Genomic DNA, 230,686 nt, shown 5'->3' with positions numbered 1-230,686 from the left:
TCGGCGGACAACCGGCTGTTGTTCGGCGGGGCTTGTAATTATTCGGGGCGTGACCCGGCCAATATCGGCGATTACATGCGGCCGAAGATGGAGCGGGTTTTTCCGCAGTTGAAGGGGGTGAAGATCGATTATCAGTGGGGCGGGATGATCGGCATCAGTGCCAACCGGTTTCCGCAGATCGGCTATTTGCCCAAGGCGTCGAACGTGTATTACGCGCAGGGGTATTCGGGGCATGGTTTGAACGTGACGCACTTTGCGGCGCGGATTCTGGCGCAGGCGATTGCCGAGCGGGACAGTCGGGCGGTGGAGTTGTTTGCCCGTGTGCCGCATCGGACCTTTCCTGGCGGTGAGCGGCTGCGTTCGCCGCTGTTGGCGTTGGGGATGATGTGGTATCGGTTCAGGGAGTTGATGGGGTAGGGGGATGGTTTTTTGTTCTGGCTAACGCCAGACCTGTTTCGCCTTCGGCGAGTTACTTGAAAGCCGGAATGCCGCACCACCACCAAGTAACCAAGTGTCCTTGCTCCTGGTTGGGCCCGACTTCGTCGGGTTCCTTCACTCCGGCGACGCTCCGTGGGCCCGCCGCCATCCGCCATCCATGGCGGGGGGCGGCTCTCGCGGCATCCATGCCGCTCGGCCCACGGAGCGCCACCTGCGTTCAGCCTGCACCCAAGTCGCGATTTGTGGTGTCTGGAATATTGCGCGCTTAGAAGCAGGATCAAAATCAAGGGCAAGGGCTGAGGTGGATGGTTTCTTTGCAGTCCGGCTTGCCGGCGGTGGCGATCTTTCGTGCGCCGCCGCCGGCAGCGATGGCAGTGTGTCTGGTGGCCCATCTGCTAACTGACCCACCGCTATCGCTGCCGTCGTGGCCTCCGGCGTCTCCCACAAGGGATGGCGTAAAGCTTGCAGATCGGCGTTCGCTTTTGATCTTGCTTCTAAGCGCGCAATAGTTCGGACGACACACATCGCGACTTGGGTGCAGGCCAAGCCAGGAGCGCCGGCAAGCCGGACTGCTGCAGGGTTGTGTGTCGAGCCGAGATTCTTGAGCTCAACACCAATCCCTGTGGGAGACGCCGGAGGCCACGACGGCAGCGATACCGATCTCAGCGCCACTAAAGAAACCAGATCGTCACACCCATCGCCCAACCGAAAAACTCCCAAAAAAAACCCGCCAATCAAGGCGGGTCTTTTAGGGTTCAACCAGGCATCACAGTTCTTTTACGGTCCGAACCTGATCCTTGTTGATGCGGGTTTCTTTGCCGTCCAGCTGTTTGAACTCATAGAAACCGGATTCTTCGTCGTATTTCGGCGCGTCCGTAGCCTGAATTTCACGGCCGTCGTTCAGGGTGATCACAGTGGGCGAAGAGCAACCGGCGAGGGAGGCAAGGCCAAGTGCGAGCAGGAAGGCTGCGGGAATAGTCCGTTGTTTCATTACTGTGTCTCCGAGGGTAATTCTTTATGTAGTGAAGTTTCTGACGCAACGGTTGTCAGCAAAGTTCCATGAAACATCACCGAGAAACCTGTGGATTGATGTCGATCAATAAATCCGGTGTATTGAGATTGGCCAGCCGAGTGTCATTCGCCTCGCATTGCAAGGGCACCGCGCCCAGCTCAGCCATGGTCCGGCGCGGGCTGCGTTGCCCCTGTTGCCAGTGTTGCTCGAACACCTGCGCATGCCGCGTGGGAATACAGCACAACAGCGGCTCCCACTGCTCGCCCTGACGAATCATCACCGGTTTGTCGTGATGTTCAGCAGCGCTGCGACGCAAGCCTTGCAGCAGTGCCAGATCCAGCAACGGCGTGTCGCAGGGCATCACCAGCAAGAAATCATGGCGGGCCACCGCAAGCCCGGCACGGATGCCGGCATAGGGCCCGGGAAAGTCACTTTCGTCGTCCTGCACCAGGTGGTCGGCGAACGCTTGGTAGCGCTCGCGATTGCGGTTGCAAGAAATGATGAGGTCATCAGTCAACGGCCGGGTCAGCCGATGCAGGTGCTGGATCAGCGGCTCGCCGCGCCATTCGATCAGGCCCTTGTCGCGCCCGCCCATGCGCTGGCCCTGACCGCCGGCCAGCAGCAGGATCGAGCAGGGTGGCAGGGCGTCGAATGCAGTCATGGCGAACTCGGTCAGCGGAGAAAAAAAGAGTGCTGTGATATAACACCGCACTGTTTCCCCGACAACCGGACCTAGCCAATGAAAGCCAAGGCTGACACACCTTTTGTGCCGTTGAATATTGCCGTTCTTACCGTCAGCGACACCCGTACTTTCGAAAATGACACCTCTGGGCAAATGTTCGTCGACCGCCTGACCACCGCCGGTCACGGCCTGATCGAGCGCGTTCTGCTCAAGGACGACCTCTACAAGATTCGCGCTCAGGTCGCCACCTGGATCGCCGACGATGAGGTGCAGGTGGTGCTGATCACCGGCGGCACCGGCTTCACCGGTCGCGACAGCACGCCGGAGGCCGTGACCTGTCTGCTGGACAAACAGGTCGATGGTTTTGGTGAGCTGTTCCGCCAGATCTCGGTACCCGACATCGGCAGCTCCACTATTCAGTCCCGCGCTTTGGCCGGGCTGGCCAATGGCACGCTGGTGGTCTGCCTGCCTGGTTCGACCAACGCGGTGCGCACTGGCTGGGACGGCATCCTCGCCGATCAACTGAACAACAGTTTCCGCCCGTGCAACTTCGTGCCGCACCTGAAAAAGGCCGAGCCGTGCGCAACCCGTGGGTGAACACCGATGAGCAAGCCTGAAGTGCGTAGCCTGATGCCGGTGGAAGAGGCCATGGAACGCCTGATGAGCCTGGCCGAAGCTGCGCCGATCCACGACCGTGAGAGCGTTGCGCTGGCGGATGCGCAGGGCCGGATCCTCGCCACTGACCTTATTTCCACGCTTGACCTGCCGCCATGGCCGAACAGCGCCATGGACGGCTATGCCCTGCGTGTAGCGGACTGGACCGGGGAGCCATTGCCGGTCAGTCAGCGGATCTTTGCAGGTCAGGCGCCGGACCCCTTGCAGCCGGGGACCTGTGCGCGAATCTTCACCGGCGCGCCTGTGCCGCAAGGTGCGGACTGCGTCGAGATGCAGGAAAACGCCGAGGTTCAGGCTGATGAACGCGTGCGTTTCAGCGAGCCGTTGAGCCCGCAGCAGAACATCCGCCCCAAAGGTCAGGAAACGACTGTCGGTGACAAGGTGCTGGACGCCGGCACAGTGATGACGCCGATCGAAATGGGCTTGGCCGCAACCATGGGCCTGGCGCGGCTGGACGTCGTGCGCCGGGCGCGGGTTGCCGTGCTGTCCACCGGCGATGAGCTGATCGAGCCAGGCCTGCCGCTGGGGCCGGGGCAGATCTACAACAGCAATCGCGTGTTGTTATGCAGCTGGCTCAAGCGTCTGGGCTGTGAGGTAGTGGACGCCGGGATTCTCCCGGATAACCTGGAAAAAACCCGCGCTGCATTGGGCGCTCTGGGCGATGTCGACCTGATTCTGTCCACGGGCGGTGTGTCGGTGGGCGAGGCGGACTTCCTGGGCCACGCATTGCGCGAAGAGGGTGAAATCTCCCTGTGGAAACTGGCGATCAAGCCCGGCAAACCGCTGACCTTCGGCCACTTTCGCGGAGTGCCGGTGATCGGCCTGCCGGGTAATCCCGCGTCAACGCTGGTGACTTTCGCTTTGCTCGCAAGGCCTTATCTGTTGCGCCGTCTGGGTGTGCAGGAGGTCAAGCCGCTGCAATTCAAGGTCCCGGCGGGTTTCGTCTGGGACAAACCCGGCACTCGCCGCGAATACCTGCGCGGCCGGCTGGAGCAGGGCCGTCTGGTCGCCTATCGCAACCAGAGCTCGGGCGTGTTGCGCAGCGCCGCCTGGGCCGATGGGCTGATCGAGGTGATCGAAGGCACCACCGTGGCCGAAGGCGATTTGCTCAACTTCATCCCGTTGAGTGAAGTGATGGGCTGACAGGCGGTTGGATCCAGCCACGGGATCCTGCGCTACCCTCAAAGCGTGTCATGACAAATAGGCATCCAGTATTTGCCTCGGAGTTTTGTTATGCAGCCTTTGCGTGTGGCGTGTGTGATCCCGACGTACAACGGCCGTCGGGAGCTTGAGCGACTGCTTGATTCCCTGTGGGCCCAGACCGCTGAGTTCGACACCCTGATCGTCGATTCCAGCTCCACCGATGGCACGTTGGAGCTGGCGCGCTCGCGCTGTAACGACGTGATCAGTATCGACGGCAAAGACTTCAACCACGGTGGCACGCGGCAGATGATGGCCGAGACCCACCCGCGTTATGACGTCTTCGTCTACCTTACCCAAGACGCTTATCTGGAAGACCCTCGCGCGGTCGAGAACATCCTCGCGCCCTTCGAAGACCCACTGGTGGGCGCCGTTTGCGGGCGCCAGTTGCCGCATCTCGACGCTACCGTGCTGTCGCAACACGCGCGGTGGTTCAACTACCCGCCAGTCTCACGCATCAAGACCCTGGCCGACGTACCCGAACTGGGGATCAAGGTCCCGTTCATGTCCAACTCTTTTGCCGCATATCGACGGGATGCATTGCGCGCAGTGGGTGGTTTTCCGCCCCACGTGATCCTTTCCGAAGACATGTATGTCGCTGCGAAAATGCTGCTGTCCCACTGGAAAGTCGCCTATCAGGGTTCGGCGGTGTGTCGCCATTCCCACAACTACACCCTGCGCGAGGAGTTTCGTCGCTACTTCGATATCGGCGTGTTTCAAGCGCGGGAATCGTGGATTCATGCTCGGTTCGGCGGTGTGCGTGGCGAGGGCTTGCGCTACGTGAAGTCGGAACTGGATTTCCTTGGCATCCGCCGCTGGTACCTGTGGCCGGCGTCTTTCCTGCGCAACGGCCTCAAGTTGCTGGCGTTCAAGTTGGGCAAGGAAGAGGCGCGGCTGTCGCGGCCTCTGAAGCGCAAGCTGGGGATGTACAAACGGTTCTGGGACAGCGAACACGCGTGATCGCGGTGAGGATGTGTGATGCATGAGGCGGCAGTAATCGCTTGGCGATTCGTGCGTCTGATGCACTCATACACTGCCCAAATGTCAATATTTCTCATCGGCGAAGCTTTTTAAACTACCGGCAATGATCCTGATTCCCGGAGTTGATTGCTTATGCCGCGCCCCATGTCGGTCCCACAGAGCCTCGCGCTGTGACGGCGGCTGTATCCCTGCAACCGGCCAAGGCAGCCGCGCCAGGCGCGTTCGGCCTGCAAACCGTGATCGGGCTGGTGGGTGTATTGCTGGCCGTGCTGGTGGCGGGAATCAACGAAGGCGTGACACGCATCGCGCTGGCCGACATTCGCGGCGCCATGTTCATCGGCTATGACGAAGCCACCTGGGTCACTTCTCTTTACTCGGCCACCTCGCTGACCGCCACGGCCTTTGCGCCCTGGTTCGCGGTCACCCTGTCGTTGCGTCGCTTTACCCTGGGCGCCATTGCCGCGTTCGTGGTACTGGCGTTGCTTTGCCCGCTGGCGCCGGATTACCACAGCTTCGTGCTGCTGCGGGCGTTGCAGGGGCTGGCGGCGGGGTGCCTGCCGCCGATGCTGATGACCGTCGCCCTGCGTTTTCTGCCCCCGGACATCAAGCTGTACGGCCTGGCAGGCTACGCGTTGACGGCCACTTTCGCACCGAGTCTCGGCACGCCGCTGGCAGCGCTGTGGACCGAATACTTCAACTGGCAGTGGACGTTCTGGCAGGTCATCACACCTTGCGTTGTGGCGATGATCGCCATTGCCCACGGCATTCCTCAGGACCCGCTGCGCCTCGAACGCTTCAAGCAATTCAACTGGCGTGGCGTACTGCTCGGCACTCCAGCCATCTGCATGCTGGTGACCGGCCTGTTGCAGGGCAATCGTCTGGACTGGTTCGAGTCCAGCCTGATCACAGGCCTGCTCAGCGGCGGTCTTGTGCTGTTGGTGCTGTTCATGATCAATGAATGGTTCGCCCCGGTGCCGTTTTTCAAGCTACAGATGCTCTCCAACCTCAACCTGTCCCATGCCTTGCTGACCCTGGGCGGGGTGCTGGTGGTGCTGACGGCGGTCGGCTCGATTCCATCGGCGTACCTGGCGCAGGTGCATGGTTACCGGCCCTTGCAGACGGCGCCGATGATGTTGCTGGTGGCTTTGCCGCAATTGCTCGCGCTGCCGCTGGCGGCGGCGCTGTGCAACATCCGCAAGGTCGATTGCCGCTGGGTGCTGACGGCGGGGCTGGGGCTGCTGGCGCTGTACTGCTTTGCCGCGACGCAGATGAGCCCGGAGTGGATTCGCGACAACTTCTACAGCCTGCAACTGCTGCAGGTGATCGGCCAGCCCATGGCGGTCATGCCGTTGCTGATGCAGGCCACGGGCGGGATCGCGCCGCCCGACGGGCCCTTTGCTTCGGCGTGGTTCAACACGGTGCGCGGCCTGGCGTCGGTCATTGCCACCGGCGTGCTGGATTACCTGACCACCTCACGTCAGCACTTTCATTCCAATGTGCTGGTTGACCGCCTCGGCAATACCCCGGAGCTGGCGGGCCAGGATTCGCTGGCCTCGCTGGCGCATCGCATCCATGAGCAGGTGGTGACCCTTACCAGCATCGATCTCTATTACTGCATGGGCTGGGTCGCCGCTGCGCTGATTCTGCTGATCCCGCTGATGCCGAGCCGGGTCTATCCGCCGCGCGCCGCCGGCTGATTTTCGCGAAGCCCTTATTTGAGACACTTTGAGAACATTCCCATGAGCATGACTTCAAAACAAACCCTGGCCTTGTGTGGAGCCGTGATCGCGGTGGCGGCTGTCGGTATCTACGGTTTCACCGGCACCGGCGGGCAGCAGAGCACCAACGACGCCTACATCGCGGCGGACTACTCCAACGTTGCGCCGAAAGTGGCGGGTTTCATCAGCCAGGTGTTGGTGGAGGACAACCAGCAGGTCAAGGCCGGGCAACTGCTGGCGGTGATCGACGACCGGGATTTCCTCACTGCGCTGGCATCCTCCGAGGCTGACGTGCTGACGGCCAAGGCACAGCTCGAACAGGCCAATGCCGTTCTGCAACGGCAGACCTCGGTGATTTCCCAGACCGAGGCGACATTGTCTGCGAGCAAGGCCGAGGTCACCTTCGCCGAGCAGGAACAGGCGCGTTATTCGCATCTGGCCGGGATGGGCGCGGGTACCGTGCAGAACGCTCAGCAGGCGCGGAACCGCATCGACACTGCCCGCGCGCGGCAGAACAGCGCGGTCGCGTCATTGGCGGCGGATCGCAAGCAGGTGGACATCCTGACCGCGCAACAGCATGCCGCCCAAGCCGGGCTCAAGCGCGCCGAGGCGGCCCACGATCAGGGGCAATTGCAGTTGTCCTACACGCGTATCGTCGCGCCGGTCGATGGCATGGTGGGCGAGCGCGCCGTTCGTATCGGCAACTACGTGACGCCTGGCGCGCGGCTGCTGTCGATCGTGCCGCTGCATCAGGTGTACGTGGTCGGCAACTTTCAGGAAACCCAGCTCACCCGCGTCGCTGAGGGGCAGGCGGTGCAGATTCGGGTCGATACCTTCCCCGGTGAAACCCTCAAGGGCCATGTGCAGAGCATCGCCCCGGCCAGCGGCGTGACCTTCGCCGCGATCAAGCCTGACAACGCCACCGGCAACTTCACCAAAGTCGTCCAGCGGCTGCCGGTGAAGATCGTCCTTGATGCTCAACAGCCACTGCTCAGCCGCCTGCGGGTTGGCATGTCGGTGGATGCGAGTATCGATACCGAGTCGAGCGCGGTGCAAGAGGTCAGTGCTCGATGAACACTCGCTGCTTCGTCTCTTCCAGATCGCAATGTCTGTTCGCGCTTGTCAGCCTGACGTTGGCCCTGACTGCCTGTCAGGTCGGCCATGACTTCCAGTCGCCGAAGTCCAGCGCGCAAGTGGACTGGTTGCCGACTCAGGGCGAGCAGGCCGCAAGTCGCCCGCAGGCTGCGCCAATCAAGGAGCGCTGGTGGGAAATCTTCAACGACCCGCTGCTGTCATCGCTGATCGATCGGGCGACGGCCACCAACCTTGACCTGAAAATCGCCAGCACCCGGCTCGAACAAAGCCGTGCGGCGCGGCAAGTGGTGGCCGGGGATCAGTTGCCAAGCGTGGCGGCGGGCATGAGCTACCAACGCGCCCGCAACAGCGGCGAGGGTCTGAGCGATCCGTCCGGCATGAACGGCAAGTCGGCGTTCAATTTGTGGGACGGCGGTCTGGATGCGTTCTGGGAGATCGACCTCTGGGGCCGGGTCAAGCGCGAGGTCGAGGCCGCCGATGCATCGGTGGCGGTGGCCGACAATGACCGCAGGGGAGTGTTGCTGTCGGTTCAGGCGCAAATCGCGCACGACTACCTGCAATTGCGCGGTGTGCAAGACACCCTGGCCGTGACCCGGGACAATCTCAAGGTTTCCCGCAACAGCCTGGAATTGTCCAACGTGCGCTTGGCCAGCGGGGTCGCGACCCATCTGGACGTGGCTGAGGCGTCGGCGCAAGTGGCCACGGTCGAAGCGCGGATTCCGCTGTTGGAGCAGCGTCAGGCGCAGTTGATCAACGCCTTGAGCCTGCTGTTGGCGCAGACGCCCAGGACCTTGCAGTCCGAATTGCTGCACGACACCCCCAGGGCGCCATTGCCCGCTGCGATTCCGGTAGGTCTGCCGTCGGAACTGGCCCAGCGTCGACCGGATATTCGTCAGGCCGAAGCGCGCATGCAGGTCGCTGCGGCCAGCGTCGGCGTGGCGCAAGGGGATTTCTACCCGCGAATCGTGCTGTCCGGCAACATCGGCTTTCAGTCCCTGCAACTGGCGGATTTCGGCAGTTGGGGCTCTCGCCAGTTCGGTATCGGCCCTCAGTTGAGTGTGCCGATTTTCGAAGGTGGCCGACTCCGCGGCATGCTGCATCTGCGTGAAGCGCAGGAGCAGGAAGCGGCATTGAACTACCAGAAAACCGTGCTCAGGGCCTGGCAGGAAATCGACGACAGCATGAGCTTGTACAACGCCAGCCAGTTGCAGCAACACCGACTTCAGGACGCCGTGGCGCAGAACCGGATCGCCCTGAGCACCGCCAAAGAGCAGTACAAGGCCGGTGCGGTGGACTTCGTCAACGTGCTGACCGTTCAACGGGCATTGCTCAGCAGCCAGGAACAGTTGGTCGACAGCTCGACCGCGCAGACCCTGGCGCTGGTCGGCTTGTACAAATCCCTGGGCGGCGGCTGGTAAACCGAGCGTTTCCAAAACAGAAAGACCCGTGGAGAAATCAGGCATTTTCATTGCCGGCTTCTAAGCAGACAATTGCCCCAACTTTTCCAGAACAACAAAGGGCATGTCATGCAAAAGCCTTTGCAAGGGGTCCGGGTCATTGAACTCGGCCAACTGATCGCCGGACCATTCGCCGCGAAAATCCTTGGCGAGTTCGGCGCCGACGTGATCAAGATCGAGCCGCCGGGCACCGGCGATCCACTGCGCAAATGGCGTCTGCTGCACGAAGGTACGTCGGTGTGGTGGGCGGTGTCGTCGCGCAACAAGCGCTCGGTAACCCTCGATCTGCGCGAGCCGGAAGGCCAGGACGTGGTGCGCAAGCTGATCGCCGACGCCGACGTGCTGGTGGAAAACTTTCGCCCCGGCACCCTCGAAGGCTGGGGGTTGGGCTGGAAAGAACTGCATGCGCTGAATCCCAGGCTGGTGATGTTGCGGGTGTCCGGTTATGGCCAGACCGGCCCGTACCGTGATCGCCCAGGTTTTGGCGTGGTGGGCGAGGCCATGGGCGGGCTGCGGCATTTGTCCGGCGAACCTGAGCGCACTCCGGTGCGGGTCGGTGTCTCCATCGGCGATTCGCTGTCGGCGCTGCATGGCGTCATCGGCGTGTTGCTGGCGCTGCGTCATCGCGACCAGAACGGTGGTGAAGGGCAGGAAATCGACGTCGCGCTCTATGAGTCGGTGTTCAACATGATGGAAAGCCTGATTCCCGAGTTCTCGGTGTTCGGCGCCGTGCGTCAGCCCGCGGGCAGCAGCCTGCCCGGTATTGCCCCGTCCAACGCCTACCGTTGCCGCGATGGCCGCTATGCGCTGATCGCAGGCAATGGCGACAGCATCTATCAACGCCTGATGGCCTTGATCGAACGGCCGGATCTGGCGGCCGATCCGGCGCTGGCGCACAACGACGGGCGGGTGAAGCAAGTCGAACTCATCGACGCGGCGATTTCCGCCTGGGCGGCGAGTCACGACCTCGATGACGTGCTGAGTCAGCTCACGGCTGCGAGGATTCCTGCCGGCAAAATCTATGACGCCGCCGACATCGCCGCCGACCCCCATTACAAGGCGCGGGACATGCTCCTGCAGAGCCAGCTGGATGACGGCACGCCGGTCACCCTGCCGGGCATCGTACCGAAACTGGGCAGCACGCCCGGTGGCGTCAGTCGCCCTGCGCCGACCCTCGGCCAGCACACCGATGAGGTGCTGGAATCGCTGGGGATCGACGCTGGGCAACGCGCCGAGTGGCGTTCTCGCGGGCTGATTTGAAGTCCACCTTTATGGAGCCAACCCCATGATCGATCACCTCGACCATCTGGTCCTGACCGCCGTCGATGCCGACGCCACGGTGGACTTCTACACCCGCATATTAGGCATGCAACTCGAAACCTTCGGCGCCGGACGCATGGCCTTTCGCTTCGGCAATCAGAAGATCAACCTGCACGTGCGTGGCAAGGAATTCGAGCCCAAGGCCCACGTACCGGTGCCTGGCGCGCTGGACCTGTGCTTCATCGCCTCGATCCCGCTGGAGCAGGTCATCGCAAGGCTCAACGATGCACAGTGGCCAATCATCGAAGGTCCGGTCATGCGCACCGGGGCGACGGGGCCGATTCGCTCGGTGTATGTGCGTGACCCGGATCTCAACCTGATCGAGATCTCCGAGTTGGGCTGAAGTTGTTCTCAAGCACTGGCATTTCCCGCATCATCGGCATCCTCACCCACCGGATGCCATCCGATGCCAATGCCCGACATGAACCTGCTGATCGCCCTTGATGCCTTGCTGGAAGAAGGGAGTGTGGTGGGTGCGGCCAGGCGCATGCATTTGAGCCCGGCAGCGATGAGCCGGACGTTGACGCGGATTCGTGAGGCGTTGGGGGATCCGGTGCTGGTGCGTGCCGGGCGCGGGCTGGTGCCGACGCCCAGAGCGCTGGCGTTGCAGGCGCAGGTGCGCAGTTTGGTAGAGCAGGCGAACGAGGTGTTCCAGGCCCGGGATGAGGTGGACATGAGCTTACTGGAGCGCCGCTTTAATGTGCGTTCCAACGATGTGTTTTTCGGGGCGTTTGGTGGGCAACTGGTCGATACGTTGCGCGTGCACGCGCCCCTTAGCACCTTGCGTTTCGCCCCTGAGGGCGAGGGGGATGACGATGCGCTGCGCGAAGGGCGAATCGATTTGCACGTGACCTCGCGGCGCAATTTCGGGCCGGAAATCAAGGTCCAGCTGCTGTTCTACACTCGCTTCGTAGCGCTGGCTCGTGAAGATCACCCGATCTTCGACGCACCGATCACTCCCGAGAGTTTCGTTCGTTACGATCACGTCAGCGTGTCGCGGCGCGGACGTGCCCATGGCCCCATCGATCTCGCGCTCGAAGCGCTGGGCTTGTCTCGCCGAGTCGCGCTGACCACGCCGAACTTCCACTCGGCGATTTTCTCCACGGCGAGTTCGAATCTGATCGTGTCGTTGCCGGAAACAGTGCTGTGGGGCATGCGCGAGCTGGGCTTGCGCATGCGGCCGTTCGTGATTCCGCTGGACTTCGAGCCGGTTCAGGTGGTGCAGGCCTGGCATCCGCGTTGCGACAAGGACCCGGCCCATCGCTGGCTGAGGCAGACGGTGAAGCAAATCTGCGCCACGGTTGAAGAGCGCAATGCCGGGGTATGGCCGCAGCCATAGTCGATGAAAGCCTCGGTCGCGATCCTCAGCCCGACACCGGGCGCCAGGGCTTCAACCACAGCCCCAACCCGACCAGCAAAGCGGCGCCATAGGCGCAACTCAACCCCAGTTGCAGCCAGAGATTACTGAGCGGGTGCAGCAGCGTTGCGGCCAGCAACATGACTGCGGCACCGAGCAGCCACTGTTGCCGCCAGGGCAAGTGGTTCAGGAGCTGCTGACGGCGCATCAGCAGCAGTCCGGTGAGAATCGCCCCGCACACCGCCGCCATGGCGATGCCGATCAGCCCGAAGAAAAACGGCAGCACTGCGAGCAGCACGGCGTTGAGCAGACTCCCCGCCAGTTCACAATTCAGGGGTAGACGGGTGTCGCCCGCCGCATAGGCATAACGCGCCAGCAGGGCGTTCCAGGCGCCGAACATCAGCGGCACGGCGAACCAGGCCAATAGCCCGGGAAGCGGACTGTCAGCCGCCTGGTTGGGCAGCAGCAGTGCAACCAGCGCACCGGCAGCGCCGATCAGCCCGGCCACGGCAGGGACGGTGAGCAAGGTCGCGCTGCTCAGGCCTTTGCGCAGCAAACTCATGCGCTGCTGACCCTGAGTTGCGCTCATCAAGCCCAACAGCACCTGATTCAGGCTCATCAGCGCGATGAGCGGCAGGTTGATCAGCTTGCGCGCCAGGTTGACCCAGGTCACCGCGCCTTCCCCCAGCAGCGAGGCAATCATCCGCTCCAGCAACGCCAGTCCCTGGCTCGCCAGATTGCTGCTGAGCAATGGGCCGATGCGCTTGAGCAATTCCCGACCGGCGCCGGGGGCGCGAGTCAGGCGCCAGGGTTTCCAGCCATCGCGCAGCAACGCAGGCAGCAAGGCGCCGGGCATCAGCAGGCTGCCCAACAAACAGCACGCGGCGAGACCGGTGGGGGTGGCCTGATGGCGCAGCGTTGCGAGGTAGATCACCGGCGGCAGGTTGAAAAGCAGCGAGCCCAGCCCTGCCAGCACGAATTTTGAGCGAGCTTGCAACGGGACGCAGAGCAAGGCGTGCAGCAGGAATCCCGGCGCCGACCAGGCCAGCCACAGCAACGAACCCGAGGCCAGCACGTAGCCCGATTCATCCAGGCCCGGGCCAATCAGGCGGACCCACAGCGGGGCGCCGCCACTGAGCACGACGCTCAACGCCAGACCGCACAACACCACACGAGGCACCATCGCGCCCAGCCAATCGTGCTGATGCTGCACGCTGCGTTGCTGATAAAGGGGCAGGGCAGCAGCGCTGAGCAAACCGGCAGCCAGTGCCATGCGCAGCGCCTCGGGCAAGAACAGCGAAACAAGAAACGCGTCGCTGCGACCGCCTGCGCCCCACGCTGCCACCAGCAGCCATTCGCGCGCGAACCCCGCCGCCAGCCCGGTCAGGGTCGCGAGGGTCAGCCACAGCGTCGAGCCGAACACGTCCGTGCCTCAATGGAACAAAGTGAACAGGCCTTTGCCGCCCACTTTGTAATTGAGGCCACGGGCTCGCTCACCTTTGATCTCGGCGTTGGGGCCGCTGACGATGGCGTAAGGAGGAACAGGTTTTGACACCACTGAACCGCCGCCCACCACCGCGCCCTCGCCGATGTCGGCACCGAAGGAGAGCAGGGCGCGACTGGCGATCCAGGCGTAGTCGCGGATGAAAACCGGCCCGCCGACCGCCCAGAATTCCGGGGTCTTGAGGTCGTGACCGCCGGCGATGATCAGCACATGGGAGGCGATGGTCACATGATCGCCGATGATCAGGCCGCCGCGCGCATCCAGCTGACAATGCCAGCCCACCGTGCTGTCGTCGCCGATGCGCAAGCCGTCGACACCGAGGATCTCGGTGTTTCGCCACACAGAGGAGCCCTTGCCGATTTTCGCCCCGCCTACGCGCAGCCAGAACAGCCGCACCGTGTGGCTGGGAATCTTGCAGATGAGAATGTTGTAGGCCTGCTCCCAAGTGCGCAGCATGCGATCGCGCAGGGTCGGCCAGTTGATGCCGTACAGCGGGATCAGCGCCCCGGGCGTTTCTTTGGCGAGCAACCGGTAAAACCGTCGAGCCAGGGGTGGCTCGATGCGCGGCTCGATGTTCAGGTAGCTGATGAAGCACAGCGTCTTGTCTTTCATCGGCGTTTCGAAACACACGTCGTTGGCCAGCATCCACTCGTAGGTGCTTTCCAGTTCCTCGGTGCTGACCCCCATCTTGCGTGCGTAATCCGGCAACGCCTGGCGCAGGTCGTGCGAGTGCATCATGCGGTGTTTCATGGTCGTTCCCCCGAATCGGTTACCGTGCGTTGCGCCGTGCTCTGCAGGCGCCGGGCTTCGTGCAGGTTCAGCCCCAGCAGCAGCCAGAACAGCGCGATCAGCACCGTGGTGAAGCTGAAATAGTGGTCGAAGAAGCCGCTCAGCAGCGCGGACATGACCCCGGCGCGGGTGCCGAGCCACAGCGCGGTGTCACGGTTCAGAATCACGGCGTTGCCGTTCAGTCGAGCTTCTTTCCACCAACTGACGGTGACGGCGATGAACAGCAGCATGCCGGGGATGCCGAGCTTGTAGATGTAGTTCAGCCACAGGTTGGAAATCCCCCACAGCCCGGTGCCAGGCACGGGCGGATCGACCTTGAAACCGATACCCAGCGGGAACATCTTCACGGCGTCGGGGAAGTGCGAGTACTCGTCGAACCGCACGGCGGTACTGGCGTCGTTGCTGGAAAACAGGCCCAGCAGTCGCTCCTGCAGCGGCGGGTAAAACATCAGCAAAAGAGCGCCAAGAAACACGGCGGCCATGAGCATGCGGCCGACATAGGGCACGCGTTTGCGCGCCATCCAGCACATCACCACCAGCAGGCTCAGCAGTGCGCCACGGGAACCGGTGAACAGCAGGCCGGCCGCCGCCAGCACGGCGACGGCCAGGCCCAACATGCGCACTGCGCCCCGACGCGTCACGCCGATGCAGAATGCCAACGGCAGCAACATTGCCATCGCACCGCCCGAGATGTTGGGGTGAGTCCAGGGCGTGCCCATCCGGGTCGAGAAGCCGCTGAGGCCTTCGTTCAGGGTGTCCAGATTGCTGTAGCCCAAGCCACCGATGATCGAAATGATCGCGGTCGAGTTGCCATTCTTCAGGTACACCGGGATCGACAGCAGCAACAGCAACAGGGTCCCCAGCAGCATGGCGATGGTCATCTGCTCGCGGGACTTCTCATCACCCAGCAGCCGGGGCACCAGAAACAGCGGCGAGAGGTTGAACAGCCAGCGCACCCAGTTAATTGGCCCGTTACCCTCGGCGTTGACCGTCAGTTGCCCGACCACGAAGGGCAGCGCGCTGAACAGCATCAGCGCGATCAGCCAGCGCTCGGTGCGCATCAGGTTCAACGGCGGGTTGTACAAAGCGAACAGGCGATGGACCAACAGGCTGGCCCAGACCAGCATCAGCAGCGCTTCGGAAACCGTGGTGCGAATGCCGATCTGCACCGTGGCGTAGGGCAGAAACGTTGCCAGCACGCCGAACAGCAGCAGACCTCGCAGCGGGCGACGAATGATCGTCACCATGGCCGCAATACCGATCAGTGCCGCCGTGACTTTCAGCGCGGGCAGCACCCAGACCAATACGCCGAACAGCAGCGCGATCAGCACGCCAACCGGCATTGCCAATGGCATCAGCGCAGCTCCTCTAGCAACTCGTCGAAGCGGCGGCGATAGGCGCCGACACCATAGTTGTCGGCCCATGCCCGAAGTGGGGCTGGATCTTCCGCGTCCGCCGTGGACAGCACGCCCATCAGGCGAATCAGTGCGCTCTGATCGCTTGGTGAAAAGTGCGGGCTGCCGGGTGGGGTCACTTCGTCGAGCGACGAGCCGGTAGCGACCGCCACCGGGGTACCGACTCCCAGCGCCTCCACCACCGGCAGGCCGAAGCCTTCGCCGTATGAGGGATGCCACAGGCGCTCTGCCTGACGATAGACCTGATGCAGCTGACCGTCGCTGATGCCGCTGACGATGCGCAGCCCCGGCAATTCACGTTGCGCGCTGCTCAGTCCCTCCGCACCGCCCACCAGCAAGAGATCCGGGGTTTTCGGAAACTGCCGACGGGCGACCTGCCAGGCCTCGACGAACCACGGAATGTTCTTGCGCGGCTCGCGGGTGCCGACGCACAACCAGTAGCGCTCGGGCAACGGTGTGTCGAGATCGGCGGGCTCGGCGCTGAAGCCTTCGACCAGATTCGGCAACACCCGCACCTTGTCTCGCGCATGAGGAAACAGGCGCACGGTTTCATCGGCGGTGAACTGCGACGGCGTCCAGATGCGGTCGGCCACACGCACCGAATGGCCGATGGACAGGCGATCGGTCCGGCCGTAGATCAGCGCCTTGATCTTCGAGCCGTGGGCGTTGCTCAAGGTCAGCTGGAACAGGTCGTGCAGTTGCAGGATGTAGCGCATGCCCGCAGGTTTGCGGCCAATCGGCAGGCCCATGTTGAGGTTGGTCAGGTACACCTCGATCTCGGCGTCACGCAGGGCTTCGGGCAAAAAGCGCGCTTCGAAGCGCAGGCGCTCGGGCAGGCGATGAATGCCGTCCAAGGGCGTCGCCCAGCGCGGGCAGTGGGCGATTTTGCGCATCGGATGATCGAACGGCGCAACGCTGAACAGTTGCAGCTGCACGTGCGGGTTCGCTCGAAAGGCGTCTTCCAGGGCGATGTTCTGCCGGCCGATGCCGCTGTTGGGAAACCCCGTGGCAGGGCGGTAATCGAGTCCTACACGCATGCGTGGGCGTCCTCCTGCTGATGAACCCGGGAATAGATGCCTTCCAGCTGCGCAGCCGACACCGACCAGTCATGGTATTGGCGCACATAGGCGCGTCCGGCCTCGCCGATCTTCGCCAGACGTGCCGGTTGCTCGATGGCTTCGACCAGCAGCAGCGCCAGGCCATGGGCGTCGTCGCAGCCCAGATAATGAGTGCCATTGACCACTTTCAGACCCGAGCAGCCCTGAGCCGTCGTCACCACGGTCAGGCCGGCGGCCATGGCTTCCAGCACCTTGAGTTTCGAGCCGCCGCCTTCACGCAGCGGGGCGAAGAAGATCGCGGCTTCTTTCTGCACCGTTCGCAGGTCGGGCACGTAGCCGAGCCAGTCGATGCGTGGATCGCCCCAGCGCTCGGGCCAGTCCGCGGGCATCGCAAAACCGCCAATGGTCACACGCATCATCGGGTCGAGTTTCCAGACCTTGGTCATGATGTGGTCCAGCGCCCATTCCACGGCGTCCAGATTGGGCCCGTATTCGTAGTTGCCGATGAACAGCAGTCGGCGACTGTAGCGATCCGGGCAGACCTTGGCGTAGTAGTCGCAATCCACGCCATTGACCACCAGGTTCGTCGCGCGCGAGGTCAGCCGCGTGAGGCCCTTGGCGTCGTCTTCGGTGACGGCGATCAGCTCACGGGTCTGCGGGAAAACGCGCTTCTCCCACTGCCGGTAGCGCCATTGATCGAAGCGGGTGAAGGGGCGCGCCCAGTCTGGAAAGTGGTGGTAACTGGCCGCACCCAGCCCGGACTCGACATTGTGTTCGGTCATGATGAAGGGCTTGCCGGCGCGCCGCAGCGGCTCTTCGAACGGTTGAAAACTGTAGCTGTGCTCGATCTGGATCACGTCCCATTGCTCCTGCAGCAACGCTTCGAATTCCTGCTGCAATTGCGCCGAAAAACCGTTGGCGCTGGCCAGCATGGGCGGGCGGGCGAACACCATCGCCAACAGCGTGCGGACACTGCGCAGCGGCCTTCGTGGAATCACGATCAGCCGCTCCAGCCAAGGCTCCAGCGCGGCGCGGGTGGCGTCGTCCAGCTCGGTCTTGGACTGCACCAACAAGGTAATGCGATGGCCCCGCGCGGCCAGATTGCGCAGCAGATGATATTCCCGCGTCTTGCCACCGCTGGTGGTGGGCCAGGGTAAATAGGGCAGTGTCCAGAGAATGCGCATGGCTAACGGTCCCAGGCCAGGATTTGCAGGGAGGGCATCAACGGCACGTCGACTCCCTTGGCGTCAGCCAGCGAGGTGCGCTGGCCGGTCAACGGGTTGTACAGGGTGGCGGCCTTGATGCCAGGGAAATTCAGGTGCGCGCCACTGGCGCTCCAGGCCATCAGCAGGTGTGAGCCGTCCGGGCGATTCCAGGCAACGGCATAAAGGTCTTCGGGCACCGCCAGCGCGGGAGGCGGATCCGCCGGCACCAAGCTTGGGCCCGTCACCTCGAAGAAGTTTTTCAAGGCGGTGTACACCGGTTTCGGTTCGCCGTTGAGGTCCAACAGGCCGTAGCCGCGATCCCGGGCGCTGGCCCGTTGATCCAGATCACTGAGGTTGAACAGGAAGATGCGCTGGTAATCCATCGTGCTCATCATCGCCAGACGGCGCAGGGTGTAATCGGCCTGGCCTTGAACGCCGATGATCTGCTGCATCTCCACCGGCCCGCTGTAGCTCGACCAACCCCATTCGGTGGCCCAGACGTCCTTGACCCCGGCGTCGTGCAGGGTTTTGTTGAGGGCGTTGCCGCGCACCAGAAAATCGCGGTCGGCCACCGAGTCGCCTTCCGGGTATTCGGAATAGGGGTGATAGGCCGCCACGATGTTCTGACTGGCCAGGCCCTGATCCACCATCGACTGCAACATGAAGCCGGTCGAGCCGCGCATCTGCCCGTAATAGGCGACGCCCGCCGTGACGATCGGTTTGCCCGGCAGTGCGCTGCGGATGGCGCTGGCGGTGGTGGTCAGCAGGTGGTAGTACGCCACCGGATCGGCCTGCGGCAGCCAGATGATATTGGGCTCGTTCCACACCTGCCAGTGACTGACCTGCGGGTAATGCTGGGCGAGCGCCGTCATGCGTTCAGCGAAGATGGAGTCATCCTGCGGCGGGTATTGATCGGCGTTACTGGCTCCCTGCGGCGCGCTGCTGTCGAAGGTCGCCGAACCCACCAGATAGGCGACGGTGTTGTAGTTGTGGGGACTGGCTGCTTTCATCGCCGCATCGAGATCGCCGAGGTTGTACTGCCCCTGCGCGGGTTCCAGGATCGGCCAGTGCAAGGTCCAGCGAATCCAGTTCAGGCCCAGTTGATCGAGCCGGGTCATCTGCTTCTGATAGATCTGCGGGGTGAAGTAGTGGAACTGCACGTTGACCCCCAGGAAGTCCTTCCAGGTCACGGTCTTTTGCCCTCGCAGCACCGTTTCGGCCTGGACCGCCTGGCTGCCCAGCGTCATCAATGCACAGGCGCTCAGAACGGTGATGACCCGTAACGCATTGCCCTTCATTCAGCGCACCTCGCAAGCTTGTTGGAATAGTTGTTGAAAGCGTTCGGCGGTTTGACTCCAGACCCGTTCACGGCCCAGAAGTGCGGCCTGATCAGCCCAGTTTTGCGCCATCTGCGGTTGTTCGCACAGACGGGTGAGCACGGCTTTGAGTGCCGGGACGTCGCCTTGCGGATAAATTTCGCCGTTGCCGTGGGACACCTCTTCGGCGAACGAGCGGGCGTCGGAAGTGATCACTCCGCGTCCGCACGCCGTGGCCCACGACAACGCGCCGCTGGTGCCGCGCAGCTTGCCAAGGAGCTTCAGTTTGCTCGACTCGCGGTAGGGCAGAACCATCACATGGTGGGCCTGGATGACATGGGGAATGTCCCCGGCCGGCAGATCCAGATGCCAGCCGATCAGGTCGGTCAGGCCCAGTTCGCGAATGCGCTGGCGCAATTGCTCCAGATAACTGCCCGACGGCCCGAACGCCATTTCAGGTTCACTGCCGCCAGCCAGAGTCAGACGCACTCGGGCGCGCAGCGCAGGCTTGTCGACGAACAACTGAGCCAGCGCCTCCAGCAGATCTTCGATGCCCTTGCCGCGGTAAATGAAGCCGAAATACAGCAGCTTCAATGGACGAAGCGGCGGCAGTGGCCATGGCGCAATGGGCAGATTGCCGTGGGGAATCACCGCCATCTGCGCCTGTTGCAGCCCCATCCGCGCTTGCAGGCTTTGATTGCCGGCCTTGGTCAGGGTGATCAAGCGGGTCATTTGCCGCGCCAGTTGGCGCTCTTCATGAAGACACAACGGATCCGCCAGCACGGTGGCGATCTCCGGTAACGGCGAGCGCAACGACGAGGCCAGTGACAATGGCCACGGCAACTTCGCCCGGCGCCAGACCAGCCGTTCCGGGTCGTGAATGGTGGCGGTGAGCGGCAGGTGCGGGAAGCGTTGACGCAACGTGCGCAGGGCATGGAATTCAGCCAGCCGACCGCCGCCGATTTCCGCATGCACCAGATTGATGCCTTGCCAGTCAGCCTCAGCCACCCGCTGACACGCCGCCTGCGGGTCATTACCCACCCCCAGCAACGGGGTTCTGACCCGCACACCCAGATCCTCCAGCGCCTGCTTGAGGTGACCGGCGTAATCGGCGATGCCGTTCTGTTCCGGCGGTAGCGGGGCGAGCAGGGCGATCTGCATCTTAACGGTGACTCCGGAACCGGCCGAGCCAGGTCAGCACCTGCTCGGGAATTTCGAAACGGCGGCGGTTGAGGATGATCCCGTCGACGTGCTTGAACGCGGTGGTCAGCGTGGACAGCGCGTTTTGCAGCATTGGCACGGTGGAGGTTTGCGCGCGCACCACCAGCGCGATCAGGTCGGCGTCGCGCAGGTGAACGAAGGCCTGTTGATTGGAGTAGAAATTCGGCGCGTCGATCAGCTGGATTTCCCCGGGCTCGGCGGGCCTGCCGTCGCCCACGCGGACCCTGTGCCCATGCTCTTCGAGCAGCTTGCGCAGGTGTTCGACGACAAACGTCACGCCTTCCCCGGAGTGTGCCGATGTCAGACCGATGCTCAGTCCTTTCTCGGCCACCTGCCTGAGCGGCAGCACGCTGTACAGGCGATAGAGGCTGGCGGTGAACGCGCTGTTGCGATGGGGCTGCGCGGTACTCAGGTCCTGGAGACTGGTCCACAGTGGCACGCCAAACTGCGCTTCGAGCCGGTCGCCATCGTGAATTCGCTGATCCAGCAGGTAGAACAGGTACAGCGCCAACAGGCCGACCCCGAGGCTCAACGGAATCGCCAGCAGCAACATCAGCAGGCTCTTCGGAAACACCCGGCTTGGGTTGAGCGTGGCTTGTTCGATGATCGCGATGTTGCTGATCCGGCTCTTGTCCAGTTCACGGTCGATACGCGCCTTTTCCAGGCTGTCGGTGTAGAGAATGAAATTCTTCTCCTCGGCATCCAGCTCATTCTGCAGCCGCGCGAATTGTGGTTCGAGGGTGAGCGCCTGCTGGCGGTCTTTTTCCAGCTGCGCCAACTGCGCGTCGAGTTGCTGCAGCTGAATCAGCAGTCTGGAATAACTGGCCTGCTGATCGTTGAGGATGTTCTGCAAGCGCGTGAACAGCGGATTGGGCGCGATGTTTTCGGTGCGTTGTACCGTCGCGGCCTGGTTGCCCCACAGCTCTTTGAGGTTCTTGATTTCGTTATCCAGCGCCCGAACCGGCGGCGCACTTTCCTTGAACGAGCGCAGCAGTTCCTGACGCTCGACTTCCTTGCTGTTGATGCGGTTCTGCAAGTCCTGGCGGTTGGGGTTGAGGGCCAGTTCCTTGCCGGAGCTGATCAGCCGGGTCTGCTTGTTGATCTGCTCCTGAATCTTCTCCATTCCGGCCTTGGTCGAGGCGATGGAGCGTGCGGTGTTGTTGCGCTCTGTACGCAGGTCGTTGAGGCCCTGGGCCGTGTCCGCCAGACGCTGACCGATACTCACCGTGCCCAGTTGATTGAGCAGCGCCTGAATCTGTTCCTTGTGGGACAGAATGTTGCCCTGGGTGTCCTTGACCTCCTGTTCATAGAAGGCATACAGGCTGACCCGGCCAAGGGTCCGGGTGCGCTCGTTCTCGTATTGCTCCACCCAGCTCTTGAGCACAGTCTGCGCCACTTGCGGGTTGTTCCAGGTGAAGGTCAGTTCCATCACCGAGGAGCCCGGCTCATGGGTGACCTTGAAGCTCTTTTCCAGGTCCTCTGCCAGGCGCTCTTCGGGAGAGCGCTTTTCGATCAGGCCGACCAGTTCCAGCCCGCCGCGCACCACTGCCACAATGCCTTGAACGGTGGCGCGCACGGCGCTCTTGATCGCTGCGGTAACACCCGTAGGTTGTGGTGCATTGGACAAGGCGTCCATGTATTGCTGGGCAACCAGGCGGGTGATGGGCCGCCCGGTCAGCATGCGTTCTTCGTCCAGCAGCGGGTCGCGCAGGGCATTGGGCATGACGATCGATGGCCGGTCGGCGTACTCGATCGGCACGGTGCTGGTGTCGCGGCCGGGCTTGACCAGCAATAGCGCCGTGGATTCATAACGGTTGGGCAACAGGAATGCACCCAGCAGGATGATCGCGAAGGTCGCCACGACGGTGATCTGGACTTCGCGCCGAAAAATGAAGAACAGGCGCAACAGGTCGCGCAATGAGCGGATGCTTATCATGTCGGTGGTCCCTGCCGATTAATTGTTGTCGCGCAAGTTGTAATTCACGCCGAAACCCAACGATTTCGAGAAGGGAATCAGCTGATTGAAATACAGGTTCACGCCGTCGATCTTGTTGCCGACCGACGATTTGGGGACGAACACGACATCGCCGCGTTGCAGCAGTACTGGCGCGGTGGGGCCTCCACTGCCCGCGTAGAGAAGCTTGCTGTAGTCGAAGAAATAGGTCTTGTAGAGGCCGTCGTCGCCCTGACGCAGCAGCGCCACCAGGCGCGCATCGGCATCGGCGTTGATGCCACCCGCGCCGACCAGCGCCTGTTCCAGATTGGTCACCACCGCCACCGGCAGGTTGGCCGGATTGCGCACCGCACCGCCGACGAACACCATGTTGCTCGGGGCCTGACTGATATTGATGGTCAGCGCGGTTTCCCGGTAGACCGGCGCGAGTTTGTCTTCGAGGACCTGCGTGAGTTGCGGGACCGTCAGCCCGGCAGCTTTCACTGAGCCTATGTAGGGGTAGGAAAACGTACCGTCGTTGAGCACCGGAAACAGCGTCAGCTCGTAAATCGAGTTGGCGGTGAAGGCCGATATCGAAGGTGCCTCGCCGGTGTTGCGCACGATGCGCAACGTGTCGCCGGCATGGATGCGCTCGGGCGGCAGCGGCTTGCCTGCGAGCGCGCGACCTGCGGCTTGGGCGGCCTGGATTTCCGGTGATTCCGGCAGCCCGATCCGCGCGGGCGTATTGCACGCGCACAGCAGCAGGACGCTGGCGAGCAACAGCGTGTTTTTCATTGGTCCAGAACTCCTGTCATGCATGAATACGGCTCCCTTGCGGGTAAAACAATCATGTCGGCGGCACTGCCAAGTCCAATGTCTTCGATGCGTCGGTGTTACGTAGGGGAGAGCGGTGACCTCGCTGCGCTACAAAAAGGGGTATCAGCCGCGACGACGCGGCTGTGACGGGTTGCCAGTTGGATCAGACTTTCGGTGCGTCCGGCACGCGACCGTAGATATCGGTGAAGCGCACGATGTCGTCTTCGCCCAGATACTCGCCGCTCTGCACCTCGATCATCACCAGGTCGATCACTCCCGGATTGATCAGACGATGGGTGTGGCCGGGCTTGATGAAGGTCGATTCGTTGGTGTCGAGCATGAATTCACGCTCGCCATTGGTGACCTGGGCCATACCGCTGACCACGATCCAGTGCTCGCTGCGATGGTGGTGCATCTGCAGCGACAGCGACCCCTGAGGCTTGACCACGATGCGCTTGATCTTGAAGCGTTTGCCTTCCTCCAGCACCGTGTACGTGCCCCAGGGGCGGGTCACGGTGTTGTGCAGCAGATACGCCGGATGGCCCTGACGCTTGAGCTCCTGGGCGATCAGCTTGACCTCTTGAGTGCGCTCGGCATCGGCGATCAGCAGGGCATCCGGGGTGTCGATGATGATCAGGTTGTCCAGGCCCACGGCACCGACCAGACGCTTCTTGGAGTCGATGTAGCAGTTGGTCACATCGTGCAGCACCACCTGACCATTGAACTGGTTTCCGTTCTCGTCGGCAGGCGCCAGTTCACGAATCGCCGACCATGAGCCGATATCGCTCCAGCCCAGTTCGCAGGGCACCACGGCGACCTTCTGCGAACGCTCCATCAGCGCATAGTCGATGGAGATGTCCGGCGCCAGAGCAAAGGTGCTGGCGTCCAGTTCCATCTGCAGCTCGTTCTTGCCTTGCTTGCTGTTGCACTGGGACAGGCAATGACGCACCGCGGCCAGCACCTCTGGCGCATGGGTTTCCAGCTCCCGCAGGACCACGTCGGAGCGCATGCAGAACATCCCCGCGTTCCACAGATGCAGGCCGCCTTTGAGGTATTCGTTGGCAGTCGCTGCGTCGGGTTTTTCGACAAAACGCGCGATCTGATAGGCCTTGTCGGTCAACGCCTGACCTTTCTCGATATAGCCGAAGCCAGTTTCCGCGCGGGTCGGGATCAGGCCGAAGGTCACCAGCCAGCCTTCATCGGCCAGCTTGCGGGCGTCGTTGACGGCGCTTACGAAAGCCTGCGCATCGTTGATCAATTGATCGGCGGGCAGGATCAGCAACTGCGCGTCGTCGCCGTGCAGCGCCTGGACATGCAGCGCAGCGGCAGCGATGGCGGGGGCGGTGTTGCGACCGAAGGGCTCGAGCAGAAAATCAAGGTGGATTTTGTTCTTGTTCAGCAGCCGATAGTCATCGACGGTGCGGAAGTACACTTCGCGGTTAGTCACCGTCAGCACACTTTCCACGCCCTCCAGACTGCTGGCGCGATTGAAGGTCTTCTGCAGCAGGCTTTCGCCATCGGGCAAACGCATGAAGGGTTTGGGCATGGCCTCACGTGAGACTGGCCACAATCGGGTGCCGGCACCGCCGGCGATAATGCAGGGAATAAGGGTGCCCATCAGTAAGCCTCGCGAGAGAAGAGCACTGCCGGAACAGTGCGCAGAAGGATGTATAGATCGAACCAGACGGACCAGTTTTCGATGTATTCAAGATCGAATTCGACACGCTTTTCGATCTTTTCCACAGTATCTGTCTCACCACGAAAACCGTTGATCTGTGCCAGTCCGGTAATCCCCGGCTTGACCCGATGACGCGAGGTGTACTCCTTGACAGCTTGCTCGAACAGAATGCCCGCAGCCTTGGTGGCTGTGGCATGTGGGCGCGGCCCCACCATCGACATGTTGCCCGCGAACACGTTGAACAGTTGTGGCAGCTCATCCAGGCTGGTCTTGCGGATGAAGCGCCCGACCCGGGTGACCCTGGCGTCACCCTTGACGGTCTGTTGCTCTGCGGTGGCATCCGCCTGGTGGGTGTGCATCGAGCGGAACTTGCACACCGTGATCAGGCGGTTGTTATAACCGTAGCGTTTTTGCCAGAACAGAACGGGCCCCTTGGAGTCCAGCTTGATCGCCAGGGCGATCAGCAACATCACCGGAGACAGCAGCAAAATCGCCAGACTCGACAGCACCATGTCTTCGACGCGCTTGAACAGCGGCGACCAGCCGCGCAATGGCACGTCGGAGGCATTGAACATCGGCAGGCTGGCGACTTCGGTGATGCGGTTGTGCGCATGGCGGAACGCGACCATGTCAGGCACCAGCAGCACGTTCACCGGCAACCTGCGCAATTCTCGAATGATGTAGTCCATGCGGTTTTCAGCCGACCAGGGCAGGGCGACCAGCACCTGGGTGACCTTTTCCTCGCGGATCAGCGATTCCAGGTCTTTGGTGTTGCCCAGCAGGGGAAGGTTGGCCATGGTTTTGGGCATGCGACCGATGCGGTCGTCGATGAAGCCCAGGACTCCGGAGCGGATGTCCTGGTTCTGCAGCATGTATTCGGCCAGACGCTGGCCATTTTCGGTGGCGCCCAAAATCACCGCGTTCTGCAGAAAGAAACCACGCGCCATCAGGCGTTTGTAGATCATCAGCAGCAACACACGTTCGGCGCAGAACATCACCAGGCTGGCGATGAACCAGACCATCAGTTGCTCCTGGGTGATGAAGTCGAACAGGTCCATGGCTTTGTGCATGAACAGCAACACACAAAACGCCGAGGACCAGACGAACAGGATCATCTTGAAGCGCGAGCGGTTGGTGAAGATGCTCTCGGAGTACACCCCCAGTGCCTGGAACATCAGCACGCAGACGACCCCGAACAGGCCCTGCACCATCAGGTAAGTTTCCGGGGCAGAAGGGGCCGTGGTTTTCCAGTAGGCGAGAATCAGAATGCCAGGCAGGACTGAAGTCAATCCATGAACGAGCCTGACGGCGAACAGGAAATACTCGATCAGACTGGTGCGCGTGAGCAAAAGACTGTCGACCGGTTGCAGTCGCATAAAACGTCCTCACATCTTCGATCCATGAATCCATGACTGACTTATTCACCCAGCTCCTCGATACCAAAGTCAATATAATGACTTTTTTGCAGGGTATTTCGGAATAAGCCAATAATTTGTCGATTAAGCACCCTCTTGATCCACATTTCAATCCTGCCCATGAGAAAAAATCCCATTTATTCCCAAACGGCGTAGGACTACTCCCAAATGCGTATCAGTAATGCCCTCAAACGGGTGCCTTGATCAGTAAAGCCCATGAAACAGCTGGTGTCATGCCGACCGACGGCCGCAGCTCACCTGTAAAGCATCGGCAACGCCGACAGGCATGGAGGAGTGACACATCGGATCCAATGGTTGCAGGGAGTTCGATGATTTTCGCGCGTAGCAAAATAAATTCAGCGACAGGGCTTTTTCTGCGTGAGGTGAGGTCAACATCAGACGCAATGAATCGCACCAGTAGAGGGAAGGAACATGACGGAGCGCAGAGCATTATTGATTCTTCACGGCAAGCAGGCGCTCAACGAGGACGTTCGCAATGCGGTGGAACGCAAGCGCAAGCACGGTTGGGAGCTGGATGTGCGGTTGACCTGGGAGGGAGGGGACGCCCAACGTCTGGTATCCGAGGCGTTGGCTGCCGGGCACACACAGATCATTGCCGGCGGGGGCGACGGCACCCTGCGGGATATCGCCGAAGCGCTGGCGCAGGCCGACAGCGACGCCAGCCTGACCATTCTGCCGCTGGGCACGGCCAACGATTTTGCCCGTTCAGCCGGCGTGCCACTTGAAGTCGAGCGCGCGCTGGATCTGCTCGATGTCCCGGCGCGAACGGTGGACATGGGTGCGGTCGGTGGGCAGATGTTTCTCAATATGGCGACCGGCGGCTTCGGCAGCCAGGTGACGGCCAATACCTCCGAGGACCTGAAAAAGGTACTGGGCGGGGCGGCGTACCTGTTCACCGGTCTGACGCGCTTCAGCGAGTTGAAAGCGGCCTATGGCGAGTTGAACGGGCCGGATTTCCATTGGCGCGGTGATTTGCTGGCGCTGGGCATCGGCAATGGCCGTCAGGCCGGAGGCGGACACCCGTTGTGCCCCAACGCGCTGGCCGACGACGGTTTGCTCGATATCAGCATCCTGCCCGCCCCTCAGGAAGTGGTGGGCACGCTCAAAAGCCTGCTGGAAGGCGGCTTGGGCATCGACAACTTTTTTGTGCGGGCACGTCTGCCGTGGGTGGAGCTGAAATCGACGGAAGGGCTGGACATCAACCTGGACGGCGAACCGTTGCGCGGCGACAACCTGCGCTTCGAAGCCAGGCCTGGTGCGTTGCGCATTCACCTGCCGGCGCATTCACCGCTGCTGGGGCAGTCGAATCGGATTGGGTGACTCGTCCCACTGTTGGAGGGAGCCAGTGTCGTGAACAAACGTTTGCGCGCAGCCGCAAGCGTCAATCATCCAGGCTGATGATCTGCTCCCTCACGCAGAATAAAACCAGACCCGCCACGTCGTAGATCTGCAAACGCTTCATGATCTGCGAGCGGTGAGTCTCCACGGTCTTGACGCTCAGGTTCAGGCCGTTGGCGATCTCCCGGGTCGACTTGCCGCGCACGATCAGGCGCAGGATTTCCAGCTGCCGCGCCGTGAGATTGTGGTTTTCAACCGGCTCGACCTTGTTCGACTGCGCGCTGACCAGCGCCTGATTGATCACGGTGTGTGCGATCGCCGGGCTCAAATAGCGTTCATCGTTGCGCAAGGCTTCCAGTGCCTGTTCGATCTCGGTGGCCGTCGCGTCCTTGAGCAGATAGCCGTGAGCACCGCCTTCCAGGGCGCGCATGATCATGTGCGGGTCGGTGTGCATGGACAGAATCAGCACTTTGCTGTCGGGCAGCGCCTTGTGCAGTCGTTCAAGTGCATCCAGCCCGTTGCTGTCCTTCATGGAAATGTCGAGCAGGATGATGTCCGGCGCAAGCTCCAGGGTCATCTCCAGCAATTGTTCGCCATCGGCGGCTTCGCCAATGACCTGATAGCCGGGGATGTCGGAAACCAGCGCGCGAACGCCGGCGCGGATCAGAGCGTGGTCATCGACCAGAAGAAGATTGCAGATCATGAGTCCTTACTTATCTCGGCACGATCACGGGCACGGGGCGCCCAGGGGAACAGGGCGTGAATATGAGTACCATGGCCGGGTGAACTTTCCACGGTCAAGTGTCCGCCGAGCAAGGTCGCCCGCTCGATCATGCCAGCCATGCCGCGTTGGCCCTGCTGACCGGGATTGCTGGCCGGGGAGAATCCTGTCCCGTCATCGGAGACCATCAGCGATAACCCCTCGGGCCGACGTTGAATGCGCACCAGCAGATTCTTCGCCTGGGCATGACGCAGCATGTTGGTCACGGCCTCTTGGGTGATACGAAACGCGGCGACGGCCATTTCTTCGGGGATACCCGCCAACCGTTGCTGGCACTCCAGGCTCCAGAGGATGGGGGTGTCGGCCAGTGTGCGCAGCAGGTGCGCACGCAAGCTGGCCTCAAGGCCCAGACTCGCCAGTTGCCGGGGATTGAGGATGGCCGACACGTCGCGAACCTTGGCCAGGGTTTCGTCGAGAATGCTGTTGAGCATGATGCAGTGCGGGTGCAGATCTTCCGGGGCTCTGCGTTGCATCCAGTCGCTCTGCAGTTTGGCCGCCGTGAGCATCTGGCCGATATCGTCATGCAACTCACGACTCAACCGGTGACGCTCGGTTTCTTGCACCTGGAGCATGTGATCGGCGAGCTCCTGGGGTTGGAAATGGATGGTCCGATCCGGGCGTCTGATGCAATACCAAATGCACAGGAACGCCAGGACGTTGATCGATACAAAACCCAATGGCACGCCGTAGTCGAACAAATACGCGCCAATATTACAGACGGTTGTCGCAAGGCATAATATTGCTAGCCATCGAAGTGTTCTTTTCGAGTTCGTGGGGCCTGACTTGGTCGTCTTGTTGCTGCCATGCATAGCGGATGAAGCCATCGGATTATTGTTGCGGATACCTGAACCGTAATTGGCAGGCCACTTAAGGTGGTCAACAGGGCGGAGCGCGACTGCTCACCTTTTACGTGTGTACAAAAACCAGGGGTCGACTTTCAACAAGGTAGTGCGCTGCGGACTTCCCGCTTCGATTTGCGGGGCGCAGATCTTACCTGAATTACCGGGGTTATTAAGCCTTGCGTGCAAATAAGCGCCGCGAGATGTTTGTCTCAACAGTCAGGATTTGCTTCTGGAACAAACGTGCTAATTGGCCTCTGTATCGCGGTGTCACTGTTGCGATAGTTAAACGCCCACAGTTGAGCCTGCCGTTTGCCAAGTTGCGATGCAACAAGAAGCGGCGGGTATGTCGCGGTTGATGCTGGTCAAGTCAGGGAAGGACGGATTTGTCGTTTTCAGACATGTTGCCCTGCACGACGAGGCGGTCGTCAGGGCACAGAGGAGGCGTTGAACAGCGCCCGATGTTTGCCGGCTCGTCGGCAGCGTTCAGGGATGGACGACGGTAAGTGCCACCGGCCATTCGACCGGGGTGGGGTGGCTGCTTTCGACCTTGCCGATACCGCAACAGCAGCCGAACTGTTCGAGCAACTCCTGTTGTTCATGGTCATCCAGAGGCAACAGGCCGGTGACTGGATCGACCAGCTCGATCTGCCAGGACAGCAGCGACAGACACTCTCGCAACGACACCAGTGCCTTGGGCTGCAGTCGCCCGGCCGCGCTGGCGAAATACAGCAGATAGCGCAGCTGGCGGGCGAATCCGGCCACGGTCTTCACCGATGCAGCGTCGGCCTTGCCGGCAATTTGTTGCAACGTGCCCAACAGACACTCGATTGCATCCTTGTCATCGCTGATCAGCTCCAGATGACTCAGGCATTCGTCCGCTCGGGTCATCAGATGCTGGCTGTTGCCGAGAAATTCGCCGTGCAATTGATGCCACTCATTGCCGTTCAGCATGTGCAATCTCCACTCTTCATGGATCGAGATCCAGGGTCGCATGAGGCGAGTGGCCCGAAGTTAAGGTCGAGAGCAATTAAAAGTCTGTAGGGCGTTTCTGATTGTTGTGATTTATCTGCAATGGATGAGACACAGTCGTGCGCAATACCCATCGCGGCTTGGACTTTGCGGTCCACTTCCACGGTATTTACGAGGGGATCGAGGGATTCCACGAGCGCGACCACGTATCTGACTCCATTCATTCAGTGAGAATGGCGTCACAATAATGGCAATTAGAAAGCACGAATATCAGGTTTGCCCTGATTGTCGTTAAGGAATACCCCTAGGGGATTGGCAGCATCGCTTTTCAGATCGGGCGAAACGCCACTATCTGCTGGATATTTCAGCAGCCGGGATACACGCCAGTAAAGCATGATGTTAATGTGATATCAATTATGCCGCGAGGCATTTTTATCGCTGATTAAGGTCTGCAGCGGCGCTGCCGATAACGGGTATGCGGACTTACTTGAAACCCTGCTCCAGGAGCAACAGATGGCTGGCATTCTCGACACAGTAGACCAACGTACACAGCTGGTGGGTGAGAACCGCCTGGAAATCCTCATGTTTCGCCTGGCCGGTCGACAGTTGTTCGCGATCAACGTGTTCAAGGTTCAGGAAGTGCTGCAGTTGCCCAAGCTGACCTTGATGCCGCAGCGCCACCCCTTTGTCTGTGGCGTGGTCAATCTGCGTGGCCAGACCCTGCCCGTGATCGATCTGTCCCAGGCCATCGGCATGCGTCCGCTGGTGCCGGGGCCTTCGAGCACCATCATCGTCACTGAATACAACCGTTCGGTTCAAGCCTTCCTGGTGGGCGGCGTTGACCGCATCGTCAACATGAACTGGGAAGCCATTCTGCCGCCGCCGACCAGCGCCGGGCGGCAGCATTACCTCACGGCCATCAGCAAGGTCGACGACCAGTTGGTCGAAATCATCGACGTCGAGAAAGTGCTGGCCGAAATCGTGCCTTACAGCGCCAAGGTGTCCCGCGAGAAGCTCGAAGATCCGGTGCTGGAGCGCGCCCGTGGTCGCGAGGTGTTGCTGGTGGACGACTCCAATGTCGCGCTCTCGCAGCTGCGTGACACGCTGTCCCAGCTGGGCGTGAAAATGCATGTGGCCAGCGACGGCCTCAAGGCTTTGAACCTGCTAAAGGGATGGGCCGACAGCGGCGAAGTGATGACCGATAAATTGCTGATGATCTTCACCGACGCAGAAATGCCGGAGATGGATGGCTATCGGCTGACCACTGAAATTCGTAACGACCCACGTTTGCGCGGCCTGTATGTGGTGTTGCATACGTCGCTGTCGGGGAGCTTCAACGAATCGATGGTCAAGAAGGTCGGGTGCGACAATTTCCTTTCCAAATTCCAGCCTGACAAGCTGGTAGACGTGGTCCGCGAGCGGCTGATGCTCGACAACTGACCCGATACGATTTCCAGCCCCTCGCTGTATGGAGGGGCTTTTTTGTATCTGTATCGTTCCCAGGCGCGTTCCCTCGTATAAAGTGATGGCTTTGCGCTCTATCACTTCAAGGAAGCGGTCATGTTGCATCTCAGTGCGCTGTATCGGTACCCCCTCAAATCCTGCAAGGCCGAGCCGTTGCAACAGGCCAGCTTTGACGAGCTGGGGCTGAGCGGGGATCGACGCTGGATGCTGGTCGATGAGAGCAACGGCCGTTTCTTTACCCAGCGCGCCTTGCCGCACATGTCGCAGCTGTCGGTGCTGTGGAACGCCAGCGGTGGCGTCACGTTGTCGGCACCGGGTGTGGAACCGTTGGACGTACCCCTTCCTCAAGATTTGGAGTCGAGCCTGCGTGGTGTCACTGTCTGGCGCGATACCTTGCGTGTGCCGGACGCCGGCGATGAAGCAGCCCGCTGGGTCAGCGACTTCATCGGCAAGCCTACGCGCATGGTCCACGTGCCCAAGGAGCGCGCTCGTTGGTTGCCTGCCGGTTACGGCACGATTGATGACAAGGTCGGGTTCGCCGATGGATTCCCGCTGCTGCTGATCGGGCAGGCGTCGCTGGATGATCTGTCGGCAAAAATCGGCCGACCTCAGGAAATGCTGCGCTTCCGCCCGAATCTGGTGGTGGAGGGCGCCGAGGCGTTCGCAGAAGATGGCTGGAAACGTATCCGCATCGGCGACGTGGAATTCCGGCTGCTCAAGGGCTGCTCACGCTGCATCCTGACCACCATCGATCCGGCCACCGGCGAGCGCAGTGAAGATCGCGAACCGTTGAGCACGCTCAAGACCTATCGCGAGAAGGAGGGTGAAGTCTGGTTCGGCCAGAACATGGTCAACGACGGCCCGGGAACTCTGGAAGTGGGGATGAAAATCGAGGTGTTGGAGTAGTTTCTTCCTCACCATGAAAAAGGGGCGGATCCCACTGCTGTGGTCCGCCCCTTTTTCATGCCTGCTGTTTACATGTCATCGAAAAACCGTTCGTGCCAGTCAACCAGTGGCTGCGGCGCGTTGAGCTTTTGCCCGTAGATCACTGCATACGACAACACGTTTTGCACGTATTGGCGGGTTTCGTCGAATGGAATGCTCTCGACCCAGACATCGAACGACAGATGATTCGCGCCTCTCAGCCACTGACGAACGCGACCGGGACCTGCGTTGTATGCCGCAGACGCCAGTACCCGATTGCCGTTGAACTGCGCATGAACCTGACTCAAATAGGCTGCGCCCAGCTGAATGTTCTTGTCCGGGTCCAGCACCTGCGCGGGAGAGGCCAGCGGGATGCTGAACTTGCGCGCCGTTTCTTTCGCTGTCGCCGGCATCAACTGCATCAGACCGCTGGCGCCGACGCCCGAGCGAGCGTCGTCCATGAATGCGCTTTCCTGACGCGTGATGGCGAACACCCAGCTCGAATGCAAGCCACGGATCTGCGCTTCACGGACCAGCGTATCGCGGTGTGCCATCGGGAAGCGGATGTCCAGATCGTCCCAGTACTGCGCCTGGCTGATGGTGCGAATCGCCGGGAAATACCAGCGCATGTCATACGCAAGCCTGGCCTGCGCGACCATCTCGTCGCGGCTGAATCGACGGGTCACGTGATACCACTCGCGGCGACCGTTCACCACCTCGCCGCGCTCGTAGAACTCCAGCGCGCGACGCACGCCCGGCGTGTTGCGGACCTTGTTGATCGTCGCTTGGCTGAGCATCAGCGGCTTGTTGTTGAGCATGTACGGGGTTTGCGTGCGGTCCGCGGCGAGGAAGCCGTAGAAATCGCGCTCCCTGGACACGGCCTTGTACAGCGCCGGCAACTGCGGGTTGTTCGGCTGCGCAAGCTCCAGCGAGCGCGCCTGCCAGTATTTCCAGCGGTTGGTCGTGGCCAGATCCTGAGGCAGGCGGCGGGTCAGTTCATAAGCGTCGTTCCAGCGGCCCAGACGCAGCAGCAGGCGCAGACGCCACTCGGTAACGGTGTTGTCGCGCAGATCCGGGTCGTATTTGGTCATCACCTCCAGCGCGCGGCCATCGTAGCTGCGGGCGAGGGTCAGGCCGATTTCCTTGGCAATCTGCACTTGTTCTTCGTGGGAGAAATGCAGGATGGGCGAATAACTGTCGAGCAGTTCCATCGCGCGCTGGGGGTCCTGCTTGGCCAGACGACGAAGCCCCAGGCCGACCACGTCGGACATGGCTTCATCGGCAGGCATGAACTGGCCCTGGTTGTTGACCATCTCCGGTTTCTGCGCGACGGCGATCAGCAGTCGGCCTTGTGGCGCCAGGGTGGTCATGCTGTTGACCAGTTGATTGGCCAGCGCGTAGTTGCGTGCCTGCGCCGCCAGCTTGGCCCGTTGCCAGCGTTTCTGTTCGGTCAACTGACCTTCCACGGCCCACTGAGTAAAAAAGGTGTCGCAGGCGGTGGGCAGTGTCTTGCCGGTCATCCAGATCTTTTCGGCGTTGGCGTAGCCTTCCGCGCGCTGGTTGTGGCTGAGTTGGTAGGAGCCGTTGAGGCAGTCGAGCTCGACGAAATTGAGTTTGGGGTCGTAATACTTGACGAACGGTTGCCAGTCACCGCGCGATGCCAGCAAACGCAGCCAGCGCAGCTTCATGTAGTTGGCTTGCGGCAGGTCGCCATGATCGGCGAAGAATTTTTCGACTTCTTCGTTGCTCGCGGTATTAAGGCGGGCGGTCAGTTCGTCGTACGCCAGGTAGGGCTCCAGCGGATAGTCCGCCAGCGCGGAGCCGTACATGCGATACGGCCCGGCATCGCCCTTGGCCAGGGCGCGTTTGGCTTGATCGTAATACTGGCGTTGGGTGGTGATATCGACCGCTTGGACGGACTGGGCGGCGGTGGCCGACAGAAGCAGGCAGGACAAAAGGCTGAACAAACGACTGCGCATGAGACTTCCGTGCAGATGAGCGGTGAAAAGTGTCGCTAGCTTAGCCTGTTGCCAGCGCGGGTTGAAGCGCTGGGTTGAAGGCGGTCACAGATGGAAACAAACAGTGGCATTTGGTTAGCAGTCCGGCGTTCACAGTTGCCGTTGCCGTCGCCGTTGCCGTTGCCGTTGCCGTTGCCGTTGCCGTGGATCTTGATCTTGATCTTCGAGCGCAACAGCCCAGACACCACACATCGCGACTTGGGTGCAGGCTGAACGCAGGCGTCGCTCCGTGGGCCGAGCGGCATGGATGCCGCGAGAGCCGCCCCCCGCCATGGATGGCGGATGGCGGCGGGCCCACGGAGCGTCGCCGGAGTGAAGGAACCCGACGAAGTCGGGCCCAACCAGGAGCAAGGACACTTGGTTACTTGGTGTCTTTTCAAGTAACTCGCCGGAGGCGAAACAGGTCTGGCGTTAGCCAGATCTAAAAGCCACTACTGGTAAAGGATATACACACGATCCCCGCGCCAACCCAAACCCAAATCCAAACACCAGACCACCCCCTGTCATCGAACACCCACATCAATCAGGTATCTCAGGTAGACTGCGCGCCCGGTTTTTGGAGAAGATCATGACCCTGCTCAAATTCAGCGATGTGTCCCTTGCATTCGGCGCCATGCCGTTGTTGGACAAGGTGTCCTGGCAGATCGCCCGTGGTGAGCGGGTCTGCATCATCGGCCGTAACGGCACTGGCAAATCCAGCATGCTCAAGCTGGTCAAAGGCGTGCAACTGCCCGACGACGGCAGCGTCTGGCGCGCCCCCGGCCTCAAGATCGGCGAACTGCCTCAGGAACTGCCCGTGGCCGATGGCCGCACCGTATTCGACGTCGTAGCCGAAGGTCTCGATGGCGTCGGCGCCTTGCTCGCCGAATACCACCACCTGAGCCAGAACATCGTCACCGCCGAAGACCTCGACAAGCTGATGCACGTCCAGTCGGACCTCGAAGCCCGTGACGGCTGGCGCCTGCAGCAACTGGTAGACAGCACCCTGAGCCGTCTGCAACTGCCTGCCGACAAGACCCTCGCCGAACTGTCCGGCGGCTGGCGTCGTCGCGTATTGCTGGCTCAGGCATTGGTGTCCGAACCCGACCTGTTGCTGCTCGACGAACCGACCAACCACCTGGACATCGGTGCCATCGCCTGGCTGGAAGAAGCCCTGAAAGAATTCCAGGGCGCCGTGCTGTTCATCACGCACGACCGTTCCTTCCTGCAAAACCTCGCCACCCGCATTCTCGAACTGGACCGCGGTGGCCTGATCGACTGGAACGGCGACTACGCCAGCTTCCTGGTCCACAAAGAAGCCATGCTGGCGGCCGAAGAAACCGCCAACGCCTTGTTCGACAAACGCCTGGCCCAGGAAGAAGTGTGGATTCGTCAGGGCATCAAGGCCCGTCGTACCCGTAACGAAGGCCGCGTACGTGCCCTCAAGGCCCTGCGCGTAGAACGCAGCGAGCGTCGCGAGCGTACCGGCAAGGCCAACATCCAGCTGGACACCGCTGACAAATCCGGCAAGCAGGTCATGGTCCTGGACAACGTCAGCTTTGCGCACCCGGGCGGTCCGATGCTGATCAAGGACTTCTCCATGGTCCTGCAGCGCGAAGACCGCATCGGTCTGCTGGGCGCCAACGGTACCGGCAAGACCACGCTGCTCAAGCTGATGCTCGACAACCTGCAGCCCACCAGTGGTTCCGTGGAGGTCGGGACGCGCCTGGACGTTGCCTACTTCGACCAGTTGCGTCATCAGCTGGATCTGGAAAAGACCGTCATCGACAACGTCGCCGAAGGCCGGGACTTCATCGACATCGATGGCCAGAGCCGCCACGTCCTGAGCTACCTGGGTGACTTCCTGTTCAGCCCGCAACGTGCGCGGACGCCGGTCAAGGCGTTGTCCGGGGGCGAGCGTGCGCGTTTGCTGCTGGCCAAGCTGTTCAGCAAGCCAGCCAACCTGCTGGTACTCGACGAACCCACCAACGATCTGGACGTCGAAACCCTGGAGCTGCTCGAAGAAGTGCTGTTGACCTTCAAGGGCACCGTGCTGATGGTCAGCCACGACCGGGCATTCCTCGACAACGTGGTCACCAGCACGCTGGTGTTCGAAGGCGAGGGCAAGGTGCGTGAGTTTGTCGGTGGTTATCAGGACTGGCTGCGTCAGGGCGGTTCGCCGCGTCTGCTGGGCGTGACCGAAAGTAAGTCCGGCAAGGCTGACCTGAGCTCTGCGATCGTCGAACCGGCCGCAGCAGCTGCTCCTGCGCAGGACGCAGCCCCGGCGGCGAAAAAGAAACTCAGCTATAAACTTCAGCGCGAGCTGGAAGCGCTGCCGGGCGAGATCGAGGCGAAAGAGCAGCAGATCGCCAAGGTCGAGGCTGACATCGCCAACCCTGGCTTCTATCAGCGTCCAGCAGCAGAAACCGCCAAGGTGCTGGCCTCCCTGGAGCAGTTGAACAAGGAGCTGGATGTGCTGGTCGAGCGTTGGGCCGAGCTGGACGAGTAATCCGCCAGCGCTTACAGACAAAAAAGCCCGAGCCCCTTCAAGGGCCCGGGCTTTTGTTTATACCGGCTGCGTTAGTCGGTGCGCTTGACCAGACGTACCGCCAGCACGTCGCACGGTGCACCGTGCAGCACGTCGTTGGCTGTGGAGCCCAGCAGCAGCGACAGACCGTGGCGGCCGTGGCTGCCGACCACGATCAGGTCGACTTTGTGTTCCTTGGCAAGGTTGTGGATTTCCTGACGAGGCTGGCCGTAGGTCAGATGACTGTCTCCGGTGTGCACGTCAGGGTATTTCAGTTTCAGTGCTTCGAGTTTTTCCTTGGCCTGATCGAACTGCTGTTGCTGCAGTTGCGAAAGGTCCATTGGCACGTCGCCGCCGAAGGCCATGGCCATCGGCTCGACAATGTGTACCAGTGAGAGTTTGGCGTTGGTCCCCAAGGCCAGCTTGATGGCCTTTTTAATAACGGGATCGCACTCTTCAGTGAGGTCCACGGCTACCAAGATATGTTCATAGGACATGGGATGTTCCTTCTGAGGTCTGCGATGGTTTTGATTATGGCTCTTTTCACGCGCCTCATGGCACGCCTTTGTGTTTTGCCCGCTGCTCCCCGCAGCAGGGGCATACACATATGACGGTGTGGATAGTGCTGTCAATCGTTGCGGTGGTTTTGAGTCCTTTGGTGTGGCTGCGTCCGTCACGCTCCCAGAGCGGTCGCATGGCCATGCGCATGGAAGCGCGCCGCATGGGGCTGGCGATGCAATTGATTCCCCAAGAGTGGCCACACTGGCTGCCTGTGGAGCCACCGAGCCCGTGTGCGCAGTATCACCGGCCACGCAGCGTTCGCCAGCCCGACACTTGGGTTTATTGGCAAATGACGCCCGGGAATTGGGTCAATCAATGGCGTGAGCCCTGCGAAGATGCGCGACTGCTGCCGCACTTTGAAACACTGCCGGCCGACGTTTACAAGATCGAAGCGGGCAAGCAGTTGATTGCCCTGTATTGGGCAGAACGCGGGGATCCGCAAGTGTTGCAGCGCATTGCTGCGGTGCTTGAAGCTCTGGCCTGATCCACAAGCGCGCCAAATCGCAGGCATTAAAAAGCCCGATAACAACATCGGGCTGGGGTTTGGCCAGGCAGGCCGATAATTCGTGTTGCTTTGCGGTGCAAGACCGCAAAAGACGTGCAAATTCGTTTCACGATTCTTTCGAAAAAAACTGAAAAACGACCCGTCTTGATGCGCAGTGCGCTGAATGTAGACGTTCTTGGTGCATTTGTCTGCCGCGGATCCCATTATTTTTCGCAATTTGCGCACCGGTCGTCGCTTCCCGCGTTTAGTCCTCCGTCCCGTTTTTCAACGCGATCACTTCGCTGAATGGTCGCTTATCAAATGTGTCTTTTACCTGTGATTTGCCGGTTTTGTCCGCTGTCGGGCGAATTGACAATTGCTGGAATATGGCCGAAGGTAGGCGCACCCAAATCAAACGGGCGTATGAATTGAGTGTTTGCCGTAGGAATACTCTTACAGACGCCCGAGTCGCGTCGACGGGGTGCCTGGCGTTTGGTGTTCTGATCGACGGAAACGTCGTGTTTTTCGCCGGATTTCAGCGTCTGACGCGTATTGTTCAGCTTCCATATCGTGGAGATCAGTTGATGATTTACGAAGGTAAAGCCATCACGGTTAAGGCTCTTGAAAGTGGCATCGTCGAATTGAAATTCGACCTCAAGGGTGAGTCCGTCAACAAGTTCAACCGCCTCACCCTCAACGACCTGCGTCAGGCCGTCGAAGCCATCAAGGCCGACGGCTCGATCAAGGGCGTCATCGTCACCAGCGGCAAGGACGTATTCATCGTCGGCGCCGACATCACCGAATTCGTCGATAACTTCAAACTGCCGGATGCCGAACTGGTCGCCGGTAACCTTGAAGCGAACAAAATCTTCAGTGATTTCGAAGACCTGAACGTGCCGACCCTGGCCGCGATCAACGGCATTGCGCTGGGTGGCGGTCTGGAGATGTGCCTGGCAGCTGACTTCCGTGTGATGTCCGCGACCGCCAAGATCGGCCTGCCCGAAGTCAAGCTGGGTATCTACCCCGGCTTCGGCGGTACCGTGCGTCTGCCGCGCCTGATCGGCGTCGATAACGCAGTGGAGTGGATTGCTTCGGGCAAAGACAACCGCGCTGAAGACGCCCTGAAAGTGGGCGCCGTGGACGCAGTAGTCGCGCCAGAGAAGCTGCAGGAAGCCGCGCTGGACCTGATCAAGCGTGCCATCTCGGGCGAGTTCGACTTCAAGGCCAAGCGTCAGCCGAAGCTGGACAAGCTGAAGCTCAACGCCATCGAACAGATGATGGCCTTCGAAACCGCCAAGGGTTTCGTGGCAGGCCAGGCCGGCCCGAACTACCCGGCGCCGGTCGAAGCGATCAAGACCATCCAGAAAGCTGCCAATTTCGGCCGGGACAAGGCGCTGGAAGTCGAAGCCGCCGGTTTCGTGAAAATGGCCAAGACATCGGCAGCCGAAAGCTTGATCGGCCTGTTCCTGAACGATCAGGAACTGAAAAAGAAAGCCAAGATCTACGACGAAGTCGCCAAGGACGTGAAGCAGGCTGCCGTATTGGGCGCCGGCATCATGGGTGGTGGCATCGCCTATCAGTCGGCTGTCAAAGGCACGCCGATCCTGATGAAGGATATCCGCGAAGAAGCCATCGAGCTGGGCCTGAACGAAGCGTCCAAGCTGCTGGGCAAGCGCGTCGAAAAGGGCCGTCTGACGCCGGCGAAGATGGCCGAAGCGCTTAATGCTATTCGACCTACGCTGTCCTACGGCGATTTCGGCAACGTTGACCTGGTCGTCGAAGCCGTTGTCGAGAACCCCAAGGTCAAGCAGGCCGTGTTGTCCGAAGTAGAAGGGCAGGTCGGCGAAGACACCATTCTGGCGTCCAACACCTCGACCATTTCCATCAGCTTGCTGGCCAAGGCCCTCAAGCGTCCGGAAAACTTCGTCGGCATGCACTTCTTCAACCCCGTGCACATGATGCCGCTGGTTGAAGTCATCCGTGGCGAGAAGTCCAGCGAAGTGGCCGTTGCCACCACCGTGGCCTACGCCAAGAAAATGGGCAAAAACCCGATCGTCGTCAACGACTGCCCGGGCTTCCTGGTCAACCGCATCCTGTTCCCGTACTTCGGCGGTTTCGCCAAACTGGTCAGTGCCGGTGTGGACTTCGTACGCATCGACAAGGTCATGGAAAAATTCGGCTGGCCAATGGGCCCGGCGTACCTGATGGACGTGGTCGGTATCGATACCGGTCACCACGGTCGGGACGTCATGGCCGAAGGCTTCCCGGACCGCATGAAGGACGACCGTCGTTCTGCTGTCGACGCGCTGTATGACGCCAATCGTCTTGGCCAGAAAAACGGCAAGGGCTTCTACGTCTACGAGACCGACAAGAAGGGCAAACCGAAAAAGGTGGTCGACGCTTCGGTGCTCGAAGTGCTCAAGCCGGTGGTCTACGAACAGCGCGAAGTCACCGACGAGGACATCATCAACTGGATGATGATCCCGCTGTGCCTGGAAACCGTGCGCTGCCTGGAAGACGGCATCGTCGACACTGCGGCCGAGGCCGACATGGGCCTGATCTACGGCATTGGTTTCCCTCCGTTCCGCGGTGGTGCGTTGCGTTACATCGACTCGATCGGTGTGGCTGAATTCGTTGCCCTGGCTGACAAATACGCTGATCTGGGCGCTTTGTACCACCCCACTGCGAAGCTGCGTGAAATGGCCAAAAACGGCCAACGCTTCTTCGGCTAAGTGCCCAACGAACAGGTGAGAATATGAGCTTGAATCCGAGAGACGTCGTGATTGTCGACTTCGGTCGTACTCCGATGGGCCGCTCCAAGGGTGGCATGCACCGCAATACCCGCGCCGAAGACATGTCGGCGCATTTGATCAGCAAGCTGCTGGAACGCAACAGCAAGGTCGACCCTGCTGAAGTCGAGGACGTGATCTGGGGCTGCGTCAACCAGACCCTGGAGCAGGGCTGGAACATCGCGCGCATGGCGTCGCTGATGACCCAGATCCCGCACACTTCGGCTGCACAGACCGTCAGCCGCCTTTGCGGCTCGTCCATGAGCGCGCTGCACACTGCCGCTCAGGCGATCATGAGCAACAACGGTGACGTCTTCGTCATCGGTGGTGTGGAACACATGGGCCACGTCGGCATGATGCACGGTGTCGATCCGAACCCGCACATGTCGCTGTACGCGGCGAAAGCCTCGGGCATGATGGGTCTGACCGCAGAAATGCTCGGCAAGATGCATGGCATCACCCGTGAGGCCCAGGACGCATTCGGCGTGCGTTCACATCGTCTGGCGCATCAAGCGACCGTTGAAGGCAATTTCAAGGACGAAATCATCCCGATGCAAGGGTATGACGAGAACGGTTTTCTGAAGATGTACGACTTCGACGAGACCATCCGCCCCGAGACCACCCTGGAGAGCCTGGCTGCATTGAAGCCTGCGTTCAACCCGAAAGGTGGTACCGTGACCGCAGGTACGTCCTCGCAGATCACTGACGGCGCATCCTGCATGATCGTCATGTCCGGTCAGCGCGCGATGGATCTGGGCATTCAGCCATTGGCAGTGATCCGTTCCATGGCCGTGGCCGGTGTCGACCCTGCAATCATGGGCTACGGCCCTGTTCCAGCGACCCAGAAAGCGCTCAAGCGTGCGGGTCTGGGAATTAATGACATCGACTTCTTCGAACTCAACGAAGCTTTCGCCGCACAGGCCCTGCCAGTGCTGAAAGATTTGAAAGTGCTCGACAAGATGGACCAGAAGGTTAACCTGCACGGCGGCGCTATCGCCCTGGGTCACCCGTTTGGTTGCTCGGGAGCCCGTATTTCCGGCACCTTGCTCAATGTCATGAAGCAGAAGGGCGGCACGCTGGGTGTGGCTACCATGTGTATCGGCCTTGGCCAAGGCATCACTACCGTGTTCGAACGCGTTTAACCGGTGTGAGTGTGCGAGCCGGGGCCTGGTGCCCCGGCTTTTGTTTTTTTCGAGAAACGTTTTTTCAAATTTTTTTTCGCGTCAATCCGTGAGGTCCGCAGCATGCAGTTACAGCCAGGTCTCTATCGTCACTACAAAGGTCCCGAGTACCGTGTTTTCGGTGTCGCGAAGCATTCCGAGACCGAGGAAGAAGTGGTGTTCTATCAGGCGCTGTACGGCGAATACGGGCTGTGGGTTCGCCCTCTGAACATGTTTCTGGAGTCGGTTGAGGTTGACGGGGAGCAAGTGCCGCGCTTTGCTTTGGTCACGGCCGAACCTGACCTTTTTTCAAGGTCATGAGGCGAGACCTTGCAGTAGCCTCTGCTTGACCTCACCTTGTAGCCACTATATATAGCGGGGCCTCTAAGGCTCCAACGTCTTTTTTCTCGCATTAGGAATTTTCCGATCCATGGGCAAATCGCTGGTCATTGTGGAATCCCCGGCTAAGGCCAAGACCATCAACAAGTATCTGGGCAGCCAGTACGTGGTGAAGTCGAGTATCGGCCATATCCGAGACCTGCCCACCAGCGGTTCGGCGAGCGCCGCCAAAGAGCCTGCTGCCAAGCGCGGAAAAACCGCGTCTGAAGCGCCTGCGCTGTCGCCCAAGGAAAAGGCCAAGCGCCAGCTCGTGGCACGCATGGGCGTCGATCCGGACCACGGCTGGAAAGCCAAGTACGAAATCCTTCCCGGCAAAGAGAAGGTGATCGAAGAGCTGCGCCGCCTGGCCAAGGATGCCGACACCATCTATCTCGCGACGGACTTGGACCGCGAAGGGGAAGCCATTGCCTGGCACCTGCGCGAAGCCATCGGGGGTGACGACGATCGTTACAAGCGCGTGGTGTTCAACGAGATCACCAAGAAGGCCATCCAGGAAGCGTTCTCCAAACCGGGCGAACTGGACATCGACCGCGTCAACGCCCAACAGGCGCGCCGCTTCCTTGACCGCGTCGTGGGCTACATGGTCTCGCCGCTGCTGTGGCAGAAGATCGCCCGTGGCCTGTCAGCCGGCCGTGTGCAGTCGGTGGCCGTGAAGCTGGTGGTTGAGCGCGAGCGCGAGATTCGTGCGTTCATCCCGGAAGAGTACTGGGAAGTCCACGCCGATCTGGGCACCGCCAAGGGCGCCAACGTGCGTTTCGAAGTGGCGCGAGAGAAAGGCGAAGCGTTCAAGCCTCTGAACGAAGCGCAGGCCATGGCGGCCCTGGAGAAGCTCAAGGTTTCGGCCTACAGCATCGCCAAGCGTGAAGACAAGCCGACCAGCAGCAAGCCGTCGGCACCGTTCATCACCTCCACGCTGCAACAGGCCGCGAGCAACCGCCTGGGTTACGGCGTGAAGAAAACCATGATGATGGCTCAGCGTCTCTACGAGGCGGGCTACATCACCTACATGCGTACTGACTCGACCAACCTGTCGGCGGACGCTGTGGCCATGGCCCGCACCTACATCGAGACTGAATTCGGCAAGAAGTACCTGCCGGAATCGCCGATCGTCTACAGCAGCAAGGAAGGCGCGCAAGAGGCTCACGAAGCGATTCGTCCGTCCGACGTCAACACGCACCCAAGCAAACTGTCGGGTATGGAGCGTGACGCCGAGCGTCTGTACGAGCTGATCTGGCGCCAGTTCGTGGCCTGCCAGATGCCTCCTGCGCAATACCTGTCGACCACCGTCAGCGTCGCCGCCGGTGACTTCGAGCTGCGCGCCAAGGGCCGTATCCTCAAGTTCGACGGTTACACCCGTGTGCTGCCGCAGATGAGCAAGCCGGGCGACGATGATGTGCTGCCGGACATGGCTCAGGGCGACAACCTGAAGCTGATCAAGCTCGATCCGACCCAGCATTTCACCAAGCCGCCTGCGCGTTATTCTGAAGCGAGCCTGGTCAAGGAAATGGAAAAGCGCGGTATCGGTCGTCCTTCGACTTACGCCGCCATCATCTCGACCATCCAGGACCGTGGCTACGTCGCGCTGCACAATCGCCGTTTCTACTCGGAAAAGATGGGTGACATCGTCACTGAGCGCCTCTCTGAAAGCTTCTCCAACCTGATGGACTACGGCTTTACCGCCGGCATGGAAGAGAACCTCGATGACGTTGCCCAGGGCGAACGTGACTGGAAGAACGTGCTCGACGAGTTCTACGGGGATTTCAAGAAAAAACTGGAAGTAGCCGAGGCTGCCGACAGCGGCATGCGCGCCAACCAGCCGGTGATGACCGACATCCCGTGTAAGGTCTGCGGCCGTCCGATGCAGATCCGCACAGCGTCTACCGGCGTCTTCCTTGGTTGCTCGGGTTACAGCCTGCCGCCTAAAGAGCGCTGCAAGGCCACCGTCAACCTGACCCCGGGTGACGAGATTGCCGAAGACGACGAGGGTGAGTCCGAATCTCGTGTACTGCGCGGCAAGCATCGCTGCCCGATCTGCAGCACGGCCATGGATGCGTACCTGCTGGATGAGAAGCACAAGCTGCACATCTGCGGTAACAACCCGGATTGCGCCGGTTACGAGATCGAAGAAGGTACCTATCGCATCAAGGGTTACGAAGGCCCGAGCGTCGAGTGCGACAAGTGCGGCGGCGAGATGCAGCTCAAGACTGGCCGTTTCGGCAAGTTCTTCGGCTGCACCAACTGCAAGAACACCCGCAAACTGCTGAAGAGCGGTGAAGCGGCGCCGCCGAAAATGGACCCGGTGAAGATGCCGGAGCTCAAGTGCGAGAAGGTCGACGACACCTACATCCTGCGTGACGGCGCTTCGGGGCTGTTCCTGGCTGCCAGCCAGTTCCCGAAAAATCGCGAAACCCGTGCGCCGCTGGTGCTGGAAATCGTGCCGCACAAGGATGAGATTGATCCCAAGTACCACTTCCTGTGCGAAGCACCGAAGAAAGACCCGGATGGCCGTCCGGCAGTGATCCGTTACAGCCGCAAATCCAAGGAGCAGTATGTGCAGACCGAAGTGGACGGCAAGCCGACAGGCTGGCGCGCGTTCTACGACGGCGGCACGTGGAAGGTCGAAGACAAGCGTTGATCGCCTGATCTCGTTCCGACTGGCAAGCACCAGCGCTTTGCGTTAAAAGAATCCCTCGGCATTCACGTGCTCCGAGGGATTTTTTTGCCCTGACTTGCTCGTTCATATTTCATTGATGTGGAGGCCAACGCCATGGCTCACGAACTCTATACACGCACCAATCAGAAGATCTTCTTTGCAGGTCTTGCCTTGGAGTCGATGGCCAAGGCGAAGGAAAGCCGTGCGATGAACGCTCAAGGCCTTGAGCAGGCCGAGCGTGAGTCTGCCGTGTTCCATCTGTACGGCGCGTTGCTCGGGCTTTGCCACGAGATTGCAGGCTTCTATCGTTTGCCGCAGGCCAGCACGCCCCGTGCCGAGGATCTGCTGACGCCCAAAGTGCTGGAAGCCATCGCCATTCCGGAAATGGCCGAGCTGGTGGAGCTTGCGCAACAGCGTGAAACCTGGCTGGCTCAACTGCTGGCGTCGTATAACGCGCTGTTCCAGCCACCTCGCGCGCCGCATAAGCCTAAAGGTGATGTGACTCAGCCGTTGATCATCGCTGTAGGTGTAGAAGAAGACGCAGCGCCGGAGCTGACCCGTGAGGAAATGGAAAGCTGGCGTCAGCAGCTCAAAGGGCTGGCGATTCGCTTTCGTGAAGGGCTGAGCGAGTGCTGACACAGAGTGATCGATGGGCTAGGGCCTGAGGCATCAGGCTGTTACAATGCCCGCCTTTCGTGGAGAACTGTCCTGATGCCAACCTCTTTTCTGGAAATTGTCGAACTGCCTGACGGCCGCATTGAGCTGCGCCGTGCCGAGGATGAAGGGTCTCTGGTGACCTTGAATTTCTCGGAAGACGCCAAGTCCTTTTTGCAAGGCCAGCACGTCGAAGTCGCCAAAGCGATGCTCAGCGTAGGCGTGCAGATGGCGGGTCGCCTGGCTGAAGGCGAGCTGACCAAGGAAGAAGAGGGGCCTCGAGTCCTGCACTGATCCGGTTCCGGATCAGCATCGCGTTATCCTGTCTGATGGCTTCTTTGTAATTGAGAAGCCCGACATATTCCTTGTCCCAAGCCGTTTTCGTCTGGCTGCATCAGCCTAGACGAATATTCAGGCTCTGGGCGTCCCCGGTTCGTGCTGCGCTGATCAGTTGCTGGCGTGCGCTTGCGGGCATCGGGTTTATCCAGCTCACCACGGTATGGCTGCGGCCGAGGCGTAAGGCTTCGCGGGTCAATTCCAGCGCGCTTTGCTTGCCTCTTGGATGCATCAGGATAATGCGTTCCCGGTTCAGCCCCGCATCGCGCAACCAGGCCTGGGTCACGCTGGACGGCGGGGCGATCAGGGTCAGCCAGCGGTCGTTGGTGTCCTGGCTGAGGTCGCGCAGGATCGGCGCCAGCAGGTTCAGGCAGTTTCCGGCAGCGCCGCGCAATGACAATTCACTGAAGACTTCTGGTTCAGTGTTCCAGGGCGTCTCGACCACATCGTCGAGAATCGGCACCTGAAGCAGCGGAACGTCGAGCATGGGCACGCCAGGGGCCATGAATGCTTCGAACAGCGGGAGTTGTGCATGTTGTTGCGGTGTCTGTGGGAACTGCATAAACGTGCTCCTTAGCGGCGAATCACGCCGACGCTCAGCCCTTCGATGACCAGGTCCTGATCTTTCAGGTTGACTTCGATGGGGGCAAAATCAGGGTTCTCGGCAAGCAGCCAGACCTTGCTGCCTTCACGCTTGAAGCGCTTGACCGTTACTTCGTCGCCAATGCGGGCCACGACGATCTGGCCGTTGCGCGCCTCGCGTGTGGTATGAACTGCCAACAGATCGCCGTCGAGGATGCCGACGTCTTTCATGCTCATGCCATGAACGCGCAACAGGTAGTCGGCGCTCGGGTGAAAAAAGGCAGGATTGATGGCCAGCGACTCTTCGATGTGCTGTTGGGCCAGAATCGGCGCACCGGCTGCGACGCGACCGATAATCGGCAGGCCGCTGTCATCGGCCTTGGCTTCGAACCCGGGAATGCGGATGCCGCGAGAGGCCCCCGGCGTCATTTCGATAGCGCCTTTGCGGGCCAGCGCCTTGAGGTGTTCTTCGGCAGCGTTGGGCGATTTGAATCCCAGTTCCTGAGCGATTTCCGCACGGGTCGGCGGGTAGCCATTGTCTTCGAGACAGCGTTTGATGAAGTCCAGAATTTCGGCTTGGCGTGACGTCAGTTTGATCATGTGCATCGCTCTGTCTTTTTATACAGTGACTGGGATTATATACAGTGATCGCGTCTTGGCAATCCTCCTTTTTATGTACAGCCCCCGATAGTCGCGTTCAGGATGCTTCGGGTCTCGTAGAAGGGCTGCTAAAGGCCCCGGCTTGTATGGTTAAATGGCGTGACTGATCAGACATGAAACGAACAGTCAGGGTTGACAGGCTGTCGGCTGAAACGTATGTTTCAAACAAGTGTTTGTCAGGCGCATAACCATGGCTCAGTCGGAAACAGTTGAACGAATTCTCGATGCTGCGGAGCAGCTGTTCGCGGAAAAGGGTTTTGCCGAAACCTCGTTGCGGCTCATTACCAGCAAGGCCTCGGTCAATCTGGCTGCGGTGAACTACCACTTCGGCTCTAAGAAGGCTCTGATTCAGGCGGTATTCTCGCGGTTTCTGGGGCCGTTCTGCGTCAGCCTCGATAAAGAGCTTGAGCGTCGCCAGGGCAGGCCCGAGCACAAACCCACGCTTGAAGAGCTGCTGGAAATCCTCGTCGAACAGGCGCTGGTTGTGCAGCCTCGAAGCGGCAATGACTTATCCATTTTCATGCGCCTCCTCGGCTTGGCATTCAGTCAGAGCCAGGGCCATTTGCGGCGTTATCTGGAAGATATGTACGGCAAAGTGTTCCGTCGCTACATGCTGCTGGTGAACGAGGCCGCACCGCGTATTCCCCCCATCGAACTGTTCTGGCGCGTGCACTTCATGCTTGGCGCCGCTGCGTTCAGCATGTCGGGTATCAAGGCGCTGCGGGCAATCGCCGAGACTGACTTCGGCGTCAACACTTCCATCGAGCAAGTCATGCGCCTGATGGTGCCGTTCCTCGCCGCCGGCATGCGTGCTGAAACCGGCGTCACCGACTCCGCCATGATCAGCGCTCAGCTCAAACCGCGCATCAAAAGCAGCACGCCTGCTCCCGCCAAAGTCTGACCTGCCGCTATACGGGTGCGAGCGATTTGCATCGCACCCGTCGATCCCTCACCATGCCGCTCTGAGCATTGGTTGTTGAAGGATCTTCATATGAGTTCTGGCCTGCAAGGCTCCCTGATGGTGGATATCGCCGGTACCTGGCTGACATCCGAAGACCGTCAGTTTCTGCGTCAGCCCGAAGTGGGCGGCCTGATCATTTTTGCACGAAACATAGAAAGCCCGCGGCAGGTCCGTGAACTGAGCGCCTCCATTCGTGCGATTCGTCCGGATCTGCTGCTGGCGGTCGATCAGGAGGGTGGGCGTGTGCAGCGTCTGCGTCAGGGTTTTGTTCGATTACCCGCAATGCGTGCGATTGCTGACAATCCAAACGCCGAATTCCTCGCCGAGCAGTGCGGCTGGCTGATGGCGACCGAGGTACTGGCGGTGGGGCTGGACCTGAGTTTCGCGCCGGTGCTGGATCTGGATTACCAGCGCAGTGCGGTGGTCGGCAGTCGTTCTTTCGAAGGTGATCCTGAGCGGGCCGCCTTGCTGGCCGGCGCGTTCATTCGCGGCATGAATGACGCGGGCATGGCTGCCACCGGCAAACACTTCCCCGGGCATGGCTGGGCTGAGGCCGATTCCCACGTGGCGATCCCCAATGACGAGCGCAGCCTGGAAACCATCCGTGCCAACGATCTGGTGCCGTTCGCGCGCCTGAGCAAGCAATTGGCGGCAGTCATGCCGGCCCATGTCATTTACCCGAAAGTCGATGCTCAGCCCGCCGGATTCTCCCGCCGCTGGCTGCAGGAGATCCTGCGTGGCGAGCTTGATTTTGACGGCGTGATTTTCAGCGATGACCTGTCGATGGCGGGTGCGCATGTGGTCGGCGACGCCGCCAGTCGTATCGAGGCTGCGTTGACCGCAGGTTGCGACATGGGCCTGGTGTGCAACGACCGTGCTGCCGCAGAACTGGCCCTGAGCGCCGCGCAGCAGATGAAGATCTCGGCGCCTGCAAACATCGCGCGGATGCGTGGCCAGGGCCTGGCAACGACCGAGTACCGTCAGCACCCGCGATGGCTGGCTGCGCTGGGTGCCTTGCGTGCCGCTCAATTGATCGACTGAGGATTTGCCATGACTGTTTACGCGATTATCGGCGGCACCGGCCTGACTCAGCTCGACGGCTTGACGATCCGTCAGTCGCTGCCCATGAACACGCCCTATGGCACGCCGTCCGGAGACATTCAGATCGGCGATTACGCCGGGCGTGAGGTCATGTTTCTCGCGCGTCATGGTCATCCCCATCGTTTGCCGCCGCACAAGGTCAACTACCGCGCCAACCTCTGGGCGTTGAAGCAGGCGGGCGCCGAGGTGATTCTCGCGGTCAACGCGGTGGGTGGTATCCATCCTGACATGGGCACCGGACATTTCTGCGTGCCTCATGATCTGGTGGACTACACCAGCGGTCGTGAGCACACCTTTTTCGCAGACGATCTGGAGCAGGTCACCCATATCGATTTCAGCCATCCTTACAGCGAACCGCTGCGAGCTCGCCTGATCGCCGCCCTGGCCGCGGAAGGTTATGCGTTCAGCGACTTCGGCGTGTATGGCTGCACTCAGGGGCCGCGCCTGGAAACAGCCGCAGAGATCATCCGGCTTGAGCGCGACGGTTGCGACATCGTCGGCATGACCGGGATGCCGGAGGCTTCCCTGGCCCGCGAGCTGGAATTGGAGTACGCGTGCCTGGCGCTAGTCGTGAACCCGGCGGCCGGCAAGTCGAGTGCCGTGATCAGCATGGTCGAGATCGAGCAGGCGCTGCATGACGGCATCGGCAAGGTCAAGGCGGCCCTGGCCCGTGTGTTGAGCGCGGACTGATCGCCTCGCACAGGCAGGAGCCGGCAATCAGCTCCTGCCGCATTACATCCTTCAGTTTGAACGCAACTGCAGAAAGCCTTGGTCATCAATCACGACGCCATAGCTGTCGTAAGTGGTGAGGGTAGGGTGCGCGGTTTCGATCAGGTGCTGATGGGCTGCCGTGATCACCATGACTTTTGCCCCCGCAGCTTCGGCGGCGGCGATTCCTGCGGGCGCATCTTCGAACACGAGACACTCTGCGGGTTTCACCCCCAGTTTTTTGGCGGCGAGCAGGAAGCAATCCGGCGCCGGCTTGCCGCGTTCGACGTCTTCTGCCGACACCATGATCTGCGGCAACGGCAACCCGGCCGCGAGAATCCTGCGTTCTGCCAGCAGCCTTGGCGCAGAGGTGACGACTGCCCAGCGCTCGGCGGGCAAGGCAGCGAGAAACCGCGCGGCACCTTCTATGGACACCACGCCTTCGACGTCATCTATTTCAGCCTGGGCCAGCAGGTCTGCCTCACGTTCCGGATCGACGCCCGGCAAGTTCAGGCGGCGCAGGGTATCGATGCAACGGACGCCGTGAATGGTGGGGAGAAAATCAGCGACATTCAGCCCCTTGCCTTCGGCCCATTGGCTCCAGACGCGCTCGGCTGCGGCCACCGAGTTGGTCAGGGTGCCGTCCATATCAAACAGAAACGCGGAAAATCTGTGCTGCTCCAGCATGCCTGAGTCCTTCACTGGTCGATGTCTGTGTAGAGTTTGCGATCCTAGCATGTGACTTGCCGCCCGGTAGTGGGACGCAAGGCGCCTGGTCGTGTAGGCAGAGTCGGCTGGACGGTCATGGCGCTCCATCGCCCGGGGACTATCGTTTGATCTCTGGAGCAACGCTTATCGAATGAGGACAGGGTCATGAACACCAGTGATCTGCTTGAACAACTCTTGCGCGCGAGTCAGGGTTCCGCGCCGCAGCAAAATGCGGGTGGGACAAGGCAAGGCGGTTTGGGTGGTTTGCTCGGAGGTTTGTTGGGCGGGGGCGGCGCCAGCGCGGGCGGCGGCGGGCTGGGCGGCCTTGGAGGTCTTTTGGGTGGTTTGTTGGGCGGCGGTTCAGCGATGGGACGCTCTACCGGCGCAGCGCAGACACGCTCAGGCGGCACCCACTACGCGATGCTGGCGTCGCTTGGGATGATGGCGTTTCAGGCGTATCAGACCTGGCAGCGACAACAAGCGTCGGCACCGCAAGAGGTGCCGCGTACTGTGGATCTGCTTGCCGGGCCTGAAGTCGAGGCGCACAGTCACGCCATCCTTCGCGCACTGATCGCTGCCGCCAAGGCCGACGGCAAGATAGACGCGAAAGAGGAAGAGATGATCCGCCAGGAAATCGCCCGGCACACTGATGACCCGGATTTGCAGCAATGGCTGGACGATGAAGTCACCAAGCCGCTGAATGCCCGAGAGGTTGCGCAAGCCGCAGATGACGAACCTGGCATAGCGGCCGAAATGTACCTGGCCAGCGTCATGCTGGTGGACGATCAACAGGATGCCGAGCGCACTTACCTCGATGAGCTGGCCGCTGCGCTGAAGATCGACCCGCAATTGCAGGTCCATCTTGATCAACAGGCCCAAAGCGCAGTCTGACCGGACGCATCAGATCCTGCGCCAGTGCCCCGGCACCCAAAGCCATTGGTTGCCCGCCCAGCGATAATGCCCGGCCACCCATTGCGCGCCGGGCGCGGGCATGACCGGAACGACTTCGACGGGCGGAGGCGGGCGCCGCGGGTGGGGGCGTTCAACGACGCAGCCTGACAACGTGACGGTTACGGCCACGCCCAGCAAGGCGGCCTTGATAATTCGCAGCATGGTGAATCCCTGTTCGGTCTCGCCAGCGCCCGATTGACGCGGCGTACAAGGGTTTAACGCGGCTGCGGGGAAAATCCGTCGCTGTGAATCAATCTTTCATCACCTTCTGAGCGTTGCCCTGACGCCGCGCGGTCATCGCCTGGGCCAGTTTCTGGCGCTCATCGGCAGGCAGGCTGGCGGCGAAATCGGCCAGCGTGGCGTCAAAGCGAGTGCGCAGTGTGATGTCAGCGGTCCGGGCGCGGTCGAGATCGGCGTCGAGCGCATCACGATCCAGTGTCGGTGCTTGCAGGCGTTGCATCACATCCCGATGCGCCTGACGACTGGCAACGATCAGCGGCTGGTTTTCCTGACGGGTCTCGCGAAGCATGCGTCGCAGCTGATGGCGGCGGTCTTCGGGCAACTGCGCCAATGCCTGACGCAAGCCGTGCTGAACCACCGCGCCTGGCTGGGGTTGATGTTTCGACCATTGATACAGGCCGCCCAGCGCTGCGCCGACCAAGAACACATTGACCAGCAAGGACGCCACCAGCAGCATCTTCAAGCGTTTTGAGGGTAGCGTCATTGCTCGCTCTCCTCGGCGTCCAGGCTGAGGATCAGCTCGGCATCGCCTTGATCGAGGATGCTCGGCAGCAAATCGGGGGCGCTGGAGAGCGGCAGGCTCAGTGAGGCCACCAGCATGCCGGCAGCAACCCCGGCCAGGCCTGCGCCGATAAAGCCGAGTCGCGACAGCCAGTCTGCATAACGGCTCCAGAACGATGCCTTTTCGACGGTGAACGCCGAGGCCACGACCTCGCGAATCAGCAACTGATCTGGCGCCGTGACAGGGTGATTGTCCAATCGCAGGTCAAGCCACGACGCTTGTTGCAACGCGTTGATCGCTTGCGGATCGCCGCGCTTGATCAACGCTCGAGCGTCTTCGCGCTCGGCGGCGGGCCAGTGTTTCAAGTCAGCGCCATAGGCGTCCGCCAGATGGACAAAACGTTCGGGCGTCATCGCTTTCCTCTCCCTGGGGCAACCTTGCCGTGTGATTCGGCAAGGTCGGATTCGGCTAAGTAACTGCGCAAATTGCGCCTGGCCCGCGACAGCAGGCTTTCCAGCGCCTCGACGCTGATTTCCATGAGCGCTGCGGCTTCAATGTTCGACAATTCCTGGTAGTACTGCAGCACGATGGCTTCACGCTGACGTTCCGGTAATGCGGCCAACGCGGCGGCCATCTGCTCACTCTGCGTCTGCGCCTGCAGGTGTTCATCCGGTGAGGGCATGCTGTCGATGATCTCGACCTGCTCGGGGTCCAATGGTTGTTCTTTGCGACTGCGCAGGCGGTCGTAACACAGGTTCAACGCGACACGGTGCAGCCAGGTGTCGAAGCGTGCCTGCCCGCTGCGCCAGCTGGCGGCGTTGTTCCAGATTCTGAGAAAACTTTCCTGCGCCACGTCCCGGGCTTCTTCGGCGTCGCCCAGCAGCCGGCCAGCCAGCGCAAGCAGGCGTGGCAGCTTGCGTGACACCATCTCTTCGACGGCTTGCGGTTCGTTGTTGCCGATGCGGGCCAACAGGTCAACGTCCGGATCGGGTTCTTTCAATATGGCGTGTCTCGGTCCAGTAACGGGGGCGCCATGTCCTGAGACAGGACTGGCGGGGAAGGGACTGAAATATCCTGTAACCACAGACCACAACCCCGCCATTGGTTCAGCGTACCCAGCGACCTTCTATCCAGTACCAGTTCGGCCCGCGGGCGACCCAGTGGCCCGGCTGCCAGCGTGCGTTGCGTCGGACCTGCTGCCAATGCCCCGGAACCCAACCATAGCCTCCGCCTTCCCAGCGCCAGTGGCCCTGGTCCCATGCGTAACCGGAGCGTGGCGCGGGCAGGGGTTCCATGCGGGCGGGCGGTGGAGCCTGCTGGATGATGACCTCGGTCCGGGCAAACGTGGGTGTGCTTGCCAGTGCGGCGAGGGCGAACGGGATGATCAAGGCATAGCGTAATTTCGCCAGAGATCGTGCTGCTCTCATGAAAACTCCTTCAGGCCTGCACTCGAAAGGGTGCAGCTGAAGGGTTTAACGCGCGCTCGGGTAAAAATCCGTCGCAGGGACACGAATTTTTTTGCAGGGCCGAGGTGCGGCGCCAGTCAGCGCAATTTTTCCAGCATCTGGTAGTACCACATACCCGCCGCCAGCATCGGGTTACCGAGCACGTCGCCCATGGGCACACGAATGTGCTGACAGGCGGCGAAGGTGTCGAACTGCTCAAGCTGCCCGGTAATGGCCCGGCCCATGATCTCGCCCATGATGTGGGTGGTGGCAATGCCGTGCCCGGAGTAGCCCTGGCAATACCAGACGTTGTCCGAAAGCTTGCCCAGTTGCGGAATGCGATTGATGACGATGCCCATTGCGCAGCTCCACTGGTAGTCGATCTGCACACCTTTGAGGGCCGGGAAAGTCCGCTCGATACACGGCCGCAGTTCGGCGGCGATGTTTCGCGAATCCTTGCCGCTGTAATTGGCGCCACCGCCGAACAGCAGTCGGCCATCGGCGGTCATGCGGTAGTAGTCCAGCACGAAGCGGCAGTCATACACCGCGAGGTTTTCCGGGTTGAGCTCAGCGGCCAGATCGCCCAGCGGCGCAGTGGTGACGATGCCGCCCATGGCCGGAAAGATCTTGCCCTTGAGCTTGTCGGGCTCCAGCTTGTGATAGACGTCGCCGGCCAGCATGACCTGCCTGGCGTCAATGCGGCCGTGGGCGGTGATCAGCGCAGGGTGCTCGCCATGAACGATCTGCAGCACTTCGCTGTTTTCGAAGATCAACGCACCCAGCCCCTGTGCTGCGCGCGCTTCGCCGATGCACAGATTCAGCGGGTGAAGGTGCATGTTGCGAGTGTTCTTGATCGCGCCATGGTAGAGATCGGTCTGCAGAATGTCCCGCAGCTGGCTGCGATCAAGCAAACTGACCTCATCGCCCATGCCACGCCGCAGGGCTTCGTCGTAGTCTTTCTTCAGGCCCTGCATATGGCCTGGTTTGTAGGCGGCGTGCAGATGGCCATGGCGAAGGTCGCAGGCAATGGCGTATTTCTCGACGCGCTTGCTGATGATCTCGTGGCCGCGCCAGCGCAGTTGCCAGATGAAATCATCGACCTCGTCCCCCAGGGTCTTGCGCATCTGTTTACGCATGGCCTCGTCCCCCGACAGGCTGCCGGTGACTTGCCCGCCATTGCGGCCGGTCGCGCCCCAGCCGATCTTGTGGCTTTCGACGATGGCGACTTTCAAGCCCTTTTCAGCGAGTTCGACGGCGGTGGCGACGCCGGTAAAACCGCCGCCAATGATCGCCACGTCGACCTTGTGTTCGCCTTGCAGCGTGGGGTAGTCCGTTTCCTGATTGAGGGTCGCGGTGTAGTAGGAATTGCAGCGCTGTGTCATGTCCGATTTCCGTATTCTGGTGAGTGAAAGGTTCAGGCCTGGGTTAGGTACCAGCGCCAGTCTTGTTCACCCACTTCGGCCATGAACTGCCGGTATTCGGCGCGTTTGACCGCTAGGTACACACCCAGAAACTCAGCGCCCAGGGCGTCCCTGGCCCATGCCGATTTCTCCAGCGCGGTCAGCGAGGTCAGCCAGTCTGTAGGCAGCAGGGTCGTGGCCTGCGCGTAACCGTTGCCTTCGACCGGGGCGCCGGGATCGATGTTTTCTGTGATCCCGCGATGAATGCCAGCGAGAATCGCAGCCGCCGCCAGATATGGGTTGGCGTCGGCGCCACAGATGCGGTGTTCGATATGTCGGCTATTGGCCGGACCACCCGGCACACGCAGGCTGACGGTGCGGTTGTCGACACCCCAGGTCGGCGCCAGCGGGGCGTAGCTGTTGGCCTGGAAACGGCGATAGGAATTGGCGTTGGGGCAGAACAACAGCAGTGAATCAAGCAGCGACTCCAGCATCCCGCCGACCGCCTGACGCAGCAACGGCGTACCTGCCGGATCTTCCGACGCAAACAGATTGCAGCCCTGGTCGTCGGCGATGCTCACGTGCATGTGCATGCCAGTCCCGGCCAGATGATCGAACGGTTTGGCCATGAACGTCGCTTGCATGCCATGTTTGTGCGCTACCGCCTTGACCAGGCGTTTGTAACGCACAGCCTGGTCCATCGCTTCCAGGGCATCGCCGTGCTCGAGGGTGATTTCCACTTGCCCTGGCGCGTATTCGGAAATCGCCGTACGCGCGGGAATGCCATGCAGCTTGCATGCGGCGTAAAGGTCGGCAAGGAAGGGTTCGATCTGTTCCAGTTCACGCAAGCCATAAACCTGGGTGTGTCTCGGTCGGCCACCGTCGGCGTCCAGCGCAGGTTGCGGTCGACCATTGGCATCACGTTTCGCGTCGAGCAGATAAAACTCCAGTTCGCACGCCATCACCGGGTGGTAACCCTCAGCGTTCAACCGCTCGATGACCTTGATCAACAAATGCCGGGGATCGGCGATGCTGGCGGGCATGCCCTCGGCAGGGTGCATGCTCACTTGCACCGCGGCGGTGGGAATCTGCCGCCACGGCAGTCGGACCAGGCTGCCTTCAAGTGGGTAAGCGCGACAATCGATGTCGCCGACGTCCCAGACCAGCCCCGAGTTTTCGACGTCCTCGCCCTGTAAGGTCAGACCCAGGATGGTGCTTGGCAGTGGGCGTCCACTTTCGTACACGGCGATCAGCTCTTCGCGGTGCAAAAGCTTGCCCCGAGGCACGCCGTTGGCGTCGAGGATGAACAGTTCGAACATGTCGATATCGGGGTTTTGCGCCAGAAAATCACGGGCGACTTCAACGGAAGCAAATTTCATCGTTCTCTCGCTTGCGCCACGGGGGCGCACAGAATCACGCCACGCGAATATCACCGGGCGCGCAGGCTCGGGGTCGCAATGGCAGGCGTACTGAAAATATTGGGCGAATAGACTTGGCGCGATTGTTCAGGCGCTCAAGCGAGAGACGAGGTATCCGGCGGACGTGCGGAGTGACGCACTTTGGAGCGGCGCAAGGCCATGGGGAGGTTGGTGATTCGCATGACCCGTTCCGGTCCGTTGGAATGAAATGTCGACAGCATGTTGCTGCGACAGACAAGTTAATAGACCTGTTCAAGCAAACTTGCAAGAGCTGTGTGTTTTGTTTGACAGTCGGGTCGAGGTGCAAACCAGGTGAAACGCCTTGCGTTACAGCGTTTTGCCGAGGGCGGAAAACGGTCCTGAAATCGCTGTGGAGGAAGGGAAGATTCCCTCGAGCGCGAGGATGCCTGAAGGGGCGGGGCTACGCTCGGAAGTCCCTGAAAGTCAACGGCAAATCGTGCAAAAAGTTGTCCACGGAAACCGTGAATATGTCTGTGGATAACTGGCTGTAAGCCCTTAAATGCAAGGGCTTACTTACAATGATCGTTTAATGATCAGTTCCCGCAATGGCCCTGATGCAGGGCGCCAATTGTCAGAAAAGGGTTCAGTGACAGGCGTTGCTGAAGGAGGTGTCGATCACGCTCTGCGTGTCGAAGGTCTTGGGTAACGCACCAGTCTGAACGAGGAAGTCCGCCGTTCCTTGGTAGTCCCTGGCAGCGCCATCATCCACTGGCCCCACGCTCATGTCGGCCTGGCCGATCCAGTGCCGCGACACTGCCTGATCCAAGTTGGCTTTTTTTGCCCAGAGATCAGCTTGGGGGTTGCTTGTTGGACTGCGGGGCTGCGGGGCTACGGCTGCTTGAGGTTGCACGTTGCCAAGATCACACAAAACCGCCGATCCGTCGCTGGACGGATCGGCGGCAGTCATCACCGAGCAATATCGCCATTCAGCAAGTCAGGATTCAGCCCACTCGACATCCGTCAGCCCAAGCTGTTCGGCTTTGGGTTTACTGACTTTCGGCACTTTGTCCGAACGGTACTTCGGTATCTGCCCAAACCCTGCGTCTACGGAAGCCCAATGCCATGCGGATGCGTTATCCATGCTTTCGGCGCTGATGTAGAAGCTTTTGTACTTTCCATGCAGCAGATAATCGATTCTGAAATGCTTGTACTGTGCCACTCTCGCAAACCTCCCTATCAGTCGCTCACACTTCACTGAGTCGCTGCTGATGGGAAAATTCAGTCTAATTAATTCTTTGAGGGCCAGACGGTTACGTGTGGTACAGAAGGGTGGCGGGGAAGTTGCAGATGTGAACGAATGGATGGACGCGCTCGGTTTTTCAGATCGGCTTGGTTTTGCTTGACGCCGACCTCTATAGCGGCCCGGCGTTGCGGCGATGGCAATCTTGAATACGCCACCGCCGGCAAGCCGGGCTGCTACGAGGAATGACTCGTCAGATTTACTTACTCACGAATTTGAACACGGTGGTCTGGGTATAGGCCTTGCCCGGGTCCAGTCGCGTGGAAGGGAAGTTTTTCTGGTTCGGCGAGTCAGGATAATGCTGGGTTTCCAGGGTGAAGGCGCCCCAGTGCGGGTAGATCTTGCCGTCCTTGCCCTTGACCGTGCCGTCCAGGAAGTTGCCGGTGTACAGCTGCACGCCCGGTTCCGTGGTGAATAACTGCAGATGCCGTCCGGATTTCGGATCGACCACTTCCGCAGCAAGCGCCGCTACCTTGCCCTTGGTGTCGAGGACCCAGTTGTGGTCGTACCCGCCCTGGGTCGGTTCGGCAAACTTCAGCTGTTCGTTGTCATCACGGATCCGCTTGCCGAACGCGGTGGGCTTGAGGAAGTCCAGCGGGGTGCCTGCCACGGGAGGCAGATCGCCGGTCGGGATCAGTTTCACGTTGACCGGGGTGTAATGCGACGCCTTGACCATCGCCACCTGATCGAGGATGTCACCGTTGCCGGCGCCCGCCAGGTTGAAGTAGCTGTGGTTGGTCAAGTTCAGCACCGTAGGCTTGTCGGTGGTGGCGTGGTACTGAATGCGCAGCTCGTTCTTTTCGTTGAGGCTGTAGGTGACTTCGGTTTTCAGCGTACCGGGGAAGCCCATTTCACCGTCGACCGACACATAGGTCAGCTTGACCCCGACCCAGCCTTTGTCCTTCACCTGTTCGGCCTTCCAGATCTGTTTGTCGAAGCCCTTGGTGCCACCGTGCAACGCGTTGGTCTTGTCGTTTTGCGGGACCTGGTAGGACTTGCCGTCGAGGCTGAACTTGCCGTCCGCCAGACGGTTACCGAAACGGCCGATGGTCGCACCAAAGTACGACGTGCCTTTGATGTAGCCATCCAGATCATCGAAGCCCAGCACCACGTCTTCAGTCTTGCCGTTCTTGTCGGGAACGAGCAGAGATTGCAGGGTGCCGCCGTAGGTGATGACTGTGGCCTGCATGCCCACGCTGTTGCGCAGCGTGTATTTCTCGACCGTGGTGCCGTCCGGCATCTTGCCGAAGGCGGCGTGCTCGCTGGTGAGCCCGGTGGCGCCGTTGGCTGAAAGCGCGGCGGCCAGCAGTGACAGTCCGATAGCAGGGATTAGCGTCTTCCTCATTACGTCCTTCCTTTTGTTGTTTTTAGTGCTGCTACAAGCCTCAAGCCGCGAGCTACCGGTGGGTTGACCGTGTACTGACGGCGTTCGGCCGGGAATTGGTAATACTATTCGTAAAGCAGTAAGCGGATTTCTCGATTTATAGAGCAAAAAGACTCGATTTAAAAATAAATTGTAATACTATTTAGCGATACCAACGCTTGGCATCGTCGCGCAGAGGTTTAGCTCAGGATTTGTGGCTTGTACAGGCGTTTGACAGCCAATCGTATGATGATTAGCCTCGATTCGCGGAAAGCACCGCGAAAAGGGGCAGACGTATGAGCAACAGTTTTCACGCGTCGACGGTAGACCGCCTGGGGGCCTGGATTGCTCAAGGCAATGTAGGGCCGGGCCAGTCGCTGAAGGTCGAGGCGGCGTTGGGTGAGGAGTTCGGGGTCAGCCGCACGGTGATCCGCGAGGCCATCAAGACATTGGTGGCCAAAGGGATGCTGGAAGTCGGCCCGAAGGTGGGTACGCGGGTATTGCCGGTGCGCAGCTGGAACCTGTTCGATCCGCAGGTGGTCGGTTGGTTGGCGGCCAAGGGCCTGCCGCAAAGCTTTGTGATGGACCTGCTGGATTTGCGTCGTGCCATCGAGCCGATGGCCGTGCGCTGGGCCTGCGAGCGGGCGACTGCGCAGCAGATTGCCGAGATTCAGGCGGCGTATCTGGTGCTGGAGTCAAGCGTCGCGAACAAGGGTGACTACAACCACGCCGACCAGTGTTTTCACGAGGCGGTGCTGGCGGCCAGTCACAACCAGTTCATCGAGCAGATGCTGCCGGCGCTGGGCGCGTTGCTGGCGATCTCCTTCGAGGTGTCGTCGGCGGTGCCGGGTGAGTTGGGCAGGACCTTGCCGCTGCACAAGGATCTGGCCGACGCCATCGCGATGCGGGATGCGGCCCGTGGTGTGTGGGCCTGCATGAGTCTGATCGAAAACGCCTGCGAGGTGATTTCCCGCTCGTTGGCGCAGCAAGCGCTTCAAGGCAAATAGTTCAAGGGGCGATCAGCCCTCGACAAGAATAAAAACAGGATATCCGTATGAAGTGGCAGCCGGTCTGTGACCAGCGATTCAAATTGGCCGAAGGGCCGTTCTGGGATGACGTCCAGCACGCGTTGTACTGGGTCGACATTGCCGGATTCCGCGCTCTGCGCCTGCACCAGGGGCAACTGCGCCAGTGGCAGTTCAACGAGCCAGTTTCAGCGTTCATTCCGACTACTCAGGGCGATGCATTGGTCACGCTGGCCAGCGGCGTCTACCGTCTGGACCTGAGCTCCGCCGCCGATCATCCGGCGCTTGCGCTGCTGTGCGTGGCCGACCCGATTCCAGGCAATCGCGCCAACGAAGCCCGGTGCGACAAGCGCGGCCGGCTGTGGCTGGGCAGCATGCAGAACAACCTCGATGCCGAAGGCGGCGACCTGCCGCTGGAACGGCGTTCCGGGGGCATTTATCGGGTGGATGCGGATGCCCGCGTCACGCCTTTGCTCAGCGGCCAGGGCATCGTCAACACCATGCTCTGGGCCGACGACCACAGCGCACTGCTCAGCGCCGACAGCCTCGACGGCGTGATTTACCGTTACCCGATTCAAGCCGACGGTTCATTGGGCGACCGGCGTATCTGGGCTGCCGAGCATGTGCGCGGGGTGCCTGACGGGTCGGCCATGGACGCCGAGGGTTATGTCTGGAATGCCCGTTGGGGCGGTCATTGCATCATCCGCTTCGCCCCCGATGGCAGTGTCGACCGCATCGTCGAAGTGCCGTTGAGCCATCCCACCAGCTGTGTGTTCGGCGGGCCTGACATGACGACCTTGTTCGTGACCAGTGCGCGACCTGCCAGCGGTGCGTTGGATCTGGACGGTTCTGTGCTGAAGGTCGAGACCGGCATCAAGGGCCTGACTTCGGATCGTTTCGGCGGTTGAGTAACGGCAATGCGAAAGGGTGTGACACTCGGTTACATAGACTGCATTGATAATATGATATGACTGTTTTCAGTCGAACGACGGCCTCGCTTTAACGGTGTGGCCGTTCACGACACTCACTGCTGGACGCTGTAGCTAGTCAATAAAAATAAGGAGTTAGCTATGTTGAGTCGCCACGGGATTCGTTCCCTGTGCTGTGCCGCTGTTGCCACCGCTATCGTTGGAATGAGCGGCGGTGCCATCGCTGCCGATAAGGTCAAGATCGGGTTCCTCGTCAAACAGGCAGAAGAGCCCTGGTTCCAGACCGAATGGCAGTTCGCCGAAAAAGCCGGCAAGGATCACGGTTTTGAAGTGATCAAGATCGCTGTGCCGGATGGCGAAAAAACCCTCACCGCAATCGACAACCTGGCGGCCAACGGCGCCAAGGGTTTTGTCATCTGCCCGCCTGACGTTTCCCTGGGCCCTGCCATCGTCGCCAAGGCCAAGGCCAACGACCTGAAAGTCATGGCCGTGGACGACCGTTTCGTCGATGCCAAGGGCAAGTTCATGGAAGACGTGCCGTATCTGGGCATGGCGGCGTTCGAAGTCGGCCAGAAACAGGGCGCGGCCATGGCCACCGAGGCGCAGAATCGCAAATGGGACTGGAAAGAAACCTACGCGATCATCAACACCTATAACGAACTGGACACCGGCAAGAAGCGCACCGACGGTTCGGTGGATGCGCTGAAAAAAGCCGGCCTGCCGGAAGACCACATCCTCTTCACCCCACAGAAGACTCTCGACGTGCCGGGCAGCATGGATGCAACCAACGCAGCCTTGCCTAAACTGCCAAGTGGCGCGAAAAACCTGATCGTTGGCGGCATGAACGACAACACTGTTCTGGGTGGCGTGCGTGCAACCGCAGGCGCGGGTTTCAGCCCGGATAACGTGATTGGCATCGGCATCAACGGCACCGACGCCATCGATGAACTGAAAAAGGCAAAGAGTGGCTTCTTCGGTTCGATGCTGCCTAGCCCCGACAAAGAGGGCTACAACACTGCACTGCAGATGTACGAGTGGGTCACTACCGGCAAGGAACCGGCCAAATACACCGCCATGGACGACGTGACCCTGATCACCCGCGAGAACTTCAAGGAAGTGCTGACCAAGATCGGTCTGTACAAATAACCCGCGGCGCACATCGGCAGGCCTGACACTGTTTTGTCAGGCCGACATCTGCAAGGCCTCGCTCCGCACCGTTCGGGTGGAGCGAGGAGGAGGTGGTTCATGCAACAGGCATCCGTACAACAACAGCAGTCCGCTGGCAGTCTGCGCTTCAACGGGATCGGCAAGACTTTTCCCGGTGTGAAGGCACTCTCGGACATCAATTTCGAAGCTCGGCCAGGCAGCGTTCATGCACTGATGGGCGAGAACGGCGCGGGCAAGTCGACGCTGCTGAAAATCCTCGGCGGCTCCTACCAGCCCAACAGCGGTGACCTGCAGATCGGCGACCAGCACCTGGCGTTCAAGTCCACGGCCGACAGCATTGCCGCAGGTGTCGCGGTCATTCACCAGGAGCTGCACCTGGTCCCGGAAATGTCGGTGGCGGAAAACCTGCTGCTCGGCCACATGCCCAATCGCTGGGGAATGGTCAACCGGCGCGCGATGATGCGTCGGGCCCGCGAGTTGCTCAAAGGCCTGGCGGATGAAATCGACCCTGGCACGCGCCTGGGCGATCTGTCGCTGGGTCAGCGGCAACTGGTTGAAATCGCCAAGGCCATGTCGCGCAATGCTCACGTCATTGCCTTCGACGAGCCCACCAGCAGTCTTTCGGCCCGCGAAATCGACCGCTTGATGGCGATCATCGTCAAGCTGCGCGATGAAGGCCGGGTCATTCTCTACGTGTCGCACCGCATGGAAGAGATCTTCCGCGTCTGTGATGCCGTAACCGTGTTCAAGGACGGGCGCTTCGTGCGTACTTTCGAGGACATGGCCGATCTGGACCACGACCGCCTCGTGACCTGCATGGTCGGCCGCGACATTCAGGACATCTACAACTACCGCCAGCGCCAGCATCAGGGCCCGAGCCTGCGCGTCATCGGCCTCATGGGCCCTGGCATCCAGGAACCCGTGAGCTTTACGGTAGAGAAGGGCGAAGTGCTGGGTTTCTTCGGGCTGGTCGGCGCAGGGCGGACCGAGCTGTTCCGCATCCTTTCGGGGCTGACCCGCAGTCAGGCCGGGACCCTGCAACTCGACGGCAAACCGTTGAACCTGAGGTCACCTCGGGATGCGATCTCGGCCGGCATTCTGCTGTGCCCGGAAGACCGCAAAAAAGAAGGCATCGTGCCGCTGTCCAGCGTTGCCGAAAACATCAATATCGGCGCACGTCCGCGGCATGTGCACATGGGTTGTCTGATCCAGGGCCGCTGGGAACGGGACAACGCCAAGCATCAGATCCGCGCGATGAACGTCAAGACGCCTTCGCCAGAGCAGCAGATGCTGTTCCTGTCGGGCGGCAATCAGCAGAAGGCCATTCTCGGCCGCTGGTTGTCGATGCCGATGAAGGTCCTGCTGCTCGACGAGCCGACCCGTGGCATCGACATCGGCGCCAAATCCGAGATCTATCAGATCATTCATAACCTGGCCGCCGACGGTATCGCGGTGATCGTGGTGTCCAGCGACCTGATGGAAGTCATGGGTATTTCCGACCGCATTCTGGTCATGAGCGAAGGCGCCATCACTGGCGAGCTTTCTCGCGATGAGGCCAATGAACAACGGTTGTTGCAATTGGCACTGCCGCGCTCGCGCGGCTGAGATCTGGTCACGACAGTGAAAAATAAAAACGAGGTGCGTATGTCTACCGAAACCAGCCTGACGGCTCCCCGCCAGGGCATGAACATGCGTCGATTCGTCGACGATTGGGCCATGCTCCTGGCTGCACTGGGCATCTTCGTGCTCTGTGCCTTGCTCATCGACAACTTCATGTCCCCGCTCAACATGCGGGGCCTGGGGCTGGCGATTTCCACGGTCGGCATCGCTGCCTGCACCATGTTGTTCTGCCTGGCCTCCGGGCATTTCGACCTGTCGGTCGGGTCGGTGCTGGCGTGTTCCGGGGTCATTGCCGGGATCGTCATTCGCGACACCGACAGCGTATTCCTCGGGGTGTCTGCGGCATTGGCCATGGGCCTGCTGGTGGGGCTGATCAACGGGATCGTCATCGCCAAACTGCGCATCAACGCGTTGATCACCACGCTTGCGACCATGCAGATCGTGCGCGGCCTAGCGTATATCTTCTCCAACGGCAAGGCGGTCGGTGTTGGCGATGAAGCGTTTTTCGTGTTCGGTAACGGCCAACTGTTCGGCGTGCCGGTACCGATCCTGATCACTATCGCTTGCTTCGTGTTCTTCGGCTGGTTGCTCAACTACACCACTTACGGTCGCAATTCGCTGGCCATCGGTGGCAACCAGGAAGCCGCATTGCTGGCGGGTGTACACGTCGACCGGACCAAGATCATCATCTTCGCGGTTCACGGGCTGATCGGTGCGCTGGCAGGCGTGATCCTGGCGTCGCGCATGACTTCCGGCCAGCCGATGATCGGTCAGGGTTTCGAGCTGACCGTGATCTCGGCCTGCGTATTGGGCGGGGTATCGCTGAGCGGCGGTATCGGGATGATCCGTCACGTCATCGCCGGTGTGCTGATTCTGGCGATCATCGAAAACGCCATGAACCTGAAGAACATCGACACCTTCTACCAGTACGTGATTCGCGGCACGATCCTGTTGCTGGCGGTGATCATTGACCGGATGAAACGCCGCTGATGATGCCTTCAGTCGCCTGAATCCTGTAGCAGCCCGGCTTGTCGGCGGTCGCGATCATGAGAACGACATCGCCGGCAAGCCGGGCTGCTACAAGAGGACGTGGGCGTCAGCTCACTCCCGCCGTTGTTCAGCCCGTGCGAGAGCCTGCTCGACCCACCTGGCAAACGCCAGCGTCGCGGTATCGCTCATCACCGGCCCCACCAACTGAATCCCCAGCGGCAACCCTTGCGGCCCGAAGCCTGCCGGCAGGTTCAGACTCGGTAATCCCAGCAGACTCCAGACCCTGGAAAACAACGGATCTCCGGTGCGTTGCAGCCCCAGGTCCGCCTCGCCACAGGCGCTTGGCGTCATCAGCAGATCGTAATCCACAAACCCTCGGCCCAACTGATGCCGTGCCGAAGCCACCTGTGCGCGATGTTGCAGGGTCTGCTCATAAGTCACTCGAGCACCACGCTCCAGCATTTCCTTGAGGCGCTCGCTCAAGAGCTGCGGATGATTCAATCGCTCGTCGGCCAGCGCCTTGAACGCTTCGGCGGCCATCACCTCATCATGCACTTCGGTCAGCGCCGACACCGCGTCAGTCAACGTGACATCGACGAGGTAAGCACCGGCAGCCGCCATGCGGCTAATCGTGGCTTCGAACGCCAGTTGCGCGGCGGGGCTGGCGGTGTCCCACCAAGGGCTGCGACACACGCCGATACGTGGCCTGGCGTCGTCCGGCAACGCCCGCCATTGCGGGGCGTTGGCCATGACCGAGGTGAGCAGCGCCACATCCTCGACACAGCGCCCGAAACCGCCCACCGTGTCCAGCGACTCGCTCAGACTCTTGACCCCTGCACGTGGTATCAGGCCGAAACTGGGCTTGAACCCGACGATGCCGCAATAGGCTGCCGGGCGAATCACCGAAGCAGCGGTTTGCGTCCCTAGCGCCAGCGGCACCATATGCGCGGCCACGGCTGCAGCCGAACCGCTGGACGAGCCACCGGGCGTGTGCGCAGGGTTGTGCGGGTTACGAGTGGGGCCGGGGGTGAAGGTGGCGAACTCGGTGGTCACGGTTTTGCCCAGCACGATTGCCCCAGCGGCGCGACACATCGCAACCGCAGCCGCGTCGTGATCGGGTTGGTGCTGCTGGTAAATCGGCGAGCCGAAGGCGGACGGGAAATCGCGGGTGTCGAACAGGTCTTTCACGCCAAGGGGCAAACCGTGCAACGGCCCGAGTACAGGGCCCTGATCCAGTTGCCGGGCATGTGCCATGGCGCGTTCGGCATCGTACTGACGCCAGGCGAGGACATGCGGCTCTCGGTCGTGGATAGCCTCAAGGCAGGCGCCGAGCAGTGCTTGCGCAGTCAATTCACGACGTTGCAGAAGCCGGGCGGCGGCGCTGGCAGTCAGTTGGATCAGATCACTGTTGGCGAGGGGCACGGGACGGTCCGGGAAGTGCTGTAGGGGTACTGGATCATGCCGGAGCAGATGAACAGTTGTATACCGTAAATCCCATCACTCAACCCAACTTCGAGGTCACGAAGATCAGACGCACAGAAGCTTGAGCCAACTCTTGCGCTTCGGCGCGAATAACGTCGAGTTCGGTTTTAAGCGTTTCATCCTGAGTATCGTTGGCGCGTGACTCTATCAAGACTGTCATTTGATAAAGCGCGTCGATGAGCCCGTGAAGATTGCGATGTAGTTGATGAGTGACTTTATCCAGGTGCTCGTCCACCACCGGTTGTGTAGATGGCGATGAGCCAGAAGCAAGTTCCGCATTGCGGTGTCGCACGCCAGTCAACACATACTGGATATCAACCCCGGCCTCGGCAATGCGCAACAGGTAGTCGGTTTTAGGGGAGCGGGCGCCACTTTCATAATTGCCCTGTGCATTGGTTTCGACACCGCCGACGGTACCGAGTGCGCTTTGCGACAGTTTGAGGCGTGTGCGCTCCTCTCGAAGTCTAGGACCAATCCCTGTCATGTGTAACTCCTTCGTGATGTAACGGGCAGACAAGTCGGATGGCAATGCCGACCTGTTATGCACAAACACGGCTTAAGTTGTGCGTGGAAATAGAGAAATTAGAGTAATTCATCACATTTGACGCTACGGTGTGTTAACGATGTGTAGGCAGGAATATAACGTCACTTGATTTGGATTGTGGATCCAATTGAGGGGTAATCGCAAATTATTCTGAAACAAGTGTATGAACGGTAGGGCATGGAAAGTTGTACTCGAAGCGATTCTTGTACAATTTCGTCATAGAATTATTAACGTTGTATGCGAGTGAAACAGTCCCGGATATCTCGCCAAAGTACCCGGGAAAGAAGCAAGGTTTGTCAGGAAGGGCAGCGAGAATCGGGCTGGCGAGCCCAGCTGTTGGCGGTTTTGGCAATGCTGTCTGCCAGGCTTGAAACAGCCTTCTGATGGGCCAGTACCAGACTTTCCATACCGACACCGGCAGGCTGACGGATGACACTGCTGCAGGTCAGGGTCTGACGTTTTCCGCTGCCATTGCCGCGCAGACTCAGGTTCCACACCACATCGATCAGGGCGTACTGGCCCAGCACGGATTCGAAGCGCCGGACATCGGTGCGGATCGACAGCACCGGCTGGTCGCTCTGTTTGGGCAGCCCCGCCAGATCGCGGGAGCCGAAACGGCGCTCCAGCTCGCCGGTCAAGGCGTCATGGAATTCATCGCCCAAGGGCGCGCCCCAACGCTCATTTTCCAGAATGGCCAGACTGCCATCGCCCTGACGCACCACCAGCGGTGGCTGATCCACTTGCACGGCCATCAACACCGCCTGCATCTCGAACTGGAAGGGCGCCGCAGAGGTATTGGCAGGTGCCTGGGTCGCCGGGGCGATCAGGGTGTAGTAATGGGTCGGCGTCGATGAACAGGCGCCCAGGCCCAAGGCGCAGACCAGGGTCAGCAGATGATTACGCACAGTCATTGCACAGGCTCCGGAGCGATTTCACGGGAAGAGGATGAACCTTTATACGAGCCGGGCGCCGCATCGCCGGAGCGACCACGGATCAACGACTCGGGGTGGCGGCTGAGGAAGTCGGTCAATACGCGTACCGAGCGCGCAGTGCGCTGGACTTCTTCCATCGCCTGACTCAACTGTTGGCGCGCCGGAGAGTCATCCGAGAACGTTGCATTGGCGTTGCCGATGGTTTTCTGCGCCTGCTGCAAGGTGCCGCGCACTTGCGGCAGAACGTCGGTATTCACCTGTTTCATGGTCTTCTGAAGTTCGACCAGACTGCCATTGAGATTGTTGGCCAGTTCGTCGATCGGGATTTTCCCCAACTTGTCGACGAATGCCTGCAGTTGCTCCTGCAACTTGTCGAAACTGCCGCCCACGGTGGGGATTTCAAGCGGTCTGGATTTCGGGTTGTAAGCGATCTTCGGGGCTTTCGGATCGAAATCCATCGCGATATACAGCTGGCCGGTCAGCAGGTTGCCGGTGCGGATCTGCGCGCGCAAACCGCGCTCGACGAAGCGCCCGAGGATTCTCGACGTCTGTTCTTCCTCGTCGCCACCACCGGCCTGTTCCTTGAGCTTGTCGTTGGCACCGCCCAGACGCTGCGGATAGATCACGGCGCCGACCACGCCGGGGAAGCTTCCGGTTGCCGGATCGTAGTCCAGATCCACCGACACCACGCGGCCGATATTCACCCCCAGGAAGTCCACCGGCGCGTTGACCACCAGCCCACGCAGCGATTGATTGAAGCGCATGCGGATGTACTTGGGCTCGCCATCGGGTGGCGCAAGGGCGGTGGCCTGGTCTTCGAACAGCTTGAATTCGGCGTTGCCATCAGCGGCTTTGGCGTCAGGGCTGTACTTTGGTTCGCGGAAGGCGATCCCCCCGGAAACGATCGAGGTCAGCGACTGCGTCGAGACTTTCAGGCCCGCTGCGCCGAGGGTGACGTCCACGCCGCTGGCGTTCCAGAAACGCGTGTCGGTCAGCACGTACTGGTCGTTGGGCGAGTTGATGAAGATTTCGATGTCCACACCCTTGCCGTCCTTGGCCAGTTCGTAGGCCACCACCTGGCCGACCTGAATACGCCGGAAATAGATCGGCGAGCCGATATCCAGTGAACCGAGGTCGTCGGTGTGCAGGATGAAGCGCTTGCCTTTCTCGCCGAAGGTCACCGGCGGTGGCGTCTCAAGGCCCTTGAAATTTTTCTCGGTCTTCTCCGAGCTGCCGGCGTCGGCACTGATGAAGGCGCCGGAGAGCAGCGTATCGACACCTGACACGCCGTGGGCGCCGATGCGTGGGCGCACCACCCAGTATTGCGAATCGGCGCGGGTGAACGGCGCGGCCGATTGATTGAGCTCGATGGTCGCCAGAATATGCGTGCGATCTTCGCTGAGCTCGATGTCGGTGACCGTGCCGATCACCACGTTCTTGTATTTGACCTGGGTCTTCTTGGCTTCCAGGCCCTCGGCGGTGAGAAAGCTCACCACGACCTTGGGCCCGACGTTGAGGAAGTCGTGGATGACCATCGACAGGCCGATGATGCCCGCGACGATAGGCACCAGCCAGACCAGTGAAACGCGCGCCTTGCGGGCCTTGACCTGCGGTCGCACAGGCGTCGGAGCTGACGGGGGTAGGGTGTTATCAGACATCTTCAACCTCTGCGTCCCAGATCAACCGGGGATCGAAACTCATGGCGGCGAACATCGTCATCACCACCACCAAACCAAAGAACAGGATGCCCAGCCGCGGCTCGATGGTGCTGAGCCCGCGAAACTGGACCAGCGCCGCGACCAGCGCGACCACCAGTACGTCGAGCATCGACCAGTAGCCGATCAACTCGATGAAGCGGTAAAGCCTTGAACGTTCGCGCATCGCCCACTGGCTGCGGCGCTGGCACGTCACCAACAACGTGCCCAGCACCAGGAACTTGATGCACGGCACCAGAATGCTGGCGATGAAAATCAGGATCGCGATGTCCCAGGAGCCACTTTCGGCAAACTCGATGACACCGCTCATGATGGTGTTTTCACTGGCGCTGCCCAGCAGCGTGGTAAACATGACCGGCATTGTATTGGCCGGAATGTAGAAAATCAGCCCGGCGATGAGAAATGCCCAGGTGCGCGCCAGGCTGTTCGGTTTGCGTTGATGCACCGGGGAGTCGCAGCGCGGGCACTCATGAGCGTCCTGCGGACATACATAGCTGCACACATGGCAGAGCGTGACGTTGTGTTCGCGGGCGAAAGGGATGCCGTTCATTCCGGTTCAACTCCCAGCTCGGTCCACAGCCGGCGGATGTCCTTGCCGGCAATCAACAGGATCAACACCATCAGCATGCCCATGGCCCATAACCCCGCACCGGGGTGCACGTCGAGCATGCCCGCCAGTTTGATGATCGCCACCAGGATCCCCAGCAGGCAGACCTCGAGCATGCTCCACGGCCGTAAATGTTCGAGGGTGCGCATGCAGGTCTTGAAGCCGGGGGCGATCTCGTTGCGATGGGCATGCACCAGCACCCAGAACAGCAGGGCGATCTGCAGCGCCGGTGCAAGAATGATCGCCAGCCCCGCGACCAAGGCGATCAGCGTGATCTGGCCATGGGCCAGGGCCTGCACCGAACCCCAGAGGGTCACCTCGTTGTACAGGCCTTTCATGCTGATGCTGATGACCGGGAAGACGTTGGCGAAGATGAACATGATCCCGGCGGCGATGCTCAGGGCCAGCATCTGTTCGATGCTCATGCGATGGCCGCGGTCGAGGACGGCGGCGCAGCGCAGGCAATAGGCCGACTCGCCCTTGTTCAAGGGCTGCGCCTGATACAGCGAATCGCAATGCTCGCAGATGATCCAGGCGTCGGGATCGTCGATCGGCGTCGATGCCGTCGTAGGCGCTGTTGTCGCAGAAGGGGACGTGTTCACGATAGGCCGGCTGTGCAGGATTGAATGCCGAACGACGGGGTCGCGCAGGTCGGGTGTCCGTCGCAATACGAATGCTGGTGGAGTGTGGCTGATGTCATGAACCGCACGCAGGTAGTGGCGAATGAAAGATTGACCACATTGCCAGCATCGCGTTCGGTGCTGGCCGGGTCATCAGAAAAAAACAGGCTGAATGAAAGCACGTTTCGGCGTCGTCCCGTGCAGGAGTTGTTGCGACGTGTGTCGCCGCAAACGCAACAAGTGTAGCGCGACAGCAAGGTGTTGCGCTGCTGGCAACGACGATAACTGATTGAAAAACAGGTGTTTTCTGACCGTGGCACAGCGCTTGCTCTCTCCGTGTTCAGCCGGGGCACATATGCCCCCGGTTCTAATAAGAACGGAGAGCCTCATGAACCGACCTGGCCAGCATCTTCGCCTTACCGGCGCCCCGACCAGCCTGTTACTCGCTGCCTTGACCCTGAGCGTCGCCACGACGCCCCAGGTTTTCGCCGCCGACAAACCTGCCGCCGTAGATGGCGCGCGCATCGGCGCGGCGGATCAGGAGCCCGGCAACTGGATGAGCCACGGGCGCACCTACGACGAACAGCGCTTCAGTCCCTTGAAGAAAATCAATGACGGCAACGTGTCCGGCCTGGGCCTTGCGTGGACCTACAAACTCGACATCGACCGGGGCGTGGAAGCGACGCCGATTGTGGTCGACGGGGTGATGTACACCACCGGGCCCTTTTCGGTGGTCTACGCGCTGGATGCGCGGGACGGCAAGCTGCTGTGGAAATACGACCCGCATTCCGACCGCAGCCGTGCCGGTGAAGCTTGCTGCGATGCGGTAAACCGAGGTGTCGCGGTGTGGGGCGGTAAAGTCTTCGTCGGTGTGCTCGATGGGCGTCTTGAAGCCATCGATGCCAAGACCGGGCAGAAGGTCTGGTCGGTCGATACCCGCACCAGCCCGGACCGTTCGATCACCATCACCGGCGCGCCGCGTGTGGTGAAGGGCAAGGTGATCATCGGCAACGGGGGCGCGGAGTACGGCGTGCGCGGTTATATCACCGCCTACGATGCCGAGACCGGCAAACAGGACTGGCGATTCTTCACCGTGCCGGGCGACCCGAAGTTGCCGCCGGAAAACAAGGCCATGGAGATCGCCAGCAAGACCTGGTTCGGTGACAAGTTCGTCGAGCAGGGCGGTGGCGGTACGGTCTGGGATTCGATGTCCTACGACCCGAAACTCAATCTGCTGTACATCGGCGTCGGCAACGCCTCGTCGTGGAACCCGCGCCTGCGCTCCGAAGGCAAGGGCGACAATCTGTTCCTGTCGTCCATCGTTGCGATCAACCCGGATAACGGCGAATACGTCTGGCACTACCAGACCACGCCCGGCGACGCCTGGGACTTTACCGCCACCGCGCACATCATGCTGGCGGACCTGAAGATCGACGGCAAAATGCGTCAGGTGCTGATGCAGTCGCCCAAGAACGGCTTCTTCTACGTCATCGACCGCAAGACCGGCGAGCTGTTGTCGGCCAAGAACATCGTGCCGATCAACTGGGCCACCGGGGTCGACATGAAAACCGGTCGGCCGATCGTCGACGAGAAGGCTGCGGTCTACTGGCGCGATCCGGAGAAGAAAGCCCTGCTGGTGCAGCCTGCGTTCTGGGGCGCCCACGATTGGCAGCCGATGTCCTATAACCCCCAGACCGGTCTGGTCTACATCCCTGCGCACATCATGTCGGCGCTGTATCAGGACGTCGACGGCCAGCCGCCGCGCAAGAAGTTCAAGAGCATGTACCAGTTGCAGGTCAACACCGGAATGATGCCCGAAGACCCCGAAGGCCTGCGCAAACTCGCCGACACCTGGACCGGCAAGCTCATCGCCTGGGATCCGCTCAAGCAGGAAGCGCGCTGGGAAGTGCCGTACTCGACGATCTTCAACGGCGGCACCCTGAGCACGGCGGGCAACCTGCTGTTCGAGGGCACCGCAGATGGCCGGGTGGTCGCCTATTCGGCGGACAAAGGCAAGGTGCTGTGGGAACAGCCGGCCAATACCGGCGTGATGGCCGGGCCCGTGACGTATGAGGTGGACGGCGAGCAATACGTGACGTTCATGGCCGGTTGGGGCGGGGCGTTTTCCACCTTCGCCGGGGCCCTGTCGTTGCGCGCCGGGGTCAAACCCAACGCTCAGGTGCTGACCTACAAGCTCGGTGGCACGGCGAAACTGCCTGACCTGAAATACAAATACGCCGACCGCAAAGTCGATCCACCGGCGTTCACCGGCACCACCGAGCAGGTGGACAAGGGCCGCGCGCTGTTCAACGGCCACTGCGACACCTGCCACGGCATCAACGCCATCAGCGGCGGCGTGTTGCCCGATCTGCGCATGCTCAGTAAGGAAAACCACCAGATGTTCCTCGGCATCGTCTACGGCGGCCGGGTGAATGACGGCATGCCGTCGTTCGCCGACGAGCTCAAGCCAGACGAAGTGGAGCTGGTGCACCAATACATCATCAAACGCGCCAATGACCTTAAGAAAGAAATGGCTTCGGCGAAGACGGCTGCGGCGCAGTAGTCCGTAGTGATCAGACCTGTAGCAGTCCGGCGGGACTGCTGCGGGGAAATTTTCCCTGATTCAAGATAGAGGCAGAACACATGAGCACTTCATTACCGATCTACCAAAGCTACATCGACGGCGCATTCAGCGCGGGCGACAACCTGATCGAGGTCTTCAATCCGGCCAATGGCGAGCTGCTGGGTTCTGTGCCGGAAACCAGTCTGAGTGAAGTCGAACGCGCGATTGCCGCAGCGCGCGCCGCCCAGAAAGGCTGGGCGAAGAAGCCGGCCAACGAACGCGCAGGGTATTTGCGCCGCATTGCCAGCAAAGTGCGTGAAAACGCCGACCGGCTGGCGCGGATCATCACCGCCGAGCAAGGCAAGGTGCTGGGTCTGGCGCTGGTGGAAGTTAACTTCACCGCGGATTATCTGGATTACATGGCCGAGTGGGGCCGTCGTCTGGAAGGCGAAATCCTCACCAGCGACCGCCCGGGGGAGAACATCTTCGTCTTCCGCAAACCGTTGGGGGTCGTCGCGGGAATACTGCCGTGGAACTTCCCGTTCTTCCTCATCGCTCGCAAACTTGCCCCGGCGTTGATCACCGGCAATACCATCGTCATCAAGCCCAGTGAAGAAACCCCGATCAACTGCTTCGAATTCGCGAAACTGCTCGCCGAAACCGACCTGCCCAAAGGCGTGGTCAATATCGTTTCGGGCAAAGGCGCCACAGTGGGCAATGCCCTCAGTGCCAGCGCGAAAGTGGACATGGTCAACTTCACGGGCAGCGTGGCCACAGGTCAGCGGATCATGGCCGCCGCCGCGCACAACATCACCAAACTCAACCTTGAGCTGGGTGGCAAGGCGCCTGCGATCGTGCTGGCCGATGCCGATCTGGGGCTGGCGGTCAAAGCGATTACCGCCTCGCGGGTGATCAACACCGGACAAGTCTGCAACTGCGCAGAGCGGGTGTACGTCGAGCGCAAGGTGGCTGACCAGTTCGTCGAACAGGTGAGTGCGGCGATGGCGGCGACCAAGTATGGCGACCCGCTGGCCGAAGAAGGACTGGACATGGGGCCGTTGGTCAACCAGGTCGGTCTGGACAAGGTTGCGCAGATGGTCAAGACCGCCGTCGGCGATGGCGCGCAAGTGATCACCGGTGGCGCGGTTGCAGACAAGAACGGCAAGGGCTTCCACTACCAACCGACGGTGCTCGCCAACTGCCGTCAGGACATGGAAATCATGCGTCAGGAAATCTTCGGGCCAGTGCTGCCGATTCAGATCGTCGATGATCTGGACGAAGCCATCGCCCTGGCCAACGACTGTGAATACGGCCTGACCTCATCGATCTACACCCGGGATCTCAGCGCCGCGATGCGCGCCTGCAACGAGATCGACTTCGGCGAGACCTACATCAACCGCGAGAACTTCGAGGCGATGCAGGGCTTCCACGCCGGGATCCGCAAGTCCGGAATCGGCGGTGCGGATGGCAAGCATGGGGTGTACGAATTCACCCATACCCATGTGGTGTATATCCAGATTTGAGAAGTAGGACAGCCAAGCGCCAAAGGCCTCTGTAAAGAATGAAATCTGAACAGAGCGTTGTGGGAGGGAGCTTGCTCGCGCATGCGGTTTCTCAGACATGGATGTGTCGACTGACACGACGTTTTCGCGAGCAAGCTCCCTCCCACCGTTGCAGCTTGGCTGGCCAGTGCAGCCAAATAACCAACGCTGTCTCCTCAGCGATCACATTCGTGTAATTTGTCCCCCTGTCTCCACCACCTCCGAGTCACCCATGTCCCTGCCCGACGACGGCCCCGAGCAAACCAAGGCCACCGGCGAAACCGTCATGCGTTATCACTTGCGCTGGAAGGACCGAGACCTGGACGGCGTGATGGCGCTGTATCACCCGGACATCCAGTACCACGACTTCTTCCAGAACTGCACGCTGGGCCTGGCCGAGTTGCGCGAGTACGTGCGGGTCAGCATGCCGCGCGAAGCCGACGAAGCCCTGGAACACAGCGACCGCATCCGCATCGACGGCGACACCGCGTTCATCCAGTATCAAGTCACGCTGCGCGGCGGCCGGGGGCTGGTGTCGTTCCGCGCCAGTGAAGCGATCACGGTGCGCGATGGGCTCATCTGGCGGGTCAACGAATACGCCTCGCTGGTGCGCGAAAGCGTTGGCGGCACAGCCACCCAAAAAGCCCGGCCCAGCGTCAGTCGTCTGGGGCTTTCACCCAGGCAGCTGAGCTTCATGGCTGACGATCTGCAGGACTACTTCCTGCGCCAGCAGCCATATCTCGATCCTGATCTGGACTTGCAGCGCGTGGCCAAGGCCTGCGGTTACAGCCGCAATCAGATGTCCTATCTGCTCAATCAGGTGCTGGGGCAAAGCTTCTACCGCTACGTCAATCAGGCCCGTCTGCAGCACGTCCTCGATGCACTGGAGAAAACCCCGCAACCCGCCCGCATCGACGAACTGGCCTTTGCCGCCGGGTTCAATTCGCTGTCGGCGTTCTACAGTTGTTTTCGCCAACGCACGGGCCTGACGCCCAAGGCCTGGATCAAACAGAGCCTCTCCAGCTGAGCCCGCGGGATTCTTTGCGGGCACGCACGCAAGACAACCGCTAAGGCGAACGTCTAGCATCAACGGCATCTACCGATGTTCGATGGAGTGTCGCAATGCCAGCGTGGCAAAAAATCAGCTTGTGGATGGACCAGCTCGATGAGCCTCTGGCGGCGCGTCCTTCGTTGCAGCAAGACATCGACGTCGATGTGGCGATCATCGGCGCAGGCTACACCGGGCTCTGGACCGCCTATTACCTCAAGCGCCATGCGCCGCAGCTGAATGTCGCCATCGTCGAGGCGCAGACTGCCGGCTTCGGTGCATCCGGGCGCAACGGCGGCTGGCTGATGGGCAATCTGTTGGGTGAAGACCGCATGCTTGCCGGGCTGTCGGCCGAGGAGCGTCGTGCGTCCTACGACCTGCTGTTCGGCATTCCCGATGAAGTGAAAAGCGTGCTCGACCGCGAAGGCATCGAGTGCGATTACCGCAAAGGTGGGGCGCTGTACTGTGCGGCGCGCTATCCCGAGCAGGAGCGCAGCCTGCGTGAGTATCTGCACAAGCTCTACAAACAGGGCCTGACCGAAGCCGATTACCGCTGGCTGAGCCCCGAGCAACTGGCGGGGCAACTGCGCATTGCGCGCCCTTACGGAGCGATCCATTTTTCTCATCTGGCCACCCTGCAACCGGCGAAACTGGTGCGCGGGCTGGCGCGTGCAGTGGAGGCCATGGGCGTGCCGATCTACGAGAACACTCCGGCCACCGATTGGCGCTCGGGGCTGGTCTCAACGGCTCACGGACAGATTCGCAGCCGCTGGGTGGTGCCTGCGGTGGAAGGCTATGCCGCGAAGCTGCCGCCATTGGGCCGCTATCAGTTGCCGGTGCAAAGTCTGATCGTCGCCACTGAACCCTTGCCTGCCAGCGTCTGGGACGAAATTGGTCTGAGTGAGGGGCAGGCGTTCGGCGAAAGCAGCCGGCAGGTCACTTACGGCCAGCGGTCCATGGACAATCGGCTGGTGTTCGGCGCGCGCGGTGGGTATCAGTTCGGTGGTCGTCTGCGCGAAAACTTCGACCTGACCAGCAGCGAAATCGAGTTGCGGCGCTATCTGTTCGGCGAACTGTTCCCGCAATTGAAGAAAACCCGCATCACGCACTCCTGGGGCGGCAATCTGGGCATGGCCCGACGTTTTCATCCGCACATGCTCTGCGACCGGGCCAGCGGCATTGCGTTGTCTGGCGGGTATGGCGGGGAGGGCGTCGGCGCCAGCAACCTCGGCGGGCGCACGCTGGCCGATTTGATCCTTGAGCGCGACACGCCGCTAGTGCGTCAGCCCTGGGTGATTCGCGCAGGCTCACTCAACAGCCTGAAGAGCTGGGAGCCCGAGCCCTGCCGCTGGCTGGGGTATAACGCAATCATCCGTAGTTTTGTCAGCGAGGATCAAACCCTCGCCGACCCTGCAACGCCGGCCTGGCGACGGAAGATTGCCAGCGCTGTGGCGGATTTCATGGAGGGGATGATGAAGTAAGTGAACGCCGCAGGCAGTTGACAGGTTGTTTTCATTGGCAAGGTCAAGAGCGTCAAGTCAGGCATATCTGTTTCGACAAACCCACCGCTTTCGCTGCCGTCGTGACCTCCGGCGTCTCCCACAGGACCGTGGTGTCCCGAAAGCTGCGCTATGGCCGTAACCGCCTACCAGCTGTGACACGATCTCAGCGGGAGACGCCGGAGGTCATGACGGCAGTGACAGGGGTAGTGTGCAGACTCAATGGTCTTGATGTTGAATTAACTGCCGCCTTCGCGACCCTCGTGACCTCGGGTTGCTCCCACAGGCACAGCGGCGCACGCGGTTTGTGTGGGAGACGCCGGAGGTCACGACGGCAGCGAAGCGGTGTTCCAGGCACAACGCGGTCACCGCCCCATCGCATTTGCAGCTGTCGCCAGAAGTGCCCACGAGGTCATGACTGCATCAAGCCCCCTGTGGGAGACGCCGGAGGTCACGACGGCAGCGAAGCGGTGTTTCAGGCACAACGCGGTCGTCGGCCANAGGTCACGACGGCAGCGAAGCGGTGTTTCAGGCACAACGCGGTCACCGCCCCATCGTATTGGCTGCTGTCGCCAGCAGCGCCCACGAGGTCATGMCTGCATCAAGMCCCCTGTGGGAGACGCCGGAGGTCACGACGGCAGCGAAGCGGTGTTTCAGGCACAACGCGGTCACCGCCCCATCGTATTGGCTGCTGTCGCCAGCAGCGCCCACGAGGTCATGACTGCATCAAGCCCCCTGTGGGAGACGCCGGAGGTCACGACGGCAGCGAGGCGGTGTTTCAGGCACAACGCAGTCGTCGGCCANGCCCACGAGGTCATGACTGCATCAAGCCCCCTGTGGGAGACGCCGGAGGTCACGACGGCAGCGAGGCGGTGTTTCAGGCACAACGCAGTCGTCGGCCAACGTGGTTCTATCAGGTATGCAGCCGTGCTAACCCACTCGATTCGGCTGCACGATCCGGTACTTCTTCATCTTGCGATACAGCGTCGATCTCGCCACCGCAAACTCATCGGCGACGCCGGTGATGTTCCACTGGTGCCGACGCAGGGCTTCGAGCAAGCGTTGCCCCTCGTCGTCGGCGGTCAGTTGCGCCAACGGCGGTCGGCTTTCCACCGCGCTCGGTAGCGCCTGATCCTGAGGCCCTTGATCGAGCACCTCAGCGGGCAGACACTCAGCATCGATCCAGCCATCCTCGGCCAGCGCCACGGCGTAGCGCAGCACATTGATCAACTGGCGGATATTGCCCGGCCAGGCATAGCGGCTCAGCCGTTTCATGCAGGTGGCGTCGATGCGGCATTTTTCTCCACCCGGTTGATCGCGCAACACTGATTCGATCAACAGACGGATATCACTGCGCTCGCGCAACGCCGGCAGCTGCAGGGTCATGCCGTTCAGGCGGTAAAACAGGTCCTCGCGAAAGCGCTTGCCGGCCACCATTTGCGTCAGATTCTGGTGGGTCGCGGAAATCACCTGAATGTCCAGCGGCAGCGGGGTATCGGCACCCAGCGGGGAGATCTCGCGTTCGGCGAGTACCCGCAGCAAGCGGGTCTGCAAGTGCGCAGGCATATCGCCGATTTCGTCGAGAAACAACGTACCGCCATTGGCGATTTCCAGCTTGCCCTTCATGCCTTTCTTGCTGGCGCCGGTAAAGCTGCCGCTGCGATAGCCAAACAGTTCGCTCTCGATCAACGTCTCCGGAATGGCCGCACAGTTGAGCGCCACGAAAGGGCCCGCGCGACGCCCACTGGCGAGGTGAATCGCCCGGGCAAAGGCTTCTTTACCGGTGCCGGTTTCGCCGTTGATCAGAATCGGCAAGTCCTTGTCGAGCACCTTGTGCAGGCGCGCCACGCTCTGTTGCAGGCGGGCATCGGCACCGGCCAGGCGTTCCAGTGTCGGTGCGCGATGGATGATCGCCGCAGGCTGCGGTTCCGGCTGGCGAGGGGAGCGAACCTTGACCGGCATGCGCAGCCCGACCTCCACCAGCCGCTGCCCGGCGCGCAAACGCGTGGCATTGGCGCCGCCGTTGCACAGGCGCAGCAGTTCATCGACGTCCACCGGCAGCAGATCATCCAGCCGGCGGCCGAGCAACAGGCCGTGACCGTGGGTCTGATGCTCGACGAAGGCCGCACGATTGGCACCGATCACCCGACCCTGATCGTCCAGTGCCAGCAACTGCTCGTTGGCCAGGTCGCTGATCTCCTCGCAGGGCTTGATCATCAGTGTCAGGGTGTTGCGATGGCTGTGGCGGAAGTAGGCGTTTTCGATCATCCGCGCATACATGATCACCAATTGCAGAGTCAGGTATTGCGCCTCTTTCGGGCCGTTGCTGTTCAGGCACGAGGCGTTCAGGCAACCGCGGACATTGCCCAGCGAATCGAAGATCGGCGAGACTGAGCAACTGAGGCGGTCGTTCTCACGCAGGAAGTGCTCGTCGCGGTGAATGATCAGCGCGCTGCCCGAGGCCAGCCCGGTACCGATGCCGTTGGTGCCCACCAGGGATTCGTCCCAGCGTGAACCGACAATCAGCCCGGAGTCGGTGTAGGCGCTGCCGGTGGTCGGCACCCGGGAGTCGAGGGCGATGCCGTGTTCGTCGCTGAGCAGCACTGCGAAACCGGCCTGACCGACACGCTTGGCCAGGCCGCTGACGCCTTGCCCGGCAATGGTCATGTAGTCGTGATGGAATTCCTGATGGCGATGGATTTCGGCGGCGCTGAGGATCACCTTGTTGCCGCGCCCGGCGGGCTCCAGGCCGTGCTCGACGACGCTGCGATACCACGACTGCACGATCAGGCCGTCGGAAGGCAGGCTGCGGTCAGGGAAATAGTCTCCGACGAAGGCGTTGAGATCAGCGGGTGCATTGCCCGTGGTCTGCAAGGACATGGCGATTCTCCTGATGCGTCTGCAACCTGGCGGTGGCAGCGCATAAATTATTGTTTTTCATGGCTCAAGGGACAGGGCCGCGAACGGTCTTGACGGCAGGCGTAATGTCTCAGACTAGCTTTTGATGAAAAATTCGCTTGTTACAAAAAATAATCCCGGAAAGCGAAGACACCCCAGCAAAACCCGTACCGGCGCAAGGGCCGATGCTGTGAGGCCTCTGTTTTGCGACTGATCGGTCGGCTGCGGCAAAACCGTTGCGCGACGGCCGTTGCAGCGGCGCTACAACTGTAGCGGGTGTGTTGCGAGGCGAGCGCGACTCAGACAATAAGCCGGTCTTGCAGGCTTTGCGCATTGGGGTATAACAGGGCTGCCGGACTGTCCCGGTCTTGTCAGGGAGTGCTGCCTATGTGGACCAAACCGACCTACACCGACCTGCGCATCGGCTTCGAAGTCACCATGTACTTCGCCAGCCGTTGAACGCTGATCGAAAGCCCCGCCAAGCCGCGGGGCTTTTTTGATGGAGCGGCGCTAGAGCTTCGCCCAAAACTCTTCGGCGAAGGCGCTCAAGGCCATCGTTGGGCGGAACAGGCGAATCTCTACCGGAATGTCCCAGTGCTCATCCAGCGCGCGGACCAGTTTGCCACTGGCGATCTCGGGCTCGGCCAGGGTCTTGGGCAACCACGCGAAGCCTTTGCCTTCCAGGGCCATGGACAGCAGTACCGCCGCCAGGTGCGAGCTGAACACGGTGTGCAGGCTCGGCGGTGACGCCTCCTGGCGCAGGCGCGCCGAGACGATCCGGCCCAGCCCGGACTCCGCCGTGTAGCCCAGCAATGAAAGCGGTTCAGTGCCTGAAGAGTGCTCGATCTGCTGGGCCTGCAACGGCATCAGCCAGTCGCTGCCCACCACTTTTGAATGAAAGGACTGCGCGGCGAATTGCGGCGGCACGTCCGGGTGCTGATGGCACAACAGGAACTGGACGTCGCCCCCCAGCAGCATCTGTTCGCAGACCCGCATGTTGTCCGAGTGCAAACGAATTGCCTCGATCGGGCTGCTGCGTTCCGCTGCCCGAACCCAGCCGGGAAAGAAGGTGAACGACAGCGAATGCGTGGCGGCGAAATGCAGCGTTCGGGCTTCTTTTCCGGCGACTTCGCGGGCTTCCTGGCGCATCTGGTACAGGCGCCGGGTCATCTCCTGAGCGCTGCCGAGCATGTGCCGACCGGCATCGGTGAGGGTCGCTCCCTGTGTAGTGCGGTCGAACAGATCGACCCCCACCCAGGTTTCCAGCGCCCGAATCCGGCGACTGAACGCCGGTTGCGTGACGTGGCGCAGTTCGGCGGCGCGGGAAAAATTGCCGCTTTGCGCCAGTGCGTTGAAATCTTCCAGCCAGACCAATTCCATCGTGATGCCGTCCGCGCATTGAGTGCCGCGTTTTTAGCATTGGCCGCAGCAAAAGGTCCAGCCCTAGAGTGAGCCCATCACCTGCTGACGCTATTCACGAAAACATTCACGAAAACGCTCACAAATAACAACAGGAGTTACCCATGCGTATCGTCGATATCCGCGAGAAAACCGTTTCCATTGCCTCGCCGATTGCCAATGCCTACATCGACTTTTCCAAGATGACCTGCTCCGTGGTCGCGGTGGTGACTGACGTCATTCGCGACGGCAAGCCGGTGATCGGTTATGGCTTCAACTCCAATGGGCGCTACGGACAGGGCGCTTTGATGCGCGACCGTTTTCTGGCCCGGGTGCTGGAAGCCGACCCTGAATCGCTGATCGACAAGGAACACGACAACCTTGATCCGTTCGCTATCTGGAAAGCCTTGATGACCAACGAAAAACCGGGCGGTCATGGCGAGCGTTCGGTGGCGGTGGGTACCATCGATATGGCGGTCTGGGACGCGGTCGCGAAGATCGAAGGCAAGCCGCTGTATCGCCTGCTGGCCGACCGTTATCGTGACGGCGTGGCGGACGACAAGGTTTGGGTCTACGCCGCTGGCGGTTATTACTACCCGGGCAAGGACCAGACCAAGCTCAAGGCCGAAATGCAGAGCTACCTGGACCGTGGCTACGACGTGGTGAAAATGAAGATCGGCGCCGTGCCGCTGGCTGAAGACCTGCGCCGGATCGAAGCGGTACTGGAAGTGGTGGGCGACGGGCAACGTCTGGCGGTGGACGCCAACGGCCGTTTCGATCTGAAGACCGGTATTGCCTACGCCGAAGCGATCAAGCCGTACAACCTGTTCTGGTACGAAGAAGTCGGCGATCCGCTGGACTACGCCCTGCAAGCGGAGCTGGCCAGCCACTACGATCTGCCGATGGCCACCGGGGAAAACCTGTTCTCTCACCAGGACGCCCGCAACCTGCTGCGTCATGGCGGCATGCGCCCTGATCGCGATTTCCTGCAATTTGACTGCGCGCTGTCCTACGGCCTGGTTGAATACCTGCGCACCCTGGACGTGATGAAAGAGCTGGGCTGGTCTTCGCGCCGCGTCGTGCCCCACGGCGGTCACCAGATGTCGCTGAACATCGCCGCCGGCCTGCATCTGGGCGGCAACGAGTCCTACCCGGACGTGTTCCAGCCGTTCGGTGGTTTTGCCGATGGCATCCGCGTCGAGAACAGCTACGTCGGCCTGCCGGACATCCCGGGCGTGGGCTTCGAGGCCAAGTCGGCGCTGTACGCGGTGATGCGCGAACTGGGCGAAGGCGTTTAACCCTGGTTTACGGGTAATCAGTCCTCTGTGGGAGGGAGCTTGCTCGAAGGCTATCGATCAGCCGCTACACGTGTGGCGGCTGTACTGGCGCCTTCGCGAGCAAGCTCCCTCCCACAAGATCAAGCATTCCTTCAGGCACACCGCGTGTCATACAGACGCAAACAGCAGTCCTTTCCCCTCATACAAAAACAACAGTGAGGCACTCCATGGAACAGGCTTCTCCACGCTGGTATTCCCAGCTCTACGTCCAGGTGCTGATCGGTATCGTCATCGGCGGAACCATCGGCTTCTTCCTCCCCGACATCGGCGCCAAGTTGCAACCCTTCGCCGATGGCTTCATCAAGCTGATCAAGATGCTGCTCGCGCCGATCATCTTCGGCACCGTGGTGGTTGGCATCGCCAAGATGGGCAGCGTCAAGGAAGTCGGGCGCATCGGTGCCAAGGCACTGATCTACTTCGAGGTACTCTCGACCCTGGCGCTGGTCATCGGCCTGGTAGTGGTCAACATCCTCAAGCCCGGCGTGGGCATGAACATCGACGTCAACACCATCAACGGCAGCGCCATCTCCGGCTACACCCAGGCTGCGGCCGCGCAGGGCGGGGTGGTCGACTTCTTCATGAACATCATCCCGACTACGCTGTTCGACGCCTTCGCCAAGGGCGCGATGCTCCAGGTGATCCTGGTGTCGGTGCTGATGGGCGTGGCGCTGGTGCAGATCGGTGAGCCGGTCAAACCTCTGGTCAATGTCATCGACATGCTGTTGCAGAGTCTGTTTCGCGTGGTGGCCATGGTCATGCGTCTGGCACCGTTGGGCGCCGGGGCAGGGATGGCGTTTACCATCGGCAAATACGGCATCGGTACGCTGCTGTCGCTGGGGCAGTTGCTGGTGGCGCTGTATGCCACGACGCTGATTTTTATCGTGGTTATTCTCGGGGCCGTGGCGCGCTGGTCGGGCCTGCCGTTGATGCAGTTCCTGCGCTATTTCAAGGATGAAATTCTGGTCACCCTCGGCACCTGCTCTACCGAAGCCGTGCTGCCGCGAATGATGGTCAAACTGGAGAAGCTCGGTTGCGAGAAGTCCGTGGTCGGCATGGTCCTGCCCACCGGCTACACCTTCAACTCCGACGGCACCTGTATCTACCTGACCATGGCGGCCATTTTCGTCGCCCAGGCCACCAACACGCCGCTGACCTTATGGGATCAACTGACGGTGCTGGGCGTTCTGTTGCTGACCTCCAAGGGCTCGGCTGGTGTGGCCGGTGCCGGGTTCGTGACGCTGGCGGCAACCTTGTCGGTGTTCCATGGCATTCCCATGATCGGTCTGGTGCTGCTGCTGGGGGTCGATCGTTTCCTCAACGAAGCGCGAGCGGTCACCAACCTGATCGGTAACGGCATCGGCACCATCGCCATTGCCAAATGGGACGGCTCGTTCGACAAGGCCAGGGCGATGGAAGAAATCGCCGCGATGAACGAGCGCGCGGGCAAGACGCGCAAGCCTGCAACAACTGGCAACGATTCGCTGAGCCCGGCCCGCGTCGGAAAGTCGCAGGTCTGAGGGCCGAACGCTGGCCGTCGGTGGCTTTCGCCGCCGGTCAGCCTGCCGAGTGAGCACTCGTCCTGATCCGCAGTGGTAGACTCTCGCCACTTCAGACGAGGAGCGACAGACGTGCGCAAGATGGCAATGATGGTGGCGGTATTGATGCTGGCGGGCTGCGATGGTGGCAAGCCGGCTACTCCGGCCAAGGTCCAGACAACCGATTCAGTCGCAGAAGCCCCGACCCCGGCTTCGCCGCAATGGACCATCCGCGTCCATCTTAAAGAAGCCCTGAGCGACATGACGTACTGGCTGGTCGAGCATCACTACCCCTCGTATGTGGTCAAGGTCGATGGCAAGGAAGTGGTGATGATCGGGCCGTTCGAGTCTCAGGACGTCGCCGAAAAGGCCAAGACCGATATCGATGCCGCCTTGGTCAAGGGCCATCGCCTGTCGCAGCTGGAAGTCATACCGCCCAAGCCCTGATCCCTCCCGACGATGTAACGCGACAGCCTATCGTTGCTGTGCCACCCTCAGTTCACGCGCTCGAATACTCGAGCACGTGAACCGGGAATCGCCGTTATGGACGAGATTCAACGCCTGAGTGAGTTGCTGATGGCTAATCAGCGCTACGAGGAACAGAAGCACCAACGCTTTCAAGACGATCTGGCGCAATGGAATGCCAGCATCGAAGCCCTGTATCTGCAGGTCGAAGACTGGCTCAAGCCTCTGGTCGAGGCGGGTCAGACCCACTTCGAATACGAGCCGCATCTGGCTCAGAGCAAGGGCTATCCCGACGAAAATTCCCCGTTTATCACCCGCCGCATGAGTTTCTTCCTGGGAACCCATGAAGTTGCGTTCGTGCCCGATGCGATGGGGTCGAAGGGGCAGGTGAGTCTTTCGTTGAGTGGCGTCAGCCTGCACGGTCAGGAAAAATACAGCCTGCAGCGTGAGTCAGGTGGCCGCGACTGGATGCTGAAGAAGGCGGTGGGAGTGAAGGATTCGGAGCCGGTGGCGTTTACTGCCGATCAGTTCGGCAGACTGCTGCAAGCTGTGGTGCCGCAGCGGCAGGGGTGAAGGTCGGTCATCAGGTCTTTCCTGTAGCGTTCCGGCCTGCCGGCGGCGGCGTTCTCAAGGTCGCCGCCGCCGGCAGGCCGGAGTACTTCAGGTGTTCATGTCTTTCAGAGACGAGCAGCGTTTTCGCGGCGTCGATCAACGACGACCGAGCAGCAGCCCCACCACCAGACCGAAGCCGGCAGAAACAGCCACGGTCTGCCATGGGTGGCCACCGATGTAGGTTTCGGTGGCTTCAACGGCAGGCTTGGTGCGATCACGCACGCTGCCCACCGAATCCAGTGCCTGCTTGAGCTTCAGGCTCAGCTGTTCACGCACGGTTTCCGCCTCTTCGCCGACCAGCGCGGCGCTGTCCTTGAGCAGTTTGTCGGACTCTTCAATAAGGGCCGCCAACTCGCTGAATGCTTGATCCTTGATCTGTTCGGCGGCGGTCTGGGCAGCAGTTTTACGAGCCATGGCAAATTTCCTTTCAGTTGATGATGGCAGTGAGCAATGGAGTCGTGCGGGTCCGGAAAAGTTGCAGCGTATTTCCGGCCCGGCGCAAAAAGTGCGACGAATGTGATCGGGCAGGGGCGTCGTCGGGTGTAAGATGCTGACGCTTTTGAGCCGTCATCGGCTTGTGATAACGCGTTTTGTTTTTTGCACACAGAGGTAATGTCATGAGTTTCAACCTGGCCAACAAATCTCTTGCCGAGCGCGCCGAGATCGAGGACGAAAAGTCCCGCCTGTTCGACCTGTGGCAGAGCAATCTGGGCAAGGCCAAGGGCGAAGCCGCCCGGCTGATGGGCGAGCGCGCCAAGCGCAAGGGCAAATGGTCGGAATGGGTGCGCGCCGAGCTTGACGGCATGTCGCCGCCTGAGTACGCCAACATGGTGCGCGCTGAAGTCAATCGTCTGGTGGCTGCCGCCCGCGGATAACGCCGCTGCACCGTTTGCGCTACCAGCTCCCGTCCGCTGGCTGCGGCAGGCTCAGCGTCCCGCTGTCATGGAAGCGCATGGTGCCGAACAACCCACCGGCCAGCTTGCCGTGCAATTCATAGGGCAGGTTGTCCAGGCTTTGCTTGTCGGCCAGGCCCACCGCCTGGCGCAGCGCGGCGAAGGCAGAAACCGTCACCGGTACGGTCAGCACACCCTCGGAAAACCGCGTGATCGTGCCTTTCTGGTCGCTCACGCCGGAGGCCAGCAACTTGCCGTTGACGTCCAGATTCAACGCCACGCCGTCGTACTGGATGTCCGTGTCGTTGGGGTTCTGCAGGCGCAGTTTCACCGCGAAGCGGACTTCCAGATCCTGCCCGGGCAACGGCTCGATGCCGACGACATTGATGTTCAATGGGTCGCGATTGGGGAACAGCGCGCAAGCGCTCAGCGCCACCAGCAGCAGACACGTAAAAAGGGTGCGGATCGGGCGTAGCGACATCGAGGTGCTCCAGTTGCCGAGGCTTGCAGGGGCGCGATTGCGCCCCTGCCAGACAGCCTAGCGGTTCAACTGTGCGACCGCGCGGGGGGAGAGAGGTTCTGTTTCAGGGCTTTTGCCGGACTCATGAACGGGATCCTGCAACACCTTGACGGTAGATGCTTCGGGATCGAACTCGGTGATCTCTTCCTCCACGTATTCCTCCGGCAGAAAGATGTTGAGGATGATCGCGCAGAACGCGCCCACGGTGATCGGCGATTCGAAGATGTTGTGCAGCGCCTTGGGCAGCTCGCGCAGCACTTCCGGCACCGCCGCCACACCCAGGCCCATGCCCAGCGAAATCGCCACGATCAGCATGTTGCGTCGATGCAGACCGGCTTCGGAAAGAATCTTGATTCCCGCCACGGCCACGGTGCCGAACATGATCAGTGTCGCGCCACCCAGCACCGGCTTGGGCATCAGTTGCAGCACCGCGCCAATGATCGGGAACAGGCCCAGCAACACCAGAATCCCGGCGATGAAGAACGCCACATAACGGCTGGCAACACCGGTCAGCTGAATCACCCCGTTGTTCTGGGCGAAGGTCACCATCGGCAGGCTATTGAATGTCGCGGCCATCGCAGAATTGAGGCCGTCCGCCAACAGGCCTGACTTGATGCGGCGGATGTACACCGGGCCGCTCACTGGCTGCTGGGAGATCATCGAGTTGGCGGTCAAGTCGCCGGCCGCTTCCAGTGGCGAGACCAGAAAGATCACCGCAATCGGAATGAACGCCAGCAGGTCGAACGAGAAACCGTATTTGAACGGCATCGGAATGCTCATCACCGGCACTTGCGGCATGTGCGCAAAATCGATGCGGCCCATGTACCAGGCGACGCAGAAGCCGAGGGTCAGGCCAATGATGATCGCGCTCAGCCGTAGCAGCGGAATATTGAAACGATTGAGGATTACGATGGTGCCCAACACCAGTGCGGCAAGGCCGAGGTTGGTCGCCGAACCCAGGTCGGTGGCGCCGAAGCCGCCCGCCATGTCGGTCATTGCCACCTTGAGCAGCGACAGGCCCATCAGGGTAATGATGGTGCCGGTGACCACAGGGGTGATCAACTTGCGCAGTTTGCCGATGAACTGGCTCAGTACCACCTCGACGAATGCCGCGCAGAAACACACGCCGAAAATGGTCGAGAGGATTTCCTCGGTGCCGCCGCCGCGACTCTTGACCAGAAAGCCGGCGCTGAGAATCACGCTGAGGAAGGAAAAACTGGTGCCTTGCAGACACAGCAGGCCGGAGCCGATCGGGCCGAAACGCTTGGCCTGAACGAAGGTGCCCAGCCCCGAGACGAACAGCGCCATGCTGATCAGGTAGGGCACTTCACTGTCCAGTCCCAGGACGCTGCCGACGATCAGGGTAGGGGTGATGATGCCGACGAAACTGGCCAGCACATGTTGCAGTGCGGCGAAGATCGCAGCAGTGAAATGCGGCCGGTCGTTGAGGCCGTAGATCAGGTCTGTCTTCCTTGAAGCGGGGCGTGACGGAGGAGCGCTTTGAGGTGTGGTCATGTTTAGCCTGCCATTTGTTTTTATACGGTCGTGGGCTTTGCAGTTGACGCTGGACTGACCCGTACACAAAAGCTGTCTGTTTGGTCAGGTTTTGCGACTCTACAACATGTGGACATATTGAAAAACAATTCTTTTGTAAATTGTGTACAAAAAATTGGCATAAGCGGGAGGCAGGGCTGTAGGAAAAAGGGCGCGCAGAATGCCAGAAAATACTTCGCCGGTCTGCGATAGACGCTTATTCTGTCGCCGGTGAACCTTGAGCAGTCCGTTGCCGTCCAACTTCACGCACGCTTTGCGGGGGAGGTCAGCGTTAACAGGTTCGACTCTCTATAAAAGGCCCGACAAGGAGGTTTCAACTGGGGTGTAACGATCTTCATGAGCACTGCACATCAATTTCCGTTGACCGATCAGCAAATTTCGTTGATCTCCCGCGCGCTGGCCGACCGCAGGCGCTATCAGATTCTGGTTCAGATCAGTGCTTCAGCAGAACCGGTGCCTTGCGCCGAGCTGCTCAAAGTCCATCCGGTCAGCGCGGCCACGGTGTCTCATCACACCAAGGAGCTGGAACGCGCCGGGCTGATTTCCACCCTGCGCGAAGGCAAGTACGCCAGCTTTCTGATGCAGCGCGAAGTGCTGCGAGCTTACGCCCAGCAACTGATGCAGTTCTGTTGAATTGCCATCGTCATACATTCTCGGGTCTTGCCTTGACCAATGCTGGCATATGCCCGTAAATTGCTCGGCCTGCCTTTGTTCATTCCCACGCCTCACGCAGGCGCATCCGGAGCTTCCTTATGTACCCAGACGTTCAGCTGTATATCGACGGCCAATGGCGCGCCAGTGAAGACGGCCGCACCCTAGATGTGCTCAACCCGGCAACCGGCGAGACCTTGGGCACCGTGGCCCACGCCAGCATCGCCGATCTGGATCAGGCCCTGGCCGCCGCCGAACGCGGCTTCGAAACCTGGCGCAGCACCCCGGCCTACGATCGCTACAAGATCATGCAGAAAGCCGCCGATCTGCTGCGTGATCGGGTGGACAATATCGCCAGCATCATGACCCAGGAACAGGGCAAGCCCCTGGCCGAAGCGCGCATGGAAACCCTCGCCGCCGCCGACATCATCGACTGGCTGGCCGAAGAGGGCCGTCGCGCTTATGGCCGTTTGGTCCCGTCGCGCAATGTGTCGGTCGAGCAGAAAGTCATCAAGGAACCGGTAGGCCCGGTGGCAGCGTTCACGCCGTGGAATTTCCCGATCAACCAGGTGGTGCGCAAGCTGTCGTCGGCGCTGGCCGCGGGTTGCTCGATCATCGTCAAGGCCCCGGAAGAAACTCCGGCTTCGCCTGCCGAGCTGATTCGCGCGTTCATCGACGCTGGCGTTCCGGCCGGGGTTATCGGCCTGGTGTACGGTGATCCGGCGCAGATTTCCAGCTACCTGATCGCGCATCCCACCATCAAGAAAGTCACCTTCACCGGTTCCACACCGGTGGGCAAACAACTGGCGGCCCTGGCCGGTCAGCACATGAAGCGCGCGACCATGGAGCTGGGCGGTCATGCGCCGGCGCTGGTGTTCGACGATGCCGATATCGACCTTGCGGCCCGCACGCTGGCCGGTGCCAAGTTCCGTAACGCGGGGCAGGTTTGCGTATCACCGACCCGTATTCTGGTGCAGCGCGGGGTGTTCGATGCATTCGTCGAGAAGTTCGTCGGCCTGACTCACGAAGTCAAAGTCGGCAATGGCCTGGAGCAGGGCGTGACCATGGGCCCGCTGGCCAACGAGCGCCGCGCTCCGGCGTTGTCGGCACTGGTCAAGGATGCGTGCGACAAGGGCGCGAAGCTGCACACTGGCGGCAAGACCATCGACGGGCCGGGCTATTTCTTCCAGCCGACGGTGCTCAGCGGCCTGACCACTGAAATGCGTGTGATGAGCGAAGAGCCGTTCGGGCCGTTGGCGTTGCTGGTGCCTTTCGATACCGTGGAGGACGCGGTCAAGGAGTCCAACCGTGTGCCGTTCGGGCTGGCGTCTTATGCGTTCACCTCGTCGATGAAGACTGCGCATATCCTCAGCACGCGCATCGAGGCCGGAATGCTGTCGATCAACCATCAGGGGATTGGTCTGGTGGAGGTGCCGTTTGGTGGGGTCAAGGATTCGGGTTACGGATCTGAAGGTGGTACCGAGGCGATCGAGGCTTATCTGAATACCAAGCTGGTGACGGTGTTCAATTTGTAAGGTTGTTGTGTCTAAAGGGCCTGGCTAACGCCAGGCCTGTTTCGCCCTCGGCGCAAGAATTCTGCCTTCAGGCAGAACCCATATCCGCAATCCCCCCTCGTTTCTCCCGCTTCATCTGCATCACCAGGGTAAACCGGTCATCCGGATACACCGTCTCCGACACCGCAATCAACCCACCCTGTTCATCCCGATACTGACGAATGATGTTCAGCCCCAACGACCCCGCAGCTGCATTCAGCCGCGTCGCCAGCTCGGCATTCAATTGCACCGGCCGCACCTGCTGATCCACTGCATCGATCCGACGCCCGAACTCGCGCTCGATCAGCGCGGCGATCAGTTCGCCAGGGCATTGCTCGGCGAGGGGAATGACCTCGGCATACACCTCATCGGCGTAGACATCGGTCCAGCACAGCGGCGAACTGCGCTGACTCACATCGACCTTGATACTCGACATGCAAAAGCAATGTGCCCCCGGTTCGAGGCCCAGACGCCGGCCCTGAGCGATGTCGGCGACAAAATGCCGAACCTCCTGAACATCCCGGATGTGGGTTTCCGCCACATGCACCAGATCCGCCACCGATGCCAGCGATTGTGAATAGCCGCCGCTCGGAGTGGCCGCTTCCACGCGGGTGCCGACGCGCTTGCGTCGCGAGACCATGCCCTGATTCTGCAACTGGGTAATCGCCGCTCTTACCGTGTGGCGGCTCACGTCGTACAGCTCGCACAGCTCGAACTCCGTTGGCAGCAACGAACCCACGGGGTAGCGACCGCTGCTGATGCCTTCCATCAGATCCCTGGCGACCACGGCGTAACGCGTTTGACTGATGCCTTCCATCGAGCTCTCCCCACAGCGAGTTGACAGTGTATCAGGGGAGCGAGTAATAATTATGTACGGACATAATAAATATGTACGGCCAATAACAACATTTGAGATCCTTCCCATGTCCACTACCGTTTTTGACTCCGCTCTGTTCCGCGACATGTTTGGCACTGCCGAGATGCGCGAAGTGTTCTCCGACAAGGCGCTGATCGGGCGCTATATCGAAGTCGAGATCGCCCTCGCTCGCGCCGAAGCCCGCTGCGGGGTGATTCCCGCCGACGCCGCCGAGCAGATTGCCGCCAGGGCGACGTTCGAATCGCTGGATCTGGCACTGATGCAGCACGAAACCGAGATCGTCGGTTACCCGATCCTGCCGCTGGTCGAGCAACTCTCTAAGACCTGCGGCGAAGCAGGGCGTTTTGTGCATTGGGGGGCGACCACCCAGGACATCATGGACACCGCCGTAGTGCTGCAGGTGCGCGCCGCGCTGGCGTTGGTCGAACGTGACATTCAGGACGTGCGTGGCTTGTTGGCCGGGTTGGCTCAGCGTTATCGCGACACACCGATGGCGGGCCGCACCCATCTGCAACACGCCCTGCCGATCACCTTCGGCTACAAATGCGCGGTCTGGCTGAGCATGTTCGACCGTCACGCCGAGCGACTGGTGGAGCTGCGCCCGCGGGTCGAGGTGGGGCAGTTCGCCGGTGCGGCAGGTACCCTGGCGTCGCTGGGCGACAAGGGCCTTGAAGTGCAGGAGGCGCTGATGGCCGAACTGGGCCTGGGCGTACCGCAAGCCACCTGGCATGTGGCCCGTGACGGCCTGGCGGAAACCCTCAATTTTCTGGGCTTGGTGACAGCCTCGCTGGGCAAGGTCGCACTGGACGTCATGATGATGATGACCAGCGAACTGGGCGAAGCCTACGAGCCGTTCGTCAAAGGCCGGGGCGCCAGCAGCACAATGCCGCAGAAGCGCAACCCGATTTCCTGCGAGTTGATGTACGCCGCTGCCAAGGGTGTGCGTCAGCAGGCGGGCCTGATGCTCGATGCGATGATTCAGGATTTCGAGCGTTCGACCGGTCCATGGCAGGCCGAGTGGATCGCCATTCCCGAAGCCTTTGCCCTGAGCGCGGCGTCGCTGGGTCAGGCGAAGTTCATGCTGGCCGGGCTCGAAGTGCGCCCTGATCGCATGCTCAAAAACCTCAACATGACCCAGGGCCTGATCGTCGCCGAAGCCGTGATGATGGGCCTGGCACCCGCCCTCGGTCGCCAGTTGGCTCATGACGTGGTGTACGCCGCCTGCCGCGTGGCCAACGACGAAAACATCAGCCTGCTGGACGCCCTGGTCGCACAGGGAGCCGTCACCGAGCGGCTGGATCTGGCCGAGCTGCAACGCCTCACCGATCCCTGCAACTACCTTGGCCTGGCGCCGCAGATGGTCGACCGCGCCCTGGCCCGCGAAGGCTCGGTCAAGCGCTGACAGGCAAGGCCGGGCGTGTGGAACTGCGCGTTCGGCCAGGCACTGTTTCAGACCCTGTTTCTGCCCCATAACAACAATGAGAGCGCAAGCATGTCTTCTACCGGTAAAAAACCGTTTTACCGCGACCTGACGTTTCAGGTGATCGCGGCCATGGTCCTGGGAATCGCGTTCGGCTTTCTGGCGCCCGAAACGGCGGCCAGTTTCAAGATTCTCGGCGACATCTTCCTCAAACTGATCAAGACCGCCGTCGCGCCGCTGGTATTCTTCACCGTGGTCCACGGCATCGCGTCGGCCGGCGACATCAAGCGCGTCGGCAAGCTCGGCCTGCGGGCGCTGATCTATTTCGAAGTGCTGTCCACCGTGGCCCTGGCCATCGGCCTGATCTGGGGCAATCTGCTGCAGATCGGTTCGGGCATGCACGACGCCCACCCAAGCAGCGCCACGGCCGCTGCCGCCAGCGCCGCCGTTGCCAAAGGGCATGGTCCGGTGTCGACCATGGATTTCATCTACGGGATTTTCCCCGACAATTTCGTCGGCGCGTTTGCCGGTGGTCAGTTGTTGCAAGTGTTGGTGATCTCGGTGCTGTTCGGCTTCGCGCTGCTGGCGCTCAAGCCTGAACGGCGCGAAGTGATCGAGGAGGGCCTGAGCCGCATTTCCGAATGCTTTTTCGAGTTCATCAACCTGATCATGAAGTTCGCGCCCCTCGGTGCATTCGGATCGGTGGCCTACGCGGTGGGCAGCAACGGCACGGCAGTGCTGATGTCGCTGGCCAATCTGGTGCTGATGTTCTACGTGGCGATTTTCTTCTTCATTTTCGTGGTACTCGGCGCTGTTTGCAGACTGTCCGGGTTCAGCCTGTGGCGTTTCCTGAACTACATCAAGGACGAGATTTTCATCGTGCTCGGGACGGCATCGTCGGAAAGCGCGCTGCCGAGACTGCTGCAAAAGCTGGAGAAGTTCGGCTGCTCGAAGCAGAGCGTCGGCCTGGTTCTGCCCACCGGCTATGCCTTCAACCTGGACGGCACGTCGATCTACATGTCGCTGTGCGTGCTGTTCATCGCCAATGCCTACGGCGTGCCGCTGAGTTGGGAGCATCAATTGGGAATCGTCGCCATCATGCTGGTGACATCCAAGGGCGCAGCGGCGGTGTCCGGTGGCAGTTTTGTGGTGTTCGCGGCAACGGTCACTGCGGTCGGGGTTCTACCGGCTGAAGGCCTGGCGTTGCTGTTTGGCGTGTACCGCTTCATGTCGATGGCCATCGCTACCTGCAATACCATCGGTAACAGCGTCGCCACGGTCGTGGTCGCCAAGTGGGCCGGAGAGTTTTCCGAGCAGACGGCCCGTGAAGAATACCGCCGCGAATTGGGCCGCGCGCCGGGGGCAGCGCTATGAGTGACCTGCGCATGGAAAACGATGCGTTCGGTCCGGTCGCGATCCCTGCCAACCGCTATTGGGGCGCGCAGACCCAGCGTGCTCTGGAAGTGTTCGGCCGTCATGGCGAGCGTTTTGCGCCGGGCCTGATTCACGCGTTCGGTCAGCAGAAAATCGCTGCCGCGCGGGCCAATCGCAGGCTTGGCGTGTTGCCGCACGCCTTCGCTGAAGCCATTGAGCAGGCGGCGCAGAAAGTGGCGGCAGGGGAGTTCGACGAGCACTTCCCGTTGACCATCTGGCAGACCGGCTCCGGCACCCAAACCAACATGAACGCCAACGAGGTCATTGCCAATCAGGCCAATCTTGCCCTTGGCGGCGAGTTGGGCGGCAAGCATCCGGTGCATCCGAACGATCACGTGAACCGCTCGCAGTCCTCCAACGACAGCTTTCCCACCGTGATGCATGTGGCGGCGACGCTGGCGCTGCGTGATCAGCTGTTGCCTGCATTGGCAGGGTTGCGTGATGCCTTGGCCGATAAGGCCCGCGCTTGGGCGAACGTGCTGAAAATCGGCCGCACGCACATGATGGACGCCGTGCCGATGACCCAAGGCCAGGCTTTCGATGCATTCGCTCGGCAGATCGGCCTGGGTATCGAGCGCATCGAAGGATGCTTGCCGCGCTTGCGGGTGTTGCCCCAGGGCGGCACCGCCGTGGGCACGGGGCTGAATTCGCCGAGGGGTTTCGATGCGGCATTTTGTGAAGAGCTGAGCCTGATCACCGGCGAGCCGTTCACGCCCAATCCGAGCAAATTCGAAGGCATGGGGGCCCACGATGCATTGGTTGAAGTGTCGGGTGCGTTGAACGTGCTGGCGGTGTCGCTGAACAAGATCGGCAATGACATTCGCCTGCTGGGTTCCGGACCGCGCTGCGGGCTGGGCGAATTGTTATTGCCGGATGACGGCCTGACGTCATCGATCATGCCCGGCAAGCGTAACCCCACCATTGCCGAAGTGTTGGTGCAGGCGGCGATGCAGGTCATGGGCAACCACAGCACCATCACCATCGCCGGCGCTTCCAGCGCTTTCGAACTCAACGTCGCCAAGCCGGTGCTGATCCACAACCTGCTGCAGTCGATCGGTTTGCTCGCCCATTGCGTCGGCATTTTCACCGAGAAGCTGGTCAAGGGGCTGGAGGTCAATCATCAGCGCCTGGCCGACAATCTGGAAAACGCCTTGCTCATGGCCACGGTTCTCAATCCAATCCTGGGCTACGACCGCGTCGCCCAGATCACCCGCAAGGCCGCGCAGGAAGGTCTGTCGCCCAAGGCAGCAGCGGTGGCGCTGGGGTTCATCACGGCTGAGGAATACCAGCGTCTGGTGCGACCGGAGTTGATGGTGAGTCCGGGCAGATAGACGACTTCCTCGATGCCACCGCCGGCAAGCCGTGCTGTATCAGATCGATCAGCGATTGGCTGAACTCCGCCACTTCGTCTGGCTCTCACACCTGAGGTCATCCCGATCTCTGGCGTGAGGATCAACGATGGCAGATAAGGGCGCGCTTTTCGAAACCGACCTCCCGGCACGTCTGGATCGTTTGCCGTGGGGCCGGTTTCACACGCTGCTGGTGTTTGCGCTGGGGATCACCTGGCTGCTCGACGGTCTGGAGGTCACGCTGGCTGGCTCGGTTTCCGGGGCGTTGAAAGAGAGCCCGGTGTTGCGCCTGACCAATGCCGATATCGGCCTTGCCGGGGGGGCGTACATCACCGGCGCGGTGCTGGGAGCGCTGTTCTTTGGCTGGCTCACCGACCGGCTGGGCCGTCGCAAGCTGTTCTTCATCACCCTGGCGCTGTACATCAGCGCCACGGCAGCCACGGCATTTTCCTTCAGCCTGTGGAGTTTCATGCTGTTTCGCTTCCTCACCGGCATGGGCATTGGCGGCGAGTACACGGCGATCAATTCGACCATTCAAGAGTTCACCCCGGCGCGCTTTCGCGGCTGGGTCGATCTGACGATCAATGGCACGTTCTGGATCGGCGCTGCGGTGGGTGCTGGCGGCTCTATTCTGCTGCTTGACCCCGGCTGGATCGGCGGCGATCTGGGCTGGCGCCTGTGCTTCGGCATCGGCGCGATACTTGGGCTGGTGATCCTGCTGATGCGTTTGTGGTTGCCGGAAAGCCCGCGCTGGTTGTTGATTCATGGTCAGGCCGAGGAGGCGAGGGTGATCGTCGAGGGCATCGAAGAACGCTTTCGGCAGCAGGGCCACGCACTGCCTCCGGTCGAGGGTCCGAAACTGCGTTTGCATGCGCGAGATCACACCCCGCTGCGGGAGATCTTCGACACACTGTTCAACACCTACCGGCGGCGGGCGCTGGTAGGGTTGACGCTGCTCACCGCACAAGCGTTTTTCTACAACGCGATCTTCTTCACCTACGCGCTGGTGCTCACAGAGTTTTATCAGGTGCCGTCGGCGTCGATTGGTTATTACGTGCTGCCGCTGGCGCTGGGCAACTTCTGCGGGCCTTTGCTCCTGGGTCGGCTGTTCGATGTGGTAGGGCGTCGGATCATGATCAGCCTGACCTATGCGGTCTCCGCCGTCCTGCTGAGTATCAGCGGCTATCTGTTCGAACAGGGTCTGTTGAGTGTCACCCAGCAGGCCATTGCCTGGATGATCATCTTTTTCTTCGCCTCGGCGGCGGCCAGTTCCGCCTACCTGACCGTGGCCGAGACCTTCCCGCTGGAGATACGCGCATTGGCGATTGCGGTGTTCTATGCCTTCGGCACGGCGTTGGGCGGCATCGTCGGCCCGACCCTGTTTGGCGAGTTGATCGACAGCCATCAACGCGGCCCGGTGTTCATCGGCTACCTGATCGGCGCGGCGTTGATGCTGCTGGCCGCTGCGGTGCAGGCGATCTGGGGCGTGGCCTCGGAGCGCAAGTCCCTTGAGCAGGTGGCGCGGCCGTTGTCGCAGGCGAGCGATTGATCCTGGATTCGATTGCACTGGTCAGTTTTCTTCAATACCGCAAAATCGCTATCCATTAACGTCTCCCGACATTCAATGAACGGAGCGTTGCAGCAATGAACCTGACGATTTCCATGGCGGCGTTTGCCCTCGCCGCGTCCATTTCCCCGGGGCCGGTGAATGTCGTTGCGCTCAGCAGCGGCGCGCAGTTCGGCCTGGCGGCGAGCCTGCGGCATGTCATGGGGGCGACGGTCGGCTTTGTGGTGCTGTTGGTCTTCACCGGCTTTGGCCTGCATGAGGTGCTGCGTCAGTACCCGGTGCTGACCGACATCATTCGCTGGTCGGGGATGGCGTTCCTGGTGTATCTGGCCTGGAAACTGGCGATGGACGATGGCCGCCTGAATGTCGACAAACCCACGCGTCTGCCGTCGTTCTGGCATGGCGCGGCGATGCAGTGGCTCAATCCCAAGGCGTGGCTGGCGGCCGTGGCGGGCATGGGCGCATTCGTCGCTGACGGCGAAGCACGGCTGATCGGGCTGTTTGCCCTGATCTACTTCATCGTCTGCTATCTGTCGGTGGCATGCTGGGTTTACGCAGGGGCGTTTCTGGGGCCGTATCTGCGCAGCCCGCAGCGGATCCGCACCTTCAACCGCAGCATGGCGGCGCTGCTGGCAGGCTGTGCAGTGTCACTGTTGTACGTCTGATTGCAGGTGAGGGATCATTGACGGTACTGCCCCGGCGTCGCCGCCAGGTGTTTCTTGAACACTCGCTGGAAGTGCGCCTGATCGGCAAAGCCGCTCTGCTGGGCGATGTCGGCTATCGGCTCGCCGTCGCGCAGTTGTGCCTGAGCGTGCTGGATGCGCCGGTTGATCAGGTAGGCGTGGGGCGTCATGTGATAGTGCTGCTCGAAGGCGCGGATCAGGTAAGCCTCCGACAGGTTCGCCGCCTGGCAGATTTCCTCCAGCCGGATCGCCCGCAGAAAATGCTGATTGATGTACTGCGCCGCGCGCTCCACCTTGCGATTGACCCTCTTCAGCGGCGCGTCCGAGCCGCCGAGCCGCTGGTGCATGAGGGTGAAAAATCCGATGGCGGTTTCGTGTTTTTCCAGTGACTCCAACGACGGATCAATCAAAGTTCGGTGCAGCTCCAGTAACCCGGCGAACAGCTCGGGGTCACGGCTGGAAATCGCCGGTACCGCACGAAAACCCTCGACGCCGCACGCCTGCTGAACCCGGCCCAGCCATTGCGCATCGACGTACAGCATGATGTAGGACCACGACTGGTCGTCGATGGGATTGCAGGCATGAACATCGCCGGGGTTCATCAGAACGACGGTGCCGGTGCTGATGGTCTGTCGGGTCTTTTCGTGCAGATACGTACTTTGCCCGCCGGTGATGGCACCGATGGAAAACATTTCATGGGAATGGCGCGAATAACAGACCTTGCGTCCGTCGGCGATGGAGCGGGCTTCGATGAAAGGCAGTTGCGCGTCCCGCCAGAACACCGGTGTCGCTGCGTGGTTCACCGGGTTCTGGAGGGCCATGTCAGATCATCCTTTGTTGTGTTTGCAGCTGTGGAAGATGTCCAGAGCCGGCTGGTATTCGCTGGTGTCGACGCCGAGCAAGCCTAGCACCGAATGGAACATGTAGTCATGGCTCAGGTCCGGCTGGTTCTGCTTGGCGGCCAGGCAACTGCGGTCGATGTTGGCATCTTCCAGCGTCTGGTTGCCGAACCACATGACCATTGGCACGTGGGTCTGCGCACTCGGAGCGATGGCGTAGGGCGCTGCGTGCAGATAAATGCCATTTTCACCCAGCGATTCGCCGTGGTCCGAGACGTAGATCATCGAGGTGTCGACCTTGTCCTGATTGCGCTTGAGCAATTCGATGGTCTGCGACAGGAAGTGATCGGTGTAGAGGATCGTGTTGTCGTAGACGTTCTTCAGCTCGTCCGAGGTGCAGCTGCCCAACTGGTTGGTGTGGCACACCGGGGTGAAGCGTTCCAGGGTTTTCGGATAGCGGTCGTAGTACTCCGGCCCGTGGCTGCCGTCGGAGTGCAGCACGATGATCGCGTTGTCCTCGAGCGAATCGATGTACGCCTGCAGGCCCACCAGCAACGATTCATCCAGGCAATTCTGGCCGTCGCAGAACGGGCTTGGCTGGGTTTTCGGGATGTCACTGTGGGGTACGCGCAGGCAGGTGCCTTTGCAGTCGCTGTTGTTGTCCAGCCACACCACCTTCAATCCGGCGCGCTGGAGCATGTCCAGCAGGCTCTCGTAGGTCTTGCCTTTCTTGTCGCTGTACTCGCTGCGCGGGAATTTGGAGAACATGCACGGCACGGAAACCGCCGTGGACGTCCCGCAGGACGCCACCTGGGTGAAGTTGAGAATGTCCTGCTTCTTCAATTCCGGGTTGGTTTCGCGATCGTAGCCGTTGAGCGAGAAATGGTCGGCGCGGGCCGTTTCACCGACGACGAAGATCATCAGGCTCTTTTTCGGCCGTTGCTGCGCTTGCGGGCTGAGTACCGAGTCGGTGCCAACGGGCTGGATCTTCACCGTTTCCTTGATCGCCACGGTCTGTTTGGTCAGCTTGCCGATGGCGTAGATGTAGTTGGTCGGGTTGATGAAGTGGGTCAGTTTGTCTTCGTCGCGGAAGATCGGTGCGTAGGTTGAGTAGAAAGGACCTACGGCTGCGGCGATCACCAGAATGCAACCGATGCAGACCAACACTTTGTTCACCAGACCCGGCAGGACGCGGCGGTAGGTCACTGGTACCCACCAGATCAAGGCGACAGGCAGCGCTCCCAGCAGACCCAGATACAGAAACAGCTTGCCGCTGAGCAGGGCCTTCGCCTCGCCGGGGTTGGTCTCCAGCACGTTCTGCATCATTGTCGTGTCGATGCTGATGCCGTAGGTGTTCATGAAGTACGCAGCGGCCGCCGAACACAGCGCGACCAGGCTCAGCACCGGCTTGAGGGTCGGGCGAAACGAGAAGGGCGTCAGCAGCAGGGTGATCGCGGCCCAGAGGAAGACGGCGAAAGAGGCATAGAAAGCCACGACCTTGAGGCCTTGCAGCTGCGTCAGGCCGACAAGCGCATGCCATGTCGCAAGGTTGTAGAACACAACCAGAGCAAGGGAAAACAGCATGACGAGGCGGGTGGAGGTAACGGGTCTGAGCTTTGAACGCATTTCCATATAAAGCACTACTCGAAACGAGGCCTGCACGTGCATTCAGCGGTCCTATCCTTGCGACCGGCACGTCAGACGAGCCTGTCATGGACAGGCCAATTGATAAGGGAGCCGAAGATCGCGCGGAGTTTTCCAGAACGTTTGTGAAGAATTCGTGAACACAGCATAGGCAGGTTGTAAGCAGGCTGGCTGTATTCATCAACTGTACGTTGCGCGCCTCTGAGCGTTTGCTAGCCTGCGGTGACGGGCCTGAGAATGTGCCATTACCCTGGTATCACTGACGCAACAGGAGGTTGTTGGGATGAAACTCATCGGAATGCTGGATTCGCCTTATGTACGGCGGGTCGGGGTCAGCCTCAAACGCTTGGGAATCGAGTTCGAGCATGAGGCCGTGTCGGTGTTTCGCGGGATGGAGCGCTTCAGGGAAGTCAACCCGGTGATCAAGGCCCCGACCTTCATCACCGACGATGGTCAGGTGTTGATGGAGTCGAGCCTGATCCTTGATTACGTCGAATGCCTGAAAGGGCCGGGCAATGGCCTGATGCCAACAGAACTGGCTGAACGCGCCAGAACATTACGTCTGACCGGCCTGGCACTCGTGGCTTATGAAAAAGCCGTGCAGATTTACTACGAGCGCAATCTTCGCCCTGAGGCCATTCAGCATGCGCCCTGGATCGAGAGGGTCAGCGAGCAGCTGAAGACCGCATGTACGGAGATTGAACGTGAGTTGAAAGCCCGGCCGCTGAGTGCAAGCGCGGACATCGGTCAGGACGGCATCAGCGTTGCCGTGGGCTGGTCGTTCATTCAACTGGTGGTGCCGGATCAGGCCAGCGCCGAGGACTACCCGGTTCTCGCGGCCTTCACTGCCCAGGCCGAGCAGTTGGATATCTTCAGCAGTTTGCCGATGGTGTAACGCTTGGGGCGCAGCACATAGCAACCTGGGGTCGACATCTACTGCGCCATCACCTTCGCCAATGTCCCGTCGTTCTTCAGTTGAGCGAAGGCGGCGGTGATGCGTTTGACGGTGTCTTCCGGGGTCTTGAGGCTCAGGGCGACATACAGACCCTTGGACAGCTCGTCGATGGTGTAGACGCTTTCCAGGTCTTCGAAGGCGACGTGCAGATCCTCGCATTGTTCCCGCGCCTCGCGCTCGGGCAACGGCACCAGCGCAACCTGGCCGCTGATCAGCTTGCGCAGGTTGTCGAGGTTGTTGGCCGACACCACCATCCTGTTGAAACCCTTGCCCTCCAGGTATTGCTGTCGCGAATCGTCCCGCACGACGCCCACGGTGTAGTTCTTGGCGTCCTGCAGGTCCTTGACCACCACGTCCTGCCGCTCGCGCAGCTTGTAGAACATCGGGGTGACCTGATCCAGTTCGCCGACCCACTTGAACAACGGCTCGCGCTCGCTGCTGCGAATGATCGGATAGATCATCACGTTGGGTTCCAGCCGCGCCATGTCATAGGCCCGCGCCCAGGGGTAGAGCGCCATGTGGTAATCGGTGACGCCAGCCCTGGCCAGGGTCTTTTCGACGATCTCGCTGGCGACCCCGACCACCTTGCCGTCTTTGAGCTCGCTGTAGGAGGAGTCCTCGGTGACCACTTGCAGCGGCTCGGCCTGGGCCGTGAGGCACGACAGAATCAGCATTGTGGCCGACAGAAAGTGCCAGAGTTGCCCGATCAGATGGGTGGAATTGCTCATGTCAGATCGTCTCCCTGATCAGATCACACACCGGTTGCGGCCCAGGCTCTTGGCCCGGTAGAGCGCTTTGTCGGCGCTTTGCAGCAGTTGGTCGAAACGCTCCATGGTCGTCACGTCCAGTTCGGCGATGCCGATGCTCAAGGTGACATAAGGCGATACCGCCGAGGCGCTATGGGGCAGTTTCTGATGACTGAGCAGTTGTTGCAGACGCTCGGCCGATGCCAGTGCCTGATCGCGAGTCTGCCCCGGCAGCAGCACGGCGAACTCTTCACCGCCCAGCCGCGCCACCAGTTCACCGGAGCGCGAGAACAGCGCGCTCATGGTCAGCGCCACGTCCCGCAGGCATTGGTCGCCCATGGCGTGGCCGTAGCTGTCGTTGTACAGCTTGAAGAAATCGATGTCGCACATCAGCACTGAAAACGGTTGTTCGTGGCGCAATGCCCGGTTGAATTCCAGCTCCTTGAGTTCGTCGAAGTGCCGGCGGTTGGCCAGGCCCGTCAGCGGGTCGAAGCGGGTCAGGGCTTCAAGGCGAATGTTCGCCGCTTTCAATTGCGCGGTGCGTTGTTCTACCAGTTCCGCCAGTTGATCACGGCTGGCGGCCAGCGCCAGTTCGTCGCGGCTCTGACGTTCGATGTGGTTGGCGAGTTTGTCTTGCAAGTCGTTGACGCCGGCTTCCAGCAGATCCAGTTCGTCACTGGCCTTGCCACGGCGTTCCAGGGTCAGATGCTGTTTGAGGTTCTGCGGCGTGAGTTGCTCCAGATGGCGGGCGATGCGCCGCACGTGCAGGGTCACCGAGCGGTTGAACATGCCCATGATCAGCCCGGCCAGGGCCAGCGACTGAATGATCTGGGTCAGCATGATGATACCGACCTCTTTCCACAGCCGTCGCCAGAGCAGGCTTTCGTCGCCTTCGATGGTCAACTCACCGACCACCTCGTTGGCGCCGGGGTAGGGTGAAACGGTCAATTGCCGGCGCAGTGCCGGGGCGAGGATCGAGCCGGTGTGCCCCGGATGCTGGCGTTCAAGGACTTCCGGCGCGCGACCGGGACGCAGGATGCGCAATTCCACCCGCCCGACCGGGGCGGCCAGTGCCACGCTGTCGATCTGCGCCTGCAAGGCTTCGCTGTCCATTTCCCAGACCGCCTTGGACAGCGTGCCCTGGAACACCTGGTCGATCAGGCCGAGTTCGGCGTTCATGGTCGCCAGGTTATTGCCCCAGGCGAACCAGGTGCGCACCGAAACCGTGGCGATGGTGAACAGCACGCAGAACGCCAATGTCGCCAATACCAGCCGACGCGCCAGTGAACCGGTACGCGGGGGCGCAACGGCCTTTCCAGAAATCTTCGATTCGGACTCTGCGAGCATGCTCAATTCCATTTCCGCGCAATAGCATCGTAGGTTCCGTTTTCACGGATGGCGTTCAATCCATCTTGAAACAGTTGAACGGTAGCATCCGCCGTACCGGCACTGAACGCCATGTTGAAGCCGCCAGCTTCTTCCAGCTCTCGCACACGCAAGGATTGCACCAGCGTTCGCTCCGGTTCGTCGCCCGCCTCCCGCGCCAGGTAGTCGGCGTTCAATTCGTCCGAGATCCACAGGTCGACGTGCCCGGTTTGCAACTTCTGATAGTTCAGTTCGTAACGGTTGCTGGACTGCAACTGCTTGCCAATGACGAATTGCTTGCCGATGAGGTATTGCTCGCCGACATCTTCGTTGACGGTTGCGGTTTGCCAGTCACGCGCGTCGTTCAGGTCCAGCAGACTGACGGGATGGCTTGCAGCGGAATAGATATACCAGCGCGAGGAGGCAATGGTGCCGACCCATTTGAACAGGTGTTCGCGTTCCGGCGTGCGGGTGATGGAGTAGATCAGCACGTCAGGGTCATGCAGCGCCAGGTCGTAGGCGCGAGCCCACGGCATGGATTGGATGCTCGCCTGCACGTTCACTTGCTTGAGGACGGCCTGCACCACCTCGGTGCTCATGCCGGTCAACTGGCCGTCGCGGGTCATGTTGTAGGGCGGCAGCTCCTCGGTAACGACCCGGATGGGCCCTGCGTAGGAACTGCAAATGCTCAGACACAGCAGCACGGCGCCGGAAAGCACGCTGCGAGCTTTGTGATTGAGCGTTGGGGGTGTCATGGACGGCGACCTCATCGACGGCGGTCGCGGCCGCTTTTCCCATTCCGGCGGAATCGGAGAAAACCGGGCGCACTGCCTCGCACAAGCATGATATCGGCTGAAAAATCCGCCACTTGAGACGTTTATCTGCCGTTCATCATGTGCTCTCTGGCAGTACGCCCAACTCATCAGTCTTTGCCTGGGTGGTTGTCAGCGGCCCTGCACCAGCCTCTGACCCTGGTTGCGCAGCTCCTTGAGTTGGCCCAACACCCCGGCGGTCTCGTTAGCCAGCGTTTGAGCCGTGCTGCGGGAGTAGACGTTGCCGATCTCGGGGTGCGATACGCTGTCGACCTTCAGCTCGCCGAACAGGCTGCTGATCGAACCCATGCCGTCGGTGATTCTCTCGATCAGATCGCCCACGTTATCGTCGAGTTTCTGCAGCTTATCCGGAGACAAACCACCCGCTGCCCCGATATTTTCATGAATCAGTTCCGGTATTTCGGGGATCAACTGCAAGGCTGGCCCATAGGTTGAGGAGGCTTTCCCCAAGCCTTCCTTCGCAACGTCTTTGCCAAGTGCGAGCAGGTCCTTTTTCGAAGAGGGCACCAGCTTTTTCATTCTCGAGACAGCCTTATCCTGAAGACTGGCGGCTTTCAGATCTCCGGCTTCATAGATGCTTGCGCCGGACAACGCGCTGGTTTTCAGCTTCACGGAGTCATTCCAGCCCAATCCTGAAATCGCATATCCCGTGGCGACACTCGCCGCTTTCGCCGCGATGGCGGCACCCGCCACTGTACCCGGCCCCGGCGCGACAAAACTCCCCAATACCGCGCCGCCAGCGCCTGCTGCTGCCGGGATCGCCTTGGTCGCCACCAAAGCGACCGCGCGTTTGACAGCGGAGATGGCCTGTTCCCCCGGCGACGAATGGTTGAGCAATTGCTGGCTGGCCGTCGCTGCATTTTTTCTGGCGATGCTCAACACCTCTCGGTGAACCTTCACGGCATCCTTCAATGGCTGGATTTGCTGTTGCCTGGCCACTTTAGCCTCGTCACGGGCTTTTGCCTTGGCATGCTCGGCACGGTCATGATCGAAGCGCTTTTGCCCCTTGACCGCCAGCTGCAGGCTCTTGCGCAGACCATCCGTTCCTTCAGGGTCGCCATAGGTGACGGGGTTATTGCCGACCATCCTATAAAGGTTCAGGCCATCAATGGTGCCGCCGGGGTCCGGGCTGATCCATTGCTGCAACCACGGTGCGTAGTAACGCTGTCCGAAGTAATAAAGACCGCTGGCATCACGTTCCTTGCCTGAGTAGCGCGCGATCTTGTATCTGGCTTCTATGACGGACCTTGCAGCCCACCAGGCGCTGCCCCCGTAAGGGTAATAACCTTCGTGGCTGATCAGCCTTGCGGTCTGGTCCAGCTCCATCGCACTGGAGCCCATCGGGTCATCAAAGCTGTAACGCTGTTGATCGTTGTCGATATCCGATGGCTTTCCGGCAACCCAGTGCAGGTGGCGAACACCGCACAGTCCAGCCTGCATCGTGATGACATGCAATTGCTCGTGACCGTTGTGGCGAATCTCGAGCCCGGGCAGATAGCGCACTTCGGCGACATTCGTGGTGCTGTTGGCCTTTGCCGTGACCATTTTGCGCACGCGCATTCCATCGGCATCGTAGACATAACGCTCGTCGTCATCAGCGCCATCCTGCCGGGCAAGCGAGACGGTGCGGCTGAGCTGATTGAAACCGTCCCATTCCAGCCGCTGCCCACTTTGCAGCGTCAGCAGGTTGCCGCTGATGTCAAAGGCACTGTCGAAATCGGGTGGCACGCCGTCCGGGTTGGCGGGAAGGCAGCGGTTGCTGTCAGGCGCGACGAATTTGGACCGTGTGTAGTTGTTGTGACCCACATGTTGCAACCGGGTCAGGTTGCCGGCGCTGTCGTATTGATAGCGTTGGGTGAAATTGAGCAATCGGCTTGTGTCGCCCGGGGTCAATTCGAGGTCAGGCAATTGCGGACCGATCGCGGCGCCCAGTGCCTCTCGTCCCGTGGCCCCGATTAATTGCGAGAGGCTGTCATAGGTGTAGTGGTTGACCGGATCGATGCGTTGGTTGGCGTAATGACTGGTCGACAACGCGGCGTCCTCGATACGCACGATGTTGCCGACCGGATCGTATTCATAACTCAGCTTTTGCACGCAGTGTCCGTCGGGCTTTACGGTCTGCAGGGTCTTTAGGCGTCCATCGAAGAGGTCGAATTCGCATCGACTGATCACACCATTGCCCGCGGTCTGCTGCTGGATCTCGCCATTGGCGTTGTAGGCAACATCGCTCAGTATCGCGTGTTCTGCGCCGTTTGCGGCACGTAGGGTGGCTTCTGAAAGTGCACCGGACAACCCGTGAACGAACCGCTGGCGATTACCCATCGCGTCGATCTGCAGCTGGGCCTCGCCGGTCGCCGTGAACCTCCACTGTGTCGTCGTGCCTGGGCCTGGCTCCAGCAGAAGATCCCGTTCGGCAGGTACCTGGGGCCAGTCAGGGCGTTCGGGATCGCTGAGAAAATGGCGGGTTTCGCTCAGCGTCTCGCCCAGTAGGGCGTAGTCGGCGTACAGCAGGCTGCCCGCCGTGTCGTCCAGTCGGCTGACGCGCGCGCATCGGTTGTGCAAGGCCGCCTCCGGCGAGGGGGCGACATAGGTGAATCGCGTGATGACACGCGCAGGCTGATCCTGCGCCTGCTCGCTCATCTGCAACGGTCGAGACATCACGTCGTAGTCGGTCCGCCAATGCGTGCCTCGGCCGTCCCAACTTTCTGTTATGGCGCCGGAATCGGCATGCCGGTTAATGCGCGTTCCGGAGTCGACATTGCCAGCCAGCAGCGTTGCGCCGGACAGACTGAAAATCGCGGTTTGATTGGGTGCAGCTCCGGCGGCATGCAGACGCGGGTCCCAGGCAGCAATGATCTCGCCTCGGGCATCGTGCTGCTGACGGCTGATCCTCGCCTGGGGTGGATCGTCCAACTGCGCCCGATGGTAGGCGATGTGTCGGACAGTCAGTCCTCGACTGTCGCTGGCAATGAGGAGCGGTGTGTACTGATGAAGTGTTCGGTCCATTTGAGACGTCCTGTCTGTTAACCAAGTGTGCAGAGGCTCGATGTCGGGTGGCCGCGCCAATACCCGGTTTCATGATGGCTGGCCTCGCCGCTCCTCGAGCAGGCGATCAGCCATGGCCTCTTCGAAGGTATCGTTTTCATCCTCGTTGATGCTGTACCAGGCCAGATATCGCTGTCGCCGCCAGAGACCCTTGGCCGTGATGGTCAGCGTCGGTCTGCCAGTGGGGTCGTAGAATTGCCGGTCGCTGACCCCCGCAGTTCTGAGCGAAGCGTCGTCGATGTACCGGGACTCATCGGCGAAGAAGGGCCGGTAAATCCGGCTGGCCAGGCCTTTGTGGTTGTACTCGACTCGCTCGCTGACGCGCCAGCGCGAGGGGGTTTCGCTGTCGACGGGGGCACCCTTGCGCAAGGTCAATTCACCGTATTCTCCGGTTTGCCAGGCCTGCCCTGGCTCGACTTTCTGTCGGGTTTGCAGGGCTCGACCGAACCCGTCCCACGAGGTGCTGGATATGCGGATCTGAGCCGCATCGGTGTCATCCGGATATCGGTCAGGTTGCAGACTGACGGCGTACACCGGTTCGCGTCTCGCTTTGCTGACCCAGTGCGCAGAGTCCGGGTCGCTGGTCAGTCGTAGCCGGGCAGACTGACGGATGTGCCCGTCTGGAAGCAGATTGCCCGCCAGGACCTGTCGGGCCAGCCAGGCGTTGTCATCGATCAGTTCCTGGGGCGCTCTGCCCATCCACGCGAACGGGTCACTGAAGTGAGCGGCGGCGGCGCCCTGTACGGCGGCTTCGGGATGGTTGATCGCCTCTTGCGGCGACCTGATGCCGACGTTGTAGTGGTCGATGGGGTCAAATCCTGCGGGCTGCCCGAGTTCGGTGCCGTGAAAGCTGCTGGCGCGCAGGGCGCCAAACCCGTCGTACAGCGCTTCCTGCGTGTTCTGGTTGGGATCGACGATGCGCGTCGGCAACATGAGTCGGTAATCGTGATCGATCACTGTCTGGCAGCCATCGGCGGTGGTGATCCGGACCGTGTGGCAGTGGTAGGCGTCGTAATCAGTCGTCGTCGCTCCCAGGCGTTCGACAGTTTTCACGCTGATCGGATGGTTGAAGCCTGCATCCGCTGCGTAGGTCACGAAGCCGTGACGCACGGCCCACACCAGGGTGTCGTCGGCAGGCAGGAACGACTGCATGGGACGATAGCCATCTTCCGTGAGCCGTGCTTCCAGTTCGGCACGTGTCAGGACCGAGTCGTAGGCATGCAGCGCGGCTTCGTCGAGTTCGGCGACTTCCAGATATCCCGGCAAGGCCTGATACGTTGCCTGACCGGGCGCGAGCACGTCATCCCATGGCAGCGCACGCTTGTATGTCTGCTCGGACATTGCGCTCAGAACCCGACCGTTCACTCGTTCCAGCGGGCTGCCTTCGCTGCGCAGGGCCTCGAAGGTAATGTCCTGCGGCGTCAGTTCATCGGCGGTCAGTACCCAGGCGTTGCGGCGTTCGCGCCAAGGCAGGCCGAGACGCAGATAGTCGTCCCCGGTCAGGTGAATGCACTTGGCGCGAACTTCCTCGAGGTGGTAGCGCGCCTGCGCCGGGTCATGGGTGTCACGCCACCAGCTTCGTTCGTGCTCCTGGTCGAACGGCGGCTCGTCCAGCGGGCTTTTCCGTCGTGCATAGCTGACGCTGGCGCTGTGGGTGCGGGTGCCGAACTCGTCCCATTGCAGATGAAGTGAGTGCTGGCAGCGTGGATCGTCTGGTTGGCGCTCATATTGATAGCTGATCGACTCAAGCTCGAGACGGCGCATGATTGCGTAGGGTTGTCCGGTGCTGGGTGCGCGTTCAAGCACCACGGCATGACGGTGTTGCTGCACTGTGTAGGGCAGCTCCTGTTGCGCACTGGCGTCCAGACCGAAGATCTCCAGACGCAGCGTCAGGCCGCTCAGGGCCCTGGCCATTTCGCGTCGGGTCGTTTCGTCCGCTACGTCGATGATCTGGTAGCGTTCGTCGAGCAATAACGCTTTACCCAGCGCACGCGCCTGTGGGTCAGAAGTGTCGTGGCCGCTGTCCGGCATATCGACGAAGCGGCCCGTATGAAACCAGGTTTTGGTCAGCAGCGGGGCATTGTCATATCCCAGGGGCGAGAGGCTGGGCATTTCGCTGTCAGTCTGTAAGACCAGGCCAAATCCACGCATTTCCCGATAGTGGCCGTCGTAATAACCCTGCCGATAGCGCAGCTGTTGGGTGAAAATATTGCCGGTGATTTCATCCAGTTGCTGCTGGCGGCTGACCAGGTGTATCGCCATCGGGACATGGCAATGCGCGGGTTGACCCTGAAGCTGAAGCGCCTGCTTTTCATCCAGCCATTCCTGCGCTGAACTTCGGTAGGTCACGTGTGCCGATGCCCCCATGTTGTTGTCGGTGCTTATCAGCAGGTAAGGCTTGCGCCTTGCGAAGTTGCAATGCCAGTGGCGGGGCGAAGGGTGGGGCGAGGTGACAATCAGACTGGAGCAGCCAAGGCCCTGCACGTCCGCAGCGCTCACCTGACAAAACCGGTCATAGCGCATGCCTTGTGGCCAGGAATGGAGTCTGGGCTGTTGATCGAAGCCGTTGCCGCCGTTGTTCATGAAAATCTGGATGTGGTCCGGCGTCAGGTAAATCAGGTCGGCAGCGCCCGACCCATCCAGATCGGCGAGCAGTACCCGCGACGCCTCGAATTCGTCATAGCTGAACGGCAGTTCGGCAAGACGAAATCCTCGCCCGAATCGGCCATGGCCCAGATTGGGCCAGCACATGATTTCGTTGTGTCGGATACGCACCAGATGCTGTTGACCGCTGCCCAACACGTCGCTGAACGCCACGACATCGCTGTGGCTGTCGTTGAGCGTCGGCAAGTAGTCGCCGGGTTGGTCATGGTCGACATGCGTGCCCGACTCGAAGCTCGGCTGCCGAGGTGTGGAGCGGTATAGCCGCACACTCTGGTTGCCGATCAACGTCAGGTCGCTCAGGCCATCGCCAATCAGGTCGGCCATTTGCCCCTTGGTATGAAAGAACTCACTGGGAAAGGCGCTGAACGGCGTGAATCCTGACCACTGGCGATCCGCTCCAAGGGTGAAGAAACCCTGAAGACCGTGTTGAGACACGACCCAGTCCAGCCGACCATTGCCTGTGATATCGGTGAGTGACTGGTTTACCGGCTCGTGCTGGTCGGCGGCGGGGGTTCGAGGCAATGTCTGCCAGTCGCCGTAGGTAATCTGGTCAGGGTTTTGCGCCTCTGCCGCACGTTGCGGCTCGCGGTAGTACCAGCAGCCCTCGGAACGGTACAGCACGCCGGGTAACCCTTCTCCGTAAAGGTCCACCAGTTGATAACGCTGGCCGTCATCGAGCCCGGGGAAATGCTGAAATTCCTCGAAGCGGCCCTCTTGGGTATCGAATCCGCTGTAGCCGAACTCCATGGGGGGCCGACAATCAACCTGACCCCGCGCGTCGTAGCCCTGTAGATGAGCCGCCTGCAACTGGCTATAGGAAAGGTCGGTGGTCTGGTATTCGAGCGACAGGCGTTGGACCAGCACCGGGTCCGGGCCGGTTTCGTCGGGGAAGTGATGAAACATCAGGACCTGCCGGCATAACCGCCAGGTTCTCAGTTCGAAGCCATAGACGTAACTGGAGAAGGGATCGCTGCGCAGCGGCCACGGTCCGGTGGCCGGGTACCCGGGCCGCTCGGCAAGGCCAGTGGCGCGCTCGCCGTAGTCGAACAGCAACTCGAAGTGCCATTGCGGGGCGGCAGTCGATTGGCCCCAGGCATAAAGATGGGGGGTAGCCTGGCGGTTGCCGTAGCAGACTCGGCTCAGGTATCGCTGACAGACGAAATCCCTTGGAGATTGCGGATCAACGCCATGGCCATCCTCCTGTTTGTACTCATAAACGATGTGCTCGCCATGGGCATTCATTGACTCCTGCAGCAGCCACTGTGCGACCCGTTGGCCATCCGGTGCAGTGATGCGCGACTGCTCGCCCTGGCCATAGACGTGCAGGCTGCCATCGCTTCCATGGATCATCCAGAAACCGGGGTCGTCATCGTTCGAACGCCAGTGCTCTATCACGTCATGGCTGTGTCGGATGCGTGGCTGGTAGCGGGCGACGTGCCACGACGTCTGGAGGTCCAGCGAGCGAAACGAATCAACGCTTCTGCGTTCGATGCGGTCGTGTTCGTCACGCACGGGCATCAGCATCTCGCCATCGGGCCCTGCGAACAGATCGTCCTCGCTGTAATTCGGTACACCCTTGCGCGTGTACCGGGATATCGCGCTACGCGACAGGCTCCAGCCCATGCCGCAGATGTCGTTGCCTGCGTGACTGCTGTAACCGAGCGTCAGCGCCGGCGAGAAACCGCGTCCGGATGAAATGGGTAACTCGATGCCCGCCGTCGCTGTTCCCTGGGTGCCGACCGGTCCCAGACCCTTGCCGATGCTTTGAATGGCACCCCCGCCCTTGGGCAGGGAGGGAGCGCTGATGATGAGTGTGTTTTGACTGGTCATGCTCACACACCCTCACTCGGTTTGGCGGTGTATTGCACATGCACGATGATGTCGGTCAGTGAATCCAGGGCTGCCTGTTGCGTTGCATGATTGGAGAACTGCAGCGACCAGCGCGAGACGGCGCCCGTGCCTTCGAATGGCAGGTAACGGTCGTCGTCGAAGTTCAAGGTGAACATGCCGTCGTCATCGATGCCGCTGGACAGCGCGATCTGCTGGCTGGCGCGCAGATTCTCGCGAACGCTGTTGATCCCGACCGAAGCCAATTCAACCTTGTTATAGGTCTGTGTCAGCGTGGCGCGGATGTCCTCGTAGGGGCCGAGTGTCACGGGCAGCGACACGCTGACTCGCGCGATGCGTCGGCAATACTGGCCAGGGTAGTCGTGGTCGAACATCGCCTGGGTCAGTTCGAAATCCACATTGCCTTGAGTTCGAAGCCTGTGATGAATCGTGTCCCAATCCTCGTTGACGTTCGAGTCAGGGTCCTTCTCCAACAGCTGGCGCAAGGACACGGTCTTGGTGATTTCCAGTAGCCGATCGTTACGAGACAGATAGGCACTTTCCATTTTCAGCAGATCGACCTTCAACGATTCCCCGACGCTCAAGCCCCGATGGGTCGCGTTCCAGGCCGTTGTCTGGATGAAACGCGTGGAGAAGTCTGCCATCTCGTATTGCCAGCAAGCTTCTGCAGCCAGGCACAGAGACAGCGTGGCGTCGTACGCCTGGTAGTAGAACGACGCCAACTGACCGTTCAACCACTGATACAGCTGCGACTGGGTAAAGCGTTTGCCAAGAAACGCGTAGGTGATCTTCGCCTGCGCCAAGGCCGTTTCTGCCTGATGCAGCTGGAGTTCCGAGATATGTGTCTGTTCGTCCAGCACCGCGAGTTGGGCGTCGATCTGTGCCACTTCAAGGCTCGCCTGGTCACGGGCGAGCATCCACTCTTGATGACGACGGCGGTATTGCTCGACACGGTCCAGTGCATCGCCGACACCGTGCAGGGTTGCCGCTATGCCCGCTGCAGCCGAACTGGCCATTTCCGCCGGGCCTTCAAGGCGCCAACCGCCGGTAATGACCCCGTTGGCGAGGCCGGCAATCATCCCGAAGTGGTTCGGAGCGGTTTTCAGTGCGCAACCCACCACATCGGCCACGGCCGATACCGTTTCTGCATGGCGTCCTGCCAGGTGAGCAGCGCCTGCGGCGATTTCGCCAGCGCTGACCACTTCATCGCTGCGCTCGCTGTAGAAGTTCAGGCGTGCTTCAACGACCTGTCGGCTGGCGAGCAAGGCGGCGCGGTTTTGCTGATCGACCTTGAGCGTTTGTTTTTGCAGATCGACGGCGAGCTGAGCGAAGTCCCAGGCCTGTTGGTGTTGCAGTTCCTGTAGCTCGGACTGTTCTTTGCGCTCGATCAACGACAGCAAGGTATGACCGAACTGGATCAAGGTTTCGACCGCCGCGTTCGCCCGTGGGTGCATGACCGCAAAACGGTAATGCGGCGTGCTCAGGGTCAGGTTGCGGTTGCCTCTGCTTCCCGATGCATTCTGGCCGAGATTTGCCAGCATTTCCCCGGGGTTCAAAGGCGCTGCATACAGCGCGGGGGACAGCGGCTTGCCATCCAGGGTGCGATTGTCACGAAGATTTCGCAGCCGTGACTCCAGACCCTCCCACAGCGCCACCAGCTTGAAGTTGATCGGCACACGAAAGTGCGGGCTATCCAGTTCGCTCAGGGTGGGGTCCTGGCTGAAGGTACGCAACCGCAACGGTGGTTGTTCGAAACGGTAGGCGGACTGGCCACCATTGGCTTTCTGGCTGTCAAGGCGCAGTTGATCCTGCTGCACCAGTTGCAGCTCGAAGCTTCGTAGATGGGGGTTTGGCGCTGAAGTCAGCTCCTGCAAGGTAATGGGCGTCCAGTGATCGATCAACCTGACATCCGGTCGGTTCCCAAGCATTTCCAACACGCGCACGTACCACAGTTTGGCCTCATTCAGACTGTCCGGGGTCAGCTGTCGATACGCTGCGTCGCCCTGGTCGACCAGGTTCTGCAGGTAATGCCGGTAAATGGCTTTCTGATAACGAATCGGGTGACTCATGGCGATGCCGTCAGGATCGGTAGCTGCAGAAGTGGCGTAACCCGGACTGGTCTGGTCCGCCACCAGCGGTCGCACATTCCAGAAGGCCGGACGCCCCGTCGCGGAGTCGGCTTTGCGGCTTGGGTCGAAGATGAAGTTGTACCAGCGCTCGGCTTGTGCGAAGTCGTGTTCCAGATTCAGCCGATGGCCGATCAGGAACGGCATATGCAGAAACAGCTCCCAGAAGTACTGGCCGTTTGCACCGTGAAAGTCCATCGTGGCTGATTTTCCATCGCCACTGTCGTTCATGGGCGGCTCCGGTAGACCCTGGGTTTCCCAGGTCAGCAGATACTCCAGCGCTACATCGACCTTCTGCGTCAACTCACGGGCAAACAGCGTGTTCATGCGCAGGGGAGAGCGCTTCTCGGTGTCCGATCCGTCGCTGTAGCCAATGTCCGTCCCTTCGAAATCGATGAACTCGGCAGTGCCCAGTGTTTCGCTGTGGCGGGTATTGATTTTTGGGGCGATCAGCGTTTTGGAGGTCAGCGGTAAATGTTGGAGCTCTACCAGCACACCTTTGATTGCGTGACCGACGAGGGTTCTGCCTTTCCTTACGGTAATCCCGTGCATGAATGGAATGAACCGGCCGTCCTGCTCGACCGGTGGCCAAGTGACGCCCCAATCCGGCCGCAAGGTTTCCTCGTTGATGGGTAGTTTTAGTACGAGGGTGTCAGGAGGGAGCAGGTCACCCCGCTCCGATGCCGAGCCAAGGGATACGCGGTTTTGGGAATAGGCCTGTGGCCATACGGCTTCTTTGGAGCGTATTGAGGTCGGACGAGCAATGTGATGCTGGAAGTCGGTCTGGCCGGCTCGGTCGTGATGGTTGAGCCGCCCGGTGGTCGAACTTATTTCTACCCCTTTTGTATAACGCGTTAATACTGAGGTTCCGGAGAGGGACGACGATTTCAATATTTCGCGGACGGCAGCTCTGTTCACATATTTGTCGTGAATGGGAAAAGGACCTCTTCCCGTTCCCACAACCGTAAATCGCTCGGTAAGTGGCGAGTCGCACAAAAGGTAAGGACTGGCAACACCGTCGGTTTGTTTGAAACTGTAGGCGTCGATCGAGGCGTCCTCTTGCCTCCATCCCGAGTTCCCTTCGATGGTGGACCCGGAGAGTAGCTTCATATGTGTGGGGCTGGGGTCGTCCTGGTCGAACACAAACTTTAAAACCAGGCCTTCTCTGCCCAGTGGGGCCCACGTTGAAATGTCGAGGCGGGTGGTGAAGTCTTCAGGCGAGCGGCTCAGTTTCGAGTGGAACTCAAGCGTGGCGTTTTCCTGGTCGTAAATGACGTCGCTTTCCAGCGCTTCGGCAACACAACCCTGTAATTGATCGATATTCCATTCATCGGACGTGGGGAATGGACTAAAACTTTCGACCGATTTTAACCTGATGTCCAGAGGCGGCACTCTGAACTGCAAGCGCTGCGGGTTTATATGCGCAAACAGCCGACCCAGTTTAAGTACATGGATTTCTTTTGTGACAGCCCCGGGATCACTCTCTGGTACTTCCCCGCTGGCGGGGAACAACTCAGTCAGATTGAAGTTTCTGTCCATACTCGAGGTCTTCAGCAGCGCGTACGTATCGGCGCTTCCATCCTCGGCCGCCCCAGGCGTGTAATCGGCATACAGGGCAAGGAACAGCGAGGTCGCCGTATCCTGCACAGTGATGGTTTTCAGACTCTGCGGCGCGATATTCGTGTACCACGTCAGGCAGGCATTCGGGGCGCTCCAGCTGTCGTCGTATTTCTTATAGACCATCATCATGCGCACGAGCGAAGTGCTTTCGACCGTCGGTGTGTCGTTTGCGCTGGGTGACACGCTCAGGGCCGCGTTGTCACTGGGCTGGTATTCAAGCCAGGTGACGAACAACCGGTTATTGAAATACACCGGGCGCAGGGTGTCCCCCAATGCGTTTTCGGAAATCGGCAAGTCGGCCTGCTCCCAGGTGGTCCAGGCCCCCGGCTGTGGGTTATCCATCCTGGGCCCGTCGGCACCCTCCTTGAAGCTGCGCTGGGACATGTCAACGGAGCGCCAGTAGTAGGCCGTTTCACCCCGCGCTTTGCCGATGAAGTAGTAAGTGCCGTCGCCGAACTTGTCGGAGGTGACATAACCGTTGACCACATGCAAGTTGGCCACTCGCTCGAACTTGGTCAGGTAGCTTTTGACCGCTTCCTGGACGGTATCGACGTTGATCCTGTTCTGGTTGATGTCCTGTTCAAGTTGCTGGAAATACGGGGTTTTTTTCAGGCGTAGCGAAGGGTCAATATAAATCTCCGGGTACCACGCCAGTTGTTGGCTGGCAGCCCACAGCGGATATTGAGCCTGTTGTTCACGCCAATGCGTGACCACGCTGGATTCCAGACTCTCGTTTTCATACCCCGGCTCCATGCCCATGAAAATGGCATTGATGTACTGCTGCAGGCTGCTGATGGCCGATGCGACACGACTGGTTTCTACCTTCTGGCTAACCTGCACATCCAGCAGCAGGAACTGATAGAGATCGTTGGCGTCCTTGATCGTTTCTGGCAGCCCCAGGGTTTCGAGCTGCGAACTTCCCTTGACGACTTCGTCAAGGAAGTAAGCAACCAATGCGTCACGTAATGCTTCATTGAGTTGACTGTCGATGGCTGTGAACATGTTCTTTCCTTAGATCATGAAATGGGATGAGTCGATTAACGGATGGCCGCCATTGCGGCATTACCCATGGCCTGCCATTGCTCAAGCGGGCTTTGCACGTTCAGTGTGAGGGCGAGTTGCAGGCTGGCAGCGCTCAGGCCACTGTCGTCGCCGGTCTGCTTGCAGCGATAAAGCCAGTCCACATGCGCCAGGTTGACCGCTTTGTGGTCGGGCAGCGTAAGCACATGGGTGAGCAGCTCGCTCTTGCTCCAGTTCAACAGCCGCGCGAGTTCGCTGGCGAGGGCCTCGGTGTCGAGCCGCGCCGCCCCCGGGGCATTGGCAAGCGTTAGATAATTGAGCAACCCGGCGTCCGGTACGTCGGCTTCATGCACCAGGTGGGCGTAGCGCTCGAGCAGATACAACGATGCCAGCGACGGCGTCTGGGCATGCATCGGCGCACCCAGCCAGGAGGGCGACACCAGAAACAGACGCAACGCCAATTCGCTCAGGTCCAGCTCGGTGGCAATGTGCGCATGACGGACGACGGTCTGCAGTGCGCTCAGCAGTGTCGGGTCGAAATGCTCGACGGTCAGGAGATTGTCATCCACCGCCTCCTCGAGCAGCGTCAATAGTGCAGGTGTGGAGAGTCCTGACCAGTGAAGCACCAGCGCCGCCTGGTCCATTTGCAGCTCCGCGAGTTCCTGCAACAACCGTTCGATCAGCACGGCCTGCGCGTCATGAGCGCCTAGCAGCAGTTGACAAAGTGCGTTTCTCGCCTCGGTTTTGGCGCCAGGTTCAAGCGCCATGGGCTCGATCAGGCTCAACAGCGCTTCATCCAGTTGTGCTCTGACGTCGTCGACCGGTTGCAGTGGCAGTGCGTTGACCAGGCCTGAGCCACTGACGAGCGTTCGTCTGATTTCAATGAACCAGTCAATTGAATTCGACGCGTTGTTGGGCAGGTTGAGGTCGCGGATGTGTTGGTAGGTGACCCGTGACTGGCTCGACTGATGATGCAGTTGATTCAGACGATCGACCAGCGCCTGGGTCGGGATTAACGCACTGGGATCCAGGCCAATTTGCGTGCGGACGGTGGTGATGTCTTTTGCGCTTTGTTTGAGCCAGGACACTGCCCAGTCCATCTGCATCAGAACGTCGAGGATATCCGGGTCATTGCCTTCAGTGCGCAGCGTCCCTCGTGCCAAGGCCTGATGGTAGGCGTCGCTTCCCAACGCATCTGCCACTGCCCAGCCGTCTTGCGCAGTCAGGCTCAACAGACGGGCGATGCGTGCCTGGCGGTAGAACGAGGACACGGTTGCCAACGAGCGGCGCAGCGTTCCGACATACGTTCGCGTGTTGTGGGCCACGCGTTCGAGAGAGGCTGCCGTGGGCTGTAATCCCAGGCTGGCGCACAACTGGTACACCGTCCTTTGATCTTCCGGCGCGCTGCTGGACGTTTCAAATTCAGTCTGATCAAGGGTCAGGGGCGTGTCGAACAGGACCGGGTTATTGAACACTTCGTCGAACAGCGGCATGCGGTTCTTGTCCGCGTAGGGTGATAGGTCATGCAGCAGCGCGGCGAATTCCTCCGCCGTTATGTCGTAGCGGCCGCTGAGATAACGGAACACACCCAAGGTCCGCAGGGTGTTGTCATTCAGGGCCATCTGCAGATTCGCCTCACCTTCGGCGCGCATCGCTGCGACGATCAAAGTGTCCAGTTCGGCGAAAGAGATATTCATCCAGCGTTGCAGGCGAATCATGCGTTGCAGGCGGTCAAAACGTTGCAGCGAGGTATTGGCCAGGCGAACCGTCGTACCTTCATCGGTCACCTGTACAACCAGCTTCAGCGAGTTGTCCTCTGAAGCCGTCGCAGGTTTCAGCGCCTCTACCGAATTGGCACCGTTGACGTAGCAGGCGCCGTAATCCGACGATGAGGGGAGTGTTGACGTCGTGCCTGCTCTGGTGTGTACGGGATCAGGCGAAAGACAGTTGGGGGAGTGTGTTGGCGAGTATTGGCGTGTGGCAAGTAATGCTTCGACCTGCTCGGCACTGGAGCCGGTTTGGGTCATGAACGTGCCAAGCGTTGTCAGTGGGTTCTCATGGCCGGGTGAAACCTCCACACCATAATGTCGTTTGAAAAACGCCCGCTCAACGTCTGGAGGCACATCCGCAGCGTCGGGAAAGGGGGTGGGCTCTGTTACGATCCGTTGTTGCTCGGGGCTCAAGCCCGCCAGCAACGTCTGTGCGATTGTGCTTGCGTGGGCATGCTGTCCGTATTCATTCCTTGCGTCTCGCCCGGTCGGCAATGGTTGGCTGATGCGATAGTTGATGGACCCGAGTGGGTGTTTGCTCTGGCCTAAGCTCAACTGACATTGTTGATGAGCAAAGTGGTAGGGAAACAGAAATGGATGCCGTTTGTTCATCATCTCTTGCGCCACGAGATCGGCATCTTTGTCGAGAAAACTTTCAATGCTTTTGCTCAAAACGTCATTGACGATGTTCAACATCGGTAAAGGCGTGAATGTCGATTGTTGATCGATCAACAGGTCCTTCAGATCAGGACGCCGCGTGTCCAGCTTTATCTTGGGCCGGCTACCGTCGTCACCCGACTCGATGACGTCGGTAATCAACCGATACAGGGACCGCAGGTAGGCGACAGGCGAATCAATGGCGGCGATGGCGCCTACTTTGCAGAACTCATCCCACTGCTCATTGAACAGATCCTGGTACTTGGGAGAGTCAGGAGTATTAAATCCGGAGTTGGCAATGTCGGAGGATGAAACCTGTTCGTCGCGGTACAAACGACCGATCTGAACGGCATAACACATTGCATGATCGTAAGTGAGTTCGGGGTTGAGTTCATTCAAGACAGGGTGGTGTTCGCACAGTTCGGAAAACTGCTCGCAGAAGTGCGCCTTGGGCTGTCGGATAATGTCGAACACCGAACGCACGTCCAGTGTCTTGAGCGCCGCTTCGAATGCGGCCTCTTTGGTCAGGGTTGCGTCCAGCGTCCGCCCTTGAGGTTCAAGGTGGTTTGCGGACGCCGAGGAGGATGTCAGAGGGGTGAGAATGTTGCGCAGCAGTGGATTGTGGTCAGTCATATATTCAGCGCTCTTTCGGGATGATCCCGGTAGAAGGGAAAGTGCCACATGCACGTCAAGTGAATGGCATGGATGAAAGAGTACAAAAGAATAAAAACAGTGGCGGGGGGAGTGCTTGCTAAATGTGTCCACGCGAAGTATTTGAATAATCGCTCGACGGTAATTGTTTCAGTGGTGAGCGCTTGGAAATATCGGTAAAAACGTCAGCATGGAAAACCCGGTTGTCTATGCGGCACTCAATGATTGCGGGGAAGTTATGTGAAGTTGAGGTGTTTGTTTGTCTTTGAAAACCGCGCTGCGAGGGTGGCGATCAATAACTGTTTTTGCCGGGCCGGTCTTTTGAAGGCTGTTTGGAAGCCTGGTTTTATGGTCGTTTCTGTCGCATCGAAAAGGCAATTCCTACAGAAGCGTTCTTTCATTGAGAGGGAGAATGTCGGCCGAGTCTTACAGCCATCTACATTAATTCCCATTGAGGTTCACAGCCGCTCGAAAATTCCTACATTGGTGAAGATAAAAACGCTGCGTCAACACGCCACATCCTACTCATCATCTTTCTTGATCCAGGTCAAAAGTCTCGGACAGGTCTGTAGGAAAAATACCCTGCACCCCGATGAGTCCTCAACATGCCTGGTCCTTTCGATTTCCTCAAACACCCGCTGGCCAAAGACATCGGTCTGATCCTGGTGATCAAACTCGTCTTGCTGATGGGTATCCGCAGCGTCTGGTTCGACGCGCCGGTCGGGGTCAAGGACGACGGGGTGCAAGTTGGCCTGCATGTACTGGGCGCCCCTCCCGAACCTTCTGAGAAGAACCCAAAATGATTTCGGAATCAGTCGTCGACTTATCTCGACTGCAGTTCGCAATGACCGCGCTGTACCACTTTCTGTTCGTCCCGTTGACGCTGGGCATGACCTTTTTGCTGGCGATCATGGAGTCGGTCTACGTGATGACCGGCAAACAGGTCTACAAGGACATGACAAGGTTCTGGGGCAAGCTGTTCGGCATCAACTTCGCCCTGGGCGTCACCACCGGCTTGACCATGGAGTTCCAGTTCGGCACCAACTGGGCGTACTACAGCCATTACGTGGGCGACATCTTCGGTGCGCCGCTGGCCATCGAAGGGATGATGGCGTTCTTCCTCGAATCGACCTTCATCGGCCTGTTCTTCTTCGGCTGGGACCGCCTGACCCGCGTGCAGCATCTGGCCGTCACCTGGCTGGTGGCGATCGGCTCGAACATGTCGGCGCTGTGGATTCTCATCGCCAACGGCTGGATGCAGAACCCGGTCGGCGCCGAGTTCAACTTCACCACGATGCGCATGGAGCTGACCAGCTTCAGCGACCTGATTTTCAACCCGGTGGCTCAGGTCAAATTCGTCCACACCGTAGCCAGCGGTTACGTCACGGGCGCGATCTTCGTGCTAGCGATTTCCAGTTGGTATTTGCTCAAAGGCCGCGATATTGGTTTTGCACGACGCTCGTTTGCCATCGCGGCTGCCTTCGGCATGGCCTCGATTCTCTCGGTGATCGTGCTGGGCGATGAGTCCGGCTACGAAATTGGCGACGTACAGAAAACCAAGCTCGCCGCCATCGAAGCCGAATGGGAAACCGAACCGGCACCCGCTGCGTTCACCTTGTTCGGCCTGCCGAATCAGGAAACCCAGCGCACCGATTACGCGGTGAAGATCCCCTACGTGATGGGCATCATCGCCACCCGCTCGGTGGACAAGCAGGTGACCGGGATCAAGGACCTGGTCAGCGAGCACCAGGGCCGTATCCGCAACGGCATGGTCGCGTACGATCTGCTGGGCAAGTTGCGCGCCGGTGACAAGAGCGAGCAGACCCTCAATGCCTTCAACGAGGTGAAGAGGGACCTGGGCTACGGCCTGCTGTTGAAGAAGTACACCGACAAAGTAGTCGACGCCAACGAGCAGCAGATTCATCAGGCCGCGCTGGATTCCATCCCCCATGTGGCGTCGATCTTCTGGACCTTTCGCCTGATGGTCCTCAGCGGTGTGCTCATGCTGCTGTTGTTCGCCTGTGCCTTCTGGGCTTCGGCGCGCAAGAACGAAGCGAGCAAGCGCTGGCTGCTCAAGTGGGCGCTGTTCAGCCTGCCGTTGCCATGGATCGCCACCCAGACCGGCTGGTGGGTGGCCGAGCATGGCCGTCAGCCCTGGTCCATTGGTGAAGTGCTGCCGGTGCATCTGTCCGCCTCGACGCTGTCTTCCGGCGATGTACTGGGCTCGATTCTGGCGCTGGTGGGCTTCTACACCGTGCTGCTGATCATCGAGATGTACCTGATGATCAAGTTTGCGCGCCTCGGCCCGAGCAGCCTGCACACCGGTCGATACCACTTCGAACGCGGTGACGCTGAACTGCCTGCTGCACAACAACCGACGCTGGCCTGAGGAACGCACGATGTTCGATTACGAGACACTCAAACTGATCTGGTGGGTGCTGGTCGGCGTGCTGCTGATCGGCTTCGCCCTGACCGATGGCTTCGACCTGGGCGCGGCGATGCTGATGCCCTTTGTCGGGCGCAACGACAACGAAAGAAGGGTGGTGATCAACACCATCGCCCCGCACTGGGACGGCAACCAGGTATGGCTGATCACCGCCGGGGGCGCGCTGTTCGCCGCCTGGCCGCTGGTCTACTCGGCAGCGTTCTCCGGCTTGTACTGGGCGTTGTTGCTGGTGCTGTTCGCCCTGTTCGTGCGCCCCGTGGGCTTTGATTACCGCAGCAAGCTGGAAAACACCCGCTGGCGGCAGAGTTGGGACTGGGGGCTGTTCGTTGGCGGGCTGGTGCCGTCGCTGGTGTTCGGCGTGGCCTTCGGCAACCTGCTGCTCGGCGTGCCGTTCCAGTTCGACGACACCCTGCGCTCCAGCTATCACGGCAACTTCTGGCAACTGCTCAGCCCGTTCGGCCTGCTGGCCGGTGTGGTCAGCCTGAGCATGCTCGGCTTGCACGGCGGCAGCTGGCTGATGATGCGCACAGAAGGTGCGATTGCCCGTCGTTCACGGCGTGCGGCGCAGTGGCTGTCGCTGGTGTTCGTGCTGTCGTTCATCGGCGCTGGCGTGTGGCTGCTGCTCGGTGGCATTCAAGGGCTGGAGATCACGTCGGCGTTCGATGCCGGTGCCGCGCTCAACCCGCTGGGCAAAACGGTTGCTGCGAGCAACCCCGGCTGGATGGCCAATTACCACGCGCATCCTTTGACCGTCATCGCGCCGCTGCTGGGGATTTTCGGTGGTTTGCTGGCGCTGTTGGGCGCCAGTGCAGGGCAGGGCAGAACCGCGTTTCTGGGCAGCAGCCTGGCAATTGTCGGCGCGCTGTGTACCGCAGGCTTTGCGCTGTTCCCGTTCGTCATGCCGTCGAGCCTCGATCCGGCGTCGAGCCTGACCGTGTGGGATGCGGTGTCCAGCCACAGAACGCTGTTCATCATGTTTATCGCGGCCTCGATCTTCGTGCCGCTGATCCTCTGCTACACGCTGTGGTGCTACGCCAAGATGTGGGGCAAGGTCACCACCGCGCACATCGACCACAACCCTCACGGCCTTTATTAAGGAGCAACGACATGTGGTATTTCGCCTGGATTCTCGGGGTATTGCTGGCCTGCAGTTTCGGCATCATCAATGCGTTGTGGCTGGAGTCATCCGACGCCAATGCGCTGGAGAACGGCTGTGACGACTGATGCGCGGGTGGCGCCGTTCAGGCACGTCATCGGCCGGGCGCTGTCCCTGCTGATGGCGATTCCTCTGAGCCTGGTGCTGCTGATTCATCCTGCGTCGATGCTCGACGCCGACGGTCGCTATTCCCACAGCCTGCTGATGCTGGTCATGTGGGGCGTGGCCGCAGGTTTCGTGCATGGCGTGGGCTTCGAGCCCCGCGCCCTGGCCTGGCGGGTGATGTTCCACCCGCTCTTGGCGTGGGGCCTGATGGCGTTGGGTTTCGGTATGTGGCTGACCGCGCGTCAGTGGCTCTGAACCGCAGCCTTCTTCAGTGCCGGGACGATGGACAGCGCTATCAGCGCGGCGATCACACAGAGCAGGCCGGAGATGAAGAACGCCGGCAGGTAACTGGCGAAGTGTGTGCGTGTCCATCCGGCACCGTAGGCGGCAAACGCGGCCCCCAGTTGATGGCCGGCGAAGATCCAGCCAAAGACGATGTTGGCGCGCTCCGGGCCGAACCTCTGCACCGTCAGCTTCACGGTTGGCGGTACGGTGGCGATCCAGTCCAGGCCGTAGATCAGCGCGAAGAACGACAGGCCGTAGACCGTGAAATCCGAGAACGGCAGGATGATCAGCGCCACGCCACGCAATCCGTAGTAGCTGAACAGCAGCCAGCGGTTGTCGAAGCGGTCCGACAGCCAGCCTGAACCGATGGTCCCCACGAAGTCGAAAATCCCCATCACCGCCAGCATTCCGGCAGCTGTGGTGGCGATCAGGCCGTAGTCGCCGCACATGCTGATGAAGTGGGTCTGGATCAGCCCGTTGGTGCTGGCGCCACAGATGAAAAACGTCATGAACAGCACCCAGAACGTCCAGGTTCCGGCGACATCGCGCAGCACCTTGAGCGGCGTCACCAGCAACTGAGTGAAGGTCTGTCTGCTGGTCACTTCTGGCTGGATTTCAGTCTCGCCGTAGGAGGGCAGTTGCAGGTCCGAGGGGCGATTGCGCATCAGCGCGAGCACCGCAACTGCGGCGATGACGATGGCCACGCAGATGCAGGCCAGCGCGGTGCGCCAGCCGAAGTGTTCGGTCAGGTTGGCCAGCATCGGCATGAACACCAACTGGCCGGTGGCGGAACTGGCCGACAGCAGCCCCATCGCCATCCCGCGACGTTGAGAGAACCAGCGCGTCGCCACCGTGGCGCCCAGCACCATGGCGGTCAGCCCTGTGCCGAAACCCACCACCAGCCCCCACAACACCACCAATTGCCAAAACTGCGTCATGAGCAGCGACAGGATCATGCCGCTGGCGACCAGTGTCAGCGCGGTCAGAACCACTCGACGCACGCCAAAGTGATTCATGAACGCCGCTGCGAACGGGCCGACCAGACCGAACAGGGCGAAACGCACCGCCAGCGCCGAGGAAATCTCGGCGGTGTCCCAGCCGAATTCCGCTTCCAGCGGCTTGATGAATACCCCCGGCGCACCGACCGCGCCGGCCATGACCAGCATGGTCAGGAAGGTGACAGCCAGGACCACCCAGCTGTAATGGATACGACGACGAGACAGCGACGCCGCCAGAACTGACGAAACCATGAGTGTTCCCCGAGGAGCAAAACCGAAAAAATAGAGTATGACCGTGCGCCAATATGAACGCTCACAAGGGCAGGTCTCGTCAAGGGGATATTTCAGGATGTTTCGTAGTAGAGGCGCTGCGAGCGCAACCTTTCAGCACACTCACTTCGTTTCTGTGGGAGGGAGCTTGCTCGCGAAGAGGTCCGGGCATCCGGCGCAAATTCGTCGTCAGAAGTTAAGTCTTCGCAAGCAAGTTTCCTCCCAGGGATTGTGTGAAGCCATCAGCGCAGTGTTCGATCTGACGAACTGCTGATCAAAACGCTACTATCGCAACCACCCAAACCGATGCCGGACAGCCGAGCCCCGCCATGGACCGTTTTCAGGAAATGCAGGTTTTTATCGCCGTGTGCGAAGAGCGCAGTTTCGCCACTGCCGCGCGGCGTCTGAACATGTCGGCGCCCAGCGTCACCCGTGCAGTGGCGGCGCTGGAAAAACGCATCGGCACGCTGTTGTTGTCCCGCACCACGCGCAGCGTGCACCTGAGCGAGGCCGGTCAGCGTTACCTCACCGATTGCCGCCGCATCCTCAGCGAAATCGAAGAGGCCGAAGATTCCGCAGGCGGCAGTAACGCCGCTCCCGTGGGGCACCTGACCATCACAGCTTCGTTGTTATTTGGCGAACTGTTCGTCATGCCCCTGGTGGTGGGTTATCTGGAGCGATATTCCGGCGTCAGCATCAATGCGCTGTTGGTGGACCGGGTGACGCACATGGTCGAGGAGGGCATCGACGTCGCGGTGCGCATCGGTCATCTGCTGGACAGCACTCAGCACGGCGTGAAGGTTGGCGAAGTGCGCCGAGTGGTCTGCGCGTCGCCTGCGTATCTGGCCGCCCACGGACGCCCGCAACGTCCGGACGAACTGTCGCAGCATCGGGTGATCGTGTCAGCCGCCAGCGCCCTGGTACGTCGCTGGGAATTCTCGGATGAAGGCAAACCGGTAGACATCGAGTTGAAATCCCGCCTCACGGTTTCGGCCAACCAGGCGGCCATTACCGCCGCATCCATGGGCTGGGGCGTGACCCGCGTGCTTTCCTATCAGGTCGCCAGCCGAGTGGCCAGCGGTGAACTGGAAATCCTTCTTGAAGACTTCGAACAGCCGCCCTTGCCTGTGCACGTCTGCTATCAGGCCGACCGCAAGGTCTCGGCCAAGGTGCGTACCTTTGTCGATTATTGCGTCGAACGCATGATGCAGGACCCGGCCATCAAGGCGGCCGGGCGCAGTCGCGGCTGATGGATCGCCATCGGCAGATGCAGGTATTCGAAGCCGTGGCTCGCGAGCAGGGCCTGGCAGCGGCATCTCGGGCACTGGAAGTGTCCGAAGCCACGGTCGGTCGCACGCTCGCCGCACTGGAAAAACGCCTTGGTGCCAAGCTGTTGGAACGCAGCACCCGCGGCGTCACCCTGACCGATATCGGGCGCACGTTTGCCAACGAATGCACAAGGCTGTTGCGCGCGGCGGACGAAGCCGATGCCTCGGCCAACGGCCTGCATAGTGAGCCGCGAGGGCTGCTGAACCTGGTGGCGCCGCTGCTGTTCGGGGAGCGCTTGCTGATGCCGGTGGTGCTCGACTACCTGGACGCCTGGCCCGGGATCGAAGTCGCGATGGCCTATCAGGATCGCTTCCCTAATCTGCACGAGGAAGGGATCGATGTCGCCGTGCTGATTGGCGCGCTGCCCGATTCGTTCATGGTGGCGCGCAAGGTGGGTGACGTGCGTCAGGTTGTGTGTGCCAGCCCGGACTATCTTGCCCGCCATCCAGCGCCCCGCACACCGGCGGATCTGGCCGCTCATTCACTGGTGTTCTGCAGCGCCGACAGCCGCATGCTGGAGTGGCGCTTTGAGCATCAAGGCAGCTCGCGCAACGTCGCGCTGAAACCCGTGCTGCGTTGCACCACCCAGTCCGCCGCCATCGATGCCACGCTGCGCGGCGCCGGATTGGCCTGCTGCCTGAATTTTCAGGTTCACGAGCACCTCCAGGCCGGGCGCCTGCAGCCGGTGCTCGAAGGCTTCGAGCCGGACTCGATTCCGGTGCATCTGGTGTACCGCGAAGGCCGCCGGGCTTCGGCGCGCGTGCGCAGTTTCGTCGACTATGCTGTGGAACGCATGCGCTCCCATCCTGTTTTGCACGGCTGACTGAGCGCGATAAAACGAGGTCAATCATTTCATCGGCTGAAATGGTGGATTGCTTTTTGTGGCGATTCCGCTGCAAAGCGTCGTACTCCACTATTCGTTCCATCAGCGCGGCAATCCGAATGGCGACCACGTCACTCCCGCACTGACCCGAATCCACGACAGCTCAGGAGCCTAACCCCATGAATGCCATCAAGCTCTATCACTTCCCTTTGTCCGGTCACTCTCATCGTGCGCAACTGATGCTGTCGTTGCTGGGCCTTGAGCCCGACATCAGCTTTGTCGACCTGGCCAACGGCGCGCAGAAGAACCCGGAGTTCCTGGCGCTGAACACCTTCGGCCAGGTGCCGGTGATCAACGACAACGGCACGGTCGTCTCCGACTCGACGGCGATCCTTGTGTACCTGGCGAAGAAGTACGACACCACCGGCAAATGGCTGCCAACGGACGCCGCAGGCGCCGCCGAGGTGCAGCGCTGGTTGTCGGTGGCGTCGGGGCAAATCAATAACGGTCCGGCCCGTGCCCGACTGATCACCGTGTTCGGCGCAGGTTTCGACCCGGCAGACACCATCGAGCGTGCCCATTCGATCCTGAAAGTGATCGAAACCCACCTCAAGGGCCGTCAGTTCCTCGCCGCCGACCACGCCACCGTCGCCGACGTCGCCGGCTACACCTACATAGCCCATGCCCCTGAAGGCAACGTGTCGCTGGAACCGTACCCAAATGTGCGGGCGTGGCTGAAGCGTATCGAAGCGCTGAAAGGCTTCGTGCCAATGCCAAGCACCGGCGCCGGTCTGGTGGCTTGATCCAGCCGTAAACGCTATCGCCGAGCACGCCTGCTTATGTAGCACTCAGGCTTGCCGGCGATGGCGATTCCTCAAACGTCGCCGCCGGCACGCCGGGCTGCTACAGGTCTTTACGCAAAGGGAGTCCGCGTCATGAACGACATCACTTCCGAAAAACCCTCGCCCTGGCACTCTGGCGAGATCGAACTGCAAGCCACGGTCGGCGTCGCCGAGCGCATGGGCGTCGTGGGCAAGAAAGTCATTCGTAACTACATGCCCGACCAGCACCGCGAATTCTACGAGCACCTGCCGTACATGTTCATCGGTGCGGTGGACGCTGAGGGCTGGCCGTGGGCGAGCCTGCTGGACGCCGACGCGGGTTTCATCGCCTCGCCCGATCCTCGGCATCTGCAGTTTTCCCGTCTACCAGACAGCGACGACCCGATGGCCGCACAGTTCGAACCGGGCGCGGCCGTAGGCATGCTGGGCATCGACTTGCACACCCGTCGGCGCAACCGCATCAACGGTCATATCGAGCAGGTCACTGATCGGGGTTTTTCGGTATTGGTCGAGCATTCGTTCGGCAACTGCCCGCAGTACATCCAGTTGCGTGAACTCAAACAGATCGCATTGCCCAAAGTGCCGCAGCGTGCGCCGGTGGAGCGCATGAGCGCGCTGGATGAGGCCGCCGTGGCAACGATTCGCGGCGCCGACACTTTTTTTGTCGCCAGCTACGTGGACCTTGAAGGCGATCAGCCGCACCGCTCGGTGGATGTGTCCCATCGCGGCGGGCAGGCCGGTTTCGTGCGGGTCGAAGGCGACGTGCTGACCATTCCCGATTTCGCCGGCAACCTGCATTTCAATACCCTGGGCAACTTTCTGCTGAATCCGAAAGCTGGCCTTGTGTTCATCGATTTCACCACCGGCGATCTGTTACAGCTGGTGGGCCGCACCACCGTGATTCTCGACGGCCCGGAAATCGCCGCCTTCCAGGGTGCCGAGCGGCTCTGGCAAGTGAAAGTCGAGGCCGTGGTCCGCCGTCCGCAGGCGTTGCGCTCGCGCTGGGAGTTTCAGGGTTTTTCTCCCAACAGCCTGATGACCGGCGATTGGCAACAGACCGCCGCGCGCCTGCAGGCCGACGCATTGCGCGATCAATGGCGGCCGCTGCGTGTGACGCGCATTGCCGACGAAAGCGCAGGCATCCGCTCCTTCTACTTCGAGCCTGCCGATGGCGCCGGTTTGCCTGCGTTCAAGGCCGGTCAGCATTTGCCATTGCGCCTGCTGCTGGAAGGGCAGAGCAAACCGGTTATTCGCACCTACAGCTTGTCGAGCGCGCCGTCCGACGACTTCTTCCGCATCAGCGTCAAGCGCGACGGACTGGTCTCGGCGCACCTGCACGACGCGCTCAAGGTTGGCGATCTGATCGACGGCCGTGCCCCCCAGGGCAGTTTCGTGGTCGACCCCCAGGAGCGCCGTCCGCTGGTGCTGCTGGGGGCCGGGATTGGGGTCACGCCCATGCTGTCGATGCTGCGCGAGGTGATTTACGAGGGTAAACGCATCCGCCGCATGCGCCCGACCTGGTTCATTCAAAGTGCACGTCGTCTGGTGGATCTGGCTTTTCGCGAAGAATTGGACACACTGGTTGCCAAAGCCGGAGAACAACTGACGGCTGTCCGTCTGCTGAGCCAGCCCGAGAGCGAGGCTCGTCTAAGCAAAGACTTTCACCTTGCAGGTCGTATTGACCTGAATCTGCTCAAGGCGCTGTTGCCGTTCAACGACTTCGATTTTTATGTCTGCGGGCCGGCAAGCTTCACACAAGGGCTGTATGACGAGCTGAGGGCCATGCATGTCCGTGACGAGCGGATTCATGCCGAGACCTTCGGCCCGTCGACCCTCAAGCGCACCGGCGACCAACAGACTGTCGCACTGCAACAGCCGCCTGCCGCCACCGAATCGGTGCCGGTGCTGTTCGAACGCTCCGCCAAGGAAGCCCGTTGGCAACCCGATGGCGGCACGTTGCTGGAGCTGGCCGAGAGTCGAGGCCTTGAACCCGAATACAGCTGCCGTGGTGGTTCCTGCGGCACATGCAAGACCCGGCTGGTCAGCGGCCAGGTGCATTACCCGGTTCCACCGGCCGAAATGCCGGCGGCGGACCACGTGCTGATCTGCTGCGCAGTCCCGGCCTCAGGGCCGCTGGTGCTCGATCTGTAAACATCCATGCGTGTGCAGGACATGTTTGACGGGAGTTACTGCGATGAGTGAATGGCCAGCGTTCGAGAAAGAAGACGATCCCAACCTGTTCCAGACCACGGAACAGGAGATTTCCTGGCTGCTGCCGCAATCCCTGGCCTCGCTTGCCGGAGAACTGGCCGCCAGCCATGAAGAACACGACAACCCCGCGACTTTGCGGCTGATCAGTTGGATGCGTTCGGTTTCAACGTTCAGCCGTCATCGATGATTGCCCGACGTTTTCCGGGCAAGGGAAATGGTTGAAATGGCAGCGTGTCTGAACCGATGATGGGCGCCTGAATTTATCCCTACAGGTCCCCAAGACATGAAAGTCAGCGCCCGCAACGTGTTCAAAGGCACCGTCAAACAGATCCAGGAAGGCTCGGTCAACGCGTGTGCCTGACTGAGTGAGTTGATCGCCGTCTTGCAACGGCAGCCATAATGCGGCTGCCGTTTCGGCAATCATGTCGTCCATTTGCAACGACAAGGAAGTGTATGTCGATTACCCGCAGAAACCTCATCGGCGCCTCGCTGCTGGCAGTTCCCGCGCTATGGAGTCTCAATGTTCTGGCCGCCGATTCGGGCACCTCGCCAGAGCTTTCAATCGAACGACAATTGGCCGCGCTGGAACGTCGCCACGGCGGACGTCTGGGCGTGGCGATTCTCGACACCGGCACTCAGCGCCTGATCAGCCATCGCGGCGATGAACGTTTCGCCATGTGCAGCACCTTCAAGGCTCTGACGGCGGCCCATGTTCTGGCGCGGGTCGACCGCAAGGAAGAAGACCTGTCGCGCGTGATCGTCTACGGGCAGGATCAGTTGGTGACCTATTCGCCGGTCACCGAAAAACACACGGGCGAGGGCGGGCTGAGCGTCGGCTCGATCTGCGAAGCCGCTGTAACCCTGAGCGACAACACTGCAGCCAATCTGCTGCTGGACAGTTTTGGCGGCCCTAAGGGATTGACCGCTTGGCTGCGCACTATTGGTGACCAGACCACCCGACTCGATCGTCGTGAACCCGAATTGAACGAGAACCGTCCTGGTGATCTACAAGACACCACGACCCCGATTGCGATGCTGCACAGCTTGCGCACGCTGGTGATCGGCGATGTGCTGTCCGGCGCCTCGAAGGTTCAGCTGATCGCCTGGCTGGTCAGCAACAAGACCGGCGACCAGAAACTGCGCGCCGGTTTGCCGAAAGGCTGGCGGGTAGGGGACAAGACAGGCTCGGGCAGCAACAACGCCAGTAACGACGTCGCCATCATCTGGCCCACCGGCCGGCCTCCGCTGATCGTCACGGTCTATTACTCCGAGTCCAAAGCCAGCAGCGAACAGATCAACTCGCTGATGGCCGAGGTCGGGCGGTTGGTGGCGAAGGTCTAGCAGATAGAAGGTGAACACAAAACCCGTGGGAGGGAGCTTGCTCGCGAATGCGTCATGACATTCAACGCATACGGCCAGAGCAAGCTGTGCTGCATCATCGAGGAAAGGGCTGACCTTAAGGAATCAGCTTGCGCGCCCGCAACTCATCGAAGACCTCGAAAAATGCCTTGTCACTGGCCTGGAATTCCTTGAACCCCAGCTCCCGGCTCTTCGACATATCGGTGACCACTTCAATCGGCCGCCCCAGATCGGCGTCGGTGTGCCAAGGCGAAATGAGGCGGCTGATGTCCGCTTCCTTCAAGCCATGCTCCCGCACGATGTCGCTCCATGCCGCCTGATCGTCGGCCATCTGGGTTTCCAGTGGCAAGGGGCTCGGTGGGTAAGCGGCCGGGTGCAGACCGAAATACTCGGCGATCTGCCCCCACATCCATTTCCAGCGGAACACATCGCCATTGGTGATGTTGAATGCCTGATTCGACGCCGCAGGCGTGGTCGCGGCCCACAGCTGTTGCTTGGCCAATTGCCGCGCATCGGTCATGTCGGTGAGGCTGTCCCACTGCATCCGAGAACCCGGGAACACGAACGGCCTGCCCGTGGCTTTGCAGATCGACGCATACACCGCCAACGTCGTCGCCATGTTCATCGCATTGCCCACGGCCACGCCGGTCACGGTGTGCGGGCGATGCACGCTCCAAGTAAAACCGTCGCGCCTGGCCGCCGCGAACACCTCGTCTTCCTGGGCGTAGTAGAAATTCTCGATATCCAGACGGCCCTGTTCTTCACGAAACGGCGTCTGCGGCAACGACCCCTTGCCGTACGCTTCGAACGGACCTAGGTAGTGTTTCAAGCCCGTCACCAGCGCGACATGCTTGACGCTCTTGCCCGGGCTCAGCGCGTCCAGCACGTTGCGCACCATGGCCGCATTCACCTTAATGTTCTCGGCCTCGGTCGCCTGGCGCGACCAAGTGGTGATGAACACATGGCTCGGTTTGATGGCCGCCAGCGCCTGCTTCACCGAGTCTGGATCCTGCAAATCCGCGGCGACGGGAATCACGCCTTTTGCCTGAGACGGATGGCGGGAGAGGGCAGCGACCTGCCAGCCGTTCTCGAGCAGCAAATCGGTGATTGCACTGCCGACGATGCCACTGGCGCCGACGACCAAAGCGGTCTGAGTCATGAGGGGCTCCTTTAAGGTTGAGGATGATCGGCCAGAGCGGCCCTGAAGATTAAGAACCGCAGCGGCGGGAAGAGGTTCAGCGCGATGTGGCGCGACCCACCAAAGCCTCCGCTCAACCCACCAGCAACGCCGCCCCATACATGCCGATGGCAAATACCACATGCCCGACGACATTTTGCAGACGCGCCACCGCCGGGTTCGGCGCCTTGTTGCAAGCGACACCCACGCCCATGCCCGGTTGCAAAATGAACCAGCCGGCGCCGATCGTGACCAGCCCGACAATCAGCGCAGGCAAGAAGGTCGGCGAGTGCGCCCACTGCACACCCCAGATCAACAACACCGCCGCCGCGAAAACGATGCCGACCGCGTAATGCATGGTCCAGCCGATGCGCAGCTCGTTGGGCACTTCAGGGGAATTGCCGATGCCGTTGCGATGCACGAACTGACCGTGGCGCATTCCGGCGAACCAGCGCCCGACCAGATGCCAGGGCGGCGTCGGCAAACCCAGCGTTGCCTTGAGCAACTGCGCCCAGAGGTCCAGTAAAGCCGTACCGCCGATGCCGATGAGGACGGCGAGGAAGATAAATTCGAACATGTCTTTCCTTGGGATTGTCGGTTATCAATACGTTCGTAGTGGCGGCACACGTTAGCAGTTTTGACGAGGCGATATCAGCCAGTGATCTGGACGCATCACTTTGGGCAAGTGACGACTCGGGGGGAGGTGCTTGCTGAAATGGTGGGTTGAGGACGCCAGCCGACAATGGACGCCGGAGCCACAATGGGGGCGTCCCAATCCTGAGAAACAACTGTTTTGAGGTTACCCCGACGGTTTGCAGGCCGGGCTCCTCAGGCGACAGGCTTTTCGTAGGTCACGCTGTTGACGTACCACATGGCCTCCCCGGTAGGCGTCTGCACCATGAATTCGTCGCCGACTTCCTTTTTCAGCAATGCCCGGGCCATGGGTGAGTCGATGGAGATGTAATCCATTCGGCCGTAGATCTCGTCATAACCGACGATGCGAAAGCGTTTGCTTTCGCCGTCGTCGTTCTCGATCTCCACCCACGCACCGAAGAACACCCGGCCTTCCTGTTCGGGGGCGTAGTCCACCACGCGCATATCTTCCAGGCGCTTGCGCAGGTAGCGCACGCGGCGGTCGATTTCGCGCAGCAGCTTCTTGTTGTATTGGTAATCGGCGTTCTCGCTGCGATCGCCCAGCGACGCCGCCCAGGCGACTTTCTGAGTGATCTCGGGGCGGTAGACGCGCCACAGGTGATCGAGTTCTTGCTTGAGGGCGGTGTGGCCTTCTCGGGTACAGATGTTGGTGCTCAAGGGGTTTCTCGGTGAACGGTGCTCCATGCACGATGCCGACATCTTTGCTGTCGGCATCTTCCCGGTCAACCCTTGAGTGTCAGCCTTCGCGCAGCACTGTCAGCGGGCTGGCGTTGAGCGCCCGGCGTGTGCCGAATACACCCGCGCCACCCACCAGCACAGCGCCGATCAGCGGCAGTACCAACAACCAGGCATGGGGCTGCCATTCCAGGTTGAAGGCGTAGCGGTACAGCACGAAGCTCACCAGTTCGCAGCCCAGCGCCGCCAGCACGCCGCTGACCGCGCCCAGCAGGCCGAACTCGATGCGTCGGGCCTTGATCAGCAGCGCGCGATTGGCCCCCAGTGCCCTGAGCAGCGCACCCTGACGAATGCGTTCATCCAGCGTCGCCTGCAGGCCGGAGAACAGCACCGCCAGCCCCGCCGCGAGCACGAACAGCAGCACGTACTGCACGGCCAGGGTGACCTGATCGAGGATGCTGCGCAGTTGTTCCAGCAGCGCCTCGACCTGGAGGATGGTCACGGCAGGGAAGGCTCGTGACAGCTCGACGATCTGCTGATCGTTGCCCGGCGCCAGGTAGAAACTGGTCAGGTAGGTGGTCGGCACATCCTTGAGCGTGCCGGGCTGGAAGATCATGAAAAAGTTGGGCTGGAAGGTGTCCCAGTTGATGTCGCGCAGGCTAGTGACCTTGACCTCGTGGGTGGTGCCGCCGATCACGAAACTCAGGGTGTCGCCCAGCTTCATGTTCAGGCTCTTTGCCAGTTTGGTCTCGACCGAAACGCCCGGTGTGCCTTCGGTCGGGGCCTGTTCGTTGTTCCACCACCGACCTTCGGTGATGCTGTTGCCTTCCGGCAGATTGGCCGCCCAGGTCAGGTTGAGGTCGCGTTGAGTGGCGTTTTCACCGCGTGAATCCTTGGTCACGAACTTGCTCACCGGCTCGCCGTTGATGCTCATCAGGCGTCCCGGAATCATCGGGTACAACGGCGCGCTGTGAGTGGACAAACGGCTGATGCGCTCGGCAAAGTTGTCCCGTTCGGCAGGCAGAATGTTCAGCGCGAAATAGTTGGGCGCGTCTTTGGGCAGCTGGTTTTGCCAGGTGTCGAGCAATTCGCCGCGCAGCAGCGCGATCAGCCCCATGGACAACAGGATCAGCCCGAACGCCAGGGATTGCCCGGCGGCGGCCATCGGATGGCGCAACAACTGGCCCAGGCCCAGACGCCAAGGCAGCGATGCACCGGCCAGCAGCCGCCGCAGGCTTTGCAGCGCCAGCAGTAATAGGCCGCCCAACACGACCGCCGCGACCAGGCCGCCGCCGAGCAGGGCGAAGGTCAGGATCAGATCCAGACTCAGACGCCACATGATCAGGCCCAGCGCCAGCAGCGCCGCGCCATACACCAGCCAGGAGCTGGCGGGGATCGGCAGCATGTCGCGGCGCAATACGCGCAGAGGCGGAACGCGCCCCAGCGCTGCCAGTGGCGGCAAGGCGAAGCCTGCCAGTGCGACCAGACCGGTACCGATGCCCGCCAGCGCAGGCAGCCAGCCACCCGGCGGCACAGCGGCCGGGAGCAGATTTTCCAGCAGACAAAACAGGCCCAGTTGAGCGAACCAGCCAAGCAGGGCGCCGGTGACGCTGGCTGCAATGCCGAGCATGGCCAGTTGCAGACTGAATAACACCAGCGCTTCGTTGCGTGACAGGCCCAGGCAGCGCAGCAACGCGCTGGCATCGAAACGTCGCACAGCGAAACGCGCCGCTGACAGCGCGACCGCCACACCTGCCAGCAGCACCGCGACAAGACTGGCCATGTTCAGGTAACGCTCGGCCTTGCCCAGCGCGCCGCCAATCTGCTGATTGCCGTCGCGGGCGTCGTCGATCTTCTGATTCGCTGCCAGGTCCGGTTCGATGGCCTTGCGATAGTCCGCCAGTTGCTGCGGCGTCCCGCGCCACAGATCGCGGAAACTGACACGGCTGCCTGGCTGCACCACCTTGGTGGCCTCAAGGTCAGCCATGTTGATCAACACCCGCGGTGTCAGGCTGTAGAAGTTGCCTGCGCGGTCGGGCTCGTAGGTCAGGACGCGGGTGAGTTTCAGGGTGGTGGAACCGACGTCGATGCTGTCGCCGACTTTGAGGTTCAGGGACACCAACACTCGCGCTTCGGCCCAGGCCTCACCGGGTTGTGGCTCGCCTCCAGTGACTTCGGGCTGGTAGGGCGCATCGGCGCTTTTCAGTTCGCCACGCAGCGGATAGGCCGCATCCACCGCTTTCACGCTGGCGAGCTGAATGCCGTTGTCGGTGGCGACCACGCTGGAAAAGATCACGATCTGCGAGTGGTCGAGCTTGAGTGCCGTGCCCGCTTCGATCTGCTCGGGTTTGGCTGGCGTCGATCCGCTGAGAATCAGGTCGGCGCCGAGAAACTCGGTGGCGCGCAGCAACATCGCGCTGTTCAGCCGCGAGCCGAAATAGCCGATGGCGGTGCTCGCGGCGACGGCGACCACCAAGGCGAAAAACAGCACCCGCAGCTCGCCGGCGCGGGCATCGCGCATCAACTGGCGGGCGGCGAGGCTGAGCAGACGGGCAAACGGCAGACGTGCCATCAAGGCTCCATAGGGGTGACCAGACGGCCACCTTCAAGACGGATCAGGCGCCGGCAGCGATGGGCCAGGCGTTCGTCGTGGGTGACCAGCACCAGCGTGGTATTGCGTTCCTGGTTCAGTTCGAACAACAGGTCGCTGATGCGCTCGCCGGTGTGGCTGTCGAGGTTGCCGGTGGGTTCGTCGGCAAACAGCACATCAGGATCGGCGGCGAAGGCCCGTGCGATGGCCACGCGTTGCTGCTCACCCCCGGACAACTGACGTGGCGTGTGGGTCAAGCGTTGGCCCAGTCCGACACGCTCCAGCAGATGCCGCGCCTGCTCCCGGGCGTCCTGGCGGCCTTCCAGCTCCATCGGCAGCATGACGTTTTCAAGGGCATTGAGGCTGTCGAGCAGCTGGAACGACTGAAACACGAAGCCTACGTGTTCGGCGCGAACCCTGGCGCGCTGGTCTTCATCGAGTTCACTGAGGTTGCGCCCCGACAACGTGACGGCGCCTGCGCTGGGCAAATCCAGGCCAGCGAGCAGGCCGAGGAGGGTCGACTTGCCAGAACCCGAGGCGCCGACGATGGCCAGAGTGTCGCCCTTGTTTAGTTCCAGGGAGAGTTCGTGCAGGATGGTCAAGTCACCTTCGGTGCTTGGTACCACTTTGCTGAGGTTCTGCGCACTGAGAATACTTTCGCTCATGGAGAATCCGATGCGTGCGTGGTTTTTAAGTGCTGGCCTGGGTTTGCTGCTGTTGTCTCAAGGAGCCATGGCAGGCACGGTGTTGATCGTTGGCGATAGTATCAGCGCGGCTTTCGGCCTGGATACCCGTCTGGGCTGGGTGTCTTTGCTGGAGCAGCGTCTGGCGCAGCAGGGATTCAAGGATAAAGTGGTGAATGCGTCGGTCAGCGGCGATACCAGCGCCGGGGGCCAGGCGCGGCTGCCGGCGCTGCTTGCAGAGCATAAGCCGGATCTGGTGATTCTCGAGCTGGGCGGCAACGATGGTCTGCGAGGGCAGCCTCCGGCGCAATTGCAACAAAATCTTGCGTCGATGATCGACACTTCTCGTGCTGCGGGGGCCAAGGTGTTGTTGCTGGGGATGCAGATTCCGCCGAACTATGGGGCGCGTTATACGCAGGCGTTCAAGGAGGTCTACAGCAATCTGGCGACCGAGAAGAAGGTGGCGCTGGTCCCGTTCATGCTGGAGGGGGTGGGCGGGGTGCCTGAGTTTACCCAGGCGGATGGTTTGCATCCGGCGGCCAATGCTCAAGGGCGGTTGCTGGAGAATGTGTGGCCGGAGTTGAAGCCTTTGCTTTGAGGCTGGCTTGGGTTTGGTGGGTTGGTGGTTGGATGGTTGGATGGTTGGATGGTTGGATGGTTGGAGGTTGGATAGTTGGCCCCCGAGGATGTGCGAAATCCATTATTCGGGGTCGCGCGGATTTGTTCTGGCTAACGCCAGACCTGTTTCGCCTCCGGCGAGTTACTTGAAAGGACACCAAGTAACCAAGGGTCCTGGCTCCTGGTTTGGCGGCTCCTTCGTCGCCGTACCCTCACTCCGGCGACGCTCCGTGGGCCCGCCGCCATCCGCCATCCATGGCGGGGGGCGGCTCTCGCGGCATCCATGCCGCTCGGCCCACTGCGCGACGCCTGCGTTCAGCCTGCACCCAAGTCGCGATTTGTGGCTGAACTGACGCGCACATAGAAGCAAGATCAAGATCAACAGCGAACACAGCTGTCTGTCTTGACGCATTTCCTGTGGGAGACGCCGGAGGCCACGACGGCAGCGAGGCGGTGGGTCAGTTGCAGTGAGTCGCTGACCTACCCCAATCGTCCGAGCGCGGCCCGGGCTGTCGCACAGCTCCAGCAGTTCCCACAGGGTTCCGTGTACAGCTGGAAATCTGGATACACCACGTAATAGCGGCGCGGCTGATAGGGCTCTGGCTAACGCCAGACCTGTTTCGCCTTCGGCGAGTTACTTGAAAAGACACCAAGTAACCAAGTGTCCTGGCTCCTGGTTTGGCGGCTCCTTCGTCGCCGTACCCTCACTCCGGCGACGCTCCGTGGGCCCGCGCCGAACGGACATCCATGTCCTTGCGGCGCTTTCGCGGCATCCATGCCGCTCGGCCCACTGCGCGACGCCTGCGTTCAGCCTGCACCCAAGTCGCGATTTGTGTCGTCTGGACTGTCGCTGTCGCGCGCTTAGAAGCAAGATCAAAAGCCAACGCTTACGCAGATCTTCAATCCTGACGCAGTACCTGTGGGAGACGCCGGAGGCCACGACGGTACGGGTCGCGATTCGGACGAGGCGGTGGGTCAGCCAGGACGTTATTTACTGAAATACCGCTTCGTCCGATCGCGGCCCGGGCTGTCGCACAGCTCCAGCAGGTCCCACAGGGTTCCGTGTACAGCTGGAAATCTGGATACTCCACGTAATCGCGGCGCGGCTGATAGGGCTCTGGCTAACGCCAGATCTGTTTCGCCTTTGGCGAGTTACTTGAAAAGACACCAAGTAACCAAGTGTCCTGGCTCCTGGTTGGGCCCGACTTCGTCGGGTTCCTTCACTCCGGCGACGCTCCGTGGGCCCGCGCCGAACGGACATCCATGTCATTGCGGCGCTTTCGCGGCATCCATGCCGCTCGGCCCACTGCGCGACGCCTGCGTTCAGCCTGCACCCAAGTCGCGATTTGTGTCGTCTGGACTGTCGCGCAGTCGCGCGCTTAGAAGCAAGATCAAAAGCCAACGCTTACGCAGATCTTCAATCCTGACGCAGTACCTGTGGGAGACGCCGGAGGCCACGACGGTACGGGCCGCGATTCGGACGAGGCGGTGGGTCAGCCAGGACGTTATTTACTGAAATACCGCTTCGTCCGATCGCGGCCCGGGCTGTCGCACAGCTCCAGCAGTTCCCACAGGGTTCCGTGTACAGCTGGAAATCTGGATACTCCACGTAATCGCGGCGCGGCTGATTGGGCTCTGGCGTGAAGCCGGAGCCCAATCAGTGCCACTACCGAATCCGTGCTGAGGACTCATCACCCCGATAGAGGCCCAAATTAAAAGGCCTCCAGCTCTTTTCCGGACCGGGGCTTTCGGCTAATGTGGCGCCCCCGCTCTGGAGCCCCCCATGCCGCGCCGTCCTGCCTGGTCCCTTTTTGCCTATCAACTGATCGAGCCCGATGAGCAGCTCGACCTGTTCGCGTGCCAGGAAGTTCGTGTGCACCTGGCCGCCCGGCAACTGGAACTGGCCGGTTCCGCTGACCGCACCCTGTGCGGGAGCCTTCTGCCTGCGCAACCGCGCTGGTCCAACGTCGAACAGGCCATTTACCAGGACGAACGCCTCTGCCCCCTGTGCCGCGCAATCATCGATGCGCAACGTCGGGGCTGGAACCCCATCTGGCCGGAACTCGACACCGGCGAGTAAGCCGTCGCGCCTACTCCCGAAGCCCCTTGCGTGCGTGTACAATCGCGCCTATTCAAGCCTCCCGTTTACCCAAGGATTCCCCGGATGTTGTCGCGCATTCCAGCTTTCGCCCGCTGTCTGTCGCTAGCTGCACTGTGTGCGGCCGGCCCTGTCTCCGCCCTGGAGTTCCCGTTGCCGCCGCCAGGCGAGGACATCATCGGCTCGGTGCAGACCGTCACCGCCAAGTACGAAGACACCTTTGCCGACCTGGGCACCCAATACGATCTGGGTTATCTGGAAATGATCGCCGCCAACCCCGGCGTCGACGCCTGGCTGCCGGGCGCCGGTACCCAGGTCATTCTGCCGACCCGCTTCATCCTGCCGCCGGGCCCGCGTGAAGGTATCGTCATCAACCTCGCCGAGTACCGTCTGTACTACTACCCGAAGGGCAAGAACGTGGTCTACACCTTCCCGCTGGGTATCGGCCGCGAAGGTTGGGGCTCTCCGGTTTCCACCACCAAGGTGACCGCCAAGACCCCGAATCCGACCTGGACCCCGCCTGCCTCGGTCAAGGCCGAGCACGCCGCCGATGGCGATATCCTGCCCAACGTGGTGCCGGCCGGTCCCGACAACCCGCTGGGGCCGTTCAAGTTCGGTCTGGGATTGCCGGGCTACCTGATCCACGGTTCGAACAAGAAGTTCGGCATCGGCATGCGCACCAGCCACGGCTGCTTCCGCATGTACAACAACAACGTGCTTGAAATGGCCGACATGGTGCCGGTGGGCACTACCGTGCGCATCATGAATGAGCCCTACAAGTTCGGCGTCAGTGGCGGCAAGGTGTACCTTGAAGCGCATACCCCTCTGGACGAGAGCGGCAATCCCTCGGTGGTCGACAAGCACACCGCCGTTATCAACGCGCTGCTCAAGCGTGAAGACCTGGCCAACAGCCTGCGGATCAACTGGGATGAAGTGCGTGACGTGGTCGCTGCCGAAGACGGCATGCCGGTCGAGATCGCGGTGCCTGGCGTTGCCGCACCGGTAGAGAACAGCGCGCCGGTCACGCTGCAGTAAGCTGACCTGACGCTGATACCCGTTCACCTGGCTCTGGAAACAGGGCAGGGTGAACGGGTTTTTTATTGCCTTGAAAATCCTTCGCGAACAGATGTTCAGAGAAGGACGACAGGCAACAAAAAAGCCGATCCGAAACCGGATCGGCTTATCAATAATCCCGAGGGATTATTACTTGCGGCTTGCCTTGTCCAACATGCGCAGAGCGCGCTCGTTGGCTTCGTCAGCAGTCTGTTGAGCTTTCTGAGCAGCAGCCAGAGCTTCATCAGCCTTGCGATAGGCTTCATCAGCACGAGCTTGCGAACGAGCGGCTGCGTCTTCAGTTGCAGTCAGACGAGCTTCGGTTTCTTTGGAGGCGCTGCTGCAACCGGTAGCCAGAACTGCGGCCAGGGCCAGAGCAGAGAATTTCAGAACGTTGTTCATCGTGTTCCCCTTAAAGGACTTCTATCAAATTAGTCATCTCTCGAAAATGAGAAAATGACCGGCGTACATACTACCCATTGTTTGTAGTAAGTAAACGGACTAAGCGCAAGAACCGCATAAAATTCTTTGCTTTGAAAGTGTTCCGTGCAATTCCTCACGCTTTTTATCTGGAAAAAACCTAGCGCTGTCAGACGAATACGTCTGTCAGTGAGGCATGGGCGGACGGTCCGACCGACAGACTCCGGAGAAACTCCAGAGGATCGGTCGAAACGCTTGCGACCCTTGTCCAGGTTACGTTGAACCGCGTTACAGCCTTTTTTGTATAGACGAAGATCGGCGAAGATGCTTGTTTAGCGGTGCTTAAAGTGACTTTGCCGAACAATCCACGTCTCAATGGACATTCGTCGGCGATGACAGGTTCAACGGTTCATACCGGTCAGATGTGCGGCAGCGCATTTTCCTGTTGATTCACTTGAGCAGATTCGATAATGGCGCCTACTATTTGCAGGTGCTCATTTGTCAGAGAACAGCCTGGCTCTTCTCGGTGTCCAAATCAGGCACGGGGTGGCGTAGAAGGCAGTATTGCTGGCGTGGCGTCAGAGGCGCACGGCCCGCAGTTGTGTTCATCTGCCTGTAGAGGTTCCTTCGCCGGAAAAACATCGGTAAGGTAGGGGTCAAATTCCAAGACCCGCGAGGAGTAGTGATGAGCGAGGCGTTGTCTATCCACCATGACGAGACCGGTCACCAGTTCGAGATCAACATCGACGGTCATCGTGCCTATCTGACGTATATGGATCTGGGGAAGCAGACCCTGGATATCTATCGTACGTTCGTTCCCAATGCTCTGCGGGGTCGAGGCATAGCCGCAGCCCTGACTGAAGAGGCACTCGATTTTGCCGAGAGCAGGGGTTACACCGTGATTCCGTCGTGCTCGTATGTAGAACGTTACATGGAACGCAATCAGCGTCAGGCCGCCAAGATCTGATGACCAGGGTCTACAGTTGGTAAAGCGGTCCGCCGCAATGAAAAACGCCGAGCAGTTGCTCGGCGTTGTCGTTTCCGGGCTTCGGATCAGCCGCGGTTACGCTTGGGCAGCACGTCCTTGAGCTTGGCATGCATGCCGCGCAAGGTTTTTTCGGTGCTCTCCCAGTCGATGCAGGCGTCGGTGATCGATACGCCGTATTGCAGGTCCGCGAGGTCCTTCGGAATCGCCTGACAGCCCCAGTTCAGGTGGCTTTCCACCATCAAGCCGATGATCGATTCGTTGCCTTCCAGGATCTGGTTGGCGACGTTTTCCATGACCAGTGGCTGTAGCGCAGGGTCCTTGTTGGAGTTGGCGTGGCTGCAGTCGACCATGATATTCGGCTTGATCTTGGCCTTGTTCAGCGCCTGTTCGCACAGCGCAACGCTGACCGAGTCGTAGTTCGGCTTGCCGTTGCCGCCACGCAAGACCACGTGACCGTAGGCATTGCCCTTGGTGGTGACGATCGACACGCCACCTTCCTGGTTGATGCCCAGGAAACGGTGCGGGCTGGAAACCGATTGCAGGGCGTTGATGGCAACGGTCAGGCCGCCGTCGGTGCCGTTTTTGAAACCGACTGCCGAGGACAGACCCGAGGCCATTTCGCGGTGAGTCTGGGATTCGGTGGTGCGCGCGCCGATGGCCGACCAACTGATCAGGTCCTGCAGATACTGCGGAGAGATCGGGTCCAGCGCTTCGGTCGCGGTCGGCAGGCCTTTTTCTGCCAGATCCAGCAACAGCTGACGACCGATGTGCAGGCCGTCCTGAATCTTGAAGGAGTCGTCCAGGTACGGGTCGTTGATCAGGCCTTTCCAGCCCACGGTGGTGCGCGGCTTTTCGAAATAGACGCGCATGACCAGATACAGGGTATCGGACACCTCGGCGGCCAGGGCCTTGAGGCGTTCGGCGTATTCGTGAGCGGCCTTGATGTCGTGGATCGAGCACGGCCCGATCACGATGAACAGGCGGTGGTCCTTGCCATCGAGAATGTTGCGGATAACTTCGCGGCCCTTGCTCACGGTGGCCTGGGCGGCTGCGGTGAGGGGGATTTCGCGCTTGAGCTGATCCGGAGTGATCAGTGTCTCGTTGGAGGCAACGTTGAGGTCGTCAATCGGTAAATCAGCCATCGTGTTACTCATCAGGTCACGGATGCTGGCCGCCAACGTCCCCGTGCGGCGGAGCCGAGCATTATTGAGCGCAACGGGGGAGCCGAACCTTAACGCGTTAGGCCGTACTTCGACAATGGGCAAACGCCGCTTTCGTCCAGCCGGGGCGGGTTTCCCGGGACTATTTGTCATCAGGCACTCGCATCGACGGCCCCGAAGATTGCAAACCGGCGCGTGTGTCCGGATATAGTGTACGGCAGACCTTGGGGAGATCGACGTGGATCAACTGCAACTGACGGATTTTGACGTCGATCAGCAACTGCTCGCGCTGCCGGGCGTGTCGCTGCTTATATTCACCAGCGTGGGCTGTTCCAGTTGCCGTTGGGCGCGGCACCATTTGCCCGAGCTATCGCTGCCGCTCGACAGACTGTGCTGGATCGACGCCGAGGAAAGCGGCGGCGCTGTGCAGCGCTACGGGGTTTTTCACTTGCCATCGTTGTTCATCGTGCGCGATGGCGAGTTCTACGGCGCGCTGCGCAGCAAGTTGTCAGCCGAAGCCATTATTACCGGACTCGATCAGGCGCTCAGTCGCGCGCCTGACGAGCTGCCTTGAACGGGGGAAACATGAGCGAAACGATCAAGAAGCCGCGCATCGGCATTATCGGCACCGGCGCCATCGGCGGCTTTTACGGCCTGATGCTGGCGCGGGCCGGCTATGACGTGCACTTTCTGCTGCGCAGCGAGTTCAGCGCGGTGTCGCAAAACGGCCTGCGGCTGGACAGTCAAGTACACGGCGTTCTGACCCTGGATAACGTTCAGGCGTATTCCTCGGCGGCGGATATGCCGGCCTGTGACTGGGTATTGGTCGGGGCCAAGACCACCGGCAATAACGGTGTTGCTCCGGCGATCATTCAGGCCGCGGCGCCCAATGCCAAAGTATTGATGCTGCAGAACGGTCTGGCCGTCGAGGATGAGCTTCGCGCGTTGCTGCCTGACTCGCTGCATCTGCTGGGTGGCCTGTGCTTCATCTGCGTTCATCGCACCGGGCCAGGGCAGATCGCCCATCAAGCGTTCGGCGCAGTCAATATCGGCTACCACAGCGGCCCGGCCGCTGACGCTGCTGCGAGCCTTGCGATCGTTGAAGAGGGCGCTGCGCTGTTCCATGCAGCGGGTATCGAATCGGTGGCCATGGACAATCTGGACAAGGCCCGCTGGCAAAAGCTGGTGTGGAATGTGCCGTACAACGGCCTGTCGGTACTGCTGAATGCCAGCACCACGCCGTTGATGGCTGACCCGAACAGCCGCGAGTTGATTCAGGGGCTTATGGCCGAAGTGGTGCAAGGCGCCCAGGCCTGTGGCCATGTATTGCCAGATGGTTATGCCGAGCAGTTGTTCAAGGTCACCGGCCACATGCCGGACTATCGCCCGAGCATGCACCATGACTTCAGCGAAAAGCGCCCGCTAGAGCTGGAGGCCATCTACGCCAAGCCACTCGCTGCGGCGTTGGCGGCGGGTTGCGACATGCCGAAGATACGGGCGCTTTATCATGCGCTGGCGTTTATCGATCGCGGGAATCGTTGAGCGCACTGATGCGATTCTGATGGTTCTGGGGGAAATAACCGATGGCCAATGATCTGACCATGAAAGCCGCGGGCGGCAAGCTGGTGCTGGCGATTTCGTCGCGAGCGCTGTTCGACCTGCGTGAAAGTCACGCTATCTACATGGCTGACGGCGTCGCCGCCTACCGGCAATATCAGATCGACCATGAAGACGAAGTGCTGGAGCCTGGCGACGCTTTTCTGTTGGTGGAAAAGCTGCTGAGCCTCAATGCCAGTCTGAGCCAGTCGCGGGTCGAGGTGATTCTGGTGTCCCGCAACAGCGCCGATACCGGCCTGCGGGTGTTCAACTCGATTCAGCATTACGGTCTGGACATTTCTCGCGCTGCATTCGTTGGCGGGCGTAGTCCGTTTCCTTATCTTGCTGCGTTTGGCAGTCATCTGTTTCTCTCGACCCACGCCGAGGACGTGCGCAGCGCGCTGGATGCCGGTTTTGCAGCGGCGACGATTCTGTCGGGCGGCGCCCGGCGTGCCGCCAGTGCCGAGTTGCGCATCGCGTTCGACGGCGATGCGGTGCTGTTTTCCGACGAGTCCGAGCGGGTCTATCAGTCCGGGGGGCTGGAAGCCTTCCAGGCCAGCGAGCGGGAAGCTGCACGTCAGCCGCTGCCTGGCGGCCCCTTCAAGCCGTTTCTGGCGGCGTTGAATCTGTTGCAGCGCGAGTTTCCTGAAGAGTCCTGCCCAATCCGTACCGCACTGGTCACCGCGCGTTCGGCCCCGGCGCACGAGCGGGTGATCCGTACATTGCGTGAATGGGATATCCGTCTGGATGAGTCGCTGTTTCTCGGTGGACTGGAGAAATCCGCGTTTCTGGAGGCGTTCGCCGCCGATGTCTTTTTCGACGACCAGCCGGGCCACTGCGAGAAGGCGCGCGAAGTCGTGGCGACTGGCCACGTGCCCCATGGCATCAGCAACGAGCTAAAACAGTGAACCTTTAGACCTGAAAGGTGTATCAAACCGGCCGACTCGTCCGCGCGCTGCTACGCTCAGTGGTGTCTGTGCCTGTTACGGCTGCCTGGAGGTCACATGATTCGCTCGATGCTGTATGCCACGGACCTCGGTCTTTATGCGCCTTATGTCCTGCAGCATGCACTGGCCCTGGCCAGGACTTTCAATGCCGAGCTTCACGTGATCCACGTTGTCGAGCCCATGGGAAGGTTCGCCGAGTCCCTGCTGCAGAGCTATCTGGCCGAGGATGTGCTCAGGGAATTGCACAGCGAAGGTGTCAACATTGTGATCGAGGGGATCGAGCAGCGGGTGCTCGACAGCTTCCGTGAAGAGCTGGGTGAGGACAATCAAGACCTTGAATTGATTCGCAGCGTGCGCGTGGTCCAGGGGGACCCGTCCAACGTGATACTGGAACAGGCGCAGAGGCTTGAAGTCGATCTGCTGGTGGTCGGCAGCCACAGCCATAGCGCGCAGGGGGACACGCTGATCGGTCGCACGGCGGCGCGGGTTCTGCAGCTTTCCGAAGTGCCGGTGTACATGGTACCGATGCTGCAGAACCGCACTGGGGCCTGAGTGCGAAGGGGGAAACGTCGAGCGCGCAAAAAAAAGCAGCGTGCCATTACCGTTTAAAAGTGATAAAAAGTTCTATCTTTGCCTTCCTGACCATTAGTCCAGTTATATACCGTCGCTGATGCCCGTGGCGTCTTCCGGCTTTGAGGGATACATATGAAGCTTCAACAATTGCGCTACATCTGGGAAGTGGCGCACCACGACCTCAACGTTTCAGCGACGGCGCAGAGCCTGTATACCTCTCAACCGGGTATCAGCAAGCAGATCCGGTTGCTGGAAGACGAGTTGGGCGTCGAGGTTTTTGCGCGTAGCGGCAAGCACCTGACACGGGTGACGCCGGCGGGGGAGCGGATCATTACCACGGCAGGAGAAATCCTGCGTAAGGTCGAGAGCATCAAGCAGATCGCGCAGGAGTTCTCCAACGAGAAGAAAGGCACCCTGTCGATAGCCACCACGCATACCCAGGCGCGCTATGCATTGCCGCCCGTCATCAGCAACTTCATCAAGCAATACCCGGATGTAGCGCTGCACATGCACCAGGGGTCGCCCATGCAGATCGCTGAGATGGCCGCCGACGGCACCGTCGATTTCGCCATTGCTACCGAGGCGCTGGAGTTGTTCGGCGATCTGGTGATGATGCCGTGCTACACCTGGAACCGCTGCGTGGTGGTGCCTCAGGGCCATCCGCTGACCAAGCTGCCGAAGCTGACCCTGGAAATCCTCGCCGAATACCCGATCGTGACCTACGTCTTCGGTTTCACCGGGCGCTCGAAGCTGGACGAAGCCTTCAGCCATCGCGGCCTGACCCCCAAAGTGGTGTTCACCGCAGCCGACGCCGACGTCATCAAGACTTATGTGAGGTTGGGGCTGGGGGTGGGCATCGTCGCCAAGATGGCGGTCGATCCGAAGCTGGACAGCGACCTGGTGGTGCTGGACGCGAGCGAGCTGTTCGAAGCCAGTATCACCAAGATCGGCTTCCGTCGCGGCACATTCCTGCGCGGTTTCATGTGCGATTTCATCGAGAAATTCGCCCCACACCTGACCCGCGATGTCATGGCCAAGGCGATCCAGTGCCATAACAAGCAGGAACTGGAAGAACTCTTTGAAGGGGTGGTCCTGCCGGAGCATTGATACGCTGTAGCCGTCCCGCCGGGCGGCTACAGATTTGCGGCGTACCGGATTTAAAGTTGAGCACCAACCCTCTGGGAGACGCCGTCGCACAGCTCCGGCGTCTCCCACAGAGATAGCGTCAGGATTGCAGGTCTGCGTTCGCTTGGGATCTTGATCTTCATGGGCGACAGTTCGGACGACACAAATCGCCACTTAGGTGCAGGCCGGGCGCAGGTGGCGGGGGGCCCCGGCGCGTCGGTAGCGATTTGAAGGGCGCCACCGCCGGCAAACGGAACGCCGCCCGGCCGGACTGCTACAGAGTAAAGGGCATCAGGCTTTCCCGATCAAATTCCCCGAATGCAGGCCGCATTCTTTCTGCGTCGCTTCTTCCCACCACCAACGGCCTTCCCGCTCGTGCTGATTCGGCAAGACAGGGCGTGTGCAAGGCTCGCAGCCGATGCTGATGAAACCGCGTTCGTGCAGGCTGTTGTACGGCAGCTCCAGCATGCGGATGTAATTCCACACGTCCGCACTGCTCATCTGCGCCAAGGGGTTGAACTTGTACAGGGTGCGCTCGGGTGTCGAGAACGCGCTGTCGATCTCGACCACGGCAACGCTGTTGCGGGTGCTCGGGCTCTGGTCGCGGCGCTGGCCGGTGGCCCAGGCCTTGACGTCGGTCAGCTTGCGGCGCAGCGGTTCGATCTTGCGCACGCCGCAGCATTCGCCATGGCCGTCCTTGTAGAAGCTGAACAGACCCTTTTCCTTGACGAAGGGTTCGAGCTTTTCGCGGTCAGGGGACACGATATCGATGGCGATCTTGTACTGCTCGCGGACCTGATCGATGAAGCGGTAGGTCTCCGGGTGCAGGCGGCCGGTGTCGAGGCTGAACACCTTGACGTTCTTGTTGATCTTCCATGCCATGTCCACCAGCACCACGTCTTCAGCGCCGCTGAAGGAAATCCACAGCTCATCACCGAAATGCTGAAACGCGAATTTAAGGATGTCCTGGGCGGACTTGTTGGCGTAGGTCGCGGCGATCTCGGCGACGTCGAAGGGATGGCTCATCAGGCGGCTTCCTGGTCAGATTGGCGCTTTGGCGCTCGTAATGGCGCAGATGGTAACAAAAACCTTCATCGATTTGCCTGAAACCTGCGTTTGCATGGCTCTGTGCCGGGTGGTTAGAGTGCTGCCTTGCAACGGTCGTCCGACCGAAATACACAAGGAGTGAGCTGTGGAAATTGCCTGTCTTGACCTGGAAGGTGTGCTGGTCCCGGAGATCTGGATCGCGTTCGCCGAAAAAACCGGCATCGAATCGTTGCGCGCCACCACCCGCGATGTTCCCGATTACGACGTGCTCATGAAGCAGCGGCTGCGCATTCTCGACGAGCATGGGTTGAAGCTGTCGGACATTCAGGAAGTGATCGGTACCCTCGAGCCGCTGGACGGAGCGGTGGAGTTCGTGAACTGGCTGCGCGAGCGTTTTCAGGTGGTGATTCTCTCCGACACCTTCTACGAGTTCTCCCAGCCACTGATGCGTCAATTGGGCTTCCCGACGCTGCTGTGCCATCGCCTGGTGACGGACGAAACAGGTCGGGTCAGCAGTTATCAACTGCGCCAGAAAGACCCAAAGCGCCAGTCCGTGCTGGCGTTCAAGAGCTTGTACTACCGGGTAATTGCAGCTGGCGACTCGTACAACGACACCACCATGCTGGGTGAGGCCGATGCCGGGATTCTGTTCCATGCGCCGGATAACGTGATTCGCGAGTTTCCGCAGTTCCCGGCGGTGCACACCTTCGAGGACCTGAAGCGCGAATTCATCAAGGCCTCGAATCGGGAATTGAGTCTGTAAGGTTTCGAGGCTCGGCGGCGTGTTGGGGCCGTGCCTGTTTATCCTGGGAGAGAGCTTGCTCGAGAATGCGGACTATCGGTCAATACTGCAGCGTCTGACTTGACGCATTCGCGAGCCAGCTCCTTCCCACGCGTCCAGTGTTCACAACCCTTCCAGCGTCTGCATCAACACCCGGACCTTGGTAAAGGTTTCCTGGTATTCCGATTCCCACTGTGAATCGGCAACGATGCCGCCGCCGCCCCAGCAGGCGATCTGCCCGTCCTTTGCCAACAGGCTGCGGATAGCGATGGAGCTGTCCATCTCGCCACGCACGTCCAGATACATCAGCGAACCGCAATACAGGGCCCGACGGCTGGGCTCCAGCTCGTCGATGATCTGCATCGAGCGGATTTTCGGCGCCCCGGTGATGGAGCCTCCGGGAAAGCTGCCGCCGATCAGGTCCAGCGCATCTTTGCCGTCCGCCAGTTCGCCCGTCACGACGCTGACCAGATGGTGCACATTCGGGTAGCTTTCCAGGCTGAACAGCTCCGGCACTTTCACCGAGCCAATGCGGCAGGTGCGACCCAGATCGTTGCGCAGCAGGTCGACGATCATCAGGTTTTCCGCGCGGTCTTTCTCGCTGGCCAGTAATTCTTCGGCGTAGGCCGCATCGTCCGCTGGATTCTGGCCACGAGGTCGCGTGCCTTTGATAGGGCGGGTCTCGACCTGGCGCTGGCTGACCTTGACGAAGCGCTCCGGCGAAAGGCTCAGCACCGCATCGCCCTCGGGAAGGCTCAGATAGCCGGAAAAGGGCGTCGGGCATGCCTCCCGCAGAGCCTGATAGGCGACCCAGGGATCACCGCTGTAACTTGCCCGAAAACGCTGGGCGAAGTTCACCTGATAGCAGTCACCGGCCTCGATATACCCATGAATGCGCTCGATGGCGTCGCGGTACTGATTGGCGCTGATGTCAGTCTTGAAGGGTGCGGTCAGGCTGAACGTCGCATCCGGCGAAGCTGCATGCTCCGACGCTGTATCTTTGGAAATCAGCGGGTGCCCGAACAGATCGATCAGGCGTTGGCGCTCGTCGTCAGCCAGGTGCGGATGGAACACCAACTGGCTGGTGCGCAGTTGGTGATCGCTGATCAGTGCCCAGGCGTACAGCCCAAGCCCGGCAGACGGCAGGTGCAGATCGTCGACGGCTTGCGTGGGCAAAGGCTCCAGCAGACGGCCGAAGTCATAGGCGAGGTAGCCGATCAAGCCACCGGCAAACGGCAGCGGGCTGCTTTCCGGCAAATCAGCCTCACCCAGGCGGGCGACACTGGCGCGCAAGCGCTGAAGAAACGCCGCGCCGCTTTCGTCTGTGGCAGGTGCCAGAGTTTCCAGCGGCCACGCGCTGAAAATGTCGAAGCGGCCCCGATCGGCATCCGGCCGGCCGCTGTCCAGCAACACGGCCCCCGGTGCGTGGCGAATGATCGAGAAGTAGCCGGTCGGATCAATGTGGTAGGCGATCGGGTGTACGAAACAGATTGGCATTCGAGGTAAATCAGTCAGGGCGCGCGGAGGGCGATTGTAGTCTTCCGGTAGGTTAAGTCCTAGAGGGATGTAGGAAGTCAGCACCGCAATGGCCCATTTTGTGCGCGGGGCATCAGACGTGCCCGAATAACTCCTGAACGAACCTGACCCTTTGTTCCGGGCTGTCGTGGCTGCCTTCGGCCGCCAGTTGTTCCAGGCGCTGCTCCACCGCGAGGGTGCGATGAGTCAGGCCGCAGTCGTTGGCAATCTGGATATTCAGGCCGGGTCGGGCGTTGAGTTCCAGGATCAACGGGCCGCGATCCTGATCCAGCACCATGTCCACGCCGATGTAGCCCAGTCCGCACAGTTCATAGCACTCGGCCGCCAAGCGCATGAAGCCGTCCCAGTTGGGGAGCTGCACGCCGTCCACGGCATTGGTGGTGTCAGGGTGCTTGCTGATGATGTTGTTCAGCCAGGTGCCGCGCAGCGTCAGGCCAGTGGCAAGGTCGACGCCGACACCGATGGCGCCCTGGTGAAGGTTGGCCTTGCCACCGGACTGTCGGGTGGGCAGGCGCAACATGGCCATCACCGGGTAGCCCATCAGCACGATCACGCGAATGTCCGGGACGCCTTCGTAACTGATGCTCTTGAAGATCTGGTCCGGGGTGACCCGGTATTCGATCAATGCACGGTCGCGATGACCGCCCAGTGAGTACAGCCCGGTAAGAATGCTGGAGATCTGATGCTCGATCTCGTCATGGCTGATGATGCGCCCGGACACGGTGCGAAAACGCTCTTCGAAGCGGTCGGCGATCACCAGAATGCCGTCGCCACCCGCGCCCTGCGCCGGTTTGATCACGAAATCGCTGCGCCCGCCGATGATCTCGTCGAGCTTTTCGATCTCCTTCTCGGTGGAAATGACCCCGTACATTTCCGGCACGTGAATGCCGGCGGCGATAGCCCGTTCCTTGGTGATGATCTTATCATCGACGATGGGATAGAGGCTGCGCTTGTTGTACTTGAGCACGTAATCGGCGTTACGCCGGTTGATGCCCATGATCCCTTTGGCCTCCAGGGCCTTCCAGGTTTTCCACCAGCCGATCATTTGACGTTTTCCCGTTCGGCGTCTTGCTTGAGGAAGGCCTTGAAGCGGATGAGTTCGGTCAGGCGGTAGCCACGATAGCGACCCATGGCCAGCATGAAGCCCACCAGAATCAGCAGGATAGCCGGGAAGGTGAAGACGAAGTAGATGAACTCCGGCACGCTCATGATGATGTGGGCCAGGGACGCTGCGAACAGCGTGCCGACGGCCACTTTCATTGCATGGCTGGCGCCGCGTTCTTCCCAGGTGATCGACAGGCGTTCGATGGTCATGGTCAGGATTACCATCGGGAACAGCGCCACCGACAGCCCGCGCTCCAGGCCGAGCTTGTGACTGAACAGGCTGATGGCAGCGATCAGCACCACCACGAACGTCAGCACCACCGACAGGCGCGGCAGCATCTGCAGTTTCAGGTGCTCGAGGTAGGAGCGCAGCGAAAGCCCCAGCGCGGTGATGATGGTGAACAGGACGATGCCGAACCCGAGCTGGGTCTCGCGGAACGCCAGGGCAATCAGCACCGGGGTGAAGGTGCCCAGGGTCTGCAGGCCGATCAGGTTGCGCAGGATCAGGATCACCAGCACGCCGATCGGGATCATCACCATGATCATGAATGTCTGCTGGGTTTGCAGCGGCAGGCCGTACAGCGAATATTCGAGGAAGTCGGCGTCAGTGCTTTCGTCGGTCAGCTTGGCCAGGCGGATGGCGTTCATTTCGCTGTTGTTGAGGGTGAAACTGACCGCAGCCTTCTTGCCGCCCTCGACCGTGATCAGATTGTCGTCGCCGATCCACCACAACAGGCGATCCTGTGGCAGCCCGGCCTCGCCGCTTTCCGGGTTGAAGTACAGCCAGTCCTTGCCATTGAAGCTGCGCAGCCACAATTCGGGCGTTTGCGGTTGGTCGGCGACCAGGCGAATGGTGTGGACTTTCTCTACCGGAACGTGAGCGATGGACAGCAGGGTTTCGGTGATGCGTGCCTTGTTCTGAACCGAGGTGTCACCGGCCAGCAGCAGCTTGACGTTGTCGTCGCTCAGATTGTTGACACGTTTGATGGCTTCGCTGACGAAGGTTTCGACATCGGCCGAGTGTTGGCGAATGGGGGCGAGGAGGGCGTCGGCGGCGATTTTTTCCGGCCCCTCGACGGCGATACTGTCGCGGAAGATCGGGCCTTTGACCTTGGCCTTTTCGGCGCTGTAGCGCTTGGTCAATACCAGGCGGTAATACAGGGTCTGGTTGCCGTTGGCGCGACGGGCTGACCAGGTGACCTTGCGGTTGCCGTCGGCGCGGTTGACGTTCACGCCGTAATTGTTGGAGATGAAGCTTTCATTGAGGCTGATGTAGTCGCGGGAGAGTGGCGGTACATACATCTGCACCTTGACCGAATCTTTCGGGTTGGCGACGAACTCGACCTTGGCGTCGATGTTCCACAGGTCGTCGGTTTCGTCTTCGGTCACCGGGATGCCGAGCACCAATATCTGATAGGCCGTGATCGCGATCCCCAGTGCCACCAGGGCTGTGATCAGGATTTTCAGATGGAGGGTAAGAGAGCGCATGTAGTTACTCTGCGGTTTGGGCATCAGTGATGCAGGCAGGCTTGCCCGCAGCATATTTAAGGCTTGGGTCGACCAGCGCGTCGAAGTGTTTCAGGGCTTCGGAGCCAATCAAAAGCGGGTATTGGAATGCACTTCGGTCGGTCAAGTTCACTTCTATGGTTCGCGAAGTGTGGCCCATGCACACATCGAGGCTGATCACCGGGCGCGAGGTGTACTTCTTTTCGTCATCCGGATCGACATCGCCGGCCCGGCGCTTGATCTTGCTGACCCGCGCAAGCGGCCGCTCGATAGGGTGTTCGTGGGCGTTATCGATTGCCAGATAAAAGCGTACCCAGGACTCGCCATCGCGCTTGAAGCGCTTGATGTCACGTGCGCTGAGGGAGGCGGTCTTGGCGCCGGTGTCCAGCTTGGCCGCGACCTGCAGGTCGATCCCCGCCAGATCCGCATATTCGTTCAGGCCATAAACGGTCTTGCTGGCAGCCGCGCAGGCATGACTGAACAGCAGGCCGGGCAGGTACAGGCTCAAAAGGAAGAGTAGAGGATGGCGGCTCATAGGTCCTGGCGCGGTGAAGGGAACACAAGGGTAAGGATTGGCTTGCGCCACGGCCAGCTTGGACGTTGCGGGTCGCCTGCCGCAGCAGGCAAATGCGGGCGGCATTCTAGCATGAAGCTTTTACGGCGCCAGCGAAGGGCGTGGCCGACTTGCTCTGTAGGAAAGCTCCTAAGATTTAGTGGTTATTAGACGATTGTCGACAATCCTTAAATTGTCTTTGACTGCGTGGCATCGATTCGCTAGTTTTAGCCGCATTCACATGAAAGGTGTCGACAATGCTGGATGCCATCGAAACTGCAGCCGTCACTCAAGTCGATTCGGAAACCCTGTCCGAAAACGTGTTTCGGCGGATTCAGGCCGCCATCGTCAAAGGCGATATCGCCCCTGGCAGCAAGATTTCCGAGCCTGAGCTGGCGCGCACCTATGGCATCAGCAGGGGGCCGCTGCGTGAGGCGATCCACCGCCTTGAGGGGCAGCGCCTGCTGGTTCGCGTTCCTCACGTCGGCGCCCGGGTGGTTTCGCTGAGTCACGCCGAGTTGGTGGAACTCTACGAGATTCGCGAATCGCTGGAAGGCATGGCCTGTCGTCTGGCCGCCGAGCGCATGACGGTCGAAGAGATCGCCGAACTACGGCACGTGCTGGAAACCCACGAGCGCGACACCGCGTTTCAGGCCGGCGTCGGTTACTACCAGCAGGAAGGCGATTTCGACTTCCACTATCGGATTATTCAGGGGGCGCGCAACAGCACCTTGACCCAGATGCTCTGCGGCGAGCTTTACCAGCTGGTGCGCATGTACCGCATCCAGTTTTCCACCACGCCCAACCGCCCGCGCCAGGCCTTCACCGAACATCACCGCATTCTGGACGCCATCGCCGACCGTGATGGCGAACTGGCTGAATTGTTGATGCGCCGCCACATCGGCGCGTCGAAACGCAACATCGAACAGCGCTATCAAGAACAGGATCATCAAGCTACTACTGCCCGAGGTGAACAATGACTTCAAGAACGACTCCCGGCCAACGTTTCCGTGACGCCGTGGCCAGCGAGCATCCATTGCAAGTGGTCGGCGCAATCAACGCCAACCACGCATTGCTGGCTCAGCGTGCGGGTTTCAAGGCTATCTACCTGTCCGGTGGCGGTGTCGCGGCCGGCTCTCTGGGGGTACCGGATCTGGGCATCACCGGCCTGGACGACGTACTGACCGATGTGCGCCGCATCACCGACGTCTGCGAGTTGCCGCTGCTGGTGGACGTGGATACCGGCTTTGGCGCCTCAGCGTTCAACGTCGCGCGCACGGTGAAATCGATGATCAAGTTCGGTGCGGCCGCCATGCACATCGAAGATCAGGTCGGCGCCAAGCGTTGCGGCCATCGCCCGGGCAAGGAAATCGTTTCGCAGCAGGAGATGGTCGATCGCATCAAGGCCGCAGTCGATGCGCGCACCGATGACAGTTTCGTGATCATGGCGCGTACCGATGCGCTGGCAGTCGAAGGTCTGGAATCGGCGCTGGATCGCGCAGCGGCGTGCATCGAAGCGGGCGCCGACATGGTCTTCCCTGAAGCCATCACTGAGCTGGAGATGTACAAACTGTTTGCCTCGCGGGTGAAAGCACCGATCCTGGCCAACATCACCGAATTCGGCTCCACGCCCCTGTTCACCACCGATGAACTGAAATCGGCGGAAGTCTCGCTGGTGCTTTACCCGCTCTCGGCATTCCGTGCCATGAACAAGGCCGCCGAAAACGTGTACACCGCGATACGCCGCGATGGCACGCAAAAGAATGTTGTCGACACCATGCAGACCCGCATGGAGCTCTATGAGCGCATCGATTACCACGCTTTCGAACAGAAACTGGATGCGTTGTTTGCGCAGAAGAAATCGTAATCACTGAATTGCCGATTCCCTGAAAAATTACAAGATTGGAGAGAGCAATGGCTGAAGGAAAAGTATTGAGTGGCGCTGGCCTGCGTGGCCAGGTAGCCGGGCAGACTGCCCTGTCCACTGTTGGCCAGGCAGGCGCCGGGTTGACCTACCGTGGTTATGACGTACGCGAGCTGGCCGCCGATGCCCGTTTCGAAGAAGTCGCCTACCTGTTGCTGTACGGCGAGCTGCCGACTCAGGCGCAACTGGACGCTTATCTGAGCAAACTGCAGAAGCTGCGCGATTTGCCGCAAGCGCTCAAGGAAGTACTGGAGCGCATTCCTGCCGACGCCCACCCGATGGACGTCATGCGCACTGGCTGCTCCATGCTGGGCAATCTGGAGCCGGAAACCAGTTTCGAACAGCAGCGCGATGCCACCGACCGCCTGCTGGCCGCGTTCCCGGCGATCATGTGCTACTGGTACCGTTTCAGCCACGATGGCAAACGCATCGACTGCGTGACCGATGAAACCTCCATCGGCGGCCACTTCCTCAAGCTGCTGCTGGACAAGACCCCAAGCGAACTTCATCGCAAGGTGATGGACGTTTCGTTGATCCTGTACGCAGAGCACGAATTCAACGCCTCGACCTTCACGGCCCGGGTCTGCGCGTCGACCCTGTCAGATCTGTTCTCCTGCATCACCGCCGCGATCGGCACCTTGCGTGGCCCGCTGCACGGTGGCGCCAACGAGGCGGCGATGGACATGATCGAGAAGTTCTCCTCGGCCGAAGAAGCGACCAGAGGCACGCTGGCCATGCTGGAGCGCAAGGACAAGATCATGGGCTTCGGCCACGCGATCTACAAGGACAACGACCCGCGTAACGAGGTCATCAAGGGTTGGTCGAAGAAGCTCGCGGACGAGGTGGGCGACAAGGTCCTGTTCCCGGTCTCCGAGGCCATCGACAAGACCATGTGGGAGCAGAAGAAGCTGTTCCCCAACGCCGACTTCTACCACGCCTCGGCTTACCATTTCATGGGTATCCCGACCAAGCTGTTCACGCCGATCTTCGTCTGCTCGCGCCTGACTGGCTGGGCCTCTCACGTGTTCGAGCAACGCGCCAATAACCGTATTATCCGTCCAAGCGCGGAGTACATCGGCGTCGAGCAGCGCAAGTTCCTGCCAATCGAGCGCCGCTGACTGGGAAAAGGCGAACTCCACGGGGTTCGCCACCCTTCAAAACCTACCGTGATTGAGTCCAGCGTATGAACACTGAATACCGCAAACAATTGCCTGGCACCTCGCTTGACTACTTCGACGCCCGTGCGGCAGTCGATGCCATCAAACCTGGCGCCTATGCAACGCTGCCTTATACCTCCCGCGTGCTCGCCGAAAACCTGGTGCGCCGCTGCGACCCTGCGACGCTCAAGGCCTCGCTGACCCAGTTGATCGAACGCAAGCGGGATCTGGATTTCCCGTGGTTTCCCGCTCGCGTGGTGTGTCATGACATTCTCGGCCAGACCGCGCTGGTCGATCTGGCAGGCCTGCGCGACGCCATCGCCGATATGGGCGGCGATCCGGCGCAAGTGAATCCGGTGGTCCCGGTGCAATTGATCGTCGATCACTCGCTGGCCGTCGAGCGCGGCGGGTCCGATCCCGACGCGTTCGAAAAAAACCGCGCCATCGAAGACCGTCGCAACGAAGACCGTTTCCACTTCATCAACTGGACCAAAAAGGCGTTCAAGAACGTCGACGTGATCCCGCCGGGCAACGGCATCATGCACCAGATCAACCTGGAGAAAATGTCTCCGGTGATCCAGCTGCGTGACGGCGTGGCGTTCCCTGATACCTGCGTCGGCACCGACAGCCACACGCCGCACGTCGATGCGCTGGGCGTGATCGCCATCGGTGTGGGCGGCCTGGAAGCCGAGAGTGTGATGCTCGGTCGCGCATCCTGGATGCGCGTGCCGGAAAGCGTCGGCGTCGAGCTGACGGGCAAGCTGCAACCGGGCATCACTGCCACCGACATGGTGCTGGCACTCACGGAGTTCCTGCGCAAGCAAAAAGTGGTCGGTGCATGGCTGGAGTTCTTCGGTGAAGGTGCTTCGGCACTGACCCTGGGCGATCGCGCCACCATTTCCAATATGGCGCCGGAATACGGCGCCACTGCTGCGATGTTCTACATCGACCAGCAGACCATCGATTACCTCAAACTCACCGGCCGCGAAGACGATCAGGTGCAACTGGTCGAGCACTACGCCAAGACCACCGGCCTGTGGGCTGACAGCCTGAAAGGCGCGCAATACGAGCGTGGCCTGACCTTCGATCTGTCCTCGGTGGTGCGCAACATGGCCGGCCCGAGCAACCCCCACGCTCGCGTCGCGGTATCGGATCTGGCGAGCAAAGGCATCTCCGGCCAATGGGAAGAAATTCCCGGCCAGATGCCCGACGGCGCGGTGATCATCGCCGCCATCACCAGTTGCACCAACACCAGCAACCCGCGCAACGTGATCGCCGCAGGTTTGCTGGCGCGCAATGCCAACAAGCTGGGGCTGATGCGCAAACCCTGGGTCAAATCCTCGCTGGCGCCAGGTTCCAAGACCGTTGCGTTGTATCTGGATGAAGCAGGGCTGACTTCTGAGCTTGAGCAATTGGGCTTCGGCGTCGTAGCGTTTGCCTGCACCACCTGCAACGGTATGTCGGGTGCGCTGGATCCCGTGATCCAGCAGGAAATCATCGACCGCGACCTGTACGCAACCGCCGTGTTGTCAGGCAACCGCAACTTCGACGGGCGGATTCATCCCTACGCCAAACAGGCGTTTCTTGCCTCGCCGCCATTGGTGGTCGCCTACGCCATCGCCGGTACCATCCGCTTCGATATCGAGAAGGATGTGCTGGGCACCAGCGCAACCGGCGAAGAAATTCGCCTGAAAGATATCTGGCCGACGGACGAGGAAATCGATGCCGTGGTCAAGGCGTCGGTCAAGCCGGAGCAGTTCCGTCAGGTGTACATTCCGATGTTCGCGATCCACGAGGATACCGGGCCCAAAGTCGACCCGTTGTATGACTGGCGTCCGATGAGTACCTATATCCGTCGTCCTCCTTATTGGGAAGGCGCGCTGGCGGGCGAGCGTACCCTGAAGGGCATGCGACCTCTGGCGGTATTGCCGGACAACATCACCACCGATCACCTGTCGCCGTCCAACGCCATCATGCTCAACAGCGCTGCGGGCGAGTACTTGGCAAAAATGGGCCTGCCGGAAGAAGACTTCAACTCGTACGCGACCCATCGCGGCGATCACCTGACGGCGCAACGCGCAACCTTTGCCAACCCCAAACTGTTCAATGAAATGGTGCAGGACAACGGCAAGGTCAAGCAGGGTTCGCTGGCGCGGGTCGAGCCGGAAGGCAAGGTCACGCGGATGTGGGAAGCCATCGAAACCTACATGGAGCGCAAGCAACCGCTGATCATTGTGGCAGGCGCTGATTACGGTCAGGGTTCGTCCCGCGACTGGGCCGCCAAGGGAGTACGTCTGGCGGGGGTCGAGGCCATCGTCGCCGAAGGTTTCGAGCGCATCCACCGCACCAACCTGGTCGGCATGGGGGTGTTGCCACTGGAGTTTAAACCGGGTACCAACCGCACGACGCTGGGCATCGACGGCAGCGAAACCTTCGACGTCATCGGCGAACGCACCCCGCGTGCCACGCTGACGCTGGTGATTGAGCGCAAGAATGGCCAGCGTGTAGAAGTGCCGGTCACCTGCCGTCTGGACACGGGCGAAGAGGTGTCGATCTACGAAGCGGGTGGCGTGTTGCAGCGCTTCGCTCAGGATTTCCTCGAATCGTCGGCCGTCGCCTGATGTGATTTATAAAGGAAAACGATTTCATGGCTCATACAGCACAAATCAAGATCCCCGCGACCTACATGCGCGGCGGGACCAGCAAGGGCGTGTTTTTTCGTGTGGAAGACCTGCCTGAGGCCGCGCAGGTGCCTGGCCCCGCGCGTGACTCCTTGTTACTGCGCGTGATCGGCAGCCCCGACCCCTACGCCAAGCAGATCGATGGGATGGGCGGCGCGACCTCGAGCACCAGCAAGACGGTGATTCTCTCGAAAAGCATCAAGGCCGATCACGACGTCGATTACCTGTTCGGCCAGGTCTCTATCGACAAACCGTTCGTGGACTGGAGCGGCAACTGCGGCAACCTCTCGGCTGCGGTCGGGCCGTTCGCCATCAGCAACGGCCTGATCGACGCCAGCCGTGTGCCGCACAACGGCGTGGCGGTGGTGCGGATCTGGCAGGCCAACATCGGCAAGACCATCATTGCCCACGTGCCGATGACCAACGGTGCGGTACAGGAAACCGGTGATTTCGAGCTCGATGGCGTGACGTTTCCCGCCGCTGAGGTCCAGCTGGAATTCATGGACCCAGCCGCGGAAGAAGAGGGCGCCAGTGGCTCGATGTTCCCGACCGGCAATCTGGTGGATGAGCTGGAAGTGCCCGGTGTAGGCACGTTCAAGGCGACGATGATCAATGCCGGGATCCCGACCATTTTCGTCAACGCCAGCGATATCGGTTACACGGGTGCCGAACTGCAGGACGCGATCAACAGCGATCCGAAGGCGCTGACCATGTTCGAAACCATTCGTGCCTACGGCGCCGTGCGCATGGGGCTGATCGGCAACGTCGACGAAGCTGCCAAACGTCAGCACACGCCGAAAGTGGCGTTCGTCGCAGCGCCCGCCGAGTATGTGTCGTCAAGCGGTAAGTGCGTCACGGCGCAGGATGCCGATCTGCTGGTGCGCGCCATGTCCATGGGCAAGTTGCACCACGCGATGATGGGCACGGCGGCGGTGGCGATTGGCACGGCGGCTGCCATTCCGGGCACGCTGGTCAACCTTGCCGCCGGTGGTGGCGAGCGCAGCGCGGTACGTTTCGGCCATCCTTCGGGGACCTTACGTGTAGGCGCTGAGGCTGAAATTGTCGACGGCGAGTGGTCAGTGAAGAAAGCCATCATGAGTCGCAGTGCGCGGGTATTGATGGAAGGCTGGGTCAGGGTGCCGGGGGATTGTTTCTAAGAAGCGGTTTCTCGCATCAATAACAAGCCCTGTAGCTGTCCGGCTCCGGGCGCAAGCGCTTCTGAAGGCGCCACTGCCGGCAAGCCGGGCGGCTACAGGGTGTAAGTGTTATTTGAAACGCCGTTCAACGCCTTTTTCCACTAACACCTTGGCCGAGATCTCCTCGACGGAAAAGTGCGTGGAATTGATGTTCGGAATGTTCTCGCGGCGGAACAGGTTTTCCACTTCGCGCACTTCGAATTCACACTGGGCAAAACTCGAATAACGGCTGTTGGGCTTGCGTTCGTGACGGATGGCGGTCAGCCGATCCGGGTCGATGGTCAGGCCGAACAGCTTGTTGCGATGCTGTTTCAGCGCGGCCGGAAGCTGCAGGCGTTCCATGTCATCTTCGGTCAACGGATAGTTCGCCGCGCGGATGCCGAATTGCATGGCCATGTATAGACAGGTAGGCGTCTTCCCACAGCGCGAAACACCTACCAGAATGATGTCGGCCTTGTCGTAATAGTGGGTTCTGGCGCCGTCGTCGTTGTCCAGCGCGAAGTTCACTGCCTCGATCCGCTCCATGTAATTGGAGTTGTGGCCGATGGAATGTGATTTGCCCACCGAGTAGGAGGAGTGTGAACTAAGCTCCTGCTCGAGCGGGGCCAGGAAGGTTGAGAAGATGTCGATCATGAAGCCATCGGAGGTTGCCAGGATCTCGCGGATGTCCTGGTTGACGATGGTGTCGAAGATGATCGGACGGACCTCGTCTTTCTCGGCGGCCTTGTTGATTTGCTGGACCATGGCCCGCGCTTTCTCGACGCTGTCGATGTAGGGCCTGGTGAACTTGTTGAATGTTATGTTTTCAAATTGCGCCAACAGGCTCTGACCAAGGGTTTCGGCAGTGATGCCGGTGCCGTCGGAGATAAAGAAAGCGGATCGTTTCATTTGCGCCCTGGGCCTTAAGCTGGTGACGATTCTTGGATATCATAGGCGGGCTTGCGTGCCATGACTGGCCGCATTCTAGCTTTATTTCAAGATTCAGCGTTTTCCGGATCCAGACCACCAGTGCGCCGAATCGCTTTTTTCCTGTGATTCAGGCACCAAAGCTTTTCCCAACAACAAATCGGTTAGTGGAGAGATCACCTTGGTAGAGTACGTAGTTTCCCTCGATAAGCTCGGCAAACATGATGTTGAGCACGTGGGGGGCAAGAACGCATCCCTCGGCGAGATGATCAGCAACCTGGCGGGCGCAGGCGTTTCCGTTCCCGGTGGCTTCGCCACTACAGCTCAGGCCTATCGTGATTTTCTTGAGCAAAGTGGTCTGAACGATCAGATTCACGCGGCACTCGATGCCCTGGACGTCGACGACGTCAACGCACTGGCAAAAACCGGCGCGCAGATTCGTCAGTGGATCATGGAGGCTGAATTTCCCGAGAAGCTCAACGCCGAGATCCGTACTGCCTTCGCCGAACTCTCGGCCGGCAATCCGGACATCGCCGTTGCCGTGCGTTCTTCCGCCACCGCAGAAGACCTGCCTGACGCCTCCTTCGCCGGTCAGCAGGAAACCTTCCTCAACATCCGTGGCGTCGAAAACGTGATCCGCGCAGCGAAAGAAGTCTTCGCTTCGCTGTTCAACGACCGCGCCATTTCCTACCGCGTACACCAGGGTTTCGATCACAAGCTGGTGGCGCTGTCCGCTGGCGTGCAGCGCATGGTGCGTTCCGAAACCGGTACCGCTGGCGTGATGTTCACCCTGGACACCGAATCCGGTTTCCGTGACGTGGTGTTCATCACCGGCGCCTACGGCCTGGGCGAAACCGTCGTACAAGGCGCGGTCAACCCGGACGAATTCTACGTTCACAAGAACACCCTTGAAGCCGGTCGCCCAGCGATCCTGCGTCGCAATCTGGGCAGCAAGGCCATCAAGATGATCTACGGCGAAGAAGCCAAGGCCGGTAAATCGGTCAAGGTGATCGACGTTGAAGCGGCGGATCGCGCGCGTTTCTGCCTGTCCGATGAAGAAGTCAGCAACCTGGCACGCCAGGCGATGATCATCGAGAAGCACTACCAGTGCCCGATGGACATCGAGTGGGCCAAAGATGGCGACGACGGCAAGCTGTACATCGTTCAGGCGCGTCCTGAAACCGTGAAGAGCCGCAGTTCGGGCAACGTCATGGAGCGTTACCTTCTTAAAGAGAAGGGCACCGTTCTGGCCGAAGGCCGTGCCATCGGTCAGCGCATCGGCGCCGGCAAGGTGCGGATCATCAAGGACGTGTCCGAAATGGACAAGGTTCAGGCCGGCGACGTGCTGGTCTCCGACATGACCGACCCGGACTGGGAACCGGTAATGAAGCGCGCCAGCGCCATCGTCACCAACCGTGGCGGTCGTACCTGCCACGCAGCGATCATCGCCCGTGAGCTGGGTATTCCGGCGGTCGTGGGTTGCGGCAATGCCACCGAGCTGTTGAAAGACGGCCAGGGCGTGACCGTTTCCTGCGCTGAAGGCGACACCGGTTACATCTTCGAAGGCGAGCTGGGTTTCGACATCAAGCAGAACTCTGTCGATGCCATGCCGGAACTGCCTTTCAAGATCATGATGAACGTCGGCAACCCGGATCGTGCCTTCGACTTCGCCCAGCTGCCAAACGCCGGTATCGGTCTGGCGCGTCTGGAGTTCATCATCAACCGCATGATCGGCGTGCACCCCAAGGCGCTGCTGAACTACCCGAACCTGCCGCTGGACATCAAGGAAAGCGTCGACAAGCGCATCGCCGGTTACAACGACCCGGTCGGTTTCTACGTCGAGAAGCTGGTCGAGGGCATCAGTACCCTGGCTGCAGCGTTCGCGCCGAAGAAGGTCATTGTGCGGCTGTCGGACTTCAAGTCCAACGAATATGCGAACCTGATCGGCGGCAAGCTGTATGAGCCGGAAGAAGAAAACCCGATGCTGGGCTTCCGCGGTGCTTCGCGTTACATCAGCGAAAACTTCCGCGACTGCTTCGAGCTCGAGTGCCGCGCCCTCAAGCGCGTGCGCAACGAGATGGGCCTGACCAACGTCGAAATCATGGTGCCGTTCGTGCGCACCCTGGGCGAAGCGAGTCAGGTGGTCGACCTGCTGGCTGAAAACGGTCTGGCACGCGGCGATAACGGTCTGCGCGTGATCATGATGTGCGAGCTGCCGTCCAACGCCCTGATGGCTGAAGAATTCCTCGAGTTCTTCGACGGTTTCTCCATCGGCTCCAACGACCTGACCCAGCTGACCCTGGGCCTGGACCGTGACTCCGGCATCATCGCGCACCTGTTCGACGAGCGTAATCCTGCGGTCAAGAAGCTGCTGTCCAGCGCCATTCAGGCCTGCAACAAGGCTGGCAAGTACATCGGCATCTGCGGTCAGGGCCCGTCCGACCATCCGGATCTGGCGCGCTGGTTGATGGAACAGGGCATCGAAAGCGTTTCGTTGAACCCCGATTCGGTACTGGAGACCTGGTTCTTCCTGTCCGAACAGGACGCTCCAACCTGATGCAAATCGAGTAAGATGCTGGCCCGTTTCGATGGGCCAGCGTTCTGAAGAAGGGCGGTCTCAGTGATTCCGCCCTTTTTTATGCGCCTTTTTCAGATGACAGGTTAAGCGCCGGGACAGCATCAGCGTGCTATTCCGGACAGTGCGCCATTTCAGAGTCAAGCAAGAGCGATATGCAGAGCAGCAGCAATCTATTTCCCGTGGCCTTGATCAGCGCCGAGCGACGTGGCGATCTGATCGAGGACGTGTACCGCCTCAAACCCGGCAACAGTCTGGATTTCACTGTCGAACTTGCCGTGACCCGTCTGGGTCTGGTGGCCGCGCCCGACGTGCGCGGCGTTCCAGTCATTCTGTTGCATGGCAGTTTTTCCAATCGACGCTTCTGGTATTCCCCAAAAGGCATCGGCCTGGGCGCTTATCTGGCCCGTGCCGGGTTCGATGTGTGGATTCCGGAGATGCGCGGTCATGGCCTCTCGGCGCGTAATGAGGCTTACCGGCACAACCGTGTTGCCGACTACGCGCGTTACGACTTGCCGGCGATTGCCGCCTTCGTCTGCGAGCAGACCGGGCAGACCCCGCACTGGATCGGTCACTCCCTGGGCGGGACGACGCTGGCCGCTGCGCTGGGCGGGCATTATCTCGGCGTCGATCAGGTGGCTTCCGCGGCCTTGTTCGGCAGTCAGATCACCCGCAAGTACTGGCCGCTGAAGGTGCCCCCGCTGCAGTGGAGCGCCCGCTTGCTGTTCAAGCGCTTCGGACACATTTCCGGCCCGCGCTTCAAACGCGGTCCTGAAGACGAGCCGATGGGCATTGTGCTCGAGAGCATGCGCTGGCATGGACTGTTCGGTCGTTTCGGTGACAAGAAGGACGATTGGTGGTCGGGACTGCGTCATGTCGAGGTGCCGCTGCTTTGTGTGGCGGGAGCAGGGGATCATCAGGATCCGGAATGGGCCTGCCGTGAGCTGTTCGAACAATTCGGTTCGCCGCGCAAGGCGTTTCTTTGTCTGGGGCGGGAGCAGGGCTACAGCGAAGATTTCGGCCACGTGCAGATGCTGGTCAGCAAGGCTGCGCAGACACAGGTCTGGCCGCGGGTCTCGGACTGGCTCAATGAACAAGTTGGGGTGGTTTTTGCTGAATCAACGCTGAACGTGGCGACAACTCCTTGATTTGTGCCTTAGCGAGCATTCCTATGCCGCTGGCTTGGGGCTAAGCTACACCCAATCGAGTGGTGAAGAGGGACGGTTGGGACACAAGACTCGTCGGTCAGGTATTTGTTCTATATAAGGAAGCATTGTGGCGGTTGGCGCGGTCAGACGTGCGTGCCACTGGAAGCCGAACCGAACAGGTTTATCCTTGTACACCATGCCTCAACTGACAGGAGTTCCCCATGCACTACATCACTCCGGATTTGTGCGACGCCTACCCTGAACTGATTCAGGTGGTCGAGCCGATGTTCAGCAACTTTGGCGGTCGCGACTCCTTCGGTGGAGAAATCGTTACCCTCAAGTGCTTCGAAGATAATTCGCTGGTGCGTGAACAGGCCGATCAGGACGGCAAAGGCAAGGTTCTGGTGGTCGACGGCGGGGGATCGCTGCGCCGCGCATTGCTCGGCGACATGCTGGCGGAGAAAGCAGCCAGGAATGGCTGGGAAGGCATGATCATTTATGGTTGCGTGCGTGACGTCGATGTCCTGGCGCAGACCGATCTCGGTGTGCAGGCATTGGCCAGTCACCCGCTCAAGACCGACAAGCGCGGTCTGGGCGATTTGAACGTGGTAGTGAGTTTCGGGGGCGTGACGTTCCGCCCGGGTGAATATGTGTATGCCGACAACAACGGCATCATCGTATCGCCAACCCCCTTGAAAATGCCGGACTGACCGGCCAAGACAGGACAGCGAATGTTCGATGAGACCAACGCGCAGTGGGGGCTGGTACATGCCCTGGTACTGGACGGTAAAGGCGGGGCGCGTTCAATAGCTCGAACCGAACTGGATAGCCTGCAACTGGAGCCGCACGAAAGCGTGTGGCTGCACTGGGATCGCAGCCACCCGCAGACCCAGACCTGGCTGCGTTCGGCCAGTGGTCTCAGTGAATTCGTCTGCGATCTGATGCTTGAAGAAAACACCCGCCCACGCTTGCTGGCATTGCCGGGCGATGAACTGCTGCTGTTTTTGCGTGGGGTCAACCTCAACCCCGGCGCAGAACCGGAGGACATGGTTTCGGTGCGCATCTTTGCCGCCGCCCAGCGGGTGATCTCCTTGCGTCTGCGTTCGCTGCGCGCGACCGATGAGCTGATCGAGATGCTCAAAGAGGGCAAGGGGCCGAAAACCGCTTCCGAGCTGCTGGTTTACCTGGCCCAGTTGCTCACCGACAAGGTGCAGGCGGTGGTCAGCGAGTTGACCGAACTGGTCGACGACATGGAAGAACGCATAGACGCCGACGAACGGTATATGCCAGAGCATCACAACATGGTGCACATCCGCAGACGTGCAGCGGGGATGCGTCGGTTTCTGCATCCACAGCGTGAGATTTACGCGCAGTTGACCCGCAGCAAGATGCCCTGGTTCGTTGAAGACGATGCTGATTACTGGAACGAGTTGAACAATAGTCTGACGCGGTACCTGGAAGAGCTTGAATTGACCCGGGAGCGAGTGGGGCTGGTGCTTGAGGCCGAAGATAGACGCCTCAACGAGCGGATGAACCGCACCATGTACCGCTTCGGGATCGTCACCGGAATCTTCCTGCCGATGAGTTTTCTGACGGGCTTGCTGGGCATCAATGTCGGCGGCATTCCCGGGTCGGATAATCCGTACGGTTTTCTGTTCGCCTGCGTGCTGATGATCGTCGTCGCGGTGGGGCAAATGTGGCTGTTCAAGCGTCTGCGATGGGTGTGATGGGCAAAAAATACCTGTCGTTTAAGACGCAGTTTGTGACTCATGCAAAATTGCCTGCGTCTTTCAGTGACATCACGTGAGGTGCCTATGCACGACCCGTTTGAAGAATCACTGCGAGACATGCTCAATTCCTCGTCCTCCAGCCGGGACGATGACGCAGCGCTCGGGCGTGTGTTGAAGACCGCGAACCGCCAGGTCGGTGCAGGAGATCTGTTCAGCCTGCTCGGCCGCTGCTCGCAAGCATTGATGATCGCCGTGAACAACGGTTCGGCTCACGTTTCACCTGTTTCCCGTCGCAAGGCGACGATTGCCGGCAACACTTTTTCCGGTGCTCAAGACAAGGCTGATTGAATATGGAATTGGATCTCTGGACACAGAGCCTGGTTACCGCAATGACTGCGTTGTGGACCAAAGTCGCGAACTTCATCCCGAACCTGTTCGGCGCTCTGGTGGTTGTTCTTCTGGGTTTCGTGGTCGCCAAGCTGCTCGATACCCTGTTGTCCAAACTGTTGGCAAAGCTGGGTCTGGATCGCCTGATGGGCGGCACCGGCCTGACCAAACTGATCAGTCGAGCGGGCGTCCAGGTCCCGATTTCGACGCTGATCGGAAAGATCGTGTATTGGTTTGTGCTCTTGATTTTTCTGGTGTCGGCGGCAGAATCCCTCGGCCTTGAGCGGGTCTCGGCGACGCTGGACATGCTGGCGCTGTATTTGCCGAAGGTGTTCGGCGCGGCGTTGGTGCTGTTGGTAGGTGTGCTGCTGGCGCAGTTGGTCAACGGTATCGTGCGGGGCGCGGCTGAAGGTGTCGGCCTCGATTACGCAGCAGGCCTTGGGCGAATCGCTCAGTGGCTGGTGATCATCATCAGTATTTCGGTGGCGATCAGCCAGCTGGAGGTGAAAACCGACCTGCTGAACCACGTTATCGTTATCGGATTGATTACCGTTGGTCTGGCAATTGCGCTGGCCATGGGGCTGGGGAGCCGCGAAATCGCGAGCCAGATCCTGGCAGGAATTTATGTGAGGGAGTTGTACCAGGTAGGGCAACAAGTGCGTGTTGGAGAGGTCGAAGGGCAGATTGAAGAGATTGGCACGGTGAAAACCACCCTGCTGACCGATGAAGGAGAACTGGTATCGATGTCGAACCGAATCCTTCTCGAGCAGCGAGTGAGCAGCCGCTGAACCGGCAAATCTGCTAATGTATGCCGCCGCAAAATCCCGGGGAACCTCGGGACCTGGCGGACATCTACCTGACTGTCGGCACGACTTGTTTTGAATAAACCCCAATCGCCCTCACTGCGTTACGACCCCCGCGAGCTCTCCGATGAGGAGTTGGTTGCGCGCTCGCACGCCGAGTTGTTTCACGTGACTCGGGCTTACGAGGAGCTGATGCGACGCTACCAGCGGACACTTTTTAACGTCTGCGCACGGTATTTAGGGAACGATCGCGATGCTGACGATGTCTGTCAGGAGGTGATGCTTAAGGTGTTGTATGGATTGAAGAATTTCGAAGGGAAATCGAAGTTCAAAACCTGGCTCTACAGCATCACCTACAACGAATGCATCACGCAGTACAGGAAGGAGCGGCGAAAGCGTCGGTTGATGGACGCTTTGAGTCTGGACCCCCTCGAGGAAGCGTCTGAAGAGAAGACGCCGAAACCGGAAGAGAAGGGCGGCCTCGATCGCTGGCTCGTGCATGTGAACCCGATCGACAGGGAAATTCTGGTGCTACGCTTTGTCGCGGAACTGGAATTTCAGGAGATCGCAGACATAATGCATATGGGCCTGAGTGCCACAAAAATGCGATACAAAAGGGCACTTGATAAATTACGTGAGAAATTTGCAGGCATCACCGAAACTTAACTCGGAGCAAATATCTCTAACGGGCAGGCAAGTTCTGATAGACTTGCCGATGAGTTGTCCCTCGATAAGTGGGACTGCTTTACAATCACCAGATGGGGATTTAACGGATGAAACTGAAAAACACCTTGGGCTTGGCCATTGGTACTATTGTTGCCGCAACTTCGTTCGGCGCTCTGGCACAAGGCCAAGGCGCAGTCGAAATCGAAGGCTTCGCCAAGAAAGAACAGTTCGACAGCGCTCGTAATTTCAAGAACGACGGCAACCTGTTCGGCGGTTCTGTTGGCTACTTCCTGACCGACGATGTTGAATTGCGTCTGGGCTACGACGAAGTGCACAACGTCCGTAGCGACGACGGTAAGAACATCAAGGGCGCGAACACCGCTCTGGACGCTCTGTACCACTTCAACAACCCGGGCGACATGCTGCGTCCGTACGTCTCGGCTGGTTTCTCCGATCAGAGCATCGGTCAGAACGGCAGCGGCGGTCGTAACCGCTCCACCTTCGCCAACATCGGCGGCGGTGCCAAGCTGTACTTCACCGACAACTTCTATGCCCGTGCTGGCGTTGAAGCTCAGTACAACATCGACCAGGGCGACACCGAGTGGGCTCCTAGCGTCGGTATCGGCGTGAACTTCGGTGGCGGTTCGAAGAAAGTTGAAGCAGCACCGGCTCCAGTAGCTGAAGTGTGCTCCGACAGCGACAACGACGGCGTTTGCGACAACGTCGACAAGTGCCCAGACACCCCGGCCAACGTTACCGTTGACGCCAACGGTTGCCCGGCTGTTGCTGAAGTCGTACGTGTTGAGCTGGACGTGAAATTCGACTTCGACAAGTCGGTCGTCAAGCCAAACAGCTACGGCGACATCAAGAACCTGGCTGACTTCATGAAGCAGTACCCACAAACCACCACCACTGTTGAAGGTCACACTGACTCCGTCGGTCCTGACGCTTACAACCAGAAACTGTCCGAGCGTCGTGCAAACGCCGTTAAGCAAGTTCTGGTTAACCAGTACGGTGTTGGCGCTAACCGCGTGAACTCGGTTGGCTACGGCGAAACCCGTCCAGTTGCTGATAACGCAACCGAGGCTGGCCGCGCTGTTAACCGTCGCGTAGAAGCACAAGTAGAAGCCCAAGCTAAGTAATTAGCCCCCGCTTCAAGAAAAACCCGGCCTCGGCCGGGTTTTTCTTTTACTGATGAGGGTCATTGGGGAGGAAACTTTTCGCTAAAACGCGCCAGTGATATCAAATTGGTGTCGAGCATGGCGCGCTCTTCATGGGTGCCTGTCGCAACGGTACGCCAGTCAGAACATCCCGAATAGCTGTGCGAATACTCTCTCAGCCCTTAAGCCGCTGCAGCCCTTGTGCAGAATCCCTAGCGCTGCCCAGTACATGCTTCTGACGCGCGACTTCACCGATTACCAGCACCGCCGGGCTTTGCAATTCGAAGGCCTGTGCGTCGTCCTGCATGGCCTTCAGCGAGCTGTGACATTCGCGCTGATGCGGCAACGACGCGTTCTCGATCATTGCCACCGGGGTCTCGGCCGACATTCCTCCGGCTAGCAGTTGTTCTCGAATATCTCCCAGTTTCGCGACGCCCATGTAGATGACGAGCGTGGTGCCGCTCTGCGCGAGAGCGCGCCAGTTCAGGCTGCTGTCGTCCTGAGTGTGCGCGGTCACCAGCGTTACGCCCCGGGCGATTCCGCGCAACGTCAGGGAGATGCCGCTTTGTGTGGCGCCTGCCAGGCCTGCAGTGATGCCGTTGACGATTTCCACGGCGATGCCGTGCGCACCCAGCCATTGGGCTTCTTCACCACCGCGCCCGAAGATGCACGGGTCGCCGCCTTTAAGGCGGACCACGCATTTGCCTTGTCGGGCGTAGCGCAGCATCAGGCGCTGGATGAACGATTGCGGGGTAGAGCGGCAGCCACCGCGTTTTCCCACCGCGATCACCCGCGCAGCAGGGCAGTGTTCGAGTACGGCGCGATTGACCAGATCATCGATCAGCACCACATCGGCTTCGCCCAGCGCGCGTACCGCCTTGAGGGTCAGCAGTTCAGGATCGCCAGGGCCTGCGCCTACCAGCCAGACTTTTGCATTCATGACATTACCCTCGGTGCATGGCTCGACCGCAATCGTGGCAGCGGTCAGCTGAGTTGAATTCGTTGTAATCAATGTTTAAACAGCCAGATCCACAGCAGCAGATTCAGCAGCAGCGACAGCAATGCGATGCTCCGCCATACCTTCAGTGGTTCGCGCTCCAGCAGCGGCCTGGGGCGGATTTCCAGCGTTGCCAGCTCGCCTTGTTGCAATTGCAGCAGCCATTGCTCGGCAGTCTCGAAGCGCTTTGCTGGATGGGCTTGCAGCGCTTGATCCAGATGCCGCTCCAACCACTCGGGGGCATCGGGGCGAAAACGGCTGACAGGCACGGGGTTGCCGAAGCGTCGATGCTGAAAGGCCTCGATTTCCCCATACGGATAATGGCCAGTGAGCAGGAAATACAAGGTGACGCTGGCGGCGTAGAGGTCCAGCGCGGGCGCAGGCTCGGTGCCTTCAAAGGCTTCCGGCGCGATGAAGCTCGGGGTGCCAGGGACTTCTCCCGGCGAAGCGGCCGACAGCCCGGGGCAGAATGCCAGACCGAAATCCAGCACCCGCAGCACCCCGGCGTCGTCGATCAGCAGATTTTCCGGCTTGATGTCGCGGTGCACGATATTGCGCCGATGCAGCAAGCCCACCGCGCCGATCAAATCCCGCGCCAGACTCAGCCAGCGCGCCAGTTCCATCGGGCCTTGTTGCTCGAAAATTCGGGCGAGGGTTTGTCCGGGATACTCGCGCATGAGGTAGTACAGGTGCTGGCGCTCGGGCAGCGGATGAACTTCCGGAAAGAATCGCCCTGCGACCCTGCGTAGAAACCATTCCTCCAGCAACAGTGCCTGACCGGCGCCGTTTTCCTCGTGGCGAGTGTCGGGCAAGGTCTTGAGCAGCCAGCGTTGCTGCTGCCCGTCGCGCACCCGGTACAGCAGCGACTGACGGGAGTCCCCCAGGCAAGTTTCGACTTGCCAGCCCTCGAACATCTGACCCGCTTTAAGGGCCGGGGGTAATGGCCACTGCTGCAACTGCAGCAGTGTGTCACCCAGGGTGTCGGCGCCCACCTGATCGACCTGAATCAGCAGCGCGCTGGCGTTGTCCTGACTGCCCGCCAGATGTGCGGATTTGACCAGTGCCCGGACTGCGGCGTCGAGGTCATGCTGATCGTTGAGAATCGTGCGAATGTTAGCGTCGTTCAATCTCGACCAGACGCCGTCGCTGATCAGCAACAGCCGCTCGCCCTGGCGCAGCTCGCCGTCGAGGTAATCCATGACCACGTACTGATCCAGCCCCAGTGCGCGCTTGAGCACATGCTGCATGTCGGGTTGTTCCCAGACGTGATCCTCGCTGATCCTCTGCAGATTGCCTTCGAACCAGCGATACACTCGGCAGTCGCCGACATGGGCCAGGGTGAAGCGACGACCTCGCAGAACCACGGCACTGAGCGTGGTCAGCAGGCCGTTCGCCTGCAGCCAGCGATTCTGCGCCAGCAACAGGCGATCCAGGGCCTGCGCGACGCCCCAGGTTTCGGGCGTCGAGTAGTAATCCAGCGCCAAGGCCTGAAGCGTTGAGCGGGAAGCCAGGCCGCCGTCGACGCATTGGCTGACGCCATCGGCCAGCGCAAACAGATAGCCCTTGCTGGCGGCGAGCGCAGGGGCGGGGGTGACCAGGCGCGTGGCGTCCTGGTTTTCCGCCCGCGGACCGCTGGCGCTGAACTCGGCGAAGCGCAATTGCAGGCCAACCGGAGCGACCGGGTTCAACGTCAGGGGCTGGTTCATCGCGATTCCTCAGGCGAGTCAGACGCGAGCAGCCGTCACGGCTGCAGAACCCCAGGTGGTCCTCCAGCGACGTTTGACGTTCATCAGACCGAACCATGCCAGCACGCCGAGCAAGGCGAACAGCCACAGGCCCAGTTGATAATCGCCGGTGTTCTGCTTGATCGCGCCAAGGCCGGCTGCCAACAGGAAGCCGCCGATGCCGCCCGCCATACCGATCAGGCCAGTCATCACGCCGATTTCCTTGCGAAAACGCTGCGGTACCAACTGGAATACCGCGCCGTTGCCTGCACCCAGGCCAAGCATCGCAGCGACGAACAGTGCCAGTGCGGCCCAGGAACTGGGCAGGTTGAAACCCACGGCGGCGATGCAGATCGCCGCCACTGCGTACATTCCCGACAGGGTGCGGATGCCGCCGAACCGGTCGGCCAGCGCACCACCGAGGGGACGCATCATGCTGCCACCGAAAACGCAGGCGGCGGTGTAGTAGCCAGCGGTCACCGGGCTCAGGCCGTATTGATCGTTGAAGTAGCCGGGCAGGGCGCTGGCCAGGCCGATGAAGCCGCCGAAGGTGACGCTGTAGAAGAACATGAACCACCAGCTGTCACGGTCTCCCAAGGCCTTGAAATAGTCGGCCATGGATTTGGCTTTTGGACGCTCTGGCGCGTTTTTGGCCATCAGCGAGAACGCGATCAGGGTCAGCAGCAGCGGCGCGACGGCAAAGCCGAACACGTTGCTCCAGCCGAAACTGGCCGCTAGCACCGGCGCGATCAGTGCCGCGAACACGGTGCCCGAGTTGCCAGCCCCTGCAATACCCATGGCCTTGCCCTGATGCTGTGGCGGATACCATTGCGAGGCCAAGGGCAGGGCCACCGCAAACGAGGCGCCGGCCATGCCGAGAAACACCCCGAGCAGCAAGGCTTGTTCGTAGCTGTGAATGCCCAGTTGCCAGGCGCAGAGCAACGCAACGATGACGATGACCTGGCCGATGATTCCGGCGGTTTTTGGGGACAGCTGGTCAGCCAGCATCCCCATCGCAAACCGCAGAATGGCACCTGCCAGAATCGGCGTCGCAACCATGAGGCCGCGTTGCTGGGTGGTCAGGTGCAGGTCGGTGGCGATCTGTACCGCCAGCGGGCCGAGGAGGTACCAGACCATGAAGCTCAGGTCGAAGTAGAGGAAGGCTGCGAACAGCGTGGGTTTGTGGCCGGCTTTCCAGAAACTTGTAGTCATCTAACACCTCATCTGCAGGAAATCGTCGCGGGCGTGGGTCTGTCGCACCGTCACGGGTCAGGTCTTGCAGGCGAAGCACCAACCCGGCGCTCCACCCCGGCCCTTTCTCGGGGGCCAAAAACGCAAAAACGTCGCAACCCTGTCCGCGTCTGGCGAAGGGGTGTGCGACGTCTTTGTCGTAAGTGGGGGCAACCGCCGTTGGCTACCTGTGGGATCTATCTAGCAAGGAGCGGGCCATAAGGCCCTGACTCAATCTCTGTATCAGTCCGGCTTGCCGGCGGTCGCGGCCTTGAATTCGCTACCCCCGGCAAGCCGGACTTCTACAGGTCCGTCATTTCAAGGTGTGTGCGTTGCCAGAAGGCTTTAATCACCCCAGCAGTTCACTCATGGCAATGATCTGTTCGGCGACCTGAATCAGTTTCTGCTGACGGCTCATGGCCTGTCGGCGCATCAGGGTGTAGGCCTCTTCCTCGTTGCAGTTTTTCATCTTCATCAGCAGGCCTTTGGCGGTCTCGATGCGTTTGCGCTCGGCCAGTTGTTGGTCGCGGGCGTGCAGTTGCGCACGCAGGTCCTGATCGCTTTCGAAGCGCGCCATGGCCACGTCGAGAATGGGCTGCAGACGTTGGGCGTGGATGCCCTCGACGATGTAGGCGCTGACCCCGGATTTGATGGCCTGGCGCATGACGCCGGGGTCGTGCTCGTCGGTGAACATGACGATCGGGCGGGGCAGGTCGCGGGTCACCAGCACCACTTGCTCCATGACGTCACGGCCGGGAGACTCGGTGTCGATCAGGATCACGTCCGGGCGCACCGCCTGCACCCGCTCAGGCAGGTCGATAATCAGGCCGGACTCGTCGATCACCTCGAAACCCGCCTCGATGAGGGCAGCTTTCAGGCGTCCGACTTTCTTCGGTGTGTCGTTTATCAGCAGGATTCGCAGCATGTTGGCGTCTCCTTATTCGTCAGCGACTGGATCGGCGACTACAGGCTCGGCATCGGCCAGTGCGTGCAGTTTGAAGCTGCGGGCATAGCCGACCGGATCGCTGCCGTCCCAGACCTTGCCGTCGATCAACTGGCTGCTGCGCAGGGCCGTAGCAGGGACCTTGATGTCCAAGGCTTCGGCCGCTCGACGATAGAGCGCGAGTTGCTGCACCTGAGAAGCCACGCCCAGGTAGTCCGGGTCCTCTCGTAACAAGCCCCAACGACGAAACTGGGTCATGAACCACATGCCATCCGACAGCCATGGCATGTTGACCTCGCCCTTGCGATGGAAGCTGACCGCGTGGTGATCCTGCCAGTGATTGCCCAGCCCGTCGCTGTACTCACCCAGCAGTCGCGCTTCGATGTCTTCGACCGGGGCGTTCACGTACTCGCTGCCGCTGAGCATTTGCGCGGTGCTGCGGCGGTTATCGAGGCTTTCCTCGATAAACCGACTGGCCTCCAGCACCGCCATGATCAGCACTCGCGCTGTATTGGGGTATTGCTGGACGAACTCCAGCGTGCAGCCGAGGACCTTTTCCGGGTGATCCGGCCAGATGGTCTGACTGGTCGCCAGGGTGAACCCCAGATGCTGATTCACGGCGCTGGCACCCCAAGGCTCGCCGACGCAAAAGCCGTCGATGCGTTGCGCCTTGAGGTGTTCGACCATCTGTGGCGGCGGGACCACCACGCTGTCGACGTCTTCCAGCGGATGAACGCCCTGGCTGGCGAGCCAGTAATACAGCCACATGGCGTGATTGCCAGTGGGCAGTGTCTGGGCGAAGGTCAGTTTCGTCCCGCTTTGGTGCGTGCGACGGTCCAGCGCCTCAGGAGTGATCACGCCTTGATTCTGTAGCGTCGAGGAAAGGTTGATGCTCTGACCGTTCTGGTTGAGGCCCATGAGCACCGCCATGTCCTTGGCTGGCCCGCCGATCCCCAACTGCGCTGCGTACACCAGGCCATAGAGGCTGTGCGCCGCATGCAACTCGCCGCTGACCAACTTGTCGCGCAGACTGGCCCACGAAGGCTGGCGCTGTAGATTGATGTTCAGGCCATAAGGCTGGGCGAATCCTTGCGTCGCGGCAACGATCAGCGAGGCGCTGTCGGTGAGGGCCATGAAGCCGACGTCGATGCTGTTCAATTCCGGCGCGTCGCTGCCGTTGACCCAGGCCAGTGGTGTGTTGAGGGTGTCATTCATGATTTCGGTTCCGCCTGAAGGGACCCTCCCGAAGAGGGGAGGACCGGCCTTCCATAAAAAAACGCCGCCCCGTCCGGGCCTGAGCCGGGACGAAAACGACGCCATTGTCCGAGGACCCGGTCCGCCGTTGGATCGGGTTCAATGAACAGAACCAAAGCAAGGCATATGCCAGCGCCGCGAGGCAGCCTGCGCAAAGTTCGCGACATGCCTCGCGCAACACCCTTGCCCCCGTCTATAATCCGCCGCTGACTTCAGCCGCAATCGAGCCGCGCCCGCCCATGTATAACCTGGCCCGCCAGTTACTGTTCAAACTCTCCCCGGAAACCTCCCACGATCTGTCCATCGACCTGATCGGTGCCGGCGGTCGTCTGGGGCTCAATGGCCTGTTCAACAAGGCGCCCGCGCGGTTGCCGGTGACGGTCATGGGCTTGCAGTTTCCCAACCCGGTAGGCCTTGCCGCCGGTCTGGACAAGAACGGTGCGGCCATCGACGGCTTCGCCCAGCTGGGTTTCGGCTTCGTTGAAATCGGCACCGTGACCCCGCGTCCTCAGCCAGGCAACCCTAAACCGCGGATTTTCCGCCTGCCGCACGCCGAAGGCATCATCAACCGCATGGGTTTCAACAATCTGGGCGTCGACAACCTGGTCAGCCGGGTGCAGGCCGCCAAATACAAGGGTGTGCTGGGCATCAACATCGGCAAGAACTTCGACACTCCGGTCGAGCGCGCGGTCGACGACTACCTGATCTGCCTGGACAAGGTCTACGACCACGCCAGCTACATCACGGTTAACGTCAGCTCGCCGAACACCCCGGGCCTGCGCAGTCTGCAGTTCGGTGACTCGCTCAAGCAACTGCTGGAAGCGCTGCGTGTGCGTCAGGAAGAGCTGACTGGCATCCATGGCAAGCGTGTGCCGCTGGCGATCAAGATCGCGCCGGACATGAGCGACGAAGAAACCGTACTGGTCGCCAGTGCGTTGCTGGAGTCGGGGATGGACGCAGTGATCGCCACCAACACCACGCTCAGCCGCGTCGGCGTCGAGGGCTTGCCCCATGCCGACGAGGCGGGCGGTCTGTCCGGTGCGCCGGTACGCGACAAGAGCACGCACATCGTCAAGGTGCTGGCCGGTGAGCTGGGCGGCAAGTTGCCGATCATCGCGGCAGGCGGGATCACCGAAGGTAAACACGCTGCGCAGAAGATCGCGGCCGGTGCCAGCCTGGTGCAGGTCTATTCGGGTTTCATCTACAAGGGCCCGGCGCTGATTCGCGAGTCCGTGGATGCCATCGCGGCGATGCCTCGATAACAACGCCTCGCCAGAAAGCCGAAACAAAAAGAGGGGCTCCGTGTGGAACCCCTCTTGGGCTTTAGCCCGCCGCCCGGATGGGACGTGCATGGTTAATGTGAAACGAAATCAGATTGTCGAAGAAATCTTGAGTCGGAATTTACCTTTGGTAATGGTGTAGTGTCAGCCGACCGCGTGAAGTTCGTTGAGTCTGTGTATACCCGCAGTGCCAGTCATACCGTCCCAGTTGTCGCCGCGTCCTTCTCGCCAGCCGTTGATCCAGGCTTGACGTACCGACGGTAGAGTAAATGGGCAAAGCTCACGGGATTTACCAGTTACGCCGTATTGATATCCGCGCGAAAAAGCTCTTTCCAACGGATCACGCTTAAGTCTTCTCATAGGGTGTTGCCCTCGTTTGTTGACTGTTATGTCCCTGGAGACCTCAGGTCGAGGTCGGGCAGAAATCTTCTGCCTTTGCATGCCCGCTGCCGGCGTCGCGGGCGTGGTGCTGTCGTCGTTGCGGCGACAACCTGAGTTGATTTCTAACCAATGCTTGGGACGCTGTGAATGACCGTTTTGTCATAAGAGCGTCACCATTGAGGCATAAAGACCATAAGCGCTGAATCGTTTCGAGGGCACTTTTTCCGCGAGGCGCCCTGATCCGAGGGTCTTGATGAAATGTGCGAGTCGTTCTCATGTACAACTGATGGCTGATTGACGTCAGTTTTAAAACGACGAAGGGTCAGTGATGTGACTTTTTATTACTGCCGTAGTCGGGCTGAATAGTGGTTTTTTAATATCAGAATGTTCATCGGTTTGCGCTGATGGACATCACTGCCGCAGTCGAAATGTATCGTTGCGGCGGATCGGCACAACTTGTGTGCCACGCAGGCGTTCTCCATGAAAGACGTCTGCTTGAATCGGGTCGGACAATGCGTTGTCCCGCCACTCATAGCCAAAGGCTCTGGAATACCGATGTCGGACCATTACGAACTTTTCCTCACCTGCCCCAAAGGCCTCGAAGGCCTGCTCGCTGAGGAAGCCACTGCGCTTGGCCTCCAGGAAACCCGGGAACACACCTCGACCATCCGCGGCAGCGCCGACATGGAGACCGCGTACCGGCTGTGCCTGTGGTCGCGCCTGGCTAACCGTGTGTTGCTGGTGCTCAAGCGCTTCCCGATGAAGGACGCCGAAGACCTCTACCACGGTGTGCACGACATCGAGTGGGCCGACCATCTTGAACCGGACGGCACTCTGGCCGTCGAGTTCAGCGGTCACGGTTCGGGCATCGACAACACCCATTTCGGCGCCTTGAAGGTCAAGGACGCCATCGTCGACCGTCTGCGCACCTCCGACGGTTTGCGCCCCTCGATCGACAAGCTCAACCCGGACCTGCGCGTGCATCTGCGTCTGGACCGTGGCGAGGCGATTCTGTCGCTGGACCTGTCCGGCCACAGTCTGCACCAGCGCGGCTATCGCCTGCAGCAGGGTGCGGCGCCGCTGAAGGAAAACCTCGCGGCCGCCATTCTCATTCGTTCCGGCTGGCCGCGTATCGCCGCAGAGGGCGGCGCGCTGGCCGACCCGATGTGCGGCGTGGGTACCTTTCTGGTGGAAGCGGCGATGATCGCCGCCGACATCGCGCCGAACCTCAAGCGCGAACGCTGGGGTTTCTCCGCCTGGCTGGGCCACGTCCCGGCGCTGTGGCGCAAGCTGCACGACGAAGCACTGGCGCGCGCCGAAGCCGGGCTGGCCAAACCGCCATCGTGGATTCGTGGTTATGAAGCCGACCCGCGTCTGATTCAGCCCGGCCGTAACAACGTCGAGCGCGCCGGGTTGTCTGAATGGATCAAGATCTATCAGGGCGAAGTCGCGACCTTTGAGCCGCGTCCGGACCAGAACCAGAAAGGCCTGGTGATCTGCAACCCGCCGTACGGCGAGCGTCTGGGCGATGAAGCGAGCCTGTTGTACCTCTATCAGAACCTCGGCGAGCGCCTGCGTCAGGCCTGCCTGAACTGGGAAGCGGCGGTGTTCACCGGCGCCCCGGACCTGGGCAAGCGCATGGGCATCCGCAGCCATAAACAGTACGCGTTCTGGAACGGTGCGCTGCCGTGCAAGCTGCTGCTGATCAAAGTCCAGCCGGACCAGTTCGTCACCGGTGAGCGTCGTACCCCGGAGCAGCGCCAGGCCGAGCGCGAGCAAGCCGCCTACGATCAGACCCCGGACGAGCCGCAAGAGCGCAAGTTCAACAAGAACGGCAACCCGATCAAGCCCACGCCTGCCCCTGCGCCGGTGATCGAGCAGCCGCGGTTGAGCGAAGGGGGGCAGATGTTCGCCAACCGCCTGCAAAAGAACCTCAAGGCCATGAGCAAGTGGGTCAAGCGCGAAGGCATCGATTGCTACCGCGTCTATGATGCCGACATGCCGGAATACGCCATGGCCATCGACCTGTACCACGACTGGGTTCACGTCCAGGAATACGCCGCGCCGAAGTCCATCGACCCAGAAAAGGCCTCGATTCGCATGTTCGACGCATTGGCGGCCATTCCTCAGGCGCTGAACATCGACAAGAGCCGCGTGGTGGTCAAGCGTCGTGAGCGTCAGAGCGGCACCAGACAGTACGAACGTCAGAGCGCGCAGGGCAAGTTCAACGAGGTCAACGAGGGCGGCATCAAGCTGCTGGTCAACCTGACCGATTACCTGGATACCGGTCTGTTCCTCGACCATCGCCCGATGCGCATGCGCATCCAGAAAGAAGCGGCCGGCAAGCGCTTTCTCAACCTGTTCTGCTACACCGCGACCGCCAGCGTGCACGCGGCCAAGGGTGGCGCGCGCAGCACCACCAGCGTCGACCTGTCGAAAACCTACCTCGACTGGGCGCGACGCAACCTGTCGCTCAACGGTTTTTCGGACAAGAACCGTCTGGAGCAGGGCGATGTCATGGCGTGGCTGGAAAGCAGCCGCGACGAGTACGACCTGATCTTCATCGACCCGCCGACCTTCTCCAACTCCAAACGCATGGAAGGGGTGTTCGACGTGCAGCGCGATCAGGTGCAATTGATCGACCTGGCGATGGCGCGTCTGGCCAGCGGCGGCGTGCTGTATTTCTCCAACAACTTCCGCAAGTTCCAGCTGGAAGACAACCTCGCCGAACGCTATGTGGTCGAGGAAATCACCCAGCAGACCATCGACCCGGATTTTGCCCGCAACGGGAAAATCCATCGCGCCTGGAAGATCACCGCCCGCTGAACCGCTTCAGGCGCTGACCTTTCCCGGTCGGCGCCTTGAAGGCGTTATAACCAGGGCGACACACAGCACTAGGCAAACTAATGGCGAATAGCTATAAGTGAGGTCTGGCCACGTGTCGCGGCAACACTGTGGCGTCATGAGTTCTGCGTATGTCGTCGAATCAGGCAAGCGCCAAGATTCTTGGCCTCATCAATGAAGACACCTCGTCCTGGGTGGTGGCAGTGCTCGTGTTTTGCGCGGGTGCAGTGCTCACCGCCCTGTTGGCGCTGACCAACGTCGAGTTGTATCAACGTCAGTTGCGCCAACGCTTCGAGTTGCTCGCCAGCGAGCGGGTCAGTCGCATTCAGGAGCGTCTCGACGGCCAGTTGCAACGTCTGGACAGCCTGCGCCGATTCTTTGTCTATTCCGATGAAGTGTCCCAGGAAGAATTCAACGGTTTCGCCAATCCCATGCTCATCTGGACCCAGGCTTATTCCTGGGCGCCACGGGTGCTTGATGCCGATCGCCTGCAGTTCGAGGCGTCGGCGCAGGCCGATGGCGTGCCAAGTTATGCCGTGCGGGAAATGGACGAAGCCGGCGGGCTGCGGACTGCGGGTCATCGAGCGGCTTATTTTCCGGTGCGCTACACGCAAAGCCGCAGCACCATGCCATTGCCCACCGGCTTTGACGTCGACTCTGAGCACGCCCGCCACGCAACGCTGCAACAGGCGCTGACGACCGGAAACATGGCCGCGTCGCCGCGCATGAATCTGGTGGGCCTTGAACAGGAAAACCGCAATGGCGTGCTGTTGGTGGCGCCGGTGTTGTCACGGGACCGAATGGGGACCGAGCACTCGGGGGTGCTCGAAGGTTACGTGATGGCCGTGATCAGCCTGCGCAAGCTGATGGCCGAAGGTCTGCCGCAGCAGGATCTGGATAACCTGGCCCTCAGGCTGTACGACCTGACCTCGCCGCAGACCCCGGATTTGTTGTATCAATCGAACGCCAGCGCGGTGCCCGGTGATTTGCAGTTCGGCACGGCGTTGACCTTCGCGGGTCGCCACTACGCCTTGCAGATTCGTCCTACCGCAGCCTTTATCGGCGCCAATCCGTCGAGCACCGACAGCGTGGTGGTGCTCGGCGCGTTGCTCAGTTTCATGCTCAGCGCCTTGCTGTACGCGCTGATCAGTCAGCGTCAGCGGGCTGTGCGTCTGGTGGAGCAACGTACGGTGCAACTGCGCCAGCGTGAACAGCAACTGCGCAGTGCCCATGGTCAGCTGCGCAACGTGCTGGACGCTGCGACGCAGGTGGCGATCATCGCAACCGATCTGGAAGGGGTCATCACCACTTTTAACATTGGCGCCGAAAAGATGCTCGGCTACAGCAGTGCAGAGGTCTGCGGTGCCCTGACGCTGCGCCAGTTGCACCTGCCGGCGGAGCTTGCCGAGCATGTGTCCGAGTTGACCCAGCGTTACGGGCGCTCCATCAAGGCGGGCGAAGCGATGTTGGTGGAGGCGGTGGAAGAGCATGGGCATCAGGCCCACGACTGGACGTTCGTGCGTCAGGACGGCAGCCACCTGCGGGTGAACATGCAGGTCAGCCCGGTGCTTGATGAACAGGATCAATGGATCGGCTATCTGGCGGTATGCCTGGACATCACCGAGCGCAAGCGGGTGGAGGAAGAGCTGCGCACCATGTCTGTCACCGACGCGCTGACCGGGGTCTATAACCGCCGCTATTTTCAGGAGCGTCTGCAGGCCGAATTGTTGCGAGTGGAGCGCCACGGCGGGGTTTTTGCCGTGGTGATGCTCGATATCGATCACTTCAAATGCATCAACGATCAACTGGGGCACGCGGTGGGGGATCACGTGCTGCAGGCGATCTGCGCACGGCTGTGTCACCGGCTGCGACGCAGCGATGTGTTCTGTCGCCTCGGGGGCGAAGAGTTCATGGTGCTGTGCCCGGACACCGACGGTGACCAGGCTTACGCACTGGCCGCCGAGTTGTGGGCGGCGTTGCGCGCCGAGCCGGTCGACGGGGTAGGTCGTGTGACCGCCAGTTTCGGTATCGCCAGTTGGCGCAAAGGCGAGGGCGGCGACGCCTTGCTGCTGCGGGCGGATTCAGGGGTGTATGCCGCGAAGCTGGCCGGGCGCGACCGGATCGAGCCGGAGTTGGTGTAGCGGTTGCTGGGTGTTCGTCAGTGATCCCTGTAGCCGCCCGGCCGGACGGCTACAGGGAAGGGGCGGCAATGCCCTTAGGCGCTCATCGTCGGCGGCAGCTCCATCAGTTTGTCGAGGGTGATCGGCAGATCGCGGATGCGCTTGCCGGTGGCGTGTGACACGGCGTTCGCGACAGCCGCTGCCAGCCCGGTAATGCCAATCTCGCCAATGCCCCGGGCGCCGAACTCGTTGAGCTCATAGTCGGGATAATCGAGCAGGATCACGTCGATTTCCGGTTGGTCGGCATGCACCGGCACCACGTATTCGGCATAGTTGTTGTTGACCGGCATGCCGTCGCGCTCGTCGAAATCGGTGGCTTCGAACAACGCCATGCCGACGCCCATGACAATTGCCCCTTCGACCTGATTCAGCGAGGTCTTGTGGTTGATCACCTTGCCCACGTCAATCGCGCTGACCACCCGCGCCACGCGCAAGCGAGAGATGCCCGGATCCCAGCGCACCTCGACGAAATGCACGCCGAACGAACGGAAGGAATGCTTGCTGGTGTCGTTCATCCCGGTCTTCGCTTCGCCAAAGGCGCTGGACTGCTTCTGCGCCTTGAGCACATCGGCAATGGCGAAAGTCTTTTCACCGCTCTTCAACTGGCCTTGTTCGAAGCTGATCTGATCGGCCTTGGTTCCGGCAAACACACCTTTTGGCGCGGCAGAGAAGGCCTTCAGCTGCTCGATGGCCTGCCGCGTGGCTTCGGCAATCGCCGGCAGCACGCTGGCTGTGGCCCAAGAGCCGCCCGACACCGGCGCCGGCGGGAATGACGAATTGCCCAGCTCGACCTCGATCTTGTCCAGCGGGATGCCGGTGATGCTGCTGACCACCTGCGCGACGATGGTGTAAGTGCCGGTGCCGATGTCCTGCGCGCCGCAGATCGCGTAGGCGGTGCCGTCGGCGCGCAAAGAGACCTGCGCCTCGGCCGGGGTGCGATAAGCGTCCCAGTTACAGGCCGCCATGCCGTAACCGATGATCTCGGTGCCATCCTTCATCGAACCCGGCTTGGGGTTGCGCTTGCTCCAGCCGAAGCGTTCGGCGGCCTGATCGATGCACTCCTGCAGATGGTTGCTGGACCACGGCAGATTCTGGCTCTCGTCGCGTTCCGAAACGTTGAGTTTGCGAAACTGCAAGGGGTCCATGCCGATCTTGTCGGCCATCTCGTCCATCGCCGATTCCAGCGCGAACAGGCCAGGCGCAGCGCCGGGCGCGCGCATCGAGGTCGGCGTGCCGCGATTTGTCTCGATGATCTTGTGGGTCACCTGCACATTGGCGCAGCTGTACAGGCTCTTGGTCGAGGTGCCGCAGTTTTCCTTGTACGGGTCGGTGAACGAGGTGGTATTGATTGACTCGTGGCTCACCGATACCAGCTTGCCTTTGTCATCGGTGGCCAGGCGCAGGCGCTGCCGGGTTTGGGGACGGTGCCCGGTGGTAGTGAACATCTGCTGGCGCGGGACCACCAATTGCACCGGTCTGTTGAGCACCTTTGCGGCGCCACAGGCGGCCACCGAGTGGGGCCAGATCCACAGCTTGCTGCCGAAGCCCGAGCCAATGAACGGGGCGCGCACTTCGACCTTTTCCGGTATCAGGCCAAAGATCTTCGCCAACGAGTTGCGATGGGCGACCACCCCTTGGGAGGCCTCATAGACGATCAGTCGACCGTCCTCCCAACTGGCGACGGTGGCGTGCATTTCCATCGGGTTATGGGTTTCGACAGGCGTGGTGTAGGTCGCGTCGATGCTGTGGGCGGCGCTGCCGAATGCCCCGGCGGCATCGCCCCGGTTGTGGTTGGGGCTGCCGTCCTGCAGCTTCCCCGCTTTCATGCCCTGTTCCAGGTTGGCGACGGCGTCGGTCTTGCTGTAGCTGACCTTGATCTTGTAGGCCGCCGCCCTTGCGTGTTCGAAGGTGTCCGCAACCACCAGGGCGACGAATTGCCCGGCGTAGTAAACGGTGTCGTCCTCGAACGGCAAACGGCTCTCGTCGGACTTGGCGGCCTTGAGAATCTGCGCGAAGGACATCGGCAGCGCCGAGTTGTGGTACAGGGTCGGGAAGTTGCCGTGATGGAACACCTCCAGCACGCCAGGTGATTTGCGCGCGGCGTCCAGGTCCAGCGCGGTGATCTTGCCGCTGGCGATGGTGCTGAACACGCCATAGCCGTAGGCCATGTTCTGCAAATGATGGTCTGAGGCGTACATCGCGGCGCCTGTTACCTTGCGGCGGCCGTCGATCCGGCGTGGTGCCGAGCCGATCATGCTTGAATCGGTCATGTTCGTTTCCTCTCGGTCAGGCCGTCAGGGTGCTGAGATTGCGCACGATCGCCTGTTGCCCAAGGGCAATCTTGTAGGCGTTGTGCCGATAAGCCTTGGCCCCTTGCATGGCAACGGCCGCGGCCTTCTCCATGTTCTGTGGAGTCAGTGTCGTGCCCTTGAGCGCACGTTCCGCTTCCGTCGCCCGCCACGGCTTGGTGCCGACGCCGCCCATGGCGATGCGTGCCTCGCGCACGGTGTCGCCATCCATCACCAGAATCACGGCGCTGGAGGCGAGGGCGAACTGATAGGAGGCGCGGTCACGCAATTTCAGATAACCGGATTGACTACCGGCCAGCGGGGCGTCCAGCAGCACATGGGTGATCAGTTCATCGTCCTGCAGCGCGTGCTCTTTCCAGGGCGTCGAGCCCGGGAGCAGATGGAAGTCGAGGAAGTCGATGCTGCGTTTGCCTTTCGGACCCTGAACCTCGACCTTTGCCCCAATCGCGGCCATGGCCACGCACATGTCCGAGGGGTGAGTGGCGATGCATTGGTCGCTGGTGCCGAGCACAGCGTGAACACTGCGGTTATGGCCGTCGATGGCCGCGCAGCCTGAACCGGGCTGGCGCTTGTTGCAGGCCGAATAACCATCGCGGAAATAGTTGCACCGCACGCGCTGCATCACGTTGCCCGCGGTGGTGGCCTTGTTGCGCAACTGGGTGGTGGCGCCCGACAGCAGTGCCTGGGACAACACCGGGTAATGCTCGACGATGTACTCGTGGTGGGCCAGGTTGCTGTTGGTGACCAGCGCGCCGATGCGCACGCTGCCGTCCTTCTGCACCTCGATCTGCTTGAGGGACAGGTGATTGACGTCGATCACCTGATCGGCCGGCATCACGTCGAGTTTCACCAGGTCGAGGAGGGTAGTGCCACCGGCCAGAAAAAATGCCGACTGGCTTTTCGAATGGGTCGCGACGGCCTGCTCGATGCTGCCGGCGCGGACATAATCCAGGGCTCTCATCAGGTCACCTCCTGCAACTTGATTCTCGCGCTCTGTATCGCTGCAAGAATGTTCTTGTAGGCGCCACAGCGGCAGATATTGCCGCTCATGGCTTCGCGCACGCTGTGGTCGTCGCTGCCGATGTTCTTGTCTTCGAGCATCGCCACGGCGCTCATGATCTGGCCGCTGGTGCAGTAACCGCACTGGTAGGCGTCATGCTCCCAGAACGCTTCCTGGACCGGGTGTAATTTGCCGTTTTTCGCGAGGCCTTCGACGGTGGTGATCTCATCGCCTTCGTGCATCGCTGCCAGCGACAGGCACGAGTTGATCGCCGTGCCGTTGACGTGCACGGTGCAGGCGCCGCACTGGCCGTGGTCGCAACCTTTCTTGGTGCCAGTCAGTTGCAGACGATCACGCAAGACGTCCAGCAACGCGGCATTGGCGGGCAAGTTGAGGGTGTGAGCCTGGCCGTTGACCTTGAGGGTCATGCGTCGCTCATCCTTGGCCGGTGGGTGGGTGTCGTCCGTCACTGCGGCCTGGGCTTCAAGGGCCTGGGTCCAGATCGGCGCCGTGGCAGCGGCGAGCCCCGAGACGCCCATGGATTTGAGAAAGTTTCTGCGCGAAGGCACGGTGAAGGCCGTGAGGTCGGATTTCGGTTCTTTTTTATCAGGCTGATCGGTCATGGACGGGTTCCTCGTCAGCGTTGAGCCAGGCCTGGCATCCGACGGTGGGCGGGCGCGCAAGCGTGTACGGCAGCGGTTGCGTGAAGCGATCAACGATAAACAATGATTGCCCTGCGCATTGGTTCGAATATCAGCATGCACTCATGAGCGATATTCTCTAATCCACGATGCGCCTGTGTATGGCGTCTTTTAGTGGGAGGCATGAGCGCAGGGGTAAAGGTTGTGACCCGTGGGGCTGTGGATGGTTGCGTAAAAGTTGAGGGGCTGATGCTGGACATGTGGGCGCCAGCAAGCCAGCTCCCACAATGCTCGTTCCCACGCTCTGCGTGGTAACGCTGCTATGACGCTCCGCGTCAGGGGACGCGGAGCGTCCTGCAAAGGCATTCCCACGCCGGAGCGTGGGAACGATCATGACACGCTGATTTCGCCGACGAGCCGGCTCCCACGGTCTGAATCAAGCAGCCGAGGCTTCTTCTTTTAGCGTCGCCATGTCGATGACGAAGCGGTATTTCACATCACCCTTGACCATGCGCTCATAGGCCTCGTTGATGTCCTTCATATGGATCATCTCGATGTCCGAGACGATGCCGTGTTTCGCGCAGAAATCCAGCATCTCCTGGGTTTCCTTGACGCCGCCGATCAACGAGCCTGCCAGGCTGCGGCGCTTGAAGATCAGGTTGAACACCGAAGGCGATGGATGCGGATGATCCGGTGCACCCACCAGGGTCATGGTGCCGTCGCGCTTGAGCAGGTTGAGGAAGGCATCCAGATCGTGAGGCGCCGCCACGGTGTTGAGGATGAAATCCAGTTTGTTGGTCTGGGTCGCCATCTCCTTCGGATCCTTGGACACCACGACTTCATCGGCGCCCAGGCGCAGGCCGTCTTCGCGCTTGTTCGGCGAAGTGGTGAACAGCACCACGTGGGCGCCCATGGCGTGGGCGATTTTCACCGCCATGTGGCCCAGACCGCCGAGGCCGACCACGCCGACTTTTTTGCCAGGGCCGACTTTCCAGTGATGCAGCGGCGAGTAGGTGGTGATCCCCGCGCACAGCAACGGCGCCACGGCGGCGAGGTTGTCGCTGTGGGAAATCTTCAGGACGAACTTCTCTTTGACCACGATCTTGTCAGAGTAGCCGCCAAAGGTGTTTTCGCCGCCGAATACCGGGCCGTTGTAGGTGCCGGTGAAGCCGTTTTCGCAATATTGCTCGTCGCCTTCGGCGCAGGATGCGCAGTGCTGGCAGCTGTCGACCATGCAACCGACGCCGGCCAGATCGCCGACCTTGAAGTCCTTCACGTTGGCGCCTACGGCCGTGACCTTGCCGACGATCTCATGGCCCGGCACCGACGGGTACAGGGTGTTGTTCCATTCGTTGCGCGCGGTGTGCAGGTCCGAGTGACAGACGCCGCAGAACAGAATGTCGATCTGTACGTCATCGGCGCCCGGATCGCGGCGTTCGATCTGGAAGGGCGCCAGTTTGTCGGTGGATTTTTGCGCGGCATAGCTGTAAGTCTTGATCATTTTGCGATCATCTCCAGTTGGGCAAAAAGGACGGTGCAACAGCATTCAGAGACAGGCGGGAGTGGCCAAAGGTCAATCGTCGGCTTGACGTCGGTCAGTGCCGACCGATGGGGCCAGCGTGCGCCGAAAATCTTTCATTTCAACGGCAGTCTGCCGATACAGAAGCGGGAGTCAGGTGAAATGTCGTGAAATCCCGATTTTCCGTCGTTATTAGGCAGCAAATACGAATATGGCGCTTGCAACCATCTGTCAGACCCCATGAAGATAGCCCAGTCCCACGCTGGCAATGGAGCGCCTATGAATTCTCATGTCTCGAACGCGAACCAGCGCTCGCCATCAGCCGACGAACAGGCGTCGCAACAGAGTGGGTCAGGAGTGGAAAATCTGTCTTTGATCAACGACGACAACGCCTTGGAAGCCTTGCTCAAGGGGGCCCGATTGGCCGCTCCCGATCTGGGCTGGGCCGCCTATCGCGCCGGCCAGAAAATGCACCTGTTGGGGCAGGGTAATGCGTCCACCGAATGGCCTGTGCTGATTCCCCGCGAAGGTTTCGACACGTTCTGCCGCGAGCACGGCCTGCACCGCTGGGTGACCGGACATGGCGAAGCACCGCTGGGCTGGCTGCTGACCCCGGAGCGTGAGTCGAGCAATCCGTTGCTCATCGCGTTGGCGGGCAAACTGGGGTTGCGGCTGCAGACCGATGCGCTGGCCCGCGCCCAGGCCACCCAGCGCGTGCTCTATGAAATCACCTACCTGGCCAGTTCGACCCGGGACCGCTCGGCGTTCCTGCAAGGCGTGCACCAGCAGCTATCGACCCTGATCGACGCGGAAAACTTCTATCTGGCGCTGTACGAGAGCCACAGCGGCAAGATCACCTACCCGTATTACATCGACATCACCGACGTCGACGCGCTGGAGGCCGAGACCTACGAGTTCGTCGACCCGGAACGCCTGTCGATGACCGCCTATGTGCTGACCACCGAGCAGCCTTTGTTCGTCGACGCCGCCGGGATCGAGCGCGCCCAAGCGCTGGAGCGCTTTCAGTGTGTGGGACATCGCCCGGAATTCTGGATGGGCGCGCCGCTGAAGAATGCCTCCGACGACGTGTTCGGCATGCTGGCGATGCAAGTCTACGACCTGTCGCGGATCTACAGCGTCGAGGATCAAGAGCTGTTTCTGGTGGTCGCCCGGCACGTGGCGATGGCGCTGGACCGCATTCTGCACCGCGCTCAGCTGGAAGAAACCGTGGCTCGCCGCACCCTTGAGCTGTCTCGCCTCAACGATGCGCTGCGCAGTGAAGTCGCTGACCGCGAGCGCGCCGAGCACTTGCAGAGCGCGCTGTTTCAGATCACCGAGCTGTCCAGCCAGCCGGGAGACATGGCCGACCTGTTCAAGAGTCTGCATGTCATCGTTGGCGACCTGCTGTTTGCCCTGAACTTCTATATCGCGCTGTTCGACGATGACACGGGGGAGGTGACGTTCCCGTACTACGTCGACGAACGCCTGACCCGCCGTCCAGACCCGCGTCGCGGGGAGCGCGGCTTTACCGAATACGTCATTCGTCAGCGACGGCCCTGTCTGATCGACAGCGCCGAGGCGCGCCGTCTGGAAAGCTCCGGCGAGATCACTATTCAGAACGACATCAACCGATCCTGCTCCTGGCTGGGGATTCCGCTGTTCGATGGCGATGTGGTGCGTGGCGTGCTGGCCGTCCAGAGTTATTCGCCCCACGTCAGCTATTCGCTGCGCGATCAGGACCTGCTGACCTTCGTTTCGCGGCACATCGACACCGCGTTGTCCCGCCGCAGCGCCGCCGAAGCCATTCACACCGCCAACCTGCGCCTTGAAGCGCGGGTGCAGGATCGGACCCGCGAGCTGGACTTCGCCAACGCCAAGCTGCAACACGAGAACGCCCATGATTCGCTGACCGGGCTGCCGAACCGCAGCCATCTGCAACAGCGCCTGCAAGTGGCCTGGCGTGAGTTCTGCGATCACGGCCAGGAACTGGTGGTGATGTTCATCGACCTCGACCGCTTCAAGATGGTCAATGACAGTCTTGGGCATCACTCCGGCGACCTGCTGTTGATTCAGGCGGCAGACCGGCTGCGCAGTTGCATGCGCGAAAGCGACTTGCTGGCGCGGCTGGGGGGCGACGAATTCGCGGTGCTGGCTTACGCCGCGCCGCCCGATATCACGGTCGCCATCGCCGAGCGCATCCTGCTGGCGTTCGACGTGCCGTTCTACATCGATGGCCACGCGGTGTTTTCCTCGTGCAGCATCGGCGTGGTGGGCGCGGACCTGCAATTCCACAAGGAACCGGCAGACCTGTTGCGCGATGCCGACACGGCGATGTACCGGGTCAAGAACGCCGGGCGTGACAGCTACGCGGTGTTCAACCAGGAAGTGCGCCGCGAGGTCTCCGACCAGATGGAGCAGGAAACCGCGCTGCGTAATGCCCTCAAACGCACCGACGAACTGCTGCCGTACTTCCAGCCGATCATCGACGTTGCCACTGGCAAAATTCTGGCGTTGGAGGCGTTGATTCGCTGGCGCCAGCCTGATGGAAGGGTCATTGCGCCGGGGCAGTTCCTGCCTGCGCTGGAAGGCCTGCGCCTGATCGGCCGACTGGACTTTTACATGCTGCAGCAGGTAGTGGCGATGCTCGCCGAACCCGAGCACGCGCACTGGCCGACGGTGCACGTGAACTGCTCGAGCTACAGCATCACCCGGCCCGAATTCTCCAGCGAAGTGCTTGGCTTGCTGAGTCATCACGGCGTCGCACCGTCGCGGATCTGCCTGGAGCTGACCGAAGGCGCGCTGGTGGCTGAACCCGAGCTGGCTCGCCAGGCCATGAAGCATCTGGCCGACAACGGCGTTTCGGTGGTGCTGGATGATTTCGGCGCCGGGTTCTCCTCGCTCAGCTACGTGCACCAGTATCATTTCAGCGGTTTGAAGATCGACAAGTCCTTCACCCTGGAACTGACCACCAGCTCTCGCAGCCGCGCCATTGTCCGCGCCATCGTGCGCATGGCCGAATCCCTGGGGCTCACGGTGGTCGCCGAGGGTGTGGAAGATGCCGATACCTTGCAGTTGCTGCGTGAGATGGGCGCCGGGCAGGCGCAGGGGTATTACTTCTCGATGCCGGTGCCGCGAGAGAAGCTGGACCTGAGTGCGCTGGCCTGACCTCGCACTCATGACAGACCGTTCGACGCCGGGCACGGTTATTTGATCGCTGGTTGGCTGATCAGGGGCTAGACTCAACGGCCCCTACGGTGAATTGCCTGCCTCCAGGTTGAAGCCGAACGTACTCAGTGCCGTTCAGTACGCTGTTGTCCACTTCCCGCATTCCGGCGACTCGCAGCATCGTGGTCTTTCCATCCGACCACCGCCTTGAGTTTTTCAGCACAGATCTGCCCGTGCCGACGGTGGCCTTCCTACAGGAGGTTGCGTAATGGACGAGGCGAAACTTCACGAATTCATGGGCAAGCTGGTGTCCGACATGGGCGCCGCCGCAATGCTCGCCAATGTCATCCTCGGTGATGAACTGGGGCTGTACAAGGCCATGGCCGACAGTCAGCCGGTGACCCCGCAGGCCCTCGCCAGCAAGACCGGCTGCAACCCGCGACTGCTGCGCGAATGGCTCAGCGCCCACGTGGCGTCGGGTTACATGGAGCATCGCGACGGCCAGTTCGTGCTGCCCAAGGAGCAGGCATTGGCGCTGGCGATTGAAGACTCTCCGGTGTACGTCGCGGGCGGCATCATGGTGGTGGCGTCGATGTTCCACGACAAGGACAAGCTGGTGGCCGCGATGCGTGGCGATGGCGCGCTGGCCTGGGGCGATCACCATCCGTGCATGTTCAGCGGCACCGAACGCTTCTTCCGGCCCGGCTACAAGACCTATCTGGTGGGGCAGTGGCTGCCTGCGCTGCACGGGGTTATCGACAAGCTCGAGGCGGGCGCCAGGGTCGCGGACATCGGCTGTGGGCACGGCGCCTCGACGATCGTCATGGCCAAGGCATTCCCGGCATCGCATTTCGATGGCTTTGACTATCACGCGCCCTCGATCGCCACCGCGACCGAGCGGGCCAGAGAGGGCGGGGTCAGCGATAGGGTGAGTTTCAATCAGGGCACGGCCAAGGACTTCCCCGGAAACGACTACGACCTGGTGTGCTATTTCGATTGCCTGCACGACATGGGCGACCCGGTGGGAGCGGCGCGCCATGCTTATCGGTCCTTGAAGAAGGATGGGACGGTGTTACTGGTCGAGCCCTACGCCAACGACACCCTGGACGACAACATCACACCGGTCGGACGTCTGTTCTACGCGGCATCGACGTTCATATGCACGCCCAACTCGCTGTCTCAGGAGGTGGGGCTGGGGTTGGGGGCTCAGGCAGGTGAGAAGAGATTGCGCGATGTGTTTGCCGAAGCGGGTTTCAGCCAGTTCCGCAGGGCCGCCGAGACGCCGTTCAATCTGATTCTGGAGGCGCGCAAGTAACTGGCAGGCGTGCACATTTGGAGGCTGGGGACTATTGGCTAACCCGGCCAACGATCTTGGCAGTCTGCAACGGTGATTCCTGTCGGAGGGAGCTTGCTCGCGAACGCGGTGGGCCAGAAACCTTGATGTTGGCTGACCCGGCGCCTTCGCGAGCAGGCTCCCTCCCACGGGCTGCGGTGTGATGTCCAACGCTATCCCTCCATCAACCGCTGCTCGAGGCTCTGGATGAACACGGTCTCAGCCCGGCTCATCTTCTGCTCGCGATGCCACAAGAGGTGGATGTCGACATCGGCAATGCCCTCGCGCGGGGGCAGGCGCCAGAGCAACCCGTTCTTCTCATCTTCCGCCACCACATGCTCGGGCAGACAACCCAGACCGTAGCCCGCGATGACCAGTCGCCGTACTTCTTCCAGGCTTGGCGATGAAGCCACGATCCGCCCGCTGAAGCCCTGCTGATCACGAAAGATCGTGAGCGGCGAGAGCATGCCGCCGATCTGGTCGCTGGTGAAACTGACGAAATTCTCCGACTGCAGGTCGGCTTCGCTGAGGTTTTCCCGGCCGAACAAGGCGTGGTGACGACCGCAGTAAAACCCGTAGCGCTGGCGCAGGAACAGCCGTTGTTCCAGTCGTGGCTGCGGGCGGCGATTGAGGCTCAGGCCCAGGCTGGCGGTCTTTTCCAGTAACGCGGCGACGATGTCGGAGCTGCGCATCACATCGATTTCCAGATCCACACGCGGGTGTTCGCGATGGAAGTCGGCAAGGAACTGGTCGAAGCGCTCGGAAACGATCCGGCTGATCATCAGCAAACGCACCTTGCCGATCACTTCATCCCCAGGCTGCTGCAGGGCATTGCTCATCTGCGAGACCTGGCCGTACATCTCACCGGCAATGGCGAAGATCTGCTCACCCGCTTCGGTGAGGTCGAAACGCGGCCCGCGCCGGGCAATCAACTGGCAGCCCAATTGCTCTTCCAGGCGCTTGAGCGCCTGGCTGATCGCCGGTTGTGTCAGGTGCAGCCGGGCAGCAGCGCGGCTGATGCTCAGCTCCTGACCGATCACCCTGAAGGTGCGCAGCAGGTTCCAGTCGAGTCGGTCGTTGAGCAGGGGATGAACATCGCGGCGGAATTCGGACACCGTGGCGGCTCTCGATAATTAGCAGGATTTATAATCGGAATAATAAATAGAAAATTGACTAATCATAGGTCTGAACCGAAAAATCACCCCAGAACAAGCGCCATCAGAGCGCAACCGCGACAGTTTTCTCCTGCCAAAAAAACAAACCCAAAGGAGCCTGATCCATGAAGCCTTCCGCTTCGCCCCAGCCACGCCGTGCTGCGGCCGCCGCCTTCATCGGTACCATGATCGAGTGGTACGACTTTTACATTTACGCCACCGCCGCCGCACTGGTGTTCGGTCAGCTGTTCTTCCCCTCCGACGACAAGCTCTTCAGCACCATGGCGGCCTTCGGCACCTTTGCCGTGGGCTTCTTCGCGCGCCCTCTGGGGGGCGTGGTGTTCGGTCACATCGGCGACCGTATCGGCCGCAAGAAATCGCTGGTCATTACCTTGGTGATGATGGGCGTGGTAACGGTCTGCATCGGCCTGCTGCCGACCTACGCGCAAATCGGCACCGCCGCGCCGGTGATGCTGATTCTGCTGCGAGTCGTGCAAGGCATCGCGGTGGGTGGCGAGTGGGGTGGCGCGGTCTTGATGGCTGGCGAGCATGCACCCAAGGGCCGGCGTAACTTCTTCGCCTCTTTCGCGCAACTGGGCAGCCCGGCCGGTCTGATCCTCTCGCTGTTGGCCTTCAGTGCCGTCACCCGCCTGCCTGAGGCTGATCTGATGAATTGGGGCTGGCGTCTGCCGTTCCTTGCCAGCGCGTTGTTGCTGGTGGTGGGGCTGGCGATTCGGCTTGGGGTGAGCGAATCCCCGGAGTTCCTCGCCGACAAGGCGCTGGCCGAGGATCAGCGGGCCAAGGCCGTGGTCAAGGAGCAGGCGCCGGTGCTCGAGGTGCTGAAAACCTCCTGGCGCCCGCTGCTGCTGTGCATCGGCGCCAATACCCTAGGCATCGCCGGGGTGTATTTCACCAACACCTTCATGATCGCCTACAGCACGCAGCAACTGGGCTTGCCACGCTCGCTGATCCTCGAATGCCTGTTCTTCGTCGCGATCATCCAGTTCTGCATACAGCCGGTGGCCGCGTGGATCGCCGAGAAGATCGGCGCCACGCGCTTCCTGTGCACCATGACGATCCTCGCCATGGCCTCGCCGTACCCGATGTTCGTGCTGGTCAGCACCGCCGAGGCGCCATTGATCATTGCGGGCATCGCGCTGGCGGTGGTGTGCATGGCGTCCTTCTACGCCGTGATTGCCGGTTATGTCAGCGGGATGTTCGACACTCGCGTGCGTTACACCGCGATCTCGCTGGCTTACCAGATCTGCGGCGCGCTGGCGGGCGGTCTGACCCCGCTGATCGGCACCTGGCTGGCCCATGAGTACGCCGGGCAGTGGTGGCCGATGGCGGTGTTCTACAGCCTGATCGCCGCACTTTCGCTGGTTTGCGTGCTGGCGTTGTCGCGCCGTCATGCCACCGCTCACCGCCTGGAAATGGCCTCCAATCTTTGATCGATCCGGGAGTTTTTTCGATGTTGAAAATCAACGGCGACCGCCTGTGGGCGAGCCTTATGGCAATGGCCGAAATCGGCGCTACGGCGCGCGGCGGCAGCTGCCGCCTGGCTCTGAGTGAGGAAGACAAGGCCGGACGTGAGCTGTTCGCGCACTGGTGTCGCGAGGCTGGCCTGACCCTGAGTGTCGACCGCATCGGCAATCTGTTCGCTCGACGCGTCGGCACCGATCCCCACGCTGCGCCGGTAATGATGGGCAGTCATCTGGACACCCAACCCGAGGGCGGACGCTTCGATGGCGTTTACGGTGTGCTCGCCGGGCTTGAAGTCATTCGTCGCCTGGACGACCTTGGCATTCAGACCCACAAGCCACTGGAAATCGCAGTGTGGACGAACGAAGAGGGTGCCCGCTTCACGCCGGCAATGCTTGGCTCGGCGGTGTTCACCGGCAGCCTGGCGCTGGAAAAAGGCCTGGCCTCCAGCGATGCCGATGGCGTCAGCGTTGCTCAGGCGCTGGCGATCACTGGCTACAACGGCGAGCGACCATTGGGCGGCGCGGTAGATGCCTATTTCGAAGCGCACATCGAACAGGGCCCGATCCTGGAAGACAACGGCAAAAGCATTGGTGTAGTGACCGGCGGTCAGGCGATTCGCTGGCTGGACGTGCGCGTCGAAGGCATGGCCGCGCACGCCGGGACTACGCCGATGAAACTGCGCAAGGACGCCCTGTACGGCGCCGCGCAGATGATTCAGGCGCTGGAAGGGCTGGCGACCGATTTCGCCCCTGAAGGCCTGACCACCGTGGGCGAACTGAGCATCGCAAAGTCGTCGCGCAACACCATTCCTGGCTTGGTCAATTTCACCCTCGATCTGCGCCATCACCGCGATTCGGCCATTGACGAGATGGAGCAGCAAGTCCGCCAGCGTCTTGCAGACATCGCCTCCCGGCGCGGCCTGAGCGTCTCGGTCGAGCCGCACTGGATCAGCCCGGCCACACCGTTCGACGCGGAATGTGTCGCGGCTGTGCAACAAGCGGTCGACGGTCTGGGCTATGCGCAACAGCGAATTGTCAGTGGCGCGGGGCACGATGCGATTCATCTGGCGCGCTTCTGTCCGACCGCGATGATCTTCATCCCCTGCGTTGGCGGCCTGAGTCATAACGAAGCCGAAGACGCGCTGCCCGACGATGTCCGTCAGGGCACCGATGTCTTGCTAAATGCCGTGCTGACCCGCGCCGGTCGCGCTGATCAAGGAGAACGTTGATGCGCAGTTTCTTTCACCCCGAACAGCTTTTGCACCATCCTCGCAGCTACTACTCCCGTGGGCAGATGCGCACCCCGCAGGAAGTCCCGGAGCGCGCGCAGAATCTGTTGAAGGCCGCCAAGACGTTGGGTTTCGAGATTCTCCAGCCCGACGATTCTGGCCTCGATCCGCTGCTGGCGGTGCACGGAGCGCCATATCTGGCGTTCCTCGAAGAAGCCTGGCAGCGCTGGAAGGAAGTGCCGGAAGACTGGGGCGATGAAGTGATGTCGAACATCTTCGTGCGCGAGCCCAACGCCTTGCGCGGCATCCTCGCCCAGGCCGGCCGTTATCTGGCGGACGGCAGTTGCCCGGTGGGCGAGTTGACCTGGCGTTCGGCCTATTGGTCGGCGCAGAGCGCGGTGGCCGCAGCCAAGGCTGTGCTCGACGGCGAGCCTGCCGCTTACGCGCTGTGCCGGCCACCGGGACATCATGCACGGGCCGAGGCTGCCGGTGGCTTTTGCTACGTGAACAACGCAGCGGTTGCAGCGCAAGTGCTGCGCGAAGGCTATCAACGGGTGGCGGTGCTCGACACCGACATGCACCATGGTCAGGGGATTCAGGAGATCTTCTACGAGCGCGACGACGTGCTTTACGTCTCGATCCATGGCGATCCGACCAACTTCTACCCTGGCGTGGCGGGCTTTGATGACGAACGCGGTGCAGCAGCGGGTGAGGGCTTCAACCTCAATCTGCCAATGCCACACGGTTCCAGCGAAGCGGTGTTCATGGACAAGCTCGAGCAGGCGCTCGCTGCGGTCAAGGTGTTCAAGGCCGACGCGCTGGTCTTGTCGCTGGGTTTCGATATCTATGAGCTGGACCCGCAAAGCAAAGTTGCCGTGACTCGCGAAGGCTTCGCCACGCTGGGTGAGCGCATTCGCAGCCTCGGCCTGCCATGCGTGATCGTGCAGGAAGGCGGTTATCACCTTGAGACGCTGGAGAGCAACGCGCAGGCGTTCTTCGACAGCCCGCAGGCCTGGCGGCGTCCGGCCTGATACGTTAGCAGCACGGCTTGCTGGCGACGGCGATCACGAATATGTCACCGCCGCGAAGTCGTGCCGTTACAGGGCGCATATCGCGCCCTACCCAGTACTGTTTCCCCTTGCTAGACTCCCGGCCATGTCAGACATCAACGCTAAACGACCAGACATCTCGGCCATGCCGACCTACGCCTTCTGCCCGGTGATCACCGCGTTGGAGGTGATCGGCGAGCGTTGGGTGATCCTTATTCTGCGCGATTTGTTGCGCAATCCTTCCCGGCGCTTTCAGGATTTACAGGATTCTCTGCAAGGCTGCGCCCCCAGCACCCTGTCGACCCGGCTCAAATCCCTGGAAGCCAACGGCCTGATCGAGCGCCGCTTGTACGAGCAGCATCCGCCACGTCTGGAATACCTGCTCACCGCCAAGGGCCGCGAAGTAGGGCCGGTGGTGGCGTCTTTGCGCGACTGGGGGCTGCGCTTGCAGGAACAGGATCCGCCGCAGTAAACAAGCAGTTCATCCCCTCGACAGACGCTGACGACACAACCGGCTACGCTCATTTCTGCAGCGCGACGGCATGGTGTTGATGTACATGGTTTTCCTCGGCCGCAGAATAAAAATGGAAGTCTGATCTTCTTGGGGGAAGACCATGAACCTGTATCGATATGCGGGCCGGATGCTGTGTGCATTGCTGGCGATGACGAGTGCGTGCGCGGCAACGGCCGCCGAGCAACAGCTGGCCAGTATCGGCTCGCTGACCATGACCGGCGGCAAGATCAAGCAGTGCTCGCTGGGTTATCGCACCTACGGCACCTTGGCTGCGGATCAGGGCAATGTGGTGCTGGTGCCGACCTGGCTGACGGGCCGTACCGCAGACCAGGTCGACATGATCGGCCCCGGCAAGCTCATCGACACCGACCGCTGGTATGTCATCGCGCTGGACGCGGTGGGCAACGGGGTGTCGTGCTCGCCCTCCAACAGTAAATCCCATCCTCGGCTCAAGTTTCCCGAATTCGGCATCCGCGACATGGTCAAGGCCCAGCATCGTTTGCTGGCGCTGACCCTGGGCATCGATCATGTCCACGCCGTCGTCGGCATCTCCATGGGCGGCATGCAGGCGCTGCAATGGGCGGTGATGTACCCCGATTACGCCAGCAACATCGTGACCATCGTCGGTACACCGCAGCCTACTGCTCAGGACCTGCTGGTGTGGAAGGCCGAAATGTCGGCCATCGAACGCAATCCTGGCTGGAACAACGGCAATTACCCGCCGGGCACGGCGTTCAGGAACCTCACGGCGTTGCACACCGAATCCCTGTGGACCCCTGAGCATGCCGCCGCCAAGACCGTCGCCGCCAAACGGCCGACCGAAGACAGCCTGCACGGCACGCAGACCAGCCAGAGTTTCAGTGCGGTGGACTGGTATCGGCAGTTGCAGGCCATGACCACTTTCGATCTGGTTCGGGATGGCGGCATGGCGACCCTGGCCGGGAAGATCAAGGCGCGGATGCTGATCATCACCTCCGAGCAGGACCGGCTGGTGGACCCGGGGCCTTCGAAAGCGCTGGCGGCACAGAAGCGCACTACCAAATTGCTGGTGCTGAACAACGACTGCGGGCACATGGCGCCGGTGTGCGAGATGAAAAAGGTGGATCAGGCTGTGAAAGCCTTTCTTGATTGAGACGCGGCAATGCGGCCACCGGCTGCCGCTGACGGCAAGTTCGGGCCGATATTGCCGCCTGCGTTCTGCATCTGAAATCTTTGAAACCCTTGTAGGACGTGGCCTACAAGGCAGGTGACGGCAGCTGGCACCGGTTTTGCTGTGACCTGTGGTGCATCGATAACCTGGATAAGGAGGTGAAAGATGATCATAGGGAACAGTGCCATCCAGCACTTCGCGTCGAAGGCCGTGTCCCACACGCATTTCGACACGGCAGACAAGGATGCGTACACCACCACCGCAGCAGCCAGCGCCTCTGCGCCGGTCGCGGCGATTGCCAGCAATGGTGACAGTTCGGCGGAAAGCAGCACCGATCAGGGCTACAACGAGTCCTTCGCCAAAATGATGGTGAACCTCAAGGCGGCGCTGGCCAACACTACCGCGTCGGTATCCGATGACGACAAGGCGGCTGCCGCTGCTGCGTTTTCGTCTGCTTCTGACAAACAGGTTGCGGCAACCGACAGCGTGACCAAGACCGTGGACAGCAACATCGCCGCCGTCGACAGCAGCGATGCGGACGCCTCGGTTGCTTCATCGGCCAAGGATCAGTTCATGGCCTACATGAACCAGAGCGATGCCGAAAAGGTGCGTCAGCAGCTGACCGGCGTGAGCAAGGAAGAGTACGACAACATGACGCCGGAGCAGCAGGCGGCGGTCGACAAGAAAGTGGCTGATCTGCAGAAAGAAAAGCAGGAACAGCAAATCGCTGAATCCGAGGTCAAGACCAGGATCGCCATGGCGAAGGCGGAAATGGCCTGAGATATTGGCGGGACGAGTTTTGCCGAGCGTCAATAAGAAGGGGCAGCGGTGCAGACCGGCTGCCCCTTTTTTATGTTCAGTTCAAATGCGTGTCAGCTTCTCGAGCGCAGCATCGGCCAGAAATGAGGAGCGGCTCTTGATGTTGTGATCGCGTACGTACTTGTCGATCCGCTGAATGACGAAGCCGGGCAGGGTGACGTTGACCTTCTCGGTCTTGCCCAGATAGGGCGTGATGTCGATTTCCAGCATACCCCAGCCCATTCCAGCGTAATCCGGATGGTCGTGATGAACCTTGGCAGAGGTGGGGATCGGTACGGATTGTCCGCCTGAAATTAGCTCTTCGAGCATGATGTGGGCTATCTCGACTGCGGCGTTGTAAGCCTCTTCAAAGGTGTCGCCAGCCGTCACGGCGCCAGGAATATCCGGGATATGGATGCCGATAGCGGTAGCGTCGTCGCCCCATTCGATGGCGATGGGATATTGCATGATGTGCTCCTGCAAAACGATCAGGCCTGACCGGATGGTGTTAGCCATGCGCGCCTCCTGATGCTTTTTACTGTTCCCAGTGGGAGATCTTTCTTGGGATGCGGGACGGGAATCGTATGAGGGCTGCCAGGGTGGGTGTAGATGTGATGGCTGCCCCGTATTCGTTGAAGCGTCCATCCCGCTGCTTCAAGTTCCGCTATCAGTTCTCTGCTCTTCACCACCAACATCCCTTTGATGTGCAAGGGCGTCGATGGTGACAATGGGCCGATGTTAGATCAATCACAAAGATGTATCTAGAGTTATGAATCGGCGGCGGAGGGGATTGTCAGCGCTTGGCAGATATTCAGCGTACTTTGTAGCCCTCAGCGTTCTCTAGACCACCTGATCCCGATACGGTAAGTCAGGTCCCACTCGCGTGCAGGTCACTGCCGCCGCCGCCACCGCGAAGTTCAGCAGCTCGGTCAATGTCTCTCGACTCAGCTTCGGCAGGCTCGCTGGCGTGTCGAGTCCGCGCTCGGTGAGGAAGGTGATCAGTGCAGCCTGGAAAGTATCGCCAGCGCCTACGGTGTCGGCGGTTTTCACCTCGCGCGCCGGGACGGACCAACTGCCCGCATCGCGGGTGAAGATGCTGGCGCCCTGACGACCACGGGTCATGATCACCAGTTGGCAGTTGTGTTTCAGCCAACCCTTGGCCACGGTCTCGGCATCGAGATCCGGGTACAACAGGCTGAGGTCTTCATCGCTGACCTTGATGATGTGCGCATGCTCGGCAAACTTCGCCACCTGGCTGCGCCACAGTTCAATGCTCGGTGCAGGGTTCAGCCGCACGTTGGGGTCGAAGGTGATCAGGCGTTTGCCGCTCTCACGTTGCACCAGTGCCAGCAACGCGTCGGCCACAGGCTGAACCACCAGCGAAAACGAACCGACGTGCAGGCCGCGAACGTTGTCGTCCAGGTCCGGCAGTTGCTCGACGGTCAGCAGACGGTCGGCGCAACCTTCGCCACGGAAGCTGTAGTGCGGCGAACCATCGGCACCCACAGCAACCATCGCCAGTGTGGTCGGCGCGTCGAAGTGAATCAGGAAGTCGCTACGCACGCCTTCTTCTTCGAGCACCGTGGCAAGGCGCTTGCCCAGGTAGTCGGTGGAAATGCCTGCGAAGAAGCCCGCGTCCACGCCCAGGCGACGCAGGCCCACGGCGACGTTGAACGGCGAGCCGCCGGCGACGGCCTGGAAGCCGACGCGATTGTTCTTTCCATCGACGTTCGGCTGACTGAAAAAATCGAACAGTGCTTCGCCACACACCAGATACATAGTGACTCCGTTAAGGGCTGACGACGTTCCGTCAAATGCCCTGTAATTGATTGCGGTACTGCTGATAAACCTTGTGGTACGCCGCGACATGTTCGGCAACCGGGCGGGTTTCGCTGCTTGGGTCCAGACTCACGCAACGCTCGCTCAGCGCTTGCAGCGATTCAGCGGCACCTTCGACATGGGAATGACACCACGCTGCCTGAATCGCAGCACCCAGGGCCGCTGCTTCCGTGCCGGTGGTGCAGATCACAGGCGTGTCCATGATGTCGGCGACGATCTGACGCCAGATCGCGCTTTTCGCGCCGCCACCGATCAGCCGGATGTTTGCGCTCTTGATGCCGCTTTCGCGCAGCAGGTCCAGACCGTAGCGCAGGCCGAAGGTGGTGCCCTCGACCACCGCGCGGCACAAGTTGGCCTGATTCAGGTTGGTGCTGTCCAGCCCCAGAATGCTGCCCGTGGCGTGGGGCAGGGCGGGCACCCGTTCGCCATTGAGGAACGGCAGCATCAGCACGCCTTGGGCGCCGATGGGGGACGAGGCTATGGCCGCATTGAATGCACCGATGTCCAGGGCGAACAGCTCGCGAATGGCGCTGGTAGCGTTGGTCAAGTTCATGGTGCAGATCAACGGCAGCCAGCCGCCGGACGACGAGCAGAAGGTCGCCACCGAGGGTTGCGCGCTGACATTGCCCTCATCGGCAAACGCGTAAACCGTGCCGGAGGAGCCCAGACTCATGGTGATCGAGCCCGGCGCAATGTTGCCGGTGCCGATGGCGCCCATCATGTTGTCACCGCCACCGCTGGAAACGATTGCCTTGGGATTGATGCCCAGACGCTCGGCAATTGCGGGCAGAATCGTGCCCACCGATTCGTGGGCTTCGAGCAGATCCGGCAGCGCGCTGACCAGACGCCCGGTCGGGTCGATATGCTGCAGAATGTCGAGGTCCCACTGGCGGGTACGGACGTTGAAATAACCGGTGCCGGACGAGTCGCCATACTCGCTGCAGCAGCGACCGGTCAGCCAGTAATTCAGGTAATCGTGGGGCAGGAGAATCTTGTCGATCCGCGCGAAGAGTTCCGCAAATTGCTCCTTGGTCCACAGCAGTTTGGAAACGGTGTAGCCCGGCGCGATGGCGATCCCCAGACGCTCCAGCGAGCCCGCTTCGCCGCCCAGATAATCGAGCAGCCGCTCGTTCTCCGGCGCTGACTCTGTGTCGCACCACAGCTTGGCCGGGCGCAACACATGGCCCAGCTCGTCGATCATCACCAGGCCATGTTGCTGCCCGGAAACGCCGATGCCCTGAATCTCGGCTCCGCTGATGCCGGCTTGCGCAAGGGCCGCAGCCGTCGCCTGTTCAAACGCGTTCAGCCACTCCTGCACATCCTGCTCGCGACGTCCGTTGGCGCCGCTGATCATGTGGTGTGCGCCCGAGCCTTCGCCCAATACCTTGCCGCTGACGGCATCAAGAACAATCGCCTTGGTGCCTTGGGTGCCGCAATCGATGCCGAGAAACATGTTCACCTCTTTACCTATGAAGTTCAGACGGCTTTCGCTAACAGGTTTTCCAGGGTTTTGCTGACGCCCAGTTGCTTCAGGCTGTTCAGGTTGTGCTCGAACGATGCCACGAACTCAGGTGATTTCGGAATCGCTGCGCCGAAGATTTCTTCCACCTCCAGCAGGCGTTGGGTGACCAGAACGTCGTCGGCGACCAGCGCTTTGCAGAAGTCCGCGCGCGGGTCGACGACCTTGTAGTCGACGCCGTTCTCGCCCTTGAAATCGCGGTTCTTGTTGCCCTGCAGGTACAAGGCCCAGGCAGCGACCACCAGCGAGGCGCGGTCCATATTGCCACTGTCGACGATCAAGCGGTTGATGGTCGGCACGGTGAATTTCGGAAACTTGGACGAGCCGTCCGAACACACGCGTTCCAGTTGGTCGGCGATGGCCTGGTTGGAGAAACGGTCGATCAGCGTCTGTTTGTAGTCGGTGAGATTGATGCCGGGCACTGGCGCCAGCTGCGGGGTGACGTCCAGGTCCATGTAGGTGCGGATGTAAGCGACGAACAGCGGATCGTTCATGGTTTCGTGAACGAAGCGATAGCCTTTCAATGCGCCCAGATAGGTCAGTGCCAGATGGCTGCCATTGAGCAGCTTGATCTTCATTTCTTCGTAGGGCGTCACGTCGTCGGTGAACTGCACGCCGACCTTTTCCCAGGCGGGGCGGCCATTGACGAATTTGTCTTCCAGCACCCATTGCACGAACGGTTCGCAGACCACCGGCCAGGCGTCGTCGATGCCTTTTTCGTCATGCAGTTGCAGGCGATGGGCAGTGCTGGTCATCGGGGTGATGCGGTCGACCATGGCATTGGGGAAGCTGACGTTCTCGGCGATCCAGTCGTGCAGATCGGCGTCGCGCTGTCTGGCGAAGGTCAGCAGCGCTTTGCGGGTGACAGCCCCGTTGTGCGGCAGGTTATCGCAGGACATCAGCGTGAACGCAGGCGTGCCTTCGGCGCGGCGCTTGGCGAGTGCTGCGCACAGGTAGCCGAATACGGTTTTCGGCGTCGCGGGGTGCTGCAGGTCATGCTGGATCTGCGGCAGGTGGCTCATGAACTCGCCGGTGCTGTCGTCGATGCAGTAGCCGCCTTCTGTGATGGTCAGCGAAACGATGCGGATGTCCGGGCTGGCGAGTTTGTCGATCAGCGCCAGGTCGTTGTCGGTGGACATCAGCATCTGGCTCATGGCGCCGATGACGCGGGTTTCAGTGTCCGGCGTGTCGCCCAGCTCGAACAGGGTGTAGAGAAAGTCCTGGCCCTTGAGCGCTTCGAAATTGGCGCGGTCTTCTTCGCGCAGGCTGACGCCGCAAATGGCCCAGTCCAGACCCTCGCCGCTCTTGTCCTTCGCACCGAGAGACATCAAAGCGTCGGTATAGAACGCCTGATGCGCGCGGTGAAAGCCACCGACGCCAATATGGGCGATGCCCTGGCGGCGGTCTTCGAGGGTGTAGGCGGGCAGTTCGATGCCGGCACCGAGGTTCGACAGATTCTGTTTGTTCAGTTTCATGACTACGGTCTCTGATTCTCTATGTTCGTCGGATCAGGCGGCGGCTTGCAGCGCCTTGCGGATGACCTGGCCTTGAGCGTCGAACAGATGGCAATGGGTGCTATCCAGATGCAGGTTCAAGGTCTCGCCGTACTGGCTGGCCAGGTCGCCGCGGATGCGCATGGTCAGGGGTTCGCCGGAGGTTGTGCGCACGTGGCAATAGGTGTCACTGCCCAGACGCTCGCTGACATCGGCGACCACTTGCAGCTGGCAGTCGCCTTCTTTCGCGAGTTCCAGGTGTTCCGGGCGAATCCCCAGGGTCACGGCATCGCCGACGCTCTGTTGGGCGTTGGTGAACGGCAGGCTGATTTTCGCGCCTGCATCCAGCGTGACTTCACAGCCGGTTGAGTCGACACGGCTGACCTTGCCTTTGAGGAAGCCCATTTTCGGGGTGCCGAGGAAGCCAGCCACGAACAGGTTGGCGGGGTGGTGATACAGCTCCAGCGGCGAGCCGACCTGCTCCACGCGACCGCCATTGAGCACCACCACCTTGTCGGCCAGGGTCATGGCTTCGACCTGATCGTGGGTCACGTAGATCATGGTCGCTTCCAGTTCCTTGTGCAGACGCGACAGCTCCAGACGGGTCTGCACCCGCAGCGCGGCGTCGAGGTTGGACAGCGGTTCGTCGAACAGGAAGATTTTCGGGTTGCGCACGATGGCACGGCCGATGGCCACGCGCTGACGCTGACCGCCGGACAATTGCTTGGGCTTGCGCTCAAGCAAAGGGCCCAGTTCCAGAATGCGCGCAGCTTCGGCGACTTTCTTCTCGACTTCGGCTTTCGGCGTGCCGGCCAGATCGAGGGCGAAGGACAGGTTCTTGCCCACGGTCATGTGCGGATACAGCGCGTAGGTCTGGAACACCATGGCCAGGTCGCGCTTGGCTGGGGTCACTTGAGTGATCTCGCGGCCGTCGAGTTCGATGCTGCCGCTGGTGACGTCTTCAAGGCCTGCGATCAGGCGCAGCAGGGTGGATTTGCCGCAGCCCGATGGACCGACGAAGACCACGAATTCGCGGTCTTTGACGTCCAGGTCGATGCCTTTGATGATCTGGTGGCCGTCGAAGCCTTTTTGCAGATTTCTGATTGTCAGGTTAGCCATGTGGGGCTCCAGTCTTATTCTTCAAATACATCAAAAAGGGTACTGAACGGGATCGTCGAGATCGTCCCCACGCTTAGCGTGGGAATCATCGTGTTCTCGATCATTTCACCGCACCAAACGACAGCCCGCGTACCAGCTGCTTCTGGCTGATCCAGCCGAAGATCAGGATCGGTGCGCAGGCCAGGGTCGAGACCGCCGACAACTTGGCCCAGAACAGACCTTCAGGGCTTGAGTAGGAGGCGATCAGCGCCGTCAGGGGCGCGGCGTTGGACGAGGTCAGGTTCAGCGACCAGAACGCCTCGTTCCAGCACAGAATCAGCGACAGCAGCGCGGTGGAGGCCAGGCCGCCTTTGCAGATCGGAATCAGCACCTTGAAGATCTCCTGGCGCGTGGTGGCGCCGTCCAGCCGCGAGGCTTCGAGGATTTCGCCGGGGATGTCCTTGAAATAGGTGTAAATCATCCAGACCACGATCGGCAGGTTGATCAGCGTGTAGATCACGATCAGCGCGATGCGCGAATCCAGCAGGCCGAAGGTTTTGGCCAGCAGATAGATCGGCATCAGCACGCCCACCGGCGGCAGCATCTTGGTGGAGAGCATCCACAGCAGCGTGCTCTTGGTGCGTTTGGTTTCGAAGAACGCCATGGAGTAGGCCGCCGGGACCGCGATCAACAGGCACAGGATCGTGGCGCTGAAGGAAATCAGGATCGAGTTCCAGGCGAAGTGGAAGTAATCGCTGCGCTCTTGAATGTGCAGGTAGTTTTCCAGGGTCGGCGTGAAAATGAACTGCGGCGGCGTGGCGAACGCGTCGATCTCGGTCTTGAAGCTAGTGAGCACCATCCAGAAGATCGGGAAGAATATCAGCGCCGCAATCACCCACGACAAGGTGCCGAGCAGCACGCTTTGCAGGCGACGGGATTGTTTGAGCGTCATCATGACCTTGCCCTCAAGACTTGTCGGTGAGGTTTTTGCCGATCATCCGGATCAGGATGATCGCGGCAATGTTGGCGATGACCACGGCAATCAAGCCGCCGGCCGATGCCATGCCCACGTCGAATTGCAGCAGCGCCTGGTTGTAAATCAGGTACGCAAGGTTGGTCGAAGCGAAGCCCGGACCGCCGTTGGTGGTGGTGAAAATTTCGGCGAACACCGACAGCAGGAAGATGGTTTCAATCATCACCACCACGGCGATCGGGCGTGCCAGATGCGGCAGGGTCAGGTGCCAGAAGATCGCGATGGGACCCGCGCCATCCAGACGCGCGGCTTCTTTCTGTTCCTGGTCCAGGGACTGCATGGCGGTCATCAGGATCAGGATCGCGAACGGCAGCCATTGCCAGGACACGATGATGATGATCGACAGCATCGGGTAGTTCGCCAGCCAGTCCACGGGCTGTGCGCCGAACAGCTTCCAGACCGAGGCGAGGATGCCGGACACCGGATGAAAAATCAGGTTCTTCCAGATCAGCGCACTGACCGTGGGCATGATGAAGAACGGTGATATCAGCAACACGCGAACGATGCCGCGACCGAGAAACTCGGTGGCTTCCAGCAGGGCCGAGATCAGTACGCCAAGGATCACGCTGATCGCCAGTACGCTGCCGACCAGCAGCAGGGTGTTCATGGCACCGGGTAAGAAGCCTGCGTCGGTGACGAAAAACTCGAAGTTCTCAAGGCCGACGAATTCGTTTTCGCCGGGGTTGAGCAGGTTATAGCGAATCAGCGAGAAGTAGATGGTCATGCCCAGCGGGACGATCATCCAGACCAGCAGCAACAGCACCGAAGGGCTGACCAGAAACCAGCCAGGCTTGGTCACGCTGCCCTTGGCCTGTGATTTATCGTCGGCCGAGGCCGAACGAGGTGTAATGGTTGACGTGTTCATGATGACTCCGAACCGGGGCAAAAGCGTGAACGTGGCAGCAGCGGCGGGGTGCCGGCTGCTGCCTTGAAGCAATGGGCGTCAGCCCTTTTTCGGGTAACCCGCTCGCTTCATTTCACGCTCGGACACGCTTTGTGCGTTGGTCAGCGCCTGGTCGACCGAGGAGGTGCCTACCAGTGCGGCCGAGAACTGCTGGCCCACGGAGGTGCCGATCGACTGGAACTCAGGAATGGTCACCAACTGGATACCGACATACGGCACGGGCTTGAGGGTCGGCGCTTTCGGCGTCACGGCCTTCAGCGATTCCAGGGTGATATTGGCGAACGGCGCGGCTTGCTTGTACGCATCGGTATAGGTCGAAGCGCGGGTGCCAGGCGGCACGTTGGACACGCCGTCTTTCGCCGCAACCAGTGCCGCGTACTCTTTGGAAGTCGCCCACTCGGTGAACGCACGGGCGTCCTTGTCATTCTTGGCGCTGGTCGGGATCGCCAGAGCCCAAGAGTACAGCCACGCCGAGCCTTTGTCGGTCACTTCGTGCGGCGCGTAGGTGAAGCCCACGTTGTCGGCGACCTTGCTCTGGGACTTGTCGGTGACGAACGAGCCGGCAACGCTGGCGTCGACCCAGATCGCGCACTTGCCGCTGTTGAACAGCGCCAGGTTTTCGTTGAAACCGTTACTGGAGGCGCCGGGAGGGCCGTCCTTCTTCATGACGTTGCTGTAGAACGTCAGCGCGTTCTTCCACTCAGGTTGATCGAACTGCGGTTTCCACTGTTCGTCGAACCAGCGCGCGCCGAACGAGTTGGCCACGGTGGTGATCAACGCCATGTTCTCACCCCAGCCCGCCTTGCCACGCAGGCAGATGCCGTACTGTTCTTTCGATTTGTCGGTGAGTTTGTCGGCGAATTCGGAAATCTGGGTCCAGGTCGGACGTTCCGGCATGGTCAGACCGGCTGCCTGAAACAGATCCTTGCGGTAATAAGTGATCGAGCTTTCTGCGTAGAACGGCAGGGCGAACAGTTTGCCGTCGACCGACAGACCGTCACGCACGGAAGGGAACACGTCATCCAGCGCGTAGGACGCTGGCAGGTCGTTCATCTCTTTCAGCCAGCCCTTGGCGCCCCAGAGTGAGGCTTCGTACATGCCGATGGTCAGAACGTCGAATTGGCCGCCCTTTGTGGCGATGTCGGTGGTCAGGCGCTGACGCAGCACGTTCTCTTCCAGGACGACCCACTTGAGCTTGATGTCCGGATGCTGTTCTTCGAAGGTTTTCGACAGCCGCTGCATGCGGATCATGTCGCTGTTGTTGACCGTGGCGATGGTGACGTCGCCGGCTTGGGCCAAGGTGGTCAGGGTCGAGAGTGTCAGACAGGTGCCAGCAAGCAGAACTTTTGCAGAGGTCTTCATTTATCACTCCTCTTCTACGTCCAGATGGACGAAAGAAGCTTGGTTATTGTTTTTGTTCCTTCCGGAGAATTGGAAGAAGGTCAGTTGATTACAACGGTCTGCACGGACATTGACAAATCCTGCGACACACTTGAACTGATACTTTCTTGCACTGAGAGTTCGAGCGGCTGTCCACCGAAACTGCGTTCCGGCATGGTGCGGCGCAGTTCCAGCGTAGTAGATGAGGGCGAGAAGGGGGTGAATCAGTACAGGTTCTGCTCGGTCAGACGCTGCACGGCAAGGCGCCGATAGTGGGAGGGCGTCATGCCCTTGAGTTTTTGAAAGCGGCGATTGAAGTTGGAGATATTGTTGAAACCTGACTCGAAGCACACATCCGTCACCGGCTTGTCGCCGTCGGCCAGCAGCTCACAGGACTTGCTGATGCGCAGGCGGTTGACGAACTCGACGAACGTGCGCCCCGTGGCCTGTTTGAACACCCGTGAGAAATAGGTGGGTTTCATCCCCAGATGGTCCGCCACTTCTTCCAGCGTCAGTTCACGCGCATAGTGGGTGAAGATGTATTCCACCGCCTTGTTGGTTCGCTCCACCGCGTGATCGTCCGATAGCTGCGAGGCCGTAGTCCCTGACAGCAACTGAAAATCATCACTGGCCGCGAGCAGCTCCAGCAAGATGAAAAAATGGCCCAGGCGGGTCATGCCGTTGGAGTCGGCGATCTTTTGCATCAGCTTCATGGCCTGGCGGATCGTGCGCTTGCAGCGAAACTCGATGCCGTACTGCGCCCGTTCAAGCAATGGAGTCAGGGTCTTGAGCTCGGCGAACACTTGATTGCCACTCTCCAGCAATTCCTCGGTGAAGTTCACCAGCATGTCGCGCTTGGCAACGACTTCGTTTTCCTCGACCTGGCTGATCCAGTTGTGCGGCAGGTTGGGGCCGGTCAAAAACAGCGTTCCGGGATAGAAATTGCCGATGTAGTCGCCGACGAACACCTTGCCGGAGCTGGCGACGATCAGGTGCAGCTCGTATTCCTTGTGGAAATGCCAGCGCACCAACGGGCACGGGAAGCCATGTTCGCGATAGATGATCGACAGACCGTTGTGGTCGTCCATCAACTCGTAAGAAGGGTCGGTGATTCTTGTTGTTCTGGTCATGCCGTTGCCGGGATTCCGGGAGATGCCTGAGCGCTAATGTGCACTATTTGCCCGGGGAATACAGCATCGAACCTTACTCGAACACCACTTCGACTTTGCCTTCCTTGCGTGAACGCGGTGCTGCCTTGACCACGATCTGCACATCGCGCCCGAGGCGAACCAGACACTCGATCATTTTGGTTTCGCTGATGCCACGGAATTTGCCCCGCAGCATTTCCGAGATCTTCGGTTGCGCAAGGCCGAGGATTTCGCTGGCTTGCGCCTGAGTCAGGTGGCGAGCCTTGAGAATGCTACCGATCTTCGCCGCCAACTGTGCCTTGACCAGCATCTCGCTGGCATCGGCAATTTCCAGATCGGCGTAAACGTTACCGCTGCCGTGTTCGATTTCAGTCATGTCGCATTCCTTTCCAATGTGTTTCTGCGGCCATGAGCCTGGTCCGAATCATGGCGATGTCGTGTTGGGGTGTCTGGATGGCTCGTGTCGACTTTTTCTGAAAGCAGTGGAGAACGTAAACGGCATTACCGAAGCGCAGTGTGTAGACCGCGCGGAAAGTGTTGCCATGAAGGTCTTCGACGACCTCCAGTACGCCTGCATGACCGAAGCCCCTGAGCGGTTTGGCCTGCGAATGCTTACCGCCGGTTTGCGCGAGGTAAAGGGCATAGCCGAACGTGTCCTGTACTTCAGAAGGCATTGTGATGAGGTCCTTCCTGCTGCCGGCCACCCAGAAAAGCGGCTTTTCAAATCCCTCTGACATGGCGGAAATTATACCTGTATGGGTATTAAGTCAACCTGCCGCTCTGCAGCGGCAGCCCAGGCGGGCCACTATCCTGAGCTTTCTTTGTTTCTGCCATTTGGGAACTGTAACGCCATGAAAAAGCCGCGCTGGCAGCAGGGCGGTTGCAGGGCCGGTTGCGCCGCGCCGCGGCTGCTGACCGCTATTGCACGCCGTTTCGGTTCTTCGCCTCGATCCACTGCGACATGTACTGCGTACTCTTGTGCTGATGGTGGCGCAGCATGGCGCCGGTGAAGTTGGCGGTGCGGTGGGCCTGCAAATTGTCGCGGAGCTGGTTGATGCGTTCTATCAGCGTCGCGCAATGTTGCTCGTGCCGGAAGCGCTCATGGAGCACCGCGAAGCCGTCACGCTGTGCCTGTTCCCAGAGCGCCTGATCCCGGTAAAGACGTACCGCCTGGTCGGCGAAGGTCTGGGCGTCGGTGGCAATGGCGCCAGGGAATGGCAAGTCGCCGTACATGGCCTCGCCGCCAATCGGCGTGGTGACGGTTGGCGTGCCGCAGAGCATCGCGTCGGTCACCTTGCCCTTGATCCCGGCACCAAAGCGCAGGGGGGCCAGCGAGACGCGTGCAGCGGACATCACTTCAAGGGCGTCTTCGGCCCAGTTCATGATGTGAAAACCCTGAGCAGCGTTGTGCAACGCAGTGGCCTTGGGTGGGGTGTAGGCGCCGTAAACGTGCAGCTGCGCGCTGGGCAGCTGCTGACGGATCAATGGCCAGATCGTGTTTTTCAGCCATAGCACCGCATCCCAGTTCGGTGCATGACGAAAGTTGCCGATGGTCAGGAAGTGCTCGCGGTCGCCGAAGCCACTGGCGCTCTGCGGTACGTCGCGAAGCATCAAGGGGCACCAGTGCAGCAGTTCGCCTGGCACCTTGAAGTGGGTCGTCAGCAGCTCGATTTCGACGTCGGACACCACAAGGTTCAGGTCGCTGCGATAAAAGGAGGCCAGTTCGCGCTGGGCCAGATCCGTCACCGCCATGCGCTCAAAGATCTGCGCGCCGGGGGCGGCGAACAGCTCATCGTAGTGTTCACTGGCGGCGCTTTCTTTCAGTTGCTCCTTGAGCATCTGATGCCGGGCATGACGCATGCTTTGCAGGTCACAGGTTTCCAGGACCCGCAAAGCGTTCGGGCAGTGCTTCTCTACTCGCCAGCCGAACTGCTCCTCCATCAGAAACTGATCGAACAGCACCACGTCCGGCTGCAGTTCGCTGACGAAACGATCGAAACTGCTGCTGTTCAGTTCGACGGCGACTTCGGTAATGCCCAAGGCCGCCAGGTCCGCCCGCTGTTCACCCTCGCTGGCAGCGCTGGCAAACGTGATCTGCCAGCCCTGCTCGAGAAAACAGTCGATCAATTGCATGACGTGGCCGCTGGCGGCCGACGAACGTGGTTCGGGCCACACGTAACCAATGATCAGCACATGGGTGTGGCGTGATGCGCAGAGGTTTTCAGTCGCCAAGAATGCTTTTCACTTTGTCGCGCAGTTGATCGATGGAAAACGGTTTGCCGATGATTTGCATCCCGTCAGGCGCATCGATGTTCTCGGCGTAGCCACTGGCGAACAGGATCGGCAGTGTCGGGCGCAATTCCCGGGCCTTGTTCGCCAGCTTGATGCCGTCCATGTCGGGCAGGCCCTTGTCGGTCATCAGCAGATCGATGGTAACGGTGTCGTTCTGCAGAAAGGCCAGGGCTTCAGCGCCGTCGGCAGCTTCGAGCACGATGTACTCGAGCTCTTCGAGAACGTCGACGATCAGCATCCGGACGATGCCGTCATCTTCAACCACCAGAATCGTGCTGGTTGGGTCGGACATGTAAAAATTCCTTGAGAATGGCGAAGTTTCGACCGGGCAATTGGCAGCCGGTCTGCTGGTTAACCAAGCCCGTAATTGTGACAAGTTAACGGCGTCAAAAACACAATCCAAATGAGTGTGATGGCGCTAGGGAATCACTCAATCGTATAGTAAGCGTAGTTTTCTTCTACGGCTAAAGTCAGAAAATTCAACTCTATATGTCAGAAGCTGGAGTTTTTTGCTGAAGTTTACGGCAAACTCCGTCGTTTAGACGAATCCGCCCGGGCCCCTTGCGATGATCCAAACCTCTGCAGTCGATGAGCAACGTTTCCGCAAACTTCTCAGCCGTAACGTCAGTCTGCCCTTGGCGGTCGGCGTTCTCAGTGCCGCATTCTTCGTCATCCTGATCACGTATCTGCTGTCGGCCATCCAATGGGTCGAGCACACCGATCGGGTCATCAACAACATCAACCGCTCGCTCAAGCTGTCGGTGGACATGGAAACCGGCATGCGCGGGTTTCTCCTGACCGGCGACGAGCGCTTCCTTGACCCCTATGAAGTTGCCAAGCCGAGCATCCTCGCCGAGTTGAAAGGGCTTGAGGATCTGGTCGCGGACAACCCCGATCAGGTCGACCGCTTCAAGCGCCTGGCGGCGATGCAGGAATCCTGGAACCAGTTCGCCCAAGAGATGATCACGCTGCGCCGCAACAATGCGGACTACGCCACGCCGATCCAGAATCGTCGCGGCAAACGCCTGACCGACGAGATTCGCGATCAGTACGATCAGGCAGCAAACATCGAGCATCAGCTACGTCTGACCCGTAATACCGAGGTCACGCACACGACGATCATCTCGGTCTCGCTGTATATCGCGTTCATTCTGATCGTCAGCGGGATTCTGGCGTATGTCGGCCGTCGCGACATGACGGCGCTGTCCAGCACCTATGCGGCCAACATGAAAGCTCAGCAGGAAGATGCCGAACGGCTGTCTCATGTGGCCTGGTTGCGCAACGGTCAGAGCGAGCTGGCTGAGCAGGTGATCGGCCAACTGACGCTGAATCTGCTGGGCCGCAACGTGCTGCAGTTCTTCGCTCATTACTTGGGCGCCGTGGTGGCCGCCGTTTATGTGCGTCAGGAGCATGGCGGTCTGGTGCGTGTGGCGTCCTACGGGTTCTCCCGTCAGCAAGAGCTTCAGGAACAGTCGATCTACAGCGGCGAAGGCGTGGTGGGCAAGGCCGCCGAGCAGGATCAGATCATCACCCTGGACGACGTGCCGCAGGATTACTTCAAGGTCACGTCCGGACTGGGCGACGGTTCGCCGCGCAGCGTGGTCGTGGTGCCGACCAGCAATGACGATCAGGTCAACGGCGTGATCGAGCTGGGCTTTCTGCGCGAGCTGACGCAGCGTGATATCGAGTTCCTGGAGCTGGTCGCAGAGAACGTCGGCACGTCCATTGAGGCCGCGCGCTACCGTCAGCGTCTTCAGGAAGTGTTGGCCGAAACCCAGCAGCTAAACGAAGAGCTGCAAGTGCAGCAGGAAGAACTGCGCACCGCCAACGAAGAACTGGAAGAGCAGTCGCGGATTCTCAAGGAATCCCAGGCTCATCTGGAAACCCAACAAGCGGAGCTGGAGCAGACCAACGAGCAACTGGCCGAGCAGAGCAAGGCACTGGCCGATCAGCGCGACGCGCTGGACCGCAACAACGAGGAACTGAGTGTCGCCCAGGTGGAGTTGGAAGCGCGCGCCGATGAATTGCAACGCTCGAGCAAGTACAAGTCAGAATTCCTCGCCAACATGTCTCACGAGCTGCGCACGCCGCTGAACAGCTCGCTGATTCTGGCCAAGCTGCTGGCCGAGAACCCGCAGGACAATCTCAGCGAAGAACAGGTCAAGTTCGCCGAGTCGATCTATTCCGCCGGCAACGATCTGCTGAACCTGATCAACGACATCCTCGACATCTCCAAGGTCGAGGCCGGCAAGCTGGACATGCGTCCCGAGAACAGCAGCGTCAGTCGTCTGGTCGATGGCCTGCGCATGACCTTCGAGCCGCTGGCCGCTGACAAGCAATTGCAGTTTTCGGTGGAGGTGCAGCCTGGCGCGCCGGTGTCGTTGTACACCGACCGCCAGCGTCTGGAGCAGATCCTCAAGAACCTGCTGTCCAACGCCGTCAAGTTCACCGAAAGCGGCGCAGTCAGCCTGACGGTGTCGCGTCAGCCGGGCGAAGGCATTGCCTTCACCGTGCGCGACTCCGGGATCGGGATTGCCGAGGACCAGCAGCAAAGCATCTTCGAAGCGTTCCGTCAGGCCGATGGCACTACCAACCGTCGCTATGGCGGCACCGGCCTGGGACTGTCGATTTCCCGCGATCTGGCGCAACTGCTGGGCGGTTCGATTTCCGTCACCAGCCAGCCGGGGCAGGGCAGTATCTTTACCCTTGTATTGCCTGAGCAGTATGTCGAACAGGTGCCGTCCCAGTATGTCGACGACCAGGCGCCGGTGGCCGCGAAGGCGGTACAGATGCCTATTCCGGTGCCGGTGACGCCGGTAGCGGCCCCGATCATCGAGCCGATTCCGCGCTTCGCCGATGACCGTGAAAAGGCACCGTTCAACAAACGCTGCATCCTGGTCATCGAGGACGAGGTGCGCTTTGCCCACATCCTCTACGACCTGGCTCACGAGTTGGGCTACGCCTGTCTGGTGGCCCACGGCGCTGACGAAGGCTTCGATCTGGCGGCCAGCTTCCTGCCCGACGCGATTCTGCTGGACATGCGACTGCCGGATCATTCTGGCCTGACCGTACTGCAACGCCTGAAAGAACTGCCTGGCACACGGCACATCCCGGTGCATGTGATTTCGGTCGAGGATCGTCAGGAAGCCGCGTTGCAGATGGGCGCCATCGGTTACGCCGTCAAACCGACCACCCGCGAAGAGCTCAAGGACGTGTTCGCACGCCTGGAAGCCAAGCTCACGCAGAAAGTGAAACGCGTGCTGCTGGTCGAAGACGACGCGCTGCAACGTGACAGCATCGCGCGGCTGATCGGTGACGATGACATCGAGATCACCGCCGTCGGCTTCGCCCAGGATGCGCTGGAGCTGCTGCGCGACAATGCCTACGACTGCATGATCATCGACCTGAAGCTGCCAGACATGCTCGGCAACGACTTGCTCAAGCGCATGTCCACCGACGAGATCTGCGCCTTCCCGCCAGTCATCGTCTACACCGGCCGCAACCTGACCCGCGATGAAGAAACCGAGCTGCTGAAGTACTCGCGCACCATCATCATCAAGGGCGCACGCTCGCCTGAGCGTCTGCTCGACGAGGTGACACTGTTCCTGCACAAGGTCGAGTCGCAGCTGTCCAACGAGCGGCAGAAGATGCTCAAGACCGCGCGCAGCCGTGACCGCGTGTTCGAAGGCCGCAAGATTCTTGTGGTCGATGACGACGTGCGCAATATCTTCGCCCTGACCAGTGCGCTGGAGCACAAGGGCGCCATTGTCGAAGTCGGGCGCAATGGTCTGGAAGCCATCGAAAAACTCAATACGGTCGAGGACATTGATCTGGTGTTGATGGACGTGATGATGCCGGAAATGGACGGCTACGAGGCCACCGCGCAGATCCGCAAGGACCCGCGCTGGCGCAAGCTGCCGATCATTGCCGTCACGGCCAAGGCCATGAAAGACGACCAGGAGCGCTGCCTGCAGGCGGGCTCCAATGACTACCTGGCCAAGCCTATCGATCTTGACCGGCTGTTCTCGCTGATTCGGGTGTGGTTACCAAAAATGGAACGTATCTGAATGGATTGGATCAATTGACCACGCCCGTAGAAAGACCAGGTTTTACTGATGGCCCATGAGCGAAACGCCGAGATCGAACTTCGCTTGCTGATCGAGGCGATCTACCTGAAATACAGCTATGACTTCCGCGATTATTCCGGCGCATCGGTAAAACGACGCGTCGCACATGCGTTGCGTCAGTTCGAGTTGAAGACCATTTCCGCGCTGCAGGAACGGGTGCTGCACGACCCTTCGGCGTTCATGCAGTTGCTGCAGTTCCTGACGATTCCGGTCAGCGAGATGTTTCGTGACCCGGCGCATTTCCTGGCGATTCGTCAGGAAGTGGTGCCGCTGCTCAAGACCTACCCGTCGTTGAAGATCTGGATTGCCGGATGCAGCACCGGGGAGGAGGTGTATTCGATGGCGATCCTTTTGCGCGAAGAAGGCCTGCTGGATCGCACCATCATCTACGCAACCGATATCAACCCAAGCTCCCTGGAGAAGGCCAAGCAAGGCATCTTCTCCATGGAGAACATTCGCGCCTACAACGAGAATTACCTCAAGGCAGGCGGTAAGCGATTGTTTTCCGACTATTACACGGCGGCCTACGATTACGCGATTTTCGACAAGAGCCTGCGGGAAAACGTCACCTTCGCCGACCACAGCCTGGCCACCGACAGCGTGTTCTCCGAGACGCATCTGATCTCCTGTCGCAATGTGCTGATCTACTTCAACAAGAAGCTGCAGGACCGGGCATTCGGGCTGTTTCACGAGTCCCTCTGCCATCGCGGTTTTCTGGTGCTGGGCAGCAAGGAAACATTGGAGTTTTCGGGCTATAAGGCTCAGTTCGAGCCCTTGGTCAAGCAAGAGCGGATCTATCGCAAATCATGAGAACGACCTTTCCCGGTGCAGACCCGGAACCGCCGGCATTACCCAGAGTCGACGCTATCGTCGTCGGTGCGTCTGCGGGCGGCGTCGAGGCCCTGCTGAAGATCTTTCGGCCGCTGCCCAAGGGCTTCAGCCTGCCGATCATTGCCGTGTTGCACCTGCCCGACGAGCGCCGCAGCCTGCTGGCTGAGGTGTTCAGTTCGCATCTGGCGGTCCCGGTGAAAGAAGCCGACGACAAGGAAACCATTTCGCCCGGGACGCTGTACTTTGCCGCGCCCGGTTATCACCTGTCCGTGGAAGCCGATTTCACGCTGTCTTTCAGTCAGGAAGAGCGCGTCTACCACTCACGCCCCAGCATCGACATCCTCTTTGAATCCGCCGCCGACGCCTATGACGGCAGGCTCGCGGGAGTGTTGTTGACCGGTGCGAATAACGACGGTGCCCAGGGAATGGCACGAATCAAGGAATACGGCGGTCTTACCGTGGTCCAGGACCCGGCCCAGGCGTTGGCGCGCACCATGCCCGACGCAGCGTTGGCCCTGCACACCCCAGACTTTCTCTTGCCTTTGCCCGACATTGGTCTGTTGCTTGTCGAGCTGGAACGAATTGCATGTTGAGTGAAATCAAAGCCAAGTTGCTGATCGTCGACGATCTGCCGGAAAACCTGCTGGCCCTGGAAGCGCTGATCAAGCGCGAGGACCGTCAGGTGTTCAAGGCGTTGTCGGCGGATGAAGCGTTATCGCTGTTGCTGGAGCACGAGTTCGCCATGGCGATTCTCGATGTGCAGATGCCTGGCATGAATGGCTTCGAGCTCGCGGAAATGATGCGCGGCACCGAGAAGACCAAAAACATCCCCATCGTTTTCGTCAGTGCCGCCGGGCGCGAGCTGAACTACGCGTTCAAGGGCTATGAAAGCGGCGCTGTTGACTTCCTGCACAAGCCGCTGGATATCCATGCGGTGAAAAGCAAGGTCAACGTCTTCGTCGATCTGTATCGCCAGCGCAAGGCGATGAAGCAGCAGGTCGAGGAGCTGGAGCGCAGTCGTCAGGAGCAGGAGGCGCTGCTGCGCGAACTGAAATCGACGCAGAACGAACTGGAACACGCGATTCGCATGCGCGACGACTTCATGTCCATCGTCTCCCATGAAGTGCGCACGCCGCTCAACGGTCTGATCCTTGAAACCCAGCTGCGCAAGTTGCATCTGGCCAAGGACAACGCCTCGGCGTTCACCATGGACAAACTCAAGGCCATGGTCGATCGCGATGAACGACAGATCCAGAGCCTGATTCGTCTGATCGAGGACATGCTCGACGTCTCGCGGATTCGCACCGGCAAGCTGTCGATCCGTACCAGCCCGTTCGACCTGGCTGAGCTTGTGGTGAATATGGTGGAGAGCTACTCCGCACAGATCGCTGCTGCCGAGAGCGTGGTGACCTTGCATGCCAGCGAGCCGGTGATTGGCGTCTGGGATGAATTCCGCATCGAGCAGGTGGTAGCGAATCTGTTGACCAACGCATTGCGCTACGGCGCTCACAAGCCCATCGAAGTCTGGGTGTACAGCGAAGGCAACGAGGCGCGTGTGGACGTGCGCGATCAGGGCATCGGCATCAGTGCCGAAAACCAGAAGCGGATTTTCCAGCAATTCGAGCGGGTCTCGGCCAGCCATGCCGTGTCGGGCCTGGGGCTTGGGCTGTTCATTTCCGACCAGATCGTCGCGGCCCACGGCGGTACCATCAGCGTCGAAAGCGAGGAGGGCAATGGCTCGTTGTTCCGGGTCAGCCTGCCGCTTTAACCGCCGGTCCGGCCCGCCAGGCGCGGGCCAGAGCGCTGTTGTCAGCTTTCTTTACAGCGCTGTTCGAACCCTCCCGACCGTTCAGATAAATATCTGATTTTTCTGCGCAACCTCCAGCGCGGGCCATGGTCGTAATGGCAGCTATTTATAAGATCGAAGGCGTTCCAATGAGCTCTGATGCAGAAAATGTCGTCCTCATCGTCGAAGACGAGCCGCTGATCCTGATGCTGCTGTCCGACTACCTGTCGGGCGAGGGCTATCGGGTATTGCAGGCGGAAAACGGCGAGCAGGCATTCGAAATCCTCGCCACCAAACCCCATCTGGACCTGATGATCACCGACTATCGTCTGCCAGGCGGGGTGTCCGGGGTGATGATCGCCGAGCCTGCGGTGAAACTGCGACCGGAGCTGAAGGTGATCTTCATCAGCGGTTATCCGGCGGAGATCGTCGAGTCCGGCAGCCCGATCGCGCGCAAGGCACCGATCCTGGCCAAGCCGTTCACCATGGACAGCCTGCATTCGCAGATCCAGCAGTTGTTGAATTGATTCCAGCCACTTTGTAGCAGCCCGGCTTGCCGGCGGTCGCGATCTGCGGAAAGCCACCGCCGGCAAACCGCACGGCGACAGGGTCGGGACAGGCTCGAGGGAGCTACCCAAGGCCACCAGAACCCTGTGCCCCCGTTACCCCTCGATCTTCCCCGCACCCTGGCTCAACTGATCGCAGACGAGCCGCTCTGTGATCAGCTCCACGCCCTCTCGATTCAGCCCCTGATAGACGTCCGTTTAATCCTGTGCCCGCAGGTAGGAAACGCCTTGCCTCTTTTTCAGCCACGTCCCGGGCTGCGCAAGGTTGTGTCCCCCTTTCTTAAGGTCTCTCAATCCATACCATGGCGATAGATGAGTCGTCAGCCACACCGTGGAAGGCGCCCTGTTAATCAATAGAGAGCGCTTATTCGATGAGTCAGCACGCAAGCGATACCCAGGCCTCTGATTTGAAAAGTATCGAGATCAAACACGGCATAGGCAATTTCTTGTCCGTTGCTCAGCTGCTAGGCAGCCAATACGACATTGAAAACGTTGACGCCTTTTTTCTGCAGGTGGATCAGTGTTTTGAACGATTGGAGCAACAGGCGACGGTAGCGGGCTGGGGGGGCGATCAGTTCCAGGCGGTTCGATACGCACTCTGCGCGTTTTTTGATGAGCGTCTGCTGCAGGATAGCGGCCCCAAGGTACGTCAGCGGTTGCAGTCGCAGTCCTTACAGGCCCGATATTGCAATGATTATCTGGCGGGGCGAGGTTTCTTCGACAGGTTGGATGCTGCCCGCGCCGATGCTCGGCAAAACCTGGAGGTGCTCGAGGTTTTCCTGCTGTGCCTGATACAAGGCTTCAAAGGGAAATATATCGAGCGCAGTCCGCAAGCGCTGCAGTCACTTATTAACGACCTGCGGGGGGAGATCGGCCAGCAACACTCGACGCTTTCCCGACTCTCGCCAGAACTTTTGAAGGCAGGGGATTCTGGTTTCCATGCCCAGCGAAAAGCGCCGGGATGGGTCGTGACTTTTTTATTCGTCTCTACAGGCGCCGCCCTTTGCTGGGCGGGCAATGACATCTTGAGCCGCCAGTCGCAGGTGCTGTCAGGAGCAATCGAACAGCGCTGGGGCAGCGCAATGACAATCCCTGCGCAGGTAGGTAGTCAAGGATGATCAAGCGTCGCATTTCAATTCAAGCAGGCATGCTGCTGTTCTGGATCGCCGGGTTGACGGCGGCCGTGAGCGCCTGGGCGCTGTCGTGGATAACGTCAGCCCGGGCAATCGAAATCTGTGTGCTCGTGTCCACCGCCTGTTGCACGGTATGGCTCATTCGCTATGGTTTACGTCGTCGCAATGAGAGCACGCTTAGCGCACTGATCAGTCGTCAGGTCGATCAGTCAATCGCAAGCCGGCATTCGCTTCAGGACCAGCAACTGTTCAAAGAGCACCTGGGTCACATCATCAAGTTACTGCGGGCATCGCGTGCAACCGGTGGTCAGGGTGCCCACGCACTGTCGGACTTGCCGTGGTACCTGGTACTGGGTACCCGCGGGTCAGGAAAAACCAGCTTGTTGGCGCGCTCCGGGTTATCAATCGATAACGCCAGTGGGGTTTCAGGGGAGGGGCCGGACGCACGAGAACATTGTGACTGGTATTTCAGTCCCCACGCGGTCTTCATCGAAACCGCCAGCCGGTATCTGGATGACGCTCGGTCGGCCGGGGTATTCGTCAATTTCCTGAAACTCCTGAAAAAGCGGCGCAAGCCAGTCGCGATAAACGGGATCGTGCTGACCGTCAGCCTCCAGGAGCTCATTTCGGCGACACCTGTAGAGCGTCTGGAACTGGCGCAACGATTCTCCAGTCGGGTGAGTGATTACGCGACATCGCTGGGCGTCATCCCACCGATTCACCTGGTGCTGACCAAGTCCGATCTACTGCCAGGCTTTCTATCTGCCTTTGGCGATATGTCAGATGAGTCACGCCGACAGCCGTGGGGCGTAGCCTTGGGAGACAATTCTTCCGGCCTCGGTGAGCATTACGAGCAACCATTCGAGACGCTGCTCGGCAGACTGCACATTTACCTGCACCAGCTTTCACTCCACGGCCGTTGTCCAGCCGATGCAGACGCACTGCAATTCGCCAATTATCTGATGGGACTGTCGGAACCCCTCAAGGATTTTCTTGTGCAACTGGAGAGCGGCAGCCCATTTGTGAACGTGCGGTCTGTGCATTTCACCAGCGCGCGGCAAGGTTCCGACTCCCTTCCGGCGGTTTTCAAGGAACGGATGGTTGCCGCCTATGGCCTCAAAGCGCTGGAACCCTCCGCCGCGCCGGTGGCGGCAGGCGCTGAAGACAAGGCTGGTTACTTCATCACCGACCTGTTTTGCGAAATCATCTTCCCCGGACGGCGCGCGGCCTTGCGCCCACTGCCGAGCGGGCGTTCGAGCCGGCCGCGCAGGGTGGTCAAAGGACTGTTACTCACTCTTGGCGTGGGTACGCTGACCCTGGTTGTGCTGGATTTCCTGTCGGACCATAAAAAGCTGCGGACTCTCGACCGGCGGCTGGCGGAGCCACCAGCGCAGATGCACAGCCCCCAGGCACTGCGTGCATGGCAGGCATTGGGTCAGTTGCGCGCGCACCTGTCCTCGCTGGATACCCCGTCCGATGGCATCCACCTTCTGCGCCTGTTTCCGGATACCCACGGGTTGGAAGCTGTTCGTCAATCGATTCGTGGTGCTGTGACGTACCAGCTGCAGGATGCGCTTGGGAGGCCGCTGGAGAAGTATCTGCGGGTGCAGTTGGGCGTGCTTGAGGGATATTCGCAGCACCCCATCGATGTGAATGATCCGGGTGAGCCGCATACCGCTGACACACCGCTCGATGATGCCGGCGCAGGCGTGCGTTCAGAGCTCAAGCGCTCAGACCTGAGCCAGCAACAACGCGCATCGATCGCCGACACCTATGAAGCCCTGAAGCTGTATCAGGTGCTGACGGATCCACGGGCTCATCCCGAAGTCGAGTTTGTAGCGGCGACTTTGAGTCGTGTCTGGCAGCGGGCTTTGGCGGCTGAGGGCATTGACGTCGAGTCACAAGACGTCGTCGACAACAGCGCGGCCTACCTGACTGATTTGACAGCAGCCCGCGCTCCGGAACTTCGACGCGATGCCGCGCTGGTGTCAGCGTTACAACGCAGGCTCAAATCCTTCATGACCGAGAACTCATGGGCCGAACGCGAATACCTGCGCCTGCAGTTGGAGTTCAAAAGCCGACAACCCGCGTTGACGCTGGCGGACCTGGTGCCCGAGGCCGGGCGAAAGCAACTGTATTCCTCCGCGTCCGTCCCAGCGTTGTATACCCTGGAAGGTTGGAAGTCGCTGCAGCTGGAACTGGTCAAATGGCTCGCCCGTGAGGTCAGACACGATCCCGACTGGGTCCTCGAAGCAGACACGCGCCAGCCCGAAAACATTCAGAGAACTCAGTTCCTGGGTGAGTTTCTGCAGCGCTATAAAAATGATTACGCGCAGGCGTGGTATCGATTTTTGAGGGAAACCGGCGTGCGACAGCCTGATGGATTGCAAGCGTCAGTCCAGCAGCTGTCTCGCATGAGCGATGTCCAGAATTCCCCGGTGAAAGTCCTGATGCAGGCGGTGCATCTGAACACCCGATGGGACCTGCCGATGTCGGCGAACGAAGCCGGGAGCGGCCATGAAACACCTGCCGTTTCGCCCTTGACTCCCTACTTGCGCAATGTTTTTGACGGCAGCCTGGCCACACGTTTCGCCCCCGTCTCGCAGCTGTTCGCTGCCGATGACCCTGAGGGTGGCGGGGCTACGATAATGGACCGCTACCTGCTCTCGCTGCGCAAACTCAAGGTGAGGACCGGCGATATTCTGCGTTCCCAGAATGTCGGCAAGAGCAGCAAGCGACTGGTCAGTGAAACGCTGGATGGACAACCGACTGAAATCGCTGTCGCCCGTCAGCATGTCGAACGTTACGTCGATACCAGTGAGACGGGGGTCTCAGTCGAATTGCGTCGAATGTTCAGCTCGCCGGTGGAAAACACATGGTCCGCGTTGCGCCAGCGCGTCGGTGTGTACGTGGCCGATGAGTGGCAGCAACAGATCGTGCAGCCGTGGCAGAAAACCGTCGCCCATCGCTACCCCATCGTGCCGCGGGCGTCGAACGAGGTGTCGGTGAAAGATGTGGCACGGTTCGTCCGTCCGGATTCCGGGCTGGTGGCGGCTTTCAAGCGCGAGCAGATGGGTAACCTGGCTGAAGCGCAAGGTCTGGGTGACACCGGCCCGGACAAGCCGCAGGCATTGGTCACCGGGCACGTTCTGGCGAGCATCGGCAAGGCCAACGTCATTGGAGAGTTACTCGACAGCCTCGCTGACCCGGACAACGGCTTTGAATTGATGGTCACACCTTCCAGTGCCTATACCGACATCATCTTCACCCTCGATGGTCAGCAGGTTCATTACCGCAACGGCAAGGAGCGTTGGCATCGTTTCATCTGGCCAGCCTTGTCCGATGTCCCCGGGGCGCGCCTGGAGGTCGTCACGCTGGAGGGCAAACGCGTGTCGGTGTTCAACTTTCCCGGTCGCTGGGGATTGCTGAAGATGAGTGAAAGCGCACAGGTCAGCCGTCTCGATGAGGTTCGACAGCAATTCGCCTGGAGCAGCGAGGTCGGGCCGGTCAGCCTTACCGTGCGAAACCATGGCGGGATGAAGCTGACGGAACTGTCCGCTATCAAATCGCTGAACTTTGTCTCGACAGCCGTCCGCACTGACGGCTATTTCTACACGCTGCCTGACATGGATGTCGGGCCTGACGCTTCGATTCGGCAAGGAACGCACACGTTATGGACTCATTTCTCAACCCCCCGCTGAGCCAGAGGGGGCGGCTTCTGCAACTCACCACAGCACTGGGCGACGACGCGTTGCTGGCGTTGCGTGTGCATGCAACCGAGATGCTCGGGCGAGTGCCGCGCGTGGTGCTGGATGTGGTGGTGCAGGACCCTGATCACGATCCGCAATCCCTGATCGATCAGGACGTCTGCCTGCGAATCCTGCAGGACGACGGGACCTTTGCCGTTCGCCATGGCTGGGTCGAACAGGTGAACTATCTGGGCAGCGCCACGGGGCTGCACGACTGGCAAATGGTGTTCGCGCCATGGTTCCACTTGCTGGAGTTTCGACGTGACTGCCGGATCTGGCAGGACCTGGACCTTCCGACGATCTTTGCCCAGGTGTTCTGCGGGTATCAGCGGGCTCGAGGGCAATACCGCTTCGAGCTGCGACGCGAGTATCCGCCGCTGTCGTACGTCACGCAGTTCAATGAAAGCGATGCCGATTTCGTCCAGCGTTGGTGCGAGCAGGAAGGCATTTTCTGGTACGTGGAGCATACGCACGACGCGCACTGCATCGTATTTACCGACAGCCATGACACGCTGGAACCGTTACAGCCCGGTGCGTTGAGTTTTCATACACAGTCGGCAACCGAGCAGCACGACAGCATCACCGAGTGGAGCACGTCGCTTCAGGTTCACAGCGGGCGCCTGCACTGGCGCAGCAATGATTACCTCGCGCACGGGCAGCGGCGTGAAGCCGTCATGAGGGCGCTGCCCGATGCGGCGGCCCCGGTCGAGCTCGAACAATATGACTACCTTGGCCAGTTCGCCTGGCAGAACCCCGACCACGCGCAGTGGCTCGGTTGCGTGCGAATGGAACACCTTGAATCCAGAGCGCGCCGGGTCAAGGGGCAGGGTGGCGTCCGGCAAATGTGCGCGGGTCGCTGGTTCGAACTGACCGAACACCCGCTGCATGACCGTTTGCCCGCACAGGACCGACAGTTCCTGTTGATCGGCGTCGAGTTTTTTGCCGAAAGCAACCTGCCGATCCCCCATGGTCGGCGCACGGCCCCCGGCAGTCTGGCACCGCTGCTGGCGTCGATTCGAGAGCAGGACCGCACCAGCCGATCAACGACCGCCGCGCAAGGTACTGACCCACTGAACGCCCGGCGCTCGGCACACGGTTTCTACGTCAACCGCTTCGAAGCGCAGCCCCGGAGCGCGCCTTACCGCAGCGCGCCCGAGCACCACAAACCCGCCATGCCCGGCCCGCAGACAGCTGTGGTGGTGACCCCACAAGAGCACGAAGTGCTTACCGACCGCCTGAACCGGGTGTGCGTGCGCTTCCACTGGGACCGGCAGACGGGCAGTGGAGAACTGGGCTCGTGCTGGATCCGCATGTTGCAAAACAGCAGCGGACCCGATTGGGGCAGCGTGCACGTGCCGCGTGCGGGGGAAGAAGTGGTGGTGACGTTTCTCGACAACGACATCGACCGCCCTCTGATTCTGGGGCAGGTCTATGGCGGCCATGCCCCGGCGTGGCACGGCAGCGGTGCGATGAGTGGCTATAAAAGCAAGGAGCTGAAGGGTCGGGGGTTCAATCAGTGGGTCATGGATGACACCCCGGGGCAGTTGCGTACCCAATTGCACAGCAGCCACGGCCACACGCAACTCAATCTGGGTTACCTGATCGACCAGCAGGGCAATCAGCGAGGCGGCTGGCGTGGCAGCGGGTTCGAGCTGCGCAGCGATGATTATGGGGCGGTTCGCGCGCAACGAGGTTTGCACCTCAGCACCTGGAAACGGAGCAAGGCCCAGGGCGGCCAGATCGACAGCGATGAAGCGCGACAGCAGCTTGAAGACAGCGAGCAACGGCTTCAAGCGCGCTCGGATGACGCCCGACAACACAATGCGGACAGCCTGGAGGCGGCGGTCAAAAGTCTGCAGCAACTTCATGACGACGTCGGTTTTTCGGTCAGCCATGGCGATGGGAGCAGCAAAGGCATGGGTCGAGCCGCGGCTTTTCAACAGCCATTGATGCTGCTGTCTGCGCCCCACGACATTGTCAGTACTTCGGCATGCAACACCCAGTTGCACAGCGCCGGTCAGACGTTGCTCACGACTGGCGACGACCTGTCACTGGCCAGCGATAAATCGTTGCTGGTCAGCGTCGCCCAGGGCATCAGCCTGTTCGCGAAAAACGCCGGCGCCAAACTGTTCGCCGCCAAAGGCAAGGTCGCAGTCCAGGCCCAGAGCGACGCCATCGAAGTCACCGCCCAGCAGGACGTGACCATCACCTCGACCGGCAAGGGCGTCCACATCAGCGCGCAGGATGGCATCTTGCTAAGCAGCGGGGGCGCCTATATCCACATCAAAGACGGCAACATCAAGATCCACACCCCGAACGAGCTCAGCCTGAAGGCCGCGACGAGAAATATCGACGGCCCCACCCGACTCGATCCCACTGATCCGATCTGGCCCGAAGCATCGATCAGGCAGGCGCTGTCGTTGCGGATGAGTCAGACCGGTGCCGCCAACCACGACATCGCGGCGGGTATGCCCTACAAAGTGTTCGCCGGTGGCGCCCTGGTCGCCGACGGCATCATGGACGAGAGCGGGGCGATCAAGCTGGAGCACCACGTCGTCAGCACGGAATACGTGGTGCAAACGGCACGTGGTGATGAGTTCGTATTCCCGGTGCAGGGCGATTTTCGCGGTGAACCCGACAACGCCGAGCACGCCAATCGTGGACGCCGGCGGCATCAGAGCCAGCCGCATCCCGACATCGCCCCGGCAGCCAGTGGCGGCGTCTTCAGGGGTTTTTACGCGGCCCTCAACCAGACCGACACCCCCTCAAAGGACTGACCCATGAACCGAACCCAGAACCGTACCCGCACGGCCACCGTGCCCATTGCCACCTCCCGGGCAATGAGCGCCGTGATGACCACCTCATGGTTCGTCGAGGACACCGAATACCCGCCCACTCACGCGACCTTCGAGCCGCTGGTCAACGGCGAGCGTACGTTCGGCGCCTTGTACGATGACATTCTCGCGGCGACCCAGAGCATCGACATCGTGTGCTGGGGCTTCCAGCCATCGATGTACTTCAAGCGCGACAACGCCCACTCGCTGTGCATCGGTGAGCTGCTGCTGCAAAAAGCCGGCGAAGGCGTCAAGGTGCGAATCCTCTGCTGGTCGGACGGGCTGCGCATCGCCGCGCTGGCCAGTGAAAACATGACGCCGGGGCGCAATCTGGCGAGCCTGCTCAAGGCAGGTTCACGCAACAGTGGGCAGATCAAATANGACCAGCAGTGGCACCGGCAGGCGGTGGACAGCAGCCTGCGCATCTCGCCGTTCATGCAGAAAAAGATCGCCCACCGGTTGAAGGCCTGGTTGACCGATGACCCGTTCGCCAACATCGAGTTCGTCACCCGCGACTTCAACGTCGCCGAGCGTGCGGAAATCTTCTGGCAAGTGGCCGTCCACGCCCTGGACGACGACCGCAGCCTGACCACCAAAATGGGCAGTGCGGCGGCGATGTCGGCCGAACCCACTCACCACCAGAAAATGGTCCTGATCGACTACGCCCTACTGGGACCGCGACGATCACAGCTACCTGAGACGCTCCGCACAAGGCGGGCGCAACGCCCCGAGCCCGCGGCAGGACATCTCCAGCCGCCTGACCGGGCCGGTGCTGGARTACCTGTGCCACAACTTCTGCCAGGGCTGGCAGCGAGAAACCGCCGTGGACCTGTGGCGCGAGCGTAAACCCCTGGTGAGCCAGTTGCGCATGCGCCCGGACACCGGCACGCGGGTGATGGCCCAAGTGCTGCGTACCCAGTTTCAGGAAGGCAAGCGCGACATCTGCCGGATGTACCTGCAGGACATCAACAACGCCACGCAACTGATCTACATCGAAAACCAGTACTTTCGCGTCACCAACGCCAGCGACGAAGGCATGGGCGACGGCACCATCAACACCCACCGCATGCTCGAAGCGCTGGGCCGCGCCGAGGTCATGCCGCAAGTGGCACGCCTGGAACGTGACGAGCGGCTGCAGACGGCGCTGGATCAAGCCACCACCGAACTGTTCGACGCGCAGAAATCCCTCGACGCCCTCAACTACTACCGCGCCTTCCCGGACAAGGTCGAGTGGGAAAAACTCTGCAACCAGCGCAAGTTGCGGGTCGAGGCGGCCAAAAAGAAGAAGGCAGAACTGCAACGGCAACTGCCCGAAGAACAACGCAAACCCATCGAGCCGGAGACCATCCCCGGCCTGAAAGTCCACATCTGCACCCTGGTGTCGCCCGACTCACCCCCGGACGACTGGCTGCCGGTGTACATCCACAGCAAGTTGATGATC

The 230,686-nt window shown here is 60.7% G+C and carries 191 protein-coding genes and 2 pseudogenes (1 of these 193 cut by a window edge); 102 read left to right on the top strand and 91 right to left on the bottom strand.

From position 1 onward, the window contains the following. Window positions 1-417, top strand: the 3' end of a protein-coding gene (locus BWR59_RS13935; RefSeq protein WP_081566220.1) for an FAD-binding oxidoreductase. Its footprint begins 879 nt before the window's first position; 417 of the gene's 1,296 nt are visible here — the last part of the coding sequence; its start codon lies beyond the left edge, outside the window; it ends in the stop codon at window positions 415-417. 787 nt (window positions 418-1,204) lie between these two features. On the opposite strand, the gene BWR59_RS13930 is transcribed toward BWR59_RS13935, so the two are convergent. Next, the gene (locus tag BWR59_RS13930; RefSeq protein WP_081566219.1) at window positions 1,205-1,429 is read right to left on the bottom strand and encodes a YgdI/YgdR family lipoprotein; all 225 of its coding nucleotides are present in this window, start codon (window positions 1,427-1,429) and stop codon (window positions 1,205-1,207) included. Between the two features lie 76 nt (window positions 1,430-1,505). Continuing rightward, window positions 1,506-2,111: a molybdenum cofactor guanylyltransferase MobA gene (mobA, locus tag BWR59_RS13925; RefSeq protein WP_081566218.1), complete on the bottom strand. Its 606-nt coding sequence runs from the start codon at window positions 2,109-2,111 to the stop codon at window positions 1,506-1,508. 78 nt (window positions 2,112-2,189) lie between these two features. Here mobA and moaB point away from each other — a divergent pair, with 78 nt between their 5' ends. The 9 genes from moaB (at window position 2,190) to BWR59_RS13880 (ending at window position 11,917) form a co-directional block, all read left to right on the top strand. Beyond that, window positions 2,190-2,729 carry a molybdenum cofactor biosynthesis protein B gene (moaB, locus tag BWR59_RS13920; RefSeq protein ID WP_081566217.1) on the top strand — a complete coding sequence of 180 codons (540 nt, stop codon included), beginning with the start codon at window positions 2,190-2,192 and terminating at the stop codon, window positions 2,727-2,729. A 6-nt stretch (window positions 2,730-2,735) separates the two neighbouring features. Next, window positions 2,736-3,950 (top strand): gephyrin-like molybdotransferase Glp, encoded by a 1,215-nt coding sequence (gene glp / locus BWR59_RS13915; protein WP_081566216.1) that lies wholly within the window; start codon window positions 2,736-2,738, stop codon window positions 3,948-3,950. Window positions 3,951-4,040: 90 nt separating this feature from the next. Next, on the top strand, window positions 4,041-4,967 hold the full coding sequence (locus tag BWR59_RS13910) for a glycosyltransferase family 2 protein (protein ID WP_081566215.1): 927 nt from the start codon (window positions 4,041-4,043) through the stop codon (window positions 4,965-4,967). Between the two features lie 191 nt (window positions 4,968-5,158). Next, window positions 5,159-6,685: an MFS transporter gene (locus BWR59_RS13905; RefSeq protein ID WP_081566214.1), complete on the top strand. Its 1,527-nt coding sequence runs from the start codon at window positions 5,159-5,161 to the stop codon at window positions 6,683-6,685. A gap of 42 nt (window positions 6,686-6,727) precedes the next feature. Then, window positions 6,728-7,780 (top strand): HlyD family secretion protein, encoded by a 1,053-nt coding sequence (locus tag BWR59_RS13900; RefSeq protein ID WP_081566213.1) that lies wholly within the window; start codon window positions 6,728-6,730, stop codon window positions 7,778-7,780. Next, on the top strand, window positions 7,777-9,219 hold the full coding sequence (locus BWR59_RS13895; protein ID WP_081566212.1) for an efflux transporter outer membrane subunit: 1,443 nt from the start codon (window positions 7,777-7,779) through the stop codon (window positions 9,217-9,219). The genes BWR59_RS13900 and BWR59_RS13895 overlap by 4 nt, the downstream gene beginning before the upstream one ends. A gap of 108 nt (window positions 9,220-9,327) precedes the next feature. Further along, on the top strand, window positions 9,328-10,518 hold the full coding sequence (locus BWR59_RS13890) for a CaiB/BaiF CoA-transferase family protein (protein ID WP_081566211.1): 1,191 nt from the start codon (window positions 9,328-9,330) through the stop codon (window positions 10,516-10,518). Window positions 10,519-10,543: 25 nt separating this feature from the next. Next, window positions 10,544-10,921, top strand: a complete 378-nt coding sequence (locus tag BWR59_RS13885; RefSeq protein ID WP_081566210.1) for a VOC family protein — start codon at window positions 10,544-10,546, stop codon at window positions 10,919-10,921. 63 nt (window positions 10,922-10,984) lie between these two features. After that, the gene (locus BWR59_RS13880) at window positions 10,985-11,917 is read left to right on the top strand and encodes a LysR family transcriptional regulator (protein WP_081566209.1); all 933 of its coding nucleotides are present in this window, start codon (window positions 10,985-10,987) and stop codon (window positions 11,915-11,917) included. A 25-nt stretch (window positions 11,918-11,942) separates the two neighbouring features. Here the strand turns inward: BWR59_RS13880 and BWR59_RS13875 are convergent, their stop codons facing one another. The 11 genes from BWR59_RS13875 to BWR59_RS13825 all read right to left on the bottom strand — a co-directional run bounded on the left by BWR59_RS13875 (window position 11,943) and on the right by BWR59_RS13825 (window position 26,246). Beyond that, window positions 11,943-13,358, bottom strand: a complete 1,416-nt coding sequence (locus BWR59_RS13875; RefSeq protein ID WP_081566208.1) for a lipid II flippase MurJ — start codon at window positions 13,356-13,358, stop codon at window positions 11,943-11,945. Window positions 13,359-13,367: 9 nt separating this feature from the next. Next, window positions 13,368-14,189, bottom strand: coding sequence for an acyltransferase (locus BWR59_RS13870; RefSeq protein ID WP_081566207.1), 822 nt, complete (start codon window positions 14,187-14,189; stop codon window positions 13,368-13,370). Next, on the bottom strand, window positions 14,186-15,583 hold the full coding sequence (locus tag BWR59_RS13865) for an O-antigen ligase family protein (protein ID WP_081566206.1): 1,398 nt from the start codon (window positions 15,581-15,583) through the stop codon (window positions 14,186-14,188). The genes BWR59_RS13870 and BWR59_RS13865 overlap by 4 nt, the downstream gene beginning before the upstream one ends. Beyond that, window positions 15,583-16,680 carry a glycosyltransferase family 1 protein gene (locus BWR59_RS13860; protein ID WP_081566205.1) on the bottom strand — a complete coding sequence of 366 codons (1,098 nt, stop codon included), beginning with the start codon at window positions 16,678-16,680 and terminating at the stop codon, window positions 15,583-15,585. Before BWR59_RS13860 ends, BWR59_RS13865 begins: the two co-directional genes overlap by 1 nt. After that, complete coding sequence (locus BWR59_RS13855; protein WP_081566204.1) at window positions 16,671-17,885, bottom strand: glycosyltransferase family 4 protein; 1,215 nt, start codon at window positions 17,883-17,885, stop codon at window positions 16,671-16,673. Before BWR59_RS13855 ends, BWR59_RS13860 begins: the two co-directional genes overlap by 10 nt. Window positions 17,886-17,887: 2 nt before the next feature. Then, window positions 17,888-19,153 carry a cellulase family glycosylhydrolase gene (locus tag BWR59_RS13850; protein ID WP_168184489.1) on the bottom strand — a complete coding sequence of 422 codons (1,266 nt, stop codon included), beginning with the start codon at window positions 19,151-19,153 and terminating at the stop codon, window positions 17,888-17,890. Between the two features lie 51 nt (window positions 19,154-19,204). Next, complete coding sequence (locus BWR59_RS13845; protein ID WP_081566202.1) at window positions 19,205-20,383, bottom strand: glycosyltransferase; 1,179 nt, start codon at window positions 20,381-20,383, stop codon at window positions 19,205-19,207. A 1-nt stretch (window position 20,384) separates the two neighbouring features. Continuing rightward, window positions 20,385-22,379, bottom strand: a complete 1,995-nt coding sequence (locus BWR59_RS13840) for a lipopolysaccharide biosynthesis protein (protein ID WP_081566201.1) — start codon at window positions 22,377-22,379, stop codon at window positions 20,385-20,387. 18 nt (window positions 22,380-22,397) lie between these two features. Beyond that, window positions 22,398-23,171 (bottom strand): polysaccharide biosynthesis/export family protein, encoded by a 774-nt coding sequence (locus BWR59_RS13835; RefSeq protein WP_081566200.1) that lies wholly within the window; start codon window positions 23,169-23,171, stop codon window positions 22,398-22,400. Between the two features lie 184 nt (window positions 23,172-23,355). After that, window positions 23,356-24,810 carry a mannose-1-phosphate guanylyltransferase/mannose-6-phosphate isomerase gene (locus BWR59_RS13830; protein ID WP_081566199.1) on the bottom strand — a complete coding sequence of 485 codons (1,455 nt, stop codon included), beginning with the start codon at window positions 24,808-24,810 and terminating at the stop codon, window positions 23,356-23,358. Beyond that, window positions 24,810-26,246 carry an undecaprenyl-phosphate glucose phosphotransferase gene (locus BWR59_RS13825; RefSeq protein ID WP_081566198.1) on the bottom strand — a complete coding sequence of 479 codons (1,437 nt, stop codon included), beginning with the start codon at window positions 26,244-26,246 and terminating at the stop codon, window positions 24,810-24,812. The genes BWR59_RS13830 and BWR59_RS13825 overlap by 1 nt, the downstream gene beginning before the upstream one ends. A 471-nt stretch (window positions 26,247-26,717) precedes the next feature. Between BWR59_RS13825 and yegS the strand changes: the two genes are divergently transcribed. Beyond that, complete coding sequence (yegS, locus tag BWR59_RS13820) at window positions 26,718-27,626, top strand: lipid kinase YegS (protein ID WP_081566197.1); 909 nt, start codon at window positions 26,718-26,720, stop codon at window positions 27,624-27,626. 61 nt (window positions 27,627-27,687) lie between these two features. On the opposite strand, the gene BWR59_RS13815 is transcribed toward yegS, so the two are convergent. From BWR59_RS13815 to BWR59_RS13805, 3 genes are all read right to left on the bottom strand, one after another. Then, window positions 27,688-28,347 carry a response regulator transcription factor gene (locus tag BWR59_RS13815; protein ID WP_081566196.1) on the bottom strand — a complete coding sequence of 220 codons (660 nt, stop codon included), beginning with the start codon at window positions 28,345-28,347 and terminating at the stop codon, window positions 27,688-27,690. After that, the gene (locus BWR59_RS13810) at window positions 28,344-29,234 is read right to left on the bottom strand and encodes a sensor histidine kinase (protein ID WP_081566195.1); all 891 of its coding nucleotides are present in this window, start codon (window positions 29,232-29,234) and stop codon (window positions 28,344-28,346) included. Before BWR59_RS13810 ends, BWR59_RS13815 begins: the two co-directional genes overlap by 4 nt. A gap of 516 nt (window positions 29,235-29,750) precedes the next feature. Then, on the bottom strand, window positions 29,751-30,218 hold the full coding sequence (locus BWR59_RS13805; protein ID WP_230982006.1) for a hypothetical protein: 468 nt from the start codon (window positions 30,216-30,218) through the stop codon (window positions 29,751-29,753). A 531-nt stretch (window positions 30,219-30,749) separates the two neighbouring features. On the opposite strand from BWR59_RS13805, the gene BWR59_RS13800 reads away from it, so the two are divergent. Together BWR59_RS13800 and BWR59_RS13795 are read left to right on the top strand one after the other, a co-directional pair. After that, window positions 30,750-31,676 (top strand): chemotaxis protein CheV, encoded by a 927-nt coding sequence (locus tag BWR59_RS13800; RefSeq protein ID WP_081566194.1) that lies wholly within the window; start codon window positions 30,750-30,752, stop codon window positions 31,674-31,676. A gap of 120 nt (window positions 31,677-31,796) precedes the next feature. Beyond that, entirely contained in the window at window positions 31,797-32,606 is an 810-nt protein-coding gene (locus tag BWR59_RS13795) for an MOSC domain-containing protein (protein ID WP_081566193.1), read from the top strand. 68 nt (window positions 32,607-32,674) lie between these two features. On the opposite strand, the gene BWR59_RS13790 is transcribed toward BWR59_RS13795, so the two are convergent. Beyond that, complete coding sequence (locus tag BWR59_RS13790) at window positions 32,675-34,603, bottom strand: transglycosylase SLT domain-containing protein (RefSeq protein ID WP_081566192.1); 1,929 nt, start codon at window positions 34,601-34,603, stop codon at window positions 32,675-32,677. 607 nt (window positions 34,604-35,210) lie between these two features. Between BWR59_RS13790 and BWR59_RS13780 the strand changes: the two genes are divergently transcribed. Beyond that, window positions 35,211-37,130 carry an ATP-binding cassette domain-containing protein gene (locus BWR59_RS13780; RefSeq protein ID WP_081566190.1) on the top strand — a complete coding sequence of 640 codons (1,920 nt, stop codon included), beginning with the start codon at window positions 35,211-35,213 and terminating at the stop codon, window positions 37,128-37,130. A gap of 71 nt (window positions 37,131-37,201) precedes the next feature. Here BWR59_RS13780 and BWR59_RS13775 read toward each other — a convergent pair whose 3' ends face one another. Then, a complete protein-coding gene (locus tag BWR59_RS13775) occupies window positions 37,202-37,645 on the bottom strand; it encodes a universal stress protein (protein WP_081566189.1) in 444 nt (147 codons plus the stop codon). A gap of 110 nt (window positions 37,646-37,755) precedes the next feature. Between BWR59_RS13775 and BWR59_RS13770 the strand changes: the two genes are divergently transcribed. The 7 genes from BWR59_RS13770 (at window position 37,756) to BWR59_RS13740 (ending at window position 46,142) form a co-directional block, all read left to right on the top strand. Further along, window positions 37,756-38,193, top strand: a complete 438-nt coding sequence (locus BWR59_RS13770) for a hypothetical protein (protein WP_081566188.1) — start codon at window positions 37,756-37,758, stop codon at window positions 38,191-38,193. 584 nt (window positions 38,194-38,777) lie between these two features. Further along, on the top strand, window positions 38,778-40,925 hold the full coding sequence (gene fadB, locus BWR59_RS13765; protein ID WP_081566454.1) for a fatty acid oxidation complex subunit alpha FadB: 2,148 nt from the start codon (window positions 38,778-38,780) through the stop codon (window positions 40,923-40,925). Between the two features lie 23 nt (window positions 40,926-40,948). After that, window positions 40,949-42,124 carry an acetyl-CoA C-acyltransferase FadA gene (gene fadA, locus BWR59_RS13760; protein WP_081566187.1) on the top strand — a complete coding sequence of 392 codons (1,176 nt, stop codon included), beginning with the start codon at window positions 40,949-40,951 and terminating at the stop codon, window positions 42,122-42,124. Between the two features lie 102 nt (window positions 42,125-42,226). Continuing rightward, window positions 42,227-42,463, top strand: coding sequence for a DUF1653 domain-containing protein (locus BWR59_RS13755; RefSeq protein ID WP_081566186.1), 237 nt, complete (start codon window positions 42,227-42,229; stop codon window positions 42,461-42,463). Window positions 42,464-42,572: 109 nt separating this feature from the next. Continuing rightward, window positions 42,573-45,176: a type I DNA topoisomerase gene (topA, locus tag BWR59_RS13750; protein ID WP_081566185.1), complete on the top strand. Its 2,604-nt coding sequence runs from the start codon at window positions 42,573-42,575 to the stop codon at window positions 45,174-45,176. A gap of 132 nt (window positions 45,177-45,308) precedes the next feature. After that, complete coding sequence (locus BWR59_RS13745; protein WP_081566184.1) at window positions 45,309-45,830, top strand: DUF6586 family protein; 522 nt, start codon at window positions 45,309-45,311, stop codon at window positions 45,828-45,830. Between the two features lie 75 nt (window positions 45,831-45,905). Next, on the top strand, window positions 45,906-46,142 hold the full coding sequence (locus BWR59_RS13740; protein WP_081566183.1) for a hypothetical protein: 237 nt from the start codon (window positions 45,906-45,908) through the stop codon (window positions 46,140-46,142). Between the two features lie 100 nt (window positions 46,143-46,242). Here BWR59_RS13740 and sulA read toward each other — a convergent pair whose 3' ends face one another. Next, a complete protein-coding gene (gene sulA / locus BWR59_RS13735; protein ID WP_081566182.1) occupies window positions 46,243-46,746 on the bottom strand; it encodes an SOS-induced cell division inhibitor SulA in 504 nt (167 codons plus the stop codon). An 11-nt stretch (window positions 46,747-46,757) separates the two neighbouring features. Next, window positions 46,758-47,366, bottom strand: a complete 609-nt coding sequence (gene lexA, locus BWR59_RS13730) for a transcriptional repressor LexA (RefSeq protein ID WP_081566453.1) — start codon at window positions 47,364-47,366, stop codon at window positions 46,758-46,760. 250 nt (window positions 47,367-47,616) lie between these two features. Here lexA and BWR59_RS13725 point away from each other — a divergent pair, with 250 nt between their 5' ends. The 3 genes from BWR59_RS13725 (at window position 47,617) to BWR59_RS13715 (ending at window position 50,178) form a co-directional block, all read left to right on the top strand. Further along, complete coding sequence (locus tag BWR59_RS13725; RefSeq protein ID WP_081566181.1) at window positions 47,617-48,327, top strand: TetR/AcrR family transcriptional regulator; 711 nt, start codon at window positions 47,617-47,619, stop codon at window positions 48,325-48,327. Between the two features lie 102 nt (window positions 48,328-48,429). Beyond that, on the top strand, window positions 48,430-49,428 hold the full coding sequence (nagZ, locus tag BWR59_RS13720) for a beta-N-acetylhexosaminidase (RefSeq protein ID WP_178111231.1): 999 nt from the start codon (window positions 48,430-48,432) through the stop codon (window positions 49,426-49,428). Between the two features lie 9 nt (window positions 49,429-49,437). Next, on the top strand, window positions 49,438-50,178 hold the full coding sequence (locus BWR59_RS13715; protein ID WP_081566179.1) for an S-methyl-5'-thioinosine phosphorylase: 741 nt from the start codon (window positions 49,438-49,440) through the stop codon (window positions 50,176-50,178). 51 nt (window positions 50,179-50,229) lie between these two features. On the opposite strand, the gene BWR59_RS13710 is transcribed toward BWR59_RS13715, so the two are convergent. Further along, window positions 50,230-50,883, bottom strand: a complete 654-nt coding sequence (locus tag BWR59_RS13710; RefSeq protein WP_081566178.1) for an HAD-IA family hydrolase — start codon at window positions 50,881-50,883, stop codon at window positions 50,230-50,232. Window positions 50,884-51,069: 186 nt separating this feature from the next. Here BWR59_RS13710 and BWR59_RS13705 point away from each other — a divergent pair, with 186 nt between their 5' ends. Then, on the top strand, window positions 51,070-51,795 hold the full coding sequence (locus BWR59_RS13705; protein ID WP_081566177.1) for a tellurite resistance TerB family protein: 726 nt from the start codon (window positions 51,070-51,072) through the stop codon (window positions 51,793-51,795). A gap of 9 nt (window positions 51,796-51,804) precedes the next feature. On the opposite strand, the gene BWR59_RS13700 is transcribed toward BWR59_RS13705, so the two are convergent. The 10 genes and pseudogenes from BWR59_RS13700 to BWR59_RS13655 all read right to left on the bottom strand — a co-directional run bounded on the left by BWR59_RS13700 (window position 51,805) and on the right by BWR59_RS13655 (window position 59,466). Then, window positions 51,805-52,017 (bottom strand): YXWGXW repeat-containing protein, encoded by a 213-nt coding sequence (locus BWR59_RS13700; RefSeq protein WP_081566176.1) that lies wholly within the window; start codon window positions 52,015-52,017, stop codon window positions 51,805-51,807. Between the two features lie 88 nt (window positions 52,018-52,105). Continuing rightward, window positions 52,106-52,579, bottom strand: coding sequence for a periplasmic heavy metal sensor (locus BWR59_RS13695; protein ID WP_081566175.1), 474 nt, complete (start codon window positions 52,577-52,579; stop codon window positions 52,106-52,108). After that, window positions 52,576-53,010, bottom strand: a complete 435-nt coding sequence (locus BWR59_RS13690; protein WP_081566174.1) for a hypothetical protein — start codon at window positions 53,008-53,010, stop codon at window positions 52,576-52,578. Before BWR59_RS13690 ends, BWR59_RS13695 begins: the two co-directional genes overlap by 4 nt. Continuing rightward, a complete protein-coding gene (locus BWR59_RS13685) occupies window positions 53,007-53,597 on the bottom strand; it encodes an RNA polymerase sigma factor (RefSeq protein WP_081566173.1) in 591 nt (196 codons plus the stop codon). The genes BWR59_RS13690 and BWR59_RS13685 overlap by 4 nt, the downstream gene beginning before the upstream one ends. Window positions 53,598-53,703: 106 nt before the next feature. Then, window positions 53,704-54,024 (bottom strand): YXWGXW repeat-containing protein, encoded by a 321-nt coding sequence (locus BWR59_RS13680; protein WP_081566172.1) that lies wholly within the window; start codon window positions 54,022-54,024, stop codon window positions 53,704-53,706. 116 nt (window positions 54,025-54,140) lie between these two features. After that, entirely contained in the window at window positions 54,141-55,424 is a 1,284-nt protein-coding gene (locus BWR59_RS13675; protein ID WP_081566171.1) for an FAD-binding oxidoreductase, read from the bottom strand. Window positions 55,425-55,456: 32 nt separating this feature from the next. Then, the gene (locus BWR59_RS13670; RefSeq protein WP_081566170.1) at window positions 55,457-56,821 is read right to left on the bottom strand and encodes a glutamine synthetase family protein; all 1,365 of its coding nucleotides are present in this window, start codon (window positions 56,819-56,821) and stop codon (window positions 55,457-55,459) included. Window positions 56,822-57,464: 643 nt separating this feature from the next. Beyond that, window positions 57,465-57,674: pseudogene (locus BWR59_RS13665) on the bottom strand (ABC transporter substrate-binding protein); the annotation flags it as partial. 141 nt (window positions 57,675-57,815) lie between these two features. Beyond that, entirely contained in the window at window positions 57,816-58,040 is a 225-nt protein-coding gene (locus BWR59_RS13660; protein WP_081566169.1) for a DUF6555 family protein, read from the bottom strand. 280 nt (window positions 58,041-58,320) lie between these two features. Then, complete coding sequence (locus BWR59_RS13655; protein ID WP_081566168.1) at window positions 58,321-59,466, bottom strand: aldose epimerase family protein; 1,146 nt, start codon at window positions 59,464-59,466, stop codon at window positions 58,321-58,323. Between the two features lie 314 nt (window positions 59,467-59,780). Here BWR59_RS13655 and BWR59_RS13650 point away from each other — a divergent pair, with 314 nt between their 5' ends. The 5 genes from BWR59_RS13650 (at window position 59,781) to araH (ending at window position 65,215) form a co-directional block, all read left to right on the top strand. Further along, window positions 59,781-60,491: a FadR/GntR family transcriptional regulator gene (locus tag BWR59_RS13650; RefSeq protein WP_081566167.1), complete on the top strand. Its 711-nt coding sequence runs from the start codon at window positions 59,781-59,783 to the stop codon at window positions 60,489-60,491. A 47-nt stretch (window positions 60,492-60,538) separates the two neighbouring features. After that, the gene (locus BWR59_RS13645; protein WP_081566166.1) at window positions 60,539-61,417 is read left to right on the top strand and encodes an SMP-30/gluconolactonase/LRE family protein; all 879 of its coding nucleotides are present in this window, start codon (window positions 60,539-60,541) and stop codon (window positions 61,415-61,417) included. Between the two features lie 162 nt (window positions 61,418-61,579). Continuing rightward, entirely contained in the window at window positions 61,580-62,584 is a 1,005-nt protein-coding gene (locus BWR59_RS13640) for a substrate-binding domain-containing protein (protein ID WP_081566165.1), read from the top strand. A gap of 99 nt (window positions 62,585-62,683) precedes the next feature. Then, a complete protein-coding gene (gene araG / locus BWR59_RS13635) occupies window positions 62,684-64,210 on the top strand; it encodes an L-arabinose ABC transporter ATP-binding protein AraG (RefSeq protein WP_081566164.1) in 1,527 nt (508 codons plus the stop codon). A gap of 39 nt (window positions 64,211-64,249) precedes the next feature. After that, the gene (araH, locus tag BWR59_RS13630; protein ID WP_081566163.1) at window positions 64,250-65,215 is read left to right on the top strand and encodes an L-arabinose ABC transporter permease AraH; all 966 of its coding nucleotides are present in this window, start codon (window positions 64,250-64,252) and stop codon (window positions 65,213-65,215) included. A gap of 111 nt (window positions 65,216-65,326) precedes the next feature. Here the strand turns inward: araH and BWR59_RS13625 are convergent, their stop codons facing one another. The 6 genes from BWR59_RS13625 to BWR59_RS13600 all read right to left on the bottom strand — a co-directional run bounded on the left by BWR59_RS13625 (window position 65,327) and on the right by BWR59_RS13600 (window position 71,046). Next, window positions 65,327-66,637 carry an amidase gene (locus BWR59_RS13625; protein ID WP_081566162.1) on the bottom strand — a complete coding sequence of 437 codons (1,311 nt, stop codon included), beginning with the start codon at window positions 66,635-66,637 and terminating at the stop codon, window positions 65,327-65,329. A 79-nt stretch (window positions 66,638-66,716) separates the two neighbouring features. Then, a complete protein-coding gene (locus BWR59_RS13620; protein WP_081566161.1) occupies window positions 66,717-67,181 on the bottom strand; it encodes a helix-turn-helix domain-containing protein in 465 nt (154 codons plus the stop codon). Window positions 67,182-67,537: 356 nt separating this feature from the next. After that, a complete protein-coding gene (locus BWR59_RS13615) occupies window positions 67,538-68,152 on the bottom strand; it encodes a PqiC family protein (protein WP_081566160.1) in 615 nt (204 codons plus the stop codon). After that, the gene (locus BWR59_RS13610) at window positions 68,149-69,831 is read right to left on the bottom strand and encodes an MlaD family protein (RefSeq protein WP_081566159.1); all 1,683 of its coding nucleotides are present in this window, start codon (window positions 69,829-69,831) and stop codon (window positions 68,149-68,151) included. The genes BWR59_RS13615 and BWR59_RS13610 overlap by 4 nt, the downstream gene beginning before the upstream one ends. After that, window positions 69,824-70,438 carry a paraquat-inducible protein A gene (locus tag BWR59_RS13605; RefSeq protein ID WP_081566158.1) on the bottom strand — a complete coding sequence of 205 codons (615 nt, stop codon included), beginning with the start codon at window positions 70,436-70,438 and terminating at the stop codon, window positions 69,824-69,826. The genes BWR59_RS13610 and BWR59_RS13605 overlap by 8 nt, the downstream gene beginning before the upstream one ends. Next, the gene (locus BWR59_RS13600; protein ID WP_081566452.1) at window positions 70,435-71,046 is read right to left on the bottom strand and encodes a paraquat-inducible protein A; all 612 of its coding nucleotides are present in this window, start codon (window positions 71,044-71,046) and stop codon (window positions 70,435-70,437) included. The genes BWR59_RS13605 and BWR59_RS13600 overlap by 4 nt, the downstream gene beginning before the upstream one ends. Before the next feature lie 457 nt (window positions 71,047-71,503). Between BWR59_RS13600 and BWR59_RS13595 the strand changes: the two genes are divergently transcribed. The 4 genes from BWR59_RS13595 (at window position 71,504) to BWR59_RS13580 (ending at window position 77,748) form a co-directional block, all read left to right on the top strand. Next, window positions 71,504-73,678, top strand: coding sequence for a PQQ-dependent dehydrogenase, methanol/ethanol family (locus BWR59_RS13595; protein ID WP_081566157.1), 2,175 nt, complete (start codon window positions 71,504-71,506; stop codon window positions 73,676-73,678). A gap of 80 nt (window positions 73,679-73,758) precedes the next feature. Continuing rightward, window positions 73,759-75,201 (top strand): aldehyde dehydrogenase, encoded by a 1,443-nt coding sequence (gene aldA, locus BWR59_RS13590; RefSeq protein ID WP_081566156.1) that lies wholly within the window; start codon window positions 73,759-73,761, stop codon window positions 75,199-75,201. Between the two features lie 250 nt (window positions 75,202-75,451). Then, window positions 75,452-76,246: a helix-turn-helix domain-containing protein gene (locus BWR59_RS13585; protein ID WP_081566155.1), complete on the top strand. Its 795-nt coding sequence runs from the start codon at window positions 75,452-75,454 to the stop codon at window positions 76,244-76,246. Between the two features lie 95 nt (window positions 76,247-76,341). Next, complete coding sequence (locus tag BWR59_RS13580) at window positions 76,342-77,748, top strand: FAD-binding oxidoreductase (protein WP_081566154.1); 1,407 nt, start codon at window positions 76,342-76,344, stop codon at window positions 77,746-77,748. Between the two features lie 948 nt (window positions 77,749-78,696). Here BWR59_RS13580 and BWR59_RS13575 read toward each other — a convergent pair. Then, window positions 78,697-80,646 carry a sigma-54-dependent Fis family transcriptional regulator gene (locus BWR59_RS13575; protein ID WP_081566153.1) on the bottom strand — a complete coding sequence of 650 codons (1,950 nt, stop codon included), beginning with the start codon at window positions 80,644-80,646 and terminating at the stop codon, window positions 78,697-78,699. 405 nt (window positions 80,647-81,051) lie between these two features. Here BWR59_RS13575 and pqqA point away from each other — a divergent pair, with 405 nt between their 5' ends. Next, complete coding sequence (pqqA, locus tag BWR59_RS13570; RefSeq protein WP_074750225.1) at window positions 81,052-81,123, top strand: pyrroloquinoline quinone precursor peptide PqqA; 72 nt, start codon at window positions 81,052-81,054, stop codon at window positions 81,121-81,123. 51 nt (window positions 81,124-81,174) lie between these two features. Here pqqA and BWR59_RS13565 read toward each other — a convergent pair whose 3' ends face one another. Continuing rightward, window positions 81,175-82,044, bottom strand: coding sequence for a LysR family transcriptional regulator (locus BWR59_RS13565; RefSeq protein ID WP_081566152.1), 870 nt, complete (start codon window positions 82,042-82,044; stop codon window positions 81,175-81,177). A gap of 143 nt (window positions 82,045-82,187) precedes the next feature. Here BWR59_RS13565 and BWR59_RS13560 point away from each other — a divergent pair, with 143 nt between their 5' ends. The 4 genes from BWR59_RS13560 (at window position 82,188) to BWR59_RS13545 (ending at window position 85,972) form a co-directional block, all read left to right on the top strand. Beyond that, window positions 82,188-83,360 carry a mandelate racemase/muconate lactonizing enzyme family protein gene (locus BWR59_RS13560; RefSeq protein ID WP_081566151.1) on the top strand — a complete coding sequence of 391 codons (1,173 nt, stop codon included), beginning with the start codon at window positions 82,188-82,190 and terminating at the stop codon, window positions 83,358-83,360. Between the two features lie 206 nt (window positions 83,361-83,566). Beyond that, window positions 83,567-84,916, top strand: a complete 1,350-nt coding sequence (gene dctA / locus BWR59_RS13555) for a C4-dicarboxylate transporter DctA (protein ID WP_081566150.1) — start codon at window positions 83,567-83,569, stop codon at window positions 84,914-84,916. Between the two features lie 111 nt (window positions 84,917-85,027). Further along, the gene (locus BWR59_RS13550; protein ID WP_081566149.1) at window positions 85,028-85,381 is read left to right on the top strand and encodes a hypothetical protein; all 354 of its coding nucleotides are present in this window, start codon (window positions 85,028-85,030) and stop codon (window positions 85,379-85,381) included. 96 nt (window positions 85,382-85,477) lie between these two features. Continuing rightward, on the top strand, window positions 85,478-85,972 hold the full coding sequence (locus BWR59_RS13545) for a hypothetical protein (protein WP_081566148.1): 495 nt from the start codon (window positions 85,478-85,480) through the stop codon (window positions 85,970-85,972). A gap of 135 nt (window positions 85,973-86,107) precedes the next feature. Here the strand turns inward: BWR59_RS13545 and BWR59_RS13540 are convergent, their stop codons facing one another. Beyond that, on the bottom strand, window positions 86,108-86,425 hold the full coding sequence (locus tag BWR59_RS13540; protein WP_081566147.1) for a DUF883 family protein: 318 nt from the start codon (window positions 86,423-86,425) through the stop codon (window positions 86,108-86,110). Between the two features lie 203 nt (window positions 86,426-86,628). On the opposite strand from BWR59_RS13540, the gene BWR59_RS13535 reads away from it, so the two are divergent. Further along, complete coding sequence (locus BWR59_RS13535) at window positions 86,629-86,886, top strand: hypothetical protein (protein ID WP_081566146.1); 258 nt, start codon at window positions 86,629-86,631, stop codon at window positions 86,884-86,886. A 19-nt stretch (window positions 86,887-86,905) separates the two neighbouring features. On the opposite strand, the gene BWR59_RS13530 is transcribed toward BWR59_RS13535, so the two are convergent. Further along, window positions 86,906-87,385 (bottom strand): LEA type 2 family protein, encoded by a 480-nt coding sequence (locus BWR59_RS13530; protein ID WP_081566145.1) that lies wholly within the window; start codon window positions 87,383-87,385, stop codon window positions 86,906-86,908. 57 nt (window positions 87,386-87,442) lie between these two features. Then, window positions 87,443-88,939 (bottom strand): nucleobase:cation symporter-2 family protein, encoded by a 1,497-nt coding sequence (locus tag BWR59_RS13525; protein WP_081566144.1) that lies wholly within the window; start codon window positions 88,937-88,939, stop codon window positions 87,443-87,445. A 375-nt stretch (window positions 88,940-89,314) separates the two neighbouring features. On the opposite strand from BWR59_RS13525, the gene BWR59_RS13520 reads away from it, so the two are divergent. Both BWR59_RS13520 and BWR59_RS13515 read left to right on the top strand, forming a co-directional pair. After that, window positions 89,315-89,611, top strand: a complete 297-nt coding sequence (locus tag BWR59_RS13520; protein ID WP_081566143.1) for a helix-turn-helix domain-containing protein — start codon at window positions 89,315-89,317, stop codon at window positions 89,609-89,611. A 119-nt stretch (window positions 89,612-89,730) separates the two neighbouring features. Beyond that, a complete protein-coding gene (locus tag BWR59_RS13515; RefSeq protein ID WP_081566142.1) occupies window positions 89,731-91,164 on the top strand; it encodes an NAD-dependent succinate-semialdehyde dehydrogenase in 1,434 nt (477 codons plus the stop codon). 67 nt (window positions 91,165-91,231) lie between these two features. Here the strand turns inward: BWR59_RS13515 and BWR59_RS13510 are convergent, their stop codons facing one another. Next, the gene (locus BWR59_RS13510; RefSeq protein ID WP_168184488.1) at window positions 91,232-91,990 is read right to left on the bottom strand and encodes a GntR family transcriptional regulator; all 759 of its coding nucleotides are present in this window, start codon (window positions 91,988-91,990) and stop codon (window positions 91,232-91,234) included. Between the two features lie 115 nt (window positions 91,991-92,105). On the opposite strand from BWR59_RS13510, the gene BWR59_RS13505 reads away from it, so the two are divergent. The 5 genes from BWR59_RS13505 (at window position 92,106) to BWR59_RS13485 (ending at window position 98,494) form a co-directional block, all read left to right on the top strand. Beyond that, window positions 92,106-93,461, top strand: a complete 1,356-nt coding sequence (locus BWR59_RS13505) for an adenylosuccinate lyase family protein (protein WP_081566140.1) — start codon at window positions 92,106-92,108, stop codon at window positions 93,459-93,461. Window positions 93,462-93,551: 90 nt separating this feature from the next. Next, complete coding sequence (gene dctA / locus BWR59_RS13500; protein ID WP_081566451.1) at window positions 93,552-94,853, top strand: C4-dicarboxylate transporter DctA; 1,302 nt, start codon at window positions 93,552-93,554, stop codon at window positions 94,851-94,853. Continuing rightward, window positions 94,850-96,244, top strand: a complete 1,395-nt coding sequence (locus BWR59_RS13495) for a class II fumarate hydratase (protein ID WP_081566139.1) — start codon at window positions 94,850-94,852, stop codon at window positions 96,242-96,244. Before dctA (BWR59_RS13500) ends, BWR59_RS13495 begins: the two co-directional genes overlap by 4 nt. Before the next feature lie 127 nt (window positions 96,245-96,371). Next, the gene (locus tag BWR59_RS13490; protein WP_081566138.1) at window positions 96,372-97,811 is read left to right on the top strand and encodes an MFS transporter; all 1,440 of its coding nucleotides are present in this window, start codon (window positions 96,372-96,374) and stop codon (window positions 97,809-97,811) included. Between the two features lie 95 nt (window positions 97,812-97,906). Then, entirely contained in the window at window positions 97,907-98,494 is a 588-nt protein-coding gene (locus tag BWR59_RS13485; RefSeq protein WP_081566137.1) for a LysE family translocator, read from the top strand. A 14-nt stretch (window positions 98,495-98,508) separates the two neighbouring features. On the opposite strand, the gene BWR59_RS13480 is transcribed toward BWR59_RS13485, so the two are convergent. Next, complete coding sequence (locus BWR59_RS13480; RefSeq protein ID WP_081566136.1) at window positions 98,509-99,333, bottom strand: AraC family transcriptional regulator; 825 nt, start codon at window positions 99,331-99,333, stop codon at window positions 98,509-98,511. Between the two features lie 6 nt (window positions 99,334-99,339). Then, window positions 99,340-100,983 carry a phosphoethanolamine--lipid A transferase gene (locus tag BWR59_RS13475; protein WP_081566450.1) on the bottom strand — a complete coding sequence of 548 codons (1,644 nt, stop codon included), beginning with the start codon at window positions 100,981-100,983 and terminating at the stop codon, window positions 99,340-99,342. 295 nt (window positions 100,984-101,278) lie between these two features. Between BWR59_RS13475 and BWR59_RS13470 the strand changes: the two genes are divergently transcribed. Continuing rightward, window positions 101,279-101,890 (top strand): glutathione S-transferase, encoded by a 612-nt coding sequence (locus BWR59_RS13470; RefSeq protein ID WP_081566135.1) that lies wholly within the window; start codon window positions 101,279-101,281, stop codon window positions 101,888-101,890. Window positions 101,891-101,928: 38 nt separating this feature from the next. On the opposite strand, the gene BWR59_RS13465 is transcribed toward BWR59_RS13470, so the two are convergent. From BWR59_RS13465 to BWR59_RS13435, 7 genes are all read right to left on the bottom strand, one after another. Next, window positions 101,929-102,678, bottom strand: coding sequence for a transporter substrate-binding domain-containing protein (locus BWR59_RS13465; protein WP_230982005.1), 750 nt, complete (start codon window positions 102,676-102,678; stop codon window positions 101,929-101,931). An 18-nt stretch (window positions 102,679-102,696) separates the two neighbouring features. Continuing rightward, entirely contained in the window at window positions 102,697-104,043 is a 1,347-nt protein-coding gene (locus tag BWR59_RS13460; protein WP_143490826.1) for a diguanylate cyclase, read from the bottom strand. A gap of 2 nt (window positions 104,044-104,045) precedes the next feature. Beyond that, the gene (locus BWR59_RS13455; RefSeq protein ID WP_081566133.1) at window positions 104,046-104,816 is read right to left on the bottom strand and encodes a transporter substrate-binding domain-containing protein; all 771 of its coding nucleotides are present in this window, start codon (window positions 104,814-104,816) and stop codon (window positions 104,046-104,048) included. A 189-nt stretch (window positions 104,817-105,005) separates the two neighbouring features. Beyond that, entirely contained in the window at window positions 105,006-107,900 is a 2,895-nt protein-coding gene (locus tag BWR59_RS13450; protein WP_081566132.1) for an RHS repeat-associated core domain-containing protein, read from the bottom strand. A 69-nt stretch (window positions 107,901-107,969) separates the two neighbouring features. Then, entirely contained in the window at window positions 107,970-112,433 is a 4,464-nt protein-coding gene (locus BWR59_RS13445; protein ID WP_081566131.1) for a SpvB/TcaC N-terminal domain-containing protein, read from the bottom strand. Between the two features lie 2 nt (window positions 112,434-112,435). Next, window positions 112,436-117,199, bottom strand: a complete 4,764-nt coding sequence (locus BWR59_RS13440; RefSeq protein ID WP_081566130.1) for a neuraminidase-like domain-containing protein — start codon at window positions 117,197-117,199, stop codon at window positions 112,436-112,438. Between the two features lie 35 nt (window positions 117,200-117,234). Then, window positions 117,235-120,276, bottom strand: a complete 3,042-nt coding sequence (locus tag BWR59_RS13435; protein WP_081566129.1) for a Tc toxin subunit A — start codon at window positions 120,274-120,276, stop codon at window positions 117,235-117,237. A gap of 623 nt (window positions 120,277-120,899) precedes the next feature. Between BWR59_RS13435 and cydP the strand changes: the two genes are divergently transcribed. The 5 genes from cydP to BWR59_RS13410 are packed head-to-tail and all read left to right on the top strand — an operon-like array spanning window position 120,900 to window position 124,256. Next, entirely contained in the window at window positions 120,900-121,097 is a 198-nt protein-coding gene (gene cydP, locus BWR59_RS13430; RefSeq protein WP_081566128.1) for a cytochrome oxidase putative small subunit CydP, read from the top strand. Further along, window positions 121,094-122,683, top strand: coding sequence for a cytochrome ubiquinol oxidase subunit I (locus tag BWR59_RS13425; protein WP_081566127.1), 1,590 nt, complete (start codon window positions 121,094-121,096; stop codon window positions 122,681-122,683). Before cydP ends, BWR59_RS13425 begins: the two co-directional genes overlap by 4 nt. A gap of 10 nt (window positions 122,684-122,693) precedes the next feature. Beyond that, on the top strand, window positions 122,694-123,836 hold the full coding sequence (gene cydB, locus BWR59_RS13420; RefSeq protein WP_081566126.1) for a cytochrome d ubiquinol oxidase subunit II: 1,143 nt from the start codon (window positions 122,694-122,696) through the stop codon (window positions 123,834-123,836). An 11-nt stretch (window positions 123,837-123,847) separates the two neighbouring features. After that, the gene (gene cydX / locus BWR59_RS13415) at window positions 123,848-123,964 is read left to right on the top strand and encodes a cytochrome bd-I oxidase subunit CydX (protein WP_081566125.1); all 117 of its coding nucleotides are present in this window, start codon (window positions 123,848-123,850) and stop codon (window positions 123,962-123,964) included. Further along, window positions 123,954-124,256, top strand: a complete 303-nt coding sequence (locus BWR59_RS13410) for a cyd operon YbgE family protein (RefSeq protein ID WP_269140343.1) — start codon at window positions 123,954-123,956, stop codon at window positions 124,254-124,256. The genes cydX and BWR59_RS13410 overlap by 11 nt, the downstream gene beginning before the upstream one ends. On the opposite strand, the gene BWR59_RS13405 is transcribed toward BWR59_RS13410, so the two are convergent. Beyond that, window positions 124,244-125,536 carry an MFS transporter gene (locus BWR59_RS13405; RefSeq protein WP_081566123.1) on the bottom strand — a complete coding sequence of 431 codons (1,293 nt, stop codon included), beginning with the start codon at window positions 125,534-125,536 and terminating at the stop codon, window positions 124,244-124,246. The genes BWR59_RS13410 and BWR59_RS13405 overlap by 13 nt on opposite strands. A 347-nt stretch (window positions 125,537-125,883) precedes the next feature. On the opposite strand from BWR59_RS13405, the gene BWR59_RS13400 reads away from it, so the two are divergent. From BWR59_RS13400 to bla, 6 genes are all read left to right on the top strand, one after another. Next, complete coding sequence (locus tag BWR59_RS13400; RefSeq protein ID WP_081566122.1) at window positions 125,884-126,804, top strand: LysR family transcriptional regulator; 921 nt, start codon at window positions 125,884-125,886, stop codon at window positions 126,802-126,804. A 17-nt stretch (window positions 126,805-126,821) separates the two neighbouring features. Then, window positions 126,822-127,706 (top strand): LysR family transcriptional regulator, encoded by an 885-nt coding sequence (locus BWR59_RS13395; RefSeq protein WP_230982004.1) that lies wholly within the window; start codon window positions 126,822-126,824, stop codon window positions 127,704-127,706. 179 nt (window positions 127,707-127,885) lie between these two features. Beyond that, window positions 127,886-128,509 carry a glutathione S-transferase gene (locus BWR59_RS13390; RefSeq protein WP_081566120.1) on the top strand — a complete coding sequence of 208 codons (624 nt, stop codon included), beginning with the start codon at window positions 127,886-127,888 and terminating at the stop codon, window positions 128,507-128,509. A gap of 132 nt (window positions 128,510-128,641) precedes the next feature. Then, the gene (locus BWR59_RS13385; protein ID WP_081566119.1) at window positions 128,642-130,699 is read left to right on the top strand and encodes a pyridoxamine 5'-phosphate oxidase family protein; all 2,058 of its coding nucleotides are present in this window, start codon (window positions 128,642-128,644) and stop codon (window positions 130,697-130,699) included. A 43-nt stretch (window positions 130,700-130,742) separates the two neighbouring features. Continuing rightward, entirely contained in the window at window positions 130,743-130,946 is a 204-nt protein-coding gene (locus BWR59_RS13380) for a hypothetical protein (protein WP_081566118.1), read from the top strand. Between the two features lie 266 nt (window positions 130,947-131,212). After that, window positions 131,213-132,100: a class A beta-lactamase gene (bla, locus tag BWR59_RS13375; RefSeq protein WP_081566117.1), complete on the top strand. Its 888-nt coding sequence runs from the start codon at window positions 131,213-131,215 to the stop codon at window positions 132,098-132,100. Between the two features lie 115 nt (window positions 132,101-132,215). On the opposite strand, the gene BWR59_RS13370 is transcribed toward bla, so the two are convergent. The 5 genes from BWR59_RS13370 to BWR59_RS13350 all read right to left on the bottom strand — a co-directional run bounded on the left by BWR59_RS13370 (window position 132,216) and on the right by BWR59_RS13350 (window position 137,879). Next, entirely contained in the window at window positions 132,216-133,277 is a 1,062-nt protein-coding gene (locus BWR59_RS13370; protein WP_081566116.1) for an SDR family oxidoreductase, read from the bottom strand. Window positions 133,278-133,389: 112 nt separating this feature from the next. After that, a complete protein-coding gene (locus tag BWR59_RS13365) occupies window positions 133,390-133,872 on the bottom strand; it encodes a DUF2938 domain-containing protein (RefSeq protein WP_081566115.1) in 483 nt (160 codons plus the stop codon). 251 nt (window positions 133,873-134,123) lie between these two features. Next, window positions 134,124-134,606: a transcription elongation factor GreB gene (greB, locus tag BWR59_RS13360; protein WP_081566114.1), complete on the bottom strand. Its 483-nt coding sequence runs from the start codon at window positions 134,604-134,606 to the stop codon at window positions 134,124-134,126. 79 nt (window positions 134,607-134,685) lie between these two features. Next, window positions 134,686-137,196, bottom strand: a complete 2,511-nt coding sequence (locus tag BWR59_RS13355; RefSeq protein WP_081566113.1) for an ABC transporter permease — start codon at window positions 137,194-137,196, stop codon at window positions 134,686-134,688. Beyond that, window positions 137,196-137,879 (bottom strand): ABC transporter ATP-binding protein, encoded by a 684-nt coding sequence (locus tag BWR59_RS13350; protein WP_081566112.1) that lies wholly within the window; start codon window positions 137,877-137,879, stop codon window positions 137,196-137,198. Before BWR59_RS13350 ends, BWR59_RS13355 begins: the two co-directional genes overlap by 1 nt. A gap of 10 nt (window positions 137,880-137,889) precedes the next feature. On the opposite strand from BWR59_RS13350, the gene BWR59_RS13345 reads away from it, so the two are divergent. The 3 genes from BWR59_RS13345 (at window position 137,890) to BWR59_RS13330 (ending at window position 141,648) form a co-directional block, all read left to right on the top strand. Further along, entirely contained in the window at window positions 137,890-138,495 is a 606-nt protein-coding gene (locus BWR59_RS13345) for an arylesterase (protein ID WP_081566111.1), read from the top strand. A 1,803-nt stretch (window positions 138,496-140,298) separates the two neighbouring features. Then, complete coding sequence (locus BWR59_RS13335) at window positions 140,299-140,595, top strand: hypothetical protein (RefSeq protein ID WP_081566109.1); 297 nt, start codon at window positions 140,299-140,301, stop codon at window positions 140,593-140,595. 84 nt (window positions 140,596-140,679) lie between these two features. Further along, window positions 140,680-141,648 carry a L,D-transpeptidase family protein gene (locus tag BWR59_RS13330; protein ID WP_081566108.1) on the top strand — a complete coding sequence of 323 codons (969 nt, stop codon included), beginning with the start codon at window positions 140,680-140,682 and terminating at the stop codon, window positions 141,646-141,648. Window positions 141,649-141,816: 168 nt separating this feature from the next. On the opposite strand, the gene oprI is transcribed toward BWR59_RS13330, so the two are convergent. Beyond that, window positions 141,817-142,068 carry an outer membrane lipoprotei OprI gene (gene oprI, locus BWR59_RS13325; RefSeq protein WP_003199355.1) on the bottom strand — a complete coding sequence of 84 codons (252 nt, stop codon included), beginning with the start codon at window positions 142,066-142,068 and terminating at the stop codon, window positions 141,817-141,819. Window positions 142,069-142,771: 703 nt separating this feature from the next. On the opposite strand from oprI, the gene BWR59_RS13320 reads away from it, so the two are divergent. After that, the gene (locus tag BWR59_RS13320) at window positions 142,772-143,053 is read left to right on the top strand and encodes a GNAT family N-acetyltransferase (RefSeq protein WP_081566107.1); all 282 of its coding nucleotides are present in this window, start codon (window positions 142,772-142,774) and stop codon (window positions 143,051-143,053) included. An 86-nt stretch (window positions 143,054-143,139) separates the two neighbouring features. Here the strand turns inward: BWR59_RS13320 and BWR59_RS13315 are convergent, their stop codons facing one another. Further along, a complete protein-coding gene (locus BWR59_RS13315; RefSeq protein ID WP_081566106.1) occupies window positions 143,140-144,216 on the bottom strand; it encodes a 3-deoxy-7-phosphoheptulonate synthase in 1,077 nt (358 codons plus the stop codon). Between the two features lie 256 nt (window positions 144,217-144,472). Between BWR59_RS13315 and BWR59_RS13310 the strand changes: the two genes are divergently transcribed. From BWR59_RS13310 to cysB, 5 genes are all read left to right on the top strand, one after another. Continuing rightward, a complete protein-coding gene (locus BWR59_RS13310) occupies window positions 144,473-144,808 on the top strand; it encodes a thioredoxin family protein (RefSeq protein ID WP_081566105.1) in 336 nt (111 codons plus the stop codon). Window positions 144,809-144,819: 11 nt separating this feature from the next. After that, a complete protein-coding gene (locus tag BWR59_RS13305) occupies window positions 144,820-145,776 on the top strand; it encodes a putative 2-dehydropantoate 2-reductase (protein WP_081566104.1) in 957 nt (318 codons plus the stop codon). 59 nt (window positions 145,777-145,835) lie between these two features. Then, complete coding sequence (locus BWR59_RS13300; protein WP_081566448.1) at window positions 145,836-146,738, top strand: 5'-nucleotidase; 903 nt, start codon at window positions 145,836-145,838, stop codon at window positions 146,736-146,738. A 96-nt stretch (window positions 146,739-146,834) separates the two neighbouring features. Next, on the top strand, window positions 146,835-147,329 hold the full coding sequence (locus BWR59_RS13295) for a universal stress protein (protein WP_081566103.1): 495 nt from the start codon (window positions 146,835-146,837) through the stop codon (window positions 147,327-147,329). Window positions 147,330-147,482: 153 nt separating this feature from the next. Next, entirely contained in the window at window positions 147,483-148,457 is a 975-nt protein-coding gene (gene cysB, locus BWR59_RS13290) for an HTH-type transcriptional regulator CysB (protein ID WP_081566102.1), read from the top strand. 309 nt (window positions 148,458-148,766) lie between these two features. Here the strand turns inward: cysB and BWR59_RS13285 are convergent, their stop codons facing one another. Then, window positions 148,767-149,501 carry a phosphoadenylyl-sulfate reductase gene (locus BWR59_RS13285; protein WP_081566101.1) on the bottom strand — a complete coding sequence of 245 codons (735 nt, stop codon included), beginning with the start codon at window positions 149,499-149,501 and terminating at the stop codon, window positions 148,767-148,769. A 166-nt stretch (window positions 149,502-149,667) separates the two neighbouring features. On the opposite strand from BWR59_RS13285, the gene thrH reads away from it, so the two are divergent. Continuing rightward, window positions 149,668-150,285: a bifunctional phosphoserine phosphatase/homoserine phosphotransferase ThrH gene (gene thrH, locus BWR59_RS13280; RefSeq protein WP_081566100.1), complete on the top strand. Its 618-nt coding sequence runs from the start codon at window positions 149,668-149,670 to the stop codon at window positions 150,283-150,285. Between the two features lie 141 nt (window positions 150,286-150,426). Here thrH and pabB read toward each other — a convergent pair whose 3' ends face one another. The 4 genes from pabB to BWR59_RS13260 all read right to left on the bottom strand — a co-directional run bounded on the left by pabB (window position 150,427) and on the right by BWR59_RS13260 (window position 154,984). Then, window positions 150,427-151,800 (bottom strand): aminodeoxychorismate synthase component I, encoded by a 1,374-nt coding sequence (gene pabB, locus BWR59_RS13275; protein WP_081566099.1) that lies wholly within the window; start codon window positions 151,798-151,800, stop codon window positions 150,427-150,429. A gap of 112 nt (window positions 151,801-151,912) precedes the next feature. Next, window positions 151,913-152,881: an alpha-L-glutamate ligase-like protein gene (locus BWR59_RS13270; protein WP_168184487.1), complete on the bottom strand. Its 969-nt coding sequence runs from the start codon at window positions 152,879-152,881 to the stop codon at window positions 151,913-151,915. Further along, window positions 152,881-154,431, bottom strand: a complete 1,551-nt coding sequence (locus BWR59_RS13265) for an inactive transglutaminase family protein (protein WP_081566097.1) — start codon at window positions 154,429-154,431, stop codon at window positions 152,881-152,883. The genes BWR59_RS13270 and BWR59_RS13265 overlap by 1 nt, the downstream gene beginning before the upstream one ends. Before the next feature lie 4 nt (window positions 154,432-154,435). Beyond that, window positions 154,436-154,984 carry an ATP-dependent zinc protease gene (locus tag BWR59_RS13260; RefSeq protein ID WP_081566096.1) on the bottom strand — a complete coding sequence of 183 codons (549 nt, stop codon included), beginning with the start codon at window positions 154,982-154,984 and terminating at the stop codon, window positions 154,436-154,438. Between the two features lie 275 nt (window positions 154,985-155,259). On the opposite strand from BWR59_RS13260, the gene BWR59_RS13255 reads away from it, so the two are divergent. The 5 genes from BWR59_RS13255 to prpF all read left to right on the top strand — a co-directional run bounded on the left by BWR59_RS13255 (window position 155,260) and on the right by prpF (window position 161,921). Beyond that, on the top strand, window positions 155,260-155,982 hold the full coding sequence (locus BWR59_RS13255) for a GntR family transcriptional regulator (RefSeq protein WP_081566095.1): 723 nt from the start codon (window positions 155,260-155,262) through the stop codon (window positions 155,980-155,982). Beyond that, window positions 155,979-156,869: a methylisocitrate lyase gene (gene prpB / locus BWR59_RS13250; protein ID WP_081566094.1), complete on the top strand. Its 891-nt coding sequence runs from the start codon at window positions 155,979-155,981 to the stop codon at window positions 156,867-156,869. Before BWR59_RS13255 ends, prpB begins: the two co-directional genes overlap by 4 nt. Before the next feature lie 47 nt (window positions 156,870-156,916). Further along, complete coding sequence (gene prpC, locus BWR59_RS13245; RefSeq protein ID WP_081566093.1) at window positions 156,917-158,044, top strand: 2-methylcitrate synthase; 1,128 nt, start codon at window positions 156,917-156,919, stop codon at window positions 158,042-158,044. 65 nt (window positions 158,045-158,109) lie between these two features. Continuing rightward, on the top strand, window positions 158,110-160,704 hold the full coding sequence (acnD, locus tag BWR59_RS13240; protein WP_081566092.1) for a Fe/S-dependent 2-methylisocitrate dehydratase AcnD: 2,595 nt from the start codon (window positions 158,110-158,112) through the stop codon (window positions 160,702-160,704). A gap of 26 nt (window positions 160,705-160,730) precedes the next feature. Continuing rightward, a complete protein-coding gene (gene prpF, locus BWR59_RS13235) occupies window positions 160,731-161,921 on the top strand; it encodes a 2-methylaconitate cis-trans isomerase PrpF (RefSeq protein ID WP_081566091.1) in 1,191 nt (396 codons plus the stop codon). Window positions 161,922-162,029: 108 nt separating this feature from the next. Here prpF and BWR59_RS13230 read toward each other — a convergent pair whose 3' ends face one another. Then, window positions 162,030-162,848: a pyruvate, water dikinase regulatory protein gene (locus tag BWR59_RS13230; RefSeq protein ID WP_081566090.1), complete on the bottom strand. Its 819-nt coding sequence runs from the start codon at window positions 162,846-162,848 to the stop codon at window positions 162,030-162,032. A gap of 199 nt (window positions 162,849-163,047) precedes the next feature. On the opposite strand from BWR59_RS13230, the gene ppsA reads away from it, so the two are divergent. From ppsA to BWR59_RS13190, 8 genes are all read left to right on the top strand, one after another. Continuing rightward, entirely contained in the window at window positions 163,048-165,423 is a 2,376-nt protein-coding gene (gene ppsA / locus BWR59_RS13225; protein WP_081566089.1) for a phosphoenolpyruvate synthase, read from the top strand. A gap of 173 nt (window positions 165,424-165,596) precedes the next feature. After that, entirely contained in the window at window positions 165,597-166,589 is a 993-nt protein-coding gene (locus BWR59_RS13220) for an alpha/beta fold hydrolase (RefSeq protein WP_081566088.1), read from the top strand. 221 nt (window positions 166,590-166,810) lie between these two features. Beyond that, the gene (gene rraA, locus BWR59_RS13215) at window positions 166,811-167,299 is read left to right on the top strand and encodes a ribonuclease E activity regulator RraA (protein WP_081566087.1); all 489 of its coding nucleotides are present in this window, start codon (window positions 166,811-166,813) and stop codon (window positions 167,297-167,299) included. A 21-nt stretch (window positions 167,300-167,320) separates the two neighbouring features. Beyond that, window positions 167,321-168,316 carry a zinc transporter ZntB gene (locus BWR59_RS13210; RefSeq protein WP_081566086.1) on the top strand — a complete coding sequence of 332 codons (996 nt, stop codon included), beginning with the start codon at window positions 167,321-167,323 and terminating at the stop codon, window positions 168,314-168,316. 87 nt (window positions 168,317-168,403) lie between these two features. Next, window positions 168,404-168,667: a CrfX protein gene (locus tag BWR59_RS13205; protein WP_081566085.1), complete on the top strand. Its 264-nt coding sequence runs from the start codon at window positions 168,404-168,406 to the stop codon at window positions 168,665-168,667. 2 nt (window positions 168,668-168,669) lie between these two features. Next, window positions 168,670-169,494, top strand: coding sequence for a mechanosensitive ion channel domain-containing protein (locus tag BWR59_RS13200; protein ID WP_081566084.1), 825 nt, complete (start codon window positions 168,670-168,672; stop codon window positions 169,492-169,494). Between the two features lie 90 nt (window positions 169,495-169,584). Next, complete coding sequence (gene sigX / locus BWR59_RS13195) at window positions 169,585-170,175, top strand: RNA polymerase sigma factor SigX (protein ID WP_081566083.1); 591 nt, start codon at window positions 169,585-169,587, stop codon at window positions 170,173-170,175. A 107-nt stretch (window positions 170,176-170,282) separates the two neighbouring features. Then, entirely contained in the window at window positions 170,283-171,317 is a 1,035-nt protein-coding gene (locus BWR59_RS13190; protein ID WP_081566082.1) for an OmpA family protein, read from the top strand. A 193-nt stretch (window positions 171,318-171,510) separates the two neighbouring features. On the opposite strand, the gene cobA is transcribed toward BWR59_RS13190, so the two are convergent. The 5 genes from cobA to BWR59_RS13165 all read right to left on the bottom strand — a co-directional run bounded on the left by cobA (window position 171,511) and on the right by BWR59_RS13165 (window position 177,444). Next, window positions 171,511-172,275 carry a uroporphyrinogen-III C-methyltransferase gene (gene cobA, locus BWR59_RS13185; protein ID WP_081566081.1) on the bottom strand — a complete coding sequence of 255 codons (765 nt, stop codon included), beginning with the start codon at window positions 172,273-172,275 and terminating at the stop codon, window positions 171,511-171,513. A 68-nt stretch (window positions 172,276-172,343) separates the two neighbouring features. Continuing rightward, entirely contained in the window at window positions 172,344-174,038 is a 1,695-nt protein-coding gene (locus tag BWR59_RS13180; RefSeq protein ID WP_081566080.1) for a bifunctional protein-serine/threonine kinase/phosphatase, read from the bottom strand. An 18-nt stretch (window positions 174,039-174,056) separates the two neighbouring features. Continuing rightward, a complete protein-coding gene (locus tag BWR59_RS13175; RefSeq protein ID WP_081566079.1) occupies window positions 174,057-175,268 on the bottom strand; it encodes a nitrate/nitrite transporter in 1,212 nt (403 codons plus the stop codon). A 367-nt stretch (window positions 175,269-175,635) separates the two neighbouring features. Further along, window positions 175,636-176,211, bottom strand: coding sequence for an ANTAR domain-containing protein (locus BWR59_RS13170; RefSeq protein ID WP_081566078.1), 576 nt, complete (start codon window positions 176,209-176,211; stop codon window positions 175,636-175,638). A 12-nt stretch (window positions 176,212-176,223) separates the two neighbouring features. Further along, window positions 176,224-177,444 (bottom strand): CmpA/NrtA family ABC transporter substrate-binding protein, encoded by a 1,221-nt coding sequence (locus tag BWR59_RS13165; protein ID WP_081566077.1) that lies wholly within the window; start codon window positions 177,442-177,444, stop codon window positions 176,224-176,226. A gap of 278 nt (window positions 177,445-177,722) precedes the next feature. Between BWR59_RS13165 and BWR59_RS13160 the strand changes: the two genes are divergently transcribed. Next, the gene (locus BWR59_RS13160) at window positions 177,723-178,745 is read left to right on the top strand and encodes a quinone-dependent dihydroorotate dehydrogenase (protein WP_081566447.1); all 1,023 of its coding nucleotides are present in this window, start codon (window positions 177,723-177,725) and stop codon (window positions 178,743-178,745) included. 162 nt (window positions 178,746-178,907) lie between these two features. Here BWR59_RS13160 and rmf read toward each other — a convergent pair whose 3' ends face one another. Then, the gene (gene rmf, locus BWR59_RS13155; RefSeq protein WP_010223328.1) at window positions 178,908-179,123 is read right to left on the bottom strand and encodes a ribosome modulation factor; all 216 of its coding nucleotides are present in this window, start codon (window positions 179,121-179,123) and stop codon (window positions 178,908-178,910) included. A 576-nt stretch (window positions 179,124-179,699) separates the two neighbouring features. Here rmf and rlmKL point away from each other — a divergent pair. Together rlmKL and BWR59_RS13145 are read left to right on the top strand one after the other, a co-directional pair. Further along, window positions 179,700-181,970, top strand: a complete 2,271-nt coding sequence (gene rlmKL, locus BWR59_RS13150; protein WP_081566076.1) for a bifunctional 23S rRNA (guanine(2069)-N(7))-methyltransferase RlmK/23S rRNA (guanine(2445)-N(2))-methyltransferase RlmL — start codon at window positions 179,700-179,702, stop codon at window positions 181,968-181,970. A 149-nt stretch (window positions 181,971-182,119) separates the two neighbouring features. Further along, entirely contained in the window at window positions 182,120-184,129 is a 2,010-nt protein-coding gene (locus tag BWR59_RS13145; RefSeq protein ID WP_081566075.1) for a diguanylate cyclase, read from the top strand. A gap of 74 nt (window positions 184,130-184,203) precedes the next feature. On the opposite strand, the gene BWR59_RS13140 is transcribed toward BWR59_RS13145, so the two are convergent. From BWR59_RS13140 to BWR59_RS13125, 4 genes are all read right to left on the bottom strand, one after another. Further along, window positions 184,204-186,438, bottom strand: a complete 2,235-nt coding sequence (locus BWR59_RS13140; RefSeq protein WP_081566074.1) for a xanthine dehydrogenase family protein molybdopterin-binding subunit — start codon at window positions 186,436-186,438, stop codon at window positions 184,204-184,206. Window positions 186,439-186,454: 16 nt separating this feature from the next. After that, window positions 186,455-187,438: a xanthine dehydrogenase family protein subunit M gene (locus tag BWR59_RS13135; RefSeq protein ID WP_081566073.1), complete on the bottom strand. Its 984-nt coding sequence runs from the start codon at window positions 187,436-187,438 to the stop codon at window positions 186,455-186,457. Beyond that, on the bottom strand, window positions 187,438-188,100 hold the full coding sequence (locus tag BWR59_RS13130) for a (2Fe-2S)-binding protein (RefSeq protein ID WP_081566072.1): 663 nt from the start codon (window positions 188,098-188,100) through the stop codon (window positions 187,438-187,440). Before BWR59_RS13130 ends, BWR59_RS13135 begins: the two co-directional genes overlap by 1 nt. Window positions 188,101-188,554: 454 nt before the next feature. Continuing rightward, window positions 188,555-189,619, bottom strand: coding sequence for an NAD(P)-dependent alcohol dehydrogenase (locus BWR59_RS13125; RefSeq protein WP_081566071.1), 1,065 nt, complete (start codon window positions 189,617-189,619; stop codon window positions 188,555-188,557). A gap of 297 nt (window positions 189,620-189,916) precedes the next feature. Here BWR59_RS13125 and BWR59_RS13120 point away from each other — a divergent pair, with 297 nt between their 5' ends. Both BWR59_RS13120 and BWR59_RS13115 read left to right on the top strand, forming a co-directional pair. Next, complete coding sequence (locus BWR59_RS13120) at window positions 189,917-192,802, top strand: EAL domain-containing protein (RefSeq protein WP_081566070.1); 2,886 nt, start codon at window positions 189,917-189,919, stop codon at window positions 192,800-192,802. A 268-nt stretch (window positions 192,803-193,070) separates the two neighbouring features. Further along, on the top strand, window positions 193,071-194,117 hold the full coding sequence (locus tag BWR59_RS13115; protein WP_081566069.1) for a class I SAM-dependent methyltransferase: 1,047 nt from the start codon (window positions 193,071-193,073) through the stop codon (window positions 194,115-194,117). A 191-nt stretch (window positions 194,118-194,308) separates the two neighbouring features. Here BWR59_RS13115 and BWR59_RS13110 read toward each other — a convergent pair whose 3' ends face one another. Then, entirely contained in the window at window positions 194,309-195,250 is a 942-nt protein-coding gene (locus BWR59_RS13110) for a LysR family transcriptional regulator (protein WP_081566068.1), read from the bottom strand. 164 nt (window positions 195,251-195,414) lie between these two features. Between BWR59_RS13110 and BWR59_RS13105 the strand changes: the two genes are divergently transcribed. The 6 genes from BWR59_RS13105 (at window position 195,415) to BWR59_RS13080 (ending at window position 201,495) form a co-directional block, all read left to right on the top strand. Next, window positions 195,415-196,740: an MFS transporter gene (locus BWR59_RS13105; RefSeq protein ID WP_081566067.1), complete on the top strand. Its 1,326-nt coding sequence runs from the start codon at window positions 195,415-195,417 to the stop codon at window positions 196,738-196,740. Between the two features lie 20 nt (window positions 196,741-196,760). Next, window positions 196,761-198,002, top strand: a complete 1,242-nt coding sequence (locus BWR59_RS13100) for a Zn-dependent hydrolase (protein WP_081566066.1) — start codon at window positions 196,761-196,763, stop codon at window positions 198,000-198,002. Then, a complete protein-coding gene (locus BWR59_RS13095) occupies window positions 198,002-199,033 on the top strand; it encodes a histone deacetylase family protein (protein WP_081566065.1) in 1,032 nt (343 codons plus the stop codon). Before BWR59_RS13100 ends, BWR59_RS13095 begins: the two co-directional genes overlap by 1 nt. 124 nt (window positions 199,034-199,157) lie before the next feature. Continuing rightward, complete coding sequence (locus tag BWR59_RS13090; RefSeq protein WP_081566064.1) at window positions 199,158-199,523, top strand: helix-turn-helix domain-containing protein; 366 nt, start codon at window positions 199,158-199,160, stop codon at window positions 199,521-199,523. 142 nt (window positions 199,524-199,665) lie between these two features. Beyond that, the gene (locus BWR59_RS13085; protein WP_081566063.1) at window positions 199,666-200,697 is read left to right on the top strand and encodes an alpha/beta fold hydrolase; all 1,032 of its coding nucleotides are present in this window, start codon (window positions 199,666-199,668) and stop codon (window positions 200,695-200,697) included. A 183-nt stretch (window positions 200,698-200,880) separates the two neighbouring features. Further along, window positions 200,881-201,495 (top strand): hypothetical protein, encoded by a 615-nt coding sequence (locus BWR59_RS13080; protein WP_081566062.1) that lies wholly within the window; start codon window positions 200,881-200,883, stop codon window positions 201,493-201,495. A gap of 81 nt (window positions 201,496-201,576) precedes the next feature. Here BWR59_RS13080 and BWR59_RS13075 read toward each other — a convergent pair whose 3' ends face one another. The 14 genes from BWR59_RS13075 to BWR59_RS13010 form a co-directional block, all read right to left on the bottom strand. Further along, window positions 201,577-201,981: a type II toxin-antitoxin system HicB family antitoxin gene (locus BWR59_RS13075; protein ID WP_081566446.1), complete on the bottom strand. Its 405-nt coding sequence runs from the start codon at window positions 201,979-201,981 to the stop codon at window positions 201,577-201,579. Window positions 201,982-202,001: 20 nt separating this feature from the next. After that, the gene (locus BWR59_RS13070; protein WP_081566445.1) at window positions 202,002-202,199 is read right to left on the bottom strand and encodes a type II toxin-antitoxin system HicA family toxin; all 198 of its coding nucleotides are present in this window, start codon (window positions 202,197-202,199) and stop codon (window positions 202,002-202,004) included. A gap of 154 nt (window positions 202,200-202,353) precedes the next feature. Continuing rightward, window positions 202,354-203,292 (bottom strand): carbohydrate kinase, encoded by a 939-nt coding sequence (locus BWR59_RS13065; RefSeq protein WP_081566061.1) that lies wholly within the window; start codon window positions 203,290-203,292, stop codon window positions 202,354-202,356. Between the two features lie 31 nt (window positions 203,293-203,323). Next, window positions 203,324-204,805 (bottom strand): xylulokinase, encoded by a 1,482-nt coding sequence (gene xylB, locus BWR59_RS13060; protein WP_081566060.1) that lies wholly within the window; start codon window positions 204,803-204,805, stop codon window positions 203,324-203,326. Window positions 204,806-204,828: 23 nt separating this feature from the next. Then, complete coding sequence (locus BWR59_RS13055) at window positions 204,829-206,346, bottom strand: mannitol dehydrogenase family protein (protein ID WP_081566059.1); 1,518 nt, start codon at window positions 206,344-206,346, stop codon at window positions 204,829-204,831. A gap of 33 nt (window positions 206,347-206,379) precedes the next feature. Next, window positions 206,380-207,483, bottom strand: a complete 1,104-nt coding sequence (ugpC, locus tag BWR59_RS13050; RefSeq protein WP_081566058.1) for a sn-glycerol-3-phosphate ABC transporter ATP-binding protein UgpC — start codon at window positions 207,481-207,483, stop codon at window positions 206,380-206,382. A 100-nt stretch (window positions 207,484-207,583) separates the two neighbouring features. Continuing rightward, complete coding sequence (locus BWR59_RS13045) at window positions 207,584-208,417, bottom strand: carbohydrate ABC transporter permease (protein ID WP_062381883.1); 834 nt, start codon at window positions 208,415-208,417, stop codon at window positions 207,584-207,586. Between the two features lie 10 nt (window positions 208,418-208,427). Next, window positions 208,428-209,360 carry a sugar ABC transporter permease gene (locus tag BWR59_RS13040; protein WP_081566057.1) on the bottom strand — a complete coding sequence of 311 codons (933 nt, stop codon included), beginning with the start codon at window positions 209,358-209,360 and terminating at the stop codon, window positions 208,428-208,430. 78 nt (window positions 209,361-209,438) lie between these two features. Then, the gene (locus tag BWR59_RS13035; RefSeq protein ID WP_081566056.1) at window positions 209,439-210,761 is read right to left on the bottom strand and encodes a sugar ABC transporter substrate-binding protein; all 1,323 of its coding nucleotides are present in this window, start codon (window positions 210,759-210,761) and stop codon (window positions 209,439-209,441) included. A 242-nt stretch (window positions 210,762-211,003) separates the two neighbouring features. Further along, on the bottom strand, window positions 211,004-211,909 hold the full coding sequence (locus tag BWR59_RS13030) for an AraC family transcriptional regulator (protein ID WP_081566055.1): 906 nt from the start codon (window positions 211,907-211,909) through the stop codon (window positions 211,004-211,006). 73 nt (window positions 211,910-211,982) lie between these two features. After that, on the bottom strand, window positions 211,983-212,303 hold the full coding sequence (locus tag BWR59_RS13025) for a helix-turn-helix transcriptional regulator (protein WP_081566054.1): 321 nt from the start codon (window positions 212,301-212,303) through the stop codon (window positions 211,983-211,985). Then, the gene (locus tag BWR59_RS13020) at window positions 212,296-212,601 is read right to left on the bottom strand and encodes a type II toxin-antitoxin system RelE/ParE family toxin (protein WP_218191207.1); all 306 of its coding nucleotides are present in this window, start codon (window positions 212,599-212,601) and stop codon (window positions 212,296-212,298) included. The genes BWR59_RS13025 and BWR59_RS13020 overlap by 8 nt, the downstream gene beginning before the upstream one ends. Window positions 212,602-212,845: 244 nt before the next feature. Beyond that, window positions 212,846-214,159 (bottom strand): glycosyltransferase, encoded by a 1,314-nt coding sequence (locus BWR59_RS13015; protein WP_230982003.1) that lies wholly within the window; start codon window positions 214,157-214,159, stop codon window positions 212,846-212,848. Then, on the bottom strand, window positions 214,149-214,511 hold the full coding sequence (locus BWR59_RS13010) for a response regulator (RefSeq protein WP_081566052.1): 363 nt from the start codon (window positions 214,509-214,511) through the stop codon (window positions 214,149-214,151). The genes BWR59_RS13015 and BWR59_RS13010 overlap by 11 nt, the downstream gene beginning before the upstream one ends. A 274-nt stretch (window positions 214,512-214,785) precedes the next feature. On the opposite strand from BWR59_RS13010, the gene BWR59_RS13005 reads away from it, so the two are divergent. From BWR59_RS13005 to BWR59_RS12960, 9 genes and pseudogenes are all read left to right on the top strand, one after another. Next, complete coding sequence (locus tag BWR59_RS13005) at window positions 214,786-218,286, top strand: response regulator (RefSeq protein WP_081566051.1); 3,501 nt, start codon at window positions 214,786-214,788, stop codon at window positions 218,284-218,286. Between the two features lie 48 nt (window positions 218,287-218,334). Beyond that, on the top strand, window positions 218,335-219,156 hold the full coding sequence (locus tag BWR59_RS13000) for a protein-glutamate O-methyltransferase CheR (protein ID WP_081566050.1): 822 nt from the start codon (window positions 218,335-218,337) through the stop codon (window positions 219,154-219,156). Then, the gene (locus tag BWR59_RS12995) at window positions 219,153-219,770 is read left to right on the top strand and encodes a chemotaxis protein CheB (protein ID WP_081566049.1); all 618 of its coding nucleotides are present in this window, start codon (window positions 219,153-219,155) and stop codon (window positions 219,768-219,770) included. Before BWR59_RS13000 ends, BWR59_RS12995 begins: the two co-directional genes overlap by 4 nt. Continuing rightward, window positions 219,764-220,945, top strand: coding sequence for a hybrid sensor histidine kinase/response regulator (locus BWR59_RS12990; RefSeq protein WP_081566048.1), 1,182 nt, complete (start codon window positions 219,764-219,766; stop codon window positions 220,943-220,945). Before BWR59_RS12995 ends, BWR59_RS12990 begins: the two co-directional genes overlap by 7 nt. Before the next feature lie 167 nt (window positions 220,946-221,112). Continuing rightward, complete coding sequence (locus tag BWR59_RS12985) at window positions 221,113-221,490, top strand: response regulator (RefSeq protein WP_081566047.1); 378 nt, start codon at window positions 221,113-221,115, stop codon at window positions 221,488-221,490. Window positions 221,491-221,900: 410 nt separating this feature from the next. Continuing rightward, the gene (icmH, locus tag BWR59_RS12980) at window positions 221,901-222,647 is read left to right on the top strand and encodes a type IVB secretion system protein IcmH/DotU (RefSeq protein ID WP_081566046.1); all 747 of its coding nucleotides are present in this window, start codon (window positions 221,901-221,903) and stop codon (window positions 222,645-222,647) included. Beyond that, window positions 222,644-226,363 carry a type VI secretion system membrane subunit TssM gene (gene tssM, locus BWR59_RS12975; protein ID WP_081566045.1) on the top strand — a complete coding sequence of 1,240 codons (3,720 nt, stop codon included), beginning with the start codon at window positions 222,644-222,646 and terminating at the stop codon, window positions 226,361-226,363. Before icmH ends, tssM begins: the two co-directional genes overlap by 4 nt. Next, on the top strand, window positions 226,336-229,188 hold the full coding sequence (locus BWR59_RS12970; RefSeq protein ID WP_081566044.1) for a type VI secretion system Vgr family protein: 2,853 nt from the start codon (window positions 226,336-226,338) through the stop codon (window positions 229,186-229,188). The genes tssM and BWR59_RS12970 overlap by 28 nt, the downstream gene beginning before the upstream one ends. A gap of 880 nt (window positions 229,189-230,068) precedes the next feature. After that, a pseudogene (locus BWR59_RS12960) lies at window positions 230,069-230,686 on the top strand (phospholipase); the annotation flags it as partial.

The sequence above is a fragment of the Pseudomonas sp. Bc-h genome, assembly GCF_002080045.1.
Classification (GTDB): domain Bacteria; phylum Pseudomonadota; class Gammaproteobacteria; order Pseudomonadales; family Pseudomonadaceae; genus Aquipseudomonas.
Note: the sequence above shows the minus strand (reverse complement) of the source record. Positions and strands in the feature narration are given on the sequence as shown.

Bases quoted from the DNA above. Each gene is read 5' to 3' on its own strand.
- cydX (WP_081566125.1), top strand. From the start codon at position 123,848: ATGTGGTATTTCGCCTGGATTCTCGGGGTATTGCTGGCCTGCAGTTTC.
- BWR59_RS13105 (WP_081566067.1), top strand. From the start codon at position 195,415: ATGAAGCCTTCCGCTTCGCCCCAGCCACGCCGTGCTGCGGCCGCCGCC.
- dctA (WP_081566150.1), top strand. From the start codon at position 83,567: ATGGAACAGGCTTCTCCACGCTGGTATTCCCAGCTCTACGTCCAGGTG.
- BWR59_RS13200 (WP_081566084.1), top strand. From the start codon at position 168,670: ATGGAATTGGATCTCTGGACACAGAGCCTGGTTACCGCAATGACTGCG.
- BWR59_RS13815 (WP_081566196.1), bottom strand. From the start codon at position 28,347: ATGATCTGCAATCTTCTTCTGGTCGATGACCACGCTCTGATCCGCGCC.
- BWR59_RS13700 (WP_081566176.1), bottom strand. From the start codon at position 52,017: ATGCTGCGAATTATCAAGGCCGCCTTGCTGGGCGTGGCCGTAACCGTC.
- BWR59_RS13795 (WP_081566193.1), top strand. From the start codon at position 31,797: ATGTTGCATCTCAGTGCGCTGTATCGGTACCCCCTCAAATCCTGCAAG.
- BWR59_RS13300 (WP_081566448.1), top strand. From the start codon at position 145,836: ATGAAAGCCGCGGGCGGCAAGCTGGTGCTGGCGATTTCGTCGCGAGCG.
- rlmKL (WP_081566076.1), top strand. From the start codon at position 179,700: ATGTCGGACCATTACGAACTTTTCCTCACCTGCCCCAAAGGCCTCGAA.
- ugpC (WP_081566058.1), bottom strand. From the start codon at position 207,483: ATGGCTAACCTGACAATCAGAAATCTGCAAAAAGGCTTCGACGGCCAC.
- BWR59_RS12970 (WP_081566044.1), top strand. From the start codon at position 226,336: ATGGACTCATTTCTCAACCCCCCGCTGAGCCAGAGGGGGCGGCTTCTG.
- BWR59_RS13800 (WP_081566194.1), top strand. From the start codon at position 30,750: ATGGCTGGCATTCTCGACACAGTAGACCAACGTACACAGCTGGTGGGT.
- prpC (WP_081566093.1), top strand. From the start codon at position 156,917: ATGGCTGAAGGAAAAGTATTGAGTGGCGCTGGCCTGCGTGGCCAGGTA.
- BWR59_RS13180 (WP_081566080.1), bottom strand. From the start codon at position 174,038: ATGAACCAGCCCCTGACGTTGAACCCGGTCGCTCCGGTTGGCCTGCAA.
- BWR59_RS13545 (WP_081566148.1), top strand. From the start codon at position 85,478: ATGGACGAGATTCAACGCCTGAGTGAGTTGCTGATGGCTAATCAGCGC.
- aldA (WP_081566156.1), top strand. From the start codon at position 73,759: ATGAGCACTTCATTACCGATCTACCAAAGCTACATCGACGGCGCATTC.
- cobA (WP_081566081.1), bottom strand. From the start codon at position 172,275: ATGAATGCAAAAGTCTGGCTGGTAGGCGCAGGCCCTGGCGATCCTGAA.
- BWR59_RS13140 (WP_081566074.1), bottom strand. From the start codon at position 186,438: ATGACCGATTCAAGCATGATCGGCTCGGCACCACGCCGGATCGACGGC.
- BWR59_RS13845 (WP_081566202.1), bottom strand. From the start codon at position 20,383: ATGCAGATCGCCCTGCTCGCCCCGCTACCGCCGGAACAGAACGGCATC.
- prpF (WP_081566091.1), top strand. From the start codon at position 160,731: ATGGCTCATACAGCACAAATCAAGATCCCCGCGACCTACATGCGCGGC.
- BWR59_RS13645 (WP_081566166.1), top strand. From the start codon at position 60,539: ATGAAGTGGCAGCCGGTCTGTGACCAGCGATTCAAATTGGCCGAAGGG.
- rmf (WP_010223328.1), bottom strand. From the start codon at position 179,123: ATGAGAAGACTTAAGCGTGATCCGTTGGAAAGAGCTTTTTCGCGCGGA.
- BWR59_RS13170 (WP_081566078.1), bottom strand. From the start codon at position 176,211: ATGCTGCGAATCCTGCTGATAAACGACACACCGAAGAAAGTCGGACGC.
- BWR59_RS13380 (WP_081566118.1), top strand. From the start codon at position 130,743: ATGAGTGAATGGCCAGCGTTCGAGAAAGAAGACGATCCCAACCTGTTC.
- icmH (WP_081566046.1), top strand. From the start codon at position 221,901: ATGAGTCAGCACGCAAGCGATACCCAGGCCTCTGATTTGAAAAGTATC.
- BWR59_RS13475 (WP_081566450.1), bottom strand. From the start codon at position 100,983: ATGGAAATGCGTTCAAAGCTCAGACCCGTTACCTCCACCCGCCTCGTC.
- topA (WP_081566185.1), top strand. From the start codon at position 42,573: ATGGGCAAATCGCTGGTCATTGTGGAATCCCCGGCTAAGGCCAAGACC.
- BWR59_RS13045 (WP_062381883.1), bottom strand. From the start codon at position 208,417: ATGATGACGCTCAAACAATCCCGTCGCCTGCAAAGCGTGCTGCTCGGC.
- BWR59_RS13505 (WP_081566140.1), top strand. From the start codon at position 92,106: ATGTCCACTACCGTTTTTGACTCCGCTCTGTTCCGCGACATGTTTGGC.
- BWR59_RS13740 (WP_081566183.1), top strand. From the start codon at position 45,906: ATGCCAACCTCTTTTCTGGAAATTGTCGAACTGCCTGACGGCCGCATT.
- BWR59_RS13000 (WP_081566050.1), top strand. From the start codon at position 218,335: ATGGCCCATGAGCGAAACGCCGAGATCGAACTTCGCTTGCTGATCGAG.
- BWR59_RS13085 (WP_081566063.1), top strand. From the start codon at position 199,666: ATGAACCTGTATCGATATGCGGGCCGGATGCTGTGTGCATTGCTGGCG.
- BWR59_RS13885 (WP_081566210.1), top strand. From the start codon at position 10,544: ATGATCGATCACCTCGACCATCTGGTCCTGACCGCCGTCGATGCCGAC.
- BWR59_RS13330 (WP_081566108.1), top strand. From the start codon at position 140,680: ATGTTGTCGCGCATTCCAGCTTTCGCCCGCTGTCTGTCGCTAGCTGCA.
- BWR59_RS13610 (WP_081566159.1), bottom strand. From the start codon at position 69,831: ATGTCTGATAACACCCTACCCCCGTCAGCTCCGACGCCTGTGCGACCG.
- fadA (WP_081566187.1), top strand. From the start codon at position 40,949: ATGAGCTTGAATCCGAGAGACGTCGTGATTGTCGACTTCGGTCGTACT.
- BWR59_RS13230 (WP_081566090.1), bottom strand. From the start codon at position 162,848: ATGAAACGATCCGCTTTCTTTATCTCCGACGGCACCGGCATCACTGCC.
- BWR59_RS13770 (WP_081566188.1), top strand. From the start codon at position 37,756: ATGACGGTGTGGATAGTGCTGTCAATCGTTGCGGTGGTTTTGAGTCCT.
- BWR59_RS13910 (WP_081566215.1), top strand. From the start codon at position 4,041: ATGCAGCCTTTGCGTGTGGCGTGTGTGATCCCGACGTACAACGGCCGT.
- BWR59_RS13390 (WP_081566120.1), top strand. From the start codon at position 127,886: ATGAATGCCATCAAGCTCTATCACTTCCCTTTGTCCGGTCACTCTCAT.
- BWR59_RS13680 (WP_081566172.1), bottom strand. From the start codon at position 54,024: ATGAGAGCAGCACGATCTCTGGCGAAATTACGCTATGCCTTGATCATC.
- BWR59_RS13620 (WP_081566161.1), bottom strand. From the start codon at position 67,181: ATGACAGGGATTGGTCCTAGACTTCGAGAGGAGCGCACACGCCTCAAA.
- BWR59_RS13585 (WP_081566155.1), top strand. From the start codon at position 75,452: ATGTCCCTGCCCGACGACGGCCCCGAGCAAACCAAGGCCACCGGCGAA.
- BWR59_RS13160 (WP_081566447.1), top strand. From the start codon at position 177,723: ATGTATAACCTGGCCCGCCAGTTACTGTTCAAACTCTCCCCGGAAACC.
- BWR59_RS13090 (WP_081566064.1), top strand. From the start codon at position 199,158: ATGTCAGACATCAACGCTAAACGACCAGACATCTCGGCCATGCCGACC.
- BWR59_RS13285 (WP_081566101.1), bottom strand. From the start codon at position 149,501: ATGAGCCATCCCTTCGACGTCGCCGAGATCGCCGCGACCTACGCCAAC.
- BWR59_RS13120 (WP_081566070.1), top strand. From the start codon at position 189,917: ATGAATTCTCATGTCTCGAACGCGAACCAGCGCTCGCCATCAGCCGAC.
- BWR59_RS13480 (WP_081566136.1), bottom strand. From the start codon at position 99,333: ATGGCCCTCCAGAACCCGGTGAACCACGCAGCGACACCGGTGTTCTGG.
- BWR59_RS13435 (WP_081566129.1), bottom strand. From the start codon at position 120,276: ATGACTGACCACAATCCACTGCTGCGCAACATTCTCACCCCTCTGACA.
- BWR59_RS13575 (WP_081566153.1), bottom strand. From the start codon at position 80,646: ATGTCCTTGCAGACCACGGGCAATGCACCCGCTGATCTCAACGCCTTC.
- BWR59_RS13315 (WP_081566106.1), bottom strand. From the start codon at position 144,216: ATGGCTGATTTACCGATTGACGACCTCAACGTTGCCTCCAACGAGACA.
- BWR59_RS13650 (WP_081566167.1), top strand. From the start codon at position 59,781: ATGAGCAACAGTTTTCACGCGTCGACGGTAGACCGCCTGGGGGCCTGG.
- mobA (WP_081566218.1), bottom strand. From the start codon at position 2,111: ATGACTGCATTCGACGCCCTGCCACCCTGCTCGATCCTGCTGCTGGCC.
- BWR59_RS13450 (WP_081566132.1), bottom strand. From the start codon at position 107,900: ATGGACCGAACACTTCATCAGTACACACCGCTCCTCATTGCCAGCGAC.
- BWR59_RS13540 (WP_081566147.1), bottom strand. From the start codon at position 86,425: ATGGCTCGTAAAACTGCTGCCCAGACCGCCGCCGAACAGATCAAGGAT.
- BWR59_RS13295 (WP_081566103.1), top strand. From the start codon at position 146,835: ATGATTCGCTCGATGCTGTATGCCACGGACCTCGGTCTTTATGCGCCT.
- BWR59_RS12985 (WP_081566047.1), top strand. From the start codon at position 221,113: ATGAGCTCTGATGCAGAAAATGTCGTCCTCATCGTCGAAGACGAGCCG.
- BWR59_RS13565 (WP_081566152.1), bottom strand. From the start codon at position 82,044: ATGGAATTGGTCTGGCTGGAAGATTTCAACGCACTGGCGCAAAGCGGC.
- BWR59_RS13460 (WP_143490826.1), bottom strand. From the start codon at position 104,043: ATGCTCGCAGAGTCCGAATCGAAGATTTCTGGAAAGGCCGTTGCGCCC.
- tssM (WP_081566045.1), top strand. From the start codon at position 222,644: ATGATCAAGCGTCGCATTTCAATTCAAGCAGGCATGCTGCTGTTCTGG.
- BWR59_RS13125 (WP_081566071.1), bottom strand. From the start codon at position 189,619: ATGATCAAGACTTACAGCTATGCCGCGCAAAAATCCACCGACAAACTG.
- BWR59_RS13025 (WP_081566054.1), bottom strand. From the start codon at position 212,303: ATGACTGAAATCGAACACGGCAGCGGTAACGTTTACGCCGATCTGGAA.
- acnD (WP_081566092.1), top strand. From the start codon at position 158,110: ATGAACACTGAATACCGCAAACAATTGCCTGGCACCTCGCTTGACTAC.
- BWR59_RS13890 (WP_081566211.1), top strand. From the start codon at position 9,328: ATGCAAAAGCCTTTGCAAGGGGTCCGGGTCATTGAACTCGGCCAACTG.
- BWR59_RS13350 (WP_081566112.1), bottom strand. From the start codon at position 137,879: ATGAGCGAAAGTATTCTCAGTGCGCAGAACCTCAGCAAAGTGGTACCA.
- cydB (WP_081566126.1), top strand. From the start codon at position 122,694: ATGTTCGATTACGAGACACTCAAACTGATCTGGTGGGTGCTGGTCGGC.
- BWR59_RS13530 (WP_081566145.1), bottom strand. From the start codon at position 87,385: ATGTCGCTACGCCCGATCCGCACCCTTTTTACGTGTCTGCTGCTGGTG.
- BWR59_RS13745 (WP_081566184.1), top strand. From the start codon at position 45,309: ATGGCTCACGAACTCTATACACGCACCAATCAGAAGATCTTCTTTGCA.
- BWR59_RS13255 (WP_081566095.1), top strand. From the start codon at position 155,260: ATGCTGGATGCCATCGAAACTGCAGCCGTCACTCAAGTCGATTCGGAA.
- BWR59_RS13040 (WP_081566057.1), bottom strand. From the start codon at position 209,360: ATGAACACGTCAACCATTACACCTCGTTCGGCCTCGGCCGACGATAAA.
- oprI (WP_003199355.1), bottom strand. From the start codon at position 142,068: ATGAACAACGTTCTGAAATTCTCTGCTCTGGCCCTGGCCGCAGTTCTG.
- BWR59_RS13725 (WP_081566181.1), top strand. From the start codon at position 47,617: ATGGCTCAGTCGGAAACAGTTGAACGAATTCTCGATGCTGCGGAGCAG.
- prpB (WP_081566094.1), top strand. From the start codon at position 155,979: ATGACTTCAAGAACGACTCCCGGCCAACGTTTCCGTGACGCCGTGGCC.
- BWR59_RS13265 (WP_081566097.1), bottom strand. From the start codon at position 154,431: ATGCGCTCTCTTACCCTCCATCTGAAAATCCTGATCACAGCCCTGGTG.
- BWR59_RS13370 (WP_081566116.1), bottom strand. From the start codon at position 133,277: ATGACTCAGACCGCTTTGGTCGTCGGCGCCAGTGGCATCGTCGGCAGT.
- BWR59_RS13145 (WP_081566075.1), top strand. From the start codon at position 182,120: ATGTCGTCGAATCAGGCAAGCGCCAAGATTCTTGGCCTCATCAATGAA.
- BWR59_RS13715 (WP_081566179.1), top strand. From the start codon at position 49,438: ATGACTGTTTACGCGATTATCGGCGGCACCGGCCTGACTCAGCTCGAC.
- BWR59_RS13930 (WP_081566219.1), bottom strand. From the start codon at position 1,429: ATGAAACAACGGACTATTCCCGCAGCCTTCCTGCTCGCACTTGGCCTT.
- BWR59_RS13260 (WP_081566096.1), bottom strand. From the start codon at position 154,984: ATGAGCCGCCATCCTCTACTCTTCCTTTTGAGCCTGTACCTGCCCGGC.
- BWR59_RS13175 (WP_081566079.1), bottom strand. From the start codon at position 175,268: ATGACTACAAGTTTCTGGAAAGCCGGCCACAAACCCACGCTGTTCGCA.
- araH (WP_081566163.1), top strand. From the start codon at position 64,250: ATGTCTACCGAAACCAGCCTGACGGCTCCCCGCCAGGGCATGAACATG.
- BWR59_RS13655 (WP_081566168.1), bottom strand. From the start codon at position 59,466: ATGAGGAAGACGCTAATCCCTGCTATCGGACTGTCACTGCTGGCCGCC.
- xylB (WP_081566060.1), bottom strand. From the start codon at position 204,805: ATGTTTCTCGGCATCGATTGCGGCACCCAAGGCACCAAGGCGATTGTT.
- BWR59_RS13055 (WP_081566059.1), bottom strand. From the start codon at position 206,346: ATGAAACTGAACAAACAGAATCTGTCGAACCTCGGTGCCGGCATCGAA.
- BWR59_RS13035 (WP_081566056.1), bottom strand. From the start codon at position 210,761: ATGAAGACCTCTGCAAAAGTTCTGCTTGCTGGCACCTGTCTGACACTC.
- BWR59_RS13850 (WP_168184489.1), bottom strand. From the start codon at position 19,153: ATGACGCTGGGCAGCCAGGCGGTCCAGGCCGAAACGGTGCTGCGAGGG.
- BWR59_RS13465 (WP_230982005.1), bottom strand. From the start codon at position 102,678: ATGAGCAATTCCACCCATCTGATCGGGCAACTCTGGCACTTTCTGTCG.
- BWR59_RS13395 (WP_230982004.1), top strand. From the start codon at position 126,822: ATGCAGGTATTCGAAGCCGTGGCTCGCGAGCAGGGCCTGGCAGCGGCA.
- BWR59_RS13895 (WP_081566212.1), top strand. From the start codon at position 7,777: ATGAACACTCGCTGCTTCGTCTCTTCCAGATCGCAATGTCTGTTCGCG.
- yegS (WP_081566197.1), top strand. From the start codon at position 26,718: ATGACGGAGCGCAGAGCATTATTGATTCTTCACGGCAAGCAGGCGCTC.
- BWR59_RS13535 (WP_081566146.1), top strand. From the start codon at position 86,629: ATGAGTTTCAACCTGGCCAACAAATCTCTTGCCGAGCGCGCCGAGATC.
- BWR59_RS13130 (WP_081566072.1), bottom strand. From the start codon at position 188,100: ATGACCGATCAGCCTGATAAAAAAGAACCGAAATCCGACCTCACGGCC.
- BWR59_RS13490 (WP_081566138.1), top strand. From the start codon at position 96,372: ATGGCAGATAAGGGCGCGCTTTTCGAAACCGACCTCCCGGCACGTCTG.
- BWR59_RS13865 (WP_081566206.1), bottom strand. From the start codon at position 15,583: ATGCCATTGGCAATGCCGGTTGGCGTGCTGATCGCGCTGCTGTTCGGC.
- BWR59_RS13220 (WP_081566088.1), top strand. From the start codon at position 165,597: ATGCAGAGCAGCAGCAATCTATTTCCCGTGGCCTTGATCAGCGCCGAG.
- BWR59_RS13870 (WP_081566207.1), bottom strand. From the start codon at position 14,189: ATGAAACACCGCATGATGCACTCGCACGACCTGCGCCAGGCGTTGCCG.
- BWR59_RS13425 (WP_081566127.1), top strand. From the start codon at position 121,094: ATGATTTCGGAATCAGTCGTCGACTTATCTCGACTGCAGTTCGCAATG.
- BWR59_RS13210 (WP_081566086.1), top strand. From the start codon at position 167,321: ATGTTCGATGAGACCAACGCGCAGTGGGGGCTGGTACATGCCCTGGTA.
- BWR59_RS13855 (WP_081566204.1), bottom strand. From the start codon at position 17,885: ATGCGCATTCTCTGGACACTGCCCTATTTACCCTGGCCCACCACCAGC.
- BWR59_RS13520 (WP_081566143.1), top strand. From the start codon at position 89,315: ATGAGCACTGCACATCAATTTCCGTTGACCGATCAGCAAATTTCGTTG.
- BWR59_RS13445 (WP_081566131.1), bottom strand. From the start codon at position 112,433: ATGACCAGTCAAAACACACTCATCATCAGCGCTCCCTCCCTGCCCAAG.
- BWR59_RS13830 (WP_081566199.1), bottom strand. From the start codon at position 24,810: ATGGGCACCCTTATTCCCTGCATTATCGCCGGCGGTGCCGGCACCCGA.
- BWR59_RS13205 (WP_081566085.1), top strand. From the start codon at position 168,404: ATGCACGACCCGTTTGAAGAATCACTGCGAGACATGCTCAATTCCTCG.
- BWR59_RS13400 (WP_081566122.1), top strand. From the start codon at position 125,884: ATGGACCGTTTTCAGGAAATGCAGGTTTTTATCGCCGTGTGCGAAGAG.
- BWR59_RS13580 (WP_081566154.1), top strand. From the start codon at position 76,342: ATGCCAGCGTGGCAAAAAATCAGCTTGTGGATGGACCAGCTCGATGAG.
- BWR59_RS13675 (WP_081566171.1), bottom strand. From the start codon at position 55,424: ATGACACAGCGCTGCAATTCCTACTACACCGCGACCCTCAATCAGGAA.
- BWR59_RS13775 (WP_081566189.1), bottom strand. From the start codon at position 37,645: ATGTCCTATGAACATATCTTGGTAGCCGTGGACCTCACTGAAGAGTGC.
- BWR59_RS13005 (WP_081566051.1), top strand. From the start codon at position 214,786: ATGATCCAAACCTCTGCAGTCGATGAGCAACGTTTCCGCAAACTTCTC.
- BWR59_RS13115 (WP_081566069.1), top strand. From the start codon at position 193,071: ATGGACGAGGCGAAACTTCACGAATTCATGGGCAAGCTGGTGTCCGAC.
- BWR59_RS13695 (WP_081566175.1), bottom strand. From the start codon at position 52,579: ATGACGCTACCCTCAAAACGCTTGAAGATGCTGCTGGTGGCGTCCTTG.
- BWR59_RS13780 (WP_081566190.1), top strand. From the start codon at position 35,211: ATGACCCTGCTCAAATTCAGCGATGTGTCCCTTGCATTCGGCGCCATG.
- BWR59_RS13135 (WP_081566073.1), bottom strand. From the start codon at position 187,438: ATGAGAGCCCTGGATTATGTCCGCGCCGGCAGCATCGAGCAGGCCGTC.
- BWR59_RS13690 (WP_081566174.1), bottom strand. From the start codon at position 53,010: ATGACGCCCGAACGTTTTGTCCATCTGGCGGACGCCTATGGCGCTGAC.
- BWR59_RS13605 (WP_081566158.1), bottom strand. From the start codon at position 70,438: ATGAACGGCATCCCTTTCGCCCGCGAACACAACGTCACGCTCTGCCAT.
- BWR59_RS13880 (WP_081566209.1), top strand. From the start codon at position 10,985: ATGCCAATGCCCGACATGAACCTGCTGATCGCCCTTGATGCCTTGCTG.
- sulA (WP_081566182.1), bottom strand. From the start codon at position 46,746: ATGCAGTTCCCACAGACACCGCAACAACATGCACAACTCCCGCTGTTC.
- BWR59_RS13345 (WP_081566111.1), top strand. From the start codon at position 137,890: ATGCGTGCGTGGTTTTTAAGTGCTGGCCTGGGTTTGCTGCTGTTGTCT.
- dctA (WP_081566451.1), top strand. From the start codon at position 93,552: ATGTCTTCTACCGGTAAAAAACCGTTTTACCGCGACCTGACGTTTCAG.
- BWR59_RS13305 (WP_081566104.1), top strand. From the start codon at position 144,820: ATGAGCGAAACGATCAAGAAGCCGCGCATCGGCATTATCGGCACCGGC.
- lexA (WP_081566453.1), bottom strand. From the start codon at position 47,366: ATGATCAAACTGACGTCACGCCAAGCCGAAATTCTGGACTTCATCAAA.
- BWR59_RS13840 (WP_081566201.1), bottom strand. From the start codon at position 22,379: ATGATAAGCATCCGCTCATTGCGCGACCTGTTGCGCCTGTTCTTCATT.
- BWR59_RS13020 (WP_218191207.1), bottom strand. From the start codon at position 212,601: ATGCCTTCTGAAGTACAGGACACGTTCGGCTATGCCCTTTACCTCGCG.
- BWR59_RS13355 (WP_081566113.1), bottom strand. From the start codon at position 137,196: ATGGCACGTCTGCCGTTTGCCCGTCTGCTCAGCCTCGCCGCCCGCCAG.
- cysB (WP_081566102.1), top strand. From the start codon at position 147,483: ATGAAGCTTCAACAATTGCGCTACATCTGGGAAGTGGCGCACCACGAC.
- pabB (WP_081566099.1), bottom strand. From the start codon at position 151,800: ATGCCAATCTGTTTCGTACACCCGATCGCCTACCACATTGATCCGACC.
- BWR59_RS13080 (WP_081566062.1), top strand. From the start codon at position 200,881: ATGATCATAGGGAACAGTGCCATCCAGCACTTCGCGTCGAAGGCCGTG.
- BWR59_RS13835 (WP_081566200.1), bottom strand. From the start codon at position 23,171: ATGAAAAACACGCTGTTGCTCGCCAGCGTCCTGCTGCTGTGCGCGTGC.
- araG (WP_081566164.1), top strand. From the start codon at position 62,684: ATGCAACAGGCATCCGTACAACAACAGCAGTCCGCTGGCAGTCTGCGC.
- BWR59_RS13790 (WP_081566192.1), bottom strand. From the start codon at position 34,603: ATGCGCAGTCGTTTGTTCAGCCTTTTGTCCTGCCTGCTTCTGTCGGCC.
- BWR59_RS13030 (WP_081566055.1), bottom strand. From the start codon at position 211,909: ATGACCAGAACAACAAGAATCACCGACCCTTCTTACGAGTTGATGGAC.
- BWR59_RS13640 (WP_081566165.1), top strand. From the start codon at position 61,580: ATGTTGAGTCGCCACGGGATTCGTTCCCTGTGCTGTGCCGCTGTTGCC.
- BWR59_RS13710 (WP_081566178.1), bottom strand. From the start codon at position 50,883: ATGCTGGAGCAGCACAGATTTTCCGCGTTTCTGTTTGATATGGACGGC.
- BWR59_RS13825 (WP_081566198.1), bottom strand. From the start codon at position 26,246: ATGCGACTGCAACCGGTCGACAGTCTTTTGCTCACGCGCACCAGTCTG.
- BWR59_RS13320 (WP_081566107.1), top strand. From the start codon at position 142,772: ATGAGCGAGGCGTTGTCTATCCACCATGACGAGACCGGTCACCAGTTC.
- BWR59_RS13010 (WP_081566052.1), bottom strand. From the start codon at position 214,511: ATGTCCGACCCAACCAGCACGATTCTGGTGGTTGAAGATGACGGCATC.
- BWR59_RS13455 (WP_081566133.1), bottom strand. From the start codon at position 104,816: ATGACACCCCCAACGCTCAATCACAAAGCTCGCAGCGTGCTTTCCGGC.
- BWR59_RS13515 (WP_081566142.1), top strand. From the start codon at position 89,731: ATGTACCCAGACGTTCAGCTGTATATCGACGGCCAATGGCGCGCCAGT.
- BWR59_RS13525 (WP_081566144.1), bottom strand. From the start codon at position 88,939: ATGACCACACCTCAAAGCGCTCCTCCGTCACGCCCCGCTTCAAGGAAG.
- BWR59_RS13405 (WP_081566123.1), bottom strand. From the start codon at position 125,536: ATGGTTTCGTCAGTTCTGGCGGCGTCGCTGTCTCGTCGTCGTATCCAT.
- BWR59_RS13470 (WP_081566135.1), top strand. From the start codon at position 101,279: ATGAAACTCATCGGAATGCTGGATTCGCCTTATGTACGGCGGGTCGGG.
- fadB (WP_081566454.1), top strand. From the start codon at position 38,778: ATGATTTACGAAGGTAAAGCCATCACGGTTAAGGCTCTTGAAAGTGGC.
- BWR59_RS13165 (WP_081566077.1), bottom strand. From the start codon at position 177,444: ATGAATGACACCCTCAACACACCACTGGCCTGGGTCAACGGCAGCGAC.
- BWR59_RS13365 (WP_081566115.1), bottom strand. From the start codon at position 133,872: ATGTTCGAATTTATCTTCCTCGCCGTCCTCATCGGCATCGGCGGTACG.
- BWR59_RS13095 (WP_081566065.1), top strand. From the start codon at position 198,002: ATGCGCAGTTTCTTTCACCCCGAACAGCTTTTGCACCATCCTCGCAGC.
- BWR59_RS13190 (WP_081566082.1), top strand. From the start codon at position 170,283: ATGAAACTGAAAAACACCTTGGGCTTGGCCATTGGTACTATTGTTGCC.
- BWR59_RS13440 (WP_081566130.1), bottom strand. From the start codon at position 117,199: ATGTTCACAGCCATCGACAGTCAACTCAATGAAGCATTACGTGACGCA.
- BWR59_RS13900 (WP_081566213.1), top strand. From the start codon at position 6,728: ATGAGCATGACTTCAAAACAAACCCTGGCCTTGTGTGGAGCCGTGATC.
- BWR59_RS13385 (WP_081566119.1), top strand. From the start codon at position 128,642: ATGAACGACATCACTTCCGAAAAACCCTCGCCCTGGCACTCTGGCGAG.
- BWR59_RS13065 (WP_081566061.1), bottom strand. From the start codon at position 203,292: ATGTATCTGGTGTGTGGCGAAGCACTGTTCGATTTTTTCAGTCAGCCG.
- BWR59_RS13100 (WP_081566066.1), top strand. From the start codon at position 196,761: ATGTTGAAAATCAACGGCGACCGCCTGTGGGCGAGCCTTATGGCAATG.
- BWR59_RS13755 (WP_081566186.1), top strand. From the start codon at position 42,227: ATGCAGTTACAGCCAGGTCTCTATCGTCACTACAAAGGTCCCGAGTAC.
- BWR59_RS13595 (WP_081566157.1), top strand. From the start codon at position 71,504: ATGAACCGACCTGGCCAGCATCTTCGCCTTACCGGCGCCCCGACCAGC.
- rraA (WP_081566087.1), top strand. From the start codon at position 166,811: ATGCACTACATCACTCCGGATTTGTGCGACGCCTACCCTGAACTGATT.
- bla (WP_081566117.1), top strand. From the start codon at position 131,213: ATGTCGATTACCCGCAGAAACCTCATCGGCGCCTCGCTGCTGGCAGTT.
- BWR59_RS13705 (WP_081566177.1), top strand. From the start codon at position 51,070: ATGAACACCAGTGATCTGCTTGAACAACTCTTGCGCGCGAGTCAGGGT.
- BWR59_RS13075 (WP_081566446.1), bottom strand. From the start codon at position 201,981: ATGCAATATCCCATCGCCATCGAATGGGGCGACGACGCTACCGCTATC.
- moaB (WP_081566217.1), top strand. From the start codon at position 2,190: ATGAAAGCCAAGGCTGACACACCTTTTGTGCCGTTGAATATTGCCGTT.
- BWR59_RS13560 (WP_081566151.1), top strand. From the start codon at position 82,188: ATGCGTATCGTCGATATCCGCGAGAAAACCGTTTCCATTGCCTCGCCG.
- glp (WP_081566216.1), top strand. From the start codon at position 2,736: ATGAGCAAGCCTGAAGTGCGTAGCCTGATGCCGGTGGAAGAGGCCATG.
- BWR59_RS13805 (WP_230982006.1), bottom strand. From the start codon at position 30,218: ATGCTGAACGGCAATGAGTGGCATCAATTGCACGGCGAATTTCTCGGC.
- BWR59_RS12995 (WP_081566049.1), top strand. From the start codon at position 219,153: ATGAGAACGACCTTTCCCGGTGCAGACCCGGAACCGCCGGCATTACCC.
- BWR59_RS13485 (WP_081566137.1), top strand. From the start codon at position 97,907: ATGAACCTGACGATTTCCATGGCGGCGTTTGCCCTCGCCGCGTCCATT.
- cydP (WP_081566128.1), top strand. From the start codon at position 120,900: ATGCCTGGTCCTTTCGATTTCCTCAAACACCCGCTGGCCAAAGACATC.
- BWR59_RS13810 (WP_081566195.1), bottom strand. From the start codon at position 29,234: ATGCATGGCAGCAACAAGACGACCAAGTCAGGCCCCACGAACTCGAAA.
- BWR59_RS13615 (WP_081566160.1), bottom strand. From the start codon at position 68,152: ATGACTGTGCGTAATCATCTGCTGACCCTGGTCTGCGCCTTGGGCCTG.
- BWR59_RS13860 (WP_081566205.1), bottom strand. From the start codon at position 16,680: ATGCGTGTAGGACTCGATTACCGCCCTGCCACGGGGTTTCCCAACAGC.
- BWR59_RS13495 (WP_081566139.1), top strand. From the start codon at position 94,850: ATGAGTGACCTGCGCATGGAAAACGATGCGTTCGGTCCGGTCGCGATC.
- BWR59_RS13670 (WP_081566170.1), bottom strand. From the start codon at position 56,821: ATGAAATTTGCTTCCGTTGAAGTCGCCCGTGATTTTCTGGCGCAAAAC.
- BWR59_RS12990 (WP_081566048.1), top strand. From the start codon at position 219,764: ATGTTGAGTGAAATCAAAGCCAAGTTGCTGATCGTCGACGATCTGCCG.
- BWR59_RS13335 (WP_081566109.1), top strand. From the start codon at position 140,299: ATGCCGCGCCGTCCTGCCTGGTCCCTTTTTGCCTATCAACTGATCGAG.